This window comes from Microbacterium algihabitans, from assembly GCF_032464975.1.
GTDB classification, from domain to species: domain Bacteria; phylum Actinomycetota; class Actinomycetes; order Actinomycetales; family Microbacteriaceae; genus Microbacterium; species Microbacterium algihabitans.
In genome coordinates this window covers 969113-1194807 of the sequence record NZ_JAWDIU010000001.1, presented here as the reverse complement: position 1 = coordinate 1194807, position 225695 = coordinate 969113, and the positions used below count along the sequence as shown (strand labels likewise).

General features: G+C 70.7%; 218 protein-coding genes, 3 tRNA genes and 1 pseudogene (2 of these 222 running past the window's edge). 111 read left to right on the top strand and 111 right to left on the bottom strand.

From position 1 onward, the window contains the following. The 5 genes from gyrA to RWH43_RS05630 all read left to right on the top strand — a co-directional run. A protein-coding gene (gene gyrA, locus RWH43_RS05650; protein ID WP_316000892.1) for a DNA gyrase subunit A crosses the window boundary here: on the top strand, positions 1-2602 show its 3' portion. The gene continues 29 nt to the left of window position 1, outside the view; 2602 of the gene's 2631 nt are visible here — the last part of the coding sequence; its start codon lies off the left edge, out of view; it ends in the stop codon at positions 2600-2602. Next, positions 2599-3000, top strand: a complete 402-nt coding sequence (locus RWH43_RS05645; protein ID WP_144830917.1) for a DUF3566 domain-containing protein — start codon at positions 2599-2601, stop codon at positions 2998-3000. Before gyrA ends, RWH43_RS05645 begins: the two co-directional genes overlap by 4 nt. A gap of 65 nt (positions 3001-3065) precedes the next feature. Further along, a tRNA-Ile gene (locus RWH43_RS05640) sits at positions 3066-3139 on the top strand. Positions 3140-3152: 13 nt separating this feature from the next. Continuing rightward, a tRNA-Ala gene (locus tag RWH43_RS05635) sits at positions 3153-3225 on the top strand. An 86-nt stretch (positions 3226-3311) separates the two neighbouring features. Then, positions 3312-3743 carry an NUDIX hydrolase gene (locus tag RWH43_RS05630; RefSeq protein ID WP_144830914.1) on the top strand — a complete coding sequence of 144 codons (432 nt, stop codon included), beginning with the start codon at positions 3312-3314 and terminating at the stop codon, positions 3741-3743. 3 nt (positions 3744-3746) lie between these two features. Here RWH43_RS05630 and RWH43_RS05625 read toward each other — a convergent pair whose 3' ends face one another. Further along, a complete protein-coding gene (locus RWH43_RS05625) occupies positions 3747-4220 on the bottom strand; it encodes an aminoacyl-tRNA deacylase (protein WP_316000891.1) in 474 nt (157 codons plus the stop codon). Further along, positions 4217-4789 carry a DNA helicase gene (locus RWH43_RS05620; protein WP_154097005.1) on the bottom strand — a complete coding sequence of 191 codons (573 nt, stop codon included), beginning with the start codon at positions 4787-4789 and terminating at the stop codon, positions 4217-4219. Before RWH43_RS05620 ends, RWH43_RS05625 begins: the two co-directional genes overlap by 4 nt. Positions 4790-4889: 100 nt before the next feature. Here RWH43_RS05620 and RWH43_RS05615 point away from each other — a divergent pair, with 100 nt between their 5' ends. Further along, entirely contained in the window at positions 4890-5447 is a 558-nt protein-coding gene (locus RWH43_RS05615) for a peptidylprolyl isomerase (protein WP_144830905.1), read from the top strand. Between the two features lie 17 nt (positions 5448-5464). Beyond that, positions 5465-6391, top strand: coding sequence for a rhomboid family intramembrane serine protease (locus tag RWH43_RS05610; protein WP_262346253.1), 927 nt, complete (start codon positions 5465-5467; stop codon positions 6389-6391). Positions 6392-6442: 51 nt separating this feature from the next. On the opposite strand, the gene RWH43_RS05605 is transcribed toward RWH43_RS05610, so the two are convergent. Further along, positions 6443-6682: a cell division protein CrgA gene (locus RWH43_RS05605; protein ID WP_144830902.1), complete on the bottom strand. Its 240-nt coding sequence runs from the start codon at positions 6680-6682 to the stop codon at positions 6443-6445. Between the two features lie 54 nt (positions 6683-6736). On the opposite strand from RWH43_RS05605, the gene RWH43_RS05600 reads away from it, so the two are divergent. From RWH43_RS05600 to RWH43_RS05590, 3 genes are read left to right on the top strand one after another with little or no spacing between them, the layout of a single operon-like run. Further along, positions 6737-7531, top strand: a complete 795-nt coding sequence (locus tag RWH43_RS05600) for a class E sortase (RefSeq protein WP_144830899.1) — start codon at positions 6737-6739, stop codon at positions 7529-7531. Then, positions 7531-7686: a hypothetical protein gene (locus tag RWH43_RS05595; protein ID WP_187358435.1), complete on the top strand. Its 156-nt coding sequence runs from the start codon at positions 7531-7533 to the stop codon at positions 7684-7686. The genes RWH43_RS05600 and RWH43_RS05595 overlap by 1 nt, the downstream gene beginning before the upstream one ends. Continuing rightward, on the top strand, positions 7683-8336 hold the full coding sequence (locus RWH43_RS05590) for an anthranilate synthase component II (protein ID WP_316000890.1): 654 nt from the start codon (positions 7683-7685) through the stop codon (positions 8334-8336). Before RWH43_RS05595 ends, RWH43_RS05590 begins: the two co-directional genes overlap by 4 nt. Here the strand turns inward: RWH43_RS05590 and pknB are convergent. Genes pknB through RWH43_RS05555 form a run of 7 tightly spaced genes read right to left on the bottom strand, consistent with a single transcriptional unit; the run spans position 8308 to position 17253 of the window. Further along, positions 8308-10008 (bottom strand): Stk1 family PASTA domain-containing Ser/Thr kinase, encoded by a 1701-nt coding sequence (gene pknB / locus RWH43_RS05585; RefSeq protein WP_316000889.1) that lies wholly within the window; start codon positions 10006-10008, stop codon positions 8308-8310. The genes RWH43_RS05590 and pknB overlap by 29 nt on opposite strands. Before the next feature lie 35 nt (positions 10009-10043). Further along, positions 10044-11834, bottom strand: coding sequence for a serine/threonine-protein kinase (locus RWH43_RS05580; protein ID WP_144830891.1), 1791 nt, complete (start codon positions 11832-11834; stop codon positions 10044-10046). Then, the gene (locus tag RWH43_RS05575) at positions 11831-13285 is read right to left on the bottom strand and encodes a peptidoglycan D,D-transpeptidase FtsI family protein (RefSeq protein WP_154097003.1); all 1455 of its coding nucleotides are present in this window, start codon (positions 13283-13285) and stop codon (positions 11831-11833) included. The genes RWH43_RS05580 and RWH43_RS05575 overlap by 4 nt, the downstream gene beginning before the upstream one ends. Positions 13286-13334: 49 nt before the next feature. Further along, a complete protein-coding gene (locus RWH43_RS05570; protein WP_144830886.1) occupies positions 13335-14738 on the bottom strand; it encodes an FtsW/RodA/SpoVE family cell cycle protein in 1404 nt (467 codons plus the stop codon). After that, positions 14735-15973: a PP2C family protein-serine/threonine phosphatase gene (locus RWH43_RS05565; protein ID WP_144830883.1), complete on the bottom strand. Its 1239-nt coding sequence runs from the start codon at positions 15971-15973 to the stop codon at positions 14735-14737. Before RWH43_RS05565 ends, RWH43_RS05570 begins: the two co-directional genes overlap by 4 nt. A gap of 9 nt (positions 15974-15982) precedes the next feature. Further along, entirely contained in the window at positions 15983-16519 is a 537-nt protein-coding gene (locus RWH43_RS05560) for an FHA domain-containing protein FhaB/FipA (RefSeq protein ID WP_144830879.1), read from the bottom strand. Next, positions 16516-17253 (bottom strand): FHA domain-containing protein, encoded by a 738-nt coding sequence (locus RWH43_RS05555; protein ID WP_144830875.1) that lies wholly within the window; start codon positions 17251-17253, stop codon positions 16516-16518. Before RWH43_RS05555 ends, RWH43_RS05560 begins: the two co-directional genes overlap by 4 nt. A gap of 152 nt (positions 17254-17405) precedes the next feature. On the opposite strand from RWH43_RS05555, the gene RWH43_RS05550 reads away from it, so the two are divergent. After that, a tRNA-Leu gene (locus RWH43_RS05550) sits at positions 17406-17489 on the top strand. Positions 17490-17738: 249 nt separating this feature from the next. Here the strand turns inward: RWH43_RS05550 and RWH43_RS05545 are convergent. The 3 genes from RWH43_RS05545 to RWH43_RS05535 form a co-directional block, all read right to left on the bottom strand. Then, the gene (locus tag RWH43_RS05545; protein ID WP_154097001.1) at positions 17739-18272 is read right to left on the bottom strand and encodes a hypothetical protein; all 534 of its coding nucleotides are present in this window, start codon (positions 18270-18272) and stop codon (positions 17739-17741) included. A gap of 127 nt (positions 18273-18399) precedes the next feature. Then, positions 18400-19848 (bottom strand): glycoside hydrolase family 43 protein, encoded by a 1449-nt coding sequence (locus tag RWH43_RS05540; protein WP_316001111.1) that lies wholly within the window; start codon positions 19846-19848, stop codon positions 18400-18402. Between the two features lie 57 nt (positions 19849-19905). Continuing rightward, on the bottom strand, positions 19906-20415 hold the full coding sequence (locus RWH43_RS05535; RefSeq protein WP_316000888.1) for a DUF6611 family protein: 510 nt from the start codon (positions 20413-20415) through the stop codon (positions 19906-19908). A gap of 182 nt (positions 20416-20597) precedes the next feature. Here RWH43_RS05535 and RWH43_RS05530 point away from each other — a divergent pair, with 182 nt between their 5' ends. Then, positions 20598-21107, top strand: coding sequence for a hypothetical protein (locus RWH43_RS05530; RefSeq protein ID WP_144830863.1), 510 nt, complete (start codon positions 20598-20600; stop codon positions 21105-21107). 30 nt (positions 21108-21137) lie between these two features. On the opposite strand, the gene RWH43_RS05525 is transcribed toward RWH43_RS05530, so the two are convergent. Then, entirely contained in the window at positions 21138-22016 is an 879-nt protein-coding gene (locus RWH43_RS05525) for an SMP-30/gluconolactonase/LRE family protein (RefSeq protein WP_316000887.1), read from the bottom strand. Between the two features lie 292 nt (positions 22017-22308). On the opposite strand from RWH43_RS05525, the gene RWH43_RS05520 reads away from it, so the two are divergent. After that, positions 22309-22575: a GlsB/YeaQ/YmgE family stress response membrane protein gene (locus tag RWH43_RS05520; protein ID WP_136586355.1), complete on the top strand. Its 267-nt coding sequence runs from the start codon at positions 22309-22311 to the stop codon at positions 22573-22575. A 244-nt stretch (positions 22576-22819) separates the two neighbouring features. Here RWH43_RS05520 and RWH43_RS05515 read toward each other — a convergent pair whose 3' ends face one another. Genes RWH43_RS05515 through RWH43_RS05500 form a run of 4 tightly spaced genes read right to left on the bottom strand, consistent with a single transcriptional unit; the run spans position 22820 to position 25893 of the window. Further along, a complete protein-coding gene (locus RWH43_RS05515) occupies positions 22820-23491 on the bottom strand; it encodes a response regulator (RefSeq protein ID WP_230703940.1) in 672 nt (223 codons plus the stop codon). Next, complete coding sequence (locus RWH43_RS05510; protein WP_316000886.1) at positions 23488-24804, bottom strand: sensor histidine kinase; 1317 nt, start codon at positions 24802-24804, stop codon at positions 23488-23490. Before RWH43_RS05510 ends, RWH43_RS05515 begins: the two co-directional genes overlap by 4 nt. Before the next feature lie 4 nt (positions 24805-24808). Further along, positions 24809-25237 (bottom strand): hypothetical protein, encoded by a 429-nt coding sequence (locus RWH43_RS05505; RefSeq protein WP_144830850.1) that lies wholly within the window; start codon positions 25235-25237, stop codon positions 24809-24811. Between the two features lie 50 nt (positions 25238-25287). Next, positions 25288-25893 carry a GntR family transcriptional regulator gene (locus RWH43_RS05500; protein ID WP_144830847.1) on the bottom strand — a complete coding sequence of 202 codons (606 nt, stop codon included), beginning with the start codon at positions 25891-25893 and terminating at the stop codon, positions 25288-25290. 331 nt (positions 25894-26224) lie between these two features. Between RWH43_RS05500 and RWH43_RS05495 the strand changes: the two genes are divergently transcribed. Continuing rightward, the gene (locus tag RWH43_RS05495; protein ID WP_144830844.1) at positions 26225-26431 is read left to right on the top strand and encodes a cold-shock protein; all 207 of its coding nucleotides are present in this window, start codon (positions 26225-26227) and stop codon (positions 26429-26431) included. A gap of 95 nt (positions 26432-26526) precedes the next feature. On the opposite strand, the gene RWH43_RS05490 is transcribed toward RWH43_RS05495, so the two are convergent. From RWH43_RS05490 to RWH43_RS05470, 5 genes are read right to left on the bottom strand one after another with little or no spacing between them, the layout of a single operon-like run. Beyond that, positions 26527-28590, bottom strand: coding sequence for a bifunctional lysylphosphatidylglycerol flippase/synthetase MprF (locus tag RWH43_RS05490; RefSeq protein WP_316000885.1), 2064 nt, complete (start codon positions 28588-28590; stop codon positions 26527-26529). A 39-nt stretch (positions 28591-28629) separates the two neighbouring features. After that, positions 28630-29817: a hypothetical protein gene (locus RWH43_RS05485; protein WP_316000884.1), complete on the bottom strand. Its 1188-nt coding sequence runs from the start codon at positions 29815-29817 to the stop codon at positions 28630-28632. After that, entirely contained in the window at positions 29810-30496 is a 687-nt protein-coding gene (locus RWH43_RS05480; RefSeq protein WP_316000883.1) for an HAD hydrolase-like protein, read from the bottom strand. Before RWH43_RS05480 ends, RWH43_RS05485 begins: the two co-directional genes overlap by 8 nt. Positions 30497-30543: 47 nt before the next feature. Next, on the bottom strand, positions 30544-31242 hold the full coding sequence (gene nucS, locus RWH43_RS05475) for an endonuclease NucS (protein WP_144783567.1): 699 nt from the start codon (positions 31240-31242) through the stop codon (positions 30544-30546). Positions 31243-31251: 9 nt separating this feature from the next. Continuing rightward, positions 31252-32493 carry an MFS transporter gene (locus RWH43_RS05470; RefSeq protein WP_144830832.1) on the bottom strand — a complete coding sequence of 414 codons (1242 nt, stop codon included), beginning with the start codon at positions 32491-32493 and terminating at the stop codon, positions 31252-31254. 58 nt (positions 32494-32551) lie between these two features. Between RWH43_RS05470 and RWH43_RS05465 the strand changes: the two genes are divergently transcribed. From RWH43_RS05465 to mnhG, 7 genes are all read left to right on the top strand, one after another. Continuing rightward, a complete protein-coding gene (locus RWH43_RS05465; protein ID WP_316000882.1) occupies positions 32552-33601 on the top strand; it encodes a LacI family DNA-binding transcriptional regulator in 1050 nt (349 codons plus the stop codon). Positions 33602-33697: 96 nt separating this feature from the next. After that, on the top strand, positions 33698-36625 hold the full coding sequence (locus tag RWH43_RS05460; protein WP_316000881.1) for a Na+/H+ antiporter subunit A: 2928 nt from the start codon (positions 33698-33700) through the stop codon (positions 36623-36625). After that, positions 36622-37251 carry a sodium:proton antiporter gene (locus RWH43_RS05455; RefSeq protein ID WP_144830823.1) on the top strand — a complete coding sequence of 210 codons (630 nt, stop codon included), beginning with the start codon at positions 36622-36624 and terminating at the stop codon, positions 37249-37251. The genes RWH43_RS05460 and RWH43_RS05455 overlap by 4 nt, the downstream gene beginning before the upstream one ends. Further along, entirely contained in the window at positions 37248-38801 is a 1554-nt protein-coding gene (locus tag RWH43_RS05450; protein ID WP_144830820.1) for a Na+/H+ antiporter subunit D, read from the top strand. The genes RWH43_RS05455 and RWH43_RS05450 overlap by 4 nt, the downstream gene beginning before the upstream one ends. After that, entirely contained in the window at positions 38801-39415 is a 615-nt protein-coding gene (locus RWH43_RS05445) for a Na+/H+ antiporter subunit E (RefSeq protein WP_144830818.1), read from the top strand. The genes RWH43_RS05450 and RWH43_RS05445 overlap by 1 nt, the downstream gene beginning before the upstream one ends. Beyond that, positions 39412-39678 carry an MrpF/PhaF family protein gene (locus RWH43_RS05440; protein ID WP_144830815.1) on the top strand — a complete coding sequence of 89 codons (267 nt, stop codon included), beginning with the start codon at positions 39412-39414 and terminating at the stop codon, positions 39676-39678. The genes RWH43_RS05445 and RWH43_RS05440 overlap by 4 nt, the downstream gene beginning before the upstream one ends. Further along, positions 39675-40055, top strand: a complete 381-nt coding sequence (gene mnhG / locus RWH43_RS05435; RefSeq protein WP_316000880.1) for a monovalent cation/H(+) antiporter subunit G — start codon at positions 39675-39677, stop codon at positions 40053-40055. The genes RWH43_RS05440 and mnhG overlap by 4 nt, the downstream gene beginning before the upstream one ends. Positions 40056-40062: 7 nt before the next feature. Here mnhG and RWH43_RS05430 read toward each other — a convergent pair whose 3' ends face one another. From RWH43_RS05430 to RWH43_RS05420, 3 genes are all read right to left on the bottom strand, one after another. Beyond that, complete coding sequence (locus tag RWH43_RS05430; protein ID WP_316000879.1) at positions 40063-40605, bottom strand: SRPBCC family protein; 543 nt, start codon at positions 40603-40605, stop codon at positions 40063-40065. A 252-nt stretch (positions 40606-40857) separates the two neighbouring features. After that, positions 40858-41565, bottom strand: a complete 708-nt coding sequence (locus tag RWH43_RS05425; RefSeq protein ID WP_154096991.1) for an ABC transporter ATP-binding protein — start codon at positions 41563-41565, stop codon at positions 40858-40860. Between the two features lie 32 nt (positions 41566-41597). Then, positions 41598-43055: an ABC transporter permease gene (locus tag RWH43_RS05420; RefSeq protein ID WP_316000878.1), complete on the bottom strand. Its 1458-nt coding sequence runs from the start codon at positions 43053-43055 to the stop codon at positions 41598-41600. A gap of 122 nt (positions 43056-43177) precedes the next feature. Here RWH43_RS05420 and RWH43_RS05415 point away from each other — a divergent pair, with 122 nt between their 5' ends. Continuing rightward, complete coding sequence (locus tag RWH43_RS05415) at positions 43178-43912, top strand: response regulator transcription factor (protein ID WP_316001110.1); 735 nt, start codon at positions 43178-43180, stop codon at positions 43910-43912. Beyond that, on the top strand, positions 43909-45363 hold the full coding sequence (locus RWH43_RS05410; protein ID WP_154096989.1) for a sensor histidine kinase: 1455 nt from the start codon (positions 43909-43911) through the stop codon (positions 45361-45363). Before RWH43_RS05415 ends, RWH43_RS05410 begins: the two co-directional genes overlap by 4 nt. Positions 45364-45619: 256 nt before the next feature. Here the strand turns inward: RWH43_RS05410 and RWH43_RS05405 are convergent, their stop codons facing one another. From RWH43_RS05405 to RWH43_RS05380, 6 genes are all read right to left on the bottom strand, one after another. Then, complete coding sequence (locus tag RWH43_RS05405) at positions 45620-47557, bottom strand: YhgE/Pip family protein (RefSeq protein ID WP_316000877.1); 1938 nt, start codon at positions 47555-47557, stop codon at positions 45620-45622. Then, positions 47554-48168 (bottom strand): hypothetical protein, encoded by a 615-nt coding sequence (locus RWH43_RS05400; protein ID WP_144830797.1) that lies wholly within the window; start codon positions 48166-48168, stop codon positions 47554-47556. Before RWH43_RS05400 ends, RWH43_RS05405 begins: the two co-directional genes overlap by 4 nt. Further along, complete coding sequence (locus RWH43_RS05395; RefSeq protein WP_144830794.1) at positions 48165-48770, bottom strand: TetR/AcrR family transcriptional regulator; 606 nt, start codon at positions 48768-48770, stop codon at positions 48165-48167. The genes RWH43_RS05400 and RWH43_RS05395 overlap by 4 nt, the downstream gene beginning before the upstream one ends. Positions 48771-49206: 436 nt before the next feature. Then, positions 49207-50649 (bottom strand): argininosuccinate synthase, encoded by a 1443-nt coding sequence (gene argG / locus RWH43_RS05390; RefSeq protein WP_316000876.1) that lies wholly within the window; start codon positions 50647-50649, stop codon positions 49207-49209. An 81-nt stretch (positions 50650-50730) separates the two neighbouring features. Then, positions 50731-51189, bottom strand: coding sequence for a peptidylprolyl isomerase (locus RWH43_RS05385; RefSeq protein ID WP_316000875.1), 459 nt, complete (start codon positions 51187-51189; stop codon positions 50731-50733). A gap of 236 nt (positions 51190-51425) precedes the next feature. Further along, positions 51426-52133 carry a Pr6Pr family membrane protein gene (locus RWH43_RS05380; protein WP_316000874.1) on the bottom strand — a complete coding sequence of 236 codons (708 nt, stop codon included), beginning with the start codon at positions 52131-52133 and terminating at the stop codon, positions 51426-51428. A gap of 109 nt (positions 52134-52242) precedes the next feature. On the opposite strand from RWH43_RS05380, the gene RWH43_RS05375 reads away from it, so the two are divergent. Both RWH43_RS05375 and RWH43_RS05370 read left to right on the top strand, forming a co-directional pair. Then, positions 52243-53529: an adenylosuccinate synthase gene (locus tag RWH43_RS05375; protein ID WP_316000873.1), complete on the top strand. Its 1287-nt coding sequence runs from the start codon at positions 52243-52245 to the stop codon at positions 53527-53529. After that, complete coding sequence (locus RWH43_RS05370) at positions 53529-54728, top strand: lactonase family protein (protein WP_316000872.1); 1200 nt, start codon at positions 53529-53531, stop codon at positions 54726-54728. The genes RWH43_RS05375 and RWH43_RS05370 overlap by 1 nt, the downstream gene beginning before the upstream one ends. A 28-nt stretch (positions 54729-54756) precedes the next feature. Here RWH43_RS05370 and RWH43_RS05365 read toward each other — a convergent pair whose 3' ends face one another. Further along, positions 54757-55881 carry an AI-2E family transporter gene (locus RWH43_RS05365; RefSeq protein WP_316000871.1) on the bottom strand — a complete coding sequence of 375 codons (1125 nt, stop codon included), beginning with the start codon at positions 55879-55881 and terminating at the stop codon, positions 54757-54759. Between the two features lie 80 nt (positions 55882-55961). Here RWH43_RS05365 and RWH43_RS05360 point away from each other — a divergent pair, with 80 nt between their 5' ends. From RWH43_RS05360 to RWH43_RS05345, 4 genes are all read left to right on the top strand, one after another. After that, complete coding sequence (locus RWH43_RS05360; protein ID WP_144830779.1) at positions 55962-56267, top strand: chorismate mutase; 306 nt, start codon at positions 55962-55964, stop codon at positions 56265-56267. A gap of 428 nt (positions 56268-56695) precedes the next feature. Then, positions 56696-58006: a quaternary amine ABC transporter ATP-binding protein gene (locus RWH43_RS05355; RefSeq protein ID WP_316000870.1), complete on the top strand. Its 1311-nt coding sequence runs from the start codon at positions 56696-56698 to the stop codon at positions 58004-58006. After that, positions 58003-58980, top strand: coding sequence for an ABC transporter permease (locus RWH43_RS05350; RefSeq protein ID WP_316000869.1), 978 nt, complete (start codon positions 58003-58005; stop codon positions 58978-58980). Before RWH43_RS05355 ends, RWH43_RS05350 begins: the two co-directional genes overlap by 4 nt. 137 nt (positions 58981-59117) lie before the next feature. Next, positions 59118-60023 carry a glycine betaine ABC transporter substrate-binding protein gene (locus RWH43_RS05345; protein ID WP_316000868.1) on the top strand — a complete coding sequence of 302 codons (906 nt, stop codon included), beginning with the start codon at positions 59118-59120 and terminating at the stop codon, positions 60021-60023. Between the two features lie 62 nt (positions 60024-60085). Here the strand turns inward: RWH43_RS05345 and RWH43_RS05340 are convergent, their stop codons facing one another. The 3 genes from RWH43_RS05340 to RWH43_RS05330 form a co-directional block, all read right to left on the bottom strand. Further along, the gene (locus tag RWH43_RS05340; protein WP_144830766.1) at positions 60086-60265 is read right to left on the bottom strand and encodes a hypothetical protein; all 180 of its coding nucleotides are present in this window, start codon (positions 60263-60265) and stop codon (positions 60086-60088) included. Between the two features lie 116 nt (positions 60266-60381). Then, positions 60382-61026, bottom strand: a complete 645-nt coding sequence (locus RWH43_RS05335; RefSeq protein ID WP_316000867.1) for a hypothetical protein — start codon at positions 61024-61026, stop codon at positions 60382-60384. A gap of 137 nt (positions 61027-61163) precedes the next feature. After that, the gene (locus RWH43_RS05330) at positions 61164-61895 is read right to left on the bottom strand and encodes a YqjF family protein (RefSeq protein ID WP_144830759.1); all 732 of its coding nucleotides are present in this window, start codon (positions 61893-61895) and stop codon (positions 61164-61166) included. A 47-nt stretch (positions 61896-61942) separates the two neighbouring features. Here RWH43_RS05330 and RWH43_RS05325 point away from each other — a divergent pair, with 47 nt between their 5' ends. After that, positions 61943-62203, top strand: a complete 261-nt coding sequence (locus RWH43_RS05325) for a DUF3253 domain-containing protein (protein ID WP_307207676.1) — start codon at positions 61943-61945, stop codon at positions 62201-62203. A 122-nt stretch (positions 62204-62325) separates the two neighbouring features. Here RWH43_RS05325 and RWH43_RS05320 read toward each other — a convergent pair whose 3' ends face one another. The 4 genes from RWH43_RS05320 to purL form a co-directional block, all read right to left on the bottom strand. Next, positions 62326-63099: a hypothetical protein gene (locus tag RWH43_RS05320; RefSeq protein ID WP_154096970.1), complete on the bottom strand. Its 774-nt coding sequence runs from the start codon at positions 63097-63099 to the stop codon at positions 62326-62328. A 33-nt stretch (positions 63100-63132) separates the two neighbouring features. Next, positions 63133-64122 (bottom strand): coiled-coil domain-containing protein, encoded by a 990-nt coding sequence (locus RWH43_RS05315; RefSeq protein ID WP_144830749.1) that lies wholly within the window; start codon positions 64120-64122, stop codon positions 63133-63135. 94 nt (positions 64123-64216) lie between these two features. Next, on the bottom strand, positions 64217-64354 hold the full coding sequence (locus RWH43_RS05310; protein WP_164481587.1) for a hypothetical protein: 138 nt from the start codon (positions 64352-64354) through the stop codon (positions 64217-64219). A gap of 54 nt (positions 64355-64408) precedes the next feature. Beyond that, complete coding sequence (purL, locus tag RWH43_RS05305; protein ID WP_316000866.1) at positions 64409-66748, bottom strand: phosphoribosylformylglycinamidine synthase subunit PurL; 2340 nt, start codon at positions 66746-66748, stop codon at positions 64409-64411. 226 nt (positions 66749-66974) lie between these two features. Between purL and RWH43_RS05300 the strand changes: the two genes are divergently transcribed. After that, positions 66975-67970, top strand: coding sequence for a glycerate kinase (locus RWH43_RS05300; protein ID WP_316000865.1), 996 nt, complete (start codon positions 66975-66977; stop codon positions 67968-67970). Positions 67971-68008: 38 nt separating this feature from the next. On the opposite strand, the gene RWH43_RS05295 is transcribed toward RWH43_RS05300, so the two are convergent. Next, positions 68009-70330: an FdhF/YdeP family oxidoreductase gene (locus RWH43_RS05295; protein WP_316000864.1), complete on the bottom strand. Its 2322-nt coding sequence runs from the start codon at positions 70328-70330 to the stop codon at positions 68009-68011. A gap of 50 nt (positions 70331-70380) precedes the next feature. Beyond that, positions 70381-71259, bottom strand: coding sequence for a formate dehydrogenase accessory sulfurtransferase FdhD (gene fdhD / locus RWH43_RS05290; RefSeq protein WP_316000863.1), 879 nt, complete (start codon positions 71257-71259; stop codon positions 70381-70383). A 299-nt stretch (positions 71260-71558) separates the two neighbouring features. On the opposite strand from fdhD, the gene RWH43_RS05285 reads away from it, so the two are divergent. From RWH43_RS05285 to RWH43_RS05260, 6 genes are read left to right on the top strand one after another with little or no spacing between them, the layout of a single operon-like run. Continuing rightward, positions 71559-72038, top strand: a complete 480-nt coding sequence (locus RWH43_RS05285; RefSeq protein ID WP_144830734.1) for an Asp23/Gls24 family envelope stress response protein — start codon at positions 71559-71561, stop codon at positions 72036-72038. After that, positions 72035-72223 (top strand): DUF2273 domain-containing protein, encoded by a 189-nt coding sequence (locus tag RWH43_RS05280; protein WP_144830731.1) that lies wholly within the window; start codon positions 72035-72037, stop codon positions 72221-72223. The genes RWH43_RS05285 and RWH43_RS05280 overlap by 4 nt, the downstream gene beginning before the upstream one ends. Next, positions 72220-72612 (top strand): Asp23/Gls24 family envelope stress response protein, encoded by a 393-nt coding sequence (locus tag RWH43_RS05275; protein WP_316000862.1) that lies wholly within the window; start codon positions 72220-72222, stop codon positions 72610-72612. The genes RWH43_RS05280 and RWH43_RS05275 overlap by 4 nt, the downstream gene beginning before the upstream one ends. Positions 72613-72623: 11 nt before the next feature. Further along, positions 72624-73193 carry a DUF6286 domain-containing protein gene (locus tag RWH43_RS05270; RefSeq protein WP_316000861.1) on the top strand — a complete coding sequence of 190 codons (570 nt, stop codon included), beginning with the start codon at positions 72624-72626 and terminating at the stop codon, positions 73191-73193. Beyond that, a complete protein-coding gene (locus RWH43_RS05265; protein ID WP_187358433.1) occupies positions 73190-73777 on the top strand; it encodes a hypothetical protein in 588 nt (195 codons plus the stop codon). Before RWH43_RS05270 ends, RWH43_RS05265 begins: the two co-directional genes overlap by 4 nt. A gap of 19 nt (positions 73778-73796) precedes the next feature. Then, positions 73797-74684 (top strand): Asp23/Gls24 family envelope stress response protein, encoded by an 888-nt coding sequence (locus tag RWH43_RS05260; RefSeq protein WP_316000860.1) that lies wholly within the window; start codon positions 73797-73799, stop codon positions 74682-74684. A gap of 187 nt (positions 74685-74871) precedes the next feature. Here RWH43_RS05260 and RWH43_RS05255 read toward each other — a convergent pair whose 3' ends face one another. The 4 genes from RWH43_RS05255 to RWH43_RS05240 all read right to left on the bottom strand — a co-directional run bounded on the left by RWH43_RS05255 (position 74872) and on the right by RWH43_RS05240 (position 78810). Beyond that, positions 74872-76233: an ABC transporter substrate-binding protein gene (locus RWH43_RS05255; RefSeq protein WP_316000859.1), complete on the bottom strand. Its 1362-nt coding sequence runs from the start codon at positions 76231-76233 to the stop codon at positions 74872-74874. A gap of 27 nt (positions 76234-76260) precedes the next feature. Beyond that, positions 76261-77202 carry a carbohydrate ABC transporter permease gene (locus RWH43_RS05250; RefSeq protein WP_316000858.1) on the bottom strand — a complete coding sequence of 314 codons (942 nt, stop codon included), beginning with the start codon at positions 77200-77202 and terminating at the stop codon, positions 76261-76263. Next, positions 77202-78161: a carbohydrate ABC transporter permease gene (locus RWH43_RS05245; protein ID WP_144830710.1), complete on the bottom strand. Its 960-nt coding sequence runs from the start codon at positions 78159-78161 to the stop codon at positions 77202-77204. The genes RWH43_RS05250 and RWH43_RS05245 overlap by 1 nt, the downstream gene beginning before the upstream one ends. Before the next feature lie 154 nt (positions 78162-78315). After that, positions 78316-78810 (bottom strand): DUF1990 domain-containing protein, encoded by a 495-nt coding sequence (locus RWH43_RS05240; protein ID WP_316000857.1) that lies wholly within the window; start codon positions 78808-78810, stop codon positions 78316-78318. A gap of 128 nt (positions 78811-78938) precedes the next feature. Here RWH43_RS05240 and RWH43_RS05235 point away from each other — a divergent pair, with 128 nt between their 5' ends. The 3 genes from RWH43_RS05235 to RWH43_RS05225 all read left to right on the top strand — a co-directional run bounded on the left by RWH43_RS05235 (position 78939) and on the right by RWH43_RS05225 (position 81516). Further along, positions 78939-79403, top strand: a complete 465-nt coding sequence (locus RWH43_RS05235) for a GNAT family N-acetyltransferase (RefSeq protein ID WP_316000856.1) — start codon at positions 78939-78941, stop codon at positions 79401-79403. Positions 79404-79471: 68 nt separating this feature from the next. Then, positions 79472-80668 (top strand): molybdopterin molybdotransferase MoeA, encoded by a 1197-nt coding sequence (locus RWH43_RS05230; RefSeq protein ID WP_154096961.1) that lies wholly within the window; start codon positions 79472-79474, stop codon positions 80666-80668. Next, the gene (locus RWH43_RS05225; protein WP_154096960.1) at positions 80662-81516 is read left to right on the top strand and encodes an NTP transferase domain-containing protein; all 855 of its coding nucleotides are present in this window, start codon (positions 80662-80664) and stop codon (positions 81514-81516) included. The genes RWH43_RS05230 and RWH43_RS05225 overlap by 7 nt, the downstream gene beginning before the upstream one ends. A 106-nt stretch (positions 81517-81622) precedes the next feature. Here RWH43_RS05225 and RWH43_RS05220 read toward each other — a convergent pair whose 3' ends face one another. From RWH43_RS05220 to RWH43_RS05210, 3 genes are all read right to left on the bottom strand, one after another. Next, positions 81623-82018, bottom strand: coding sequence for a type II toxin-antitoxin system VapC family toxin (locus RWH43_RS05220; RefSeq protein ID WP_316000855.1), 396 nt, complete (start codon positions 82016-82018; stop codon positions 81623-81625). After that, positions 82015-82266 (bottom strand): type II toxin-antitoxin system Phd/YefM family antitoxin, encoded by a 252-nt coding sequence (locus RWH43_RS05215; RefSeq protein WP_144830695.1) that lies wholly within the window; start codon positions 82264-82266, stop codon positions 82015-82017. Before RWH43_RS05215 ends, RWH43_RS05220 begins: the two co-directional genes overlap by 4 nt. A 477-nt stretch (positions 82267-82743) precedes the next feature. Next, positions 82744-83919 carry a citrate/2-methylcitrate synthase gene (locus RWH43_RS05210; RefSeq protein WP_316000854.1) on the bottom strand — a complete coding sequence of 392 codons (1176 nt, stop codon included), beginning with the start codon at positions 83917-83919 and terminating at the stop codon, positions 82744-82746. A gap of 52 nt (positions 83920-83971) precedes the next feature. Between RWH43_RS05210 and RWH43_RS05205 the strand changes: the two genes are divergently transcribed. Together RWH43_RS05205 and RWH43_RS05200 are read left to right on the top strand one after the other, a co-directional pair. Next, positions 83972-85057 (top strand): citrate/2-methylcitrate synthase, encoded by a 1086-nt coding sequence (locus RWH43_RS05205; protein WP_316000853.1) that lies wholly within the window; start codon positions 83972-83974, stop codon positions 85055-85057. Between the two features lie 208 nt (positions 85058-85265). Continuing rightward, positions 85266-86465 (top strand): MFS transporter, encoded by a 1200-nt coding sequence (locus tag RWH43_RS05200; protein ID WP_316000852.1) that lies wholly within the window; start codon positions 85266-85268, stop codon positions 86463-86465. Between the two features lie 99 nt (positions 86466-86564). Here RWH43_RS05200 and RWH43_RS05195 read toward each other — a convergent pair whose 3' ends face one another. Genes RWH43_RS05195 through otnK form a run of 5 tightly spaced genes read right to left on the bottom strand, consistent with a single transcriptional unit; the run spans position 86565 to position 90573 of the window. Beyond that, positions 86565-87446 (bottom strand): helix-turn-helix transcriptional regulator, encoded by an 882-nt coding sequence (locus RWH43_RS05195; protein WP_316000851.1) that lies wholly within the window; start codon positions 87444-87446, stop codon positions 86565-86567. A 37-nt stretch (positions 87447-87483) separates the two neighbouring features. Then, on the bottom strand, positions 87484-87855 hold the full coding sequence (locus tag RWH43_RS05190; RefSeq protein WP_144830680.1) for a hypothetical protein: 372 nt from the start codon (positions 87853-87855) through the stop codon (positions 87484-87486). Between the two features lie 51 nt (positions 87856-87906). Beyond that, positions 87907-88686: a DeoR/GlpR family DNA-binding transcription regulator gene (locus RWH43_RS05185; protein WP_144830676.1), complete on the bottom strand. Its 780-nt coding sequence runs from the start codon at positions 88684-88686 to the stop codon at positions 87907-87909. Between the two features lie 19 nt (positions 88687-88705). Next, positions 88706-89356: a class II aldolase/adducin family protein gene (locus tag RWH43_RS05180; protein ID WP_316000850.1), complete on the bottom strand. Its 651-nt coding sequence runs from the start codon at positions 89354-89356 to the stop codon at positions 88706-88708. Beyond that, positions 89353-90573, bottom strand: a complete 1221-nt coding sequence (gene otnK / locus RWH43_RS05175; RefSeq protein WP_316000849.1) for a 3-oxo-tetronate kinase — start codon at positions 90571-90573, stop codon at positions 89353-89355. Before otnK ends, RWH43_RS05180 begins: the two co-directional genes overlap by 4 nt. Before the next feature lie 165 nt (positions 90574-90738). Between otnK and RWH43_RS05170 the strand changes: the two genes are divergently transcribed. The 3 genes from RWH43_RS05170 (at position 90739) to RWH43_RS05160 (ending at position 94365) form a co-directional block, all read left to right on the top strand. Next, positions 90739-92100 (top strand): homoserine dehydrogenase, encoded by a 1362-nt coding sequence (locus tag RWH43_RS05170; protein ID WP_316000848.1) that lies wholly within the window; start codon positions 90739-90741, stop codon positions 92098-92100. Between the two features lie 81 nt (positions 92101-92181). Then, the gene (locus RWH43_RS05165; RefSeq protein ID WP_144830668.1) at positions 92182-93528 is read left to right on the top strand and encodes an SLC13 family permease; all 1347 of its coding nucleotides are present in this window, start codon (positions 92182-92184) and stop codon (positions 93526-93528) included. Positions 93529-93612: 84 nt separating this feature from the next. Then, the gene (locus RWH43_RS05160) at positions 93613-94365 is read left to right on the top strand and encodes a DUF429 domain-containing protein (RefSeq protein ID WP_316000847.1); all 753 of its coding nucleotides are present in this window, start codon (positions 93613-93615) and stop codon (positions 94363-94365) included. Between the two features lie 21 nt (positions 94366-94386). On the opposite strand, the gene RWH43_RS05155 is transcribed toward RWH43_RS05160, so the two are convergent. Next, the gene (locus tag RWH43_RS05155) at positions 94387-95427 is read right to left on the bottom strand and encodes a Fic family protein (protein ID WP_316000846.1); all 1041 of its coding nucleotides are present in this window, start codon (positions 95425-95427) and stop codon (positions 94387-94389) included. 266 nt (positions 95428-95693) lie between these two features. Here RWH43_RS05155 and RWH43_RS05150 point away from each other — a divergent pair, with 266 nt between their 5' ends. Further along, positions 95694-96044, top strand: a complete 351-nt coding sequence (locus RWH43_RS05150; RefSeq protein WP_144830659.1) for an ArsR/SmtB family transcription factor — start codon at positions 95694-95696, stop codon at positions 96042-96044. Positions 96045-96059: 15 nt separating this feature from the next. Next, the gene (locus tag RWH43_RS05145) at positions 96060-97037 is read left to right on the top strand and encodes an SRPBCC family protein (protein WP_316000845.1); all 978 of its coding nucleotides are present in this window, start codon (positions 96060-96062) and stop codon (positions 97035-97037) included. 64 nt (positions 97038-97101) lie between these two features. Here RWH43_RS05145 and RWH43_RS05140 read toward each other — a convergent pair whose 3' ends face one another. The 3 genes from RWH43_RS05140 to RWH43_RS05130 form a co-directional block, all read right to left on the bottom strand. Further along, complete coding sequence (locus RWH43_RS05140) at positions 97102-97545, bottom strand: hypothetical protein (RefSeq protein ID WP_316000844.1); 444 nt, start codon at positions 97543-97545, stop codon at positions 97102-97104. A gap of 252 nt (positions 97546-97797) precedes the next feature. After that, positions 97798-98253 (bottom strand): Fe-S cluster assembly sulfur transfer protein SufU, encoded by a 456-nt coding sequence (gene sufU / locus RWH43_RS05135; protein WP_316000843.1) that lies wholly within the window; start codon positions 98251-98253, stop codon positions 97798-97800. Then, positions 98250-99503 (bottom strand): aminotransferase class V-fold PLP-dependent enzyme, encoded by a 1254-nt coding sequence (locus tag RWH43_RS05130; RefSeq protein WP_316000842.1) that lies wholly within the window; start codon positions 99501-99503, stop codon positions 98250-98252. The genes sufU and RWH43_RS05130 overlap by 4 nt, the downstream gene beginning before the upstream one ends. 93 nt (positions 99504-99596) lie before the next feature. Here RWH43_RS05130 and RWH43_RS05125 point away from each other — a divergent pair, with 93 nt between their 5' ends. Continuing rightward, a complete protein-coding gene (locus RWH43_RS05125; RefSeq protein WP_230703979.1) occupies positions 99597-99947 on the top strand; it encodes an avidin-fold protein in 351 nt (116 codons plus the stop codon). Between the two features lies 1 nt (position 99948). Here the strand turns inward: RWH43_RS05125 and RWH43_RS05120 are convergent, their stop codons facing one another. Continuing rightward, positions 99949-100485 carry an Lrp/AsnC family transcriptional regulator gene (locus RWH43_RS05120; RefSeq protein WP_144830646.1) on the bottom strand — a complete coding sequence of 179 codons (537 nt, stop codon included), beginning with the start codon at positions 100483-100485 and terminating at the stop codon, positions 99949-99951. Between the two features lie 202 nt (positions 100486-100687). Here RWH43_RS05120 and RWH43_RS05115 point away from each other — a divergent pair, with 202 nt between their 5' ends. The 9 genes from RWH43_RS05115 (at position 100688) to RWH43_RS05075 (ending at position 108402) form a co-directional block, all read left to right on the top strand. After that, a complete protein-coding gene (locus RWH43_RS05115) occupies positions 100688-102274 on the top strand; it encodes an ABC transporter substrate-binding protein (protein ID WP_316000841.1) in 1587 nt (528 codons plus the stop codon). A gap of 11 nt (positions 102275-102285) precedes the next feature. Further along, positions 102286-103347: an ABC transporter permease gene (locus RWH43_RS05110; protein ID WP_144830640.1), complete on the top strand. Its 1062-nt coding sequence runs from the start codon at positions 102286-102288 to the stop codon at positions 103345-103347. Then, positions 103344-104252, top strand: coding sequence for an ABC transporter permease (locus RWH43_RS05105; RefSeq protein ID WP_316000840.1), 909 nt, complete (start codon positions 103344-103346; stop codon positions 104250-104252). Before RWH43_RS05110 ends, RWH43_RS05105 begins: the two co-directional genes overlap by 4 nt. Then, positions 104249-105073 carry an ABC transporter ATP-binding protein gene (locus RWH43_RS05100; protein ID WP_154096945.1) on the top strand — a complete coding sequence of 275 codons (825 nt, stop codon included), beginning with the start codon at positions 104249-104251 and terminating at the stop codon, positions 105071-105073. The genes RWH43_RS05105 and RWH43_RS05100 overlap by 4 nt, the downstream gene beginning before the upstream one ends. Further along, positions 105066-105905, top strand: coding sequence for an ABC transporter ATP-binding protein (locus tag RWH43_RS05095; RefSeq protein WP_316000839.1), 840 nt, complete (start codon positions 105066-105068; stop codon positions 105903-105905). The genes RWH43_RS05100 and RWH43_RS05095 overlap by 8 nt, the downstream gene beginning before the upstream one ends. Before the next feature lie 73 nt (positions 105906-105978). After that, entirely contained in the window at positions 105979-106410 is a 432-nt protein-coding gene (locus tag RWH43_RS05090; protein ID WP_144830628.1) for a chemotaxis protein CheY, read from the top strand. A 2-nt stretch (positions 106411-106412) separates the two neighbouring features. Further along, entirely contained in the window at positions 106413-106718 is a 306-nt protein-coding gene (locus tag RWH43_RS05085; protein WP_186325471.1) for a winged helix-turn-helix domain-containing protein, read from the top strand. Positions 106719-106965: 247 nt separating this feature from the next. Next, positions 106966-107442 carry a hypothetical protein gene (locus tag RWH43_RS05080; RefSeq protein WP_307207764.1) on the top strand — a complete coding sequence of 159 codons (477 nt, stop codon included), beginning with the start codon at positions 106966-106968 and terminating at the stop codon, positions 107440-107442. A 252-nt stretch (positions 107443-107694) separates the two neighbouring features. After that, positions 107695-108402, top strand: coding sequence for an Ig-like domain-containing protein (locus tag RWH43_RS05075; protein WP_144830619.1), 708 nt, complete (start codon positions 107695-107697; stop codon positions 108400-108402). 208 nt (positions 108403-108610) lie between these two features. Here the strand turns inward: RWH43_RS05075 and RWH43_RS05070 are convergent, their stop codons facing one another. The 7 genes from RWH43_RS05070 to RWH43_RS05040 all read right to left on the bottom strand — a co-directional run bounded on the left by RWH43_RS05070 (position 108611) and on the right by RWH43_RS05040 (position 117153). Further along, positions 108611-109282 (bottom strand): response regulator, encoded by a 672-nt coding sequence (locus tag RWH43_RS05070; RefSeq protein WP_316000838.1) that lies wholly within the window; start codon positions 109280-109282, stop codon positions 108611-108613. Then, positions 109279-111801 carry a DUF4118 domain-containing protein gene (locus RWH43_RS05065; protein WP_316000837.1) on the bottom strand — a complete coding sequence of 841 codons (2523 nt, stop codon included), beginning with the start codon at positions 111799-111801 and terminating at the stop codon, positions 109279-109281. Before RWH43_RS05065 ends, RWH43_RS05070 begins: the two co-directional genes overlap by 4 nt. A 437-nt stretch (positions 111802-112238) precedes the next feature. Next, positions 112239-112829: a K(+)-transporting ATPase subunit C gene (gene kdpC, locus RWH43_RS05060; RefSeq protein WP_144830608.1), complete on the bottom strand. Its 591-nt coding sequence runs from the start codon at positions 112827-112829 to the stop codon at positions 112239-112241. A gap of 11 nt (positions 112830-112840) precedes the next feature. After that, complete coding sequence (gene kdpB, locus RWH43_RS05055) at positions 112841-115150, bottom strand: potassium-transporting ATPase subunit KdpB (protein ID WP_316000836.1); 2310 nt, start codon at positions 115148-115150, stop codon at positions 112841-112843. Next, positions 115150-116835 (bottom strand): potassium-transporting ATPase subunit KdpA, encoded by a 1686-nt coding sequence (gene kdpA, locus RWH43_RS05050; RefSeq protein ID WP_316000835.1) that lies wholly within the window; start codon positions 116833-116835, stop codon positions 115150-115152. The genes kdpB and kdpA overlap by 1 nt, the downstream gene beginning before the upstream one ends. A 1-nt stretch (position 116836) precedes the next feature. Beyond that, entirely contained in the window at positions 116837-116926 is a 90-nt protein-coding gene (kdpF, locus tag RWH43_RS05045) for a K(+)-transporting ATPase subunit F (protein WP_074696280.1), read from the bottom strand. Beyond that, complete coding sequence (locus RWH43_RS05040) at positions 116923-117153, bottom strand: hypothetical protein (protein ID WP_316000834.1); 231 nt, start codon at positions 117151-117153, stop codon at positions 116923-116925. Before RWH43_RS05040 ends, kdpF begins: the two co-directional genes overlap by 4 nt. Before the next feature lie 199 nt (positions 117154-117352). Here RWH43_RS05040 and arfB point away from each other — a divergent pair, with 199 nt between their 5' ends. Further along, entirely contained in the window at positions 117353-117790 is a 438-nt protein-coding gene (gene arfB, locus RWH43_RS05035) for an alternative ribosome rescue aminoacyl-tRNA hydrolase ArfB (RefSeq protein WP_316000833.1), read from the top strand. Positions 117791-117862: 72 nt separating this feature from the next. Here the strand turns inward: arfB and RWH43_RS05030 are convergent, their stop codons facing one another. From RWH43_RS05030 to RWH43_RS05020, 3 genes are all read right to left on the bottom strand, one after another. Next, on the bottom strand, positions 117863-118228 hold the full coding sequence (locus tag RWH43_RS05030; protein WP_144830596.1) for a PLD nuclease N-terminal domain-containing protein: 366 nt from the start codon (positions 118226-118228) through the stop codon (positions 117863-117865). A gap of 102 nt (positions 118229-118330) precedes the next feature. After that, a complete protein-coding gene (locus RWH43_RS05025; RefSeq protein ID WP_154096938.1) occupies positions 118331-120424 on the bottom strand; it encodes an APC family permease in 2094 nt (697 codons plus the stop codon). A 113-nt stretch (positions 120425-120537) separates the two neighbouring features. Beyond that, positions 120538-121386: a serine hydrolase domain-containing protein gene (locus RWH43_RS05020; RefSeq protein ID WP_316000832.1), complete on the bottom strand. Its 849-nt coding sequence runs from the start codon at positions 121384-121386 to the stop codon at positions 120538-120540. Positions 121387-121430: 44 nt separating this feature from the next. On the opposite strand from RWH43_RS05020, the gene RWH43_RS05015 reads away from it, so the two are divergent. Then, positions 121431-122522 (top strand): VanZ family protein, encoded by a 1092-nt coding sequence (locus RWH43_RS05015; RefSeq protein WP_316000831.1) that lies wholly within the window; start codon positions 121431-121433, stop codon positions 122520-122522. Positions 122523-122588: 66 nt separating this feature from the next. Here the strand turns inward: RWH43_RS05015 and RWH43_RS05010 are convergent, their stop codons facing one another. From RWH43_RS05010 to RWH43_RS04975, 8 genes are all read right to left on the bottom strand, one after another. After that, positions 122589-124007, bottom strand: coding sequence for a xylulokinase (locus tag RWH43_RS05010; RefSeq protein WP_316000830.1), 1419 nt, complete (start codon positions 124005-124007; stop codon positions 122589-122591). Further along, positions 124004-124723 (bottom strand): GntR family transcriptional regulator, encoded by a 720-nt coding sequence (locus RWH43_RS05005; RefSeq protein WP_222123900.1) that lies wholly within the window; start codon positions 124721-124723, stop codon positions 124004-124006. Before RWH43_RS05005 ends, RWH43_RS05010 begins: the two co-directional genes overlap by 4 nt. Continuing rightward, positions 124723-125943, bottom strand: a complete 1221-nt coding sequence (locus tag RWH43_RS05000; RefSeq protein ID WP_316000829.1) for a CaiB/BaiF CoA transferase family protein — start codon at positions 125941-125943, stop codon at positions 124723-124725. Before RWH43_RS05000 ends, RWH43_RS05005 begins: the two co-directional genes overlap by 1 nt. Positions 125944-125970: 27 nt before the next feature. After that, complete coding sequence (locus tag RWH43_RS04995; protein ID WP_316000828.1) at positions 125971-127662, bottom strand: thiamine pyrophosphate-binding protein; 1692 nt, start codon at positions 127660-127662, stop codon at positions 125971-125973. A 10-nt stretch (positions 127663-127672) separates the two neighbouring features. Continuing rightward, on the bottom strand, positions 127673-128665 hold the full coding sequence (locus RWH43_RS04990) for a hypothetical protein (RefSeq protein ID WP_316000827.1): 993 nt from the start codon (positions 128663-128665) through the stop codon (positions 127673-127675). Next, the gene (locus RWH43_RS04985) at positions 128662-130020 is read right to left on the bottom strand and encodes an MFS transporter (RefSeq protein WP_144830571.1); all 1359 of its coding nucleotides are present in this window, start codon (positions 130018-130020) and stop codon (positions 128662-128664) included. The genes RWH43_RS04990 and RWH43_RS04985 overlap by 4 nt, the downstream gene beginning before the upstream one ends. 63 nt (positions 130021-130083) lie before the next feature. Continuing rightward, positions 130084-131031: a MaoC/PaaZ C-terminal domain-containing protein gene (locus RWH43_RS04980; protein ID WP_316000826.1), complete on the bottom strand. Its 948-nt coding sequence runs from the start codon at positions 131029-131031 to the stop codon at positions 130084-130086. 192 nt (positions 131032-131223) lie between these two features. Then, positions 131224-131808 (bottom strand): GNAT family N-acetyltransferase, encoded by a 585-nt coding sequence (locus tag RWH43_RS04975; RefSeq protein ID WP_316000825.1) that lies wholly within the window; start codon positions 131806-131808, stop codon positions 131224-131226. Between the two features lie 44 nt (positions 131809-131852). On the opposite strand from RWH43_RS04975, the gene RWH43_RS04970 reads away from it, so the two are divergent. The 4 genes from RWH43_RS04970 to RWH43_RS04955 all read left to right on the top strand — a co-directional run bounded on the left by RWH43_RS04970 (position 131853) and on the right by RWH43_RS04955 (position 135306). Continuing rightward, positions 131853-133106 carry a wax ester/triacylglycerol synthase domain-containing protein gene (locus tag RWH43_RS04970; RefSeq protein WP_316000824.1) on the top strand — a complete coding sequence of 418 codons (1254 nt, stop codon included), beginning with the start codon at positions 131853-131855 and terminating at the stop codon, positions 133104-133106. Positions 133107-133301: 195 nt separating this feature from the next. Then, a complete protein-coding gene (locus RWH43_RS04965; protein ID WP_316000823.1) occupies positions 133302-133904 on the top strand; it encodes a hypothetical protein in 603 nt (200 codons plus the stop codon). 65 nt (positions 133905-133969) lie between these two features. After that, positions 133970-134716 (top strand): YcnI family copper-binding membrane protein, encoded by a 747-nt coding sequence (locus tag RWH43_RS04960; protein ID WP_230703998.1) that lies wholly within the window; start codon positions 133970-133972, stop codon positions 134714-134716. 2 nt (positions 134717-134718) lie between these two features. After that, positions 134719-135306, top strand: a complete 588-nt coding sequence (locus RWH43_RS04955) for a copper resistance CopC family protein (RefSeq protein WP_316000822.1) — start codon at positions 134719-134721, stop codon at positions 135304-135306. 629 nt (positions 135307-135935) lie between these two features. Here the strand turns inward: RWH43_RS04955 and ypfJ are convergent. Beyond that, complete coding sequence (ypfJ, locus tag RWH43_RS04950; RefSeq protein WP_251505509.1) at positions 135936-136811, bottom strand: KPN_02809 family neutral zinc metallopeptidase; 876 nt, start codon at positions 136809-136811, stop codon at positions 135936-135938. A gap of 187 nt (positions 136812-136998) precedes the next feature. Here ypfJ and RWH43_RS04945 point away from each other — a divergent pair, with 187 nt between their 5' ends. The 7 genes from RWH43_RS04945 to RWH43_RS04915 all read left to right on the top strand — a co-directional run bounded on the left by RWH43_RS04945 (position 136999) and on the right by RWH43_RS04915 (position 144118). Continuing rightward, the gene (locus RWH43_RS04945) at positions 136999-138300 is read left to right on the top strand and encodes an ABC transporter substrate-binding protein (RefSeq protein ID WP_316000821.1); all 1302 of its coding nucleotides are present in this window, start codon (positions 136999-137001) and stop codon (positions 138298-138300) included. Next, positions 138293-139246 carry a carbohydrate ABC transporter permease gene (locus RWH43_RS04940; RefSeq protein ID WP_251505511.1) on the top strand — a complete coding sequence of 318 codons (954 nt, stop codon included), beginning with the start codon at positions 138293-138295 and terminating at the stop codon, positions 139244-139246. Before RWH43_RS04945 ends, RWH43_RS04940 begins: the two co-directional genes overlap by 8 nt. Then, positions 139243-140151 (top strand): carbohydrate ABC transporter permease, encoded by a 909-nt coding sequence (locus RWH43_RS04935; RefSeq protein ID WP_251505512.1) that lies wholly within the window; start codon positions 139243-139245, stop codon positions 140149-140151. Before RWH43_RS04940 ends, RWH43_RS04935 begins: the two co-directional genes overlap by 4 nt. A 96-nt stretch (positions 140152-140247) precedes the next feature. Beyond that, complete coding sequence (locus RWH43_RS04930; protein WP_316000820.1) at positions 140248-141555, top strand: ABC transporter substrate-binding protein; 1308 nt, start codon at positions 140248-140250, stop codon at positions 141553-141555. Between the two features lie 89 nt (positions 141556-141644). Beyond that, complete coding sequence (locus RWH43_RS04925) at positions 141645-142517, top strand: carbohydrate ABC transporter permease (protein WP_187358431.1); 873 nt, start codon at positions 141645-141647, stop codon at positions 142515-142517. Then, the gene (locus RWH43_RS04920; RefSeq protein WP_154096924.1) at positions 142514-143413 is read left to right on the top strand and encodes a carbohydrate ABC transporter permease; all 900 of its coding nucleotides are present in this window, start codon (positions 142514-142516) and stop codon (positions 143411-143413) included. The genes RWH43_RS04925 and RWH43_RS04920 overlap by 4 nt, the downstream gene beginning before the upstream one ends. Before the next feature lie 12 nt (positions 143414-143425). Further along, complete coding sequence (locus RWH43_RS04915) at positions 143426-144118, top strand: alpha/beta fold hydrolase (protein WP_316000819.1); 693 nt, start codon at positions 143426-143428, stop codon at positions 144116-144118. A gap of 9 nt (positions 144119-144127) precedes the next feature. Here the strand turns inward: RWH43_RS04915 and RWH43_RS04910 are convergent, their stop codons facing one another. From RWH43_RS04910 to hisD (RWH43_RS04900), 3 genes are read right to left on the bottom strand one after another with little or no spacing between them, the layout of a single operon-like run. Continuing rightward, positions 144128-144895, bottom strand: coding sequence for an HpcH/HpaI aldolase family protein (locus tag RWH43_RS04910; protein ID WP_222846079.1), 768 nt, complete (start codon positions 144893-144895; stop codon positions 144128-144130). Then, the gene (locus RWH43_RS04905) at positions 144892-145647 is read right to left on the bottom strand and encodes an SDR family NAD(P)-dependent oxidoreductase (RefSeq protein ID WP_154096922.1); all 756 of its coding nucleotides are present in this window, start codon (positions 145645-145647) and stop codon (positions 144892-144894) included. The genes RWH43_RS04910 and RWH43_RS04905 overlap by 4 nt, the downstream gene beginning before the upstream one ends. Continuing rightward, on the bottom strand, positions 145644-146960 hold the full coding sequence (hisD, locus tag RWH43_RS04900; RefSeq protein WP_154096921.1) for a histidinol dehydrogenase: 1317 nt from the start codon (positions 146958-146960) through the stop codon (positions 145644-145646). The genes RWH43_RS04905 and hisD (RWH43_RS04900) overlap by 4 nt, the downstream gene beginning before the upstream one ends. Before the next feature lie 109 nt (positions 146961-147069). Here hisD (RWH43_RS04900) and RWH43_RS04895 point away from each other — a divergent pair, with 109 nt between their 5' ends. The 4 genes from RWH43_RS04895 to RWH43_RS04880 all read left to right on the top strand — a co-directional run bounded on the left by RWH43_RS04895 (position 147070) and on the right by RWH43_RS04880 (position 151157). Next, a complete protein-coding gene (locus RWH43_RS04895; protein WP_187358429.1) occupies positions 147070-148068 on the top strand; it encodes a LacI family DNA-binding transcriptional regulator in 999 nt (332 codons plus the stop codon). Between the two features lie 109 nt (positions 148069-148177). Then, on the top strand, positions 148178-149158 hold the full coding sequence (locus tag RWH43_RS04890; RefSeq protein WP_154096919.1) for an ester cyclase: 981 nt from the start codon (positions 148178-148180) through the stop codon (positions 149156-149158). Between the two features lie 20 nt (positions 149159-149178). Next, positions 149179-150345, top strand: a complete 1167-nt coding sequence (locus RWH43_RS04885) for a cupin domain-containing protein (RefSeq protein ID WP_316000818.1) — start codon at positions 149179-149181, stop codon at positions 150343-150345. Continuing rightward, on the top strand, positions 150237-151157 hold the full coding sequence (locus RWH43_RS04880; RefSeq protein WP_316000817.1) for a nitrilase-related carbon-nitrogen hydrolase: 921 nt from the start codon (positions 150237-150239) through the stop codon (positions 151155-151157). The genes RWH43_RS04885 and RWH43_RS04880 overlap by 109 nt, the downstream gene beginning before the upstream one ends. Positions 151158-151165: 8 nt before the next feature. Here the strand turns inward: RWH43_RS04880 and RWH43_RS04875 are convergent, their stop codons facing one another. After that, entirely contained in the window at positions 151166-152092 is a 927-nt protein-coding gene (locus RWH43_RS04875) for a LysR family transcriptional regulator (RefSeq protein ID WP_316000816.1), read from the bottom strand. Between the two features lie 78 nt (positions 152093-152170). Here RWH43_RS04875 and hisD (RWH43_RS04870) point away from each other — a divergent pair, with 78 nt between their 5' ends. Further along, complete coding sequence (gene hisD / locus RWH43_RS04870; RefSeq protein ID WP_154096915.1) at positions 152171-153493, top strand: histidinol dehydrogenase; 1323 nt, start codon at positions 152171-152173, stop codon at positions 153491-153493. An 85-nt stretch (positions 153494-153578) separates the two neighbouring features. On the opposite strand, the gene RWH43_RS04865 is transcribed toward hisD (RWH43_RS04870), so the two are convergent. Both RWH43_RS04865 and RWH43_RS04860 read right to left on the bottom strand, forming a co-directional pair. Beyond that, a complete protein-coding gene (locus tag RWH43_RS04865; RefSeq protein ID WP_154096914.1) occupies positions 153579-154793 on the bottom strand; it encodes an amidohydrolase in 1215 nt (404 codons plus the stop codon). A 33-nt stretch (positions 154794-154826) separates the two neighbouring features. Then, complete coding sequence (locus tag RWH43_RS04860) at positions 154827-156005, bottom strand: DUF8462 domain-containing protein (protein ID WP_316000815.1); 1179 nt, start codon at positions 156003-156005, stop codon at positions 154827-154829. A 146-nt stretch (positions 156006-156151) separates the two neighbouring features. Here RWH43_RS04860 and RWH43_RS04855 point away from each other — a divergent pair, with 146 nt between their 5' ends. Then, positions 156152-157345, top strand: coding sequence for an NAD(P)/FAD-dependent oxidoreductase (locus tag RWH43_RS04855; protein ID WP_154096912.1), 1194 nt, complete (start codon positions 156152-156154; stop codon positions 157343-157345). 179 nt (positions 157346-157524) lie between these two features. Further along, entirely contained in the window at positions 157525-158742 is a 1218-nt protein-coding gene (locus RWH43_RS04850; protein WP_316000814.1) for a DUF4190 domain-containing protein, read from the top strand. A 30-nt stretch (positions 158743-158772) separates the two neighbouring features. Here RWH43_RS04850 and RWH43_RS04845 read toward each other — a convergent pair whose 3' ends face one another. The 3 genes from RWH43_RS04845 to RWH43_RS04835 all read right to left on the bottom strand — a co-directional run bounded on the left by RWH43_RS04845 (position 158773) and on the right by RWH43_RS04835 (position 162818). Next, positions 158773-159774 carry a LacI family DNA-binding transcriptional regulator gene (locus RWH43_RS04845; protein ID WP_144830534.1) on the bottom strand — a complete coding sequence of 334 codons (1002 nt, stop codon included), beginning with the start codon at positions 159772-159774 and terminating at the stop codon, positions 158773-158775. A gap of 41 nt (positions 159775-159815) precedes the next feature. Further along, complete coding sequence (locus tag RWH43_RS04840) at positions 159816-161495, bottom strand: glycoside hydrolase family 13 protein (protein ID WP_154096909.1); 1680 nt, start codon at positions 161493-161495, stop codon at positions 159816-159818. A 132-nt stretch (positions 161496-161627) separates the two neighbouring features. After that, positions 161628-162818, bottom strand: coding sequence for a glycosyltransferase (locus tag RWH43_RS04835; protein ID WP_316000813.1), 1191 nt, complete (start codon positions 162816-162818; stop codon positions 161628-161630). Positions 162819-163009: 191 nt separating this feature from the next. Here RWH43_RS04835 and RWH43_RS04830 point away from each other — a divergent pair, with 191 nt between their 5' ends. Genes RWH43_RS04830 through RWH43_RS04820 form a run of 3 tightly spaced genes read left to right on the top strand, consistent with a single transcriptional unit; the run spans position 163010 to position 165865 of the window. Then, positions 163010-164257 carry a glycosyltransferase gene (locus RWH43_RS04830; RefSeq protein WP_316000812.1) on the top strand — a complete coding sequence of 416 codons (1248 nt, stop codon included), beginning with the start codon at positions 163010-163012 and terminating at the stop codon, positions 164255-164257. Next, on the top strand, positions 164254-165288 hold the full coding sequence (locus tag RWH43_RS04825; RefSeq protein ID WP_316000811.1) for a glycosyltransferase: 1035 nt from the start codon (positions 164254-164256) through the stop codon (positions 165286-165288). The genes RWH43_RS04830 and RWH43_RS04825 overlap by 4 nt, the downstream gene beginning before the upstream one ends. 52 nt (positions 165289-165340) lie before the next feature. Continuing rightward, positions 165341-165865 carry an adenine phosphoribosyltransferase gene (locus RWH43_RS04820; RefSeq protein WP_144830520.1) on the top strand — a complete coding sequence of 175 codons (525 nt, stop codon included), beginning with the start codon at positions 165341-165343 and terminating at the stop codon, positions 165863-165865. A 315-nt stretch (positions 165866-166180) separates the two neighbouring features. Here the strand turns inward: RWH43_RS04820 and hpxO are convergent, their stop codons facing one another. From hpxO to RWH43_RS04800, 4 genes are all read right to left on the bottom strand, one after another. Continuing rightward, on the bottom strand, positions 166181-167365 hold the full coding sequence (gene hpxO / locus RWH43_RS04815; RefSeq protein ID WP_316000810.1) for an FAD-dependent urate hydroxylase HpxO: 1185 nt from the start codon (positions 167363-167365) through the stop codon (positions 166181-166183). 8 nt (positions 167366-167373) lie between these two features. Beyond that, a complete protein-coding gene (gene uraH / locus RWH43_RS04810; RefSeq protein WP_251505562.1) occupies positions 167374-167694 on the bottom strand; it encodes a hydroxyisourate hydrolase in 321 nt (106 codons plus the stop codon). Further along, positions 167691-168218 carry a 2-oxo-4-hydroxy-4-carboxy-5-ureidoimidazoline decarboxylase gene (gene uraD / locus RWH43_RS04805; protein WP_316000809.1) on the bottom strand — a complete coding sequence of 176 codons (528 nt, stop codon included), beginning with the start codon at positions 168216-168218 and terminating at the stop codon, positions 167691-167693. Before uraD ends, uraH begins: the two co-directional genes overlap by 4 nt. A 169-nt stretch (positions 168219-168387) precedes the next feature. Further along, positions 168388-168999 (bottom strand): helix-turn-helix domain-containing protein, encoded by a 612-nt coding sequence (locus tag RWH43_RS04800; RefSeq protein WP_144830508.1) that lies wholly within the window; start codon positions 168997-168999, stop codon positions 168388-168390. A gap of 159 nt (positions 169000-169158) precedes the next feature. On the opposite strand from RWH43_RS04800, the gene RWH43_RS04795 reads away from it, so the two are divergent. The 9 genes from RWH43_RS04795 (at position 169159) to RWH43_RS04755 (ending at position 180400) form a co-directional block, all read left to right on the top strand. Next, positions 169159-170802: an NCS1 family nucleobase:cation symporter-1 gene (locus RWH43_RS04795; protein ID WP_316000808.1), complete on the top strand. Its 1644-nt coding sequence runs from the start codon at positions 169159-169161 to the stop codon at positions 170800-170802. After that, on the top strand, positions 170799-171635 hold the full coding sequence (locus RWH43_RS04790) for an aspartate/glutamate racemase family protein (protein WP_230704015.1): 837 nt from the start codon (positions 170799-170801) through the stop codon (positions 171633-171635). Before RWH43_RS04795 ends, RWH43_RS04790 begins: the two co-directional genes overlap by 4 nt. A 51-nt stretch (positions 171636-171686) precedes the next feature. Beyond that, entirely contained in the window at positions 171687-173021 is a 1335-nt protein-coding gene (gene allB / locus RWH43_RS04785; RefSeq protein WP_316000807.1) for an allantoinase AllB, read from the top strand. Between the two features lie 2 nt (positions 173022-173023). Beyond that, positions 173024-174253 (top strand): acetamidase/formamidase family protein, encoded by a 1230-nt coding sequence (locus tag RWH43_RS04780; RefSeq protein WP_262346263.1) that lies wholly within the window; start codon positions 173024-173026, stop codon positions 174251-174253. Beyond that, complete coding sequence (locus tag RWH43_RS04775; protein ID WP_144830498.1) at positions 174250-174474, top strand: hypothetical protein; 225 nt, start codon at positions 174250-174252, stop codon at positions 174472-174474. The genes RWH43_RS04780 and RWH43_RS04775 overlap by 4 nt, the downstream gene beginning before the upstream one ends. Next, complete coding sequence (locus tag RWH43_RS04770; RefSeq protein WP_316000806.1) at positions 174471-176126, top strand: AtzH-like domain-containing protein; 1656 nt, start codon at positions 174471-174473, stop codon at positions 176124-176126. The genes RWH43_RS04775 and RWH43_RS04770 overlap by 4 nt, the downstream gene beginning before the upstream one ends. A gap of 214 nt (positions 176127-176340) precedes the next feature. After that, entirely contained in the window at positions 176341-177573 is a 1233-nt protein-coding gene (locus RWH43_RS04765) for a pyridoxal-phosphate-dependent aminotransferase family protein (RefSeq protein WP_316000805.1), read from the top strand. A 67-nt stretch (positions 177574-177640) separates the two neighbouring features. Further along, positions 177641-178924 (top strand): allantoate amidohydrolase, encoded by a 1284-nt coding sequence (locus RWH43_RS04760; RefSeq protein WP_316000804.1) that lies wholly within the window; start codon positions 177641-177643, stop codon positions 178922-178924. A gap of 618 nt (positions 178925-179542) precedes the next feature. Continuing rightward, a complete protein-coding gene (locus RWH43_RS04755) occupies positions 179543-180400 on the top strand; it encodes a PhzF family phenazine biosynthesis protein (RefSeq protein ID WP_316000803.1) in 858 nt (285 codons plus the stop codon). 441 nt (positions 180401-180841) lie between these two features. Here the strand turns inward: RWH43_RS04755 and RWH43_RS04750 are convergent, their stop codons facing one another. From RWH43_RS04750 to RWH43_RS04740, 3 genes are read right to left on the bottom strand one after another with little or no spacing between them, the layout of a single operon-like run. Further along, on the bottom strand, positions 180842-183712 hold the full coding sequence (locus RWH43_RS04750) for a molybdopterin-dependent oxidoreductase (protein WP_316000802.1): 2871 nt from the start codon (positions 183710-183712) through the stop codon (positions 180842-180844). Continuing rightward, positions 183709-184542 (bottom strand): FAD binding domain-containing protein, encoded by an 834-nt coding sequence (locus tag RWH43_RS04745; RefSeq protein WP_316000801.1) that lies wholly within the window; start codon positions 184540-184542, stop codon positions 183709-183711. Before RWH43_RS04745 ends, RWH43_RS04750 begins: the two co-directional genes overlap by 4 nt. A gap of 1 nt (position 184543) precedes the next feature. After that, on the bottom strand, positions 184544-185158 hold the full coding sequence (locus RWH43_RS04740; protein WP_316000800.1) for a pyridoxine/pyridoxamine 5'-phosphate oxidase: 615 nt from the start codon (positions 185156-185158) through the stop codon (positions 184544-184546). A gap of 112 nt (positions 185159-185270) precedes the next feature. On the opposite strand from RWH43_RS04740, the gene RWH43_RS04735 reads away from it, so the two are divergent. Beyond that, positions 185271-186293 carry a methylenetetrahydrofolate reductase C-terminal domain-containing protein gene (locus RWH43_RS04735; RefSeq protein ID WP_316000799.1) on the top strand — a complete coding sequence of 341 codons (1023 nt, stop codon included), beginning with the start codon at positions 185271-185273 and terminating at the stop codon, positions 186291-186293. Between the two features lie 130 nt (positions 186294-186423). Here the strand turns inward: RWH43_RS04735 and RWH43_RS04730 are convergent, their stop codons facing one another. The 3 genes from RWH43_RS04730 to RWH43_RS04720 are packed head-to-tail and all read right to left on the bottom strand — an operon-like array spanning position 186424 to position 190870. Next, positions 186424-188334 (bottom strand): FAD/NAD(P)-binding protein, encoded by a 1911-nt coding sequence (locus RWH43_RS04730; protein WP_316000798.1) that lies wholly within the window; start codon positions 188332-188334, stop codon positions 186424-186426. Then, entirely contained in the window at positions 188331-189683 is a 1353-nt protein-coding gene (locus RWH43_RS04725) for an NtaA/DmoA family FMN-dependent monooxygenase (protein ID WP_316000797.1), read from the bottom strand. The genes RWH43_RS04730 and RWH43_RS04725 overlap by 4 nt, the downstream gene beginning before the upstream one ends. After that, positions 189680-190870 (bottom strand): LLM class flavin-dependent oxidoreductase, encoded by a 1191-nt coding sequence (locus RWH43_RS04720; protein ID WP_316000796.1) that lies wholly within the window; start codon positions 190868-190870, stop codon positions 189680-189682. The genes RWH43_RS04725 and RWH43_RS04720 overlap by 4 nt, the downstream gene beginning before the upstream one ends. A gap of 315 nt (positions 190871-191185) precedes the next feature. Between RWH43_RS04720 and RWH43_RS04715 the strand changes: the two genes are divergently transcribed. The 6 genes from RWH43_RS04715 to RWH43_RS04690 are packed head-to-tail and all read left to right on the top strand — an operon-like array spanning position 191186 to position 199005. After that, positions 191186-192598 carry an FAD-binding oxidoreductase gene (locus RWH43_RS04715; RefSeq protein WP_316000795.1) on the top strand — a complete coding sequence of 471 codons (1413 nt, stop codon included), beginning with the start codon at positions 191186-191188 and terminating at the stop codon, positions 192596-192598. Between the two features lie 33 nt (positions 192599-192631). Continuing rightward, positions 192632-194287: an ABC transporter substrate-binding protein gene (locus RWH43_RS04710; protein ID WP_316000794.1), complete on the top strand. Its 1656-nt coding sequence runs from the start codon at positions 192632-192634 to the stop codon at positions 194285-194287. Between the two features lie 29 nt (positions 194288-194316). Then, entirely contained in the window at positions 194317-195333 is a 1017-nt protein-coding gene (locus RWH43_RS04705; RefSeq protein ID WP_316000793.1) for an ABC transporter permease, read from the top strand. Then, entirely contained in the window at positions 195330-196178 is an 849-nt protein-coding gene (locus RWH43_RS04700) for an ABC transporter permease (protein WP_316000792.1), read from the top strand. The genes RWH43_RS04705 and RWH43_RS04700 overlap by 4 nt, the downstream gene beginning before the upstream one ends. Continuing rightward, entirely contained in the window at positions 196175-197821 is a 1647-nt protein-coding gene (locus tag RWH43_RS04695; RefSeq protein ID WP_316000791.1) for a dipeptide ABC transporter ATP-binding protein, read from the top strand. The genes RWH43_RS04700 and RWH43_RS04695 overlap by 4 nt, the downstream gene beginning before the upstream one ends. Further along, on the top strand, positions 197818-199005 hold the full coding sequence (locus tag RWH43_RS04690) for an aminotransferase-like domain-containing protein (RefSeq protein WP_316000790.1): 1188 nt from the start codon (positions 197818-197820) through the stop codon (positions 199003-199005). The genes RWH43_RS04695 and RWH43_RS04690 overlap by 4 nt, the downstream gene beginning before the upstream one ends. Positions 199006-199039: 34 nt before the next feature. Here the strand turns inward: RWH43_RS04690 and RWH43_RS04685 are convergent, their stop codons facing one another. Continuing rightward, complete coding sequence (locus RWH43_RS04685) at positions 199040-200053, bottom strand: LLM class flavin-dependent oxidoreductase (protein WP_316000789.1); 1014 nt, start codon at positions 200051-200053, stop codon at positions 199040-199042. Between the two features lie 163 nt (positions 200054-200216). Here RWH43_RS04685 and RWH43_RS04680 point away from each other — a divergent pair, with 163 nt between their 5' ends. The 9 genes from RWH43_RS04680 to RWH43_RS04640 all read left to right on the top strand — a co-directional run bounded on the left by RWH43_RS04680 (position 200217) and on the right by RWH43_RS04640 (position 209239). Next, positions 200217-201311, top strand: coding sequence for an MSMEG_0568 family radical SAM protein (locus RWH43_RS04680; protein ID WP_316000788.1), 1095 nt, complete (start codon positions 200217-200219; stop codon positions 201309-201311). Continuing rightward, positions 201311-202702 carry an MSMEG_0567/sll0787 family protein gene (locus RWH43_RS04675; protein WP_316000787.1) on the top strand — a complete coding sequence of 464 codons (1392 nt, stop codon included), beginning with the start codon at positions 201311-201313 and terminating at the stop codon, positions 202700-202702. Before RWH43_RS04680 ends, RWH43_RS04675 begins: the two co-directional genes overlap by 1 nt. A 103-nt stretch (positions 202703-202805) precedes the next feature. Then, positions 202806-203333 carry an MSMEG_0572/Sll0783 family nitrogen starvation response protein gene (locus RWH43_RS04670; RefSeq protein ID WP_307208085.1) on the top strand — a complete coding sequence of 176 codons (528 nt, stop codon included), beginning with the start codon at positions 202806-202808 and terminating at the stop codon, positions 203331-203333. 8 nt (positions 203334-203341) lie between these two features. Then, positions 203342-204244, top strand: a complete 903-nt coding sequence (locus RWH43_RS04665) for a carbon-nitrogen hydrolase family protein (RefSeq protein ID WP_316000786.1) — start codon at positions 203342-203344, stop codon at positions 204242-204244. 1 nt (position 204245) lies between these two features. Beyond that, positions 204246-204536, top strand: coding sequence for an MSMEG_0570 family nitrogen starvation response protein (locus RWH43_RS04660; protein ID WP_307213979.1), 291 nt, complete (start codon positions 204246-204248; stop codon positions 204534-204536). Next, positions 204533-205789: an MSMEG_0569 family flavin-dependent oxidoreductase gene (locus RWH43_RS04655; RefSeq protein ID WP_316000785.1), complete on the top strand. Its 1257-nt coding sequence runs from the start codon at positions 204533-204535 to the stop codon at positions 205787-205789. Before RWH43_RS04660 ends, RWH43_RS04655 begins: the two co-directional genes overlap by 4 nt. A gap of 24 nt (positions 205790-205813) precedes the next feature. Further along, positions 205814-206671 (top strand): carbon-nitrogen hydrolase family protein, encoded by an 858-nt coding sequence (locus tag RWH43_RS04650; protein ID WP_307208104.1) that lies wholly within the window; start codon positions 205814-205816, stop codon positions 206669-206671. Between the two features lie 31 nt (positions 206672-206702). After that, positions 206703-207812 (top strand): MSMEG_0565 family glycosyltransferase, encoded by a 1110-nt coding sequence (locus tag RWH43_RS04645; protein WP_316000784.1) that lies wholly within the window; start codon positions 206703-206705, stop codon positions 207810-207812. Next, a complete protein-coding gene (locus RWH43_RS04640) occupies positions 207809-209239 on the top strand; it encodes an AMP-binding protein (protein ID WP_316000783.1) in 1431 nt (476 codons plus the stop codon). The genes RWH43_RS04645 and RWH43_RS04640 overlap by 4 nt, the downstream gene beginning before the upstream one ends. A 26-nt stretch (positions 209240-209265) precedes the next feature. Here RWH43_RS04640 and RWH43_RS04635 read toward each other — a convergent pair whose 3' ends face one another. Further along, on the bottom strand, positions 209266-209982 hold the full coding sequence (locus tag RWH43_RS04635; RefSeq protein WP_144830445.1) for a GNAT family N-acetyltransferase: 717 nt from the start codon (positions 209980-209982) through the stop codon (positions 209266-209268). Positions 209983-210118: 136 nt separating this feature from the next. Between RWH43_RS04635 and RWH43_RS04630 the strand changes: the two genes are divergently transcribed. Both RWH43_RS04630 and RWH43_RS04625 read left to right on the top strand, forming a co-directional pair. Further along, the gene (locus RWH43_RS04630; RefSeq protein WP_154096886.1) at positions 210119-210622 is read left to right on the top strand and encodes a GNAT family N-acetyltransferase; all 504 of its coding nucleotides are present in this window, start codon (positions 210119-210121) and stop codon (positions 210620-210622) included. Further along, positions 210619-211710 (top strand): FAD-dependent oxidoreductase, encoded by a 1092-nt coding sequence (locus RWH43_RS04625; RefSeq protein ID WP_316000782.1) that lies wholly within the window; start codon positions 210619-210621, stop codon positions 211708-211710. Before RWH43_RS04630 ends, RWH43_RS04625 begins: the two co-directional genes overlap by 4 nt. Positions 211711-211809: 99 nt before the next feature. Here RWH43_RS04625 and RWH43_RS04620 read toward each other — a convergent pair whose 3' ends face one another. From RWH43_RS04620 to RWH43_RS04590, 7 genes and pseudogenes are all read right to left on the bottom strand, one after another. Further along, positions 211810-212313: a GNAT family N-acetyltransferase gene (locus tag RWH43_RS04620; protein ID WP_316000781.1), complete on the bottom strand. Its 504-nt coding sequence runs from the start codon at positions 212311-212313 to the stop codon at positions 211810-211812. 69 nt (positions 212314-212382) lie between these two features. Further along, positions 212383-213363, bottom strand: coding sequence for an ABC transporter substrate-binding protein (locus RWH43_RS04615; RefSeq protein WP_316000780.1), 981 nt, complete (start codon positions 213361-213363; stop codon positions 212383-212385). 186 nt (positions 213364-213549) lie between these two features. Further along, a pseudogene (locus RWH43_RS04610) lies at positions 213550-214023 on the bottom strand (amino acid ABC transporter ATP-binding protein); the annotation flags it as partial. A 425-nt stretch (positions 214024-214448) separates the two neighbouring features. After that, on the bottom strand, positions 214449-215768 hold the full coding sequence (locus RWH43_RS04605; protein WP_316000779.1) for a M20/M25/M40 family metallo-hydrolase: 1320 nt from the start codon (positions 215766-215768) through the stop codon (positions 214449-214451). 2 nt (positions 215769-215770) lie between these two features. After that, positions 215771-216121, bottom strand: a complete 351-nt coding sequence (locus RWH43_RS04600) for a carboxymuconolactone decarboxylase family protein (RefSeq protein WP_144830428.1) — start codon at positions 216119-216121, stop codon at positions 215771-215773. 74 nt (positions 216122-216195) lie between these two features. Beyond that, positions 216196-216903, bottom strand: a complete 708-nt coding sequence (locus RWH43_RS04595) for an SDR family NAD(P)-dependent oxidoreductase (protein ID WP_144830425.1) — start codon at positions 216901-216903, stop codon at positions 216196-216198. Positions 216904-217000: 97 nt separating this feature from the next. After that, positions 217001-217504, bottom strand: coding sequence for a pyridoxamine 5'-phosphate oxidase family protein (locus tag RWH43_RS04590; RefSeq protein WP_316000778.1), 504 nt, complete (start codon positions 217502-217504; stop codon positions 217001-217003). Positions 217505-217648: 144 nt separating this feature from the next. Between RWH43_RS04590 and RWH43_RS04585 the strand changes: the two genes are divergently transcribed. From RWH43_RS04585 to RWH43_RS04575, 3 genes are all read left to right on the top strand, one after another. Then, entirely contained in the window at positions 217649-218593 is a 945-nt protein-coding gene (locus tag RWH43_RS04585) for an alpha/beta hydrolase (RefSeq protein WP_154096881.1), read from the top strand. Between the two features lie 166 nt (positions 218594-218759). Further along, positions 218760-220136, top strand: coding sequence for an amidohydrolase family protein (locus RWH43_RS04580; protein ID WP_316000777.1), 1377 nt, complete (start codon positions 218760-218762; stop codon positions 220134-220136). Between the two features lie 145 nt (positions 220137-220281). Further along, positions 220282-221076, top strand: coding sequence for an alpha/beta fold hydrolase (locus tag RWH43_RS04575; protein WP_316000776.1), 795 nt, complete (start codon positions 220282-220284; stop codon positions 221074-221076). Positions 221077-221107: 31 nt separating this feature from the next. On the opposite strand, the gene RWH43_RS04570 is transcribed toward RWH43_RS04575, so the two are convergent. Next, complete coding sequence (locus RWH43_RS04570) at positions 221108-221488, bottom strand: hypothetical protein (RefSeq protein ID WP_316000775.1); 381 nt, start codon at positions 221486-221488, stop codon at positions 221108-221110. 67 nt (positions 221489-221555) lie between these two features. Beyond that, a complete protein-coding gene (locus tag RWH43_RS04565) occupies positions 221556-222101 on the bottom strand; it encodes a LysM peptidoglycan-binding domain-containing protein (protein WP_316000774.1) in 546 nt (181 codons plus the stop codon). A gap of 213 nt (positions 222102-222314) precedes the next feature. On the opposite strand from RWH43_RS04565, the gene RWH43_RS04560 reads away from it, so the two are divergent. Further along, positions 222315-222551 (top strand): hypothetical protein, encoded by a 237-nt coding sequence (locus tag RWH43_RS04560; protein ID WP_316000773.1) that lies wholly within the window; start codon positions 222315-222317, stop codon positions 222549-222551. Positions 222552-222580: 29 nt separating this feature from the next. On the opposite strand, the gene RWH43_RS04555 is transcribed toward RWH43_RS04560, so the two are convergent. The 3 genes from RWH43_RS04555 to RWH43_RS04545 form a co-directional block, all read right to left on the bottom strand. Beyond that, complete coding sequence (locus RWH43_RS04555) at positions 222581-223816, bottom strand: MFS transporter (protein WP_316000772.1); 1236 nt, start codon at positions 223814-223816, stop codon at positions 222581-222583. Between the two features lie 136 nt (positions 223817-223952). Then, a complete protein-coding gene (locus RWH43_RS04550; RefSeq protein ID WP_144830402.1) occupies positions 223953-224732 on the bottom strand; it encodes a creatininase family protein in 780 nt (259 codons plus the stop codon). Then, on the bottom strand, positions 224729-225695 hold the 3' portion of the coding sequence (locus RWH43_RS04545; protein WP_144830399.1) for an FAD-binding oxidoreductase. Its footprint extends 365 nt past the window's final position; only the last 967 of its 1332 coding nucleotides appear in the window; the start codon falls outside the window, past its right edge — the gene reads right to left on this strand; the stop codon is at positions 224729-224731. The genes RWH43_RS04550 and RWH43_RS04545 overlap by 4 nt, the downstream gene beginning before the upstream one ends.

Sequence of the window (225695 nt, the reverse complement as noted above, 5' to 3'; positions counted from 1 at the left end):
CGACGCGCGCGAAGAAGGCGCTCACAACCACGGCAAGATCGACCAGGTCGACCTGCAGCTCGAGATGCAGCGGAGCTACCTCGACTACGCGATGAGCGTCATCGTCGGGCGCGCCCTGCCCGACGTGCGCGACGGCCTCAAGCCGGTGCACCGCCGTGTGATCTACGGCATGTACGACGGCGGCTTCCGCCCCGACAAGTCGTTCTCGAAGTGCGCCCGTGTCGTGGGCGAGGTCATGGGGCACTACCACCCGCACGGTGACGCCCCGATCTACGACGCCCTCGTGCGTCTGGTGCAGCCCTGGTCGCTGCGCTACCCGCTGGCCCTCGGTCAGGGCAACTTCGGCTCTCCCGGAAACCAGGGCGCCGCCGCCCCGCGTTACACCGAGACCAAGATGGCCCCGCTCGCGCTCGAGATGGTGCGCGACATCGAAGAAGAGACCGTCGACTTCGAGGACAACTACGACGGCCAGACGCAGGAGCCCACGGTCCTGCCGGCGCGCTTCCCGAACCTGCTGGTCAACGGTTCGGTGGGCATTGCCGTCGGTATGGCGACGAACATCCCGCCGCACAACCTGCGTGAGGTCTCGAGCGGTGCCCTGTGGGCTCTCGAGAACCCGGATGCCACGCGCGAAGAGCTGCTCGAGGCGCTCATGGAGCGCATCCCCGGCCCCGACTTCCCCACGCGCGCCCAGATCCTGGGCACGCGCGGCATCAAGGACGCCTACCGCACCGGTCGCGGCTCGATCACGATGCGCGCGGTGGTCAACATCGAGGAGATCCAGGGCCGCACGTGCCTCGTGATCACCGAGCTGCCGTACCAGGTCAACCCCGACAACGTCGCGGTCAAGATCGGCGACCTCGCCCGCGAGGGCAAGATCACCGGTGTCGCCGACATTCGCGACGAGAGCTCGGGCCGTACCGGTCAGCGCCTGGTCGTCGTGCTCAAGCGCGATGCGGTCGCCAAGGTCGTGCTGAACAACCTCTACAAGCACACGCAGCTGCAGGAGAACTTCGGCGCCAACATGCTGGCGATCGTCGACGGCGTGCCGCGCACGCTCTCGCTCGACGGCTTCATCAGCCTGTGGATCGACCACCAGGTCGAGGTCATCGTCCGGCGCACGCGCTACCGCCTTCGCAAGGCCGAAGAGCGCATGCACATCCTGCGCGGCTACCTGAAGGCGCTCGACGCGCTCGACGAGGTCATCGCGCTCATCCGTCGCTCGCCGACGGCTCAGGATGCCAACGAGGGTCTGCAGAAGCTCCTCGATATCGACGACATCCAGGCGCAGGCGATCCTCGACATGCAGCTGCGTCGTCTCGCTGCCCTCGAGCGCCAGAAGATCGTCGACGAGGCCACCGAGCTAGAGGCCCGCATCGCGGACTACAACGACATCCTCGCCACCCCCGCCCGCCAGCGCACGATCATCCGCGACGAGCTCACGGCGATCGTCGACCGCTTCGGCGACGACCGTCGCACCGAGATCCTGCATGGGTTCGACGGCGACGTCTCGATCGAAGACCTCATCGCCGAAGAGGAGATGGTCGTCACCGTCACCCGCGACGGCTACATCAAGCGCACGCGCAGCGACAACTACCGCTCGCAGCACCGCGGCGGCAAGGGCGTGAAGGGTGCGCAGCTGCGCGCCGACGACGTGGTCGAGCACTTCTTCGTCACCACGACGCACCACTGGCTGCTGTTCTTCACGAACAAGGGGCGCGTGTACCGCTCCAAGGCGTACGAGGTGCCCGAGGCCGGGCGCGACGCCAAGGGTCAGCACGTCGCCAACCTGCTGGCGCTCCAGCCCGACGAGGAGATCGCGCAGATCCTCGACATCCGCGACTACCAGGTCGCGACCTACCTCGTGCTCGCGACGCGGGGCGGTCTGGTCAAGAAGACCCGCCTCGAGGAGTACGACACCAACCGTCAGGGCGGCGTCATCGCCATCAAGCTGCGAGGTCAGACCTCCGACGAGGGCGACGACGCCGAGCAGGGCGGCGCCGACGAGCTCGTCAGCGCCATGCTCGTCGACGAGGGCGACGACATCCTCCTCATCAGCCGCCTCGGCATGTCGCTGCGATTCTCCGCCACCGACAACGCGCTGCGCCCCATGGGTCGGTCGACCTCGGGCGTGAAGGGGATGGACTTCCGCGAGGGCGACAGCCTGCTCTCGGCATCCGTCGCCAAGGACGACGAATTCGTCTTCGTGGTGACCGAAGGCGGCTACGCCAAGCGCACCGCGGTCACCGAATACCGCATGCAGAACCGCGGTGGTCTGGGCATCAAGGTGGCCCGTCTGACCGACGATCGCGGGGTGCTCGCGGGCGGAATGATGGTGTCCGAGGGCGACGAGGTCCTTGTGGTTCTTGCCAGCGGCAAGGTGGTACGCTCCAGCGTGGCCGAGGTGCCCGCCAAGGGACGCGACACCATGGGTGTCGTCTTCGCTCGCGCCGGAGGCGATGACAAGATCATCGCGATCGCGCGCAACGCCGAGCGGAACCTCGCCGAGACGACGGAGACGACCACTGAGCCCGCCGCTTCACCCGCGGACGAGGCCAGCGCCTCCCCTTCCGACACCCCCGAGGAAAGTACTGACGCATGAGCACGGTAGCCGACAAGCTCGCCAAAAAGTCGACTCACAAGACCCCTGCGAAGCAGGTGCGTCTGCGCCTGGTCTACATCGACTTCTGGTCGGCGGTGAAGCTGTCGTTCCTGGTGGCGGTCGCCCTGGCCATCGTCACGGTGGTCTCGTACTTCCTCATCTACCTGGTCGTCTCGGCGACGCTGCTGTCGAAGCTCGATGAGTTCTTCACCAGCTTCACCGACGGTGGGGCGACGCTCTCGCAGTACATCGGTCTGCCCCAGGTCATGGCGTTCGCCGCGATCGTGGCGATCCTCAACCTGGTCGTGGTGACGGTGCTCGGCGCCGTCATGGCAGGCATCTACAACCTCGCGGTGAAGGTGACCGGCGGCCTGCTCGTCGGCTTCACCTCCAACTGACGTCGATTCGTCAAAACCTCGCGAATCCGGTAAAGTCTTCGAGGTTGACATCACGTCAGCGAGACGGGGCTATAGCTCAGGCGGTTAGAGCGCTTCACTGATAATGAAGAGGTCCCAGGTTCAAGTCCTGGTAGCCCCACCCCTTCCCTCGCGGGGCCTTAGCTCAGCTGGTAGAGCGCCTGCTTTGCAAGCAGGATGTCAGGAGTTCGAATCTCCTAGGCTCCACAACCGCGAGACGAAAGCCGGCCTTCGGGCCGGCTTTCGTCTTTGCCCCGCGACATTCGTGCCCCGGCGCTCGCTAGAGTCACGTCATGGACATGCGGGTCGCCGCGTACGCCGTCGTGACCGACGCCGACGGCCGTGTACTGCTCGCGCACTGGATCGACGGTAGACGGCCCGCGTGGACGCTCCCCGGAGGCGGTCTCGAGCCCGGCGAGGATCCCGCCCGGGCCGTTCGCCGGGAGGTCCGCGAAGAGACGGGGTTCCGCGTCGCGATCGACGAGCTGCTCGGCATTCATTCCCGGGTCATCCCGGCCGAGGCACGGTTGGCCCACGATTCCGAGGGGCCGCTGCACGCCTTGCGGATCGTCTATCGAACGCACGTCGTCGGTGGTCGCCTGAGGGACGAGACCGACGGCTCGACCGATCGCGCGGAGTGGTTCACCCTCGCGGAGGCCCGCAAGCTCCGTCGCGTTCAGCTGGTCGACGTGGCGCTGCGCATGGCGGGGCTTCTGCCCACCTGATCGTCAGGCGCGGTCGACCGTGATGTCGGCGACGGTCGCGCCGTAGGCGGCGATGAGGTCGTCGGCGTCGACGAACAGGCTGTAGCCGTGCGCGCCGGCACCCATGGCGATGCGGGTGCCGACGATGCGCTCATCGGCGTAGACGGGCCATGCCGTGGTGCTGCCGATGGGCACGATCGTGCCGCGCTCGTAGCCGGTCGCCGCCAGGGCGAGCTCGGGTTCGGGCAGGCGGAGTTTGTTGACCCCCACCACGGCACGGAGCTTCGCCCACGAGATCGCCCGGTCACCGGGCACCAGGGCGAACAGGTACGTGTCGTCGGAGCGCTTCACCACGAGCGTCTTGACGATGGATGCCGAAGGGATGCCGAGGAGGTCGGCGGCCTCGTCGAGGCTCGAGGCGGCGGGGCGCTCGCGCACATCGACAGAGAGGCCGCGCTCGCGCGCGGCCTCTCTGACTCTGATGGTGGGGTCGCTCACGCGTCCGGCGCGCGCAGCGGGTCGTCGGCAACCCACAGCTCGTCGTCGGCGCGCAGCGTCTGCCACGCGGCGTAAGCGACGCCCGCGGCGGCGACGAGACCGAGGATGATGGCGATCACGCCACCGGCACCGATGCCGTCGTGCTGCGAGGGAAGCTTCTTCGACAGGCGCTTGGACGCCTGCTTGCCGTACTTCTCGGCACGCTTGGCGTACTTGTGGGTGTCGAGCTCGAAGCCCTTGCCCTTGGCGATGCGGTCACGGGTGTCGCCCGCGGCGTCCCACACCGACATCGCTCCGCCGACCACAGCACCGGCCGCGGGAACGACCTTCTGGCTGAGGAAGCGGTTCGTGCCCTTGACGGTCTTGTCCACGTACGGAGCGGCGTACTTGCCGTAGCCGTCCTGCACGGCGGGGACGAGGTCTTCACGGCTGAAGCGACCGAGCTGGTGGCCGGCTTCGCGAGCGACCTTCCCACTCTCGCCCAGCAGCACCTGCTGCGACTCCCACACCTTGGCGGCGTGCTTCTGGAGCTTGCGCAGTTCCTTCTTGCTCTTGCGGCTGAGGCCCACGGCTCATCCTCCCTGTCGATGGGATGTACGTTCGTTCATCTTGCCAGAACGGGTCGCCGGCACCGCCGACCCTTGCAGATAACTCTGAGAGAATGTACCCATGGCCAACCACACCGCCGTCGCGACCCTGCACACCAACCACGGCGACATCGTCGTCAACCTGTTCGGCGATCACGCGCCGCGCACCGTCCGCAACTTCATCGGGCTCTCCGATGGCTCGCAGGAGTGGACGAACCCGGCGACCGGGGCGAAGGGCGAAGGTCCCCTCTACAAGGACGTCGTCTTCCACCGCATCATCCCCAACTTCATGATCCAGGGCGGCGACCCGCTCGGTCAGGGCATCGGCGGCCCGGGATACAACTTCAACGACGAGATCCACCCCGAGCTCGACTTCACGCAGCCCTACAAGCTGGCCATGGCCAACGCCGGTCTGCGCCGCAACGCCATCACCGGTCAGGCCGAGGGCACCAACGGCTCGCAGTTCTTCATCACGACCGACCCCACTCCGTGGCTGCAGGGCAAGCACACCATCTTCGGCGAGGTCGCCGACGAGGCTTCCAAGGCCGTCGTCGACGAGATCGCCGCAGTTCCCACCGGCGCGCAGGACCGGCCGAAGGCAGACGTCGTGCTGCACTCGGTCGACGTCGTCGCCGTCTGACGCTCGGACGACGGCGGGTGTCCACGACCGACGAGTTCCGTCGCAACAGCGACAACTTCTGTTACCGGCATCCGGACCGGCAGAGCTTCGTGCTGTGCCAGCGGTGCATGCGCACCGTGTGCTCGGAATGTCGGACACCCGCCGCCGTCGGCGTCATCTGCCCGGAGTGCATGGCCGAGCAGCGCGCTCAGCAGACCCCCGCGCAGAAGAAAGCGCAGCGTCGATGGGCGTCTCGCCCGGCGATGGCGCTCTCGACCGATCGCCCCCGTATGACGCTCGGGATCATCGCGATCACGGGATTGACCTACATCATCGGGTTGATCCCCGGGGTGGGCTCGATCCTCACGCAGTTCCTCGCGTTCAACAGCGTCTTCCTCATTCCCGAGCTGGGCGTCATCCAGCCGTGGCGACTGCTCACGGTCTCTCTCGTGCACAGCGGCTTCTTCCACATCGCCCTCAACATGCTCGCGCTGTGGTTCATCGGCCGCAGCCTCGAGCCGATGCTCGGACGCGCCCGGTTCCTGGCCCTCTACCTGATCGGCACGATCGGCGGATCCGTCGCCGTGGCGCTGCTCGCGCCCGGCGTGTGGACGGTCGGAGCGTCGGGTGCGATCTTCGCCCTGTTCGGGGCGCTGCTGGTGATCGGGCGCCACATCGGCGCCGACATCCGCGTGATCGCGATCCTCATCGCGATCAACTTCGCCTGGCCGTTCGTGGTGGCGGGGATCGACGCGATCGGCTCGGGCAGCTTCGCGGCGTCGCTGGCTGCCGTGGGCATCTCGTGGCAGGCGCACCTGGGTGGTCTCATCGCCGGGGCCCTGGTCGGCCTCATCTACTCGCGCACGCGCGCACCGCGTCAGCGCGGGGTGCAGATCGGTCTGCTGGTGACGCTCAGCGTCGTTCTTCTCGCCCTGCTGGTGATCCCGGCCCTGGCGTACGTCTGATAGTTATCCACAGCACCATCCACAGGTGGGGATGAATTACACGCGTGTAAGTCAGCGCCACTTCGTGGTCATGAGGAAGCCGACGAAGGCGATTCCGAAACCGATGACCAGGTTCCACGGACCGATGCCCGGGATGGGGAACTGCGAGTTGCTGAGGTAGAACACCAACACCCACACGAGGCCGATGAGCATGAGGCCGATCATGATGGGCAGGAACCACACGGGGTTCGGTGCCGATCCACCGTCGTTGCGCTCAGCGATCGGGTCTTCGCCTTTGCCAGTTCGAGCCATGCCGGACAGTCTAACGGTCAGGAACGCGCGAATTCATGGAACTAGACTCGCCTCGTGCAGACCGTGCAGGAGCCGCAGACCCGTCGTACGCGACGGCGCGGCCGCGCTCCTCAGCGCGGCGTCTCGGTCGTCGGAGTCATCGGCGACCTGCTCGTGACGGCGGGTGTGGTCGTGCTGCTGTTCGTGGTCTGGCAGCTGTGGATCGGCGACGCGATCATCGGAGCGCAGTTCAAGGACCAAGGTCAGGAGCTCAGCGACTCGTGGGCCCTCGAGCCCTCGGCCCCCGCGCCCGCCGCATCCTCGCCGGCAACCTCGGCGCCCACCGGTCCGCCGACGGCTGATCCTCCCGCCCTCCCGCAGCCGGGCGATGCCGAGCGCTTCGCCGTCGTGCGCATCCCGCGGCTCGGGCCCGACTACTCGTTCCCGCTCGCCGGCGGGGTCAGCTCGTCGCGCACGCTCGACCCGATCGGCCTCGGGCACTATCCCGATACGGCCATGCCGGGTCAGGTCGGCAACTTCGCCATCGCCGGCCACCGCGGTAGCCACGGCGCCCCGTTCGCCGACCTCCCCTCGCTGCACATCGGCGACGCGGTCGTCGTCGAGACGGAACAGGGCTGGTACACCTACCGCTTCCGCAACATCGAGTACGTGCGCCCGAACGGCGTCGACGTGCTGCTCCCGCTGCCGCAGCAGCCGCAGGTGGAGGCCACCGACCGCATCATCACGATGACGACCTGCAGCCCGCGGTACGGGTTCTCCGAGCGCGCCATCGCGTACGGCGTCTTCGAGTCGTACACCCCGCGCACCGAAGCGGGCCCTCCCACGTCCCTGACCTCTGGAGCCGCGTGATGTACGGAGCTCTCTGGCGCGTTCTGCCCGGTCCCTGGTGGGTCCGCGTGCTCATCCTCTTGGTGCTTCTGGCGGCCGTGCTCTACGGCCTGTTCTTCTACGTCTTCCCCTGGGTGAGCGACCTGGTGTACCCCTCGGAGGTCACGGTCGAGTGACCGGTCTGCGGGTCGTCGTCGTCGACAACCGCGACAGCTTCGTCCACACCCTCGCCGGGTATCTCCGCGACATCGGTGCGAAGACGACGATGGTCGACGCCCATGATCCCGCCGTCGTCGACACCGTGCGTCGTCACGACGCCGTGCTCGTGTCTCCGGGGCCCGGTCATCCCGTCGACGCGGGACGATCGGTCGAGGTGGTCCGCGCGGCCGCGGACGCCGGCATCCCGTTGCTCGGGGTCTGTCTCGGCCACCAGGCGCTGGCGACAGCCTTCGATGCACGGGTGACTCAGGCTCCCGAACTGCTGCACGGCATCACGAGCGTCATCCGCCACCACGGCGACGGGGTGTTCGCCGGTCTCGACGACGGGTTCGTCGCGACCCGCTATCACTCCCTCGCCGTCGACGAGTCGAGCCTGCCGGCGGAGCTCGAGGTCACGGCGCGCACCGACGGGGGCGTCGTCATGGGGCTCCGCCACCGCTCCGCGCCGCTGGAGGGCGTGCAGTTCCACCCCGAGAGCGTGCTGACCGAGGGCGGCCATCGGCTGCTCGGCCGGTGGCTCGAGAACGCCGGTCTGGCCGACGCCGTGGAGCGCGCGAGCGCGCTTCATCCCCGACGGGTCAGGACCCCGAGCACACCATCAGCGTGATCTCGCTGTGCACGGGCACTTCACCCGGGGCCAGCGACTGCGTCGTGACCGTCGCGGGAGTGGTGGCCTTGCAGCCGGGGTCGTCCTTGGTCAGAACGGTGAGCTGCTTGTCGTCGGACTCGAGCTCGCGCTTCGCCCCGTCGAGGGTGTACCCGGCGTAGTCGTTGATGACGACTTTGCCGCTGGCGACCACGAGGTTGACCGTCGTCCCCTTCGCGACCTCGGTGCCCGCCTCGGCCGTCGCGGAGATCACGGTGCCGGCGGCGAGGGCGGCGTCGTTCTGCCGACGGATGGATCCCACGACCAGGCCGGCGTTGGTGAGTGCCGTGCGCGCCTCGGTCTCGTTGATGCCGTCGAGAGTCGGCACCGTCGCGGTGTCGGGGCCCGTCGAGACGTAAAGGGTCACCTGCTGGCCGGCCGTGACGTTTGTGCCGGCCGAGGGAGTGGAGCTGATGACGTTGCCCGCGGCGATCTTCTCATCGGGCTGGTTCACGCGACTCGCGGTGAGCTGCTCGGCCTGAAGTGCCTCGACGGCGCGGTCGTACGTCATGTCGACCACGTTGGGAACGGTCAGGGCGTTGGTGGGCACGTTCGAGGCGGGCTGGATCTGCATGACCCACACCAGCACGGCGACGAGCAGAACGGCGAGCACCGTCACGCCGGCCCAGATCCAAGCGACCGGGGGTCCGGGCTGCGTGCGGCGCATCGTCGTGTCGGTGCTGAGCTGGCGGAGCGAGCGCGCGGTCTCGGCGGCCTGACGCGGGTTCGGCCCGTACAGCTCGTTCGACAGGGCGGACATCTGCCGCTTGCTCGGAGCTTTGCCGTCGGCGGTCTCGTCGAGCGCTTCGCGGAAGCTCGCGGCGTCCTGCGGGCGCTGGAAGGGATCCTTCGCCAGCGCGCGCAGAACGATCGCGTCGAGTGCCCGCGGGATCGACTCGTCGATCTCGCTCGGCGGGACCGGCGCCTCACTGACGTGCTGGTAGGCGACGGCCACGGGGGTCTCGCCGCGGAACGGAGGGCGTCCGGTGAGCAGCTCGTACAGCACGACGCCCGTGGAGTACAGGTCGGCGCGCGCGTCGACGGACTCGCCCTTGGCCTGCTCGGGGGAGAAGTAGGCGGCGGTTCCCACGATGGCCGTGGTCTCGGCGACGGTGGAGGAGGAGTCCGACACGGCGCGGGCGATGCCGAAGTCCATGACTTTCACGCGACCGGAGTCGGTGATCATGACGTTGCCCGGCTTGATGTCGCGGTGGACCACGCCGGCGCGGTGCGAGTACTCGAGGGCTTCCAGGATGCCGTCGACGTAGCGCAGCGCCTCGTCGGTGGGCACCTTGCCTTCGGCGATGATCTCCTTCAGCAAACGCCCGTGGACGAGCTCCATCACGATGTAGGGCACGGGGCGCTCGACCCCGTCGACGCCGGTCTCGGCGTCTTCGCCCGCATCGAACACGCGCACGATCGTGGCGTGCGCCATGCGCGACGCCGCCTGCGCCTCGAGGCGGAACCGCGTGCGGAACGCCGCGTCTCCGGCGAGGTCGGAGCGCAGGATCTTGATCGCCACCGTGCGCCCGAGAGTCTGGTCGTACCCGCGGTACACGCTCGCCATCCCGCCGCGACCGATGAGGTCGTCGACGCGATAGCGCCCGGACAGGACGCGCGTCTCAGTGGTCACGAAGGAACTCCTGGCGTGGGGGGATCGAGGGTGAGTCAGTTCTTCTTGCCGGGGGTGGCGCTCGCTCCCGCGCCGTTGCCTGTCGTGCTCGGGCTCGGCGTGTTGCCACCGGTGATGGTGGCGGACGCCTCGCCCGAGGGGCCGGCGGTGCGGTCGGTGCCCGAGCAGCTGACCGTGTACGTGATGCGGAGCGAGTCACCCACGGCGTTGCTCACCTTGAGCTGCGCGTTGCGCGAGTCGGGCGGGAACGACGACGACGACTGACCGTTGTTGTCGAACGTGCCGTTGGTGGCGGTCAGGTTGTACGACACCACGTTGCCGGTACCGGAGGGGCAGGTGTACTGACCCCACGACACGCGCACGTCGCTGCCCGCGGCCACGGAGGTGCCGGGGAGCGTCGGAGCGGCCGGCTCGGTGAGGGGCGTCTCTTCGCCGAACACGCGGAGCACGATGATCGTGCCCTCGGGCACGCTGCCGGTCGGGTTCACCGAGTCGACGATGCCCACCTGATCGGGAGTGGAGGCGGGGTTTCCCGTCTCGCACTGCGCGCCCAGCTTGTTGTCGCTGAGGATCTGGCTCGCCTCGTCGCAGGTCTTTCCCGGCAGGTCGAGAGCGTTCACGTTGATGAGCGACGAGGTCGCGGTCGGCGAGGACGACGGGGTCGGCGCGCTCGGAGTCGGCGCGGACTGCGTGGGCGCGGACTCGGTGGGCGCGGCATCCGGCTCGTTCTGGTTCGACAGCAGGCCGAACAGCGTCACTCCGAGGATCAGGGCCAGCAGTGCGATGAGGGCGACCAGAGGCCACGTCCAGCGACTGCGCTTCTTCTTCTCGGGGACCGGCGTCTCTTCGACGTGTTCTTCGGTCAGAAGCGACGTCGCGGCACCCGCGGCCGGCATGAGCCGCGTGGTCGCGGAGGTCTGTCCGGCGGGCGTCAGCAGCTGCGTCATCTCGTCCGCGATCGCCGCACCGGCGGCGACGGCGGGCACGGCGGCCGCAGCTGCCGTGAGGTCGCCGCGGCGCAGGGCGGTGGCCGCACGCGAGACCGCCGCCGAGGAGGCGGGACGCTCTTCGGGCTTTTTGGCGATCATCGCCATGACGAGGTTCTGCACCGGCTGCGCCACGGTGGGCGGCAGGGGGGCGGGCTGCTCGTTGATCTGCGCCATGGCGATCGCCACCTGCGACTCGCCCGTGAAGGGGCGTTTGCCCGCCAGGGACTCGTACGCGACGATGCCCAGCGAGTAGGTGTCGGTCGCGGGCGACGCCGGGTGACCCGACGCCTGCTCGGGCGAAAGGTACTGCACCGTTCCCATGACCTGACCGGTCGCGGTCAGCGGAACCTGGTCGGCGATGCGGGCGATGCCGAAGTCGGTGATCTTCACGCGCCCGTCGGGCGTGATCAGCAGGTTGCCGGGCTTGATGTCGCGGTGCACGAGACCCGCGGCGTGCGCGGCCTGCAGTGCCGCCGCGGTCTGCGCGACGATGTCGAGGGTCTTGTCGGTCGACAGCGAGCCCTCGCGCTCGAGGATCGTCGACAGCGCCTCACCGGGCACCAGCTCCATGACGAGGAAGGCACTGCCGTCTTCTTCGCCGTAGTCGAACACGCTGGCGATGCCCTCGTGATTCACGAGCGCGGCGTGGCGGGCCTCGGCGCGGAAGCGCTCGAGGAAGCCCGGGTCGCCCATGTACTCGTCTTTGAGGATCTTGATGGCGACGGTTCGTCCGATGACGTGATCCGTCGCCTCCCAGACCTCGCCCATACCGCCGATCGCTATGCGCGATTCGAGCTCGTAGCGTCCTCCGAAGGTCACACCCTGCGTCGGTCTCATTTACCCAGCACCGCCTCCATGACCTTCTTCGCTATCGGGGCGGCGATCTCGTTGCCGCTCCCGCTCTGCCCTCGGCCACCACCGTTTTCGACCACCACGGCGACGGCGACCTGAGGGTCGTCCGCCGGTGCGAAACCGGTGAACCAGAGCGTGTAGGGACGGGAGTCGTTCTCCGCAGTGCCGGTCTTACCCGCCACCTGAACCCCGTCTATTCTTGCATTCGATGCCGCGCCGTCCTGGACGTTCGCCGTCATCATCGAAACCATCTGCGCGTTGACGTCGGGCTCGAGCGCCCGACCGAACTCGCTGTCGGAGCCCTGGTCGCTCACCGACAGGTCGGTGTTGATCACACGATCGATCATGCGCGGGTTCATCACGACGCCGTCGTTCGCGATGCCCGCCGACACCATCGCCATCTGCAGGGGCGTGGCGCGCACGTCGCCCTGTCCGAAGCCGCTCAGGGCGGTCTGCGGGGCGTTGGGGTTCGAGGGGTACGTCGAGGCCGTGGACTCCAGCGGCATCGAGAAGGTCGAGTTGAAGCCGTACTTCTCGGCCTCGGCGCGGATCGCGTCGGCGCCGAGCTCCACGGCGAGTTCGGCCATCGGAATGTTGCAGCTCAACCGCAGGGCCGTGGCGATGGTGACCGTGTCGCCCTCGCCGCACGCGCCGCCACCGGCGTTGCTGACCACGTTCGTGGAGTCGGGGAGCGTGTACGCCGCCACGTTGGGGAACGCCGAGTCGGGCGTGTACTTTCCGGATGCCAAGGCAGCCGACGCCACGACGAGCTTGAAGGTCGATCCCGGAGGGTTGAGGTCGCCCGCGATCGCGCGGTTGTCGAGCGGCTTCGACGGGTCGGCCACGAGCTGGTCGTACGCCGCGTTCACGGCATCCGTGTCATGCGAGGCCAGAGTGTTCGTGTCGAAGCTGGGCTTGGAGACCATCGCGAGGATGCGCCCGGTCGACGGCTCGATCGCGACGACGGCTCCCTGCAGATCGCCCATGGCGTCCCACGCGGCCTTCTGCACGGTGGCGTCGACCGAGACCTCGACATTGGAGCCGCGGGGCGCCTTGCCGGTGATCGCGCGATCGATGCGCGAGAAGAACTGGTTCGAGTCCTGCCCGCTCAGCACGCTGTTCTCGGCCTGCTCGAGACCGGTGCGGGCATCGAGCACCGGGTTCACGTACCCGGTCACGGGGGCCCACATCGCGGCATCCGGATACTCCCGCTGCCAGCTGTAGACGTCGTCCGACGGTACGGAGGAGGCGATGGCGGCGCCGCTGGCGACGATCGACCCGCGCTGCACTTCGTAGGAGTCGTAGAGCGCACGGGTGTTGCCCGAGGTGTTGGTGAGGGCGTTGGCCTGCACCACCTGGATGATGCTCGTCGAGGCGAACAGCGCGAGGAACATCGCCAGCATGACGATGCTGAGGCGTCGGAGTTCTTTCGTCACGGTGCCTCCTCCGGGATCGGGGCGTGGGCGGGGATGGACGAAGGGGTCATCAGCCGATCACCACCCGGGGACGGGAGCGCACCGCGTCGGAGATGCGCAGCAGGAACGCGACGATGATCCAGTTCGCGATGAGCGACGAGCCACCGGCCGCCAGGAAGGGCGTGGTCAGACCGGTGAGCGGGATCACCCGCGTGACACCGCCGACCATGATGAACACCTGCAGCGCGATCGTGAACGAGAAGCCGGTCGCGAGGAGCTTGCCGAAGTCGTCCTGACCGGCGAGGCCGATCCGGATGCCGCGGCTGGCGAACACCATGTAGAGCGCGAGGATCGCGAACAGGCCCACCAGACCCAGCTCCTCGCCGAGGCTGGGAATGATGTAGTCGCTCTGCGCGAGCGGAGTGATCGACGGGCGCCCCTGGCCGAGGCCGGTGCCGAAGAGACCGCCGTGCGCGAGGCCGAAGATGCCCTGCACGAGCTGGTAGCTGCCGCCCTCGCGGTTGACGACGTCGGGGTCGAAGGCGTTGAGCCAGTTGGCGAAGCGACCGTTGACGTAGGGCAGCACCTGCGAGGCGAGGAACGCCCCGCTCGCGACGAGCACCAGACCGATGAGCACCCAGCTGGTCTTGCCGGTGGCGACGTAGAGCATCGCGACGAACATGCCGAAGATCAGCAGGCCGGTGCCGAGGTCGCGCTGCAGCACGATGATGCCCAGCGAGACGAGCCAGATGACGAGCACCGGACCGAGCTCGCGGGCACGGGGCCACGTCATGAAGAGGAAGCGCGTGCCCGTGGAGGTGAGGCTCTCGCGCGTGCGCACCAGGTAGCCGGCGAAGAAGATCGCGAGGCAGATCTTTGCCAGCTCGCCCGGCTGGAACGACACGAAGCCGAGCGAGACCCACACGTCGGCGTTCTGATCGGTGCCCAGGCCCGGGACGAAGGGCAGGAGCAGCAGCAGGATGCCGGCGAGGCCGAACAGGTAGGTGTAGCGGAACAGCACGCGGTAGTTGCTCACGAAGATGAGCACCACCAGCGCCAGCACCATCGCGATCGCCGCCCACGCGATCTGGCGGTGGCCGGTGGCGTCCCAGCCGGAGGCGCCGTCGGCGAGGTCGATGCGATAGATCATCGCGATGCCGAGGCCCGTGAGCACGGTCGCGATGGGCAGCACGAAGGGGTCGGCGTCGCGGGCGCGCAGGCGCAGCGCCACGTGCGTGATCAGGGCGAGCACCGCGGGGATCGCCGCGAGAGTGAGGAACCCGGGGTCGACGGTGCCGTTCACGCCGAGTTGCACGAGGGTGACGGCTCCGCCGTACACGGCGATGGCGAACAGCAGCAGGCCGAGCTCGCGGTTGCGCTGCTTGGCGGGGGTGCGGATCTTCTTCAGGGCCCGCATCACGGCGGTGTCGGTGGACACGGCATCCGGGGTCCGGGTCAGCTTCTGGTCGGTCATCCGCTTCCCTCCTCTGCGGGGCGCAGGCGATCGACGATGAGCTCGGCGTCGGAGAGCGATCGGGCCGAGATCGTGGCCTCGACGGTCTCGCGGTCGAACTCAGAGAGGTCGGCGAGCACGATGTTGGTGTCTTCGTAGACGGTCGACAGCGAGATCGGTCCGATGGACTGCTGGATGCCGCGGTAGATCACGACCGAGTTGTCGTCGGCGCCGACGTAGTACCGCGTCTGCGTCCAGTTGTATCCCGCCCACAGGCCCAGGCCGATCGCGGCGAGCACCACGAGCAGGGCGGCGAGCCAGCCGAGGCGACGACGACGTGCGCGACGACGGTCTTCTTCGATGAGCTCCTCGAGGAACTCGGCGGCGGGCTCGAAGTGCGTGGGCTCGTTGGCGACCTGGCGCGCGTGGTGCAGCCAGTTCGAGCGGCCCGGACGTGCGGCGGGCACCACCACGCCGCTGGGGTTCGAGGCCGAGCCGACGATGGTCGGCGTGCCGATGAACACGGGGTGCTGTCCGCCCACGTCGACCAGCACGACCGTGACGTTGTCGGGGGCGCCGCCGTCGAGCGCCTGCTTGAGCAGGGCGTCGGCGGTGCGCGCCGGGGGCATGCCGAGCGCGAGCGTCTTGGCGGTGTGCGTGTCGTCGACGACGCCCGAGAGGCCGTCGGAGCACAGCAGCCAGCGGTCGCCGTCCTGCGTCGGCATGATGAAGCTGTCGACCTCGGGGTCGGGATCCATGTCGCCGAGCACGCGCATGAGCACCGAGCGCCGCGGGTGGTACCGCGCCTCTTCGGGGGTGATGCGACCGGAGTCGACCAGGCGCTGCACGAAGGTGTGGTCGGCCGTGATCTGGGTGAGGGTGTCGTCGCGGTAGAGGTAGATGCGCGAGTCGCCGATGTGGCCGATCACCGCGTAGTCGTCGACCATGACGAGAGCGCTGACGGTCGTGCCCATGCCCGCGAGCTCGGGACGGCGGGCGACGGTGTCGATCAGCTCCGCCGCGGTGTCGGCGAGGGCGTCGCGGATGGCGTGCTCGGCTTCGGACGGCGTGCGGAACGGCTGGTCGAGCTCGGTGAGTCGACCGATGGCGATGCTCGACGCGACGTCACCGCCCGCGTGGCCGCCCATGCCGTCGGCGACCACGAAGAGATTGGACCCGGCGTAACCGGAATCCTGGTTGTTGGAGCGCACCTTTCCCGTGTGGGAGATGGCGGCGCTCGAGCCCTGGAAGACCATGGGGGAGGGTTACTTCCTCAACTCGAACGTCGTCGCGCCGACCTTGATGGGCGCTCCCACCTTCACCTGCACGGGTGAGGCGACGCGCACGCCGTCGTGGGACGTGCCGTTCGTGGAGTCGAGGTCTTGCAGCATCCACTGGTCTCCCCACAGCACGAGACGGGCGTGGTGGCTGGAGGTGTAGTCGTCGCGGATGACCAGGCCCGACTCGCTCGAGCGACCGATCGTGAGCGGCTCGGTGCCCAGCGGCAGCTCGAGGCCGGCCTTGGGGCCGCTCGTGATGACGATGCGCGACACCGCCGAGGTGGTGGCCAGGCCGCCGACCGGCGCCGGGGCGGGAGCCGCCGGGCGCTTGACCTGCGTGGTGACCGCGTCGGGCGCCGCCGTGGGAGCGGGGGCTGCGGGGGCGGATGCCACGGGCTCGGGGAGCTTGCGTACCTTGACCCCGAACAGGTCGGCGCGCAACGAATAGACCACGCCGAACACGAAGAACCACAGCAGGACGAGGAAGCCGCCCTGCAGAAGAAGAAGAGTCAACGGACTCATGACAGGGGTCCTCGTTCCCGGACGTCGAAGATGCGCGTGGCGTCGGAGGCCGACGCGCGTCGCGGCGGCTGCGCCTGAGCGACCACACGGAACACGATATTGGTACGGCCGATCGAGATCGTGGAATCGGGGGGCAAGGCCGCCTCCGACACCTTGCGGCCGTTGAGAGTGGTGCCGTTGGTCGAGCCGAGGTCGCGGACCATGGCCCGCTCGCCGTCCCAGAGGATTTCGACGTGCTTGCGGCTGGTGCCGGCGTCGGGGATCGTGATGTCGGCGTCGCTTCCGCGGCCGATCACCGTGCGGGCGCCGGTGAGCGGATGCCGCTTGCCGTCGATGTCGACGACGCCGCGCCACGCGACCTGGCCCTCGGTGGTCTGCGAGTCGACCCGCAGCGTTCCGGTGGACAGGCTGGAGTCGCGCTCGATCGTGATGGCGACCGGGCCGGCGAACGAGTACCCCTGGGTGCGCGCGTGCTTCTTCACCAGGGTGTCGAGCTCGTGCACGAGGGTCGAACCGAGGGCGCTCATCTTCTCGTCATCGGCGGGCGACAGGCGCACCGAGAACGTGTTGGGCGCGAGGATGCGATCACGCGTGACGACCACAGCCTTCTTGTCGAGCTCGCTGCGCAGAGCGGATGCGATCTCCACCGGCTGGATGCCGCTGCGGAAGGTCTTCGCGAACGCACCGTTGACGGCACGTTCGAGACCCTTCTCGAAACTGTCGAGTAGCCCCACGAGACTCCTTCAGGCAGGCAGACCAGTAGGCACATCGTAGTCAGCACGGCTGGGCAGGTCATGGAAGCGGTCATCGGGGCCCGCGATTCGTGACGGAGTCGGGGCCGTGATATTCTCGGGAAGTTGAGTTCGCGGCATCCGTGCCGCATCTCGCGCGAGTGGCGGAATAGGTAGACGCGCTGGCTTCAGGTGCCAGTGCCCGCAAGGGCGTGGGGGTTCAAGTCCCCCCTCGCGCACAGAACGAAGAAGGCTCCGGGTTCATCCCGGGGCCTTCTTCGTTTCGTGCGTGAGTGGGAGGGCTATGGACCCGTGAGGGTTGGGTCCCTGACGCCCGAGAGGCTCCGCGCGCCGCGTAGCGGCGGGTGGAGGGGCACCAGGGAAAGTCCCCCTCGCGCACAGATGAGAAAAGACCCCCGGGTAGGTCCCGGGGGTCTTTTCTCATTTCTGCGACAGGGACGAGATTGGGGCCACGCGGGAAGGGCCTCTCATCTTTCTGAAACGGGGCCGGTGACGAAGCACCCGCTGGTGGATTCGACACTTAGAACATGCGCGAATGTGTCGACACCGACCGTCACCTTGGTTTCGGGATCCCCGCGCCTAGGCGTGAGGAAGCGATGGGTTCCGTCACCGGGAAGGACTTCGTCCGCATCGTCACCGAAGACGGCCCAGTCGCCGCGTGACGTGAAGGCGTCGTCGATGGCGTCCAGGATCGACTGCTCCGTTCCTGGAGCCACCGGGGTCTCGACGCTCATCCGCCACGTGTCCCAGGTGTTCCACGAGTAATCGACCGACGAGCAGCCGGAGGGCGCAACCTCGATGGGGCCAGGTGTCGCGAGAGATGCAGCGCTGAGAACATCGTTCAGATTGGTGAGAGCAGTCGCCTTGGCGTGTTCGGAATCAGCGTCCACTTCGGCCTGAGTGACGTTTGATGGCAAGCACCCCGTCAGCGCAACAGCCAAAGCGAGGCACATTGCGACGGCGGCGGGTCCCCGAGACCTCGCGCGGGCTGCTGCAGTCATCGGAGACAGCGAAGCACACGCGCATTCGTCACCGGAAGGCCCGGTGACCGCCGATGTCCCGTAACCGCGTTCAGGATCTGGTGCCGGCACCGACGATGCCGAGGATCGAGCCGGGGTGATGCGCCGCTCAGCCCGCGATGCCCGCGTACGAGAACGACCGCAGCACCGCCGGGCGACCGGTGCCGGGCGTGGGCTCGACGCCGACGACGCGGCCCGTGAAGCCGCCGGCGACCTCCGTCGAGACGTATCGACCGTCCATGCGGGCGATCTCGACGAACCCGTCGTCGGTGACGATGCCGAACTGCAGGTCGTCGGCGACGGGCGTACCGCCGTGTGGTCCGGGGGTGGGCAGAGTGGAGCGCAGCGCGAGCGTCGCGGGCCTCGTCGCCGGGAGCGGGATCGCGCCGAGGTCTTGCGTGAAGGGTCCGACGGTGGCGTGGGCGACCGCGTGGCCGTCCCGACACTCGACGGCGACCCAGTGGTCCTCGTCCATGCGCAGGACGAGGCGCGCGTCGCCGGGTTCGACGTCTGCTCGCGCTTCCCACTGCTGATCGCGCACTCGCGTCGCGAGAAGGGAGCGATACCGATCGTCGGACGGTTGATCGATGACGACTCCGCGCGGTGACGCGCTCGTGAAGTCGCCGGGGTGGCGTCCGGGGGCGATCCAGCGCAGGTCCAGACGATCGGCGGAGAAGTCGTCGGTGAACGAGGTCGACACCGGGGCGATGTCGAGGTTCTCGTCGACGACGGGCCAGTCGTCCTCCCACGACACCTTCGCGAGGAAGGTCTCGCGGCCGTTGAGGTGGAAGCCCGGGCCGGGTCCGACGGGTCGCACTCCGAGGTAGACGATGTTCCATCCATCCGCCGTCTCGACGAGGTCGGCGTGGCCGGTGTTCTGCACGGGGTCGGTCGAGCTGCGGTGGCTGAGGATCGGATCGCCCGGATGGAACACGAATGGTCCGGTCGCGGCGAGGGAGCGAGCGACGGTCACCGCGTGCCCCCGCTCCGTTCCGCCTTCGGCGAGGAGCAGGTAGTACCAGTCGCCGCGGCGCAGGAGGTGCGGTCCCTCGGGGTGCGCGAGGCCGCTCCCGGTGGAGAGGAGAGCGGGCTCGGAGAGCAGATCGCCGGTCTCGAGGTCGACCGACGCCTGCATGATCGGCGCGTCGGCACGGCCCGTGGCCCAGGTGACGTAGCAGGTGCCGTCGGCATCCCAGAAGAGGTCGGGGTCGATGCCGATGGCGCCGGGCACGCGAAGCGGTGGACCCCAGGGCCCCTCGGGGGAAGCGGCGGAGGTCAGCAGCTGCCCGTCGCCGACGGTGTTGATGTCGGTCGTGATCACCCAGAATCGGCCGTCGTGGTGGCGGATCGTCGGGGCGAAGATGCCGGCGCTCCCCGCCGACGAGGGAAAGGAGAGGTGGTCGCGGTCGGCGAAGACGTGCCCGATCACGCTCCACGACGCCAGGTCACGGCTGTGGTGGACCGGAACACCCGGGAGGTACTCGAAGGTCGAGGTGATCAGGTAGAAGTCGTCGCCGACGCGGCAGATCGAGGGGTCGGGATGGAAGCCGGGGAGGATCGGCGTGGCGCTGATGACGGTCTCCTTCGACGTCGCGGTTCGATCGGTGGGGGCGACCTACCGAAAAGAGTTCATATGTAAGGTTTTCGTGTCGCACGCGCTCGCATCAAGTGACGCGTCGTACTCCTCGCACCATACGAGCTTCAGCGTGGCAGAAGAGGCCGTGCCGGCGGCATCCAATCTGCGCGCGGAATCACGCAGAGCCGACGGCTCGATGAGCCAGGTCGAGGCGTCGTGCAGGCGCCACTGGTCGCGCACGCGGCGGGCGTAGGGGCGGGCGCGCCAGGTCATCCACACCCAGGGCGCGAGCCACACGATCGCACCGATGGCCGTGCTCACCTCGACGGATGCGACGTGATGGGCGGCGACGGCGGCCGCGATGCCGAGGAAGAAGCCGACGTACGGCCAGATGCCCGACAGGTGCCACGCGAGGCGCGAGCGATCATCGCCGTCCGGAGGAAGGATGCGGAGGTGCTCGGCGACCAGTCCGTGGCCGCTGAACCGCCGCTCGTAGGAGCCCCACGGTCCGTTCACGCGCAGCGGGAAGTCCCGATCGTTGAAACGCATGCGCTCATCGTCTGTCGCCGGGATCACGCGCGCGTCAATCCTCGCGAGAGCCATACGCGCGGCTGCCCGGCCCGGTGGATCACAGGGTCTCGCCGTCAGCAGACCGTCAGCGAACCGGGGTCGACCGTAGGGATTCCGTGAGGACGCGAGCGTTCCGTCCCGGGCTCGCGTAGGACAGGAGGATGAGCGCACTGACCCTCATCACCCGTTTCACCTCCGGAGTGCGCGTCGAAGGCGACCGTGGCGGTCTCGCGTGGGACGGAATCGACGCGGGCATCGGGACGGCGCCGTCGACCCTGCTGTACGGGATCGATCTGCGTTCCACTCATCGCGGGCGCCATCTGCGGCACGCGGCGCACGAGCGGCTTGCTCTTCTCGACGAGCGGCTCAGTTCGGGTCCGGACTACCGCCGGGTGCTGGTCGTGGTGTCGGTGGCGTGCGCGCGCGACGCGGAGTACGCACGCCCCCGACTCGAAGCGGCTGCCGAGACGGTGCTGCAGAGTGCGGAGCGCCGGCGAGGGCACTCGATCGCGCTCGCCGTGGTCGTCTGCCCCGTCTCTCTCGACGCCGCGACCGTCCGATCCCACCTGTGCGACGCCGCGACGGGCATTCCGGATGGAGCGTGCGCGGCCCTATGGGACGACGTGCGCGCCGAAGGGTTGCGCCGTGCCCTGGTGCGTCAGCACCTGTGACGAGCCGATTGTCGGGCGGATGCCCTGTCCTCAGATGGCCGCGCGGGTCGTCGTGCGCACGCGATACAGGCTCGTCGTCGCCGTGATGAAGAGGTCGGTGCCGTCGTCGCCCCCGAAGCAGAGGTTGGCGACGGGTTCGGGGACAGGCAGGAACAGCAGCTCCGTGGCATCCGGATCGAAGACGTGCACTCCGTCGCCCGCAGACGACCAGACCCGGCCCCGTTCGTCGACCGCGATGCCGTCGGGCATGCCGTCATCGATGGTGGCGAAATGTCGGCCGTTCTCGGCCCCCGCTCCGGCGTCGACCACGTCGTAGGCGCGGATCCAGTGCCCCGGCCCGTCGTCGAGGCCGATGGCGGTGTCAGTGACGTACACGGTCGATCCGTCGGGTGAGAACGCCAGACCGTTCGGCTGCACGATGTCGGTGATGACGGGGCGGATGCCGTCGGCCGCAGACCACCGGAAGACAAAGCGACCGTCGTACTCGCGCTCGCCGAGGTGGCCCTCGTGCGCCTGACGGATGCCGTAGTCGGGGTCGCTGAACCAGTACGAGCCGTCGGGGGCGATCGCGACGTCGTTGGGGGAGTTGAGCCTCTTCCCCTCCCACTGCGCGACGATCTCTTCGAGAGAGCCATCGGGGAGCTCGCGTTCGAGGCGGCGGCGCCCGTGCGAGCACTGCACGACGGCGCCGTCGGCGTCGAGGACGCGTCCGTTGGTGAACTCGACGCCCTCGCGGTGGACGATCGTGGTGTCACTCGCGGAGTCCCACTCGAGGATGCGGTCACCCGGGATGTCGCTCCACCGAAGCCGGCGGGTGGTCGGGATCCACAGCGGTCCCTCGCTCCAGGTCGCGCCGGTCCACAGTCTGTCGACGCGGCCGTCGTCCTGCACCAGGTCGGCACGGGTCATGGGATCGGTCCCTTCTCTGAGGTGGTGGGGAGCCCGGACGGGCATCGTATCCGGCGGGATTCCGCAGTCGCCGTGGGGAGGTCCGTGGGCGCGGGGTGGGGGAGTCGGCATCCAGTCCCGCCTCCGGAAGAAGAAGCCCGTCGCAGGCCGCGCCGCGCACCCGTGAGGCATGAATCACGGATTGTGGCGAGAGGCAACCCACCCTGCTTACGGTGTATCTGGGAGGAAGCTGAGTACTACGAGAGCTTCGCCTTGAGCGGGCATCGGTTCACACTCGCGAAAGGAACACATCATGGGATTCTTCGGATTTCTTCTCCTCGGCCTCATCGCCGGCGCTATCGCCAAGCTCATCCTCCCCGGTAAGCAGGGCGGCGGCTGGCTCATCACGCTTCTGCTCGGCGTCGTAGGCGCTCTGCTCGGCGGGTTCCTGGGTGGCCTGCTCTTCAACGCCCCGCTGCAGGACTTCTTCTCGATCCAGACGTGGCTCCTCGCGATCGGTGGGTCGATCATCGTCCTGCTCATCTACGGCCTCATCGTGGGACGCCGCACCGCGCGCTGACCAACACGCGAAAGGCCCGGGGCGGTGGACCGTGCCCCGGGCCTTTCCGCGTCCGCGGGGTGTCCCGCGCAGGACGGCGGCCGTGCGGGGCCGCCCCCGATCCCAGCCCCGCACGGACGAGACGGCGAAACGAGCCAGTCGCCGTGGCAGCAGTCTCGTCCGCGTCACGACCCCGGTCATCGGGGGAGTGCGCGGGATCACGGCCGGCCCGCCGACTCGAAGCGGGCGTTTTCGTCCGATCGGACTACTTCTCGCGCCGGATCAGGCCGTTTCGTGCCCCCCAGAGCGCCAACTGCGTGCGGTCGTCGAGATCGAGCTTCCGGAGCGCGGAAGCCGTCTGGCTGCGAACCGTGTTCACCGACACGGTGAGATGCCGGGCGATCTCGTCGTTCGAGGTGAGCCCGCTGCTCAGCAGCGATACGACCCGCAGTTCGGCGGCCGTCAACAGAGCCACCTGCTCGGGCTCGGCCGGCTGTGGCTTGGCCGCGCGCAGCTCACGGATGAGGCGCGGCGCCACCCGGGGTGAGATGGTTGCCGTTCCCGCGGCCGCGCCACGGATGACGGGCAGCAGCTGATCGCTGTCGTGGCCCTTGAGCAGGTAGCCGCTCGCGCCCGCCTCCAGCGCCTCGACGACGAAGGCGTCGGACACCTCGCTCGTCAGGAGCACCACGCGGCAGGTCTCGTTCGCCTCGCTCGTGATGAGGCGCGTGGCCTCGATGCCGCTCATCCCCGGCATGTGCAGATCCATGAGCACGACGTCGGCCCGCTCCGCCCGCGCGAGAACGGCGGCGTCGCGCCCGTTCGAGGCCTCTCCGGCCACGCGGATGCCGGCGGCGTTCTCGAGCCGCAGACGGATGCCGCGACGGACGGTGCGGTTGTCGTCGACGATCAAGACGCGGATGTCGGTGTCGCTCACGGCGTCGGCACCGGGGTCTGAGTGGCGTGCACGCTCAGCGGGGCCTCCATGACGACCGCCCATCCGCCGGAGGCGACGGGGCCCGCGGCGAAGGTGCCGTGCAGCAGGTCGACGCGTTCGGCCATTCCCGCCACACCCCATCCGAGTCCGTCGGGCGTCGCGTCCGCCTCGGAAGCCGGGGCCTCGGCATTGGCCACCACCACTCGGATCGAGGAGTCGGTGACGCGGACCTCGACGGTGACGGCGGCGCCGGCCGCGTGCTTGCAGGCGTTCGTGAGGGCCTCCTGCACCACTCGGTACGCGGTCGTCGACACCATCGCGGGCAGGTCGTCGACCGCTCCGTCGACCTCGCGCGTGACATCCATGCCGCGCGACGCCCAGTACTGCACGAGCTCGTCGAGCGAGCGCAGGTCGAGGGTCGGTTCGGCGCGGGCGTCGTTCTCGGCGCGCAGGTCGCGCAGGGCGGCGTAGAGGCTGGCCGAGGCGAAGCGCCCCTCGGCGCGCATCTCGGCGATGAGGGCCGACGCCTGCTCGGCGTCGAGGACCTCGATGTCGACGGCGGCATCGGCCAGCGACAGCAGCCCCGCGAGGTGCTGGCCGGCGACGTCGTGCAGTTCTTGCGCGATGCGCGCGCGCTCGAGGGTCTTCGCGTGCTCGAGCTCGGTCTCGTGGCGGGCCGCGGCGGCGGAGACCGCGGCGCGGGCGCGATGCAGACCGCGCATGCGTCGAGCCCACCAGACGCCGAGCGCGGCGGCGCCGACCACGGGGGCGGCGAAGGCGAGTCCGGTGCTGAGTACGAAGCTGCCGGTCACCCCGAGGGGAGCACCCGTCGACAGCGACCACAGCGAGAGGACGCCGACCGTCGCGCCGATCGTGACCGCGCTCCAGGCCGTGGCGACCGCCGGACGCCGGCTCGCGGCGAGGAAGAACACCGCCACAGCGACGACGGGGGGAAGCCCTCCGAGCCAGCGCGGAACCTCGAGCCCGACGACGAGTACGAGGTAGCAGGCCGTGGTGCCGACGACCGCGACCAGGGGGAGGCGGGTCGCGAGGAGCAGGAAGCCGCTCTGCACGGCGCAGCCGAGCACGACGAGAGCCGTCACGACGCCGAGGGGGATCGGGAATTCCCACACGACGTCGTCCTGCACCGCCCCCGCGAGCGGATCGGAGATCGACTGCAGCGTGGTGACGACGAAGACGATGAAGGCGAAGACGACCATTGCCCGAGGGCGACTCAGGATGCTGGTGAACCCCGCGGTGTCGGCCGCGGTCTCGACCGCCCCCCGGTCGTGATGGTCGTCTGTCGTCCCCACCGCGTCACTCTAACGTCGGCGGAAGGACGTACACCACGTCGGCCCCGTCGCGCCCGTGCTCGACGAACCCGAGCCGTGCGAGCACGTCGTGGCTCGGTTCGTCGTCGGCCGCGACGCACGCGTAGAGCGGTCGCTCGGCCTCGTGCACCGTGACCATGCGCAGCGCTTCGGTCGGCGCCTCGGGGTCGGCGTCCGGACGGACGGCGAGCAGGACCTCGCGATCGCCGTCGACGTCCATGGCGGCGGCGACGCCCACCACACTGTCGTCCTGCACGATGGCGTGCGCGGACACGGCGTCATCGGCCAGCCAGGCGTCGAACGCCGCACGGTCGTCGAACCGCGCGCGCGACCACGCCGACGAGCTCGAGCGGACGGCCTGGAAAGCCGCGTCGGTGGTGTCGGGGGCGAGGTCGCGCAACTCGATGTGGGGCATGCGCGTCACGCTATCGCGAGGGTCCGGCGGGTCCGAGGCGTCTTGCGTGCTCAGGCGAATCCGTGCAGAGACAGGAAGGTCCACGTCGCGCCGTTGGTGTCGCGGCGCGCGACCTGATCGCGCAGGTGTTCGAACAGGACCGACCGCGTCTCGGTCGAGGTGTACCAGCCCTCGAGGTTGCGGCGGAGCACCAGATCGGTCTGCTCGAGCTGCTTGCGGAAGACGACGTTGCGCGAAACGGCTACGAGGTGGGTGTGCAGGGCGAGCGCGGCCAGGACGTACGAGGGGGAGTCCTCCGCGTCGCGCAGCCCGTCGACGTGCGAGACGATGCTCTGCACCTCTTCGTCGCTGCAGCGGGGGAGCGCGATGTGCATGACGGCCGCGATCGTGTGCGCGGCGTACTCGCGCATGTCTCCGCGCGCTCGCTCGCTCACCTCCGACACCCGGGTGTACCGGTTGGCGGCGACCTCGACCATGCCGATGCGCTCGAGTTTCTGCAGGGCCTCGCGCACGGGGGTGCGGGAGATCCCCATCAATGCGGCCAGTTCGACGTCGCGCAGACGGTCTCCCGGCTGGAGGCGACCGTCGACGATCGCCTCGCCGAGGGCTCGGTAAGCCTCGTCGACGAGGGCGGAAGCACGCCGACGATCGTCCATCAGGCGAATTTTACGACCCTCGGTTATCACAGAACACGGCAATAACTCGCTGATTCTTCGTTTTCGTGTCGCGAACGGGCTCCGGCGCCGGTATTGTCATCACCGTCACGCCTCGCGTGACATATCCGGGGGGATCCGTCGACGCCCGGGCTTCGAGCTCTGCTCAGCCCGGGCGTCGTATGGGCTCAGGGCTCTTTCGGCCCGCCGGGGTCTCCCGGAGACGTCCCGCAACGTTTATGTCACGGACCTGTGCGCCGATGCGGCCCGGCCGTTACTTTGGGCTCACTGACCGGCGCGCTCGGCGCCGGCTGAAGCGGAAAACGGCAACACGATGAGCACGCAGGGCACGGTCAAGTGGTTCAACTCGGAGAAGGGCTTCGGTTTCATCGCTCCCGATGACGGGGGTCAGGATGTCTTCGCGCACTACAGCGCGATCCAGTCGGGCGGTTACCGCTCGCTCGAAGAGAACCAGCGCGTCGAGTTCGAGGTCGCGCAGGGCCCCAAGGGTCTGCAGGCGGAGAACATCCGCCCCCTCTGATCGGTGTCCGGCCCTCGGCCGGATCCGCCCCGACCGTGCGCCTCGCGCCGGTCGGGGCATCTCACGGTTCCGGATGCCATGGCATCCGGGATTCGTCAGTGCTCCTGTCGCACGAGGTCGACGCCGGCGGCCGCGAACTGTCGCAGCGTCGCGTGCGGCAGGAAAGCGCGCGTGAGGGCGGCGCCGATGCGCGTGAGATCGGCCTCGTCGCGGTAGAGCAGGTACATCGTCTCGTAGCGCGGGTGGAACTTCTGCTTGAAGCGGTGCAGTGACGCGAAGCCGTAGACGGGCTCGAGCATCGCAGCCATGCGCTCCTGCAGGTCGGCGATGACGCCGGCATCCGCGGGGTACTCGTGCGCGAGCGGGGCCCCGGACAGCGACATGACGGCCGCGCCCTCGTTCGAGAACTGCTGCGCCGACGCGCCGATCAGGTACTCCATCACGGGGCCGAAGCCGCCCTCGCGGCGACGCATGAGATCGAGCGTCCAGCCCCTGATCGCGCCCTCGCCGTAGACCGGCAGCCACGAGAGGAACCCGTCGACGTCGCCCGCCGGTGAGACCGCGAGGGCGAGGCGCACCTCGGGATCGGCGGCCTCGTGCAGGGTTCCGAGCGTGAAGCCCATCTCGGGCAGTCCCTTCTCGCCGACCCAGCTGTCGGAGATCGCGCTCAGCTGCTGCCGGACGCCCCAGCTCTCGTCGGACAGGCGCGACAGGCGGAACGTCATGCCCTCGCGCTGCGCACGGTTGAGCGAGGTGCGCACCGCCGACCACGCCTTGCCGGTGAACTGCAGCCCGGGGAGGTCGACCACGGTGTCGTCGGCGACGACGATGCTGCGCCACCCGTCGGGGACGGCGGCGTGCGTGGCCTCACCGGCGCTGAAGAAGCAGGGGGCGAGTCCCGCGGCCTCGGCGGCCTCGATGAACGCCCGCACGGTCTGCGCGCGCTCCGCTTCGGGGCCGATCGGGTCGGCCAGGGCCAGGGCGACGCCGGAGCGGCGTTGGTAGGCGACGATCCCGCTGCCGAACCGGGCGTACGACATGCCCTCCCACGTCGTCATCCACGACAGGGTGCCGCCCCCGTCGGCGTGCAGCGCGGTCTTCACCTCTTGCGCCGTGGGCGCGAGAGAGGCGCCGAGCTGGGCCCTCGGCCGGGCGCGGAACGCGCCCCGCACGAGCACGAAGTACGCCCCCGCCACGATCCACAGCGCCGACGAGGCCAGCACGCTCGTGACGTCAGCGCCGAGGTCGGCCTCGACGCCCGGGAGCCCCGCCAGCGGCAGCACCATGATCAGCAGCAGCACCAGCACGGCGTTCAGCGCCACGTAGACGATCACGATGATCCACGCCCACCGACGACCGCGCCGCAGCGCGGTGGCCACGACGAGCACGATCACGGTGTTGACGGCCACGTCGATCCACGACCCCGACGTCGCGGCCGAGAAGCCGAAGGGGCCGGTCATCGGGGCGAGGTAGCCGAGGATCTCGATCGCGCCGAGCGCGCACAGCACGACGAAGGCGAGAAGCCGCTGCTCGCGCACGTTCACCCGCTGCGGGCGCAGCGACCTCGTCACCCCGAGCACGAGCCCCACCGCGAGCAGTCGCTCGAGGTCGGGGAGCGAGCCGTAGTAGAAGAGAGCGACCGCGAGGCAGGCGAGCAGCACCGTCCACGCGCGCAGGCGCCAGGGCGAGGGCAGCAGGGCGACGGCGGCGGCGATGCACGCGAAGAGTCCGGCCGACGGGCCGACCGAGAGCACATCCGCCTGCTGCTGCGCCCACGTCCACGGCAGCAGAGAGCCGCCCCACAGCAGCAGCGCCGCCGCGAGCACGGCGAAGAGCTGCCCCACGGCGAAGGTCGCGGCGGCGACGCGGCTGCCGCGGCGGTACTCGAGGAAGCCGATCCCGGCGAGGGCGGGGAAGCCGGCGAGGAACAGCCAGGGCGAGCCGACGAAGAACGTGCCCGTGACCGGAGTCCACCAGCGCCCGGCCCCGAGCGCCGGCAGTCCGTAGGCGACGGAGGGGAAGAGATCGGATGCCGTGAACGGCTGCCAGAGGCTCCCGGTGAGAAGGCCGATGACCAGCACAGCGGCGGCGAACCCCAGGGTCACCGGGATGCGCTTCGCTGCTCCCAGAGCACGGCTCGGCGTCGTGTTCTTCCCCATGCCGCTCACGATAGGGCACTCGTGAGCGGCGGTCGGGGATCAGTTCTGCGGGGGCGGCACCGCGTGCCAGGCGGCTCGAGCGTCGGCCAGAGCCCGACCCGCATCGGTGGCCGCGCGCGAGGCGGCGAGCTCGCGGCGCGCGCGTTCGAGCCGCAGACGATCGGCGATCGGACGCACCTCGTCGCGGGTGTCGGCCTGAGCCAGGGCGGCCCGCGCGCACGCGAGGGTGCCCGGCAGGGCGGCACGCGCCGCCTCGAGCCGCAGACGCGGGCTGACCGCGTCGCCGATCATCTCATCGCGCAGTTCGCGCGCGCGAGCGACGGCGACGATCGCCTCGCGCGGCCGGCCACCAGCCTCGGCGGCCGCGCGCTCGAGGTCTTGCCGCGCCGCACGGAGGCGGTCGAGCGCATCGGGCGCGCACTGCCCGCCGCGGGTCGTGGCGATCTGCACGGCGTCGTCGAGCTCCGCGCGCGCCGCGGCCAGCTCGGCCTCGGCGTTCTCGGCAGCCTGGAAGGCGATGCGATGGGCGTCTTCGACCGCCCGCAGGTGACGCGCCGCCCGGCGGATCTCGCGCGCCGCGCGTAGTAGCGCCTCGTCGTCGGGCGCTTCGGAGAGGGCCTCGTCCGCCTCGGAAAGCGCTGCCGATGCCGCCGCGGCCGACGCCTCGGCCTCGGCCCAGTCGGAGCGATCGAAGCGGTGCCGGAGCGCATCGAGCAGCGGTTCGGGGTCGCCCGCCGCCGCCACGACCGCTTCGCGACGCTCGCGCGCCGCCGCCGCCAACCGGTCGGTCGAACGGTGTGCGCGGACCCACTCCGCGAGCCGCGCGCGCGTGTCGGACGTGCGGGCGAGCTGTCCCTCGAGACCGGTCCGGGTGCGACGGGCGAGATCGCGCCGCGTCGCGGGGATCAGGGACGCATCGTCGAGATCCGAGACGTCGACGAAACCGCGGTCACGGGCGCGGTGCGCCGACGTACGCGCGCGGCGCAGTTCGGTGGGCGCATCGCCGGAGTCATCGGCATCCGCCGCCTCGAAGGCCGCGTCGAGTTCGACGACGGCGTCATCGAGACGCAGCAAGGCGTCGGCGGCCTCGGCGACCGCCGCATCGGCCGCCGCGCGGGTCTTCGCCGACCGACGGATCGTCCGCACGACGAAGACGACGATCGCCACGGCCACGGCCGCGAGGATCAGCGCGACGAGCGCGGGCACCGCCCCGTCGATGTCAGACACCGGCGTCGTCGTCGACGAGGAGCAGGGCGCGCAGCTGGTCGACGTCGTCGACGGCCGCCTGAGCACCGTCGGCCTCGTGGGGCCAGCTGAAGCCCCACCGCACGAAGATGACCGGCACCCCGGCATCCGCCCCGCCCTCGACGTCGTGATGCCGATCGCCGATGAGCACGGGACGCGAGATGTCGGCACCGGCGGCCTCGAGGCGGCGCAACGCCTCGCGCACGATGTCGGACTTGGCGCTCAACGCGCGCTCGTCGAGACTCGCTCCTACCATGGCCTCGAGGTCGGGGGCGAGGCCGAAGTGGTCCATCAGGGCGACCACCTGCACCTCGGGTTTCGAGCTCGCCGTCGACTGCGGAACCCCCGCCGCATGCACGTCGTGCACGAGCGCGGCGACACCGGGATACAGCTGGGCGCTGCTTGTGTAGCCCTCGCTCTTGTTGAGCGCGCGGTAGAACACCACGGCCTCATCCGCCTGCTCGAGGGTCATGCCGGTGTTGACCTGGAACGACTCCCGCATGGGCGGACCGATCCACTTCGACAGCTCGCCACGCGTCGGAGGCGTGCGACCGAAGTGATCGAGCGTGGTGGTCAATCGGCGGAGGATGCCCTCCGAAGCGTCGACGAGCGTGCCGTCGACGTCCCACAGGACGCAGGAGAAGGGAGAGCGTGCAGACATGCGTCCACGCTACCGGCGCGGCATCCGCCCGGCTCGATGCGGCGCGGTCAGAACAGACGCGGGGCGCCCGACTGCACGCCCTTCATCTCGTCGTAGTCGAGGGTGAGGCACCGGATGCCGCGATCGGTGGCGAGCACGCGCGCTTGCGGCTTGATCTCCTGAGCCGCGAACACCCCGGTCACCGGAGCCAGGAGCGGGTCGCGGTTGAGCAGCTCGAGGTAGCGGGTGAGCTGCTCGACGCCGTCGATGTCGCCGCGGCGCTTGACCTCGATCGCGACGGTGCCCGTGCCGTCGTCGTTGCGCAGCAGCAGGTCGACGGGGCCGATCGCGGTCGGGTACTCCCGGCGGACAAGCGTGAGGTTCTCGCCCACGACCGACACCTGCTCGGCCAGGAGCCGCTGCAGGTCGGCCTCGACACCGTCCTTGATGAGCCCGGGATCGACACCCAGCTCGTGGGCGGTGTCGTGGATGATCTCGTGGATGCGCACGAGCAGGGCGTCACCGGTTTTGGCGTGCAGGACGCGCCAGCGCTCGATCACCCCGTCTTCGACGTCGACCTCGTCGGGCTGCTCGAGGGTCAGGCTGCACGGCGGGCTCATCCAGTTGAGGGGCTTGTACGAGCCGCCGTCGGAGTGCACCAGCAGGCTGCCGTCGTTCTTGTGCACGAGCAGCCGGGTGGCGAGGGGGAGATGCGCGTTGAGGCGGCCGGTGTAGTCGACGGAGCAACGGGCGATGACGAGACGCACCCGACGAGCCTAATCGCGTCGCGCGGGCTCGGCCTCCGCCTTCTCGGCGACGACGAGCGGCTTCGCGGCGCCGGAGAAGAGACCGGATGCCACGATCAGGCCGACGACGATGAGCAGTGTGTTGAGCAGGCCGATGTGGTCGCCGATCCAGCCGAGGATCGGAGGGCCGCACAGGAATGCGACGTACCCGATCGTGGCGGCGGCGGCAACGCGCGATGCGGCCTTGGCGGGGTCGTCGGCGGCCGCCGACATGCCGATCGGGAAGCCGAGCGAGGCGCCGAGGCCCCACAGTGCCGCGCCGATGAAGACGAGGGGTCCGTAGGGCGCCAGGATGAACAGCAGCAGTCCCGCGGCGGCGGTGCCGGCGAGCACCCGCAGGACGAGCACGCGACCGAGGCGGTCGACGACGGGACCGCCCGCGATGCGGCCGACCGTCATCGCCACGGAGAACACCGCGAGCACTGCCGGGCCGGCCTCTTCAGGGGCACCGTGGCCGTAGACCACCGCGGACGGCAGCCAGTCGTTCGCGCTGCCCTCGGCGAAGGCCATGCCCAGCATGATCACGCCGAGCGTGTAGGTGCGCGGCTCGCGCCAGGCCTGCAGCGACACCGCGAGGCGCTCGCGCCAGTGCGCGCGCTCCTCGTCGGCCGGGGCGTCCATCGCGACTTCAGCGCGCGGAACGTTGGCCACCGCGACGAACGCGACGACGATGATCACCACGCCCATCGCCACGCTGTGCGCGATGACGGGGATGCCGAGGCTCACCGCGACGAAGCCGAGACCGGCGCCGATGACGGTGCCGAAGCTGAAGAAGGCGTGCAGCAGCGGCATGATCGTGCGGCCGGTGGCCTTCTCGAGAGCTGCGCCCTCGACGTTCATCATCACGTCGACGGCGCCGTTGCCGAAGCCGAACAACGCCAGGCCCACCAGGGCGACGCCGAAGAGCTGGAGGGAGTCGGCGCCGAAGCCGATGATCATCAGGCCGACGCCGACGAGGAGCAGGGCCACGAGCATGCCGCTGCGGGCGCCGATGCGGGCCATGACGGCCGGAGCGATCGACAGGCCGATGATGGATGCCACCCCCATCCCCAGCAGCAGCAGCCCGACGCCGGAGTTCTCGATGCCGAGGGATTCTCGGATGGCCGGCACCCGCGAAGCCCAGGTCGAGATGCTCAACCCGCTCGCGAGGAAGATGGCGCAGATCGCGATGTGCCAGCGGACGAGCTGGGACCGGGTGAGCGTCGAGTGCATGGGAGAACCCTATCGAATCGATTCGGCGCCGCGGGATCGCGCAGGTTACGATCGGGCGGTGAGCACCAGACGCGCGACGATCAGCGATGTCGCCCGCGAGGCGGGAGTCTCCGCATCGACGGCGTCCGTCGTGTTCAGCGGGAAGACCCCCACCTCCGAGGCGACGAGGGCCCGCGTGATCGCCGCCGCCGAGTCGCTCGGATACACCGGCCCCGACCCGCGAGCGGCCTCGCTGCGCCGCGGGCGCTCCGGGATCGTCGGCGTGGTCTTCGACCAGCACCTCGGCACTGCGTTCCTCGACCCGGTCACCACGCACATGATGGACGGGCTCGCCGACGGGGTCTCGCGCCTCGGAGCGGCCCTCCTGCTGCTGCGCGACGACGGGATCACGGTGAGCGAGCCGTCGCTGCACACCGCGCCCATCGACGCCGCCGTGCTGATCGGCTGCAGCCCGCGCATGCGCGACTCGCTCGAGATCGTCCGAGGCCGCGGCATCCCGGTCGTGGTCGTCGAGGGAGATGCGGGCGAGGGGATCCCCCAGGTTCTGCTCGACAACGCCGAGGCCCAGCGCGAAGCGGCTCTGCACGTCTCCGCCCTCGGCCACCGCGACGTCGTGATCGTCACCCTCCCCACCGACACCGCCCGCCGACGCGGGTGGATCGCCGACGGCGCCGAGGTGCGCGTCGACGTCACCGCCGACCGCCTGGCGGGAGCGCGGCAGGTATTCCCCGACGCCCCGGCGCTCGCCGCGGCGACCAGCTCGATCGACGAGGGGGCGATCGCGGGGCGCACGATCTTCGCCGACCTCGCCCGACGACCGACCGCCGTCATCGCGCAGAGCGACCTGCTGGCCGCCGGCGTCATCCGGGCGGCCGAGGAGGCCGGGTTGCGGGTGCCGCACGACGTCAGCGTCACCGGCTTCGACGGCGTCGTGGTCGACGGTCTCGCGCCGCACGTGCTCACGACCCTCGTGCAGCCCGCGACCGCGAAAGGTCGGGCCGCCGGGGAGGCGGTCGCAGCGATGCTCGAAGACGCCGAGCCCTCGGGACTCGCCCTGTCGTGCACGTTCCGCGAGGGCACGACGACAGCCCCGCCGCCTACCAGATGATCGCCGGCGGCGCGGAAAGTCTCATGCGCCGCATAGAATAGGTCCGACACCCCGAGAGCCCGGGCACCCGCCCGTCGAACCCGAGGAGGCCCGACCGTGCTGATCTTCCTCGGCGCCTTCGCGGCCGTCCCGCTGCTCTTGCCGTGGCTCGTCTCGCGCATCGGTGCTCGCGCCTTCTACGTCGCCGCCGCTCTCCCCGCACTGGCGTTCGCCCACGCCATCGTCGCCGCTCCTTCTGTTTTCGGTGGTGACATTCCGTTCGAGGAATACCGCTGGATCCCGGCGATCAACGTCTCGCTGTCGATGCGCATGGACGTGCTCGGATGGCTCCTCACGCTCGTCGTGACGGGTGTCGGTGCCCTGGTGATGCTCTACTGCCGCTGGTACTTCCGGGGCAAGACCGCGGGCGTCGGGCAGTTCTCCGCCGTGCTGCTGGGCTTCGCCGGTGCCATGTACGGGCTCGTGCTCACCGACGACATCGTGGTGCTCGTCATGCTGTGGGAAGTCACGAGCGTGCTGTCGTACCTGCTCATCGGGTACTACCACGGTCGTGCTTCGAGTCGCCGCGCCGCCCTGCAGGCCCTGCTGGTGACGACCCTGGGCGGGCTGGTCATGCTGATCGGCGTCGTGCTCATGGTCGTGCAGGCGGGCACCTCGAGCCTGTCGGCGATCCTCGCCGACCCGCCGGTGGGCACCGTCGTCGACATCGCCGTGCTGCTGCTGCTCATCGGCGCGCTGAGCAAGTCGGCGATCTTCCCCTTCCACTTCTGGCTCCCCGGTGCCATGGCGGCCCCCACTCCGGTCAGCGCGTATCTGCACGCGGCCGCGATGGTGAAGGCGGGCATCTACCTCATCGCGCGCCTCGCCCCCGGGTTCGCCGAGACGCCGTTCTGGCGCCCCACGCTCATCGCCCTCGGCGTCTTCACGATGCTGCTGGGCGGGTTCCAGGCTCTGCGCGAGCGCGACCTCAAGCGCATCCTCGCCTTCGGCACGGTGAGCCAGCTCGGCTTCCTCACCGTGATGCTCGGCTACGGCACTCGCGACGCCGCCCTGGCCGGGGTCGCCCTGCTGCTGAGTCACGCCCTGTTCAAATCGTGCCTCTTCCTCGTCGTCGGCGTGATCGACCGCCAGCTCAACACCCGTGACATCGGCCAGCTCTCGGGCCTCGGTCGGCAGGCGCCGGTCATGGCGACGGCATCGTTCATCGCGATCTTCTCGATGGCGGGCGTCATCCCCACCCTCGGGTTCGTCGCGAAAGAGACGGCGCTGACGGCCCTGCTGCACGAGGCCGAGGCTGGTGCTCCGTGGGGTCTCGTCGCGCTCTTCGGCGTGGTGCTGGGCTCCGCGCTCACGGCGGCGTACGGCATCCGCTTCCTCTGGGGTGCCTACTGGACCAAGCGCGATGTCGAGACCACCGACTGGCCCGACCCGCCCATCGGCTTCCTGTCGGCTCCCGTGCTGCTCGCGGCGGCCTCGCTCGCCCTCGGCTTCCTCGCGCCGATCGTCGACCACTGGCTCGCGCCCTATGCCGACGGTCTGCCCGAGGCGACGGCGGGGGTCGAGGCTCCCGAATACCCGTACCACCTCGCGCTCTGGCACGGTCTCGAGCCGGCGCTGTTCATCTCCCTCGGCACGCTGGCCCTCGGCGCCGGGATCTTCTGGCTGGTGCGCAAGACGCAGCTGCACAAGCGCCCCCGCGTGCTGCCGTTCACCGCGAACGACGTCTACAACGCCACACTGCGCGGCGTGGACTTCACCTCCGAGTGGGTCACCGCCCGCTTCCAGCGCGGCTCGCTGCCCTTCTACGTCGGCACGATCTTCATCGTGCTGGTCGTCGCCGAGGGCACGGCCCTCTTCGCCTCTGCGGAATGGCGTGCGCAGCTCGACGCCTGGCACACCCCGACGCAGCTGATCGCCGCCCCCCTGATGATCGCGGCAGGAATCCTGGCGGTGCGCGCCCGCAAGCGCTACACCGGCGTCGCTCTCGTCTCGGTCACCGGCCTCGGTCTCGTCGTGCTCTTCGCCACCAGCGGGGCCCCCGACCTGGCGCTCACGCAGATCCTGGTCGAGACGGTCACCCTCGTGGTGTTCGCCCTCGTGCTGCGACGACTGCCGGCGCGCATGGGCGAGCAGAACGCCTCCGTGGCCCCGCTCGCCCGGGCCGTGCTCGGCGCGGGTGTCGGTCTCACGATGGCCCTGGTGGCGATCGTGGCCACCGGTGCCCGCCAGGACGCCCCCATCTCGCTCGAGTGGCCGCCCCTCGCCTACGAGATCGGGCACGGTCGCAACGTGGTGAACGTCGCGCTGGTCGACCTGCGCGGCTGGGACACGATGGGCGAGCTGTCGGTGCTCGTCCTGGCGGCCACGGGCGTGGCATCCCTCGTCTTCATCACCGACCGCAGCGACAACCTCGCGCGCCGCTCGGGCACCGCTCGCGCGCGCGTCGGCCTCGGCCGGCGTCGCCCCCTGGTCGAGACCGACAGCGGCGTGCGCGCGCAACGCGTGGGCGAGACGGACGCCCCGCGCGCCTGGCTGGTGTCGGGCGCGAAGGTGCAGCCCGAGAACCGCTCGATCCTTCTCGAGATCATCATCCGGGTGCTCTTCCACTCGGTGATGGTCATGTCGCTTTACCTCCTGTTCGCCGGTCACAACCTGCCCGGCGGTGGATTCGCGGGCGGCCTGGTCGCCGGTCTCGGCCTCGTCATGCGCTACATCGCGGGCGGCCGCTGGGAGCTGGGCGCCGCCGCACCGACCGACGCCGGCCGTCTGCTCGGGGCGGGCATGGCGATCGCGGTGCTGTGCGCCATGGTGCCGATGTTCTTCGGGTTCGCGCCCCTGCAGAGCTTCACCTTCGAGGGCGAGCTGCCCCTCATCGGTCACTGGGAGTTCGTCACCAGCACGATCTTCGACGTCGGGGTCTACCTCGTCGTGATCGGCCTGGTGCTCGACGTGCTCCGCAGCCTCGGCGCCGAGGTCGACCGCCAGTCGCAGCTCCCCGAGGACGCGGAGGTGAAGACGCCGTGAGCATCTCCCTCGTCCTCGTCATCGTCATGGCCGTGCTCTTCGCGTGCGGCGTCTACGCCATGCTCGAGCGCAGCCTCACCCGCGTGCTGATCGGCTTCCTGCTGCTGGGCAACGCCGCCAACCTGCTGCTGCTGATCGTCATGGGCCGCCCGGCCCTCGCTCCCTTCTACGACGGTGAGACGGATGCCGCGGACATGTCCGACGCGCTCCCTCAGGCCCTCATGCTCACGGCGATCGTCATCACGTTCGCCATCTCCGCGTTCCTGCTCGCGCTGATCTACCGCTCGTGGCAGCTCGGCCAGGCCGACACCCTCGTCGACGACGCCGACGACATCGCGCTGCGCACGCGCGTCGCGAACGAGCCGGAAGACGCGATGGACGAAGAGTCGCGGTCCGACGACGACGACGTCACCACCGACTTCGTCGGCGACGTCGCCTCGCCCATCCGCGTGCTGCACCAGGGCGACCTCTCCCAGCTCGTCGACGACGCCCCCGTCGACCGCGTCGCCGTGCGCCGCGATCGAGCGGGCCGTCCGACCGAGCCGCTCGCCCGAGAGGGCGATGAAACGGTCGAGGTCGACGAGAGCGACGCCCCCCGCGACCCCCAGGACGGTGATCGCTCATGAGCGCCCTCGTGCCCCTGCTCGTCGGCATCCCCCTCATCGGCGCCGCGATCAACCTCATCTTCGGCCGCCGCAAGAGGACGCAGATCGTGGTCTCGGTGGCCTCGCTCACCGCGGTGCTCATCCTGGGCGCGATCCTGCTGGTCGCGGTCGACACGAACGGACCGATCGCCGTCGCGATCGCCGCGTGGCAGATCCCGCTCGGCATCGTGCTCTACGTCGACGTGCTCGCGGCGCTGCTCGTGGTGGTGACGAGCATCGTGCTGCTCGCGGTGCTGCTGTTCTCGATCGGTCAGGGCGCGGCCGACAACGACGAGGACACCCCGGTCTCGATCTTCTACCCGGCGTATCTGATCCTGGGCGCGGGCATCTTCAACGCGTTCATCGCCGGCGACCTGTTCAACCTCTACGTGGGCTTCGAGATCCTGCTGGTCGCCTCGTACGTGCTGATCACCCTCGGCGGCACCGAGTCGCGCATCCGCACCGGCGTCGTCTACATCGTGGTGTCGCTGGTGTCGTCGATCCTGTTCCTCGCCGCGATCGCCATGGTCTACGGCGCCCTCGGCACGGTCAACATGGTGCAGATCAGCGAGCGCATGGCGCTGCTACCGCAGGACACGCAGACGATCCTGCACCTGATGCTGCTGCTCGCCTTCGCGATCAAGGCGGCGGTGTTCCCGCTGTCGTTCTGGTTGCCGGACTCGTATCCGACGGCGCCCGCGCCCGTCACGGCGGTCTTCGCGGGCTTGCTGACGAAGGTCGGCGTTTACGCGATCATCCGCACCGAGACCCAGCTCTTCGTCGACAACGACATCAACTTCCTGCTGATGATGGTGGCGCTCGCGACGATGATCGTCGGCATCCTGGGTGCCGTCGCGCAGGCCGAGCTCAAGCGCATCCTGTCGTTCACGCTCGTGAGCCACATCGGCTACATGATCTTCGGCCTGGCGATCAACACCCCGCTCGCGGTGGGCGCGACGATCTACTACATCGTCCACCACATCATCGTGCAGACGACCCTCTTCCTCGCCGTGGGGCTCATCGAGCGCCGCGCGGGCAGCACCTCGATCCTCAAGGTGAAGGGGCTGATGCGCGCGGCGCCGTTGCTCGCCGTGCTCTACTTCATTCCGGCGATCAACCTGGGCGGTCTGCCGCCGTTCTCGGGGTTCATCGGCAAGTACGCCCTCTTCGACGCCGCAGCCCAAGTCGGGACGCCCGTGATGATGGTGCTCATCGTCGGCGGCATCGTCACCTCGATCCTCACGCTCTACGCCCTCATGCGGGCATGGAACCTCTCGTTCTGGCGTGAGGACGACGACTCCGCCGAGACGACGGAGCGCATCGCGTACCTCGGCAACGCCCCCGCGGCCGCCATCTCGACCGAGCGGCGCACGATCCCGAAGATCATGACCATGGCGACGGCGGGCATGGTGATCGTGACGATCTCGCTGACGGTGTTCGCCGGGCCCCTTCTCGATGCCTGCCTCCGCGCGGGTGAGCGGATCTACAGCGGGGTCACCCTCGTTCAGCTGCAGGATGCGGAGGGCGAATGATGAGCCCGACGCGTCGCGCGCAGATGTCGCTCTTTCTGCACCAGTTGCCGCTGCTGGTGTGGCTCGTCGCGCTCTGGATGCTGCTGTGGGGGCAGTTCACCTGGCTCGCCCTCATCACCGGGCTCGTCATGGCGGTCTTCGTCACGCGCGTCTACCGCCTGCCCCCGGTCGAGCTCTCGGGCCGGATCAACCTCTGGTACGGCCTGATCTTCGTGCTCACCTTCATCGGAGCGGTCGTGAAGGGGTCGCTCATCGTCGCCTGGCAGGTGCTCGACTTCCGGCGTCCGCCCGGGGCGGCGATCATCGCCGTGCCGCTGCGCGTCGACGACGACGTGATCATGGCCCACACCGCGGTCACCGCCTCGCTCATCCCCGGGTCGTTGATCGTCGACGTCGATCGCGAGAACCGCACGCTCTTCCTGCACACGATCGGCGTGCGCGACGAGAACGACCTCGAGCACCAGCGCCGTGTCGTGCTCGGGTGGGAGGCCCGCATCACGCGAGCCGTCGGCTCGAAGGAAGAGATGCAGGAGCTGCGCGCGAAGATCGCCGAATCCGAGGCCGACGCCCGTCACGGCGTCGAGACGCCGCGCGACGGGAGGACCCTGACGTGAACGCACTCGTGGTGGTCATCCTCATCGTCTTCGCGGTCGCGGCCGTGCTGGCGCTCATCCGCCTGGTGATCGGCCCGTCCATCCTCGACCGCGCGGTCGCCGCCGACGTGCTGCTGACCGAGGTGCTCTGCATCCTGGGTGCCGACATGGTGATCAACCACCACACCCGGTCGCTCCCGGCGATGCTCGTCATCGCCGCGATCGGCGTGTTCGGATCCATCGCCGTCGCCCGCTTCGTGGCGCGGAAGGAGAACCCGCGATGACCATCGAGTCCGTCCTCGACACGGTCGCGCTCATCCTCGTGCTGGTCGGCGCGCTGCTCTGCCTGACCGCGACCATCGGCCTGCTGCGCTGGCCCGACGTCCCCTCGCGCCTGCACGCCGCGACGAAGCCCCAGGTGCTCGGCGTGCTGCTGATCGTGGTCGCCATCGCGCTGTCGCAGCGCACGTGGGAAGCGGTGGCCTTCGGCATCCCGATCATCCTCATCCAGTTCGCGACCGCGCCTCTCGCCGCGCACATGGTCGGCCGCGCGGCCTACCGCAACCGCACCACCGACGAGAAGAACCTCTACGTCGACGAGCTGCAGCACCGGACCGAGCAGCCGGGGTCGACCGGAGCCCAGTCGCGTCCCGAGAGCTGACGACCGCTCAGACGTCGGCCTGCTGCACGTCGCGCTGCGCGCCCGGCGACGGTGTGCCCTCGACCGGGTCGGGCGTCGTCGTGCGGTGATCGAGCTCACGCGCCTCGCGCTCTTCGCGCCGCCCCTCGGCGAGGAAGGCCAACCGGTTCAGGCACTCGTGATTGCGGGCGATGAGCAACGGCTTCCACAGCAGCGAGGGGAGGACCGCGGCCGCTCCCGACACCGGCTCCTCGACGATCGTGACGGCGGTGCCGAACTCGTGCGGGCGGGCGTCGATGCGGATCACGCCACGCCCCAGGATGCCGGCCTCGGGCCGCAGGCGCATCCGGCGCGGCGGATCCCACTCGACGATCTCGGTCTCGTCGTGGATCATCACGGGCCAGACCCCCAGGGAGTGGTGGATCTGCGACCCCTCCTGGGGCCACTCCTCGTCGACGTCGCGCATGCGCGCCGCCCCCACCACCCAGACGGGGTAGAGCCAGCCGTCGGAGAGCACGGCGAACAGGTCGTCGGGCGTGCAGCGCATGAGGCGGGTGTTGCGGGCGGCCATGGCATCCCTCCGGTCGGCGTGGTTCGACTGTAGGGGGCGGGCGTCGAACGCGGCGAACCCCTTGACCGGGGGGCGGGTGGGGGCCGGTCCCTTCGACAGGCTCAGGGACCTCGGGTAAGGCTCAGGGACCTCGGGTAAGGCTCAGGGACCAGGGGGGAGAGGTCGCTGAGCCTGTCGAAGCGGCCGGACCGGGGCAGGACGGGGAAGACCCGGGGCCCCGCGCAGGGGGGGCGGAGCCCCGGGTCGGTCTGATCAGGCGCGTGTGATATCGGTCACGACACCCCTGTCGAGGCGCAGACGCCGGCGGGCGCGGCGGGCCACGGCCGAGTCGTGGGTGACCACGATCAGGGTCAGCCCCTCCGCGTTCAGCGCCTCGAGCACGTCGAGGATCTCGTCGCGCATCGCCTCGTCGAGGTTGCCGGTCGGTTCGTCGGCGAGCAGCACCCGGGGCTGCTTGGCGGTGGCGCGGGCGATCGCGACGCGCTGCTGCTGCCCGCCCGAGAGCTCGCCGGGGCGGTGGTCGGCCCGATCGGCGAGACCCACCCGCGTCAGGGCCTCGGTCACCCGGCGCCGGCGTTCTGCCCGGTCGAGTCCGAGCGGTTCGAGGCCCATGTCGACGTTCTCGGCCGCGGTGAGGGTGGGAATGAGGTTGAACCCCTGGAACACGAAGCCGATCTCCTCGGCACGCAGACGGGAGAGCTGCGTGTTGGAGGCGCGGGCGATGTCGATCTCGCCGAGCACGACGGCGCCGCTCGAGGGACGGTCGAGCGCGCCGAGCATCTGCAGCAGGGTCGACTTGCCGCCGCCGGTCGGCCCCTGGATCGTGACGAAGTCTCCGGCGTCGATCTCGAGATCGACCCCCGCGAGGGCCTGAACGGTGCGCTCGCGCTGACGGTAGGTGCGCGTGACGCCCTCGAGGCGGTAGGCGGTGGCGGTGCGGGTGGGAACGGTGAGGCTCATGGTCTGTCTCCTTCGAAGGGGGTGGATGCCGCTCACGCGACCGAACGCAGGGCTGCGGCAGGGCTGAGGCGAGCGGCTCGCCACCCGCCGAACGCTCCCGCGAGCACGCCGCCGAGCACCGCGATGCCGACCGCGGCGAGCACGACCGCGGGGGTGATCGGGGCGTTCAGCACGACCTCGGTGGCCTGCGCCGCCGCCTGTCCGAATCCGCCGCCGGCCCCGCCGCCCGGGCCTCCCGCGCCGCGGCCCGGCCCGCTCGTCGTGCTCGCGGCGACCGAGAGGGTCGGCGAGATCACGTTCACCAGCAGGATGCCGCCGAGCCCGAGGATCAGACCCACGACCCCGCCGAGCAGGCCCTGCGCGAGCGACTCGCCCGCGACCTGGCGCACGATCCGGGCGTTCGACCATCCGATGGCCTTCAGCGTGCCGAACTCGCGGGTGCGACGCGCCACGCCCGAGATGGTGAAGAGCACGGCCAGCGCCAGCGCGACCAGCAGCACGACCAGAGAGAGCCACGTACCCAGGTTCGAGATCATCGACGACGCGCTCGAGAGCGAGCCCGAGACGGTGGAGGCGAGCTGGGACTCCGAGCTGACGGTGGCCTCGGGGAGTGCGGCCGCGATCCGGCTCTGCACCGCGTCGATGGCATCCGACAACTCCGCCTGCACGTACACGGTCGACACCACGTCGCCGACGCCCGCGAGCGACTGGGCGATGTCGAGGGGGAGGTAGACGTTCGCGGCGGTGTCGGCGTCGGCCGAGGCCGAGGCGACGATCCCGACGACCTGCACGGCGGTGCCGGCGACCTCGACGGTGTCACCGACGGCGAGGCCCGCGCTCGCCGCGTAGGTCGCATCGACGACCGCGACGTCGCTGCCCACGTCGTCGCCGGTCAGGGCGCGGCCCTCGCTCACGGTGACCGCCGACAAGGGCCCGACGGATGCCGCGGGGTCGACGCCGAGCACGCTGAACGAGTCGACGCCGAAGCTGCCGCCGCCCTGTCCGTCTGCCGGGGGTTGCCCGCCGCCGTCGGTCGGGGCGGATCCTGTCGTTCCCGTCTCGGTGCCGCGCTGCGGGATCTCGCCCGAGAAGGTCATGTTGGTCAGCGACAGGGCACCGGTCGCCGCCGAGACGCCGTCGATGTCGGCGACGGAGGTCACGGTCGAGGCGTCGAGGGGCGCGCGCTGGCGCTCGGCGACGAGACGTGACTGGTCGAGGGTCGTCGTGCCGTCGGTGGTGGTGCCGTCTTGAGCGCCGAAGTCGAAGCGGGCTCCGCCACCCTCGCCCGGTTGCGTCTGCGCACCGGTGACGGTGAGATCGGTGCCCACGCCGTAGACCGACGACAGCGCCTGCGTCTGCGCGTCGCGCACTCCCGCCGAGAGGGCGTTCACGACGATGACGAGCGCGATGGCGATCGCGAGTCCGACCGCGACGATCACGGTCTGCTTGGTGCGGCCGGCGAGTTCGCGCCGGAGGTACGTGCCGTACATGGGTCTCCTTCCGGACGCGGGGTGCGGCCGTCGGAGCGAAAGTAGGAACGCGACCCTCACCGCCCCCTCACGGTTTCTATGAAGGACGTATGACGCGGTGGCACCGCGTCGCGGGAGCGTGCATGCTGGCATCCGTGACCTCCCGTCCTGCCCCCCTCGCCCGCCCCGACGGCTCGCCGATCCGCGCGCTCGTCGTCGACGACGAGGCGAACCTCAGCGAGCTGCTGCGCATGGCGCTGCAGAACGAGGGCTGGGACACCCGCACGGCAGCGAGCGGTCAGGAGGCGTTGAACGTCATCCGCGACTTCGAGCCCGACCTGATGGTGCTCGACGTCATGATGCCGGGGCTCGACGGAATGGGTCTGCTCGCACGCGTGCGCACCGCCGGCAACGACGCCCCCGTGCTGTTCCTCACGGCGAAGGATGCCGTGGAGGACCGGATCGCGGGCATCTCGGCCGGCGCCGACGACTACGTCACGAAGCCCTTCAACCTCGAAGAGGTGGTCGTGCGCCTCCGCGGCATGGCCCGCCGGCACGTGGCGGCCGTCGCCGACGCCGACCCGCGGCTGCGCGTGGGCGATCTGAGCCTCGACGAAGACGCGTACGAGGTCGAGCGCGGCGGCATCCCGATCAAACTCACCGCGCGGGAGTTCGAACTGCTGCGCTACTTGATGCAGAACCCGCGCCGGGTGCTCAGCAAGGCGCAGATCCTCGACGAGGTGTGGAGCTACGACTTCGGCGGCGACGGAAGCGTCGTCGAGATCTACATCTCGTACCTGCGCAAGAAGATCGACACCCTCGGCGACCCGCTGATCCACACGGTTCGCGGCGTCGGCTACACGATCAAAGCCTCATGACCGTCGCGCCCCGCACCGCGCGCCCGCGCCGGTGGACGCTGCGGCGCACGCTCGTCGTCGGCACGAGCGTGCTCGTCGCGCTCGCCTTCGTCATCATGAGCGTCGCCACGATCGTGGCACTGCGCTCGTTCGCTTTCGACCGACTCGACCAGCAGGTGCGCGAGAGCCTGTCGTTCGTGGCGGGCTCGTCGCGGTTCGACGCGGGATCGCGGCCGCCCGCGGGCGGGTCGGGCGGGCCCGCGCCGCGCATCGGGTCACTGCAGGCCGTCGTCGCCGCCGACGGCACCGTCGAGCGGTCGGGCTACACGCGATCGGACGGCACCGAGGTCGCCCTCACCGACGATCAGGTCGCCCGTCTGACCACCGCGATCGCGACCGACCGGCAGCCCTCGAGCGTCGATCTCGGCGGCGACCTCGGCACCTTCCGCGTCGCGGGAGCGCAACGCGACGGCACGACGGTGTTCGCCGGGGAGTCCGAGGCCGACGTCAGCGCGACCACCTCGGCGTTGACGGTGATCCTCGCGGCGGTCGGTGCCGTCGTGCTCGTCGCCGCGATCCTGGGCCTGTCACTCTTCGTGCGTCGCAGCCTGCGGCCCCTCGAGCGGGTTGCCGATGTCGCCCAGCGGGTCTCGACGCTCTCGCTCGACGCGGGAAGCGTCGACATCGCCGACCGCGTCGAACCGCCCGACACCGACCCCGCCACCGAGGTGGGCCGGGTGGGGGCGTCGCTGAACGACCTGCTCGCGCACGTGCAGCGCTCGCTCGACGCACGCCAGTACAGCGAGGAGCAGCTGCGCCGCTTCATCGCGGATGCCAGTCACGAACTGCGCACGCCCCTGGCCAGCATCCGCGGGTACGCCCAGCTCTCCCTCGGTGAGGACGCCCCGATGACGCCGACCCAGGCGCGGTCGTTCGACCGGATCGAGTCGGAGGCGCAGCGCATGGCCTCGCTCGTCGACGATCTGCTGCTGTTGGCGCGATTGGATGCCGGACAGCCCCTGCGCCGCGACGAGGTCGAGCTGACACTGCTCGCCGTCGACGCCGTGAGCGATGCGCAGGCGTCGGCGACGACGCACGAGTGGCGGCTCGACGTGAGCGAGGACCTCATCGAGGTGACCGGTGACGAGAACCGCCTGCGGCAGGTGGTGGCGAACCTGCTGCGCAACGCCCAGACGCATACCCCGGCCGGCACGCGGGTGACCCTGTCACTCGCTCGCGACGGCGCCGACGCGGTGCTGAGCGTGACGGACACCGGACCCGGGATCGACCCCGCCGTCGCGGAGCGCCTGTTCGACCGCTTCGCCCGCGCCGACGACGCACGCAATCGCGACGAGGGCAGCACGGGCCTCGGCCTCTCGATCGCGCAGGCGATTGTGACCGCCCATGGCGGGTCGATCACGGTCGACAGCGTGCCTGGTCGGACGGTGTTCGAGGTGCGTCTGCCCGCGTGAGGCGGGCCGGGCGCGGGAGCCGAGGTGGCTGAGCTTGTCGAAGCCACCGGGGTGCCGCGCGGGGCGGGGGACAGGTGGCTGAGCTTGTCGAAGCCACCGGGACCACGCGGGGCCGGTCCCTTCGACAGGCTCAGGGACCTCGGTGGGCTCAGGGACCTCGGTGGGCTCAGGGACCTCGGTGGGCTGAGGGACCTCGGTGGGCTCAGGGACCTCGGTGGGCTCAGGGACCTCGGTGCACGAGGTCCCGCCCCGCGCCTCAGCCGATCAGGCTCGGCTGCAGGTCGCGCAGCGTGCGGTGATGTGTCATGCGCGTCACGCCGATCGCCGCCAGCAGCACGCCGCCGACCATCCACGCGCCCAGCACCAGCAGGTCGGGGCCGACCCGCGTGAGGTCTCCGCCGTACATGACCTGCCGCATGGCATCCACCACGTACCCCATCGGCAGCACGTGGTGCAGCGCCGCGAGGGGCGCGGGCAGCGTCTGCCAGGGGAACGTGCCGCCGGCCGTGACGAGCTGCAGCACCATGAGCACGAGTCCGAGGAACTGACCGACCGAACCGAGCCACACGTTCAGCGCGAGCACGATCGCCGCGTACGTCGCCGAGGCGAACAGCAGGATGCCGAGGGCCGCCCACGGATTCGCGAACGAGAACTGCAGCGCGATTGCGAGCACGGTGAACAGGCCGACCATCTGCAGGGCCCCGAGGCCCGCGGGCGTGAGCCAGCCCGCGAGCGTCACGCGGATGGGGGAGCGCAGAGCGGTGATCGCGCGCTTCGACACCGGCTTGACGATGAGGAATAGCGCGTAGATGCCGATCCAGCCGGCCAGGGCCGCGAAGAACGGCGCCAGGCCGGCGCCGTAGTTCTGCGCCTTGGTGACCGAGCTCGTGCCGACCGCGACCGGGTCGGAGATCGCTGCGGCCTGCGCTTGGCGGGTCGCGTCGTCGGAGTCGGGGATCTGCTCGACGCCGGAGGCCAGCCCGTCGCGCAACTGGGTGGCGCCGGTGGAGAGCTGGCCGACGCCGTCGTCGAGCTGGGTCGCGCCGTCGCGAAGCTGGGCGGATCCGTCGCGCAGCTGAGAGGCTCCGGATGCCGCGGACGCCGCGCCATCGGCGAGAGCCGAGGCCCCGTCGGCGGCGCTGGCGGCTCCGGCGGCCACGGTGGCGCTTCCGGATGCCACCTGGCGCGCGCCGTCGTCGAGCTGGTTGATCTGCGCGACGGTGTCCTGCACCCGCGTGTTGGCGCTCTGCAGGCGGTCGCCGACGGGGTCGAGGCGCGAGAGGATCTCGTTGACGCGGGCCTTGTCGAGCCCGGCGTCGGTCAGGGCCTTCGCGATGTCGGAGCGCGCCTGCGGAAGCTGGGCCGCAGCGTCGCCCGCGATCGAGCCGACCTGGCGGGCGGCGGCGTCGATGCGGTCCACACCGCCGGCGACCTGCTGGGCGCCGTCGGCGACGCGGGCGGATCCGTCGCGCAGCTGCGCGGTGCCGTCCTTCAGCTGGGCGGCGCCGGCCGACAACTGTGCGGTTCCGTCGGCGAGCTGGGCGGATCCGTCGGCGAGCTGCGTCGAGCCGCTCACGAGCTGCGATGATCCGTTCTTCGCGGTGCCGAGACCGTCGACCAGTTGCGTCGCGCCGGTCGTGGCGTCGACGAGCTGCACGCGGATGGTGTGCAGAGCGTCGAGCAGGGTGAGGCCGGCCTCGTCGACGACCTTCTGCGCGACGGAGGCCTGAATGCGCGCCACGGCCTGGGTGCCGATCGTCGACGCGAGGTAATTGTTGGCGTCGTTGGTGCGCAGCTCGATGTCGGCCTGGCGCGGGCTGTCGCTCGAGAGCGAGGCGACGGCATCGGTGAAGTCGGAGGGGAGCGTCACCACGAAGTCGAAGTCGCCGCGCTGCAGGCCCTGGTCGGCCTGCTCGGTCGAGACGCGATGCCATTCGAAGGTGTCGCTGTCGAGCAGCTGATCGGCCGCTTCGTCGCCGAGGTTGCGCTCGGCTCCGTTGACCTCGGCGCCCTGATCGTTCACCACGAGGGCGACCGGCACGCTCGAGAGATTGCCGTACGGGTCCTGGTTGGCCCACAGGTAGAGCCCGCCGTAGAGGATGGGCACGGCCAACAGCGCGATGAGCGCGATGACCGACATGCGGGTGGAGGTGAGCCGGCGCAGTTCGGCAGTGATCATCTGGGGGATCTTCATCGCGCGGCCTCCGCGGTCTCGTCGAGGGCGTCGATCGCTGTGCGCGAGGCGTGCCCGGCCACCACGAGCACGGCGTACCCGCGCTCGGCGAACTCCTGTGCGATGCGCCACCAGTCCAGCGGCTCGCCGCCGTGGCGGTCGGGGGCGACCAGCACGAACCCTTCGACGTCGGTGCGGAGCGCGGCGAGCTCGAGCAGCAGGCGCACACGGGCCGCGGGCTCGACGTTGCCGATCGGAAGACCCGCGATCGCGTCGAGGCCGATGCCCTCGAGCCACCGCGCCGCGGCGAAGGGGGTGGGCGCGTGCCCCGCGAACATCAGCTCCTCGGCGACGACGCCGGTGACGGTGACGTTCGCCTCGGGCTCCGACACGATGGGGGCGTCGACCAGGGCGACGCGGCGGCGGAGGGCGCCGGCATCCGCTCGTCCGTCGATCGTGACGGAGCCGCTGTCGATCTTCATGCGGCCGGATGCCACGAGGCCCAGCACCGTGGGGCGCTGCTCGGTCTCGGCGACGACGAGCGTGGCCGAGCCGGTCTCGAAAGCGGTGGTGGTCTCGGGCAGCACGCTCTGCGCGCGGCCCTTCGCCACGGCGGTCAGGACGATTCTCATTGCGCCTCCAGGTCGGGGTGCTGCTCCAGCAGAGCGCGCGCTTCGGTCCACGAGAGCCCGGCGATGCCGAGCACGGCGCACACCGCGATCGAGCGGGCCGTCGAGGAGCCGGCGTCCACCCGGGCGACGACCATGCGGCCGGTCTCTTCGAGGAGGCGCGCGAGGGTGGGCGCGGGAAGATCCGTGCGCAGTTCGCCGGCGTCCTGCCCGCGGCGCACGATCGCCACGATGCGACGGCGGAGCGGGGCGAGCGCGGCGGAGGTCTCGGCGAGGTGCGCGTCGTCGAGCGCGAGGGCGGCGGCGGCCTGCACGTGGGCGGCTTCACGCCAGAGTTCGGATGCCAGGCGGGCGAGCGCGACGCGGGAGTCGGCGTCGTCGATCTCGTCGGCGATGGCGTTGAAGCGGGCGGCGCCTGCGGCGATGACCTCGCGCACGATCGCGTTGCGGTCGTCGAAGTGGCCGTAGAGGGCGCGGCGCGAGAGGCCGGCGCGGCGGGCGATCGTGTCGATCGAGGCGCGCGGGTCGTGGCCGATCGCCGCGGTGGCGGCGCTGAGGATGCCGGCGCGGTTCTCGATGGCGTCACGGCGGGTGGGGGTGCTCACGGATGACCAGTGTACGCCGAAAGTGCACGCGGGTGTGCAACTTTTCCGCGGAGGTGGCTGAGCTTGTCGAAGCCCCCGGGCGGATGGTGGGGGATCGGGCGGAGGTGGCTGAGCTAGTCGAAGTCACCGGGCGGCTGCAGTGGGGTCCGGTCCCTTCGACAGGCTCAGGGACCTGGGTGAGCACGAGGAGGTGGCTGAGCTTGTCGAAGTCGCCGGGCGGTAAGCGGGGGTCCGGTCCCTTCGACAGGCTCAGGGACCTGGGTGCTCGCGGGTGCGGGGGTCCGGTCCCTTCGACAGGCTCAGGGACCTGGGTGCGCGGCTCAGGGACCTGGGTGCGCGGCTCAGGGACCTCGGTGAGCAGCGGGGCAGAGGTGGCTGAGCCTGTCGAAGCCACCGGGCCGATGCGGGCGCCGCGGGCTCTCGTCGAAAGGTGTCGTCAGTCGGTGCCGGCGTCGAACGCGGCGCCTTCGCCCGCGGCATCCGTCGCGTCGGCGAGGCGCTCGCCGGCCGCGTCCAGCGGCGCGGCCGACTCGGTGATCTCCTGCGCGCCACCCGCGGTGACGTCGCCCACGAGCTCGCCAGTGGGTCCGCCGAGCAGGCCCATGGCGGCGTACTGCTCGAGACGCGCGCGCGAGTCGGCGATGTCGAGGTTGCGCATGGTGAGCTGGCCGATGCGGTCGACCGGGCCGAACGCCGCGTCGCCGACGCGCTCCATCGAGAGCTTCTCGGGCGAGTACGACATTCCGGATGCCACGGTGTTGAGGATCGTGTAGTCCTCGCCGCGGCGCAGGCGCACGGTGACCGACCCGGTGATGGTCGACCCGACCCACTTCTGGATCGACTCGCGCAGCATGAGCGACTGCGGCTCGAGCCAGCGGCCCTCGTACATGAGGCGACCGAGGCGACGACCCTGCTCGTGGTACGTCGCGAGCGTGTCTTCGTTCAGGATGCTGTTGACCAGGCGCTCGTAGGTGAGGAACAGCAGGGCCATGCCCGGGGCCTCGTAGACGCCGCGCGACTTGGCCTCGATGATGCGGTTCTCGATCTGGTCGCTCATGCCCAGGCCGTGGCGGCCGCCGATGGTGTTGGCCTCGCGCACGAGCTCGACCGGGTCGGCGAAGCGCGTGCCGTTGATCGCGACGGGGCGACCGGCCTCGAACTCGACGGTGACGTCTTCGGTCTCGATCTCGACCTCGGGGTCCCAGAAGCGCACGCCCATGATGGGCTCGACGATCTCGAGCGAGACGTCGAGGTGCTCGAGGGTCTTCGCTTCGTGCGTGGCGCCCCAGATGTTGGCATCCGTCGAATACGCCTTCTCGACGCTGTCGCGGTACGGGAAGTCGTGCGCAACGAGCCACTCGCTCATCTCTTTGCGACCACCCAGCTCGGTGACGAAGTCGGCGTCGAGCCAGGGCTTGTAGATGCGCAGCGCGGGGTTGGCGAGCAGGCCGTAGCGGTAGAACCGCTCGATGTCGTTGCCCTTGTAGGTGGAGCCGTCGCCCCAGATGTCGACGCCGTCTTCTTTCATCGCGCGCACGAGCAGGGTGCCGGTGACGGCACGGCCCAGCGGGGTGGTGTTGAAGTAGGTGCGTCCGCCCGAGCGGATGTGGAAGGCTCCGCACGCGAGGGCGACGAAGCCCTCTTCGACGAGCGCGGTCTTGCAGTCGACCAGGCGCGAGACCTCGGCGCCGTACTGCGTGGCGCGGCCCGGGATCGAGGCGATGTCGTCTTCGTCGTACTGCCCGAGGTCGCCCGTGTAGGTGCAGGGCACGGCGCCCTTGTCGCGCATCCACGCGACGGCCACCGAGGTGTCGAGACCACCCGAGAACGCGATGCCGACGCGCTCGCCGACGGGAAGGGACTGAAGGACCTTGGACATGCCGTCAAGTCTAGAGCGGGCGGATGCCGAGACCCGATTCGGTGGAGAACTCACGCCCCCGCGGGGGCGGGGGAGAAGGGGTCAGCCGATCGTCACGCCGGTGATCGTGACCGGGTTCGCCGGGGCGCCGTCGGAGGCGCCGCCCGCCGTTCCGGCCTGTGCGATCTTCTGCACGACGGCGAGGCCCTCGGGCGACATCGTGCCGAACACCGTGTACTTCGCCGGCAGCGGGGTGTCCTCGTATACGAGGAAGAACTGCGACCCGTTGGTGTCGGGGCCAGCATTGGCCATCGCGACCGTGCCGGCGGGGTAGGTCTCGCCGCCGTCGAGCTCGTCGGCGAAGCGGTAGCCGGGACCGCCGCGTCCGGTGCCCGTGGGGTCGCCGCACTGCAGCACGAAGATGCCCTCGGTGGTGAGGCGGTGGCACTCGGTGTTCGAGAAGTACTGCTGCTGCGCGAGCGAGACGAAGCTCTCGACGGTGCACGGGGTGCGCTCGCCTGAGAGGGTGATCGGGATGTCGCCCGCGGAGGTCTGCAACACGGCGGCGATGTCGCCGGTGGGGCGGTCGGCGCCGTCGGCGGGCGGGGTCGCGTCGGCCGCGGCCTGACCCGACGCCGCTTACGAACAGTCGCCCGATGCAGCGCTCGAGGCGGGTGCCGGAGCCGCATCGCCGGAGGTGCCCGACGCGCAGCCGGCGAGCAGGAGCAGGGCGGAGGCGGCCAGGGCCGCGGACATCAGTCGGGTACGCACGCGTCCCAGGGTAGGCGTCGCAGCCGTCAGGTCGCGTGCGCGCGCGGCATCCGGATGCCGCGTGCCCGCCCGATCGCGACCACCCCGAAGGCCAACGCGATGATGGCGAGCGCGATCACGATGATGTAGACCACCACGCTGCCCCACCCGCCGGAATTGGGGTCGAGGAAGGGGTAGGGGTACCAGTACGGCGCACCCGTCGTGGGGTTGGTGATCATCGGTGCGCGCAGCAGCGTGTAGATGATCCACACGATCGGGAAGATCGCCGCACCGAAGGCCGCCGCCCGGGCCAGGCGGCGTCGGCCGGGCCCGAGGAGCACGTCGAGCAGAAGGAACAGCGGCCCCCACACGTGCAGGATCTCGTTCGACCAGCCGACGGTGTCGGGCTGCAGGGGGAGCCCGCGCAGCAGCAGGTTGTAGACGATGCCGGTGACGATCATGTACGTCGACACGAAGGCGAGGGCGGTCGCGAGCCCCGCGGGATCGACCTCGACGCGGCGTCGCCGGGCGAAGAACCGCACGCCCAGCAGCACCAGCACGATCGCCGCCGACACGTTCGAGAGGATCGTGAAGAAGCTGAAGAAGTTGGCGACCACCGTCGTGGTGTCGCGACCTCGGGCGACGGCCTCGTTGAACGTCGAGACGAACTGCGCCACGACCGCGACGACGATGAGCGCGGCGATCGCCACGCGCGCCGCGTTCCAGCCGGTGGCCCATCCCCGAGAGCGGATCATGCGCCCAGGCTAGCGAGGTGCACACCCGGCGGGCCGGGGTTGCGCGGGGCCGTGTCTGACCCGCTCGATAGGATGGGGTGTACCGCCGGACAACATGCGAGGAGCACTCATGCCCGGAATCGTGATCGTCGGCGTCCAGTGGGGCGACGAAGGCAAGGGCAAGGCCACCGACCTGCTCGGTGAGCGCACCGACTGGGTGGTGAAGTTCAACGGCGGCAACAACGCCGGCCACACCGTCGTCATCGGCGACGAGAAGTACGCGCTGCACCTGCTCCCCAGCGGCATCCTGTCTCCGGGCGTCAACCCCGTGATCGGCAACGGCGTCGTCGTCGACCTCGAGGTGCTCTTCAACGAGCTCGAGGCGCTCAACGCGCGCGGCCTCGACACGAGCCGCCTGAAGATCAGCGCCAACGCGCACATCATCACGCAGTACCACCGCACGCTCGACAAGGTCACCGAGCGCTTCCTCGGCAAGCGCATGATCGGCACCACCGGTCGCGGCATCGGTCCGGCCTACGCCGACAAGATCAATCGCGTCGGCATCCGCGTGCAAGACCTCTTCGACGAGAACATCCTGCGCCAGAAGGTCGAGGGCGCCCTCGACCACAAGAACCACCTGCTGGTGAAAATCTTCAACCGCCGGTCGATCACGGCCGACGAGGTCGTCGACGACCTGCTGTCGTACGCCGAGCGCGTGCGCCCCATGGTCGCCGACACGTCGCTGCTGCTCAACGACGCTCTCGAGGCCGGCGACGTCGTGGTGTTCGAGGGCGGCCAGGCCACCATGCTCGACATCGACCACGGCACCTACCCGTTCGTGACCTCGTCGTCGGCGACCGCCGGCGGCGCCTCGACCGGCTCGGGCGTCGGCCCCAACCGCCTCGACCGCATCGTGGGCATCGTCAAGGCCTACACGACGCGTGTCGGCTCCGGCCCCTTCCCGACCGAGCTGTTCGACGAGAGCGGCGACTGGCTGCGTTCGCGCGGGTTCGAGTTCGGCACGACCACCGGTCGCCCGCGCCGCGTCGGCTGGTACGACGCGCCCATCACGCGCTACGCGACGCGCATCAACGGCATCACCGACCTCGTGCTGACCAAGCTCGACATCCTCGGCGGTCTCGAGCAGATCCCCGTGTGCGTCGCCTACGACGTCGACGGCGTCCGATACGACGACCTCCCGGTCAACCAGACCGACTTCCACCACGCGAAGCCGATCCTCGAGAACTTCCCCGGTTGGAGCGAAGACATCTCGTCGGCGCGCACGTTCGACGACCTGCCGCAGACCGCGCAGGACTACGTGCTGGCGCTCGAGAAGATGAGCGGAACCCGCATCTCGGTCATCGGCGTGGGCCCGGCCCGCGATCAGGTGATCGTGCGCCACGACCTCATCGACTGATGCGCTTCTGGGTCGGCGCGTACGCCTCCGACGCGGGCTCGGCCGAGGGCATCGGCATCCTGCAGGCGGGCGAGGCCGACGCGCAGAGCGCCGGCGGTCCGCTGGGCATGGTCGGCACGGCCGTCGCCGCGCCCGGCTCACCGTCGTGGATCGCGGCGCACCCGACGCACGACCTGCTCTACGCGTCCCTCGAGTCCGACGGCACGGTGCAGGCCTACCGGCGGACGTCCGAGACGCGGCTCGCGGCGGTCGGCGCGCCCGTCGACGCGGGTGCGGCGGTGTGCCACGTGGCCGTCTCTCCCGACGCGTCGTTCCTCATCGCGAGCTGCTGGGGCGACGGTCGCATCGTGCGCATCGACCTCGACGCCGCCGGGCGACCCTCCCGCCCGCAGATCGCCGCGGAGGCCGTCGACCCGTACGGCTCGTCGACCGAGGGGCCGACCCTGTCGACGGGCGCACGCGTCTCGGGGGCGGTCGTGCCCGATCTGGCCGCGGCCGCGCGCGCGGTGCGCGAAGCGGTCGGCGAGGAGTTCTCGCACCTCGTGCCCGGCTACGACGACGTGCCCGAGACGGATGCCGAGTCGGAAGAGGCTCTCGCGGGTGATCGCGTCTCGCGGGCCCACCAGGCCACCTTCCTGCCGGGCGGCCTCATCGCCACCACCGACATGGGGCTCGACCTCGTGCGGTTCTGGCGCTCCGGCGCTCGGGGCCTGCGTCTCGTGCAAGAGGTCGTGCTGCCGAAAGGCAGCGGACCACGGCACGGTCTGTGGCATCCGTCGGGCTTCTTCTACGTCGTGACCGAGCTCAGTCGCGAGGTCTTCGTGCTGGGCGCCGACCGCGAGGGACGCTGGAGTGTCGTGTCGGGGGAGCCGCTGCTCGGTTCGCTCGAGACCGACACCGCCGCAGAGCTCAGCATGGGCCGCGACGGAACCACGCTCTACGCCGGCGTGCGCGGCAGCGACACCGTCGGCGTACTGTCGGTGCGCGGCGGCGGTGAAGCCCTGCAGCTGCTCGCGCTCGCCGAGACCGGCACGCACTGGCCCCGACACCATGTGGTGGTCGACGACATGCTGCTCGTCGCGGGTCAGCTCGCCGACGAGATCGTGTCGCTCCCGCTCGACGCCCGCACCGGGGTGCCCGGTCGCGTACGACACCGCACGCCGTCGCCGTCGCCGACGCGGCTGCTGCCCCGGCGCTGAGCCTGCGCGCGCTCTGGTCGCGCGCGGGCTACTTCTTCGCGTCCTGGCGCGGAATCACGATCTGCTTGATGATCAGCAGAACTGAGGCCGTCACCGGGATCGCAACCAGCGCACCGAGCAGGCCGAGCAGCGTGCCGCCGACGAGTGCGCCGATGACGACGAGCGCGCCGGGGATCGAGATCGTGCGGTTCATCACGCGGGGCGTCAGGACGTATGCCTCGACCTGCATGTACGCGAGATAGATCACCGCGAACCACAAACCGGCCGTCGGGCTCACGAGCAGAGTGAACAGCGTCGCCGTCGCCCAGAAGAGCACGGATCCGACGAGGGGGATCAGCGTGATGCCGAAGGCGAGTGCTGCGAGCAGGGCGGCGAACGGCTGCTGCAGGATCGTCAACACGATGAACGCGAACACCGCGTTGCACAGGGCCAGCACGACCATGCCGGCGAGGTAGCCACCGACCGAGTCGGTGATCTGCCCCGTCATGTCGGCGACGGTCTCGCGGCTTCGAGCGGGGCTGAGGCGCACGAGGCTGTTCTTCATCTTCGGCAGCGAGGCCAGGAAGTACAGGCTCAGCACGAGCACGATGATCGCGCCCGAGATGAACTCGCCAATCCCGATGCCGACCTGCAGCAGGCCGCCGCCGATCGCGGCGATGTTCGACGGGTTCGTGGCGAAGTTCTGGATCTCCTTGAGGATGTCGCCCAGGCTGTCGCCGAAGTTGGTCTCGACCCAGCGCACCGCCTCGCTGTCGATCAGGTCGTTCACGAACGAGGGGATGTCGCCCACGAACTGCTCGACCTGTCGCACGACTGGCGGGATGAGCAGCCAGAGCGCCCCCGCGAGGATGACGGCCAGACCGCCGAACACGATGACGATCGACCACGCGCGCGAGAGCCCGCGGCGCACGAGGAGGCGCACGAGGGGGTCCAGCGCGAGGGCTACGAACAGCGCGATCGCGATGTAGATGAGCACCGTCGAGAGCTTGCCGAGAGCCAGGGCGAGGAGGAACGCGGTCAGACCGCCGAGCGTGAGGAAGAACCCCGCCGCATACGGCCGAGACAGCGCCGACCACATCGGTCGGTCGCGAGAGGTGGACGCCCCGGCGTCCGCGCCTTCGGCGGTGGGGTCGGGGTGCGTCGATCGGCTCATGGTGCCACTGTAGGACTCCCTGGGAGCCGTGCTCGGGGGCGCGCACGGCGCGGTAGGGTCGGAGCGATCTGGGAGGCCACATGACCGACGCCGACGCTTCGACCATCCTGCAGGGGCTGCGGGGCAGCATCGACAACATCGACGCCGCGTTGATCTTCTTGTTGGCCGAGCGCTTCCGCTGCACCAAGCAGGTCGGGGTGCTCAAGGCGAAGCACGGCATGCCGGCATCCGACCCCGCCCGTGAAGAGCAGCAGATCGCTCGTCTGATGCGTCTGGCCGAAGACGCCGACCTCGATCCGGTCTTCGCCGAGAAGTGGTTCAACTTCGTCGTCGCCGAGGTCATCCGCCACCACCGCTCGGCCGCGGAGCAGCCCGCCGCCGACTGACGCCCCGCCCGGTTGGCCCTCCCGCCGGGCGCGGAGGGTTCCGGATGCCACATCCCCGGGCCTTCGCGCAAGGGGCCCCGCGACACGCCCGGGCCTCGTGCCGCGACGGTCGACCCCCGATGACGGAGCGCACCGATTCACACGTGCGCGCGTGCCACACGGCATCCGCGATCTCAAGCCGACCGGCGATTTGCCAGGCGATCCATGGGCGTGAAACGTTGGTGGAGGCCCTTGACGGGGCCGCCCACCCGACCAGTCCGCGGTCGCCGGTGACGACTCGGGGGAGTCGAACCGGTGAGCGTACGGTCGGCGGCCTGGGCGCCGGATCCGATGTCCGGTGCCGACGCGCTCCTCCCCCCGGAGAGCGCAGACGGCTGCCACCCGGGCGTGACCGCTGCGGCCACCCGAAGGCCGCTGAGGTGCACACAGTGACCCACCCGCCTGCCCTATCGACACCCGCCCTCGCGGCGAAGAACCTGTTCAAGGTCTTCGGCCGCGCTCCTCAGGCCGCCGTCGAGAAACTCCGCGCCGGTTTCTCGCGCAGCGAGGTCTCCGAGCAGGGGACCGCCGCCGTGATCGACGCCAGCTTCGAGGTCCACCCCGGCGAGATCTTCGTCATCATGGGCCTGTCCGGCTCCGGCAAGTCCACGATCATCCGCATGCTGAACGGCCTGCACGAGGCCACCGCGGGAACCGTCGAGGTGCAGGGCGACGCCCTCACCGGCGTGAGCTCGTCGCGTCTGCGCTCGCTGCGCCGCGATCGTCTCGCGATGGTCTTCCAGCACTTCGCGCTCCTCCCGCACCGGACGGTCGCGGCCAACGTCGCCTACCCGCTCGAACTGCGCGGCGTCGGCAAGGCCGAGCGTCTCGCGAAGGCGAACGAGATCCTCGCCCTCGTGGGCCTCGAGGGCTGGGGCGACAAGCTCCCCTCGGCCCTGTCGGGCGGAATGCAGCAGCGCGTCGGCATCGCCCGCGCCCTCGCCGCCGACACCGACGTGCTCCTGATGGACGAGGCGTTCAGCGCGCTCGACCCCCTGATCCGTCGCGAGATGCAGGAGCAGCTGCTCGAGCTGCAGCGCACGCTGAAGAAGACCATCGTCTTCATCACCCACGACCTCAACGAGGCCATGTTCCTCGGCGACCGCATCGCGGTCATGCGCGACGGGCGCATCGTGCAGATCGGCACGCCCGAAGACATCCTCACCGACCCGGCCAACGACTACGTCGAGCAGTTCGTGCAGGACGTCGACCGTGCCCGCGTGCTCACCGCGGGCAACGTCATGGAGCGTCCGCGTCCGCGCGTCGAGGCCTCGGCCGGTCCGCGCACGGCCCTGCGCCAGATGCGCGACGCCTACATGTCGGCCGTCTACGTCACCGACCGCGACCGCAAGCCGCTCGGCATCATCACCGACCGCGACGCCATCACACTCGTGCGCGCCGGCGAGAGCTCGCTGCTGTCGAAGCTCAAGCCGCTGCCGCAGAGCGTGCACGAAGACGAGGTGCTGATGAACCTGTTCGTCCCCTCGGTCGAGTCGCCGCTCCCGCTGGCGGTGCTCGACACCGAGGGCCGTCTGAGCGGCGTCATCCCGCGCGTGACGCTGCTCGCCGCGCTCGGCCCCGGACCCACCTCGACCGAGGAGATCACCGTGCTGCCCCAGCCCCTGCCCTCCGCCGAGATCGACGCGGTGCTCGATGCGCCGGATGCCACCTCCCTCGAGAACCAGGAGGTCGCCCGATGAACGGCTTCCGCATTCCCGTCGGCGTGTGGGTCGACTCCGGGGTCGACTGGCTTCGCGACAACCTCTCCGGCCTGTTCGACGTGATCGCCCTCGTGGTGCGCTTCCTCGTCGGCGGCCTCAGCGACGTGCTGCTCGCCGCTCCCATCGTCGTCGTGATCGTCGTGGCTGCTCTGCTCGCCTGGCTCCTGCGCTCGTGGAAGCTCGCGCTCGGCACCGTGATCGGCTTCGCGCTGATCCTCGCGATGGGCCAGTGGGTCACCGCGATGCAGACCCTCGCCCTCGTGCTCGTCGCGACGGTCGTCGCCGTGGCGATCTCTGTGCCGCTCGGCATCTGGTCGGCGCGAAACTCCACGGTGCGGGCAGTGCTGAAGCCGATCCTCGACTTCATGCAGACGATGCCCGCTTTCGTCTACCTCATCCCCGCCATCACGTTCTTCAGCATCGGCGTCGTGCCCGGCGTCGTGTCGACCGTGATCTTCGCGCTGCCCCCCGGCGTGCGTCTGACCGAGCTCGGCATCCGGGGCGTCGACTCCGAGACCGTCGAGGCCGGTCACGCCTTCGGTGCCACACCGGGCCAGATCCTGCGCGGCATCCAGCTGCCGCTCGCGATGCCGACGATCATGGCCGGCATCAACCAGGTCATCATGCTCGCGCTGTCGATGGCGGTCGTCGCCGGCATCGTCGGAGCCGACGGCCTCGGCAAGGAAGTCGTCGAGTCGATTTCGACGGTCAACCTGCCCAAGGGCGTCGAAGCCGGCCTCAGCGTCGTCGTGCTCGCGGTCTACCTCGACCGCCTCACCGCCGCGCTCGGCAACCGCGCCGACAACACCGGATCGCTGCTCGGCGTGCTGGGCCGTCGCCGTGCCGCGCGCGCGGCTGACACGACGTCCGCGGCCTCGACTCCGGATGCCGCCGACTCCATCGAGCGCGACCAGACGCCGACCCGCCGCACCCCGGTGTCGGCCGGGCGCTGAGCTCCGGCATCCGCCCCCTTCTTCTCCGCGTGAGGGGTCATCTTCTGTCGCTTCTGCACGCGATAGGCGACAGGAATCGACCCCTCACGCGGGAAGGCACCCACGGAATCACATACGAAACGGAAGAGAACACAGCAATGAACACGCGACACCTCACCTCAGCCCTCGCCCTCGGCGCCGTGGGCGCCCTCGCCCTCGCAGGCTGCGCCAGCGGAAACCAGGCCGAAGGCGGCACCGGCGGCGGCGGCGAGAAGGGCACGATCACGCTCGGCTTCCTGCCCTCGTGGACCGACGGTCTGAGCACGGCGTACCTGCTCGAGGACCAGCTCGGCAAGCTCGGCTACGACGTCGAGATGCAGACGCTCACCGAGGCCGGCCCCCTGTACACCGGTCTCGCCCAGGGTGACGTCGACATCTACCCCTCGGCGTGGCCCGAGCTCACGCACAAGTCGTACATGGACCGCTACGGCGACAAGATCGAAGACCTCGGCGCGTACTACGACAACGCAAAGCTCACGATCGCGGTGCCCAGCTACGTCGACATCGACTCGATCGAGGAGCTCAAGGCCAACGCGGCCCGCTTCGACGGCCGCATCTACGGCATCGAGCCGGGCGCGGGCCTGACAAAGCAGACGCAGGAGACCATGCTGCCCGGCTATGGCCTCAACGGCGATTTCGAACTCGTCACCTCGTCGACCGCGGCGATGCTCACCGAGCTCGACAACGCCATCTCGGCGCAGAAGGACATCGCCGTCACGCTGTGGCGTCCGTTCTGGGCCAACGACGCCTACGACGTGAAAGACCTCGAAGACCCCCAGGGTCTGATGGGCGACCCGGAGGCGCTGCACTTCCTCGGCACGTCGGGCTTCGCCGAGAAGTACCCGGATGCCGCTGAGCTCATCGAGGGCATCCAGCTCGACGACGAGCAGTACGGCTCGCTCGAAGACCTCGTGGTGAACGAGTACGGCGAGGGCCGCGAGGCCGAAGCCGTCGACGCCTGGCTCGAGAAGTACCCCGAGGCGTTCTCGACGCAGCGCGACTGACGCGTTCCGCCCGAAGCCCTCTCCGCCGTCGCGCGGAGGGGGCCATCGGCGTCAACCGGTGTTCACTCGACGAGGACGGCGTCGTCGGAGAACGTGCCTTCGAACTGCGCAGCGGCGACGTAGCTCGTCAGGTGGACGCAGATCACGGCCCCGACGACGACGATGACGGCCGCCGCGATCACACGCGTCGTTCGATCGCGAGCGACGCAGAGGGCCACGACAGCGAGGACGACGGCCGCCATTTGGAGAAGACCGTTCCAGCCGGTGGGCAGTGGAGCAACCAGTGCGACCATCGCGACGGCAGTCAGGCCTACTGGCCACCAGCGCAAACGGGTCACGCTAGCGCGGCTCTGTGCTGTCATGCCGTGTAGATTCTGCCGTCGACCCGGGCGGGATTGCCGGCTTGCGTGGTGACCGAGTGCACCTTGGTGAACTGGAAGGGCGCCCCCTTCACGAAGACGCTTGCCTTCGTGCGAATCTCGCATGTTCCTCGGCCTTGCGAGATCCAAGTCGAAGGAGAGGACGATGCGCTGATCACGCCTGAGGCCGCTCCGTTGCACGCGATCTTTCTTGTGACAGAGCCACCGCGCGCCTCGTAGGTGTAGCTCAGACTGAATGTGATCAGCGTGACGCCGGCGATCTTGACGTCCTGCCGGTTGATCACCTGGAGAGTTCGGACAGCCGGGCCCGAGAACAGGGAAACCCGATGCTCGTCCGAGGACGTAGTCGAGACTTGGCTCACAGTCGAGCTCGGCTCCGGGTAGGTGAAGAGTGTCGAGGGGTCTGCTGCTGCTGCTTCCTGCGTTGCCTCGGGCAGGGACGCGAAATAGTTCTCAATCTCCTCTTTCCCGGCGGGGGCAAGCGCGAGGTCGTCAACGAACTCGTTGAAGGTCTCCTGCGGAGTTGACGATGCGGTTTCAGCGGCAAGGGCGGGATGAGGGGCGAAGGCGACGAACGCCAGAGCGACGACGATCCCGAGTGTTGTGTGCTTGCGAGTGGGCATGACATTCCTTCCATATCAGGGGAGTGTCAGCGCCTGTAGTCGCTGTTTCTTCCATCTCGAACGTATACATCCCGTCACTGGGGTGGGTAGATGAAGTTGACCCGCAGGCGGGTGAAAGACTTTTGCCAGTCCTCGCCTCAGGCGATCGCGTGCGCCCCCGTGAAACGCGTGATGAAACCGGGGTGGCCGGCGGGCATGGCCAGCACCGAGTCGGGCGTGCGTCCCGCCAGCTGGGGGAAGCCGGAGTCGGCGACGAGGTCGTCGTCGAGCGCCTCGAGCTCGGCGGTCACGAGCGGCCAGGGCTCGTGCGCGTTGGCCGCCCAGATCGTGCGGCCGAGGTGTCGCTCGTGGAACCCCCACCGCGCGGTGAGGAAGCGCGACAGCGGGGTGTCGACCGTCTCGGTGCCGAGAGTCGCCCGCACCCGGGTCGACGGATGCCGACCCCCGTGGCGCCGCGAGCGGTACTCGATCCGCGCGCCGTCGGCGCGCACCCCCGCGCGCGCCCAGCGGTAGGGCAGGCCGAACAATGCCTGCGCCGCGAGCACCGGGGCGAGGTGTTCGGCCTCGAGGGTGCGGAACACGACCCCGCGACGGCCCTCGTCGTCGACGGCGTAGGTGCGCACGTTGATCTCGGTGAACGAGCCCACGAACGGCACCGGGGGCAGCGGGAGGAACCGGAACTCGCTCAGCACGAAGGGGACGAGCCCGACCCAGGCGGAACCGTCGTGCACATCGGGACGCGTCCCCGGGGGCAGCAGGGGGGCGACCTCCGCCGGATCGATGCGCCAGTGCACGAAGATCGCGCGGTTCCAGCGCTGCGCGATGACGGCGCGTCCGGGCAGGTCGGGGGCGTGGCGCTCGGTGATCACCGGGACAGTCTGGCCCCGGCCCCTTTTCGCGGGGGGACACTGGACACATGGCCTCGTCATCTGCTGCGGATCCCCGCCTCGTGGCATCCATCCGCGAACTGCTCGCCGCGCGCGACGCCGACAAGACCATCTGCCCCTCGGAGGCGGCGCGAGCGGTCGGCGGCGACGACTGGCGCGACCTCATGCAGCCCGCACGCGACGCCGCGCGATCGTTGGTCGAGCTCGGCGAGGTCGAGGTCACGCAGAAGGGCGAGGTGGTCGACGTGACCACGGCTCGGGGGCCGGTGCGCATTCGTCGGGCGCGCTGACGGGGGTGGTGCCCCGATTCACCCGGTGAATCGGGTTCGCATACCCGCGGGGGGACGCCGCGGGCCGGGCGGTCCGACTCTGTCGCGATCGTCTGATTCTGGTGAGCCTGGCGCCCGCAGGATCAGGCGACGGAGCCGGGCGCGGCCTCGGCCGAGGGTCCGGATGCCGGGGGCGTCGAGCGCTCGCGGGGGAGCTCGAGCGCGACCTTCTTCTCGAGCACGTCGACGGCGTCGTCGGACAGCAGGATGAGGCCGTCGAGCTCTTCGCGCACGCGGCGGTAGGCGAGCTGTCGCTCGTTGCGGGTCGCGGCCTGGTCGGTGGCGACCGTGAGCAGCTTCTTCGCGGTGTCGAGGCGTTTGCGCTCATCGGCGGTGAAGGCGGCATCCTTCACGCGGCGGGCGTCGCGCTCGGCCACCTCGAAGGCGACCTCGTAGTCGGTGACGGCGTCGCGGTACTCCTTGAGTTGCTCGGGCGAAAGGATCTCGCCGTCGGCGGGACGCAGGTTGTCGGCGACCTTCTTCGCGCGCAGGAAGGCGGCCGTGAGCGGCTGGCGCCCGTCGCTCATCGCGGGGTAGCTGATGAGCTTGGCGGCGTCGAGTTCGTACTCCAGCCACCGGTGGGTCACCTGGTCTTGCGCGGCGACGACGCGCTTCTGGGTGCTTTCGCTGGAGGCGACGGATGCCGCACCGATCGGCGCGGCCGCACCGGCACCGCCGGCGGCCGAGACGGCCATCGCTCCGCCCTGGGCCTTCAGCAGTTCGAGCTGCTCGCGGTGGCGGCGTCGAGCCGTGACCTCGCGATGCTTCACGCGCGCGTTGATGGCACCCATCGTCATCCCGAAGACGGGGAACACGAGCCACCAGTAGTGCCCGGCGAAGGTCCAGAACTCATTCACGGCGCCATGCTACGCCGCTGTTCTCGGCCCCTCTCAGGAAGCGGGCGGACGCGGCCGGTCTCGTGCGGGAGGCGGCCAGACCGAGCCGTCTTGCGGCCGGGGGGCCTCGGCATCCGGAGTCTTCTTCTGCGCGCGCTTCGCGCCGCGCTCGCTCCAGCTGCGAGCGGCTGCCCGACCGACCGACTCCATCGACCGTGCGAGAGCGCGCTGCGCGGTCTCGGCGAGGTCGGATGCCATGCGGCCCCACGCGTCGTCGGCCTCGAGCCGCGGCTGCTCTCCGCCACGGCGCGCGGCACGCTCGGCGCGATCGAAGGCGTGGGCGGTGCGGCGCACGGCGTCGCGATAAGCGAGGAAGTCGGCGGGAGCCAGGCGCGTCTGCACCGAGGCCGGCCGGAGCCACTGCGCCCGCTCGTGCGCGCGCAGGAACTCGGCGAGCAGGGGAGAGCGGGAGTCGCTCATCTGGGGGTAATCGATCGCGAGGGCCGGGTCGGTCTCGTAGGTCATCCAGCGCATCAGGATCGCGTCGTGCTCGGCGAGCAATCGCGCGACAGGCAGGGGCGCGCTGCCCGAGCGGATCGCCGGGAGCATCGCCTTCGCCGCCTTCACGCCCGCACGCCGCGCCCGCACCTCGGCCATGGCCGCGCGCAGGTCGCGCTGCGCGTCGGCGAGTCGTGCCCGGGCGGCAGCCACCTGGTCGTTCGAGACGCGCGATGCCGCGCGCTCGGCCTGCGCGCGCACGACCTCGGCGTCGGCGACCTTGATCTCGGCGCGGCCGCGCATGACCGCCGTGCGGGCGGTCTGCAGGTCGAGCGTCGCCGCGTCGAGCTCGAGACGGCGGGCGGCCGACTTGCCCAGCGGACGCGAGGCCCACGCACGGGCGGCGCGATCGGTGGTGGTCGTGGTGCCGGCGGGAAGCGCGCGCTGGCGTGAGCGGCGCACGCCGATCCAGCCGACGGTGCCCGCACCGGCCGCCGCGGGGCCGATCCACCACCAGTCGACCAACAGGGCCATCAGCGGTTCCACGTGCCCATGCTACGACGGGCCTCCGACACCACGCTGGGCGTCAGGCCGGAATCCGCAAGCCACCCGCAACGCCCTCATGTGGGGATCGCGGGGCTCAGCCCAGGATCAGCGAGATGACCGTCGCGCCGCCGCCGGTGAGCACGAGCGCGCCGATCACGACCCACGCGGTGATCTTGACGCGCTTCTGACGCTTGTCGCTGAACACGGTCATGTCGTCGTCTTCATCGGTCATCGCGCGTCTCCTCTCGTCGTTGCGGGGGTGCGGGGCAGGGCCGGGGCCCGGGGCTCAGGCCACCGGCTCCGACACGGTGGGCCCGAAGACCGCGGGGAGCGTCTCGTTCGAGAGGCGGCGCAGCTCCGAGACGGGAACGGTGAAGACGTCCTGGATCTCGAGGGTGGCCTCGGTGCCGGGCTCGACGTCGGTCACGCCGATGCGCAGCACCGGGTAGCCGCGGCCGTCGCAGAGTCCGCGGAACTTCACGTCTTCTTCGCGGGGCACGCTGACCAGCACGCGGCCGGTCGACTCGCTGAACAGGGCGGCCGTGGCATCCACGCCGTCGCGCTCCATGAGCTCGGTGATCCAGACGCGCGCACCGACGCCGAAGCGCATGACGCCCTCGGCGAGGGTCTGCGCAAGACCGCCCGACGACAGGTCGTGCGCGCTCGAGACCAGCGACTGGGATCCTGCGGCCTGCAGCAGCTCGGCGAGCTTGCGCTCCATGGCGAGGTCGACCTTCGGCGGGCGTCCGCCGAGGTGATCGTGGATCGTGCCCGCCCACTGCGAGCCGTCGAGCTCGTCGGCGGTGACGCCGAGCAGGTAGAGGTTCTCGCCGGCGTCCTGCCATCCGCTGGGGATGCGGGCCGCGACGTCGTCGATGATGCCCAGGACGCCCACGACGGGGGTCGGGTGGATCGGCTGGTCGCCGGTCTGGTTGTAGAACGAGACGTTGCCGCCGGTGACCGGGATGCCGAGTTCGAGGCAGCCGTCGCTCAGGCCCTCGACGGCCTGGCTGAACTGCCACATGACCTCGGGGTTTTCGGGACTGCCGAAGTTGAGGCAGTCGGTGACGGCCGTGGGCACGGCACCCGTGACGGCGACGTTGCGGTACGCCTCGGCGAGGGCGAGCTTCGCGCCGTTGTAGGGGTCGAGCTGGTTGTAGCGGCCGTTGCAGTCGGTCGCGATCGCGAAGCCGAGACCGGTCTCCTCGTCGACGCGGATCATGCCGGCGTCGTCGGGGAAGCTCAGCGCCGTGTTGCCGAGCACGTAGTAGTCGTACTGGTTCGTGATCCACGAGGTGTCGGCGAGGTTGGGGCTCGCGACGAGGGTCGTGAACTGGTCGCGGAGGGTGTCGGCATCCGTCGCCCGTTCCAGCTTCGCGGCGCTGTCGTCGTTGAGCGCGTCGATCCACGTAGGGTACGCGACCGGGCGCTCGTAGACGGGGCCGTCGACCGCGACGGTCGAGGGGTCGACGTCGACGATGCGCTCGCCGTACCAGTCGATGACGAGGCGGCCGTCTCCGGTGACCTCGCCGAGCACGCTGGTCTCGACGTCCCACTTGCCGACGACGGCGAGGAACGCGTCGAGCTTCTCGGGCGCGACGATCGCCATCATGCGCTCCTGCGACTCCGACATGAGGATCTCTTCGGGCGTCAGCGAGGGGTCGCGCAGCAGCACCTTCGACAGCTCGACCTTCATGCCGCTGTCGCCGTTGGCGGCGAGCTCGCTCGTGGCGCACGAGATGCCCGCGGCGCCGAGGTCTTGGATCGCCTCGACCAGGTCGTCGCGGTACAGCTCGAGGCAGCACTCGATGAGCACCTTCTCGGCGAACGGGTCGCCCACCTGCACCGCGGGGCGCTTGGTGGGTCCGCCGTCGGCGAAGGTGTCGGATGCCAGGATGCTCGCGCCGCCGATGCCGTCGCCACCCGTGCGGGCGCCGAACAGCACGACCTTGTTGCCCACGCCGGTGGCGTTGGCGAGCTTGATGTCTTCGTGGCGCATGACGCCCACCGCGAGGGCGTTGACGAGCGGGTTGCCCTGGTAGACCGCGTCGAACACGGTCTCGCCGCCGATGTTCGGCAGGCCCAGGCAGTTGCCGTAGAACGAGATGCCGCTGGTCACGCCGTGCACGACGCGCGGGGTGTCGGGGTGGTCGATCGCGCCGAAGCGCAGCTGGTCCATCACCGCGACCGGGCGCGCGCCCATCGAGATGATGTCGCGCACGATGCCGCCGACGCCGGTGGCCGCGCCCTGGAAGGGCTCGATGTAGCTGGGGTGGTTGTGCGACTCGACCTTGAAGGTGACCGCCCAGCCGTCGCCCACGTCGACGACGCCGGCGTTCTGACCCATGCCCACCATGAGGCGGGTCTTCATCTCGTCGCTGACCTTCTGGCCGAACTGACGGAGATAGATCTTGCTCGACTTGTAGGAGCAGTGCTCGCTCCACATGACCGAGTACATCGCGAGCTCGCCGCTGGTGGGGCGGCGGCCCAGGATCTCGCGGATCTTCGCGTACTCGTCGCTCTTCAGACCGAGAGCGCCGTAGGGCTGCTCTTTCTCGGGCGTGGCGATCGCGTTGTCGACGGTGTCCGCAAGAGCGGTACGGGTGGCGGGGTTCGGGGTGGTCACGCGGCTGAGCTCCAAGATCGCAGGGGCCGGACGCCAGTCAGTCTAGTTGGGACCGCCGACATGCCCGGGGTCTCCCGCAGCGTCGGAGCGCAACCTCAGCGATCTGCAGAAAATCGGTCGGGTTCGCGGCCTCCGGGCTGACGATGTGCGGATCGCTGAGCCTGCGCGACAGCTCGGGGCAAGATGGACGGGGCTGCGCCGTCAGCAGTCCGCTGAGAGGACGCCCATGCGCATCGTCATCGCCCCCGACAAGTTCAAGGGCACGCTGACCGCGCGAGAGGCGGCGGATGCCATGGCCCGGGCCGTGCGCGACCGATGGCCCGGCGCGGAGATCGCGATCGTGCCGATGGCCGACGGCGGAGACGGAACGCTCGACGCCCTCGGCGGGGCCAACGTCCACGACGAGGTGACCGGACCGCTCGGCGAACCCGTGCACGCGGCCTGGCGCCTCGACGGTCGAGCCGCCGTGATCGAGTCGGCAGCGGCATCCGGACTCGTCCTCGCCGGAGGAGCGGAGGCCAATGACCCCTGGGGTGCGACGACGCGGGGTGTCGGCGAGCTCATCGGGCTCGCGCTCGACTCGGGGTCGATCCGCATCGTGGTGGGCACGGGCGGCGTCGCGGCGACCGACGGCGGCCGCGGGGCGATCGAGGCGCTCGGCGACCACGTGCCGTTCGCCCCCGGCCAGGTGACGGTACTCACCGACACGACCACCACGTTCGTGCACGCGGCCGAGGTGTTCGGCCCCCAGAAGGGCGCCGACGCCGAACTCGTCGAGCGCCTGACGGAAAGATTGCGGGCGGATGCCGCGGACTGGGCCGAGCGCTTCGGGCTCGACGTCTCGGTCGTGCCGAGGTCGGGCGCCGCGGGCGGTCTCTCCGGCGCGTTGCTCGCGGCCGGCGCCGAGGTGGTCGACGGCGCGGCCTACGTCGCGCAGGCGCTCGAGCTGGGCGAGGCGCTCGCCGAGTCGGACCTCGCCCTCACCGGGGAAGGGGCCTTCGATGCCACGAGCATCGCGGGCAAGGGGCCGGGGCACGTGCTCTCGGTCGCCGCTCGCCACCGGGTGCCGGCGGTCGTCATCGCCGGGGCCGTCGGCGCGGACGCCGTCGGATCGCGCGTCTTCTCGATGAGCGAGGTCGTGGGCGCGGAGCGCGCGCTCGCCGACGCCGCCGACGCGCTGCGCGTCACGACGACCCAGGCGCTCTGGCAGCTCGATCTCTGAGGGGTCGCAGGCTCCGCGGGTCTCGACCCCTCCCGGCGTCAGGCCGTCTTCGCGATGCGCACTCGGATGTCCTTCATCAGCGGCTGGTCGCTCTGACGGCTGTAGTCGTCGGGGCCGAGCAGCACGTTCATCTCGGGGAAGTACCCGGCGGCGCTGCCGCGCGGGGTGTCGTACTCCAGTGCGCGGAACGCCGTGACGCTGCGCACCGAGCCGTCGCGCGAAGTGGCGACGATGTCGACGAGGTCGCCCTCGGCGATGCCGCGCTCCTTCATGTCGCGCCGGTTCATGAAGACGAGCTCGCGGATGTTGCGCACGCCGCGGTAGCGGTCGTCGGCCGAGTAGATGGTGGTGTTCCACTGGTCGTGCGAGCGCATGGTCTGCAGCACCAGCACGTCGGCCTCTTCGGGGATGACGTTCGGCAGCTCGGCGTGCGAGAACTCGGCCTTGCCCGACGGCGTCTGGAAGTCGCGCTCGCGCGCGGGCTGCGGGATGCGGAAGCCGTAGGGCTGGCGCACCAGCTGGTTGAAGCCCTCGAAGCCGGGCAGCGCCTTGGCCATCGTGTCGCGGATGCGGTCGTAGTCGCCGACGTACCACTCCCACGGCGTCGCCGACTCGGGCATGGTCGCGCGGGCGATGCGCGCGATGATCTCGGGCTCGCTCAGCAGGTGCGGGGAGGCGGGCTTGCGAGAGCCGAGCGAGAGCATGACGGAGCTCATGGCATCCTCGGTCGAGATCGACTGGGGCCCCGACTCCTGCTCGTCGCGCTCGGTGCGGCCGAGGCACGGGAGAATAAGCGCCGCCTTGCCGTGGGTGAGGTGGCTGCGGTTGAGCTTCGTGCTCACGTGCGCGGTCAGCTCGCAGCGTCCCATGCCCTCGGCGGTGAGCTTGGTGTCGGGAGCGGCCCGCACGAAGTTGCCGCCCATGCCGAGGAAGACCTTGAGGTCGCCGCGGTGCAGCGCCGCGACCGTGTGCACGGTGTCGAGGCCGGGCTCGCGGGGCGAGGTGATGCCGCAGACCTCGTCGAGCTTCTCGAGCCAGTCCTCGGTGGGCTTGTGGTTGATGCCGCAGGTGCGGTTGCCCTGCACGTTGCTGTGGCCGCGCACGGGTGAGGGGCCGGTGCCCTTCCGACCCACGTTCCCGCGCAGCAGCAGCAGGTTGACGATCTCGCGCACGGTGTCGACGCCGTGCTGGTGCTGGCTGACGCCGAGGCACCAGCTGATGACGCAGCGCTCCGAGGCGAGGTAGACCGCCGCGGCCTGGCGGATCTCGGTCTCGGTCAGACCCGCCTGCTCGACGAGTTCGGCCCACGTCGTCGCCTCGACCATCGCGCGGTACTCGTCGAGCCCGCTCGTGTACTGGTCGAGGAACGCCTGATCGATCGCGGTGGGGTCGGTCGCCGAGGCCTCGAAGACCACCTTGGCCATGCCGCGGATGAGGGCGAGGTCGCCGCCGGGGCGCACCTGCAGGTTCATCGTGCTGGTCGGGGTGGAGTGGAAGGTCGCCATGTCGACGATCTCGTGCGGCACGATCGTGCGGGTGCCGGCGACCTCGCGCAGCGGGTTCACGTGCACGACCTGAGCGCCCCGGTCGATCGCCTCGGCGAGGCTGGTGAGCATGCGCGGGGCGTTCGAGGCCGCGTTGACGCCGAGGATGAACAGCGCGTCGGCGTTCTCCCAGTCCTCGAGGTCTGCGGTGCCCTTGCCGGTGGCGAGGGATGCCGTGAGCCCACGACCCGAGCCCTCGTGGCACATGTTCGAGCAGTCGGGGAGGTTGTTCGTCCCGAGCTCGCGCGCGAACAGCTGGTAGAGGAACGAGGCCTCGTTGCTGAGGCGCCCCGACGTGTAGAAGGCCGCCTGATCGGGGGATTCCAGCGCGGTGAGGTGCTGCGCGATCATGCGGAACGCGTCGTTCCACGAGATCGGCACGTAGTGGTCGGTCTCGGCGTCGTAGACCATCGGGCCGACGAGGCGACCGGCGTCTTCGAGTTCGAAGTCGCTCCACTGCGACAGCTCGCTCACGGAGTTCTCGGCGAAGAACTCTTTACCGACCCGCTTGTGGGTCATCTCCCACGTGACGTGCTTGATGCCGTTCTCGCAGATGTCGAGGGTGACGCCTTTGTCGTCGGGCCAGGCGCACCCGGGGCAGTCGAAACCGCTCTTCGGGTGGTTCATCGTGAACATCGCCTTGGTGCCCGCGATCGGCTGGCGCTGTTCGTAGAGCACCTTGCCGACGGTGAGGGCGGCGCCCCAGCCGGCGGCTGGGTGCTCGTAGGGACCGGTGCTCGACCAGTCGCCGTCGACCTGCGGGCCGAGGCCCCCCTGGCGCGGCTCTTCGGTCATCAATCCGAACGACTCACCCATAACAGTTCCTCCGATGGTCGTGGCGCCGGGCTCGTGGCATCCGGTCGTCGTCAGCGTACGCTCGCGAGGTCGGTCGTCGCGGGGGTTGTGGACGGTGCGATGATGCGATCCGTCCGCGTGTACAGATTCATGCTGTTGCCCCGCACGAAGGCGGCGAGGGTGAGACCCGCGCGCTCGGCGAGCTCGATCGCGAGCGACGAGGGCGCCGAGACGGCGGAGAGCATCGGGATGCCGGCCATCACGGCCTTCTGCACGAGCTCGAAGCTCACGCGGCCCGACACCTGTAGCACGGTACCGCGCAGCGGCAGACGGTCGTTCAGCAGGGCCCAGCCGACCACCTTGTCGACCGCGTTGTGGCGTCCCACGTCTTCGCGGGCGACGAGCAGCTCGCCGGTGGCGACGTCGAAGAGCGCCGCGCCGTGGAGTCCACCGGTCTTGTCGAAGGTCTTCTGCTGCTCGCGCAGGCGATCGGGGAAGGCGGCGACGTCGTGGGCCGAGACCCGGATGCCGTCGGAGGCGACGTCGTAGCTCGACACCTTCTCGACGGCCTCGATCGACGCCGTGCCGCAGACCCCGCACGAGCTCGTCGTGTAGAAGGAGCGCGCGATGTCGGGGGAGGGCAGGTCCACTCCCGGCGCGAGGGTCAGGTCGAGGACGTTGTAGGTGTTGCCGTCGGCGCCGCCCGTCCCGGGCCCCCCGCAGTGGATCGCGCGAGAGAACTGGTCGCCACGGCTGATGACGCCCTCCGAGACGAGGAACCCGGCGGCGAGTTCGACGTCGTGACCGGGCGTGCGCATGGTCACCGACAGGGGGGTGCCGGCGACGCGGATCTCGAGCGGTTCCTCCACCGCCACGGCATCCGGTCTCTGCCTGTTCACGCCGTCGAGGGTGAGACGCGTGACGCGACGGGAGGCGGTGAGGCGGCCCACGTCAGGACCTGGCCGCGAGCGAGATGGGGGGCATGGGTCGAGCGTACGCCCGCGTTCGGGCCCCACGGGCGGCGGAAAGACCGTCGATTCCTCGCGATTCCGCGGCGCACCGCATCGGGCGGTGGGACCGCGCTCATCTTCGCAATCCTGCGGGAATCGGCCTTTCCCATTCTGTCGAATACAGATTCTTCGAGATTTTTCAAGCGCGGCGTGACGATTCCCCCACCCACTACGTCTTAGTCATGTAGGCCGAAGCGCCACCCCGGAGCAACCGGGTCCAGACATCGAAAGGCACGGACATGGCTACCGACACCACCACCACCCCCGCTGCGCAGAACGTCCCCCAGGCGGCGTCGCGCGTGAACCGCCCCCTCGGCGGACGCGGCCCGGAGGCCCACACCGAAGGCAAGACCACGATCGCCGAAGGCGTCGTCGCCAAGGTCGCCGGCATCGCGGCCCGCGAGGTCACCGGCGTGTACGCCCTCGGTGGCGGCGGAGCCCGCGCCCTCGGCGCCATCCGCGACGCCATGAACGCCACCGACCTGACGCAGGGCGTCAAGGTCGAGGTGGGCGAGACCCAGGCCGCCGCCGACGTCACCATCGTCGTCGAGTACGGCGCCCCCATCCAGGAGGTCGCCGACCAGGTGCGCGCCCGCGTCGCCGGTGCGATCAACCGTCTCGTCGGCCTCGAGGTCGTCGAGGTCAACGTCGACGTGAACGACGTCCACATCCCGGGCGACGAGAACAACGACGCCGAGTCCGAGAAGCGCGTCCAGTGAGCGTCAGCACGAAGGGCGCGCTCGCCGGCCTGGTGCTGGCCCTCAGCGCCCTGATCTTCGGCTTCTGGGGATTCATCCTCGTCGCCCTGTTCATGGCGATCGGTGTGGTCGTCGCCCGCATGACCGCGGGTGAGATCGACGTCCGCAACGTCGTCAACGCCTTCAAGGGTCGGAGCACATCGTGACCACCGTCACCGCTTCCCCCGGGGTCGGCAACCGCACCACGGTTGCCGGCCCCGGCCTCCCCGCCGGTCGGGTGAACATCGCCGACCGCGTGCTGCAGAAGACGGCCGAGCGGGCCGCCGCCGACATCGTCGGCGTGGATGCCAAGAACGTCCACGTCGAGATCGTCTCGTCCCGCGACTCCGCCGTGGTGCGCGTGTCGACGCCCTTCCCCGTCCCCCGCCTCGAAGACACCGAGGCCGTCCGCGCCGCGACCCCCGTGCTCGACGCAGCACGCGCGGCGCAGGGCGAACTGCGCACGCGTCTGACCCGGCTGTTCGGCCGCGAGGTCTCGCGCGTCGACCTGACGATCACGGGCGCCAGCGCCCCCCAGCGAAAGCGAGTGCTGTGATGAGCGATAGCGTGCTCCGCACCGTCGTGCGCCGCGAGACCCACTCCCCGCGCACCGTGGCCATGCTCGTCGTGGTCGTGCTGCTGCTGCTCGCGCTGGCGTACGCCGCGGTCGAGATCATTCTCCACCTCGTGGGAGCCCAGCCGCTGCTGGTCGGTCCCGGCGAGGCCCTGAACGCCCTCGTGGCGGCCCCGACCGCACTCATGCCGGTCGCCTTCATCGTCGCCGGCGTCGTGCTGGCCATCCTCGGTCTGCTCGTGCTGATCCTCGCCCTCAAGCCCGGGCGCCTCTCGCGCCACGAGATGGAGTGGGGCGACCGTGCCGTCGTCGTCGACAACGGCGTCGTGGCATCCGCCATCGCCCAGCACCTCAGCAACGAGTCGGGCATCGCCCGTGACGACATCGTCGTGGGCGTCGCCCACCGCTCGGTCGACGTGACGGTTCGTCCCCCGGTCGGCATCCCGGTCGATGAGGCGCAGCTGCGCCGCATCGTCGACGAGGAGGTCGCCGCCTACAAGCTCACCCCCGCCGTGCGCACGCACCTGCGCGTCGAGCGCCCCGACACCAAGGAGTCCCGATGAACGCCACGCGTCGCGGTCTGAACCGCTTCGTCCTCTTCGTGGTCGCCCTCGTGCTGCTGGCACTCGCGGCCCTCGCGCTGCTCGTCGGCCTCGTGCCCGGCGGCGCCGACACCTGGACCACCGTCATGGGCGGGTTCCAGGGCTGGCTCGAGTCGCTCGGACGCGAGTCCGCCGGCTGGGGCGCCGTCGCCGCCTTCGTGGTGATCGCGATCGTGCTCATCCTCATCGCCTCGGCCGCCGTGCGCGGACGCCGCCAGGCGCCCCTGCAGTCCACCGGCAGCGCCGGCGCCGAGGGTCGCATCACCGTGACCGACGGGTTCGCGTCGGAGGCGCTGAAGAACGCGCTCGCCGAGCGCGACGAGATCCTGTCGTCGCGGGTCAGCGCCGGAGAGATCCAGCACGAGTCCGTGTTGCACGTCGCGGTCACCCCGCGACAGAACACCTCGCCGCGTCAGGTGGCCGAGCACGTCGACACGCTTGTGACGAACCTCGCCGCCCTCACCGGACAGAACCTGCGCGCCTACATCTCGATCCACTCGGGCCTGCGCGCCAAGCTCGCGCGCGACAACACCCGCGTGCACTGACACCCCACGAGGAGACGTCATGACCAGCATCGATGCGACCATCGACCCGCCCGATCTCGAGGCCGCGGCGACGCTTGCGGCGACCGCCGCGGAATCGGTTCCCGGCGTGCACGCGCTCGGCAGCCTGCTCGGACGCGCGTCCGACGCCGTCCGCGAGCGCGTCGGCCTCGCCCGCACCGCCCCGGGCGTGAAGATCGACACCGCCCGCGCCGACGGGGTCACCGCGACCATCTCGCTGGTCGTCGACTACCCGCACAAGCTGCGCGAGGTGTCGGACGAGGTCCGCCGGGCCGTGCGCACCGCGCTCGAGCCGCTAGGCCGCGGCCGGGTCGACGTCGACGTCGTGGTGACGGGCGTCTTCGGACCCTTCGACCGCGATGTCGTGGCCGAGGCCGAAGAGCGGGCGGATGCCGTTGCCGCCCGCGCCTCGGAAGTGGCCGATGACGCGAAGGCCAAGGCGAAGGACGTCGCGGATCGCGCGTCGGCCGTGGCCGATGACGCGAAGCTCAGGGCGTCGGCGGCGGCCGGTGACGTGCGTGCACGGTCGAAGGACCTCGCGGCCAGCGCGTCGGAGACCATCGACACCGCCGTGTCGAAGACGAAGGACGTCGCGGCCGGAGCCGCCGCCGCCGTGGACGAGACGGTCCGCCAGGCGCGCGAGCGCGTGGCGGCGGCTGACGCGGAGTCGGACATCGAGGCCGCGGACCGCGTGACGGAGGGTCTCGAGCCTGAACGCACCACGCCGGCCGCCGACGACCGCGGAGACGTGAGCGACGTCGTCGCGGAGGCCCTCGAAGACGCCGCGATCGACATCGCGATCGCCGCCGACGAGGTGCGCGCCGACGACAAGACCCCCGCGACCGACAGCGTGCAGTCGGTGGTCGAGGACGAGCGTCCGCGCCCCTGAGCCGCATCCGCTGGACCCCAAGGCCCCGCTTCGGCGGGGCCTTCGGTCTGTCCGCTGACCGCACCGCGTACACAACTCCTGAATTCTGCGGCAACCAGGGGTGCGGGACGCCGTCATTCGGCGGGAGTGTGCGCGCGGGGCGGCCGTTCTTCCGGAGTTGTGCCCGCGACGGGGCGGGCGCGGGGCGCTACTTCGCCGTCGCGTTGTCGTACGCCCGCTGCGCGGCCTGTTGCGCGTCGGCCAGGGCCTGCTCGGTCGTCTTGTCGCCGAGGAGGACCGCGGTGATCGCGTTGTTGAGCTCGTTCTGGATGTCCTGCCCGGCGGGCGACGAACCGAACGACTTCCCGCTCTCGACCACGTCGTAGTACGTCGAGATCACCTGATCGAAGCCACTGTCGCCGGTCGGCACCACGAACTGATCGCGGATCATCGCGTCGGCCTCGGGCGAACCGGTGAACAGGCCGGTGTTGAGCCCGCCCTTGCTCTCGATCGTCGCGGCGCGCGCAGCGCCGGCCGCCATCCAGGCGTCGGTCGAGGTGAGGTCGGTCATCCAGGCGCAGGCCGCCGCGGGGTTCTTCGCCCCCACGGGGATCGCGAACGCGGTGCCCGATGCGAGCGAGAACGGCTGCCCTTCTGCATCGCGGAACGGGACCGCCTGCAGCGAGACCTGGTCGCGGTAGGCGCCGAGCACGTTCGGGTACCACTGGTTGGCCACCTGCGCGCCGACCTGGTTCTTCACGAACTGGTTGGCGTCGCCGAACGTGTCGAAGGAGTCGGTGAAGCTCTTCACCGCCGCGTAGCCGCCCTGGGCGTCGGTGATCTGCTTCAGCGCGTCGATGCCCGCCGCGTTGGCGGGATCGTCGAGGGTCGGCTTGCCCTCGGCATCCGTCAGCTGTCCGCCCATGCCGAGAACCCAGAGTCCGCCCTGTCCCGTCGCGACGGGATCGAAGCCGAGACGCGACGGGGTGCCGCCGGAGGCCTGGTAGATCTTGCCGACCGCGGCGAGCAGCCCGTCCATCTTCGAGGTGTCGAACTCAGCGGGTGTCACCCCGGCCTCGTTCAGCACGTTCATGTTCAGCAGGATCGCGGGCGGCTGGTAGAACTGCGACACCGCGTAGACGCCGTCGTCGTAGGTCACGTCGTCGACGACGTTCTGGTACCAGCGCTCGTTCGGGGTGACGCCTTCGGCCTCGAAGCACGCGTCGAGGGGGATCAGCAAACCCTGCGCGGCGTAGGTGGTGACGTAGCGGCGGTCCATCTGCACCACGTCGGGGACGTCGCCGCTCGCGATGCGGGTCGTGAACTTCTGGGCGTCGAAGGCCGTGGCATCCAGGGTCACCTCGACGTCGGGGAGTTGGCCGGCGGCGTAGTCGAGGCGCGATTGCCCCACGTCATCCGCGTTCTCGAAGCCCCACGCGGCGAGAGCGCCCGTCGGTGCGGCGGAGATGTCGACGTCGGCGGCGGGGTCGTCGGAGCCCGCGCTGCACGAGGTGAGGGCGATGGCGGATGCCGCGACGACCGCGGCGCCGGCGAGGGAGCGCTTTCGCATGATGTGTCCTTTCGAGAGGGGGGAGTGTCAGCCTTTGCGGCCTTGGGTCGCGACGCCCTCGATGAAGTAGCGCTGACCGAAGGCGAAGATGATCAGCATCGGGAGGGTCACCAGCAGCGACGCGACCATCACGTACTGGTAGTCGCCCTGGCCGCCCGCGCTGGGGCTGTATTTCGTCATGGCGTAGGCGATGCCCAGCGGCGCGGTGAACTCCTCGACGCTGCCGGCGTTGAGGTAGATGAGCGCGGCCTGGAGGTTGTTCCAGCTCGCCTGGAACTCGAACAGGAACACGATGATGAACGACGGGATCGACAGCGGCATGGCGATGCGCCAGAACAGGCCCCAGGCGCTGGCGCCGTCGAGCCGCGCCGCCTCGAACAACTCCCGGGGGACGCCGAGGAAGAACTGCCGCTGCAGGAAGATGTAGAAGGCCGAGCCGAACAGATTCATGCCCCACAGCGGCACCCAGGTGCCGAGCAGCCCGGTCTCCTTCCAGATGAGGTAGATCGGGATCATCGTGACCGCACCGGGCAGCATCATCGTCGCGAGCACGAGCCCGAACAGCAGCCCGCGGCCGGGAAAGCGGAAGTACGCGAAGCCGAAGGCGACGATCGAGCTCATCACCGCGACGGTCGTCGCCGCCAGCAGGGCGATCGCGACGCTGTTGAACATCCAGCTGAGCAGCGGGAGCTGGGTCCACACCTCGGCGTAGTTGCCCGGGGTGAAGGTCTTCGGGATCAGGGCGTTGTCGAACACCTCGCCGCGCGGCTTGAGGCTCGCCGCGAGCAGCCACGCGAAGGGGTAGAGGAACAGCAGCGCGAAGACGACCAGCACCGCCGCGAGGACCACGCGGCCCGCCAGGGTCTTGGGCTGCTTCAGCGCACGGCGCCATCGCGGCGTCTTCGTGACGGATGCCGCCAGCTCGGGCCGGGCCTGCGCGACGCCCGGGGTCTGCAGGGTGTCGGCCATCAGCGGTCCCCCTCGTAGTAGACGAAGCGGTTGCCGAGGCGCACCTGCACGATCGTGATGAGCAGGATGATCACGAACAGCAGCCACGCCATCGCCGCGGCGAAGCCGAAGTTGAACTGCCGGAACGCCTGCTGGAAGAGGTAGATCGCGTAGAAGAGCGATGCTTCGGGCGAGGCGTTGCTCTGGTCGCGCCAGAACAGCAGGTAGGCCTGGTCGAACACCTGGAAGGCCGCGATCGTCAGCACGATGACGTTGAAGAACATCGCCCCCGAGATCATCGGCAGAGTGATGGAGAAGAAGCGGCGGACGGGACCTGCGCCGTCGATCTGCGCAACCTCGTAGAGGTCGACGGGCACGTTCTTGATGGCCGCGAGGAAGATGACCATGGTGCCGCTGACGGTCCACAGTGCCATCAGGACGATGCTCGGCTTCACCCACGCCGGGTCGACGAGCCACTGCGGACCGGGGATGCCGACGGCTCGGAGCGCCTGATTGATCGCGCCGGAATTGCCGTTCAGCAGTAGGAAGAACACCGCGGCGGTGGCGACCGCCGGCGTCATTTTCGGCAGGTAGTAGAGCGTGCGGAAGATGCCGGCCCCGCGGCCGACCCGGCTCAGCAGCAACGCGAGGACCAGGGCGAACGCGATCTCGAGCGGCACCGCCATGACGGCGTAGAACAGCGTGTTGCCGAGCGAGACGGCGACCCGCGGATCTTCGAACAGTTGAGAGTAGTTCGTGACGCCGACCGGTCGGGCGGCCCCCGTCGCGAGGTTGTAGCTCGAGAACGAGATGACGAGGCTGTAGATCATCGCCCCCGCCGTGAAGACGAGGAACCCGAGGATCCAGGGCGAGATGAACAGGTAGCCGGCGATCGCCTCGCGGCGGTTGTACTTCACCTTCTGCCGCGGAGGGCGGCGTTTCGTGAGGGGAGTGCGAGGCCGGGCGGGGGAGAGCGTCACCGGAAGGACCGGTCGGCGGCGGTGGTCTCGATGCTCATGGGGTCTCCTCTCGCGCGCGCCCTCGTCGTCGAGAAGCGCTTCGCCAGGGTCGAGAAGCCGCGAGAAGAGGTCCAGGGCGTTGCCAAGGGCGGCCGAACGTGGGATACAGGCCGGTTCAGCGCGCGTCGAGGGCGCGCAGGTAGCGCCCGGTCATCCACGCCTGCACGCGACGACCGAGAGGGGCGCCGATGCGGGTGAACCAGCGGCCCGGCTTCGAGAAGGCGGCGATCTCGAAGACCACCTCGTGGTCCGGCCGAAGAGTCAGGGTGAAGCGTTCCTCCCCGCGCTCCGGGTGACCTGGCAGCGTTCCGTAGGCGAAACCCGCGACGGTGGCCGACCGTTCGGCCCACACGACCAGGCAGGGGATCCGGAAGCTCAGGATGCCGAGACCCAGGCGCATCGTGACGAGCGTGCCCACGCGCATCGGCGTCTCCGACAGCGTCACCCGCGCCCCCGCGCGTCGCTGCGCCTCTCCCGCCAGCAGCAGGTCGGCCGCGCGCTCGAAGTCCGCGCGACCGCTGCCGATCACGCGCCGCGCGCGCACGTGGTGGTAGCCCGCGGGCATGGTGCCGCCGGTCGCGCCGACCTCGGCGTACGTCAGGCCGTCCATGCGATCACGGTAGGGCAGCGGCATCCGGGTGCCGTCGGGCTTGCGCGTCGATCGGAGCGCCGTCGCGGTCGGGTGAGAGGCGCGTGGCACGCCGACATGCGCATCAGAAGCAGTGCAAGGATGACCGCATGATCGAGTTCTGCGACGCGCGCCCCGAAGATCTCGACGACATGGTCGAGGTGCAGAACGCCATCCACCGGGCGGGGCTGCGCGCGTGGGCGGTCGACGCCGACTTCGTGCGCGAGCGCTATCTCGACGACGAGCACACGATCGCCCTCACGGTGGCGGTGCGCGACGGGGTGGTGATCGGCTTCCAGTCGCTCAAGCGCGCCTGGGCGGAGAACCCGTACGGCGTGGAGGAGGGCTGGGGCATCATCGGCACCCACATCCACCCCGACATGGGGCGCAGCGGCATCGGCCGGAGCCTGTTCGCGCGGTCGATCGCCGCGGCGCAGGACGCCGGACTCCGTCACATCGACGCCACGATCGGCGCCGACAACGCCCCCGGACTCGCCTATTACGTCGCGATGGGCTTCGTGCCGTATCGCGAGGGCGACGGCGAGAGCGGCATTCCGCACCGGTTCGACCTCTGACGCGCGGGCGGTGTCGGTGGCCACGCCTACGCTGAAGGCATGGTCTCGACAGTCCCCGGTCCGCACGCGTGATCGACGTCGCAGAGCACCTCGCCGCGATCCTCGAGGCGGTCGTGCCGCTGGAATCCGAGCCGCGTGACGTCGCGGCCGCGCGCGGCCGCGTGCTGCGGGCCGCGGTGCACGCCGCGGTCGATGTGCCGGGGTTCGACTGCTCCGCGATGGACGGCTTCGCCGTGCGCGCCGACGACATCACCGCAGGGCCGACGACGCTGCGGGTGGTGGCCGATCTGCCGGCCGGCTCCGAGCTCGACCCGCCGATCGGGCCTGGTGACGCGGTGCGCATCATGACCGGAGCCCCCGTGCCCACCGACGCGACCGCCGTGGTGCCGTTCGAAGAGACCGCCGAGGGGCTCGAGGGCGGTCTCGGCCCGGTGGCGGTGCTCACGGCGCCCCGCGGCCCCGGCGCGCACATCCGTCGACGCGGCTCCGACGTGCGGGCCGGATCGCTCGTCGCCGCCGCCGGGGTGCGACTGACCGCGGGACGGGTCGGTGCGATCGCGGCATCCGGAGTCGGGACCGTCTCGGTCGCGCGCGCCGCGCGGGTGGCGATCGTGTCGACGGGATCCGAGCTGCGACCGGCGGGAACACCGCTGCGGCGCGGACAGATCCCCGAATCGAACAGCGTGCTGCTCGCCGGTCTCGCCGAGGAGGCGGGGGCCGAGGTCGTGCTGCGCACGAGCGTCGACGACAGCGGCGACGGCCCGCGTCGCGCGATCGCCGCCGCCGAGGCCGCGGGCGCCGACGTCGTCGTGTTCTCGGGCGGGGTGAGCGCGGGCGCCTACGAGGTCGTGAAGAACACCCTCGGCGACCTCATGCGATTCGAGCCCGTGCGCATGCAGCCCGGAAAGCCGCAGGGCTTCGGTCGCTCGGCGGCGGGCACGCTGCTGTTCGGTCTGCCGGGCAACCCGGTCAGCGCGGCGGTGTCGTTCGAGCTCTTCGTGCGTCCCGCCCTGCGTGCGCTCGAGGGCGACGGCGAGCTCGGCCGTTCCCGCGCCCTGGTCCCGTTCGCCGTCGAGTGGCGCGCACGGCCCGAGCGGGCGCAGTACGTTCCCGTGCGGATCGACCGCTCAGACCCCGCGCATCCGGTGGCCGAGCCGGTCGAGCGCGGCACACGCGGCTTCGGCGACGCGAACGGTCTCGCCGTGATCCCCCCGAGCACGCGGGGTGTCGCCGCGGCCGATCCGGTCGAGGTGCTGCTGTGGTGAGCGTCGATGCGATCCTGCTCGCCGGCGGACGCGCCACACGCGTCGACGGGGCGACGAAGCCGCTGTTCGAGGTGAACGGAACGACCCTGCTGCACGCGGCGATCGCGGCCGTGCGGTCCCACGGCGCACAGCGGATCGTCGTGGCCGCACCCGTGCTCGCTGACGATCTCGACGTCGAGTGGGTGCGCGAAGACCCGCCCTTCGGAGGACCGGTCGCCGGCATCGTCGCCGCCCTCGGCCGCGTGCGCGCCGACGAGGTCTACGTGCTCGCGTGCGATCTGCCGACCGCTCGCGCCGCGGTCGATCTGCTGCCCGACGAGATGACTCCGGATGCCGACGGCGCCTGCCTCGACGACGGGCGTCGACAGTGGCTGATCGGTCGATACCGCACCGGGGCGCTGCGGGAGGCGGCATCCGCCCTGCCCGACGACGGACGCGATGCCTCGATGCGCGCGCTGCTGGGCGGGCTGCGCATCACGGCGATCGCCGCGGACGAGTCCCTGACGCGCGACGTCGACACGTGGGACGATCTGACGCAGGCGCGGTCGTCGACCCGCCCGACGGCCCGAGGAGGAGTCATGACCGAATCCCGCACGCTGCCGCCCGAGGCGCTGAACGACTGGAGCGCCGCCCTCGCGGAGCGTTTCGATCTGGCCGAGGGCGACATTCCGATCTCGCTGATCCTCGACCTCGCGCGCGACGTCGCGAACGGGGTGGCCCGCCCGGCGGCACCGCTCAGCGCGTTCGTCGCGGGTCTGGTGGCCGGTCGCGCCGGCGGCTCACCCGCCGACACCGAAGCCGCGGTCGCTGCCGTGGTCGAGATGGCCCGCGGGTGGGAGAACCGCTGAGCCGCGATGCCTGAGGGGGTGGTCGTCGGGGTGGTCGCGGGCCGAGAGGCACTGGCCCGCCGAGGGTGGCGGAGTCTGCTGGCGCTGTTCGGCGCCCCTCGGTGAATCAGGCGGCCCGCAGCACGTCGACCGCGAATCCCGGCGCAATCGCGGCCGGGCGCGAGTCGTTCGTCCACAGCAGCGAGCACCCCTCCTCTTGCGCGACGGCGAGGTGCAGCGCATCTGCCGTTTGCAGGCCGGGATTGCGAGCTCTCAGACGTGCAGCGCGGACATAGGCGTCGGGCTCGATCGGCAACATCTCGAAACGATCGAAGACGCTCCACATGTGAAGCTGCGACTCGGCGCCTCGCTCGCGCATGGGTCCGACCATCGCTTCGAGCATCACGAGCGGGCTCGCCGCCAAGGGGGCACGAGCTGCAGCGAGAGCCATGCGCGCGCGGTCGCCGACACTGTCGTCGCGCTCGACCGCATAGATGACCAGGCAGCTGTCGACGTAAATCACGCCCCTGCCGCGCGATTCTCCGCGATGATCGCCTCGATCTCTTCGACCGGACGCGCGAGCTCGGGCGTCAGGGGGTTCTCCTCCAACCACTTCGCGAAGGCGTTGCGCGGACGCGGGGGCTGGACGTCGATCGGAACGATCCGCGCGACCGGAACCCCGCGCCGCGCGATCGTGACCTCGACGCCCGACTCGGCCTCGGCGATCAGCTTCGAAAGGTTGTTGCGCGCCTCCAGCACGTTGTAGATCATCGCGGCAGGCTAGCCAGCTTCCTGGCGAGGAAGAAGAGAATTCACCCTCGGTGGTGCCGTCAGTTGGTGCCGGGCCCTTCGGCAAGCTCAGGGACCTCCCTTCGACAGGCTCAGGGACCTCCCTTCGACAGGCTCAGGGACCTCCCTTCGACAGGCTCAGGGACCTCCCTTCGACAGGCTCAGGGACCTCCCTTCGACAGGCTCAGGGACCTCCCTTCGACAGGCTCGGGGACCTCCCTTCGACAGGCTCGGGGACCTCCCTTCGACAGGCTCGGGGACCTCCCTTCGACAGGCTCGGGGACGTCCCTTCGACAGGCTCAGGGACGTCCCTTCGACAAGCTCAGGGACCTCCCTTCGACAGGCTCAGGGACCTCCCTTCGACAAGCTCAGGGACCTCCCTTCGACAGGCTCAGGGACCTCCCTTCGACAAGCTCAGGGACCTCCCGTCGGGGTGGCTGAGCTTGTCGAAGCCCCGCCTCACGGCCCCACGTACTGCCCGCGGGGGCGCAGGCGCATCGCGGGCTCGGCGTACTCGGCGGCGATGTGCGCGGTCCACCCCGCGATGCGTCCGAGCACGAAGATCGTGCTCGCGGCGTCGTCGGGCAGGCGCGCGGCCGACACCAGGGCCGCCAGCGCGAGGTCGACGTTGGGCCGGAGCCCCGTGCGGTCGGTGACGACGGCCGAGAGGCGCTCGACGGCATCCATCGCCGAGGCCCCGTCGGGGAGCGCGGCGATCAGCGGGAACAGCGCGTCGGCTCGGTCGTCGCCGTCGCGGTAGAGCGGGTGGCCGAAGCCCGGGATGCCGCTGCCCTCGCGCAGCGTTTCCGCGAGGGCGCGCTCGGGTTCCTGTCCGCGCCGCACGCGGGTGAGCAGGCGGGCGGTGCGCGTCGCCGCCGAGATGTGCAGCGGGGAGTCCGCCGCTCCGAGGGCCGCGCTGATCGCGGCGTACCCGTCGGCGCGCGCCGAGGCCGCAACTCGCGCGGCGAACGTCGACACGGCAAGGTCGTGGTCCATGAGCAGTACGAGCGCGGCGTTGACGGCGCCCAGCGTCGCGGCATCCGCCGATCCCCTCCAGCCGCTGACGAGCGAGCGCGCGAGCTCGACGTCGGGGGTGCCTCCCAGGGCGACGGGGAGGCCGGTGATCAGCGTCCAGCCGATGCGGTGGGCGGTCGTTGCCGACGCGTCGTAGCGCAGCGGGTCGTCGGCCGCGAAGCCCGTCACCGCGGCGCGGAGTCGGTCCATGGCCCCGGCGTGCAGGGGGAGGGCCTCGACCATCGCGCGGGCGCTGCCGATCGCGGGGTCGGGGGCATCGACCCGCTCCACGCCCCACAGCCACGCGACGGCCTCGGCGAACGGGGTGCCGATCAGGTCGCGGGCACGGCGACCGCGGTACAGCAGCTCGCCGTCTTCGATGTCGGCGATCTGCGTCTGCACCACCCCCAGCGGCATGCCGGTCGTGGGGTGCGTCGGCGTGCGGGCGGGCGTGCGCCGGCGCGCCGCGGCGAAGGCCTCGACCTCGAGCGCGTCGAAGCTCGAGCCGTGCGCGTCGCGCTCGCGGGTCAGCAGTCCGCGCGAGACGTAGGCGTAGACGGTCTCGGCTTTGACGCCGAGGCGGGCGGCGACCTGCGCGGCGGTCAGGCGGGGGAGGGTCATATTGATCCGATCAACGTTGACGCTGTGACCGTCAGGTTCGCACACTGAGCCCATGAGCGACCTGATCGATGTGCCCCGCGGCCTGAACGGCGTCGTCGCGGCCGAGACGACCATCAGCGACGTCAACGGCGAGGCGGGCTGGTACCACTACCGCGGTCACGCGGCCGTCGACCTCGCGCGGTCGCACTCGTTCGAAGACGTTTGGCATCTGCTGGTGGTCGGAGAGCTTCCGGATGCCACGGCCCGAGCCTCCTTCGCCGCCCGCGTGACCGCGGCGCAGGGCGATCCCCGCCTCCCCGAGCTGATCACCGCCGTCGCCGCGCGCACCGGCCAGCCGCTCGCGGCGCTACGCGCGGTGTGGACGCTCGCGGCATCCGCCCGCTCGTCGACGCCGCTGTACGACCTCGACCCCGCCGCCCGGCTCGACGAGGCGATCGCGTTCGCGGCCATGGCGCCGCTCGCCCTCGCCCCGGGCGACGCATCGACCGGGCGGGGGATCGTCGCGGACTACCTCGCGCGGGTCACCGGGCACGACCCCGACCAGCGGCACGTGCGCGCCCTGTCGGCCTACTTGATCGCGGCGATGGACCACGGCTTCAACGCCTCGACCTTCACGGCCCGGGTCATCGCGTCGACCGGGGCCGACATGGCGTCGTGCCTCAGCGGCGCCCTCGGCGCCCTGTCGGGGCCGCTGCACGGGGGAGCCCCGGCCCGCGCGCTCGACGGCCTCGACCGTGCCGGCGACGACCCGGCGGCGTGGATCGCGGGAGAGTTGCAGGCCGGGCGGCGTCTGATGGGCTTCGGGCACGCGGTGTACCGCACGAGCGACCCGCGGTCCGAGCTGCTGCACGGCATCGCCGAGCAGTTCGGCGGCCCGCGCGTCGCGCAGGCTCTCGCGTTCCAGGTCGAGGCGGAGCGGCAGCTCGCGGCACGGCATCCGGAACGCCCTCTGCACGCCAACGTCGAGTTCTATGCAGCGGTGGTGATGGAGGAGTGCGGGATTCCGCGCGAGATGTTCACGCCCACCTTCGCGCTGGCCCGCACGATCGGCTGGAGCGCGCACGTGCTCGAGCAGGCGGCCGACCCGAAGATCATCCGCCCCGCCGCGCGGTACGTCGGGCGGCCGTTCGCGGGGTGATCCGGGGCCGTCGGCCGCCGCCCGGTGCCGCCGCCCGGTGCCGTCGTGCGGATGCCGCGGGCGACGCGCCGCGAGAACGGGCGGGCGGGACGGCGTGTCGAGGTCGGGATCCGCACAACGGCGGCGGGGACCGGCCGCCCGGACGATCGGTCGGATGCCGCGGACGAACGGTCGGGCGCCCGCTCCCGCGCCGGACCAACATCGGAGCATGACCACCACCGCCCCCGTTCCCACCCCCGTCGCGGGGGTCCCCGTGATGCGTTACGGCGGGCTCGTCGTCGTGATGCTGCTGAGCTTCCTGCTCGTCACGGCCGAGTTCCTCCCCAACGGCGTGCTGACCGAGATGGCCGCCGCCCTCGGCGTGACGCCCGGGCAGGCGGGCCAGACCGTCACCGTCACCGCTCTCGCCGGGCTCCTGTTCGCCCCGACCGTGGGACTGTTGCTGCCGCGGCTCGATCGCCGCTCGCTCCTGGTCGCCGCGGCGGCGTCGGCCGCGATCTCGAGTCTCGTGGTGGCGATCGCCCCGAGCCTCCCCGCGATCCTCATCGCACGGTTCTTGCTGGGTGCCGCCATCAGCGCGTTCTGGTCCATGTCGATCACCGTCGCCGCGCGCCTGTCGAGCCCCGACCGCATCGGTCGGGCGATGATGTTCGGCTCGGCAGGCCTGTCGCTGGCCACGGTGGCGGGCGTGCCGATCGGAGTCGCCCTCAGCGAGGCGCTCGACTGGCGGCTCGCGTTCCTGCTCATCGCCGTCGCCACCGCTCTCGTCGGCGTCGCCGTGCGGATCGTGCTGCCGCCCGTGCCGCCGGCCGCCGCGTCGAGCCTGCGCATCCTGGGCGACACCCTGCGCCGCCCCGGCGTCTTGGGCGCAATGGCAGGTCACGTGCTCGTCGTGCTCGGTCACTTCCTCGCCTACACGTACGTGCGCCTCTCGCTCGAGCGCATCCCCGACGTCACCGCCGGCACGATCGTGCTGCTGCTCGCCCTCTTCGGCGTCGGCGGGTTCGTCGGCAACATCGCCGTCGGCATGGTCGTCGACCGAGCGTTCGCCCGCCTCGCGGTCATCGGGCCCCTGGCCATCGCGCTGGCGATCGCGGCGGTCGCCCTTCTGCCCGGAGCCTTCGCCGCGGTGGCCGCGGCCGTGCTGGTGTGGGGCTTCTTCTTCTCGTCGTGGCTGATCATCGTGAACACCTGGGTGGGGCACTTGATGCCCGACCGTCTGGAGGCGGGCGGAAGCCTCGTCGTCACCGGTTTCCAGCTGGCGATCACCATCGCGGCGGGGGCCGGCGGCATCCTCGTCGACGCCGCAGGGGTGTTCGCGGCGGATGCCATCGGCATCGCGCTCCTCATCATCGGGGCCGTGCTGTTCGGGCTCTCCCTGCGCTCGCGCCGACCCGCGCGCGTCTGAACAGAGGCGAGCGGCTCAGCGCACCTCCCCGCGGAGGCTGTCGATGGGCCGCTCGTCCCCTTGCGCGAAGGGGTCGTCGCCGCGACCGACGGGACCGCGTCAGACGGTCAGCGGTCGCCCGGCGGTACGCCAGGCCGAGGGGGCGACACCGGTGTGGCGGCGGAACGCGCGCCGGAAGCCTTCATCCGAGCCGTAGCCGAGCAATCGCGACGTCTCCGACACCGAGGTGCCGGCGTCGAGGAGCTCCGTCGCCCGGCGCATGCGCACCTCGGTCACGTATGAGGCGGGCGAGGTGCCGAACACCTCGCGGAAGCGCGCGGCGAACACCGACCGCGACATCGCACCGAGCGCTGCGAGCTGGTCGAGGGTCCACTCGTGCCCGGGGTCGTCGGCGACGGCCGTGACCACGCGGGTGAGGAACGGGTCGTCGCTGAGCGGCGGCCACGTCGCCTCGCGCTGGGTCGAGGCCCACGTGCGTAGCGCCGACAGCAGCACGGTCGTGACCATGAGTCGGCAGATCGTCTCATCGCCCTGGCGACCGGTGCCCGGCTTCGGCAGACCCAGGTGGGCGGCGAGTCCGGCGGCGGCCGGTTCGGCCCCGGCGAAACCGCTGACGAAGATCAGGTGCGGAAGAGCGCGTGTGTCGAAGGTGGGCACGACCTCGAGCGGCACCACCGTCACCTCAGCGCCCGACTGCGACGACACGGCGACGGCGTGGCAGCCGAGCGAGATCAGCGCGTCTCCGGCGAGGAGGGTGCGGCCCCCGTCGCGGGTGGCCGCCTCACCGGAGGCGGCATCGACGGTGCAGGCGGAACGCGCGCCGGTGCGTCCGGTGATCTCGCCTTCGCGCAGGTAGACGATCGCCGCCTCGCCGCGTTTCAGCGACAGGGTGCCGCCCGCGGCGAGCGATTGCCGCCAGGCGTGCCCCGGCCGCACGTCGATGCTCGACAGGGCGCGTTCCAGAGCGGCATCCGGCGTCATGAGAGCGAGAACCGCCGCGCGACGGGCGGTATTCCGCTCAGCTCAGCAGCTCGAGTCCGCTGAAGAACCCGATCGAGATCGACAGCAGCCCCGCGGCGACCCCCGCGATGAAGCCCGCCGCGGCGAGTTCGCGCGCCATGCGGGCGTTCAGGCTCAGGATGCCGCAGACGAACGACACCAGCGCGAGCACCCACATGCCGATCTGGATCCACGCCACGTTCTCGAGGTGGGCGATCGCGCTCGCCGTCACGAGGAACAGATACCAGGCGATCACGATCACGCCGGTGACGAGCGCGATGATCGATACGACCCGCAGGTCGCCCTTGGGTGTCGGCGGAGCAGGGGGCTCGTCGCGCGGCGGAACGTGGATCGCCGGTTCGAGCGAATCGGGGAGGTCCTCGTCTGCCATGTGCTGATCCTCCCAGGTCGCGGGCCGATTCAGCGGCGTCTTGACGGGCGCCTACGCGCGGACGACCTCGATGCCGGTGGCCGCGATAGCTTCGGCGGCGCTGTCGGGCAGTGCTGCGTCGGTGATCACCTCGGCCACCTCGGCGAGACGAAGGGCGCGGTATTTGGCGAACCGGCCGTATTTCGAGCTGTCGGCGACCAGCACTGCGCGCTCGGCGGCCTCGACCGCCGCCCGCTTCGCCTCGATCTTGGCCTCGACGGGAGTCGTGACTCCGTGGCCGAGGTCCCAGGAGCTCGACGAGATGAAGGCGAGGTCGAGCGAGAGCTCGGCGAGGGTGAGGCGGGTCAGGCGGCCGATCGTCGAGAGGTTCGTGCGATCCACCCGGCCGCCGACCGAGATGAGGTCGGCCGAGGGGTGGTCGAGAAAGGTCTGCACGGTGGCGATGTCGTTCGTCACCACCGTGAGATCGCGCACATGCTCGAGGAACGGACGCATGGCCTGCGCCGTGGTGCCGGCGTCGAGGTAGATCGTCATGGTGTCGCGCACGCGGGTCGCCGCGGCGCGCGCGATGGCCGTCTTCTCGGCGATCTCGCTCGTGGCCTTCTCGGCGCGCGAGGGCTCGAGCACGAGCCGGCTGACGAGCTTCGCTCCACCGGTGGTGGCCTGCACGAGACCCTGCTCCTCGAGCACGGCGACGTCGCGGCGCACGGTCATCTGGCTCACGCCCACCAGATCACTCAACTGGCGGAAGCTGAGGACGCGTTCGCGATGCAGGGCCTGGACGATGCTCTCCCGGCGCTGATCGGGGATCATCGGAGCGGCTTCGGTCATCGTCGTCCTTCGGTCCCGCTCAGCTTACTGAAGCGGTCGCGGTCCACGGGGTCCCCCAGCGGGCGGTGATCTCGGCCACTCGCTCCGGGGCGATGAGGCGTCGCTGTCGACCGTCCGTGAGCAGGGTGATGCGGCAGGCCTCTTCGAGCTCGATCGTGCTGTCGACCGCCGCCGCGGCCTCCGCTGCGCTCACGACGGCGCCGTGGTTGGCGAGCAGGGCGGCGCGGAAGGGCACGGGGCAGTCCGTGATCAGGGCTCCCATCGCGGGGTCGCCCGGGGGCACGAAGTCGAGCAGCGGCACCTGGCCCACGCGCATGAGCGAGTACGGCGTCAGCGGGGGAACGGCGGAGTGGGGCGCCCAGGGCTCGAGGCACGACACGGCCACGGTCGAGGGGGAGTGCACGTGCACGACGGCACGGTGCTCGGGATTGCGCGCGTACATCGCGACGTGCAGCGGCACCTCCTTCGAGGGGCGGGCGCCGCCGACGATCTCGCCGGCGAGGGTGAGGACGGCGATGTCCTCGGGGGTCAAGGCACCCAGGCGGGTTCCGGTGCCCGACATGAGCAGCCGGTCGCCGTCGCGCACGCTGACGTTGCCCGAGGTGCCGGGGCTGAGGCCAGCGTCGACCAGGGCGCGGCCGGCCGCGATGAGGTCTTCGAGGGCGCTCATGCGATGGCCTCCCAGGCAGCGGTGAACAGATCGGTCCCGCCGAAGTTGCCGCTCTTGAGGACGAGGGCGACGGTGTCTCCGGATGCCGCCTGGCCGGCGCTCCAGCACACTCCGGGCGCGAGTTGTGGGCCGATCTCGAGATTCGAGACGCCCAGCGCCTGCACGACGGCACCGCTGGTCTCGCCTCCGGCGACGACGACCCGGTGGATGTCGCCCGTCGAGACCAGATCGGCCACGACGGCCGAGAGCACATGCTCGACGGCGTCGGCGGTCGCGGAGGCGTCTCGGCGGATGTCGGCGAGCTCGGTGACCGAGCAGACGAGCGGCAACTCCGTCGGCGGGAGGCCCCGCACCCAGGCGACGAGGGCCGCGATCTCCGCCTCGGGGTCGGACGCCGCGGCATTCAGATCCACACGCCGCATCGTGGCGCCCTGCCCGACGGCGTCGGCGATCTGCGCGCGCGTCGCCGCAGAGGCGGAGCCGCACACCACGAGCCTGCCTCGTCCGACGGCCGGGAACGGCATCGCGGCGGCGTCGGCGGGGGCGTCGAGGTGCGCTGCGAGGGCCGCGCCTCCGGAAAGCACGCGCAGATGGCGAGATGCCGCGGCGATCACGGCGAGGTCGTCGTCGGTCTCGGCGTCGACGATGAGGTATCCCGGCTCCGCCTCGTCGATCGCGGCGCGGAGGACGTTTTTGCCCGCGCGCACGGTGTCGCAGCCGATCTCGGTCAGCGTCGCGGCGGTCTGCGGGGCGAGGATGTCGCGCAGGCGCGACCTCGTCATCGGCGTCAGCGGGTGGTGGCGCATCGAGGAGTGCTCGAGCAGCGTGCCGTTCACGTACAGGCTCCCGTCGCGCACGGTGCGTCCGTTCGCGGGGAAGGACGGGACGACGATGATGCGGTCGGCCCCGGCCATCGAGACAACCGCGTCGAGCACGGGGCCGATGTTGCCCTCGTCGGTGGAGTCGAACGTGGAGCAGTACTTCACGTAGAGGCGCTCGGCACCCGCGGCGACGAGGCGCGTGCCGGCCTCGAGCGAGTCGGCCACGGCCTGGGCGACGGGGGCGGTGCGCGATTTCAGAGCGACGACCACCGCATCGTGGTCGGCGGGGACGTCGTTGTCGCCGATGACGACAGCAGTGCGCAGTCCCCGCTCCCGCAGAGCGGTGGCGAGGTCGGTCGCTCCGGTGAAGTCGTCAGCGATGGCGCCGATGTGCATGGGGAACCTTTTCATCGAGAGTGGGCCGCAACCACGGCCCATCTCAGTGTATGTGAAGATTTGAGAAGATACTTTGACAATTTGTGAGACGGCGTTACAGTTGCGGAGCACCAGGTGCGCTCCCCGACGCACCCCACGACTTTCGACGACGTAAGAGGAACAACGGTGATCCACAGCTCGGCACAGCGCCGTCCGGCCCCCATCCGCATCGCGGTGACCGGTGCGAACGGAGGGTACGGCCGCACGCTGCTCGACCAGCTTCGTCGCCTCCCCGACATGGCGGCGACCCAGCTCGTCGACCCCGACGTCGACGGCGTCCGCCGGATGCTCGCCGACCTCGGGATGACGGGTGACGATGTGGTGACGGCGACGGGTGCCGCGGAGGCCGCAGCCGCGGTCGACGCCGGGCGCACCGCCGTCGTCGCCGACGCCGCCCACGTCGCCTGGTCGCACGTCGACGTGCTCGTCGAGGCGACCGGTCGCATCGACGCCGGCTTCTCGTACGCAGACACCGCGCTCGACAACGGCACCCACGTCGTGATGGTCAGCAAAGAGGTCGAGACGATCGCGGGCGTCGCCCTCAGTGCCAAGGCGCGTGAGCGCGGCCTGCGGTACCTCCCCGGCGACGGAGATCAGCCCGCGAACTTGCTGCGCCTGGTCGATTGGGTGCTCGCGACCGGATTCGACATCGTCGCCCTCGGCAAGTCGGGCGAGTACGACCTCGTGTTCGACCCTGCGACCGGGATCGTGAACCAGAACGGGGTCGAACAGCAGGCTCCCGCACTGGCCGGCCTGCTCGGCCGCGGTGACGACCTCAGCGCCACTCTCGCCGCCCGTGCCGAGGCCGTATCGGGCCTCAAGCGCGCGGCTGCGGCCGACTCCTGCGAGATGAACGTGGTGTCGCTGTACACCGGAGCGACCGCCGACGTCGAGACCATGCACTACCCCGTCGTACGTCCGGACGAGCTCGCCGACGTGTACGCCGAGCGCGCCGACGGTGGCATCCTGGGCACCACCGGGGTGATCGACGTCTTCTCGATGCTGCGCCTGCCCGGCGAGGCGAGCTTCGCCGGCGGGGTCTTCGCGATCGTCCGCACGGGTGACGACGTCACGTGGGAGACCCTCCGCGGGAAGGGTCATGTCGTGAGCCGCGACGGCCGCTACGCCTGCATTTACTGGCCGTACCACTTCATGGGCATCGAGACGCCGCTCACCATCGCCGCCGCGGTCGACGACACCGCCGCGACGCCCGAGCCGCGCCAGCACACGGTGCTCGCCGCCCGCGCGTCCACCGACCTCGCCGCCGGAACCCCGTTCCGCGTCGAGGGGCACCATCACGAGATCGCCGGTGTCGCCCCCGTGATCGTCGCCCCCGACGCGGGCGAGATCGCCCCCTATTACCTGCTCTCGGGCGCGCGTCTGCGCCGCGATGTCGCCGCCGGGGAGCTCGTGCACTTCGCCGATCTCGACGGTGTGCACGAGCCCGCGGCATCCGCCTACCTCTCCGGGCTCGCGCTCGGAATCTGACCCCTCACCCCCGACCACCAGGAGATCGACGACGATGCACCGTGCCCAGACCATCCCCCTCGCCCCGCGCGGGGTGATCTCGTGAACGTGGAGATCATCGCCCTCATCGTGCTCGTCGCGGTGTTCGCCATCTCGGCCATCCGCAACGTGCACATGGGCGCCCTCGCCCTGGTGGCGGCCTGCGTGATCGGCGTGCTGCTCGTCGGCGAATCGCTCGACGACGTGCTCGGCGGCTTCCCCGTCGACGCCCTGCTGATCCTGCTCGGCATCACGTACCTCTTCGGTATCGCCCGCGCCGTCGGCACGATCGATTGGCTGGTCGACCGCTCGGTGCGCCTCATCGGAGACCGGGTCGCGCTCATCCCCTGGGCGATGTTCGCCGTCGGCACGCTGGTCGCGTGCCTCGGCACCTCGCACGCGGCGTTCACCCTCGTGCCGATCGCGATGAGCCTCGCGCACAAGCACCGCATCCACTCCACGATGATGGGCATCGCGATGAGTTCCGCGATCGTCGGTGGCGCCCTCGCGCCCACGAGCATCGTCGGCATCACCGTGCTCACGGTGGCCACCTCCGCGGGCATCCCCTACAACGCCGCTCTCATGTTCGGCCTCTCGGTCGGCATCAACACCGTCATCGTCGCCGTCGCGTTCCTCATGTTCGGTGGACGCGAGCTCATCGCCCGCGGTCGCGCCGCCAAGGCGGCATCCGGCGAACTCGGCACCGGAGGATCCGACGGCGTCGCCGGCACCGGCTTCAGCACGCGCCCCCGCAGCGGCGGCACGGCCCTGCTCGAGCAGACCGTGACCGAGAAGCTCACCGGCTACCAGCTGATGACGCTGGTCTCGATCCCCGTGCTCGTCATCGCGTTCTTCACGCTCACGCTGAACGACATCGACCTCAACCTCGGTGCCGTCGCGCTGACCCTCGCCGTGCTGCTCGCCTTCATCAACCCGAAGGCCGGTCGCGAGGGCCTTGCGAAGGTCGACTGGAACACCATCCTGCTGCTCGGCGGCATCATCACGTACGTCGGTGTGCTGACCCGACTCGGGGCGATCGATCAGCTGGGCGAGTTCGCGCGCTCGGTGAACGAGCCGCTCATCGCCGCGCTGGTGCTGTGCATCATCGCCGGTCTCGTCTCGGCCTTCGCCTCGACGATCGGCATCATCGGCGCCCTCGTGCCGCTCGCCGTTCCGTTGCTGCTGCCCGGCGGCGGTCTGGAGATGACCGGTTTCATCTACGCGCTCGCCATCTCGGCCTCGCTCGTCGACTGCGCGCCCTTCGGGACCACCGGTGCGACCATCGTCGCCTCGGCGCACGAGAGCGAACGCGCTCGCTTGTACAAGCACCTCACCATCTGGGGTCTGTCGATGGTCGTGATCGGACCCGTCATCACGATCGCGCTGTTCGTCGTGCCCTTCCTCGGCTGAGCGACGCTCCCGCAGGACGACGGCCCGGGTCACCTCACGGTGGTCCGGGCCGTTCCCCTTCCCGCCCGGCCTAGGCTCGATGCGATGAGAACCGTCGGAGTGGACCTCGCCGCGGCCGCGCCCGGAACCGCGCTCGCCGAGATCGTTTGGTCGGCCGGTGCGGCCCGGCTCGAGCGCCTCGAGATCGGCATGACGGATGCCGACATCGTGGCATCCGTCGCCTCGGGCGAGGTGTGGCTCGGGGTCGACTGCCCGCTGGGCTGGCCCGACGCGTTCGTGGACTTCGTCGGGGCGCACCACGCCGACGCGGAGCCGTCGCTCGGACCGGTCGAGGGCGATGCCGACTGGCGCCGGAAGCTCGTCTACCGCCACACCGACCACGTCGTGCGCGAGCGCATCGGCCGCTGGCCGCTGAGCGTGTCGACCGACCGGCTGGGCGTGACGGCGCTGCGCGGCGCGGGGCTGCTGCGGCGTCTCGCGGCGGTCGGCTTCCCGGTCGACCGGGCGGGGGAGGGGCGCCTGTTCGAGGTGTACCCCGGCGGATCGCTGCGCCGGTGGGGGTTCGACACCTCCGGTTACCGGGTGGATGCCGCGCGTCGCGTGATCCTTCTCCACGCGGTGCGCGAGCGCGCGCCCTGGCTTGACATCGGCGGGTTCGCCCCGCTCGCGATCGCGAAAGCCGATGCTTTCGACGCGCTCGTCGCCGCTCTCGCCACCCGCGCGGGAGCGCTCGGGTCGTTCGAGAAGCCGGCATCCGACATGCTGTCCGTCGCGCGCCGCGAGGGCTGGGTCGTGTTGCCGGACGGGCCTCTCGAGGCGCTGCCCGGGGTGGAGTGAACGCGAGCGACAACAGCCTTCTCACGCGCGTCCGCGCCGAGCTCGCGCAGCGAACTCGTCCAAGGCGTCGAGGATCTCGGGCGATTGCCAGATGCGGTAGCGACTCCCCCCACCAAGCTGGGTCAGCACCCCGACGGCAACGAGCTTGTTGATCGCCGTTCCTGCGGCCACGGTGCTGACGCCGAGGTCGGAGGCGATCGAGGCGGCGGTCACCACGGGCTTCGACGGCAGGAGTTCCATCAAGCGGCGCGTGGATGAGCCGGGCCGCGCCGTCACGCTCGTGTTCCATCTCTCGCGGATGCCGATGAGATCCGCGGCGAGGCGGCGCCCATTCGAGATCGCCGAGAAGCTGGCCTCGGTGATGGTGTGCACGATCGCGTTCACATCTCCGGCGCGGTAGTCCGTGAGGGCCTGAAAATAGACCCGAGGATCGCGCAGCAACCCCGCAGACACGGGGACGGTGAGATTACGGGTGAGTCCCCCGCGGTGGAGCATCGCATGAATCAGGGCGCGGCCCGTGCGGCCGTTGCCGTCGGGGAACGGGTGGATCGTCTCGAACTGTGCGTGCGCGATTGCGGCCTGCGCGAGCACGGGAACGTCGGTGCGGTCGACGAACTCCATCAGATCCCGCATCAATGCCGGTACCCGCTCGTGGTGAGGCGGAATGAAGTCGGCGTCGTGGGGCGATACCGCGCCCCCGCCGATCCACACCTGCTCATCGCGCCATTCTCCGGTGAACCTCGGGGCCGTATCCCGGAGCAGCGCCGATTGCATGGCGATCACTGCGTCTTCGTCCAAGTCGGCGCTGAGTGCGATCGCGGCATCCATCGCGCGCGTGTTCGCGACGATGAGGCGCGCGTTCTCGGATCGCGCCGCGCCGATCTCAGCGAGAGCCACCTGTCGAGCTCCCGCCGTCAGATTCTCCACCTCGGAGCTCGACGCGGACTCGGTCCGGAGGAGAATCGCCGGGAACGGTGCGACGAGCGCGGCGGCCTCGGCATCGAAGCGGGCGAGGGCGTGGCTTGCCTCATCGGCTGCGGCGAGCACCTCGGGGTCGAGCATGACTCTGATCTGCGCGATGAGCGGTGGAACGGCTGCGAAGTAGGGGCCGGCAGCGCGACGGAGCTGGCGGCGCGAGCCCACCTGCCCCTCTGAACGGTCCCACCGTCTCGGTTCATGCTCAATCGCCGGCCAGCCGCTGCCTTCACCTGTGCGCACGCGTCCATTTAAGCAAAGGAAAGACGCTTATCCTTTGCTTATTCGCTCATCGAGGTGACAGCCGCCCTCGATCTTGTGCAGGCGCAGCCTGTGCGCTAACGTGCAACCAAATGGTTGAACAACAGAGTGACGCCGACATCGACCGGGTGTTCCACGCGCTCGCCGATGCCACGCGGCGCGACATCGTGCGGCGCACGCTCGTCTCCGAGCAATCGGTGACGCAGCTCGCGGCGGCCTACGCGATGTCGTTCGCCGCGGTGTCGAAGCACATCGCCGTGCTCGCCGAGGCGCGGCTGATCACCAAACGCGCGGAGGGGAGGGTGCGACTCGTGCGTGCCGATCCCGCCGCGCTCGCCCGGGCGCAAGAACTACTGCGGTCGTACGAAGACCTCTGGCGCGGCCGCATCGATCGGCTCGACGCCCTGCTGAGTGAGCCCGATCCCACCCCGAACGAGAGCTAGACGAAGGAGTCCGCCATGCCCGTCACATCCGTCGAGAGCGACGCCGAAGCGCTCACCATGACCCTGGTCGCCGATTTCGCCGCCGGCCCCGAGCGCCTCTGGCAGGTCTTCACCGACCCGTGTCAGCTCGAGCGCTTCTGGGGTCCTCCCAACTGGCCGGCGACCTTCGCCAGCTTCGACTTCGAGCGTGGAGGCCGCGCGCGCTACGCGATGGCCAGCCCGACCGGAGAGATCGCGAGGGGGAGCTGGGAGTTCATCGACATCGACGAGCCGCGCGGATTCGAGGTGGTCGATTCGTTCGTCGACGAGAACGGCGACGCGATCCCCGGCATGCCGGCGATGCGCATGACCTTCGCCTTCGAGCAGACGGATGCCGGCTCGCGCCTGACGAACGTGACGTACTTCGACTCGCTCGAGGGGCTCGAACAGGTGTTCGCCATGGGGGCCGTCGAGGGATCCACCCTCGCCATCAACCAGCTCGACACCGTGCTGCAGGGGCTGCGGGAGTTCGCCCAGGGCACGGGGACGCAGCTCGAGATCCTCGACGACCAGCGCGTGCGCATCACCCGACTGATCGAGGGTCCGCGCGAGCTCGTCTGGCGCGCGCACGTCGACCCCGACCTCATGCGGCAGTGGATGCTCGGCCCCGATGGCTGGCGCATGAGCGTGGCCGACGTCGACGTGTCGGTCGGCGGCGACTACCGCATCGCGTGGGAACCCGAACCGGGCACCGAGGGCGAGGGCTTCGGCTTCGATGGCACGACCCTGCTGGTCGACGAGCCGCGACGCATCGTGCAGACCGAGCACATGACCGGCACCGACTTCCCCTCGACGACGAACGACCTGTCGTTCTACGAGGAGGACGGCGCCACTCTCGTCACCCTGCTGATCGCGTACCCCGACGCCGCCACCCGCGACACCGTGCTCGCCACCGGCATGGTCGAGGGCATGGAGCAGAGCTTCGAGCGGATGGAGCGCGTCGTCTTGGCGTGAAGCGCGGCGGATGCCGTGGCCCGGGGTCTCGGCATCCGTCGCCGAGGTGCCCGAGGCGTCGGGCTCAGGCCGCGGGAGCCGCGCGGCGCACGGCGTCGCGGATGCGCTTCTCGACCTCGGCCGTGACCTCGGCGATCGCGAACGACACCGGCCACATGGGTCCGTCGTCGAGCTGGGCGGTGTCGTCGAAGCTGACGGTGCCGTACCGCGTCTTGAACTTCGACGCCGGCTGGTAGAACACGACGACCTTGCCGTCCTTCGCGTAGGCGGGGAAGCCGTAGTACGTCTTGGGTGTGAGGTGCGCGGCCTCTTCGAGCACGATCACGTGCAGGCGTTCGGCCATCGCGCGATCCACGCCCGCGAGCTTATCGATCGCTTCGAGGCAGGCCTCGTTCTCCTTCTCGAGCTTCGCCGCGCCCTTCAGGCCCTTCGTGGCCTTGAGCTCTTCGGCGCGCTGCTTCATCGCCGCGCGTTCTTCGTCGCTGAATCCTGCTCCGCCGGTGGCCATGGCATCCGCCCTCTCGTACGTCTGACGGAAGGCTAGCGCGCCTCGGGCCGCGCGTATCCTCCGCGATCCGCGCATTCTCAGCCCGGATCGGCGGATGCCGACGGAGCTTGTGCGTATCGCTGACGTTGTGCGCCGCGTGCCCGCGCGTCGGCCGGGCGTATCCTCCGCGATCCGCGCAATCTCAGCCCGGATCGGCGGATGCCGACGGAGCTTGTGCGTTTCGCTGAGGTTGCGCCGCGCGTACCGCCGCGCTCAGGCCTCCCGCAGCCCCTCTTCGAGCGCGACCCACGCGAGCATCGCGCACTTCACCCGGGCCGTGTACTTCGACACACCCGACAGCGCGGCGGCGTCGGCGAAGGTCTCCTCGTCGAGGGGGATCTTGCCGCGCGAGCGCAGCGCCTCACGGAACTGCGTGATCAGCGCCTCGACGTCGGTCTTCGCCATGCCCTCGGCGCCGCCGTCTTCCTGCAGCAGGGCGACCAGCATCGACGCAGACGACTGCGAGATCGAGCAGCCCGCGCCTTCCCAGGTGACGGATGCCACCCGGTCGCCCTCGACGTCGACGCGCAGGGTGATCTCGTCGCCGCAGATCGGGTTGCGCTGGTGCACGGTCGCGCTGTGCGCCCCGGGTTCGGCCAGACCGAAACCGCGACGGTTCTTCGCGTGGTCGAGGATGAGCTCCTGATAGAGCGACTCGAGCCCGCTCATGCCGCGGCCCCCACGCCGAAGAAGCCGCGCACGCCCGACACGGCGTCGAGCAAGGTGTCGATCTCGGCCTCCGTGGTGTGGATCGCGGCGCTCGCTCGCACCGACGCCGTCATTCCGAACCGGCGGTGCAGGGGCTGCGCGCAGTGGTGTCCGACGCGCACGGCGACGCCGCGCGAGTCGAGCAACTGACCCACGTCGTGCGCGTGAACGCCCTGCACCTCGAAGGCCTGCAGGGCGACGCGCTCCGCGGCATCCGTGTCTCCGAGAAGACGGATGCCGTCGATCGAGCGCAGCCCCTCGCGCAGGCGCGTCTCGAGCGCGGCCTCATGCGCGTGGGCGGCGTCGAGGTCGTGCTCGCCGAGCCAGCGCACGGCGGCGGCGAGGGCGACCGCCTGCGACACCGGCTGCGTGCCCGGCTCGAAGCGCTGCGGCGGGGGCAGGTACTCGGCCCGGTCGAGGGTGACGGTGGTGATCATCGACCCGCCCGTGGTGAACGGCGGCAGCGCCTCGAGCACCTCGTCGCGACCCCAGAGCGCCCCGATGCCGTAGGGCCCGTAGACCTTGTGGCCCGAGAAGACGGCGAGGTCGACCCCGGATGCCGGCAGGTCGAGGCGCAGATGAGGGGCCGACTGGCACGCGTCGAGCACGGTCAGCGCGCCGACGCCGCGAGCGAGGGTGACGAGCTTCGCGACGGGGTTCACGATGCCGAGCACGTTCGACACGTGCGGGAAGGCGACGACCTTGGTGCGCTCGCCGATGAGCTCGGCCGCGGCGTGCATGTCGAGCATGCCGTCTTCGAGCACGGGGATATGGCGCAGGTGGGCACCGGTGCGGGCGGCGAGCTCCTGCCAGGGGATGAGGTTGGCGTGGTGCTCGGCCTCGGTCACGACGATCTCGTCGCCTTCGCGGATCTGCAGGTCGCCGCGGTAGCAGAGCGACCCGGCGACGAGGTTGAGCCCGGCCGTCGCGCCGCTCGTCCATACGAGCTGCTCGGGCTCGGCGCCGACGAACTCGGCGACGGTGACGCGCGCGTCTTCGAAGAGCTCGGTGGCCTTTGCGGCGAGGGTGTGGGCGCCGCGGTGCACGGCGGAGTTCGCCTGCTCGAGGAACTCGCGTTCGGCCTCGAGCACGGCGCGCGGCTTCTGGCTGGTGGCGCCCGAGTCGAGGTAGACGAGGGGCCGACCGTCGATCTCGGTCTCGAGGATCGGGAAGTCGGCGCGCACGGCGGCGACGTCGAAGGGGAGGCTCACCCCTCCAGGCTACGTCGCGCCGGATGGGTGGGTGCCGTGCGGTCTCGCGGCCGAGCGAGTCGCCTCGACCGAGGCGACCCCCATAATCGACAGATGACCGCCACGCTCCCCTCCCTCGACGGCCGCAGATTCCGCATGGTCTCGTCGACCACGTCCGCCGTCGATCCCGAGGCCCCCAGCATCTTCGAGTACTTCGAGCGCGACGGGGCGATCTGGGGAGGGTACGAGGGAGACACCGTGACCTTCGGCAAGTTCGTGGGCACGCGCACCGCCGACAAGATCTGGGTGTCGTTCGTGCACGTGCTGGTCGCCGACGGCACCGTGGTCACCGGAGACGGCGAGAGCGATCTCGAGCTGACCGAAGCCGGCGGCATCCGCCTCGTCGAGCACTACGAGATGCACGGAGCGCCCCAGCTGAGCGTGTGCGAGGAGATTTCCGCCTGACTCAGCGGGGCGGCAGCGTGTCGCGGCCGGGGGTTGCCGGCGTCCACCGCGTCATGCCCAGCAGGGTGTTCGTGGCCGTGCGGTCGGGCAGATCGGCGGGTAGCAGGTAGGGGCGGCGGATGACCTCGTCGAGCACGACCACGCTGACCACCGTCCGCACCTCGGGCAGCTGTGCGATGACGCCCGTCGAGAACTCGTGCACGCCGCTGACGTCGACGGCGCGGATCAGCAGCATCGCGTCGTGCTCGCCGGTGGTGATCGCGCACCACTCCACGTCGGGCATCTCGACGACCCGGTCGCGGAACGAGGCCCAGGCCTGCGGCATGACCGTCACGAAGACCAGCGCCCCGATCGACAGCCCCGCGCGGGCATGGTCGACCTGCGCGCTGAAGCCCGTGATGACCCCCTCCTGCACGAGGGCCTCGACCCGCGTGTAGGCGTTGGCACGCGAGATCCCGACCTTCTCCGCGAGCGCGGCTATCGAGATGCGACCGTTATCTCGCAGGACCGCGAGGATTTTGTACGCCGTATCGTCCAATGGCGTGACACTTCGTCCAGAATCCCTCGTAGGTTCCGCGACGTTGCTGGACATTCTGCTCCCAGTGGTTCATTGGCTGGACGGACCGACGCTGCCAGGTAACATCGCTGGACACATCGTCGCATAAGGTGCGAATCTAAACCCGGCCGTCCACTGAGGTGGCGGCCGTTCCCGAATGTACTCCTCGGCTCCGGAGGCCTCTATGTCGTCACGTCGCACCCCGTCGGTTCTCGCGATCGGAGCGGTGGCGCTCCTCGCGCTCGCCGGCTGCACCGGAGGCAACTCGGCGAACAACGGCAACTCATCGGACAGCGCACAGTCGCTCGTCATCGACACCGCGTTCTCCATCGAGACGACCGACCCGGGCCACACCTACGACCCCACCGGCAACATGATCGCCAAGGCGATGTACGAGACCCTCGTCGATTTCGACGGCTCCGACGTGTCGACCCCCCAGCCCGGCCTCGCGTCCTGGACGCAGAACGACGCGGCGACGGAGTTCACCTTCACGCTCGAGGGCGACCGCGTCTTCTCGGACGGTTCGCCCATCGAGGCGAAGGACGTCGTGTTCAGCCTCCAGCGCATCCAGGGCATGGCCGAGGCGAAGCCGAACTTCCTGCTCGGCGGCATCACCATCGCCGAGGTCGACGACAAGACGATCTCGTTCACGTCCGCGACCCCGCTGCTGCAGTTGCCCGCGATCCTCGCGAACCCCGCGCTCGGCATCGTCAACTCCGACGTGGTGAAAGAGAACGGCGGCAACACCGACGGCTCCGACTCGGCGCAGAAGTACCTCGACGGCGCGTCCGCCGGTTCCGGCCCGTTCGTGCTCGACACCCTCGACCTGTCGTCGCAGGTCGTGCTCACCCGCAACGACGCCTACAACGGCGACGAGAAGTCAGACTTCTCGCGGGTCGTGGTGCGCAACGTCACCGAGAGTGCCACGCAGCTGGCCAACCTCAAGGGCGGCGACTCGATGGTCGCGATGGACCTCAACGGCGACCAGGTCTCGGGCCTCGGCGACGGTCTGACGGTCGACTCGGTCCCCTCGGGTCAGACGATCTTCCTCCTGCTGAACCAGTCGCCCGCCGTGGCCGGCGACCTCGCGAACGTCAAGCTCGCCGAGGCGATCCGCTACGCCCTCGACTACGACAAGCTGCTCGAGCTCGCCGGTACCGGCGCCAAGCAGGCCACGGGCGTCATCCCGCTCGGATTCGAGGGAGCGCTCGAGTCGGGCGTCAGCCAGGACCTCGCCAAGAGCAAGGCGGCGCTCGCCGAGGCCGGCTACACCGGCCAGACCCTGCGCCTGCAGTTCCCGAACGACTACCCGGTCGGCGGCGTGGAGTTCACCCCTCTCGCCGAGCGCGTGCAGTCGCAGCTCAAGGACGCCGGCATCGCGGTCGAGCTCGCCCCCGCGCCCTTCGCCACCGAGCTCGACGCCTACGTCGGCGGCACCGAGGGCTTCGGCCTGTGGTTCTGGGGTCCCGACTACGCCGACTCCGCCAACTTCCTGCCCTTCGGCCCCGGCCTGAAGGTGGGTCTGCGTTCGGGCTGGACCGCTGAGGCGAACCCGACGATCGCGAAGATCGCCGCGGATGCCGCATCGGCCACCGACCCGACCGCTCGCACGGCCGCCTTCACCGACTTCGCCGAAGCCATGCAGACCGAGGGCCCGTTCGTGCCGCTCATCATCCCCGGCCGCAACATCGCCTCGGCGAACGCCGTCACGGGTGCCGTGTACAACTCGGTCTGGGAGATGGACATCGCCGAGATCACGCCGGCCGGCTGAGCGGTCCCCTCATGACGACAGTGCCCGTGCGCAGCGGGACGCGGCGACGCCGATCGCCCCTGGCCGGCTATCTCCTGCGTCGCGCGGGAACCTCCCTCATCCTGTTGGTGGGCGTGACCGTCGTCACGTTCGCGCTCACCAACCTGGTGCCGGGTGATCCCGTGTCGGCGGCGCTGGGTGAGGGAGCTTCGCAGAACCCCGCGACCCGCGAGGCGTTCATCAAGGCCCAAGGACTCGACCAGCCGCTGTTCGTCCAGTACTTCATCTACATGGGCAATCTGCTGCGCGGAGACCTCGGCACCTCGCTGGTGACCGGTCGCCCGGTCACCAGCGACCTCGCCACGGCGGTCCCGGCGACCATCGAGATCGCCATCGGGGCGATCATCCTCAGCATGGTGGTGAGCATCGTGCTGGGAACCCTCGCCGCCTACCGCCGCGGGCTCGTCTCCGACCAGGTGATCCGTGTGGTCACCCTGGTCGGGCTGAGCGTGCCGACGTTCTGGCTGGCTCTGGTGAGCTTCTACGTCTTCTTCCTCGAGCTGCGCATCGCGCCGGGGTCGGGCCGCATCTCGCCCGCCATCACTCCGCCTCCGCGCGTGACCGGTCTCTACACGGTCGACTACCTGCTCAACGGCGATGGGGTGGGGTTCATCGATGCCCTCGCTCACCTCGCCTTGCCGGTGATGGTGCTCTCGCTGGTCACGATCGGACTGCTCACCCGCTTCATCCGCACCTCGGTGCTCGAGGTGCTCGGGAGCGACTACGTGCGCGCCGCCCGCGCCAAGGGTCTGCCGGCGATGCGCATCATCGTCGACTACGTGCTTCGCGGTGCGTCGCTGCCCATCCTCACCGTCGTGGGCGTCGCGTTCGGGGCGCTGCTGTCGGGAACCGTGCTCGTCGAATCGGTGTTCGCGTGGCCGGGACTCGGCACCTACGCCTACAACTCGGCCGCGAACCTCGACCTGCCCGGCATCATGGGCGTCGGTCTCGTCGTCGGAGTCATCTACCTGCTCATCAACTTCATCGTCGACCTGCTGTACGGCGTGCTCGACCCCCGAGTGAGGATCGCATGAGCCACCTCGCCGCCGCGTCGAAGCGCGGGCGCTTCCGTTTCCGTTGGCCCCGTGCCTGGCGCACGCCCCTCGGCATCATCGGCACCGTCATCGCCGGCGCCTGGGTGATCGTCGCCTTCACCGCCCAGTGGTGGGTGCCCTTCGGCCCCAACGACCAGGTGCTCCCGCGTCTGCAGGAGCCGGGCATCGACACGCTGCTCGGCACCGACGGCAACGGGCGCGACATCTTCTCGCGCCTGATGACGGGTGCGACCGTCAGCCTCCCGCTCGCGCTCATGCTGGTGCTCGCCGCCCTGATCATCGGAACGGTGATCGGCGCCGTCGCCGGGTACTTCGGCGGGTGGATCGATGAGACGCTCATGCGCATCACCGACCTGTTCATGGCCTTCCCGACCGTGATCCTGGCGATGGTGGTCGCCGCCTCGCTCGGACCGTCGCTGTTCAACGCCGTGATCGCCGCGATCGTGGTGTCGTGGCCGCAGTACTCCCGCGTCACCCGCAGCATCGTGCTGGGTCTGCGCGGACAGAACTACGTCATCGCCGGTCGACTGCTCGGCCACTCGCCGCTGCGCACGCTGGCCATCGACATCCTCCCCAACATCGCCGGCCCCGTGCTCGTTCTCGCGACCCTCGACATCGGCGCGGCGATCCTGCTGCTCTCGGGCCTGTCGTTCCTGGGCCTGGGCGCACAGCCGCCCACGGCGGAGTGGGGCTCGATGATCTCGGGCGCGATGCAGAACTTCGACGCGTGGTGGCTCGGGGTGTTCCCCGGACTGGCGATCCTCACGGTCGTGCTCGCGTTCAACTTCCTCGGCGATGCGATGCGCGACGTGCTCGACCCCACGGCCGAGATCGCGCATGAGCGGCAGGCCGATCACCAGGCCTCGGCGGGGGTGCCCGCATGAGCACCCTCTCGATCCGCGATCTGACGATCGACATCGGTCGCCCGCTCGTTCGCGGCGTTTCTTTCGAACTCGAGCCGGGCCGCATCCACGGCCTGGCCGGAGAGTCGGGTTCGGGCAAGACCCTGACCTCGCTCGCCGTGCTCGGACTGCTTCCCCGCCAGGCGCGGACGGGTGGTTCGATCCTCCTCGCCGGCGAGGAGATCCTCGGGCTCGGCCGTCGCGCGCTCAACCGCATCCGGGGCAAGCGCATCGCGATGATCTTCCAAGACCCCTCGGCGTCGCTGCATCCGCAGCTGCCGGTGGGCCGTCAGCTCACCGACCACCTGCGGGTGCACCTGGGCTTGAAGGGCAAAGCTGCGCGCGCGCGGGCCGAGGAACTGCTCGAGATCGTGCAGGTGCCGCGTGCGGCCGAGGCGCTGGGCCGCTACCCCCACCAGTTCTCGGGCGGCCAGCGTCAGCGCATCGCGATCGCCTGCGCCCTCGCCTGCGACCCCGAGGTGCTGCTCGCCGATGAGCCGACCACCGCCCTCGACGTGACGGTGCAGGCCGGCATCCTGCAGCTGCTGCGCGACCTCGCGACCGAGCGACGCCTCGCCGTGCTGCTGGTGACCCACGACCTGGGTGTGATGAGCGCGATCGCCGACGAGGTGGCCGTCATGAAGGACGGTCTCATCGTCGAGCGCGCCGATCGCGAGACCCTCTTCCGCGACCCGCAGCACGAGTACACGCGTGCTCTGCTGGCAGCTCTGCCGGGGTCGAAGATCGAGGCTCCCGATGCCGAGTGGGCGGATGCCGTGACGAAGGGCGAGATCGATGAGTGAGGCCGCCGTCCTCGACGCGCAGGGAGTCACCGTACGCTACCCCGGCACACCGCCCGTGATCGCGGTCGACGAGGTGTCGCTGCGCGTCGCGCCCGGCGAGACCGTGGCGCTGGTGGGGGAGTCGGGCAGCGGCAAGTCGAGCTTCGCCCGCGCTGTCGTGGGGATCGAGAAGACCGCCGGCGGAACCGTTCTCTTCCAGGGCTCGCCGGTGGCACCGCTGGGTCTGCGTCGGCGCTCGGAGGCGCTGACGAGCATTCAGATGGTCTTCCAAGACCCCTCGACCTCGCTCAATCCGCGCCGGCGCGTGGGCGACCAGATCGCCGACGGCATCGCGACCGCCCGCGCCCGCGGGGCCGCCGGGTCGACGGTGGGCGAGTGGCTCGAACGGGTGGGCCTGCCGCCCGCCGTCGCCACGCGGTTCCCACACCAGTTCTCGGGCGGGCAGAAGCAGCGCCTCGCGATCGCGCGAGCACTCGCCGCGCGCCCCTCGCTGCTCGTCGCCGATGAGCCGATCTCGGCCCTCGACGCCTCGACGCAAACGAGCGTGGCGGCGCTGATGCGCGATCTGGTCGCCGAGGCCGGCGCGGGCATGCTGTTCATCTCGCACGACCTCGCCGTGGTGCGGCGCATCGCCGACCGGACCCACGTGATGTTCGGCGGCCGAGTGCTGGAGTCGGGGCCGACGGCGGAGGTATGGGCGGCTCCGCGGCATCCGTACACCCGAGCTCTTCTCGCCGCGATCCCCGAGCCCGACGGAGAAGGCCGGATTCCGGTCGCGCCGTCGGTCGCAGATCGGGCGGTGTGGGCCGAGGTGCCCGCGGTCCTGCGATAGGAACCTGTTGCGGGGGAAGTACTTGCCAATGTGGAAAGTACATGCCATGGTGGAGAAGTCGAAAGGATCCGCCATGGACCACACGCCCACCGTCACCCCGACCGAGGCGCGAGCACTGCTCGACCACGCCGACCGCCTCAGCCACTCGGCGCACAACGCCACGCGGTGGCCGTACATCACCTTCATCGTCGCGTTGGGCGTGGCGACCTCGATGGGCACCTTCGCCATGGCCCTCGCCACCGGCGACGCCTTCGGTCTCGCCTACGTCAGCCTGCTCGCGGTGATGTTCGCGCTCATCATCTTCTTCGTCATCAGCATCCAGGGGCGTTCCGCCTTCGCCCGCGGTCGCCGCTGGACGACCTACATCGCCAGCTGGTTCGTCTCGTACGCGATCGCGCTCTCGGTCGTGATCTGGGCGCACGGCAACGTACTGCTCGCCGGACTCGCCTCGGGCCTCGTGCTTCTCGTGTCGTTCGTGTGCGCGGCCCGCGAGGCCCGGTCGTGACCATGGCCGCCTCGCACCCGCGGCATCGTCTCGACGAGCTGCTGCAGAACCCCGTGCGCTTCTCGATCGTCGCGGCCCTCGACCGCGCGGGCACGCTGAGCTTCAAAGAGGTGCGCGATGCGATCGAGGTGACCGACTCCGCCCTCAGCAAGCAGGTGTCGAGCCTCGAGGCGGCCGGATACCTGTCGGTCGGCAAGTCCTTCGCGGGCAAGATGCCGCGCACCTCGCTCACCCTCACCACCCAGGGTCGCGCCGCCTGGCGGAGCCACCTCGCGACCTTGCGCGAGATCGCGGGCGACGTGTCGTGAGCACGGCGCGGTGCCGGGCGCGCGATCTCGCGGTCGCCCCGACCGCCACGCCGCGGAGCCGCGAGACGGCATCTCGCTGACAACCCGGGGTCATCCTGCACCGGAAATGTCAGCGAGATGCCGTCTCGGCGCACGACCCCCCCCGGCGCATCCTCCCCGCGAGTGAAGAGTGAGGAAAGCGTCCGCGGCCGTTCGCGAATCGTGAGGGCCGCGGATCCGCCGCCCGACGCGGCGTAGACCGGATGCCATGACCCTCACGGCCCTGCTCCCCACCCTTCGCGCCAGCATCCCGGCGCCCTTCGACGCGGCGGCGTGGCCCGCCGGCTCCGCGCCCACGCTCGACGACGTCACGGTGCGCGCGATGTCGGTCGGTCGATACGCCGACATCTGCGGCACGCCCTGCGTCTGCACGGGGCCCGCGGTGATCCCGGCCTCGGGTGGGGTGGCATCCGCCGTCCTGTCGACGACCGTCGTGGTGGCAACGGTGACGGATGCCACGCCCGACAGCCTGCGCCTCGACGCCTGCGTCGCGGGACTCGAGGCGGTCTGGCGTGAGGCGCGGCTCATCGGACGCGTCTCGCACGCCTACGACGAACCCTTCGCCGTCGTCGACGCCCACGGGGAGGAGTCGTGCGGAACCGTCGTGCTGCCCGGCGACGTGCGCGTGGGCGACCGCATCGCCTTCCCGTGTCCCGGATGCCACACGGTCGGGGAACTGCGCTGATGCTGCTGCACTCGATCGTCTTCGCGTCGCGCTGCGCCCGGGTGCAGGCGGAATTCCTGGCGGCGGAGGTCGACGACGAGACGGGCGACGACGCGCTCGTCGACATGCGCTGAGGGTGAAGAAGCCGGCGTCGTCGGCCTAATCGGACGAGGTCCGTCGTATCGTCGCGCGTGGCAGGGGTGACGATGACGGGGACCGTGCCGAGCGTGCGGCGCTCCACTCGCCGCTCACCGAGCGAAAGGGCGCGCCGATATGTCCGAGAACCTCACTCACGAGCACCGCATCCCCTCGCGCCGGGCCGTCGTCGGCGCTGCCGCCCTCACCGTTCCCGCGGTGGTGCTGGCCGTGACCTCACCCGCGCATGCGGGGTCGGACCCGGGGTCGGTCACCCTGACGTTCAGCTCGACCCTCGTGCGCTCCGGCGAAGCGGTGAACGTCACCATCGTGCGCAAGGACGCGTCCGGTCAGCCGCTGGCGGGGCAGTCGGTGACGCTGAGCGGCACGAGCGGGGCATGGCAGTTCGCTGCGCGCAGCGGCACGACGGACGCGAACGGCGTCTTCCGCACGCAGGCCATCGCGACCGGCCACGCCGACGCCACGGCGACCGCCACGGTGACAGCGACCGGCAGCGGCGGCACGGCCACCGCCTCGACGACCGTGACCTTCGCCCGCCGGGTGCTGTCGGTGTCGGTCTCGCCGACCAGCGTGGCCCCGGGCGGCAAGGCGACGGTGACGGTCAAGGTCACCGACAACGCCGGGAAGAACTGGGCGGGCCAGTCGGTCTCGGCCTCGGCGTCGGGCGGGGCGACGCTGGCGGCGAGCTCGGGAACCACCAGCTACTACGGCGTCTGGACGACGCAGATCACCGCGCCGGCGGCATCCGGATCATCGACCATCACGGCGGCGTACCGCGACAGCGATCAGAACCTCACCGCGACGGCGACGCTGACGATCTCGTGAGTCGGTCGCGCACCTCGGCGAGGTGGCTGGGAAGCGCGCCGATTTCGTAGGTGCCTCGGTCGGTGTGCATATCGGTGATGCGCAGTTGCGGGTCGGCGAGGGACTGAGGTGATGACGGGCGTCGTCTTCTCCATCGGCGAGGCCGCCATCACGATCGGGCAGCCGATCTGGAACGCCCGCACCCGTCGCAAGCCGGAGTGAGCGCCGGTCACACGACGAGTCGGTAGCCCATCCCCTGCTCGGTGAGCAGGTGCACGGGGTTCGACGGATCGGCCTCGAGCTTCTTTCGCAGTTGCGACATGTACAGCCGCAGGTAGCCGGAGTCGGCGACCTGCTCGCTGGCCCAGATCTCCTTCAGCAGCGTCTGGCGCGTGACGAGCGAACCGGGGTTGCGGGCGAGGAACTCCAGCATCCGCCATTCCGTGGGGGTGAGGTGCACCCGAGCGCCCGCGCGCAGCACGGCCTTTGCCGCCAGGTCGACCTCGACGTCGCCGAAGCGTACGACGGCGTCTCCCGCCGAAGGCACCGACCGCCGCGCGTGCACGCGCAGGCGCGCGAGCAGCTCGTCGATCTGGAACGGCTTCGTCACGAAGTCGTCGGCGCCGGCATCGAGCGCCTCGACCTTGTCGGCCGAGCCCGTGCGGCCCGAGACGACGATGATCGGAGCGGTCGTCCAGCCGCGCAGGGCCTCGATCACCTGCACGCCGTCGAGATGCGGCATGCCGAGATCGAGCAGCACGATGTCGGGATGCGCTTGGGCGGCGAGGGTGATCGCTGCGGCGCCGTCGGCCGCGGCCACCACGTCGTAGCCGTGCGCGGCGAGCGTGATGCGCAGTGCGCGGACCAGCTGCGGGTCGTCGTCGGCGATGAGTACCTTCACGGCGTCCTCCTGGAGCTTCCGGATGCCATGGCAGCCGCGCCCGCGACGGGGAGCGCCACGACCATGGTGAGCCCGCCGCCGGGGGTGTCTTCGGGGGTGAGTGTTCCGCCCATGCCCTCGGCGAACCCGCGCGAGAGCGCCAGGCCGAGGCCGAGGCCGGCGGTGTTGTCGGTGTCGCCGAGGCGCTGGAACGGCGAGAACATGTCTTCGCGGCGTTCGGCGGCGATGCCCGGTCCGTGGTCGATCACGCGGATCTCGGCCGTGCCGCCGAGGCGGCTCGTGGCGATGCGTACGCGCTCGCCGTCGGGCGTGTAGCGCTGGGCGTTCGTCAGCACGTTGACGAGCACCCGCTGCAGCAGCACCGGGTCGGCGCTGAGCATCGGCAGGTCGGGGTCGAGGGCGAGCTCGACGTCGTCGGGGCCGAGATCGAGCTCGTCGAGCGCCATGAGCACGACGCCCGCGGCATCCGTCGGCGTGAGCGACACCGCGAGCACGCCCGCCTGCACACGGCTCACGTCGAGCAGGTCGGTCACGAGGATCGAGAGCGTCGCGAGACTCTCGTCGGCGGTCTCGAGCAGTTCGCGGCGGTCGTCCTCGGAGAGGTGATCACCGGCGGCGCGCAGGCCGCCGAGAGAGGCGACGGCCGCGGCGAGGGGACGACGCAGGTCGTGGCTGACGGCCGACAGCAGAGCACTGCGCACCTGATCGGTTTCGGCGAGAGCGCCGACTTCGGCCGCGGTCTCGGCCAGGTCGGTGCGCTCGAGGGCGGCCGCGAGCTGCGCCACGACGACGTCGAGCAGGCGGCGCTCCGAGGCGTCGAGGTCGCCGCCGTGCAGCTCGAGCGTCGCGCGGCCGTCGCCGACGGGGAGGGCGACCCGGCGATCGTCGCGCACGGGCTCACCGTCGGTGGCGAGCACCGACCCGTCGGCCGCGATCAGCCGTACCCCGGCCAGGCCGAACGCCTCGCGGGCACGGCTCACCAGCGCGGGCACGGCGCTCTCGCCGCGCAGCACGCTGCCGGCGACCGTGGCGATCATCTCGGCCTCGGCGCCCGCGCGGCGCGCGGTGCGGTCGCGGCGGGCCGCCTGGTCGACGACGATGCTGACGAGCATCGCGATGACGACGTAGAGCACGAGCGCGATCGCGTGCACGGGGTTGCTGATCGTGACCGTGTACAGCGGTTGGATGAAGAGGAAGTCGAGCGTCACCCCCGACAGCACGGCGGCGAACACCGCGGGCCAGATGCCGCCGATGAGGGCGACGATCACGACGAGCAACTGGTAGGCCAGCACGTCGGTGGTGATGGAGTCGTCGGAGCCGGTGGACAGCAGCAGGAGCGAGACCACCGGTCCGCCCACGAGGGCCGCGACGAAGCCGAGGATGCGACGTTTGACGCTCAGCGCCGGGCCGGCGAGGCGGGGGAGGGCGAACCGGCCGCCCGCGCGCGCGTGGCTGACGATGTGCACGTCGATGTCGCCCGAGAGGCGGATGACGGTGGCACCGATGCCGGGACCGGTGAGGGCGGCGGCGAGTCGACCGCGGCGGCTCACGCCGATGACGAGCTGCGAGGCGTTGACCGAACGGGCGAAGTCGACGAGCGCGGTCGCCGGGTCATCGCCGACCACCTGGTGATACGAGCCGCCGAGCGATTCGACGAGGGCGCGCTGCTCGGCGAGCGTGGCCGGAGCGCTGGTGCGCAGGCCGTCCTGACTCGACACGTGCACGGCGAGCAGCTCGCCGCCGGCCGAGCGGGCAGCGATCCGGGCTCCGCGGCGGATGAGCGTCTCGCCCTCGGGGCCGCCGGTGAGCGCCACGACCACCCGCTCGCGCGCCTGCCACGAGCCCTCGATGCCGTGCTCGGTGCGATAGCGCTGCAGAGCCGAGTCGACCTCGTCGGCGAGCCACAGCAGGGCGAGCTCGCGCAGCGCCGTCAGGTTGCCGAGGCGGAAGTAGTTCGACAGGGCGGCGTCGATACGTTCGGCGGGATACACCGAACCTGCGGCGAGCCGATCGCGGAGAGACTGCGGCGCCAGGTCGACGACCTCGATCTGATCGGCGGAGCGGACCACGGCATCCGGAACCGTCTCCCGCTGCACGACCCCCGTGATCTTCTCGACCACGTCGTTGAGGGATTCGATGTGCTGCACGTTGACCGTCGTGATGACGTCGATGCCCGCGTCGAGAAGCTCTTCGACGTCGATCCAGCGCTTGTCGTTGCGCGAGCCGGGGACGTTGGTGTGCGCGAGTTCGTCGACGAGGGCGATCCGCGGATGACGCTCCAGGACGGCAACCAGATCCATCTCGTCGAGGGCGACCCCGCGGTGGGCGACGGCGCGGCGGGGGATGACCTCGAGGCCCTCGGCCTGGGCTGCGGTGGCGACGCGACCGTGGGTCTCGACGATCGCGATGACGACGTCGTGGCCCTCGTCGCGCAGGCGCCGGCCCTCTTCGAGCATCTCGTACGTCTTGCCGACGCCGGGCGCCATGCCGAGCAGCACGCGCAGGCGACCGCGCTTCACGAGGCACTCCTCGGGACCGAGGTCCCTGCGCTCGCCGAGGTCCTTGAGCTGCCCCAGGTCCCTGAGCTGCCCCAGGTCCCTGAGCTGCCCCAGGTCCCTGAGCTGCCCCAGGTCCCTGAGCTTGTCGAAGGGACCGCGACCCCCGCGGACGCTTCGACAGGCTCAGCGACCGCTCGCCGTTCCGCGATGCCCGCGGACGCTTCGACAGGCTCAGCGACCGCTCGCCGTTCCGCGATGCCCGCGGACGCTTCGACAGGCTCAGCGACCGCTCGCCGTTCCGCGACCCCCGCGGACGCTTCGACAGGCTCAGCGACCGCTCGCGTCCCAGCGACCGCTCGCCGCTCAGCGACCGCTCGCCGCTCGGACGCACGGCGCCGCCGCCGCGCGAGAGGCGCGACGGCGGCGGGTGACAGATGCATGTCCCTGATTCTCGTCTCTCAGAGGGCGTCGAGCGCGCGATTGAGCTCGACCACGTTCACGCGCGGGTCGCCGAGGTAGCCCAGGTCGCGCGAGATCGTGTGCTCGCTCACGAGGGATTCGACCTCGGATGCCGAGACACCCCGGGCCTCCGCGACGCGGGCGACCTGGCGCTCGGCGTTGGCCACCGAGATGTCGGGGTCGAGCCCGGATGCCGAGGCGGTCAGGGCGTCCGCCGGGATCTGCCCCGACCCGTCGAGCTCGACCGACGCGGCCGTGCGCTCCTCGATCGCGGCGATGAGGTCTTCGTTCTCGGGCCCCCAGTTCGATCCGCTCGAGGCGGTCGAGTCGTAGCCGTCGCCCGCGGCCGAGGGGCGGGACTGGAAGTACTGCGGGAGGGCGTTGCCGTCGGCATCCGTGAAGGACTGCCCGATCAGCTGCGAGCCCGAAACCTGTCCGTCGGCGGTCTTGATGAGCGAACCGTTCGCCTGGAACGGCAGGGCGACCTGGCCGACCGCAGTGATCAGCAGCATGTAGGCCACGCCGAGGAGCAGGGTGAAGACGGCCATCGCGCGGACGGCGACGCCGGTGGTACGCAGGGTGGTGCGCATGACGGGGCCTTTCAGAAGCCGGGGAGCAGGCTCACGACGAGGTCGATGAGCTTGATGCCGATGAAGGGGACGATGACGCCGCCGAGCCCGTAGACGAGCAGGTTGCGGCTGAGGATGCTCGACGCGCTCGCGGCGCGATACTTCACACCGCGCAGGGCGAGGGGGATGAGCACGATGATCACGATCGCGTTGAAGATGATCGCGCTCGTGACCGCGGATGCCGGGGAGTGCAGGCCCATGATGTTCAGCGCCGCGAGGCCCGGGAACACGCCCATGAACATCGCCGGAATGATCGCGAAGTACTTCGCGATGTCGTTGGCGAGCGAGAACGTGGTCAGCGCGCCGCGCGTGATGAGCAGCTGCTTGCCGATGCGCACGATGTCGATGAGCTTGGTCGGGTCGGAATCGAGGTCGACCATGTTGCCGGCCTCCTTCGCGGCCGAGGTGCCCGTGTTCATCGCGACACCCACGTCGGCCTGCGCCAGGGCGGGGGCGTCGTTGGTGCCGTCACCGGTCATCGCGACGAGGTTGCCGCCCTCCTGCTCGCGCTGGATGAGGGCGAGCTTGTCTTCGGGCGTGGCCTCGGCGAGGAAGTCGTCGACGCCCGCCTCTGCGGCGATCGCCTTGGCGGTGAGGGGGTTGTCGCCCGTGATCATCACGGTGCGGATCCCCATCGCGCGCAGCTCGCCGAAGCGTTCGCGCAGGCCGTCCTTGACGACGTCCTTGAGGTGGATGACGCCGAGGATGCGGCCGGTGCCGGTTGCGGCAGAGGTGGCTGAGCCTGTCGAAGCCACCGGGATCGGCGCGAGTCTGGTCCCTTCGACAGGCTCAGGGACCTCGGTTGCACGTTCGGAGGCCTCGGTCGCAGAGGTGGCTGAGCTTGTCGAAGCCACCGGGCGTCCTGCCGGAGTCCACGTCGCGACCACCAGGGGCGTGCCGCCGGACTGGGCGATGGCATCCGTCTCACTCATCAGCTGCGCGCGCAGCGCCGGGGCGACCGGGCTGCCCGAGGCCTCGAGCCACGCGAGCACGGCCGAACTCGCACCCTTGCGCACCTGCGTGCCGTCGACGAGGTCGAGGCCGCTCATGCGGGTCTGCGCGGTGAATGGGACGGGCTCCGCACCGCGGGGCATGTCGGCGACGATGCCCTGGGCCGCGGCCAGCTCGACAACCGAGACGCCCTCGGGCGTGGGGTCGGCCTGCGACGACAGCGAGGCGAACTCGGCGAGCTCGGGGCTGCCGATGCCCTTCATCGGCACGAAGGCCGACGCGCGACGGTTGCCGTAGGTGATGGTGCCGGTCTTGTCGAGCAGCAGGGTGGTGACATCACCCGCGGCCTCGACCGCGCGGCCCGACATGGCGAGCACGTTGCGCTGCACGAGGCGGTCCATGCCGGCGATGCCGATCGCGCTGAGCAGAGCACCGATGGTCGTGGGGATCAGGCAGACCAGCAGCGCCACGAGCACGGGGATCGACACGGGGGAGGCCGCGTACGAGGCGATCGGGTTGAGCACGAGCACCACGACGACGAAGACGATCGACAGGCTCGCGAGCAGGATGTTCAGCGCGATCTCGTTGGGCGTGCGCTGACGCGACGCGCCCTCGACCAGGGCGATCATGCGATCGACGAAGGTCTCACCCGGCTTCGAGGTGATCTTCACCACGATGCGGTCGCTGAGCACGCGCGTGCCGCCGGTGACGGCGCTGCGGTCGCCACCCGACTCGCGCACGACCGGGGCGGACTCGCCCGTGATGGCCGACTCGTCCACCGTCGCGATGCCCGACACGATGTCGCCGTCGCCGGGGATGAGCTCTCCGGTCTCGACCAGCACGATGTCGCCGAGGCCGAGGTCGCCCGAGGGGACGTCTTCGGTGGCGGCACGGGATGCCGAGGGATCGGCCTTCGCGTCGTACGAGACGACCCGGCGAGCCGAGGTCGTCGTGCGCGTCTTGCGCAGGGTCGCCGCCTGCGCCTTGCCGCGGCCCTCGGCCACCGACTCGGCGATGTTGGCGAAGAACACCGTGAGCCACAGCCAGACGGCGATGCCCCAGGTGAAGCCGAAGGGGAGGCTCTCGTCGCTCCCGCCGAGGAAGGGCTCGGCGATCGCGATGAGCGTCGTCAGGGCAGCGCCCACCCAGACGAGGAACATCACGGGGTTGCGCCACTGCGCGGCGGGATTGAGCTTCTTGGCCGCGCCCGGGAGGGCGGCCACGACCTGCGCGGTGCCGAATGCGCGGCGCGGGGCGGTGGGCGCGTGTTCGGCTGCGGGGGCCGGGGACCCTTCGACAGGCTCAGGGGCCATGTGAGTGGAAACGGACATCAGCGGGCAAGTCCTTCAGCGAGGGGTCCGAGGGTGAGGACCGGGAAATAGGTGAGAGCCGTCACGATCACGGCCACGCCGCCCAGAAGGCCGGCGAACTGCGGGCGGTGCGTCGGCAGGGTGCCGGCGGTCGAAGGCACGGCATCCTGAGCCGCGAGCGAACCGGCGAGGGCCAGCACGAACACGATCGGCAGGAACCGGCCGAGCAGCATCGCCACACCGAGCGCGGTGTTGAACCACGGGGTGTTGGCGGTGAGGCCCGCGAAGGCCGACCCGTTGTTGTTGGCGGCCGAGGTGAAGGCGTAGAGCACCTCGCTCAGTCCGTGGATGCCCGGGTTCCAGATCGAGGTGGCCTCGACGTCGGAGCGGATCGCCGGAATGCCGAAGCTCAACGCGGTCCCGGCGAGCACGAGGGTCGGGGTGACGAGGATGTACAGGCTCGCGAGCTTGATCTCCTTGGGGCCGATCTTCTTGCCCAGGTACTCGGGCGTGCGGCCGATCAGCAGCCCACCGACGAAGACCGCGATCACGGCGAGGATCAGCATGCCGTACAGGCCCGATCCGACCCCGCCGGGGGCGATCTCGCCGAGCATCATGTTGATCATCGGCATCATGCCACCGAGGGCCGTGTAGCTGTCGTGCATCGAGTTGACGGCACCGGTCGAGGTCAGCGTGCTGGTGGTGCCGAAGAGGGTCGAGCCGAAGATGCCGAAGCGCACCTCTTTGCCCTCCATCGCGCCACCCGCGAGCATCGGGGCCGTGCCGTTGCCGGCCATCTCGGCCCAGGTGAGAAGGGCGGCGGATGCCACGAAGATCGCACCCATCACGCCGAGGATCGTGTAGCCCTGACGGTCGTCGTTCACGATCCGTCCGAAGGCACGGGGGAGCGAGAACGGGATCACCAGCATGAGGAAGATCTCGAAGAGGTTCGTCCACGGCGTGGGGTTCTCGAACGGGTGCGCGGAGTTCGTGTTGAAGATGCCGCCACCGTTGGTGCCGAGCAGCTTGATGGCCTCCTGCGAGGCGACCGGCCCGCCGGGGATCGACTGGGCGGCGCCCGCCACCGTGGTGGCATCCGTGAATCCCGAGAGGTTCTGGATGACGCCACCGGCGAGCAGCACGATCGCCGCGATGACCGCGAAGGGCAGCAGCAGACGGTAGGTGCCGCGCACGAGGTCGACCCAGAAGTTGCCGATCACGCCGCTGCGGCGGTACGCGAAGCCGCGTACGAGGGCCACGGCGACGGCGATGCCCACGGCGGCCGACACGAAGTTCTGTACCGTGAGGGCGGCGAACTGCACGGTGTAGCCGAGCGTGGCCTCGCCCGAGTACGACTGCCAGTTGGTGTTCGTCACGAACGACACCGCCGTGTTGAACGACAGCGCCTCGCCGGGGGCGTCGAAGCCGAGCGAGAGCGGGAGCACCGCCTGCAGGCGCATGATCGCGTAGACGAACACGACGCTGACGAACGAGAACAGCAGCACCGAGCGCAGGTACGCCTGCCAGGTCTGGGCGCTGCGGGGGTCGACGCCGATCAGGCGGTAGGTGCCGCGCTCGACGGCGAGATCGCGCTCGCCGGTGTAGATGCGGGCGATGTAGTCGCCGACGGGGCGGTACGACAGGCCGAGGGCGACGATGAGGGTGAGGCTGGTCAAGACGATCGACCAGATGGTTCCGGAATCCATGTCAGAACTTCTCCGGTCGAACGAGCGCGACCACGAGGTACACGACGGCGGCGACCGCGAGCACGGCGGCCAGGATCGAGAAGAAGATCACGAGCGCTCACCGCCTCGACCGGTGGGGCGGGCGGACGAGGGGCGGGCCTCGGGGCCCATCTTCTCGACCCCCTTGGCGACGAGCGCGACCAGCGCGAAGATCGCGACGGTCACGGCGAGGAAGACGACATCGAGCACGACGACTCCAGATTCGGGTCTGACCGCGGGCGGGCCGCGGGCGCCGCGGGGCGGCACGTCTGTCGATACAACTCCGCCGGGAGCCGGCATCCGGGGCTCCTAACGCTTTCCCTACGGCTCCCTGACGGACGCATACGGAGTGCTTACGGGGTGGCTGGGCGGGGTCCCCTGCCCGCGAGACTGCATCTCGCTGACATCCCCGTTGCAGCCTGACGCGGAGTTGTCAGCGAGATGCAGTCTCGGCACCGCGTCGGGGCTGGCAGCTGCGCCGACCGCGCATGATGGAGGCATGCTCTCCTCCGACGGATCCGACGTGCGCGTGAGCGCGGCGCTCGTGATTCCGGCGGCAGAGCTGTCGTGGCGGTTCTCGCGCTCGTCGGGTCCGGGGGGTCAGGGCGTGAACACCGCCGACTCCCGGGTGGAGCTGATGTGGGATGCCGCGGCATCCGCCGTTCTGTCCCCCGTGCAGCGTGAGCGCGTGCTCGAGCGGCTCGGTGATCGGCTGGTCGACGGGGTGCTGACCATCGCTGCTTCGGAGCATCGCGCGCAGCTGCGCAATCGCGACGCCGCGCGGGCCCGGCTCGCGGCCCTCGTCGCCGACGCCGTGCGCCCGCCCGCCCCGCCGCGTCGCGCGACGAAGCCGACGCGCGGGTCGAAGGAGCGTCGGCTGCAGGCCAAGCAACGCCGCACCGACGTGAAGAAGATGCGCCGGCGCCCGACCGACTGACGCGGGCTCGTGCGTCCCCGTCATCCCGGGTGAGTGATCTGGACACTCAACGGGGCGACCGCGGCTCGGGAGTCAGCCCGCGGACCCATCCTCGGCACGGCGGCGGCGCACCTGCTCCTCGAGGTCGGCGAGGTGCATCTCGCGTTCGAGGTCGGCGATCTGCTGCTCGGTGGTGCGGCTCTCGCGCGGAGCCGGTGGGGGAGTGGGCTGCGCGTCCCTCTGCCAGCGCCGCGGGTCGCCGAACGACATCGGCGTCGACCGCTGCTCGTACTCGCGACCGAGCGTGAACCACAGAATCGACCCGATGAGCGGCAGCAGCACGATGAAGAACACCCACACGAACTTCGGCATGTGCTTCACCTGGTCGTCACGACGCGTGATCGCATCGATCAGAGCGATCACCATCACGGCGAGGGTCAGAAGGGCGAGGACCGGCATGGCATCCACCCTGGCGCAGCAGGCGACGCGGCGTCCACTCTCCGGCCGTGTCGCGAAACGCCGAACGCCCCCACCGCAGGGGCGAGGGCGTTCGTGACGGGCTCAGGATGCCGGCGGCTGCGGCACCTTCTTCGACTTGTGCGCCGGCACCTCGGCGACGGGCTGACCACCGCGCTGCTGGCCCGGCAGGGGACGCGACCGGCGGCCGTAGATGAGCTCCGACGAGTCGAGCAGCCACGGCACCAGGGTGATCGAGACGCCGTGCACGAGCATGAGCTGGTGCGCGAGGCGGCGCGAGCGGCGGTTGTGCAGGATCGACTCCCACCAGTGGCCCACGATGAACTGCGGCAGGTAGACGGTGACCACGGCCGAGCCGTTGTTCGCGCGGTACTTCTTGATGAAGGCCGTCACGGGCGAGGTGTAGGTGCGGTACGGCGAGTCGATGATGACGAGCGGGATCGGGATGTCGTGCTCGGCCCACTCCTTCTGCAGCTTCGCCGAGTCCTCTTCGGTGATGGCGACGTGCACCGCGAGGGTCTTCTGGTGGTTCGCGGCCAGGGCGTAGTCGATCGCCTTCATGACGGGCTTCTGCAGGCGGTTCACCAGCACGATGGCGACGTCGCCCGATGAGCCGAAGTGCACGGTCTCGTCCATGCGGATCTCGTGCTCGACGTCGCGGTAATAGCGGTTTACGCCGATCATGAGCACCGCGAGGATCGGGATCGCGATGAACACCAGCCACGCGCCGTGGGTGAACTTGGTGATGGTCACGATGACCAGAACGAGCACCGTCATCGCCGCGCCCACGGAGTTGATCCACAGGCCCGAGATGGCCGAGCGGCGTTCGATCGCGGCGGACTGCTGCTTCGCGGCCTCGGGCGGTAGATCCTTCAGCCCCCGCAGCGCGCGGCGCCAGTGCCGGACCATGCCGATCTGACCGAGCGAGAACGACACGAACACGCCGATGATGTACAGCTGGATCAGCGTCGTGAGGTTGGCCTGGTAGACGATCAGCACGCCGATGGCGACGATGCCGAGGATGATCATGCCGTTCGAGTACACGAGGCGGTCGCCGCGGGTGTTCAGCGCCTTGGGCGCGTAGCCGTCGCGGGCGAGCACCGCGCCCAGCAGCGGGAAGCCGTTGAACGCGGTGTTGGCCGCGAGCAGCAGCACGCACGCGGTGGCGGCCTGGATGATGAAGAACGGGATGCTGCCCATGCCGAAGGTCGCGGCGGCGACCTGGGCCATGAGGCTCGGCTGCGGGTTGTTCGCGCAGTCGAACCCGATCAAGTTGCACGGGTTCTCGGCGTAGTGCACGCCCGAGATGAGCGCGAGCGCCGTCAGACCGGCGAAGAGGATGATGGCGATGCCGCCCATCATCGTCAGCGTGGTCTGGGCGTTGCGGATCTTCGGCATGCGGAACGCGGGGACGCCGTTCGAGACGGCCTCGACTCCCGTCAGGGCCGAACAGCCGCTCGAGAACGCGCGCAACACGAGCAGGATCAGCGCGGCTTGCGTGAGCGATTCGGCCTGCACGGCGTACTGGGCGCTCTCGGCCACGGGGGCGTTGCCCAAGAGCGTGCGCCCGAGCCCGACGACGATCATCACGCCGACCGAGCCGATGAAGAGGTAGGTGGGGATCGCGAAGACGCCCGACGCCTCGCGCACTCCGCGGAGGTTGACGACGACGATGAGAATGACGAATCCGACGGCGATCTCGACGCGGAACGGATTCAATTCGGGCAATGCCGAAATGATGTTGTCGACTCCGGATGCCACCGACACGGCGACCGTGAGCACGTAGTCGACCAGCAGGGCCGCGGCCACCACGACACCCGGCACCTCGCCGAGGTTCTTGCTGGCGACCTCGTAGTCGCCACCGCCGGAGGGGTAGGCCTTGATCAGCTGCCGGTAGCTCAACACCACCACGACCAGCAGCGTCACGACCGCCACTGCGACCCAGGGGCTGAGGGTCAGCAGGGCGGTTCCTCCGATGAGCAGGATCATCAGGAGTTCCTGCGGGGCGTAGGCCACGGAGGAGAGTGCGTCGGAGGCGAAGATGGGCAACGCCATCTTCTTGGGGAGGAGCTGCTCGTCGAGTTTCTCGGAGGTGAGGGGCTCGCCGATCAGGATGCGTTTCGCGATCGGCGTCTCTTCGCCGTCAACGCGACTTTCGTCAGTCACGGCGCGCGACACTACGCGCACTAGGGGCGTTGCGCAATCTGACGCGCACATCGTTCAGCCCCTGGTCGCTGGAACGTGACCAACGAATGCAGCGGATGCCGTATTCCCGGCATCCGGAAATGTCTTCATCCGACGGTGATCCGTGCGATGAATGCGGCCACGGCGTCAGCGCCCGCGTGATCGTCGGCGGAGATCGTGACGACGGCGTCGTCGGCGAACACGACGAGCTGCCCGTATGCCCCGTGCAGGCGCCACGCGCCGCCCGGCCCTTCCCATCCGGCCAGGGCGTAGCGGCGGTACCCGTCGCCGGTGCTGCCGGTGTCGATCCAGCCCGAGTGCATGGCATCCACCGTCTCGGGTGAGACGAGGCGGCGACCGTTCCAGGCGCCCCGATCACGGATGAGCAGACCGATCCGCGCCATCTCCTCCGTCCGCAGCGCGAGCCCCTCGCCGCCGAGCACCCGCCCGTTCGGGCAGCGGCGCCACGAGAGGTCATCGAGCCCGAGGGGGGCGAACAGGCGTGGGCGCAGGAAGTCCTCGACGTCGCCGGTGCGCTGCGAGAGCACGTGCATCGCGGTGTAGGTGCTCGCATTGGAGTACTGGAACACGCGGCCGCGCGACGGACGCGACAAGAACTCGGCGGCGAGGTCGGGCCAGTCGGTCATCATCGTCTCGGAGTACGCGAAGTCCACGCCGCTCGACATCGTCAGCAGGTGCCTCAGCGTCACGTCCGAGACCGCCGGAACGAGACGGGCGACGGGCTCGTCGAGATCCACCAGCCCTTCGTCGGCGGCGAGGCCCGCGGCTAGCACCGCGACGGCCTTGGCGACGGAGTGGATCTCTTCGCGCACGTCGGGCGTCCAGCGATGCGTCGCCTCGTCGTCGCCGACGCGCACGTGCAGGCCGTGAGCGCCGAATCCGGTCTCGTCGATGCGGGCGACGATCTCGTCGCGGAGGGCGTCGGCGCGGGTCATGCAACCAGGCTAGGGCGCGCATCGATCGCACATAGGCTCGCGAAATGACCAACTTCGCCGTCTCGGGTGTGCTCGCTGTGTTCGCGGGAGCCTTGGTGGCGCTGCTGGCCTTCGTGCCGTTCGTCGCGATCAGCTACCGGCGCCGCGGCGGACTCACGATCTGGCGCACGCTCCTTTGGGCGGGCGCCGCGGTGTACTTCTGGGCGATCTGGACCTACACGCTGATCCCACTGCCCAGCTCGCAGGTCTACAGCTGCGCGGGCGTCAATCTGCAGCCCTTCGCTTTCGTCGACGACATCCGCGCCGCCGTCGCCGTGTCGGGCCGCTACCTGACCGATTCGGTCGTGCTGCAGGTGGCGTTGAACGTGATGCTGTTCGCCCCCCTCGGCTTCTTCCTGCGGGTGCTCGGCGGCCGCGGCATCGTCGTCGCGGGTCTCGCGGGACTGCTCGCATCGGGCCTCATCGAGACGACGCAGCTCACCGGAGTGTGGGGGATCTTCCCGTGCGCGTACCGGGTCTTCGACGTCGACGACCTGATCGCCAACACCAGCGGAGCCCTGCTCGGCTCGCTCCTCGCTTTCGCCGTGCCGGCGCAGCACCGGGGGGTCGAGAAGGCTCCGGATGCCGAGAAGCCCCGCCCCGTGACCCGCCGGCGGCGACTGCTCGGCATCGTCTGCGACGTCGTGGGCACCTGGCTCGTCGGCTTCGCCGTCGCGACGGTCCTGCAGGCGGCGCTCGTGCTGCTGGGCGGCGACGCGGTGTCGGAGTCGGCGCACGGCCTCGCCTCGATCGGCGGGACGCTCGCGGCGGCCGTCGTCTGGCTGATCGTGGTGCTCGGCACCGGACGCTCGATCGGCGATATCGCCACCCGGGTGCGTTTCACCGACGGGGTCCTGCCGACGTCGGCCGCGAGGCTGCTGCGCTTCGTCACCGGTGCGGGGGCGTACACGCTGCTCGCGGCACTCCCCGTGCCGTGGTCGTACACGGCCATCGTCCTCGCCCTCGTCACCGTCGCTCTGGTATTCGTCTGGCGCGACGGCCGCGGCCTCACGGGCTGGATCGGTCGGCGCCGCCTGGTCGACGACCGCGCGGGGGTGGTGAGCCCCTCGATGGACCAGGGCGAGTCGCGGGCCTGACGGCGGGTCGTCGGTCGCGGACATCGGTGAGCCTGTCCGTCGACCGCGGGGGAGCGGGACCCGCCCTCACCCGGCTAGGCGCTCCCGTACCGCGCGCCAGTGGGCGTAGGCCGCGTCGAAGCGCGGCCCCACCCCGGGGCGGGGTTCGACTTCCCGGAACGAGACCCCCAAGGTGGCTCGGGCCTCGTCGAGGCTGTCGCTGACCCCTGCGCCGATCATCGCCAGCGCCGCAGCGCCGAGAAGGGTGACATCGGGGTCGCTCGCGACGAGCAGGCGCCGTCCGAACACGTCGGCGCGCAGTTGTACAACCGACTCGGCGCGGGAGGAGCCACCGGCGAACACCACTGGCAGGTCGCGCGACGGGTCGAGCAGGTCGAGACCTTCGCGCACGGTGAAAGCCGCGCCCTCCTGGGTCGCGCGAAGCAGGGCGGCAGCGCCGTGCTCGGACGTGCGGCCGATGATCGCTCCCCGAGAGCCCGGCCGCCACCGGGGAAAGCGCTCTCCGGTCATGCACGGCAGGATGACCAGTCCGCCGACGCCGGGTTCGACCGCGGCCAGGACGTCGTCTTCGACCGACCCGACGAGGGTGCGCCAGTCCGCGACCGCGCCGCCCGTGAGGCCTGTCGGGCCGCCGGCTGTCCAGAGCCCCGGCACCATCGCCGGGTTGACGACCGCTCCCAGGGGAGCATCGTCGACGGATGAGATCAAGCGGGCGAGCACGTCGGTGGTGCCGGCGACATCTCCGATGACATCGGTGGAAGCGCCCAACAGCAGACCGAGACCGACGGAGCCGTCGGGACCACCCGCGACGACGGGCAGGTCGTGGGGGAGACCGCACCGGTCGGCGGCCGCCGGGAGCAGGGTCGCCACGACCTCGTACGGCGACGCCTGACGTGGCCACCACTGCTCCGGCAGCCCGAGGCGGCGGAGAGCCGCGGTGTTCCAGGTCGAGGTGCGCACCTGGGAGGCGAGCGTGTAGGCCGCGTCGACCGTGTCGGTGACCGTGACGCCGCACAGGCGCGCGAGGAGGAAGTCCTTCGGGCTGAGAAGGGCGCCGACCTGAGAGGCTGCGCCGGCGCGCTGCAGATGCAGTCCGAGGGCCAGCGCTCCGCCCGTGGGCACAGGTCGGCCGGCGACGGTGAGAATGTCGCGGAGGAGGTCGTCGGCGATCGGCACGTCGGTGCCGCGACCGTCGGCCCAGCCGCCGCCAGGGGCGACGACGGCGAAGTCCTCGTCCACCGCGACGGTGCCGATGTGCGCCGAGATCCCGAGCGCATGCACGCGGGCATCTGTGACCGCGTCGAGCCGCGACAGCGCCGCTTCGACGTCGGTCAGCAGCGCGTCGGCGTCGAAGGTCTCCCCGCCGACGTGCGAGGTTCGGGCGACGCGCTCCGATCGCAGCACCGCTCCCGTGGCACTGACGAGAGCGGCGCGCACGGCGGAGGTGCCGACGTCGACGGCGACGACGGCGTCACGGAGGCTCATTCGGCGTCGATCCGCAGCAGCAGAGGGAACTCGGGCAGGGTCCAGCCGTAGGTGAATTCCACCGGGTTCCCCGTCCGCGAGAAGGTGGTGCGCAGCCCGTGCAGAACGGCGCCGCCGGGGGCGACGTCGAGGAGTCGGGCTTCATCGGGCTCCAGGATGGCGGCCGTCATCGACTGGTCGGCCCACTGCAACTCGACCCCGTAGCGCTCCGAAAGGGTCCGATAGAGCGACCCTTCGGCGAGTGGCTCGCGAACCAGCCCCGGTGCGACGGCGTAGGGCACCCACGCATCCTGCAGGGCCGCCGCGACGCCGTCGACCCGCCGCACCCGGGTGAGGCGGTTGACGGTGTCGCCGGGGTCGAGGCGAAGGGCGTCGGCGACCTCATCGGGTGCCGACGCGAGCTCCGCGCGCACGACCTCGCTTGCGAGATGGTCGCCCGACGACGCCAATTCGTCGGCGAACGATCGCAGGCGGCTCAGACGACGCCCGCGGCGGGGGTGCTCCCGCACGAACGTGCCGCTGCCCTGTTTGCGGATGACCAGGTCGTCGGACCCGAGCAGTTCGAGCGCCTGCCTGACGGTCATGCGACTGACGCCGTACTGCTTGGCGAGATCGTTCTCGCTTGCGATCTGCGCGGCTGGCTGCAGCGCTCCCGACTGGATCTGCGCCACGATGTCGTCGTAGATCACCCGGTACATCGGAGCCCGCTGCGGCATCAGATCGCCCCTTCCGCCCGGAGTCGAGCCACCTCATTCTCATCGAAGCCGAGGATGTCGCGATACACGTGATCGTTGTCCTCGCCGACGCTGGGCGGCGCCTTGCGAACGACCGGAGGCGTCTTCTCCATGTGGATGGGGTTCCCCGGCATTCGGATGGTGCCGTGCACCGGGTGCTCCGCCTCGACGATCATGTCGCGCGCGGCGATCTGCGGCGACGCCGCGACCTCTCGAACGCTCGCGACCTTGGCGTAAGGCACACCCACGGCATCCAGCCGAGCGGAGATGTCGTCACGCTCGAGGCCTCCCGACCACTGCTGGATGATCGCCTCGAGGGTCTCCTGGTCGGCCATGCGGCCCTCGACGGTGGCGTAGCGTTCGTCGGCGGCGAGGTCGTCGCGATCCATCGCTCGGCAGAGCTTGGGGAACAGCGACGCGGTACCGGCCTGGATGTAGATCGGACCGTCGGCCGCCTCGTACACGTTCACGGGCGCCGTCAGCAGGTCGCGCGAGCCCGAGCGGGGCATCTCCATACCCAGCATGAGCTCGGCGATGAGCCGCGTCCCGAGCGCCGAGAACATCGTGTCGAAGCTGGCGATGTCGACGAGCTGACCCTCGCCGGTGCGGTCGCGGTGCATGAGCGCCGCCATCGCACCGATCGCACCCTGATAACCGGTGGTGTAGTCGGCGATGTACGTGCCCGAGAGCGTGGGTTTGCTGTCGGGCTCGCCGGTCATGCTCATCAGCCCCGAAGACGCTTGCGAGATGGCGTCGAAGAGCGCCCTCTCGGAGTCCGGCCCGGTCTGACCGAACCCCGAGATCGACACCAGGATGATGTCGGGGTTGAGCTCTTTCATCCGCTCGTACCCGATGCCCATCTTGTCGATGGTGCCGGGGCGGAAGTTCTCGACGACCACGTCGGCCCATCGCACCAGGTCTTCGAGGATTCCCAGGGCCTTCGGATGACGGGTGTCGAGCGTCGCCGCCTGCTTGTTGCGGTGGTAGAGGAACATGTAGATGCTCTCGCCCTGCCAGTAGGGGCCGTGATGGCGCGAGTCCTCGCCGGAGGGACGCTCGACCTTGACCACCTCGGCCCCGAAGTCGGCGAGGATCTGCGCGCACAGCGGACCCGCGATGAACCGCGAGAGATCGAGCACCTTGACTCCGGAGAGGGGCCCGGATGCCGATGGGGTGGTCGTTGCGTCCGTGTGCTGCGTCATGAGAACTCCTTCGTTCGTCGGGCGGGATCAGGCGTTGTGCGGCACGAACGCGGGATACGTCCAGGCGTTCGCTTCGCGGTCGAGCACGACGTCGACGACGACCGGTCGCCCGGAGGCGTACCCGTCGCGCACCGCGTCGACGAGGGCGTCGACGTCCGTGACGCGCACCGCCTCGAGCCCCATGCCGCGGGCCACCTGGGCGAAGTCGACGTCGTGGAAGTCGACCCCGATCGTGCGGCCGTCGAAGTGCAGCACCTGCTCCTGTCGGATGTTGCCATAGCTGGAGTCGTTCAGCACGACGATCACGACCGGACCGCCCGCACGGGCGAGTGTCTCGAGCTCACCCAGGCTCATCCCGAGCGATCCATCACCGATGAGGGCGAGGACGGGGCGGGTCGGATCGTCGACCACCGAGGCGATCGCGGCCGGGAGGGCGAAGCCCATGTTCCCGAAGCCGACGGGCTTGATGTAGCGGTAGGGCTCGTCCATCTCCCAGAGGAACGACCACACGCCGGGGTTGCCGGCATCCGGGATCAGCACCGCGTCGCGCGGAGTGACTTCGCGCAGGGCGCGCACGACGACGGCGGGCGAGACGGTACCGGCGTTCTGCGGCTCGAGGTCGCGCGAGAGTTCCCACCAGTCGCGCTCCGCCTGCTGCAACTCGGCGATCCATGACTGACGCGAGGCGCGGGCCGAGGCGGCCTCCTGAGCTGTGGCGTCGACGAGATCGCGCGCGAAGGCGGCGAGATCGCCGACCACTCCCGTCGTCACCTCGGCGTAATAGCGCCCGATCATGGTCGGGTCGATGTCGACCTGAACGACCTCGGGGAGGCGACGACGCCAGCGGGTCGTGGAGACCGCGTTCAGGCTGTTGCCGAGCGCGAGCACGAGATCGGCGTCGTCCATCACGCGGGTCGTCAGGTTGGTTCCCATGCGGCTGAGTGCGCCGAAGACGAGCGGGTGCGTGGTGGGCACCGCGCCCATGCCGTTGAAGGTGGTGACGACGGGGATGCCGAGAGCGTCGGCGAGTTCGAGCACCGCTTCGCCGGCCCGGCCGCGATTCGCACCGTTGCCCACCCAGATGACGGGCTTCTCGGCCGTGAGGACGCGGGCGGCGACCGCCGCGATCTCCTCGCCCGCGGCCACGGGCCGGGTGCCCACCCACGAGCGCGCGGGGTGGACGGTGGGGATCTCGGGTACCTCGGCGACGGGCTGCTCGATCGTGTCGCGGGCGAAGTCGAGGTGCACGGGGCCCGGGTTGCCGGTCATTGCGTTGATGTAGGCCTCTTCCATCACCTGCTTGATGCTCGAGGCGTGGGCGATGAGGCGTCCGAATTTGACGAACGGTCGGAAGATCTCGACGTGGTCGGCGTTCTGCGCGTCGTCCTTGTGGATGTTCTCGCCGTTGTTGTTGCAGGTGATGATGATCGCGGGGCTGGAGTCGCGGAACGCGCCACCGACACCCGTCAGCAGGTTGGTGGCGCCCGGGCCGGTCGTCGAGATGGCGACGGCGGGTCGGCCGGTGAGGCGCCCGTACGCGTCGGCCATGACGGCCGCCGCGTTCTCGTGCCGCGTGTGCACGAATTCGATCGAGGGGGTGTCGATGATGGCATCCGTGATGGCGAGCGTCTGACCGCCCACCACGCCGAACACCTTCGTCACGCCGAGGGATTCGAGCATCTTCACGACCAGCTGTCCGCCGGTGATGTTGTTCGTCATGGTCTCTCTCTCATTTCCGGTTCGTATCGGGAAGCGGGGCACTTGCCCATCCCGCGGCGCTCAGGGCTCCATCGGCCCTGCGCACCCACACCTGCATCTCGACGCGGTCCTCGCCGACGTCCGTCACCACACCCGCGATGCGAATCGACTCGTGCACGTCGACGGTCTTCAAGAACTTCACGCGCAGCCACCCGCCCGCGAAGAACGCGGCTCCGAAGCTGCGGCTGAGAAGCTCGGCGATCGCGCCGAACTGCTGCTGTCCTTGCACGATCGGAACGCGCAGCCCGCCCGCGCGAGCGAGGTCGAGGTCGTTGTGGATGTTGCGGACGTACTCGCCGATGCGTGAGAACACCGCGGCCTGCTCGGTGGTGAAGCTCTTGTCGAGGGGGCCGAGCACCTGACCGACCGCGGGGCGTGCGGCGTCGAAGGCCGGCGCGTCTGCGGCGACATCTCCGGTGACCCGCTCGTCGGCTTCGGCGGGCGAAGCACTGCCGCGCCCCGCCACGTCTCCGGGCCGCGTGCGGAGGATCTCGACGCCCCGATGACGCAGGATGTTGCGCCCGTCGGCGCCCGTGGCGGTTGCTTCCATCACCACGTACCCCTGACCGCGACGCTCGTACGCCTCGGTATAGGTCCCGGCAAGAGTCACCTCTTCGTCGAGGAAGGCGGGCGAGTCGAACCACAGCTGCTCTTCGGTGTGCAGACCCACGACGCGGCTGGCCGCATAGACCGTGGTGAACAGCTGGACGAGGTCGTTGCCCAACAGCGACGCGTGGCCGATGCGTCGGCCGTCGAACGGGCTCGCCTTCAGGTGCCAGGGGTGGTGGTCGTCTTGCGTGAACGCGAACCGCTTGATCTTGTGATCGTCGACGACGACAGTGGCGGGCCCCAGCTTTTCGGGGATCGAGAGGTTCTCGAACTCGGGTTCCTTGAGCCCTGCCTCGAGGTCGTCGACGTCACGGGCGCGCGTCGGATCGGTCAGGTCGCGATTGCCGGCCGTCATCGCTCTTCTCCCACCTTCGTCATGTCGGTGCGGTTGGTCTCGGGGGCGAGCCACGCGCACACGCCGCCGATGATCAGGCAGACCACGGTGATGGCGGCGATCGGCCACGGGTCGCCGCCGGTGGCGGCGAAGATGGCGGTGGATGCCAAGGGCCACAGGCCGATGAGCACCGACGGCAGCTGCGCGGCGAGCGAGACGCCCGTGTACCGCACTTTCGTGCCGAACAGCTCGCTGAAGAATGCCGGCTCCACGCCGTACACCGCGCCGACGCCGATGGCGTACGCGACGGCATAGACGACGTACATGAGCACGATGTTGTCGGCATCGAGGATCCAGAAGAACGGGAAGGACACCAGCGCGCCCACGACGGAGCCGAGGATGAAGACGGCACGTCTTCCGATCCGGTCGCTCAGCTTTCCGAAGAAGTAGTACGTGTAGATGGCGATGGCCGCAGCGATCGTCGATGCCCACAGGATGTCGGTGCGGCCGATCTCGGTGTAGTTGGTGGCGAAGGTCAGGCCGATGGTCAGGATGATGTAGCCGAAGACGGCTTCGCCGAGGCGCATTCCCATCGCCAGAAGCAACGGCCTCTTGAACCGGCGGAACAGCTCAGCCAGCGGCATCCGCTCCTTGGGGGCGTCGGCCGCGGACTTCGCTTCGAGAGCATCTTGCGCCGCCTGGAAGGTCGGGGTCTCGGTGAGCTTGAACCGGATGAACAGGCCGACGCCGATGAGTATTGCGCTCAGCAGGAACGGAACTCGCCAGCCCCAGGTGAGCAGTTGCTCGTCGGGCAGCGTGGACACCAGCGCGAAGATCGTGGTCGACATGACGAGTCCCACGGCATTGCCGATCTGCGGGAAGCTGCCGTAGGCGCCACGCTTGCCCTCGGGGGCGTACTCGACGGCGACGAGCGACGCCCCACCCCACTCACCGCCCACGCCGAAGCCCTGGATGAGGCGCAACGCCACGAGCAGGATCGGAGCGAGGATGCCGATCTGGTCCGTCGTAGGCAGCAGGCCGATCAGGAAGGTCGCGGTCCCCATCATGATCAGCGTGGTGACCAGCGCGGCCTTGCGGCCGAACTTGTCGCCGAAGTGGCCGAACACGATGCCGCCGAGCGGGCGTGCGAAGAATCCGACGCCGAAGACAGCGAAGGCGGCCAATGTGCCGAAGATGGGGTCGCCGTCGCTGGGGAAGAACAGGCGGCCGAAGACGAGCGCCGATGCCGTCCCGAAGATGAAGTAGTCGTACCACTCGACGGCGGTGCCGACGAGGCTCGCGACGGCTGCCCGCCGGGCGAGACGCGTGCGGTCGGCCTGGTCGACGGGACCGGCCGGTGTGCGTTGTTCGGTCATGCTGACTCCCTTGTCATGCTGTGTCGTTCGTGTCGTCGCGGGGTGGATGCCGCGACGTTCTTCTCAGAGCAGTGCGGTCGGACGCACGGGGTCGTCCGAGATGACGGCCGATGCCCACCCGAGTGCGGTGCGGGTGCCGTCGGCCTTGTCGATCCACACCTCGACCTCGAGGCGGCCGTCGCTCTCGCCGACGACGGCCCCGGTGGTGTGGAGCTCGTCGCCCACGAAGGCGGGCGAGACGAAGCGCAGGTCGAGCTCGCCCGTGGTGAGCCACGAAGCCCCGAAGACGTCGACGAGGTTCGCCACGATGTGCCCGGTCTGCTGCTGGGCCTGGACGATGGTTCGCGGCAGCTCGGCGGCGGCGGCCTTGTCGGGGCTCGTGTGCACGTTGGCGAAGCCGCGGCCGGCCCACGAGAACACCGACATCTGGTCTTGGGTGAAGCGAGTCGTGCGCCGCGGCAGAGCGGCGCGTTCGGGAAGTCCGTGCGCGGCCACCGTGACGGGGTCGACCGTCTCGTCGGTCGTGCCGATGACCGTGCGCGGGCGGGCGCTTCCGGCGGATCGCCCCTGGCCCACCACGTCGCCCGCGACGGTGCGCATGATCTCGCGACCGCGGTGTTCGACCAGCACTCGGCCGTCCTCCCCGCGAGCCACGGCTTCGAGAGTCACGTAGCCCTGCCCGCGGCGCTCGTACTTCTCGGTGTACGCACCCTCGACTGTCACGGTTTCGCCGACGCGGACGGGGGAGACGAATCGCAGGTGCTCGTGGGTGTGCAACCCCTGGGCGGTGTTTCCGTCGTACTTGTCGTAGAAGAGGAAGAGCAGCTCGTTCGCGAGCACGAGGGGGTGGCCGACCGGGCCGCCGAACGGCGAGTCGCGGAAGTACCAGTCGCCGAAGTCGTCCTGCGCGAAGGCGTAGTCGAGCACGAAGCGACGATCGACTGTCTGGCTGACGGGCCCGAGCGGCTCGGGCACCTCGACGAGCTCGTAACGAGCCTCTTTCAACGTCATCGTCCGCTCCTTCGCGTCCTCGTTGACGTCTAGTTGTCTAGACGACTAGACAGACAATGCCAGGGCTGCGCGGCGAAGTCAACACCTCCCCGCGCTCGTGGCGTGCACGAGCGACGATGACGTGGTCCGCGTTCATCGCGTGCTTCACCAGCGGCGCGACACCCCTCGCGCCGTCGAGGACTGAGGCGCTCGTCAGCGGCCGCGGAACTCCTCCGCGAGCACTCCCATCAGGACCTCGTCGTGGAACCGCCCGCCGTGGAAGGCCACCTGCCGACGCACGCCTTCGCGCACGAACCCGGCCTTCTCGTAGGCACGGATCGCGCGATCGTTGAACGCCCACACGCGTAGTTCGACCTTGCGCACCCCGAGCTCGTCGAACGCGTAGCGCAGCATCGTGCGCGTGGCATCCGTTCCATATCCCCGACCGACGGCGTCGGGACCGATCACGATCGCGAACGTGGCGACGCGTGCGGGCAGGGTGGCGCCCCAGAGGGTCGCGTGTCCGATGAGGTTCCCGGTCTCGTCGTCGATGCTGAAGCCCGCTCCGCCGGGGGAGTCGTTGCGGCTCCAGATCTGGAACATCTCGCGCACCGCCGCCTCCGGACGAACCGTCACGCTGTTCTGATGCAGCGCAGCGCTGTCGCTGCGCCGCCACCAATCGACGAGCGGGTCGAGGTCGGCATCCGTGAGGCCTCGCAGCCGCACGCGCTCACCGTGCAGCAGGGCGGAGCCGTAGGCGAGGGCGGAGTCGGTGTCGTGGATCGCGTCATCGGCCATGATCCGACGCTACCGAACACGCCCCGGGCCGCTACCGTTGCGGCATGAACGAGCCGCTGTCGGCCGCAGACGCCCGCATCCTGGCGCTGGAGTCCGACGTCGTGCGCGGACACGCGCTCAAGCTCCTCGTGCTCGACCCGGGCCGAGCCCTCGACATAGAGGCCCTGCGCGCGAGCGTCGCCGAACGGCTTCCCGCCTTCCCCCGCGGGCGGCAGGTGGTCGTCGACGACCGCGGCGTTCCGTCGTGGGCGGATGCCGACGACCTCGACCTCGCGCACCACGTGCGGCAGCGCGCGGCGGCGGATCCGACCGAGCTGCGCGCCGTCGTCGGACACCTCATGTCGGAGCCGCTCGATCGCTCGCGCCCCCTGTGGAGCATCGACCTCATCGGTCCGCTCGCCGACGGCCGCGAAGCCCTCGCGGTACGCCTGCACCACGCGGTCGCCGACGGGCTGACGGCCGTGCGCTTCCTCGAGAGCATCGTCTTCGAACCGCACGATGCGCCCGCCCACGACGTCGGCGTGCGCGACCCCGAGGCGCGGCCGACCCGCTGGAGCGAATGGGAGCGGATGCCGCAGACCCTCGCCCGCGAGCTCGGTCACCCCGGTTCCCGATCGCCGTTCGACCGGCCGATCACCGCGCGCCGCGCGCTGGCCTTCGTCGACGTGCCGCTCGCCGAGGCCCGGGCCGTCGGCGCCTCCCGCGCCGATCACGCGACCGTCAACGACGTGCTCCTCGCCGTCATCGGGGGCGCGTTGCGCCGGCGCCTCCTGCACCACGGGCACACCCCGCGGCTCAACGCCCAGGTGCCGGTGAGCCTGCACGAGCGGGGGGAGGATGCCGCGGCATCCGGAAACCGCGACTCCTTCATCGACCTCGACCTGCACCTGCACGAGCCCGACGACCTGCGGCGCCTCGACCTGCTCAGCGCGCAGACCCGCGAACGCAAGCGCGGGCACGATGCCCGGTCGCTCGACGAGCTCTTCCATGCGCTCGCCGCGGCCGGTCCGGTGGGGGTCCTCGCGCGCGGGCTCGCCGACGACCCGCGGGAGTTCGCGCTCGCGATCTCGAACGTGCCCGGACCCCGCGTCGCGGTCGCCGTCGCCGGGCGACGGGTGGCGCACGTCTACACCTCGTCGGAGCCGGGCCCGCGCCATGCGCTGCGCGTCGCGGCGATCTCGAACGACCGCTGGCTCGGCGTGGGTTTCTGCGTCGATCCGCTCGCGGTGCCCGACGTCGAACTGCTGGCCGACGCTGCGCACGACGCGTGGGAAGCGCTGCGGGCCGGCTCGGCCTGATCTGCGGGCCCTGCTCGCGCGCACGGCGGCGGGGATCATGACCGACACGCCGTTTCCGGATGCCGTGGCTCGGCGTGCCGCCGAGATCCTCCGCCGTTGTGCCCGGCCGCGGCCCGCCCTCGACCTGTCTCGACGACGGACCACCGCCGCCGAACCGGGGCCGCGCGCCGAATAGGCTGGACGAGAAGGAGTCCCATGTCGTCGAGAGCAGGGCGCGCTCAGCGCGCGGGTCGCGGTGTCGCCGCGGCCGCTGTCGCGACCTTCCTCGCCACCGTCTCGCACGGCGCGGTCGACTCCGCTCTGCCGTCCGCGATCAACATCGCCGTCGCCCTCTGCCTCGCCACGCCGGTGTGCGTGCTGCTGGCCGGGCGGGCGATGTCGTGGTGGCGTCTGTCGGCGGCTGTCGCGCTCAGCCAGGCGTTGTTCCACGGCATCCTGATCCTCGATCTGCGCGGTGACGGCGCCACCGTGAGCGGGGGCCACCACGGCACGGTCGCCGTCGTGATCGACACGGCCGCATCCACGCCTGCCGTCGCAGCCCACTCGATGCACTCGCCGTGGATGTGGGCGGCGCACGCCTTCGCCGCGGTCGTGACGATCCTGGCCCTCGGCCGGGGCGAGCGCGCCGCGCAGGCGATCGCCCGCTTCTTCATCGCCGCTCTGCTGGTTCTGCGTCCGTTCCGCGGCATCGCCGCGCACACGGATGCCGTGCGCACCGCGCCCGAGCCGCTGCTGCTGCCGCGGGCGATGACGGTGCTGTCGCCGATGAGGCACCGGGGTCCGCCGCTCGCGGCCTGACCTCGACCCCTCATCTCGCGCGTGAAACGCCTCTTCGGCGTGCGCACTTTCAGAAAGCAGCAACCATGTCTCGCAAGACCACCCTTCGCCGTACCATCCTGGGCCTGACCGCCGGCGCCGCTCTCGCCGTCGCCGTGCCGCTGGCGGCCTCGGCGCACGTCACCGTCAACCCGAACACCGCCACTCCCGGCAGCTACGCCACCGTCAACTTCCGCGTCCCCACCGAGTCCGAGACGGCGTCCACCGTCAAGGTCGAGGTGACCCTGCCCACCGACACCCCGCTCAGCGCGGTTCTCGTCGAGCCCGTTCCGGGCTGGACCGCGACCGTCGAGAAGGGGGCGCTCCCCGCCCCCGTCGAGGTCGACGGCAACACCATCACCGATGCGCCGCTGAAGATCGTGTGGCAGGCCGACCCGGGGGTGGGGATCGGACAGGACCAGTTCCAGATGTTCTCGGCCGTGCTCGGACCCGTGCCCGACACCGGGCACATCCTGCTCCCCGCCGAGCAGACCTACTCCGACGGAGAGGTCGTCGACTGGGCGGCGACGCCCGACCAGGTCGCGGCCGACGACTCGCTGGAGCCGGCGCCCGTGCTTTACATCACCGACACCCCGCCCACGGCCGAGCACAGCCACGGCACGACTGCAACCGGCTCGACCGACCACACCGCCGATGACATGACCGCGGCCGCCGCCTCGAGCGACGACTCGTCGGGCGTGGCCCTCGGCCTCAGCATCGCCGCCCTCGTGGTCGCGGCCGTCGGCGCCGTCTTCGGCGCCCTCGCCTTCGCGCGCCGGTCGAAGCGCGCCTGATCATGGGCTCCCGGAACACGCTGCGTCGGGTTCTGGCCGGGGCGGTGGTCGTCGCAGCCGCGATGACCGCCGCCCTCGGCGGGGCCACCGCGGCCTCGGCGCACGACAGCCTCGTGTCGTCGTCGCCGGCCGAGGGTGAGAGCGTGTCGTCGCTGTCGGGGGTCTCGCTCGACTTCAGCGCCAACCTGCTCGGCTACGACGGCGGCAACATCGTCATCGTGCTCGGCCCCGACGGCCGGCACTACGAGAGCGAGTGCGCCGCCCTCGCAGGACCGAATCTCACCACCGCGGTGTCCCTCGGCGACCCCGGCGACTACTCGATCGAGTGGCGTGCCGTCTCGTCCGACGGCCACCCCGTCTCGGGCGTCATCCCCTTCACCTACACCGGCGCCAGCACCTCGGCCGGATCCGACACCTCGGTGTGCGCGAGCGCCGCCGGTGCGACCGCGGCCCCGGTCGAATCTGCCCCGGCCTCCGACGGCGGTGCCCCGTCGGGCCTGGTCATCGGCCTCCTCGCCGGTGGCGGGGTGCTCGTGCTGGTGGTCGTGCTGATCGTCATCATCGTTCGCACGCGCCCGCGCGAGGACTGACCCGCGGGCCGTCGACGTCCGCCGTCCTGCGGATCGGGCGTGCGGCGCGCCGGGGTCACGGCATCCGGGACCGGCGTGTCGCCCTCCGGGTCCGCACGACGGCATGACCTCGGCCCCGCGGGGTGTCGGACGGGGCGCCGGATGCCGATCGGCCCGGCCGTTCGTCGACGGCCGCCGTCCTGCGGATCGGGCGTGCGGCGCGCCGGGTTCGCGGCATCCGGGATCGGTGTGTCGCCCTCCGGGTCCGCACGACGGCGCGACCTCGGCCCCGCGGTGTGTCGGACGCGGCACCGGATGCCGATCGGCCCGGCCGTTCGTCGACGTCCGCCGTCCTGCGGATCGGGCGTGCGGCGCGCCGGGTTCGCGGCATCCGGGATCGGTGTGTCGCCCTCCGGGTCCGCACGACGGCATGACCTCGGCCCCGCGGTGTGTCGGACGCGGGCGCCGGATGCCGATCGGCCCGGCCGTTCGTCGACGTCCGCCGTCCTGCGGATCGGGCGTGCGGCGCGCCGGGTTCGCGGCATCCGGGACCGGCGTGTCGCCCTCCGGGTCCGCACGACCGCGCGACCCCGGCCCGCGGCGCGACCCCGGCCCGCGGCGCGCGCCCGGCCCGCCGCGGGCCCGCAGACCTACAGGCTCGAGCCCGACACCGAGAACGTGTCGCAGGCGTTCACGCCGCCCTGCCGGCCGGTGTCGAACCACCGCTGGCGCTGCTCGCTCGAACCGTGGGTCCAGCTCTCGGGGTTGACGACCCCGCCCGACTCCGCCTGGATGTGGTCGTCGCCGACGGCCGCGGCCGCCGCGAGGGCGTCGGTGATCTGCTGGTCGGTCGGGGGCTCGAGGTAGGGCGTGCCGGTCTCGTCGACCTGTTCGCCCGCGTTCGCCACCCACGCGCCGGCGAAGCAGTCGGCCTGCAGCTCGGTGCGCACGCCGTTGCTGTCGGGTCCCGTGCCGTTGTTCGGGTGCTGGTCCATCACGCCGATGAGGTTCTGCACGTGGTGGCCGTATTCGTGGGCGAGCACGTACAGCTGGGCGAGGGGACCCGCGGTGGTGTCGTACTGCTCGCGCAGGATCGCGAAGAAGGTGGGGTCGACGTACACCGTCTCATCGGGCGGGCAGTAGAACGGCCCGGTCGCGTTCGAGGCCGTGCCGCACGTGGTCGAGGTCGAACCGTCGACGATGATCAGCTGCGGAGCCCGGTACCCCTCGAGGGTATTCCCCCAGAACTGGTCGAGGTTGAGAGAGGCGGCCGCAAGTCGGCAGTCGTCGTTGCTGTTGGCATCCGCGCCCGTCTCGCAGCTGGCGACGCGTTCGCCGCCGCTCTGCGGGGCCGCCGGGGCTCCGCCTCCGCCGAGCAGACCGGTGAGATCGGTGCCGGTGAACAGCGAGATCAGCAGCACCACGATGCCGCCGACGCCGACGGCTCCACCGCCGACCGCGGCCACGGTGCCGCCGCGTCGCTTGGCGGTGTTGTTGCCGACGCGGGCGTTGTCGTTGAAGGTCACGGGCGTGACGCTACCCGCGGCGCGGCCCGAGAACAGGGGGCTGGACGCGGCGTGAAATCGCTGGGCGCGCAGACGCGGGGCGGTTTCCGCAACCCCCCGGTGCGACGGATCCGCGCGCGTACCGTCGGCCCCGAGGAGCAGCGCGGCCCCGGCGTCCGCTCCTCGCGAAGACACATCGGAGAACGCCATGCCCCTGACACGTCGGACCTTCCTCGCCGGATCGGGAGCGCTCGCGCTGCCGTTCCTCCTCGCCAGCTGCGGGTTCGTGCAGACCGCCCCCGCCGAGAAACGTCAAGGCACCCTCACCTTCACCACGTGGGGGACGGATGCCGAGCTCGCGGGTTTCCGCGCCGCGATCGCCGCGTTCGAAGCGGCCAACGAGGGCTCGACCGTCGAGCTCAACGCCGTTCCCTACGAGCAGATGTTCACCAACATCGACGCGCAGCTGCAGGCGGGCAACCCGCCCGACATCTTCCGCGTGCCCTATTACACGTTCGGCGCGTACGCCGGTCGCGGCCAGCTGCTCGACCTGAAGCCGCTGCTGTCGGCCGACCGCCAGGGGCAGTTCACCCCGCAGGCGTGGGCGGCGGTGCAGAACGGCGACGGCACCTTCGGCCTGCCGCACCACACCGACACCTCGGCGATCCTCGTCAACCTCGACCTGTTCCGTCAGGCCGGGATCGACGCGTCCGAGATCCCGACCTCGCCCGAGAACGCGTGGACCTGGGATCAGCTCGACGCCCTCGGCGGGCGACTGCGCGCCGGCCTCCCGGCCGACCGCTGGCCGTGGGCATACAACTGGCAGGGCAACGGCGTCACCCGCTGGCTGAGCCTGCTCTTCCAGTCCGACGGCGCGTTCCTGGAGTCCGACCAGAAGACCCCGGCGATCGACTCCGACGCGGCGCGTCAGGCCGTGGAGTTCTCGAGCTCGTTCTTCACCAAGAACTACGTGCCCGCGAACAACACGATCGCCTCCTCGAGCTACGCGGCCGAGTCGTGGTTCTCGCAGTCGGTGGCGATGGTGTGGTCGGGGGCTTTCCAGATCCCGGATGCCGACACCACGGCCGACTTCGAATGGACGGCGACCTACGCGCCCCGCAACGTCCGTGCGGGCAGCGACTTCGGCGGCAACGCGCTCGTGGCGACCGCGAACACGCAGCAGCCCGAGCTGGCGGCGGCGTTCCTGGAGTTCGTGACGGATGCCGCTCCCATGCGCGACTTCTGCCGCGCGGCATCCCTTCTGCCCACCCGCGGCGACCTGCTCAACGACCAGCTCGAGTTCGCGGTGCGGCCCGAGCTCGCGCCGGTCTTCGCCGGTCAGGCCTCGCTCGTGCAGCCGCAGGACGTCGCGCAGGTCGCGAGCCCCTCGATGTCGGCGATCATCCCGGTGCTCAAAGAGCAGCTCGACCTCGCCTTCACCGGCGCCCAAGATGCCGCGACCACGGTGACGAACCTGCAGTCGGGCATCGGAGCGGCCACCGGTGGCTGACACCGCGGTCGCCCGACCGCGCCTTTCGCGACAGGGCCGACCGGAGCGGGGGGAGCGCCTGCGCACCCGCCGCCCCGGCGCCCGTCGCGAGGCGCTCGCGGCGTACGGGTTCCTCGCGCCGAACTACCTGCTCCTGCTGGTGTTCGTGCTCGTGCCGCTGGTGGGGGCGTTCTTCGTCAGCCTGCAGCGCACCGACGGATTCGGCGACGGCACCTTCGCGGGCCTCGACAACTACGCACGGCTCGTCGGCGACCCGCTGTTCTGGCGGGCGCTCGGCAACACCGTGCTGTTCACGCTGCTCGTGACGCCGCTGTCGATGCTGCTGGGCCTGGTCGCCGCGACCCTGCTCAACACCGCCCTGCCCGCCCGACCGCTCTGGCGCTCGCTGCTGATCCTGCCGATGGCCGTGTCGGGCGTGGCCACCGCGCTGATCGGCGTGCTCGTGTTCGACCAGAACTCCGGCATCCTGAACCGCATCCTCACCGCCGTCGGCCTCTCACCCGTCACCTGGCAGTCGGATCCGGTGCCCGCGTTCGCGACCATCGTGCTGGCGACGGTGTGGTGGCGCACGGGCTTCAACATGCTCATCTATCTGGCGGGACTCCAGGGCATCGGCCCCGACCTGTACGAGGCGGCGACCCTCGACGGTGCGAACCGGTGGCAGCGGTTCCGCAACGTCACGATCCCGTTGCTCGGGCCCACGTCGTTCTTCCTCGTGGTGCTGAACGTGATCTTCTCGTTCCAGGTCTTCGATATCGTGTTCGTCCTCACCGGCGGGGGCCCGGGAGGCGCGACGAGCGTGCTCGTCACCTACGCCTACGAGACCGGCTTCGTCACGCGCGACCAGGGCTACGCCGCCGCGATCGGAATGGTGCTCTTCCTGTTCGCCCTCGTGTTCGCTGCGGCGCAGTACCGCGCCTCCCGCACCAAGGATGTGGTCGAGTGAGTCTCGATGAGCGCCTGGATGCCACGGCATCCGCGTCCCCCCTCGCCCCGCCCGCGGTGACGCCGGGTCGGCGTGCCCGCGACCGGTCGCGGCGGGGGAGTGCGATCGTGCGCACCCTCATCGTCGCAGTGGTGGGCCTCGCCGCCGTGTCGCCGCTGTACTGGATGCTCGCTGTCGCCTTCTCGTCGCGCGCCGAGCTGCTCGGGGGGCGGGAGCTGCGCCTGTGGCCGCGGGAGGTGACCTTCGAGAACTTCGAGCGCGTGTTCGCCTCGTTCCCCGTGGCGACCTGGTTCGGCAACTCGGTCGCGATCGCGGTCGTGGTGACCCTCATCTCGGTCAGCACGAGCCTGCTCGCCGGCTATGCGTTCGCGCAGCTGCGCTTCCGCGGTTCGACCGCGTTGTTCTTCCTCGCGCTTGCGACCCTCGTGCTGCCGGTGCAGGTGATCATGGTGTCGCTGTTCCGCATCGTCACCGCGGCCGGGCTGTACGGCACGTATTGGGCGGTAATCCTGCCCGTGTCGGCCTCGGCGTTCGGGCTCTTCCTCGCGCGGCAGTTCATGCTCGGTATCCCGCGCGAACTGATCGAGGCCGCCCGCCTCGACGGCGCCGGACACGTGCAGACGTTCCTGCGGGTCGTGCTGCCGCTGTCGAAGCCGCTCATCGCGGTGCTGGTGTTCATGAGCCTGCTGTCGTCGTGGAACGACTTCGCCTGGCCCCTCATCGCCCTGCGCGAGAACCGCCTGTTCACCCTGCCGATCGGCCTGCTCTACCTGCAGGGCCAGTTCGGCAGCGACTACGGCGCGACGATGGCGTACGCGCTGCTGAACGTGGTGCCGATCGCGATCGTGTTCCTGGTGTTCCAGCGGTACTTCGTGGCGGGCTTCGCGCGCAGCGGCATCAAGTGACCTGTCACTCATACGTATTCACGAAACACGATCGTTACCCGTATAGACGCGCACTTAGGCTTCCCTAAACGCTATGCATACGTATACGGTGTGGCCATGTCATCCACAAAGAAGCGCGCTATCGCCCTCGCCGCCACGGTGGCCGTGGGTGCACTCGCCCTCTCCGGATGCGGCGCGGGTAGCCGCACGGGGAACGAGAACGCCACCGAGGTCGCCTGCGACTACACCGCACCCGAATCCGCGACCACGGTCAACGTGCTCGCCTACAACTCCTCCGCCATCGACCCCTTCACGGACACGATGGTCTCCAGCTGCACTAAAGACGACGTCACGGTCAAGCACGACCCGATCGACTTCGGCGGCCAGGTGACGAAGACGACGGCCACTCTCTCGGGCGAGACCGGGAGCTACGACATCGTCGAGACCTACGGATTCGTCATCCCGAGCCTCGCCGTCGACGACAAACTCGTCCCGCTCGACGATCTCTTCGCCGAGTACGCCGACAAGTACGACTTGAACGCCATCAGCGAGTCGATGCGCCAGGGCATGTCGTACGACGGCAAGCTCTACGCGCTGCCGATGCAGGCGCAGATGTTCGTCATGGCCTACCGCACCGACGTCTTCGACGAGCTGGGCATCGAGGTTCCGAAGACGTTCGACGACATGAGCGCCGCCGCCGAGAAGATCAAGGCATCGGGCAAGATGCAGTACCCCATCGCCCTCCCGTGGCTCGCCACGGCCGACGTCGCGACGAGCTTCCAGGCGATCATGAACTCGCTCGGAGCCGACTTCGTCACCGCCGACGGAAAGGTCACGCTCGACACCCCGGAGGCCAAGGAGGCGCTGCAGGCCATGCAGAGCCTGCAGCCCTACATGGACCCGCAGGTCACCACGTTCGACCAGCCCAAGGTGCAGCAGCAGATGTACAACGACACCGCTGCCATGTCGATCATGTTCTCGGGCCGCATGAGCGACCTGACCAAGGCCGAGAACAGCAAGCTGTCCGACTCGTTCGGCTTCGCCGCACCCCCGAAGGTCTCGGCGTCCGCGCCGTACCTGTACGACCGTCTCTCGATCGACGGGTGGTCGATCCCCTTCAACACCAAGCTCGACCACAAGATGCTGTTCGAGATGATGGCGTCGGCGGTCAGCGAAGACGCGTCGAAGGCGTCGGTTCCCGCCGCGTACCCCGCTCGCGAGGGCATGGTCACGCCGGACAACTCGCCCTACGGCCAGGCGGCCAACGACTCGATCGCCGGTGCGATGCCGCCGGTCGTGTCGCCCATCCTGGCGCCGATCAGCAACGAGATCACCCCGATCGTCGCGCAATTCCTGGCCGGTGGGGTCTCGGTGGACGATGCCGCCACTCAGATGCAGGCAGCGGGGGAGAAGATCGCGGGCTGAGCCCCGGGATCATCCCACCCACGGTGTAGGAATGGGCCCCGGCCCGGTCGATGACGACCGGGCTGGGGCGCATCGAGAGGAGACGTCGCGTGAAAGCACGTGAGTTCTGGGTGCTGTTCGCCCCCAGCCTGGCCATCATGAGCGCCCTTCTGGTGTTCCCCCTTGTGCGCACCGTGCAGTGGAGCTTCGAGAACGTGCGGTACGGCGTTCCCGGAACCTTCGTCGGGCTCGCGAATTTCACGGACGCCCTCGGCGACCCCCGCTTCCATCGAGCGGTCGTGTTCACCCTGGTCGTGACCGTGGTGACCACCGCGATCCTCCTGGTCTTCGGATACCTGATCGCGATCGCGGTCAACACGCTGCGGATCTCCCGGCCCCTGGTGCTCGGCATCATGCTGGTGTCGTACGTCCTGCCGAACCTGGTCGGTGCCGTCGCGTTCTCGTGGTTGTTCGACGACAACTTCGGGGGCGTGGTCAACAGGCTGATCGGCTTCCTCGGGGGCACGCAGGTGCTCTGGTTCACCGACCAGGTGCCCAACGCGTTCCTGGTGATCCTGAACACCGTGTGGCAGATGCTGCCCTTCGCGATGCTCATCATCCTGGCGGGTCTGCAAGGCGTGCCGGTCGAGCTGCGCGAGGCGGCCCGCATCGACGGGGCCAACGCGTTCCAGACCCATCTCCAGGTCATCATCCCCACGATGCGGGGGGTTCTCGGCTTCGTCTGCCTCATCACCATCATGGACGTCCTGCGCATCTTCGATGCCCTCATCCCGCTCTCCCCGCAGGCGGAGACGATCGGCAACGAGTCGATCATGCTCTACGTCTATTCCGTGGCGTTCGCCAACGGAGCCCAGGAGCTGGGCCTCGGCAGTGCCATCAACGTCCTGACCATCCTCCTCATCCTGGTCATGCTCGTCCCGTTCATCCGGGGCATCTTCAAGGAAGCGAAGGCCGCCCGATGACCCTCAGCAGCGAGGCGCTGTCCACGCGCGCCATCACCACCGGCGACATCGAGGGGAAGAACCGTCGACCCCGCCCGCGACGCCGCATCCGAGGCGTGACGGGCCTGCTCCTCGGCATCCTGTGCTTCCTCATGCTGAGCCCGTTCATCTGGATGACCCTCTCGGTGACGAAGCCGACCGACGTGGCGTTCGCGAACCCGCCGGTGCTCACGGGATACGAGCCGACCCTCAAGGCGTTCGTCGATCTGTGGGAGACCACCTACTTCGCCGACTACCTCGTCAACACCCTCTCGGTCGCGGTGATCTCGACGCTGATCGCACTGATCATCGGCATCCCGGCCGCCTATGCCCTGTCGCGTTTTCCGAGCTACATCTCGGCCCTGCTGCTCGTGCTCGCCCTGATCTTCCGTGCACTGCCCCGCTTCGCGGTGGTGCTGCCCATGTACGACATCAGCCGTGCTCTCGGGATCTACGACACGACGTTCGCCCTGGCGATCGCGCTCGTCGCGATCAATCAGCCCTTCACGATCTGGCTGCTGCGCAACTTCTTCGCGGAGATCCCGCGTGAGCTCGATGAGGCGGCCATGATCGACGGCTGCACGCGCATCGGCATGCTGCGCCGGGTCATGATCCCGCTCATGGGTCCCGGCATCCTGACCGCCGGCATCTTCGTCTTCCTCTTCGCCTTCCAGGAGTACCTCACCGCTCTGGTGCTGACCGACACCTCGTCGAAGACCGTCCCGGTGTTCATCGCCACGCAGCTGGGACAGACTCTGCCGATGCTGCAGCAGGCCGGGGCCGCATCGATGCTCCTGACCATTCCGGTCGTGATCATCGCCTTCATCGCGCAGAAGTACCTCGTCGCCGGTCTCAGCGACGGCGCCGTGAAGGGGTGACGGATGCCGCCCGTGCCGCTCGTCCTCCTCGCGGGGATGAACTGCACGCCCGACCTGTGGACGGGATGCGGACTCGATGATGCTGTGACCCCGGTGATGGACGTCGGCGATCTCGACGCCCAGGTCGATCGCCTCCTCGCGGAACTTCCCGACACCTTCGTCATCGGGGGACTGTCGCTCGGCGCGATCGTCGCCATGGCCGTCGCGACGCGCGCCCCCGAGCGGGTGAGCGGTCTCTGCATCGCGGCGGCGAACGCCAAGGCGCCGACCTCCACGCAACGCGCCGGGTGGCAGCGGTGGCTCGACGGCCTCGCCGCCGGCGAGACTCCGGTCGAGCTGCAGGCCGGCATCCTCCCTCTGCTCCTGTCCCCTCGGGTGCGCGCGTCGCGCCCCGATCTCGTCCAGCGCGTCCTGCGGATGGGGGAGGAGACCCCGGATGCCGTGCTGGCGGCGCAACTACGCCTGCAGGCGACGCGCATCGATCTGCGGCCTGGTCTGCGGACGGTGCGGACCCCGTCGCTGGTCATCGAAGGGACCGACGATGCGCTGTGCCCGCCGTCGTTCCACGACGAGATCGCGGCAGCCCTCCCCGAGGTCCGGCGCGAACGACTCGACGCCGGGCATCTCGTCGCCCTCGAGCGGCCCGCGGAGTTCGGAGCCGCGGTGCGTTCGTGGCGCGCGGGTCTCGGGGCGGCAGTGCGCTGAGCCGCCCGTTCAGTCCCGGGCGGCGCGGAGGTCGTGCAGATGCCTCATCAACGAGGACGCGAGGTTGTAGACCACCAGGCGGGCTCCGTCGTCGAAGGCGGCGATCGCCGCCGCGGGCGTGCCGACGATGTCCATCCGCAGCTTCCCTGCCGCGGCGATGGCGCGGTTCACCACCGCCGTGGCCTCGGCGACGGGGAGATCCTCGGGCCCCGACGAGGCCGCGAGGTCGGCGGGGCCGATCATGATCCCGTCGAGCCCGGGGGTGCGCGCGATGGCTTCGGCGGCGGTGACGCCGGCCGGCGACTCGACCATCCCGAAGACGAGGGTGTTCGCGAGATACCACTCGCGGTGCTCCTCGGCAGGCGTCTCGCCGAACCGCCCGGCGCGGCTGTACGTCGCGAAGCCCCGGGTGCCCAGCGGCGGATAGTGGGATGCGGAGACCACCGCCGCCGCCGCGACCGCGTCGTCGATGTGCGGGACGAGCACGCCCTGAGCGCCTTGATCGAGGACGCGCAGGATCATGCCGGGGTCGTCTTCGCCCACGCGCACGATGACCGGAACGTCGTGGACGGCGGCCACGGCGATGTGCTGACGGAGGGCGATCAGGTCGGCGGGGCCGTGCTCGGCGTCGATCAGCACGAAGTCGAAGCGGGCGACGGCCAGCATCTCGACCAGTTCCTCGCTCGGCATGCGCAGCAGGGCGCCGAGGAGTCGGTCGCCCGCCTCCGCCCGAGCGCGCAGGGATGCGGGACGCACGCCCCCGACGAGCGCGCTCACGCGATCATCCCCGCCGACAGATCGATGTCTGCGCCGCACATCCCCGACATCGACAGCATCGCCACTACGGCCGCCCCCACCTCGGCCTCGGTCACCATGCGTCCGAGGGCGGCCCGCGAGACGAACGCCGACTCGGCATCGGCGACGGAGCTTCCGGAACGCTCGGCTTCCAGCCGGAAGTTGCGCGACATGCGTTCTCCGGCGACCGGGCCCGGCGAGAGGGTGTTGACGTTCACCCCGCTCGGGCCGACTTCGAAAGCGAGCGTCGAAGTGAGGCCGAGGATCGCCATCTTCGACGCGGTGTAGGGCGTGCGGTGGGCGAGGGGGCGTTTACCCGACACGGATGCCACGTTGATCACGTCGCCGCGACCGCGCTCGACCATCTGCGGGAGGAACGCGCGGCACAAAAGGAACGTGCCCCGGACGTTGACGGCGAACACCTCGTCCCACTCCTGCACGCCGATGTCGGTGAGGGCGGCGACGGGCCCGGCGATCCCGGCGTTGTTCACCAGGATCGACACCTCGGTGCCGGACAGGTCGTCGCGCAGGCGTGCCACGGAATCCTCGTCGGCGACGTCGCACGTCACCGCCCGCGTGCCGGGGATCTCCGCGGCGACGGCATCGAGCTTTCGCTGGTCCCGGCCCGTGATCACGAGGTCGGCGCCGGCTGCGGCCAGAGCGCGGGCCATGGCCGCCCCGAGTCCGCTGCCCCCTCCGGTGATGAGGGCGGTGCGTCCGGCGAGAGTGGTCATCGTGCGCCCGCTCGACTGTCCTCGATCCACGGGAACGTTGCCCCGCCGTGGCGCCAGGCGCGAGCATCGCCTGATCGGGCGTGGCCTTCGAAGAGCTCCACGCGTGCCGCGCGCCCGCATACCTCGCCAAGCTTCGCGGACGAGGCGGTGTCGGTGATCTCCTGGTAGGTGATGGTGCGCAGGTACTTGCCCACCCAGAGTCCGCCCGTGTACCGCGCGGCTCCGAGCGTCGGGAGGACGTGGTTGGTGCCGATCACCTTGTCGCCGTACGAGACGCAGGTGTTCTCTCCGAGGAAGAGCGCTCCGTAGTCGTGCATCTTCTCGAGGGCGGCGCGAGGCTCCCCCGTGAAGATCTGCACGTGCTCGAACGCGAAGGAATCGGCGAGGGCGTAGGCCTCGTCGAGGTCCTCGACCACGATCACCTGACCCCAGTCGCGCCACGCGGGCTCGGCGTAGTCGCGCGTGGACATGCCGGGGAGAAGGTCTTCGATCAGATCCATGACGCGCTCGCCGAGTGCGCGGGACGTCGTGATGAGCACCGCCGGCGACTCGGGGCCGTGCTCGGCCTGGGACAGGAGGTCGACGGCCGTCAGGAAGGGGTCGGCGTCATCGTCGGCGACGATCAAGATCTCGGTGGGGCCGGCGAATAGGTCGATGCCCACCTCCCCGAAGAGCTGGCGCTTCGCTTCGGCGACGTAGGCGTTGCCAGGACCGGCGATCATGTTGACCGGGGCGATGGTCTCGGTGCCGACGGCCATGGCAGTGACCGCCTGCACCCCGCCGAGGATGTAGATCTCGTCCGCCCCGGCCAGCTTCATCGCGGCCACGGTGGCGGCGGGGATCTCGCCGCGGATCGGCGGGGTGCACGCCACCACGCGGGGCACGCCGGCCACCTTGGCGGTGATGATCGTCATGTGCGCCGAGGCCGTCAGCGGGTACTTCCCGCCGGGGATGTAAGCCCCCGCGGCGCGGACGGGGACGTGCTTCTGTCCGAGGTGCACCCCCGGCAGCGTCTCGACTTCGATGTCGACGAGCGAATCGCGTTGCGCCTGGGCGAAGGTGCGCACCTGCTCCTGGACGAAGCGGATGTCGTCGATGACCTGCGGGTCCAGTGTCGCCATGATGCGCGTGACGTCGTCGTCGTCGAGCCGGAAGGGGCCGTCCCAGCGGTCGAACTGCGACGCGTACCGGCGTACGGCGTCGTCGCCGTTCGCGCGGATGTCGTCGATGATCGTGCCCACTCGCGCGGCGACGTCGCTCTGCGCCGTGTCGGTGAACGACTTCGTGGGCGCCTTCTTCAGGAACAGGGGCATCTTCGCGTCCTCTCGTGCATACGTATGTGCTTATCATGACTGCGTATGCACACGGGGTCAACCTTTCGCTAGACTTCAGCCCTCAGCACCTGAGTCGCCAGGGGGTTCCATGGCCGTCACGAGCAGAGACGTCGCTCGTCTGGCCGGCGTCTCCCAACCCACCGTCTCGCGCGCCCTCCGCGACGACCCCCGGGTGTCCGAAGAGACGAAGAAGCGCGTCCGCGACGCGGCCGTTCTTCTCGGCTACGTCCCGAGCGAAGCGGGGCGCGCTCTTTCGTCCGGCCGCACGAGACGGATCGGCCTGCTCGTGACCGATCTCGAGAACCAGTTCTACGCGCACATCATCGCGCCTCTGCATCGAGAGCTCGAGGCGTGCGGGTACCAGCTCGTCCTGCATACCGAGACCGCCGACGAGTCGGTCGCCGAGAGGCTCATCGCGAACGGTCTCGATGGTGTCATCCTGGCCACCACCACCGTCGAATCGGTCGTGCCGCTGCGGCTCCGCGACCGCGGGCTGCCGTTCGTCTACTTCAACCGCACCGCCGCCCTGGTCGATGCGGACGCCACCATCGTGGCGCCCGCCGCCGGGTTCGAGGTCGCCGTCGACCGGGCGCTGGCCCTGGGCCATCGCCGGATCGGGGCGGTCCTGGGTCCGCAGAACACGAGCACGGGGCGCTCGCGCGAGCTCGCCCTCCGCTCCGCGCTCACCGCGCGCGGCATCTCTCTGGATCCGGAGGCCGTGCGACACGGCCCGTTCGACACGGAAGCGGGTGATGCGGCGACGGCGGAGCTGCTCGGGTTGGCGGAAGCGCCCTCCCTCATCTTCTGCGGCAACGACGTCATGGCCTACGGTGCCCTGAACGCAGCGCGCCGGGCCGGGGCGTCGGTGCCGGACGACGTCTCGATCGTCGGCTTCGACGACCTCCCCCCCGCGTCCTGGCCGCTGATCGAACTGTCGACGATCGCCTACGACTACGTGCAGATGGCCCGAGAGGCCGCCCGTCTCATGGTGCAGCGCATCGAAGACCAGCCGTCGGAGTTCGCGCACGTGGAGTTCGCGACGACATTCATCGAGCGCCGCACGCTCGGCTCGGCGCGACGGGCCTGACCCCCCGGCTCCTCGCGCTCAGGTGCTTGCATCAGTGTTGTGCATACGCATACACTGCCGACAACACCTGCCGCGTCGATACAGACGCCTGAACTCGAAGGAGCCTCGAGTGTCTCTCGACCCGGTCGCCTACCAGCCGTACGCGGATCCCGACGACTTCATCCGCGAGGTCACGGATCTGATCTGGGTGGATCGGTCCATCAGCTTCATCCGCGACAACTACGAGCCGGACTCGATCGTCCACGGTGCCTACGGAACCTCGACGACCCGCGACGAAGTGATCGAGGGAACGCTCATGCGCATCTCGGCGACTCCCGACCGCACCGGTCAGGCCGAGGACGTCATCTGGGAGGCGCGCGGCGACGACGCCTTCCTCAGCTCGCACCTCGTGCTCTCGGGGCACCTGCAGACGTCCGAATACAGCCGCACCATCGCCAACTGTCTGTACCGCCGCGGACGGATGGTCGAAGAGTGGGTGGTGCGCGACACGCTCGCCGGCGCCCTCATCCTGCAAAGCGACCTCGACGAGCTCGCTCGAGCCCAGGCCTTCCGCGGGTACAGCGGTACCTGGACGGAGCCCGCCCCCGCCGACCCCATCGCCGTGGGCGACTCCGGACCTCGGCCCGACGAATACCGCCCCGAGGTGGAGCGTGTCGTCGAGATGATCGAGACGGTCTGGAACGACCGCGACCTGCAGAAGGTCGAGCGCTTCTTCCATCGCGACCTCGTCCTGCTCACGGTGGGCAACCGCCTCGTCATCCGGCCCGAGGGATACCGGCGCGCGCTCCTGCGGTTCCTCGAGTCGTTCCCGTCGGGTCGATTCGAGATCCGCGACATCCAGACGAACTACGACGTCCGGTATGCGGGTCTGCGTGTGGCTGTGACCTGGAAGTTCATCGGCGACTACAACGGCGTGGCCAACTACGGCCCGCTCACGGGTCGGCCCGTCGACGTCCTCGGCATCTCGCAGTTCACCTTCCATCAGGGCGCCCTCGTCAAAGAGGTGCGGCTGTGGGACGACATCGCGTTGCGCGCCCAGATCGCCGGAATGCGAGGCGACGAGCCCGTCGTCCTCGGAAACATCTACTGATCCAACGAAGGAAGAGAACAATGAGTACCGACCACCTCAGCCACGACACGGTCGTCGACGCAGCGGAGATCGAGCGCCGAACCATCCGCAAGAGCGATTGGGCTCCGCACAACGCCGCCTTCATCGACTGCCGCACGCCCGGCTCCGACCGCAAGCAGAACTACGCGTTCATCGGTGGCGGCGTCTCGCAGAACGCCGGCCAGGTCATCAACCTCACCGAAGAGCACGGCTTCAACACGGGCGCTGCCGGCATGCCGAACGGGATCTCCAACAACCTGCACCTCCACTTCACCGCGGAAGTCTTCGTCAACCTGGGCGGGGAATTCCGTCTCCGATGGGGGATCGACGGCAAACAGGGGGAGTACGTCAGCACCGATGGGGACATCATCTCGATCCCCACATGGATCTTCCGTGGTTTCACGAACGAGGGTCCCGACGACGGCATCCTCTGGACCGTCCTCGGTCGCGACGTGACCGGAGGCATCATCTGGGGTCCGTCGGTGCTCAAGGAAGCCGAGTCCTACGGTCTCCACCTCACCGCCGACAATCAGCTCATCGACACCGTCGCCGGCGATGAATTGCCCACGGACGTCGCCCTCATCAAGCCGATCCAGCAGCGTTACATCGACGAGCTCACCCCCTTCACCGTCGAGCAGATGCGCGGACGCGTCATCCAGCCGGGCGACCGGGTCTACAGCGCGAACGCGCTGTTGTGCGCGAGCCTTCCGGGCGGCGCGGCGGAGCTGAGCCTCGCGATCGGCTACGGCATGACGGAGGACCGCCGCCAGGTGCCCCGCATCCACGAACCGCACTCCTTCAACATGGCGTGGGTGCGAGCCGCCGCCGATGAGGGGATTCTTCGTCACCGCCACGACAAGAACCAGGCAGTGCTGGTCAAGAGCGGCCGGTGGACGGTGACGCTCAACGGCGACCCCTCGACGACCGTCGAACTCGACCCGTCCGACTCGTTCTCCGTCCCGGCCGGCGCATGGCGCACCTTCCGCTGCATCGACGCCGGGGACGCGGGAGCGGGCGAACTGCTCGTCATCAACTCCGGAGACGACCGCGTCTACCTGGAGTGGGCTCCCGAAGTCGTCGACGCCGCTCGCGACGCCGATTGGATGATCGACCCGAACGGCTACCTCGCCCCCGTCGGTGTGATGGTGACCGCGACGGAGGACGACTGATCGGCGCACGCGAACTCCGGGTCGCCGCGATCTCTCCCGCCATCCGTGTGGGCGAGGTCGCGGCGAACGTCGACCTGCTCCGCGTCGCGATGGTCGAGGCCGTCGCCTCCGGCGCGGAACTCGTGGTGGCGCCCGAACTCGCCACCAGCGGGTACGTCTTCCGCGACGCGGAGGAAGCCCGCGGCGCCTCTCTCCGCCGCGACGATCCGTTGTGGGAAGCGCTCTCCGCCGTCCTACCCGAGGGGGTCGTCGCGGTCGTCGGGTACGCGGAAGACGCGGGGGCGCACATCTTCAACACCGCCGCCGTCCTGACGAGGTCCGGGCGCATCGCCGATTACCGCAAGGCGCATCTGTGGGGTGCCGAGTCGCGGTTCTTCGCGGCCGGTGATGCGGCCGGCGCTGTCGTGGACACCCCCATCGGAAGGCTCGGTCTAGCCATCTGCTACGACAACGAGTTCCCTGAGGTGCCCCGCCGCCTGGCGCTCGCCGGGGCCGAGGTGCTCGCTCTGCCGGTCAACTGGCCGCTCGTCGACCGGCCGGGAGGAGAGCGCGCGCCCGAGACGATCCAGGCGATGGCCGCGGCTCGATCCTCGCGCCTCGCGACCGTGATCGCCGACCGTCGCGGGTCCGAGCGCGGGGTGGCCTGGACGGGAGGGACGGCCGTCATCGACGATGACGGGTGGGTCGCCGCGGACGCGGCCGACGGAGCGGATCGCGTCTCAGCGACGCTCAGGCTCCGCCACCCCTCCGACAAATCCCTCCCGCCGCACAACGACCTCTTCGGCGACCGTCGGCCCGACCTCTACGTCTGACCCGGCGTTCACTCCGGTGCGATCCGTCCCGGATGCCGTCTCATCCGCGTGCGAAGCATCTCCTGCGCCATGCCGGCCAACCGTCCTGCGGCGGGCGAGAGGTCGGCGCCCTCCCTCCGGGCGAGCGCGATCGTGTCCCACAGCGGCTCCGCGAACGGCTCCACGCGGATCTCCGCAGGAAAGGTCGCCGACTCGGCGATCGAGCGCGACACGATGGTGTCCGCCGTCCCCGACGACACCAGGCCGAGAGCGGTCTCGACGTTCTCGACTTCGATCGCCGGCTCCAGCGTGAGGCCGCGCGCGCTGGCTCGCTCCCGCAGCTGCCGACGGGTGGGGTCGTCCCACCCCGCGTACGCGTCGTACAGCACGAGTTTGGATGCCGCCACCTCGGCGAGGTCGACCGGCCCGGTCGGGGCGTCGGCACGCGCCGAGGCGAAGACGACCTCGTCGCGGAAGAGGGGAGTGATCGTCAATCCCGTCTCATCGACGGGCAGGACCAGGAGTCCCGCCTCCACTTCGCCGGCGGCGATCGACCGGGCGACGAGGGCGGAGTTGATGCCGACCATCCGCACGCGCACGCCCGGATGGCGCTCGTGGAACCGCTGGAGGAGCTCGGAGAGGTCGTAGTAGGCGGCGTTGCGCAGCACGCCGAACGTGCAGGTGCCCGCCTCGAGCGCGTTATGCGCGCGCATCGTCTCGATGCCGTGATCGATGGCGCCGACGGCCCGTTCGGCGTGCGCGCGCAGGGCCAGCGCCGACTCGGTCGGCACCAGGCGGCGCCCGCCACGGCGGAAGAGCGCCACACCGAGTTCGCGCTCGAGACGGGCGACCAGCTCCGACACGGATGCCTGACTCGTGTCGAGCTCGGCGGCTGCGGCGGTGAAAGAGCCTCGATCGAGCGCGGTGAGGAACGCGCGCAGCTGGGTGATCGTCACGAGATAAAGGTAAACCCTGTGGTTTCCATCGCATCCATCGTTCTTGTGGGGTGTCAGGCGATCTTCTAGCGTTCCCGTATGCAGTTCACTCCCGCGCTCCTCGAGCGACTCGACGGTTCCTTCCACCACCTCAAGACGCCGCTCGTCGACGCTCCCGCCGCCCAGCGCGATCCGGCCGTCATCTCGACGGTCTCGAAGATGCTCGCCGACATCCAGGGGCGCGGTCTCGATGCGGTTCTCGACTACGCGCGCACCCTCGACCGGTACGAGGGCGGTGACATCGAGCTGTCGAGCGCGCAGATCGCCTCCAGCGGAGACCGTCTCGCCCCCGATCTCCGCGCAGCGATCGAACTCGGATCGGAACGCACGAAGGCGTTCGCCGCCGAGCAGCGCGGTCGGCTGCACGATTTCGAGACCGAGCTCGTGCCGGGACTCACCACCGGGGTGCGTTACGTGCCGGTGTCCCGGGTGGGCGCTTACCTGCCCGCCGGGCGCTTCCCCCTGACGGCCAGCGCCTTCATGACGGTCGGCGTCGCGAAGGCCGCGGGAGTGCCCACGGTCATCGCCTGCACGCCGCCGCAGCCCGACGGGGGCGCGAACGACGCCGTCGTCTACGCCGCCCACCTTTCGGGTGTCGACCGGGTCTTCGTCCTCGGCGGCGTTCAGGCGCTCGCGGCGATGGCCTACGGGCTCCTCGGCGACCTCCCCGTGGACATGCTCGTGGGGGCCGGCAACGCCTTCGTGGCGGAGGCCAAGCGTCAGCTGTTCGGGACCGTCGCCATCGACCTGCTGGCCGGTCCCTCCGAGGTGGCGGTGCTCTCAGACGACAGCGCCGACCCCGAGATCGTGGCGGCCGACCTGCTCGGTCAGGCCGAGCACGGCCCCAACTCCCCGGCGGCGCTCGTCACGACGTCGGAGGAGCATGGCCGCGCCGTCATCGCCGCGGTCGAGCGCCAGCTCGAGACCCTGGCGACGGAGCCCATCGCGGGCCCTGCATGGCGCGACTTCGGAACCGTCACGGTCGCCGCCGACCGCGAGACGGCGGTCGCCCTCATGGATGATCTGGCCCCCGAGCACCTCGAAGTGATCACGATCGACGACGGGTGGTACCACGACAACCTGCGCAACTACGGGTCGATCTTCCTCGGTCCGTGGAGCACCGTCGCCTACTCCGACAAGGGCATGGCGGGAACGAATCACGTGCTGCCCACTGCGGGAGGAGCCAAGCACAGTGCCGGCCTGTCGGTGTCGCGCTTCGTCAAGCCGCTGACCTACCAGCGGATCAGCCGAGAGGCCACGCCCGATCTGGCCGAGGCCGTGCAGACGATCTCCGACTCCGAGGGCATGGCGGCCCACAGCGCGACGGCCACCATGCGTCTGGCGACATACGCGCAGGAGTGAGGGCCCGGGCGCCGCGAGCATCCACGCCGCGCCCGCCCGACCGCGATCGATCGAGCGGGCGCGCCCGTCATGCCTGCGGCCCGCCTCAGCCCAAGAACTCCCGCGCCGCCACGACGAGGTTCTCCACGCCGCGGTCGATCGTCGGCTGCATCACCGGCGCGAAGAAGGGGGAGTGGTTCGTCGGGATGTCGCGCTCGATCGTGCCGCCGGCGAGGGCGTCGGCGAAGGTCTGCGGGTCGACGCCTCCCCAGAACCAGAACACCAGCGGGGCACCCGACTCGCGCGCGAACCACGACACGTCTTCACTGCCGGTGAACATGCCGGGGTCGACGACAGAGCCCTCGCCGAACGAACGCCGGAACGCCTCGGTGAGGCGGGCCGTGGCATCCGCGTCGTTGATCGTGGGCGGCAGGGTGTGGTCGGTCGTGATGACGGGTTCTTTCTCGGCTCCGGATGCCGCGGCCTCGGCGCGGATGATGCGCTCGACCTTCGTCATCACGCGCTCGCGGGCCGCGTCGTCGGGGTAGCGCAGGCTCAGCTCGAGCTTCGCCTCGGCGGGGATGATGTTGTTCTTCAGCCCGGCGTGGATCGAGCCGACGGTCACGACGGCGACGTCGCGCGGGTCGACCTCGCGCGAGACGACGGTCTGCAGGCGCATGACGGTCGCGGCCGCCATGACGACCGGGTCGATCGTGGAGTGCGGGCGCGAACCGTGGCCGCCGCGGCCGTAGAGCATCACGGTGAGGCCGTCGGAGGCCGCCATCTGCGTTCCCGGGCGCACGCCGATGACGCCGGCGGGCAGGGGCGTGACGTGCTGGCCGAGCACGATGTCGGGCTTGGGGTACCGCTCGAGCACGCCGTCGGCGATCATCGCCTTCGAACCCGCGCCGTACTCCTCGGCCGGCTGGAAAACGGCGACCACGGTTCCCGACCACTCGTCGGTGGTCGCGACGAGTCGCTCGAGCGCGCCGATCAGCGCGGTGACGTGCATGTCGTGGCCGCACGCGTGCATCACCGGAACGGCGTTGCCGGCCGGATCGGTGCCGCGCGCCGTGCTGGCGTAGGCGAGGCCGGTCTGCTCTTCGACGGGGAGGCCGTCCATGTCGGCACGCAGCCACACGACGGGTCCGTCGCCGTTGTCGATCCTCGTGACCACACCGGTGCGGCCCACTCCCTCTTCGACCTCGAGGCCCAGGTCGGCGAGGTGGCGGGCGATGATGCCCGCCGTCCGCGTCTCCTGGAACGACAGCTCGGGGTGGGCGTGCAGGTCGGTGTAGAGGCTTTCGAGGTCGACGCTCATGCCCCGAGCCTACTCAGCCGTGCGTAGAGTCGGTCAGTCGACAAGCTGGACCTGGCGGACGATGAAGCGGTCCATGTTGGGGACGGTGAAGCCGACGTATCCACGCCGTTCCGCGTAGATAATCCCCTTCTCGATCAACGACTGGCGCGCCGGGCTGAGAGCGGACGGGATGACTCCGATGTGTTCGGCAACGGCCGATGTACTCGCCACACTGCCGCCGACATCGACGATGGCCCGAAGGTACTGTCGCTCGGCAGCGGTCGTCCGATCCCACCTCGCAGGAAAGAATTTCTGGTCGAGGTCGGCGTTCCCTTCGGCGATCCCCGCTCCGGCGACCTCGAGGTCGATGTGCCGATCCGGTGTGAGGTCCCAGACCGCCTTGCCGTACGTCTGCAAGAAGAACGGGTAACCCTGCGCCTCGTCGACTATCGCGTCGACGGCGTCTTCAGCGAACGCGACCCCCAGTTGACCAGCGGGTCGAACGATCGCCTTCTTTGCCGACGCCCTCGTCAGCGCCCCCACCTCATGGAGGGCGAAGCGTTCGGAGTATGGGCGGGCTTCGGCCAGAGTTCGCCGCAAAGTCGGCAATCCCGCTCCGATGACGAAGAACGGCCAATCGGACTGCGCTGCTTTGTGCTGAACGGCCAGGAGAGCCGTCAGCAGGTCCTGATCGAGATCCTGCATCTCATCCACGAAGATCGCGAGTGCGCTCTGGTTCTTCTGAAGAGGGAGTGCGAGGTCAGCGACCACCTCTTCGAGGTCCACCTCCATCAGCCCGGAGTTCGCGCGGTGGTCGGATGGCTCGACGCCGAGGTTGAGAGACACGCCAGCGACGGTGAGAGCGAATGAGGAGACGGTGGAGACCGCTGCTCGTACTTCCGCAACCGCGGTCCGAAATCGTGCCATGCGTCGCCCTGCCATCGCGACACCACGGGCGAGGGACTGGCGCGAGACGAGCTTCCCCGCCGAGCCGGGCCGCGCTTCGAATTGCACGGTGACCCACCCTGCTCGATCTACGTTGCGATGGAGCTCGTTGAGAAGAACCGTCTTGCCGACGCCTCGAAGTCCGTAAGTGATAAGCCCGCCGTCGTTGCGTCGCGCGCGATTCTTGGCGACCATCAGGTCCACGAGGTCGATCTCGTTCTGCCGACCAACGAGTTCCGGCGGCCGGACCCCCGCGCCGGGCCGGAACGGATTCAGTTCAGGAAGCATCGCGACAATCTATCTTTCTCTCCCCTCTCTCTAGCTTATTTCTTAGATTTCACCTGCACGCTGAGGAATCCCACCCGCCGCTACCGGATGCCGCGGACCCTCGCAACCCGTCCGCTCCGGTCAGCTCGGGCGACCACGCTTTCGGCATGACCACCACACACTTCGACTACCTCATCGTCGGCGGCGGAATGGTCGCCGACACCGCCTCCCGCGGCATCCGCGAGATCGACGCCGACGGCTCCATCGGCATCCTGAGCGACGACGTCGACGAGCCCTACACGCGCCCCGCGCTGAGCAAGAAGCTGTGGACCGACGACGAGTTCACGTGGGACAAGGTGCCGCTCGGCACCGCCGACGACACCGGCGCCGACATCCGTCTGCAGACGCGCGCGACGGCGATCCGTCCCGACGCGCACGAGGTCGACGCCGACGGCGAGACCTTCTCGTACGGCAAGCTCCTCGTCGCCACCGGCGGCAAGCCCGTCCCGCTGCCGGTCGACGACCGCACGGACGGCGGGCGGGTCCTGTCGTTCCGCACGGCCGAGGACTACCGGCGCCTGCGCTCGCTCGCGAAAGACCTCGACCGCATCGTCGTGGTCGGCGGGGGCTACATCGGCTCCGAACTCGCGGCCGCTCTCGTGCAGAACGACGTCGACACGGTGCTCGTGCACACCGGCGCCGTGCTGGGTGATTCGATGTTCCCGCCGGCGCTCGCCGATCGTTTCGAGAAGCTCTTCCGCGACGCGGGCGTCGAGATCGTCGCCGGGTCCAAGGTCGAGGGCGGACAGGCGGATGCCGACGGCGTGCGCCTTCAGCTCGAGAACGGCGACGAGGTGCGGGCGGATGCCGTGGTCAGCGGGCTCGGCATCGAGGTGGCCACCGACCTGGCCGAGCAGGCGGGTCTGACCGTCGACGACGGCATCGTGGTCGACGCGCAGCTGCGTGCCTCGGTCGACGACGTCTTCGCGGCGGGTGACGTGGCGAGCTACCCCGACCGGATCCTCGGCCGCCGTCGCGTCGAGCACGTCGACAACGCCAACGAGCAGGGCAAGGCCGCGGGCCGCAACCTCGCGGGCGCCGCCGAGGCCTACACGCACACGCCGTACTACTACTCCGCCGTCTTCGGCGTCCGCTACGAAGCCGTGGGCACGCTCGACTCCTCCCTCGACACGGTCGAGGACTGGACGGATGCCGATCACGGCGTCGTCTACTACCTCGACGACGACCGCGTCGTGGGCGTGCTGCTGTGGAACGTCGAAGACGCCCGCGACGCGGCGCGCGCGGTGCTGGCCGAGGCCGAGACCCTCACGCGCGACGACCTCGTGGGTCGCATCCGCTGAGACCGTCGGCCCGGACCGGTCCCGCTCGTCGCGGCCGGTCCGGGCGACTGCGTTGCGCGTTCGCCCCCGACCTTCGCCCGTATGGCCGCGACGCGGCCCGATGTGCGTGCTGTCCGGCCGGGTCTAACCTGGACGCACGCTGGGGGTTCTCCCAGCGTGCACTGCATCCAGGAGCACTCATGGCGACCGCTGAACTGCGTCTTCCCCTGTCCGTGGACCAGGCGCGCGACGCGCTGTCCGCCGCGCTGACCGACCTCGGTTTCACGGTGACCCCCACGGCATCCGGATCCCTCGACGTCTCGCGCGGGAGCCTCGGCACGACGCTCGTGGCCGGCGCCTTCGCGGGCCAGGACATGCACGTGCGATTCGACGTGCACTTCTCGGGGGCGCCCGAGGGCACCCTTGCGAGCTTCGAGCACTCCGCGGCAGGCGGATTCTTCAAGGGCGGGGCGATCGGCGCCGTCAAGGCAGGTGATGTGGTTCGCGAGGCCGCGCACTCCGCGGGGGTCCGGCTCGCCGAGCGGGGTCAGCTGGTCGGCGTTCCGCCCGTCGCTCCTCCCGGGCCATCGGGGGCGGATGCCGCGACCTCTCCCGTCCCGCCGCCGTACGCCCCCGGTGCGCAGGGTTACCCCGGCGCAGCGCAGGGCTACCCGGGTGCCGCGCAGGCGACGGCCGCAGACGGCACGTACCTCGCGCCCTACCCGGCTCCGCCGGCGTCGGGCCGCACGAACGTCGTCGCGATCGTGGCGATCATCCTCGGCTTCCTCTTCCCGATCGGCGGCATCGTGGCGGGCGCGGTGGCGCTCGCCCAGGTCAAGCGCACGGGCGAGAAGGGGCGCGGGCTCGCGATCGGCGGCATCATCGCCGGCTCTGTGCTGACGGTGCTGTTCATCCTCGCGGCGATCGGGCTCTTCGTCTTCTCGGTGTTCGTCGGCGCGACGGCGGCGTCCGGCGAGTCCGGTTCGTCGACCGACCCGTTCGCCCCGCCGGTGCCGTCGGCGAGCGGTGGCGGCGTGGAGATCACGCCGAGCGACCCTTCGGCCGACGACCCGTACGCCCTTTTCGTCGGCGAATGTCTCGACGGTCTGGCGAGCGGCGTGATCGCGGACGACAGCTTCGTCGACTGCGCAGGCCCGCACACCTACGAGGTCTACTCGACTTTCGCCGTGGCCGACGGGGCTTTCCCCGGTGACGATGCCCTCGGGAACGCGGCGTTCGAGGGCTGCGACGCGGAGTTCGAAAGCTTCGTCGGCGTTCCGTACGGTGATTCGACCCTCGACTGGGAGTACGTCGGTCCGACCGAGCAGACCTGGTCCGACGGAGACCGCAGCATCTCGTGCATCCTTTACGACCCCGCGGGTGAGGTCACGGGTTCGCTCGAGGGCTCGGCGCGCTGACCCGGGCTCTCGCCCCCGGCGGCGAGGCGGTCAGGCGGGCGGCGGGGCCGTCGAGCCGCGTTCGACGAGCTCGAACGGCAGCGTTCCGAGTCCGCGTGCGGGCTCAGCGCCGTCGAGTTCCGCCAGCACGGCGGCGGCAGCCCGCTCGCCCTGGCCGCGGGCGAACTGGTCGACGGTGGTCAGGCCGAACCACCGGCCGAGCTCGTGGCCGTCGACGCCGATGATCGAGACGTCGTCGGGCACCCGCAGGCCCTTCTCGCGCGCGGCGAGGATCGCGCCGATGGCCATCTCGTCCGAGGCCGCGAACAGTGCCGTGGGGCGCTGCTCCGCGTCGAGGGCGCGCGCGGCGGCGGCGGAACCGCCCTCGATCGTGAAGTCGGCCGGGTAGACCGGTGCGTCCGCGACGCCCTCTTCGGCCAGCGCCTCTTCGAATCCCCGTCGTCGCAGGGCCGGCACCGTCGATCCGGCCGCCGTCGCGGCATCCGCCCCGATGTGCGCCACCCGGCGATGCCCCAGCGCGAGCAGGTGCGCGGTGGCGAGTCGGCCGACGGCGAGATCGTCGACGGTCAACGTCGTCAGCAGGGGGTTGGGCCCGGCGATCGCGACGATCGGCACGCCCAGCCGGCGCAGCGACGCCGATTCCTCGGCGTCCGACTCCAGGGCGATCGTGATGACGGCGTCGATCCGGCGCCGTCGCACGTGGTCGTCGAAGACGCGTCGCCGCTCGTCGCGGTCCACGCCGACGCTGTACAGGGTGATGTCGTAGCCGTGGCGGACGAGCCCGTCGGAGATGCCCGCGAGCACGGTGCTGAAGAACCAGCGGTCGAGGAACGGCACGACCACGCCGACGGCCCGCGCGCGTCCTGACGCCAGGCTCGAGGCGGCCGCCGACACGACGTACCCCAGGCTCTCCGCGGCGACCATCACGCGCTCGCGGGTCGCCGCCGACACCGGCCCCCGTCCGCTCAACGCACGCGAGACCGTGGCCGTCGACACCCCCGCCACGCGGGCGACGTCGTCGATGCCGACCACGGTCTCGTGTGCTCTCGTCGAATACCGGCGGATGCCGCGGCTCAGGCCGCCGCGATCCAGACGGTCGTGTCGGTGGGCAGGGTGTCGCCGTCGAGCGGTCCGCTCGCGATGAGCACCTCGCCCGCGGGCAGCTCGACAGCGGCATCGCCGAGGTTCGCCACCACCAGGAGCGAGCCGTTGCGGAACGCCACCACGTCGTCGCCGAAGCCCTCGACCCACGCGAGCTCGCCCGCGCCCAGGTTGCGCGCGCGGCGCTCGGCCAGCAGCGACCGGTACAGCGTCAGCGTCGACGAGGGGTCGTCGACCTGCACGTCGCGCGCGAGGTCGGCCCACTCCGTGGGCTGCGGCAGCCATGACTCGCCCGTGTCGTTGAATCCGTAGGCGGGGCCATCGGCGGTCCAGGGGATCGGCACGCGGCATCCGTCGCGCCCGTAGCGCTCGCCGTTCGTGCGGAACCAGGTCGGGTCCTGCCGTGCGTCGTCGGGCAGGTCGATGACCTCGGGCAGACCCAGCTCCTCGCCCTGGTACAGGTACGACGAGCCCGGGAGCGCCAGCATGAGCGAGGTCGCGGCGCGGGCGCGGTGCAGGCCCTTCACGGGGTCGGGCTTGCCGGGCGACTTCGGGCCGATGCCCGCACCCTGCGGGTTCTCGGCCGTCAGCGCGAGGCGCGAGGCGTGGCGCACGACGTCGTGATTCGACAGCACCCAGGTGCTGGGGGCGCCGACGGCGCCGTACTCGTCGAGCGAGTCGGTGATGACCGCGCGCAGGGCCGGTGCGTCCCAGGCGGTCTCGAGGTAGTGGAAGTTGAACGCCTGGTGCATCTCGTCGGGTCGCACCCACAGCGCCGTCTCGGCGACGGTGGGCAGCCATGCCTCGGCGCACAGGGCGCGGTCGCCGTCGTACGCGGCGAGCACCTCGTGCCACTCGCGCCACACCTCGTGCACGCCCGGCTGACCCCAGTAGGGGACGGCGTCGGCGTCGCCGCCCATCGACCCCGCGTCGGGATCGGGCGTGTAGTCGGGCAGGCCTTCGGCCTTGATGAGGCCGTGCGCCACGTCGACGCGGAAGCCGTCGACCCCGCGGTCGAGCCAGAAGCGCAGGATGTCGCGGAACTCCGCGCGCACCTCGTCGTTGGTCCAGTCGAAGTCGGGCTGGCTCTCGTCGAAGATGTGCAGGTACCACTGGCCGGGGGTGCCGTCGGCCTCGGTCACGCGCTTCCACATGCCGCCGCCGAAGACGCTCTCCCAGTTGTTCGGGGGCAGCTCGCCGTTCTCACCCTTGCCGTCGCGGAAGATGTAGCGCGCCCGCTCGGGGCTGCCGGGGGCGGCCTTCAGCGCTTCCTGGAACCACACGTGCTGATCGCTCGAGTGATTGGGCACCAGGTCGACGATGACCCGGATGCCGCGCTCGTGCGCACCCGCGAGCATCGCGTCGAAGTCGGCGAGGGTGCCGAAGATCGGGTCGACGTCGCGGTAGTCGGCTACGTCGTAGCCCGCGTCCTTCTGCGGCGACCGCTGGAAGGGGCTCAGCCAGATGGCGTCGACTCCCAGGTCCTGCAGGTCGTCGAGGTGCGCGGTGACACCGGGCAAGTCGCCGAGACCGTCGCCCGAGGCGTCCGCGAACGAGCGGGGGTAGATCTGGTAGATGACGGCGGTGCGCCACCACTCGGATCCGGGAGCGGCGACGAGCTCGGCGCGCGCGTCTTCCTGCGTGAAAGTCATGACGACCACGTTAGTGCAAGCGCTTGCATTCGCGTCAACGGGCTCCCGCTCGAACGTCGGCCACGGGGCGGTGGGGTGAGGATCCGTTGAGCGCGGGTGAGTTGAATGATGAGGCGACGTGCCGTGCCGAGGTCAGAGTCCGCGGCGCGACCGGTCGAAGTGCGCGATCGCGTCGGTGTAGACGCGGGTGATCCGGGACAGATGCGTGTCGAAGTCGAGGTCGGCGGCGCTCGCCCGCGCCCCATCGGTCAGCGTGGCGCGCAGGCGCGCGTCGAGGGCGACGCGCTCGAGCGCCGCGGCGAGGGCCTCCGCGCTCGACGACGCGCTCACGACGCCGTTGACCCCGTCGACCACGAGAGAGCCGGCCGCGTCGGGCGTCGCGATCACCGGGCACCCCGCGAGCAGGCTCTCCGCGATGACCAGGCCGAAGGTCTCGGGCCACTGCGAGGGGAACACCAGGGCGGTAGCGGTCGACAGCAGCGCCGCTTTGCGGGCGTCGTCCGCCCAGCCGACGTAGCTCACCGTCTCTCCGACGGCCTTCTCGACGACCGCGCGCAGCGGGCCGTCTCCGGCGATGACCAACTCGCCGTCGATGCCGGCCTGCTCCCACGCCCGCAGCAGGGTCTCGATGCCCTTCTCCTTCTGCAGCTTGCCGAGGAACACGAAGCGCGGGTGCGCCGAGGGCTGTCGATCCTCCGGGTGCGCCGCGGCGATCCAGCCGTGCGGCACGACGCGGGCGTCGATCTCCTCGAGGGCGAGGCCCAGGGCGGCGTGCCGCCGGCGCGTGCGCACGCTGGGGAAGACGACAACATCGGCACGGCGGGCGGAGCGCCACAGCACGCGCGCGCGGAGGCGTTGAACGAGGCCCAACCGCGACTGCTCGATCCCGTGGCGGACGCTGGTCGAGGTCGTGTCGACGAGGCAGTAATCGTGGGCGGTGTGCACGACCGGAGCCGCCTGCGCGCGCAGGATCGCCGACCCGACGCCCTGGAAGCGGTGCACGTGCACCACCCGGTCGGGTCTCTGCACGCGCCGCAAGGAGCGGGGCACGACGAACGCCCCCCACAGGTCGAGCGCGTGGAAGGCCACGCGCGCCGTCACCGTCGCGCCGTGCTCGTCGGGGCGGTACGGGCGCCGCACCGGCAGCTGCCGCACGACGACGCCGGAGCGGCGGGCCCGCGCGACCGTTTCGGGGTCGGTCCAGGCGGTGACGATCTCGACGCAGTCGCCTTGTCGTGCTTGCGCTGCGGCCAGGGCGAGCACGTACGACTCGGCGCCTCCGAGCGGGGCGACGAAGGTGCTCTGCACGTGGGTGATCTTCACGCGGACATCCCCTCCGGTCGCATCCGAACGCGACGGACGTTACGCGGGGGCGATCGCCATGGACCGCGGCGAGGACGCGGGCGGCGCGAGGTTCGACCGGAACCTCACCCGTTCGGGGGTCGTCCTTAACGAGCCATGGCGGGGAGCGGCTCGAGCGCGGGTCGCCCGCGCCGCTCACCACAGTGGGTCCCGTGTACGCCCAGCCGAAAGTCGAGCAAGAGACGGTGTCTGCGCGCATCGTCAGCGTGACCCCGATGGTCCCCTTCGACGGCGTGCCGCACGCGGGGGGCCAGTACTACCTCCGGCACCTGCGCGCGCTCGCCGCGCTCGGGCACCGCATCACGATCCTCGCGCCGGACAGCCCCGACAATCGCGTGGGACGCCTGGCCCTGCGCAACGAGTTCCGCGTCGAGCTGCTCGCCGTGTCGACTCCGCTCGGCCGGCGCCTCGCGGACTTCTCCGACAAGCAGCAGGCGCGCCTGTTCCCCGTCCGTCCTGTCGCGCGGATCCGCCGGGCGTTCTCGGCGTCGACGGTGGCGCGGCGCCTCGTCGAGACGGCCGACGTCGTCGAGTATCAGTGGACCGAGACCGCATGGCTCGCCGCGCACCTGCCGGCTCCGTCCGCGCGCCACGTCGTCGTCGTGCACGACGTGCTGTCGCAGAGCTACGAGCGCTTCTTCGAGGCGAGCGCCGCAGCCCCCTTGCCGCAGCGCCTTCTCGCCCGGTGGCGGCGATTCATCGTCGCCCGCGACGAACGCCGCGTGTACTCGAAGGCCGATGTCGCCGTCACCTTCAGTGCGAAGGACGTCGACGTCATCCATCGCTGCGCGGGCGCTGCGGCCCCGGCGCGCGTCGTGCGACCGCCCCTCGCCGGTGTCGAGTCGGCGGAGCACGCAGACCCCGGCACCACGACGGCACCGGTCGTGCTGTTCGTCGGCGCGTTCGATCGCTCGGTCAACGCCGATGCGGCGGAGTGGGCGGCCACCGAGATCCTCCCGATCGTCCGGGCTCGTCACCCCCGGGTGCGGTTCGTCTTCGCCGGGGCCAATCCCACCCCGCGCATGCACGAGCTGGCCGCAGACCTCGACGCCGTCGAGGTGACCGGTCGGGTCGAAACCCTCGATCCGTATTACGCGGATGCCGCCGCGGTGCTCGTTCCGCTGCGTTCGGGAGCGGGGGTCAAGTTCAAGACCGTCGAGGCCATGGTGCGCGGCATCCCCGTCGTGTCGACGACAGTCGGGGTCGAGGGGATCGTCGACGACCGCCTCCACGTCTTCGCCGTCGCGGATGAGGCTGACGCCCTCGCCCGCGGGGTGATCGCCGTGCTCGACGACCCTGCGGCCGCCCGCGCCGCCGCCCGCGGCGTGCGCGCGGCGGCGCGTGCGGAGTTCTCCGCGGCCCAGTTCGAACGTTCGCTCGCGGAGGTCTACGGCTCGTGACGTCGCACCCGACTGCTGAGGCAGCCACCATCGTCCGTCCGTCGGTGGTCGGCGCCACCGTCACCTACGCCTCACGAGCGCGCTCGTGCCGCGCCACGGTCGAAGCCCTGCTCGCGCAGGGGGTCGAGAGGGTGATCGTCGTCGACAACGGGTCCACCCCCGACGCCCAGCGAGAGCTGCGCGAACTCGTCGCCGAGTACGAGCCCCGTGTTCTTTGCCACCGTCTCGACCGCAACGAGGGCTCGGCCCCGGCGTTCGGTCTCGCGATCGCCCTCGCCCGCGAGGCGGGGGCCGAGTACGTGTGGCTCCTCGACGACGACAACCTCCCCGAACCGGGCGCGCTCGACAGCCTCATCGCCGAGGAGCGCCGGTTGTGGGACGCGGGCACGATGCCGTGCGCGGTGGCGCCCGTGCGCGCTCCCTCGGCCGACCCCGACGAGGTGGCCGAGACGATCGCGTCGGAGCTCTCGCGCGAACAGCCCGAGGCGAGCCGATCGTTCGCGGGGGTCGAGGCGGGCCTGTTCGCGCGGCGCGCCCTCGAGCGACTCGGCCTGCGCCGTGCGGTGCAGCGGACGGGTGGCGATCTGCCCTACGCGCCCTATGGCGGACTGCTGATGCGCATCGCGGCGACGCGGGCCATCGGTGATCCGGATGCCGACCTCGTGCTCTACGGCGACGATCTGGAGTACACCTCGCGCATCGTCGCGGCGGGCGGGCGCATCGTGCTGACCCCGCGTGCGGTGGTCGTCGACCCGCGCGGCGAGCGGTGGATGCCGCCCGGCTTCGAGGTGCTGGCGATGTTCCGCTCGACCAACGACGCGCTGCTGTATTACTCGCTGCGCAACCGGGTGCACCGCGAGCTGCGGATCGGCAAGCGCTGGTCGCGCGCCCGCGTGCTCAACGGTGCCCTCTTCGCCGCGCTGTGCCTCGTGTGTATGGTCGTGACGCGGCGGAGAGACAAGGCGCGCGTCATCCGCACCGCCGTCGACGACGCGATCGCCGGCCGGCTCGGGCGCCGTGTCGAGTTCTGAGGCGCCTGGACTCGCCCGCGGGCAGGGTCTACCGCGCGCGTAGGCTGGACGGGTGCCCGACGCCACTGCCCTCGCCCGCGCTGAATCGCTCATCACGAGCATCCCCGACTACCCCAAGCCCGGAATCGTCTTCCGTGACATCACTCCGCTGCTCACCGACGCCGCGGCCCTGCGGACCGTCGTCGACGCGCTGATCGAGCCGTTCGTCGGTCGCTTCGACGCGGTCGCCGGTGTCGAGGCGCGCGGGTTCCTGCTCGCGGGCGCGGCGGCGATCGCGGCGAACGTGGGCCTCATGCCGATCCGCAAGGCGGGCAAGCTGCCCCGACCCGCGGCCTCGATGTCGTACGACCTCGAGTACGGCTCGGCGCAGATCGAGATGCACGACGACAACGCCGCGGGCGCGCGCGTGCTGCTGCTCGACGACGTGCTCGCCACGGGCGGCACGCTCCGAGCCGGCCGCGACCTGCTGCGAGCCGTCGGCAGCGAGGTCGTCGGCATCGCGACCCTGCTCGAGATCGACGGCCTCGGCGGTCGCGAGGCCCTCGGCGGCGACCTGCACTCGGTCTTCCACGTCTGAGGCCGGCCGGCCCGCGGGCCGCGCCCGCGTGCACAACTCCGGAACGTCGGCCGGGGTCGTGGGCGGATGCCGCGGTCTTCCGCGGTCGCGGAGGGGTCGGCATTCGGAATCACCGGAGTTGTGCACGGCTCGGGCGACCTGAACGAGGTCTCGAACGTCTGAGCCGCCCTGGCCCGCGGGCCGCGCGCGCGTGCACGACTCCGGAACGTCGGCCGGGGTCGTGGGCGGATGCCGTGGTCTTCCGCGGTCGCGGAGGGGTCGGCATCCGGAATCACCGGAGTTGTGTACCGCCCACGCGGCGCGTGACGGCCGCGCTCAGCCCAGGACGCTGGCGCCGAGCTCGACCGGGCTGCCGTCGATGTTGCCCACGATGCCGCGGATGACGCCGGTGCCGTCTTCGCGGCGCAGGCCGTCGTACCAGGCCTGGGTCGTGTCCACGTCGAACGCGTGCGTTTCGTGCGCGCGTTTGCGGGCGCGCAGCACCAGGTCGCCCGCACGCTCGGTGCGGATGCGCTCGTAGCGCTTCAGCGAGTCCTCGACGCCGAGAGTCGAGGTCGCGAAGACGATGCCGAGGGCGAAGCTGTCTTCGAGCGCCGAGCACGCGCCCTGACCGATGTCGGGGGCGGTGTTGTGCGCGGCGTCGCCGAGGATCGCCACACGCCCGCGCACCCAGGTGTCGAAGGGGTCGATGTCCCAGATCTCCACGCGGTTGAGCGACTCGTCGGGGTCGATGCCGTCGAGCAGAGCGCGCACGCCGGGGGCGCCCCACGAGCCGAACGCGTGCTCAAGGGCGGCCATGCGGTCTTCGGTGACACCCGAGGGCCCGGGCACGTCGACGAAGAAATAGAAGCGGTCGCCGGCGACGGGCATGACGGCGCAGCGCTTGCCGTCGCCGACGTAGGTGGTCCACTGATCCAGCGGGCCGATGCGCGGGTCGGCCGCGACGAGACCGTTGTAGTTGACGTACCCGGAGTACCGGCGCTCGGGACGGATGCCAGCGGGCTCGGTCACGTGATCGCGCACGATCGAGCGGGCGCCGTCGGCGCCGATGAGAAGGTCAGCGGTGTCGATGGAGCCGTCGGCGAAGGTCGCGGTGACGACCCCGTCTGCCTCGGAGACCCCGGTCAGCTGGCGGCCGAGCCGGATGTTCTCGGCGCCCACGGCATCCATCATCAACTGCTGCAGATCGGCGCGCGCCACGGGGTAGGGGCGCTGCCCGGTCTGCGCGGTCACGGGGGCGAGGCTGAAGCGGCACATCTCGTCGCCGGTGTGGCCGTCGTAGTAGGCCATGTCGTCCATGCGGCCGCCGAGGGCTGCCACCTGGGCGCCGAGGCCAAGCCAGTTGAGCACCTTCACGCCGTTGGACCACAGCGACAGCGCCGCGCCGACGGGGCGGTTCTCGCGCATGCGGTCGTACACGACGACCTCGTGTCCGAGCTTCTGCAGGGCCAGGGCGGCGGAGGTGCCGCCGACGCCGGCGCCGATGACGATGACCTTCATGTCGCTCCTCAGCTGCCGCGGTAGGTCGAATAGGCGAACGGGCTCAGCAGAAGGGGCACGTGCAGGTGCGCCTCACCGCCGACGGTGAAGGTCACGACGACCTCCGGGTGAAACGAGGGAACACCGCGGGCGCGGAAGTACGCGCCGGTGGCGAAGGTGAGGGTGTAGTCGCCGTCGGCCAGGAGGTCGGGGCCGAGGCTCGCCCGCCCGTCGGCGTCGGTGGTGGCGGTGTCGACCGTCGCGCCGCCGCGGTGGGCGAGCGTGAGGGTGACGCCGGCGGCGGGAATCCCCGCGGTGGCGTCGAGCACGTGACTCGTCAGGTGCGTCATTCGGCGGCCTCCGGTTCGGCGAGAGCGTCGTCGGCGAAGGTGGTGCGCAGGCGCAGCAGCGCGATCTCGGCGAGCTGGCGGGTCGCCTCGATCGTCTCGGTGCCGGGGTCGTTCGACAGGCGTCGTTCGAGCTCCGCGCGCATCTCGCCGGGCGTGCGCCCCGCCGCGCGGATGAGGAAGACGCGGCCGAACCGCTCCTCGTAGGCGGCGTTGCCGGCCGCGATCGCCGCCACGTCGTCATCGGCGGCGGAGGCCATCGACCCCTGCTCGCGCCGCGACGCGGTCGCTTCAGCGCCGTCGCCCGCGACCTTCGCGCCGATGCGCGGGTGGGCGTGCAGGGCCGCCTCGAGGTCCTGCGGCGACCATGTCGAAGCGAGGTCACCGGCGTAGGCGGCGAGGGCGTCGACGTCGGCGTAGGGGCGACCGCCGACGACGGCGTCGACCCAGCCGGGGATGTCGGCCCACACGCGGACCACCGCCGTGGCATCCGCCTCGTCGAGGGCATGGAAGTGGTGCAGGTGCATGCAGGTCACGCTAGGCCGACCGCGTTACGGCGCTGTGGCGGGATGTGTCCGCGATGTTGCTGTGGGGAACATTCCGGCCGCCGTCCACAGGTTTGGGGCGAGATCCGTCCTTTGGGGCGTGCGATTCGCGCCCCGAACGGCGGAATCCGCCCCAACCCGGGCCGCCGCGTCAGGCGTGCACGATCAGCCAGTGCGCGACGGCATCGGCCTCGCCCGTGTTGTGCAGGCGGTGCGGGACCGAGCAGGGGTAGCTGATGGCGTCGCCCGAACGCAGGATCACCCGCTCGGCCTCGAAGTCGATGGTGAGCTCGCCCGCGACGACGGTGCCGACCTCGTATCCCTCGTGGTGGAACAGACCGTCGGCTCCATGGGCCGAGGCTCCGGGCGGGTAGATCGATTCGAAGTAGTCGACCCCGGGCGAGGTGCCGGGGGTGAGCCGGCGGAACGACACCCCGCTGTCGAGCACGATGTCGGGCGACTGCCCGGCGCGCTGCAGCGTGAAGCCCGAGGGCCCGACGGGTTCGATCGGACGGTCGGATGCCGCGTCGAAGGCCGCCACGAGCGGAACGCCCAGTGCGTCGGTGATGGCGATCAGGCGCGAGACGCTCGGCTGCATCACTCCGCGTTCGATCTGCGACACGGCGCTGGGGGAGATGCCGAGCGACTTCGCGAGCGCCCGCGCCGAGATGCCGCGCGCCTGCCGCAGGTCGCGGATCCGTGCCCCGACGCCCGCCGAATCCGGCTCGACGGCGGTGGCTTCGGCGAGGGGCGGCTGCGACATGTCCCGAGTCTAGGGAGGCGAAAAGCGTGAAGGAGCGACTTCACACGCTCGTTACACGAGCGAAACCAGCCGGGCAGTGTGAACCCATAACTTCACATCAGAGCTCCACTCCGGCCGCGGACTCCACGTCGTGGCATCCATCGTCCTGAGAGGAATGACATGACTTCCACCCCGCTCACCGGTCCCCACGATCTCGTGGAGGCCGCCGGCCACCCCCACGGGGGCGGCAACATGAAGCCGCACTACGATGACCGTCTCGCCAACGAAGACCTGGCTCCCCTGCGCAAGCAGAGGTGGTCGAGCTACAACATCTTCGCCTTCTGGATGAGCGACGTGCACTCCGTCGGCGGCTACGTCACGGCCGGCTCGCTCTTCGCCCTCGGCCTGCAGTCCTGGCAGGTGCTCGTGGCGCTCATCGCCGGCATCGTCATCGTGCAGGTGTTCGCCAACATGGTCGCCAAGCCCAGCCAGAAGACGGGTGTGCCCTTCCCGGTCATCAACCGCGTGGTCTTCGGCATCCGAGGTGCGAACATCCCCGCGATCATCCGCGGGCTCATCGCGATCGCCTGGTACGGGGTGCAGACCTTCCTCGCGGCCGAATCGCTGAACATCGTGTTCCTCAAGTTCATCCCGGGCTCGGCAGCTCTCCTCGACGTGTCGTTCGCCGGGCTGTCGGCGCTCGGCTGGATCTCGTACGCGATCCTGTGGACCGCGCAGTTCCTCCTCTTCTGGAACGGCATGGAGGTCATCCGCCGCTTCATCGACTGGGCCGGCCCCGCGGTCTACCTCGTCATGATCGTGCTGGCGGTCTACCTGGTGTCGCAGGCCGGCATCGAGAACATCTCGTTCACCCTGTCGACCACCCAGCTCGACTTCTGGGCCTCGATCCCCGTCATGTTCGCCGCGATCGCGCTGGTCGTGTCGTACTTCTCGGGTCCGATGCTGAACTTCGGCGACTTCGCCCGCTACGGAAAGAGCTTCGCCGCGGTGAAGAAGGGCAACTTCTGGGGCCTGCCGATCAACTTCGTCTTCTTCTCGCTGCTCACCGTCATCACCGCGTCGGCCACGGTGCCCGTGTTCGGCGACCTCATCACCGACCCGATCGCGACCGTCGAGCGCATCGACACCCCCTTCGCGATCCTGCTGGGCGGGTTGACCTTCGTCACCGCCACGGTCGGCATCAACATCGTCGCCAACTTCATCTCGCCCGCGTTCGACTTCTCCAACGTCGCCCCGAAGAAGATCTCGTGGCGCGCGGGCGGCATGATCGCCGCCGTCGGCTCGACCTTCCTCATGCCCTGGAACTGGTACTCCAACAGCGACGCCATCCACTACTCGCTGGGCGTGCTGGGTGCGCTGATCGGGCCCCTGTTCGGCATCCTGATCGCCGGCTACTACTTCGCCGCGCGCCAGCGGGTGAAGGTCGACGCGATGTTCACGATGGACACCGCCGGGCCCTACTGGTACCGCAACGGCTTCAACCCCAACGCGGTCAAGGCCGTCATCGCCGCGGGCGTGCCCACGGTGGCCATCGCGATCTTCCCGAAGCTCTTCGCCGACCTGGGGCTGTTCAACGTGTCGTGGGTGAGCGACTACAGCTGGTTCATCGGCTGCGGTCTCGGCTTCGTGCTCTTCCTGCTCTTCGAGCGCCTCGACCCTCGGGTTCCGACCTTCGACGGCGAGACCGACGGCATCTCCGACGGCACGGTCGTTCAGGCGGCCGAGGCTCCGGCCGCTGAGGCCGTGCCGGTGCTCGCGAACACGGCTCCGGATGCCGCAACCCCGCGCGAGACGCTCGCGTGAGGATCCTGCTCGTCAACCCCAACACCTCCCGGGCGATGACCGCGAAGATCGCGGACGCCGCCCGGGGGGTGGCGGGACCCGATGTCGACATCGACGCCGTCTGCCCGCAGGTCGGGGCGGCCGCCATCGAGAGCCACGTCGACGAGATCGCCGCGGCCGCCGCCGTGGTCGAGCTCATCGCGGCCGACCGCGACGGCCCCGACCCCGCGGACGCCTACGTCATTGCGTGCTTCGGCGACCCGGGGCTCGATGCGGCCCGCGAACTGGTCGAGGTGCCCGTGCTGGGCATCGCCGAGGCGGCGATGCACCTGGCCGCGGTGTCGGGGCGGCACTTCGGGGTGGTCACGACGCTCAGCCGCACGCTCGGGCGCGCGCACGACCTCGTCTCCCGGTACGGCATGGAGCGGGCGTGCGTCTCGCTGGCCGCGACCGGCATCCCGGTCCTGGACCTCGAAGACACGGCATCCGCCGCCGTTTCCACCATCGCCGAGCTGAGCGCGGATGCCGCGGCCTCCGGCGCCGACGTCATCGTGCTCGGCTGCGCCGGCATGGCCGACCTGTGCGCCGAGCTGACCGCACGCGTGGGGGTGCCGGTCGTCGACGGGGTCGCGGCTGCGGTGGGCATGGCATCCGGGATGGTGCGCATGGGCCTGGGCACGAGCAAGCGCGATGAGTACGCGCGGCCGCCGCGCGAGTTCGCGGGCGCGGCCGGGGCCGGTCAGCTCGGGTTCGGGGCGGATTCTGTCGTTCGGGGCGGAAAATCTGCGCCCCGAACGCCGGGATCCGCCCCGAACCGCGACGACGTGACTCGCGGCGCCGAGGTGTTCGCATGAATGTTGATGACGGTTACATTCGCGAAACGCGAGGCCCTTAGCGTGAGCGGCATGAGCACACGGATCGCTGCCCGCCGGGTCTATCTCGACGGTGCGTTCACCCCCGCCACGGTCGTGATCGACGACGGACTCGTCGCGAGCATCGAGTCGTTCGACGTCTCCGCCGACACGGTCCTGCCCGCCGACGCCGTGCTGCTGCCGGGCCTCGTCGACTCGCACGTGCACCTCGACGAACCCGGGCGCACCGAGTGGGAGGGCTTCGCGACCGGAACCGCGGCGGCCGCGGCCGGAGGCGTGACCACGGTCGTCGACATGCCGCTCAACAGCTCGCCGGTGACCACCACGATCGAGGCGCTGCAGCTCAAGCGCGCCGCCGCCCGCGGCAAGCTCGCCGTCGACGTCGCGTACTGGGGCGGCGCCGTGCCCGAGAACCTCGGTTCGCTGCGGGCGATGGCGGATGCCGGGGTCGTGGGCTTCAAGTGCTTCCTGTCGCCGAGCGGCATCGACGAGTTCGGTCACCTCGACCCCGAGCAGCTCGAGCGGTGTCTCGCCGAGCTCGCGGAGTTCGACGGGCTGCTCATCGTGCACGCGGAAGACCCGGCGCACCTCCACGCCGACGGAGCGCTGGGCCCGCACTACGCCGACTTCGAGGCGAGTCGCCCTCCGCTGAGCGAGCGCGCCGCAATCCAGCGCGTGATCGACGCCGCGCGGCGCACCGGGGCGCGTGCCCACATCGTGCACGTCTCCGACGGCGGGTCGCTCGACGCCGTGCGCGCCGCCAAGGCCGAGGGCGTGCGCCTGACGATCGAGACGTGTCCCCACTACCTCACCCTCGATGCCGCGGCCGTGCCCGACGGTGCCGGGGCGTTCAAGTGCTGCCCTCCGATCCGCGGCGGCGATAACCCCGACCTGCTGTGGGCGGGCGTGGTCGACGGAACGATCGACGCGATCGTCAGCGATCACTCCCCGGCCACCGTCGCCCTCAAGGACAACCCCGACTTCGGGCTGGCCTGGGGCGGCATCGCGGGACTCCAGACGGGGCTGTCGGCGGTGCACTCCACCGCCCGGGCGCGAGGACTCGCCTTCGAGACGCTGCTGCCGCTGATGACCACCGGACCCGCGCGCATCGCCGGGCTCGAGGGGCTCGGTGTGATCGAGGTGGGGGCTCCCGCGCACCTCGTGGCCTTCGCCCCCGACGAGCAGCTCACGGTGGATGCCGCGGCCCTGGAGTACCGTAACCCCGTGTCGCCGTGGCACGGGCAGACGCTCACCGGCGTGGTGCGCGAGACCTGGCTGCGGGGGGCTTCGGTCTACCGGCGCGGCGCCGCGGTCACCGAGCGCGAGGGCCGCGAGCTGCTGCGGATGGCAGCGGTGGTGGAGGCGTGAGCGTGGTGGAGGGTGGCTTCGACGGGCTCAGCCACCGCGCCGGCACCCGCGCCTTCCCGATCCTGCAGCCCCACACCGGGCCGATCCCCGGGGATCACTACGTCGCCGCGACCGTCGACACCGTGCTGTGGGGGCGCCTCCCGTGCGCGACCGACGCCGCCGTGCTCGAGGTCTCCTCGGGCGAGAGCGTCACCTTCGACACCGTGAGCCACGAGGGCATCCTCGACGACCAGGGCAAAGACCCGCGCGCGTTCTTCGCGGGCCACGGCGTGCCCGCGGATCAGGTGCTCGACGATGCGGTCGAGATCGCGGCATCCGCCCCCCGAGACCCCTCCACCGACGGCCCCCACGTGGTCGTCGGACCCGTGCACGTGCGCGGAGCGCACCCGGGCGACCTGCTGAAGATCACGGTCGAGACCCTCGTGCCGCGCGTGCCGTACGGCGTGATCTCGAACCGCCACGGCAAGGGCGCCCTGGTCGGCGAGCTGCCCCGCGGCGAGCACAACGTCAGCGTGTTCTCGGCCGTCGTCGAGCGCGACGGCATCCGCTACGGCACCCTCCCCGTGGTCGAGGGCGCCGAGCCGATCGTGTCGTACCCGCTCGCGCCGTTCCTCGGCACGATGGGCGTCGCCGTCGCGGGGGAGGAGCGCCCGCACTCGGTGCCGCCCGGAACCCACGGCGGCAACATCGACATCAACCTGCTCGTCGAGGGGACCACGCTCTTCCTCCCCGTGCAGGTCGAGGGGGCGCTGGCCTACGTCGGCGACCCGCACTTCGCGCAGGGCGACGGAGAGGTGGCGCTCACCGCTCTCGAGGCCTCGCTGCGCGCCACCCTGCGCTTCGAGGTGATCCCCGCGGATGCCGCCCGCGCGGCGTTCGGCGAGGTGACCGGACCGCTCGTGCGGACGCCCGACTACCTCGTGCCGACCGGCATGGACCCCGACCTCGACGCCGCGATGCGCGCGTGCGTGCGGTCGTCGCTGGCGCTGCTCGGCGGGCGCTGGGGCATGGACGAGCACCTCGCCTACGCCTACCTGAGCGCGGCGACCGACTTCGACATCTCGCAGGTGGTCGACATCGTCTCGGGGGTGCACGCCCGCATCCGCGAGGCCGACTTCGCGGACGTCGCAGCCGTGGAGCCCATGCCGCTGGCATCCGCCCCCGACGCCGCCGCGGAACCCGAGCCCGTCGACGGTCCGGCGCCGCACGAAGAAGAAGGAGACGTCGCATGAGCCCCGTCCTCGCCGCCGCCCTGGCCCGTGCCGAGGCGGCTGACGCCCTGCCGTTCGGCGCCGGCTTCGACGCCGACGCCGACGTCGTGGCCCGGCCGTTCGCGCCGGGCGCTGGCGACGCTGCCCCTGCCCGTCGAGTGTCCAAAACACCCGGACGATTCTTCGGATGGTCCGGGTGTTTCGGACACTCGACGAAGCGCGGAGAGGGGCGCCGATCATGACGGATGCCACGGGGGCGACGCCCGAGCCCATTACGCCCGAGCCCGCCACGCCCGCGCCCGCCATGCCCGCGCCCGCGGCGCCCGCCGGCGCCCCGGCGATCCCCGCCGACCTGCGTGCCGCCTTCGACGCGTACGAGCGGGCGATCGTGGGGAACGACCTCGACGCGCTCGACGACTTCTTCGCTCCCGGACCCGAGACGCTCCGCGGCGACACTGCGGGCCTGCTCGTCGGACACGACGCGATCAGCGGGTTCCGAGCCCTGCGCGGGGGAGTGCCCGCGCGTGAGATCGCCGAGATCCACTACCGCCCGCTCGGTTCCGACAGCGCCCTGCTCATGTCGGTCTCGCGCTTCCACGGCGGAGGCCGCGGCCTGCAGACCCAGGTGTGGCAGCGCCTCGACGGCCGGTGGCTCATCGCGGCGGCGCACGTCACGCCCCGCACGCCGGCACTCGATCGCACGATCTGGCGGAGCGTGGGCGATCCCTTCCTGCAGGGTGCGTGGGAGGGACCGCTGGCAGGGCTCACCGTCGCCGTGAAGGACCTGTTCGCGATCGCCGGGTTCCGCATCGGTGCGGGTAACCCGACCTACCTCGAAGAGGCGCGGCCCGAGAAGGCCACGGCCCCGGCCGTCGCCGACCTGCTGCGAGCGGGCGCGTCGCTGCGCGGCATCGCGCGGACCGATGAGTTCGCCTATTCGATCGCCGGCGACAACGTGCACTACGGCACCCCGCCCAACGGTGCGGTGGTGGGCGCCCTCCCCGGCGGGTCATCGAGTGGACCCGCCTCCGCCGTCGCTCTCGGCCACGCCGACATCGGTCTCGCCACCGACACCGCGGGATCGATCCGCGTGCCGGCGTCGTACCAGGGGCTCTGGGGCCTGCGCACGACCCATGACCTCGTGCCCCGGCAGGGCATGCTTCCGCTCGCGCAGTCGTTCGACACGATCGGCTGGCTCACGCGCGACGGCGAGACTCTGCAGCGCGTGGCCGACTGGTGCCTCAGCTACGACGGCTCGAGCTCGACCGAGAACGTCTACGGAGCCTCGGGCGACGACCTGCCGTGGCGGTTCGTCGTGCCCGAAGAGGTGCTCGATTGCGTCGAGCCGGCGACCCGCGAGGCCTTCAGCCGACTGCTCGCCGCGCTCGCGGCATCCGACGACCCTCCTTCGTTCCGCGCGGTGCACATGGCCGATCTGGATGCCACCTTCTCGGCGTTCCGCACCGTGCAGGGCGCCGAGGCGTGGCGCAACGACGGCGACTGGCTGCGCGCGCACCCCGGCGCCGTGGGGCCGGCCGTGGCCGAGCGCTTCCGTGTCGCGTCGCAGATCACCGCGTACGACGAGGCCGCCGCGCGCGCCGAGCTCGAACCGATCGCCGCCCTCCTGGCCGAGGTCGTCGACGGTGCCGTGATGGTGTTCCCGACCGTGCCCGGTCCCGCGCCGCTGCGCACCGCCGACGTCGACGCCGTGCGCGCCGCGACCCTGCGCATGACCGCGCCCGCAGCGGCCGCCGGCCTCCCCGCCGTGTCGATCCCGCTGCTGCGCGTCGGCGGCGCTCCGGTCGGCGTCTGCCTCGTCTCGCGTGCCGGTACCGACATCGCGCTCGTTCGGTTGGCGCGTCGTTTCGCCGCGCTCGCCGGGGGCATCCGGTGACCGTCTCGAGCGCCGGGCGGGCCGTCTCGCGCGTCGGGCGGGCCGTCTCGCGCGTCGGGCGGGCCGTCTCGCGCGTCGGGCGGGCCGAACTCCGGAGAATCCGGGGACTGAGCGGCTCTCGCACGGCATCCGCCCCCGCCCGGACGAGAACCTCCGGAGTTGGGCACGCCCCCTCGTTCCTTTCCCCCGCCCGCCCCCGCACCACGGAGTCCTGATGTCCCACCTCCCCGGCCCGATCGACCCGCCCGCGCGCCTGCTGATGGGCCCCGGTCCCATCTCGGCCTACCCCAGCGTGCTGCGCGCGATGGGGGCGTCGCTGGTCGGCCAGTACGACCCGTTCATGACGGCGACCATGACCGAGACGCAGGAGCTGTACCGCCAGGTCTGGGGCACCGCGAACGATGCGACCCTGCTGATCGACGGCACGAGTCGCGCGGGGATCGAGGCGGCGATGGTGTCGCTCATCCGCCCGGGCGATCGCGTGCTCGTGCCGGTGTTCGGCCGGTTCGGGCACCTGCTGGCCGAGATCGCCGAGCGCGCGCTCGCCGAGGTGCACACGATCGAGGTGCCGTGGGGCCAGGTGTTCCCGGTGTCGACGATCCGCGAGGCGGTCGAGCGGGTGAAGCCGCACCTCGTCGCGTGCGTGCAGGGCGACACCTCCACGACGATGCTCCAACCGTTGGAGGAGATCGGCGAGATCTGCCGCGCCCACGGCGCGCTGTTCTACACCGACGCCACCGCCTCGCTCGGCGGCAACCCCTTCGAGATGGACGCCTGGGGCCTGGATGCCGCGACCGCCGGCCTGCAGAAATGCCTCGGCGGGCCGTCGGGGTCGGCCCCGCTGAGCCTGTCGGACCGCGCCGTCGAGGTCGTGCGCTCGCGCGCCCGCGTCGAGGCCGGCATCCGCGAAGAGGGCGACGCCTCGGCATCCGACTTCATCCGCTCGAACTACTTCGACCTCGCGATGATCCTCGACTACTGGGGGCCGCGCCGCCTCAACCACCACACGGAGGCGACGACCATGCTCTACGGCGCCCGGGAATGCGCGCGGGTGCTGCTGCTCGAGGGGCGCGACGAGGTCATCGCGCGTCACCGGCTGCACGGCGACGCGATGCTCGCAGGGGTCGAGGGCCTCGGCCTGACCGTGTTCGGCGACGTCGCGCACAAGATGACCAACGTGGTGGCGGTCGAGATCCCGGATGCCGTCGTGGGCGACGCCGTGCGCAGCGAGCTGTTGAGCGACTTCGGCATCGAGATCGGCACGTCGTTCGGGCCGCTGCACGGCCGCGTCTGGCGCATCGGCACGATGGGCTACAACGCGCGCAAAGACGCGGTGCTCACCACCCTCGCTGCCCTCGAGGCGGTGCTGCGCCGGCACGGTGCCGCGGTCGCGTCCGGCGGCGGAGTCGAGGCCGCGCAGGGCGTGTACGCGGGGGCGGGAGCGTGAGGGCGACCGGCGCCGGGCGCGGCGTGCGCGATCCCGCGACGGGTTGCGGCGGCCGCGGAGCCTGGGCATGACGGCATCCACTCGCCTTCAGGTGTCGGAAGAGCGCATCGCCTCGGCCGCGCGCCGCGTCATGGGGCGCTGCGAAGAGCTCGCCCGCGTCACCTCGACGCCCGGATCGATCACCCGCGTCTACCTCTCGCCCGAGCACGCACGCGTCAATCGCCTCGCCGCCGAGTGGATGCGCGAGCTCGGCATGACCACCCGGCAGGACGCCGCGGGCAATCAGGTCGGCCGTCTCGCTCCGGCCGGGATGCCCGATGCTCCCGCCCTGCTGCTCGGCTCGCACCTCGACACGGTGCCCGATGCGGGGCGCTACGACGGGATCATCGGGGTGCTGATGGCGCTCGAGGTCGTGCGGCTGCTGCGCCGCGTCGACGAGGAGGGCACGGCATCCAGCCCCTTCCCCTTCGCCCTCGAGGTCATCGCCTTCAGCGACGAAGAGGGAACGCGGTTCGGCAAGGCCCTGCTGGGCTCGTCGGCCGTGGCCGGTCAGTGGGACCCCGCGTGGTGGGAGTTGGCGGATGCCGACGGACTCACCCTGCGCGAGGCTTTCCGCGACTTCGGGCTCGACCCGGGCCGCGTGGGCGAGGCCGCGCGCCGGCCCGACCAGCTCGTGGCGTACCTCGAGGCGCACATCGAACAGGCGCCCGAGCTGCACCGCAGCGGACAGGCCCTCGCGGCGGTGTCGTCGATCGCGTCGGCACGGCGATTCCAGCTCGTCGTCGAGGGTGAGGCGCGGCACGCGGGAGGCACGCCCTACGACATGCGGCGCGACGCCCTGCTCGGCGCGAGCGAGGCCGCGCTGGCGGTCGAGCGGATCTGCCGCGGCGAGCACCACATCGTGGGCACGGTCGGTCAGCTCGAGGCCTTCCCCGGCGCGGTCAACGTCGTGCCCGGCGAGGCGCACCTCTCGCTCGACCTGCGCGGAGAGTTCGACGCCACGCGCGACCACGTGTGGGACGAGATCTCACGCGAGCTCGACGCGATCATGGGACGCCGGAGCCTGCGCTGGCACGCCCGCGAGGTGCACAGCGCGCCCGCGGTGTTCTGCGCCCCGCTGCTGCAGGACGTGGTGCGCGCGGGCATCGGCGGCGACGCCCCCACCCTTTTCAGCCGCGCCGGTCACGACGCCATGGCGATCGGTGCGATCACCGACGTGGGCATGCTGTTCCTCCGCAACCCCGACGGCATCAGCCATCACCCCGCCGAGGACGTCGCGGGCGCCGACGTGGCGGCGGGCCTGCGTGCCCTCGCCGAGGCGGTGCTGCACCTCGGGGCGGAGGTGCGCTGAGGGGTCGGTTGCGCCCGGTTCGGGGCGTCGGTCGTGGCCCCGGGGCGCGCGGCGTGCGGGGGCGGTCGTTAGCGGGGCGGCAGAGGTGGCCCCGGGGCATGGTCTTCATCAAGCGCGACCGTCCCGCGCCCTCGGCGTGGTGGCTCGGCGTGCTCGGGCCGTGCGCGGCATGCCTGCGGCTTACGGGCTCACGACCGAGCAGGCAGTCGCGATCGTCGGCCCGAGGTCGGTGTGGTGGACCTTGGCGTGGGTGTTGTGGTCGGTGGCGCTGACGGCCGGAGCGTTCTGGCGAGCGTGGTGGATGAAGGTGCATAAGCCTCATGTGCGTTTCACCGCGGGACGAGGTGCGTTGTGGCTGTGTGTGGGGGGGGGGGGGGGGCGATCGGCGCGCCGTGGGTGTACCCCTCTCTCGCGTGGGACCTCCCGCTCCACGACGTGTTCGGGGACAGCCCCCCGCGCTCGGCGGTCCCCATCGTGTCGGCGATCGCGATGCGCTGGTGGTCCGGAGCGTGCATCGCCCTCCCGGTCGCTGCCGTATGGTCGGCGATCGTCGCGTTCAAGGAAGCGTGCAACGCCAACGCAGCTCCGCAGCACTCGGCCCCCGGCGAGAATGGACGCATGACCTCCGCTCCCGAGATCCTCGAACTGCTCGCCTTCGCCGCCGAGCCGGGTGGAGGCAATCCGGCGGGCGTCGTCCTGGATGCCGTGGCCCTCGATGCCGCGCAGATGAAGCGCATCGCCACCGACCTCGGCCACCCCGAGACCGCTTTCGTCGGTGAGCGCGACGGTCGTCGGGTCGCCGTGCGCTACTTCTCGCCCGGAGCAGAGGTGCCCTTCTGCGGACACGCCACGATCGCGACCGCTGTCGCGCTCGCCGAGGTCGAAGGCGTCGGTCCGTTCACGTTCGACACCGCGGCGGGCATCGTCGAGGTGTCGACCGCCCGCGACGCCGAGGGCCGCATCACCGCCGGTTTCACCAGCGTCGATCCCTCCACGACCGACCTCGACGCGGACGTCGCCGTCCGCCTCCTCGGCATCCTGGGCCTGCGCTCCGACGACCTCGATGAGCGGATGCCGCTCGCCCAGGCCTTCGCCGGCAACCTGCACCCGGTGGTCGCGATCGCCTCCCGCGGGACGTTCGATTCGTTCGCGTTCGACCCCGCTGCGTTGCGGATGCTCATGGACGAGCGCGGATGGAAAGGCACCGTCATCACGGTCCACGTGGAGGGCGACCTCGTCGACGGCCTCGTCGCCGAGGCGCGCAACCTCTTCCCGGTCGGCGACATCACCGAGGATCCCGCGACGGGTTCCGCCGCTGCCTCGCTCGGTGCGTACCTCCGCGACCGCCTGGGTCTCGACGCACCGTTCGCCTTCACCGTGCGGCAGGGCCGGCACATCGGGCGGCCGAGCGTGCTCGAGGTCGAGGTCCCGGCATCCGGGGGCATTCTCGTGCGGGGAACCGCGACGCCCCTCTGAGCTCCCGGTTCGGGGCGGATTTTTGCGTTCGGGGCGTGATTCGTCCGCCCCGAACGACGAAACGCGCCCCAAACCGTGCCGGCGCGCCCGGGGCCGAAGCCAGTGATGTCCTCAGCCCGTGGCCCACGCGCCGACCTCAGCTTCACCGGTTTTGGGGCAGGTTCTTGCGTTTGGGGCGTGAATTGTTCGCCCCGAATGACGAAACGCGCCCCAAATCCCCCGCCGACGCGCCTGGGCCGAAGCCAGTCGCCTCCGCAGCCCGGGACCTACGCGCCGCCCCGACGTTCACCGGTTTGGGGCGGATCCTCTCGTTTGGGGCGTGGATTTTCCGCCCCGAAGGACGAAACGCGCCCCAAATCCCCCGCTGGCGGGCCCCGCCGACACCGGAGCCGGAGCAAGACCCCAAACCCCGCTGGCGGGCCCGCCGGCCGCGGGCCCTGCTCACTCCCCGCCCGCGAGCCTCCACACGCGGTCGCGCGAGAACGGCAGTTCGTATCCGCGGCGGCCGAGCGCGCGCGAGACGGCGTTGCCGATCGCGGCTCCGACGGGGTTGTACGGCGACTCGCTCATCGACTTCGCACCGAACGGGCCGAGGGTGTCGTCGGTCTCGGCGAAGTACACCTCGGTGTCGGGCACGTCGGCGAACTGCGGCACGCGGTAGGTGCGGAACACGGGGTTCTGCACGACGCCGTCTTCGAGCAGCACCTCCTCGTACAGCGCACCGCCGAGGGCCTGCGCGGCGCCGCCCTCGATCTGGCCGCGGCATTGCGCCGGGTTGATCACGACGCCGGCGTCGGCCGACTGGATCGACTGCAGCACCTTCACCGTCCCCGTCTCGGGGTCGACGGCCACACGCACGGCGTGCACGTTGAAGGCGAGCGAGCGGAAGTCGCCGAACTCGGCCCCGTCGGCGGTGAGGTCGTCCCCGCCCCCCGCGGCGACGATCCGCGCCCACGTCACGGTCTCGCCCGCGAACGAGATTCCGGATGCCGTGACCTCGGCGCCCGCGGCATCCGCCCCCGACAGCTCGGCGGCGATGGCGATCATCCGGCGCTTCAGCGACAGGCAGGCGCCGTACAGCGCCTTGCCGGCGACGACGGTTCCCGCGGAGGCGAAGGCGCCGGTGTCGTGGCGCACCGCGTCGGTGTCGGCGGCCCACAGGTGCAGGCGTTCGAGGGGTGCCTCGAGCACGGTCGCCGCGATCTGGCGGTGCACGGTCGAGGTGCCGTTGCCGAATTCGGCCGTGCCGACCCGCAGCACGTAGGTGCCGTCGGCACGCAGGGTCGCGGTGGTGTGGGCGATGTGTCCGCGCGGGGCCATGGTGGCGATCATCGCGGCCGACATCCCTTCGCCGACGAGCCAGCCGTCGGGGGCGTCCACGCCGTTGCCGCGTCGCAGCGCGCCTTGCGCGAGGTCGAGGCACTGGTCGAGGCCGTAGCTGCCCCAGATCAGGTCTTCTTCGTACTTCTCGTCGGCGTCGGGGTGCAGCGAGTCGCCCTCGCGCACGGCGTTGATGCGGCGCAGGTCGAAGGGGTCGATGTCGAGCTCCTGCGCGAGGGCGTCCATGGCGGATTCGACGGCGAACACCACCTGTCCGAGCCCGTATCCGCGGAACGCGCCCGAGGGCGGGTTGTTCGTGTAGACCGCTTCGGCGTCGATCCACTTCGTCGGCACGCGGTACAGCGTCGTCGACTCGGCGCACGAGTGGAACAGCACGCCGATCGCGTGGTTGCCGTAGGCCCCGGTGTCGCTCAGCACGTCGAGCTTCATCGCGGTGAGGGTGCCGTCGGCATCCGCCCCCAGGGTCGTGCGCACGCGCATCGGATGCCGCAGCGACGCTCGCACGAATTGATCGGTGCGCGAGTACTCGTACGCGACCGGGCGTCCGAGGCGCAGCACCGCGAGCGCGGTGAGGTCTTCGGTGAAGAGCTCCTGCTTGCCGCCGAAGCCGCCGCCCACGCGGGTCGCGTAGACGCGCACGCGATCGCGCTCGAGGTCGAACACGTGCGCGAGCTCGTTGCGCACGAGGAAGGGCACCTGCGTCGACGAGCGGATCACGAGGCGACCGTCGTCATCGATCCAGCCGACGGCGCCGTGCGTCTCGAGCGCCGCGTGGGTCACGCGCGACGATCGCCATTCGCCCGTCACGGTGGTGTGGCTCGCGGCGAGGGCGGCGTCGATGTCGCCGCCGTGGCCGGTGTGGAAGCCCGCCACGACGTTGTGGCCGGCATCCATCACGCGCTCCTCGGGCGTGCGCTCGGGGTGCAGCAGCGGGGCTCCGGGCCGGCGCGCCTCTTCGGGGTCGAACACCGCGGGCAGCACCTCGTACTCGACCTCGACGGCACGGCAGCCGGCATCGGCTGCTTCAGCCGTCTCGGCGACGACCGCGACGATCCGCTGGCCGACGTGACGCACCACGTCGTCGAGCATGCGCGTGTCGTCGGGGTCGTCGGTGCGGTGCTCGTGGCGGCCGGTCGAGTAGCGCACGGCCGGCACATCGTCGTGGGTGAACACGGCGACGACGCCCGGGATCGCCCGCGCGGCCGCGGCGTCGATCGAGACGACCCGGGCGTGGGCGTGCGGCGAGGTCACGACGCGCAGCACGAGCGGCGGACCGCCGGGCACGGGCTCGTCGAAGGTGAAGGGTTCGCGACCCTGGACGATGCGGCGCGCCGCCTCGGGGATCGCGGAGGTGCCGACGCGTCCGGTGGGGGAGGTCGGCGTGCACGACTCCTGCAGATCGGCAGCTGCAGGCGTCGAGGGAGTCGTGAGGGGCGGATCTGCAGGAGTCGTGTCGTGCCCCGCGCACGTGCCACCGCAGCCGGCGGGCGCCGCGGCCTCGGCATCCGCCCCGCAGCTCTTCCCGGTCTCGCGCACGGGCCCCAGCACCGACGAGCGGATCGCCTCGCGGATCGGGCGGTACCCGGTGCACCGGCAGAGGTTGCCCTTCATGCGCCGGTCGAGGTCGCCGAGGTCGTCGGGGGTCAGAGTCGACGCCGTCACGCTCATGCCGGGCGTGCAGAAGCCGCATTGGAAGCCGAAGCCGGTCGCCAGGGCCTCCTGCACGGGGTGGAGCTCGTCGCCGGGGGCGAGGCCGGCCGCGGTCGTGATCGCACGCCCCTCGAGTCGCATCGCGGGGATGATGCACGAGTGCGTCGGCGTGCCGTCGAGCAGCACCGAGCACGCGCCGCAGTCGCCCGCATCGCACCCCTTCTTCACCTCGACGTGTCCGGCCTCGCGCAGCAGCGTGCGGGCACTCTGACCGGGGCGGGGGTCGACCTCGACGGGGGAGCCGTTGACCTCGAACCTCACGCGGCACCTTCCTGCAGCTCACGCGCGAAGCGCGCGCGCAGTCGTTCGGCGAGCACGACGCTCACTCCCCGACGCCAGTCGGCGCTGCCGAGCGGGTCGGTGTAGAAATCGGGGGCGGATGCCACGGCATCCCGCAGTGCGCCCGCTCCGGGCACGCGCGAGAAGCGCAGCACGCGGGGGCGGCGCACCGCGGCGGTCACCACGAACACCGCGGAGCCGTCGGGGTCGACGCGGGCGGTGACGACGGCGCCGGAGCGACCGAGCTCGGCCAGCGCGATCTTCTGCAGGCCCACCCGCGACGACAGCGCCCGCGCGGGGACGTCGAGGGCGCGCACGACCTCGCCCGGCGCGAGCGCGTTCGCGGCGTTGTCGACCACCAGATCGGCCACGGCCGCGCGGCGCTCGCCGCCGTCGGGCGTCCAGATGAGTGCCGTGGCATCCAGCGTCGCGAGGAAGGCGATCATGGCGCCGGCGGCGAAGGCCTGGCAGACGTTGCCGCCGACGGTGGCGGTGTTCCAGATCTTGAACGACGCGAGCAGCGCATCGGCGGCGGGGCGGGCGAGCTCGAGCGAGGTCCAGTCCGCGGGCGCCTCGCGCTCGGCCCATGCGAGCAGGCGCGCGATCGTGCAGGTCGCCCCGATGCGCAGGCCGTCGTCGGTGACCTCGAGGTCGGGCCAGCCGAGGGTGGTGAGGTCGACGAAGCCGGTGGTGTCGGGCTGCGGCTCGCTCATCAGCCAGGTGCCCCCGGCCATGACGACCTCGCCGGGACGCAGCGCGAGGTCGGCGCGCGAGCGCGCGGCGCGGAACGAGGTGACGGTGGTGATGTCCACGTCAGCCCGCCAGGATCTCGCCCGACCAGCGGCCGTCGACGAGCGTGTAGTGCTGGCGTGTGCTCTGACCGGCGGGATCGCCGCGCCAGAAGGTGAGCGTTCGCGGGCGCAGGCGGAAGCCGACCCACCGTGCGGGCGGGTCGAGCTGCGGGTGCGCGTCGTCGAACTCCGCCCACAGGCGATGACGTTCGTCGACGGGCAGGTGCGCGTTCTCGCGGGTGTTCGTCCAGGCCAACAGCTGCAGGTACCGTGACCGCTCGGAGTACACCTTCGCGGCATCCGCGGCCGAGACCTGCTCGACGGTGCCGCGCACCACGAGCTGCCGACCGATCTCGGGCCAGGCGATCGACATCGCCGCGACCGGGTTCTGGGCGAGCTCGGCGGCCTTGGCGCTCTGAGCGTCGGTGTGGAAGGTGAGACCCTCGGCGTCGCACTCGCTCGCCAGCACGTGGCGCAGCGAGGGGAGCCCGTCGAGGCCGACGGTGGCGAGGGCGGCGAGCGGTCGCAGCTCGTTGTCGTGCGGGGGCAGCCACCGCACGAGCAGGGCGAGCGGGTCGTCGGTGAGCGCGTCGACGTCGTCGACGTCGGAACCGAACGTGGTGCCGGCCGTGATCATGGCGACCTCCGGGGGATGGGGCAGCGGGTATCGCCGAGCGTAGGCACCGCGCATTTCGGCAATGTTGCCGTCACGAACATTCGCGGAAACACGCGGTCCCTACACTCCCGCCATGACCTCGCTGCCGCTGATCGACACCTGCCCGAAGCGAATGGAGTACGGCCCCTGCGGGGGAGTCGGATTCAACGGCTCGTGCGAGATCGACGCCGCGCATCGCTGCGCGTTCCTGCACCGGCCGACCGTGCCGTGGACGGGGGTCGATCGCACGGTCGCCGTGGTGCCCGGGTCGCGCACGGCGGCGGCGGCAGCGACCCTGGCGGCGCTCGGGACGCGCCCCTGGGTGGTCGCCGATCTGCCCGCGCGGGCGCTGAGTGTGGAATCCATCGACTCGTGCGCCGCGATCCTCGCCGGAGAAATGGATGCCGTGCTCGCCGGCGACGCGGGAAGCGCGCGCGTGCAGTTCCCACCCGCCTACCGCGCACACCTCCTGCAGTCGCGGGGGCTGCGCGTGTGGACCGGGCTCAACATGCGCGACCGCAACCGCGTCGCGATCGAGGGCGAGCTCGCCGCCCTCGCCGTGGAGGGGGTCGCGGGAGTGCACTGCGTGACCGGCGATCACACCCGCACCGGAGATCGACCGGATGCCGCGCCGGTGTTCGACCTGGACTCCACCGAGGCCGCAGCGCTCGCCCGCGCCGCGGGGCACGTCGTGTCGGTGGCGGCGTCTCCGGCCGCACCCCCGATCGACCGGCGTGCGGCACGGCTGCGCGAGAAGCAGCGCGCGGGGGCCGACGTGTGCTTCGTCAACCATGCCGGCGGAGCCGCGCCGGTGCGCCGCTTCATCGAGGCGGCGGGCGACGGCATCCGCTACATCCCGTGCGTGCCGGTGGTCGTCGATGCCGCGTCGGCCGACCTGCTCGAGTCGTTCACGACACTCGTGCTGCCCGACGGCTTCCTCTCGCGCGTGCGATCGGCCCGCGACCCGCGCGCCGAGGGGATCGCCCTGGCCGTCGCGCTCGCCGAGGAGATGCTCGCCCTGCCCGGCGTCGTCGGAGTGAACCTGTCGGGCGGGCGCGAGGGCGCCGAGGATTCGTTCGCCGAAGCGTTGGCCGAGATCGCGCGACGCCTGCGCTGAGGCGGTGCGGCCGTCTCACCCCGTTGAGTGTCCGAAACACGCCGCGACCGCCGTGTAGGCACGGCGTTTCTTGGACACTCAACAGGATGGGCGCGGGGCGGAGGCGCCGCAGCACAGCGCGAGCGCGGGGTCAGCGCGACGCCACGCGCACCCGCGCTGCCGACTGGGCCGAGGCGACCGCGCTCGCCGCCGCCGTCACGGCCTCTGCTACCCGGTCGGTGTGGCGCAGAGAGAGGGCGTTGGACTGCGGCCGGGTGAAGGCACCCGCCTCCGGTCCCGCGGTGAAGGGGCCGAGGGCGAACATCGTCGGGTGGACCGACCCGTCACGGTCGATCACGCGTCCGTCGGGGTCGACCTCGATGCGGCCGAGCGAGCCGGTGTAGGCCTTGTCCGCCACGTGCACTTCGCGCCCGTGCCGCGTCGCGAGCTCCCGCAGCACGGGGTTGTCACTGGCGGCTGCGCCGGCCGCGGGCAGCCAGGCGTCCACCAGCGCATCGGCGACCACCTCACCGGGCGCGCGCGAGGTCGTGGCGACGAAGCCCCGCTGCTCGTCGAGGCGCACCGACAGGTCGGGCCCGAGGAAGCGCACCACCCCGGCATCGGCCAGGGCGAGCAGCTCTTCGAGCCGGTGGGCGGGCGGCCCGGAGGCGACGTAGCTGAAGAAGGCGTGCCACGTGATCGGCAGGTCGACGGCGCGCGAGCGTGCGCTCCACCGCTCGGGCGGGATGTCGGCCAGGGCCAAGAACGACCCGAGGATCGTCAGGAACAGCGCCTGGCTCGCACTGTGATCCTGGGAGGTGCGCAGGCGCAGGTCGTCGGCCACGTGCCGGCGCACGCGGTCGTGCACGGCATCCGCGTCGGCGAACGTCTCGTCGCCGAGCGGCCGGTCGAAACGGGGCACGTCGAAGCGGTCGAGGGGGTCGTGGACGACCTCGCGCACGGCGCGGCGCAGGGCCTCGGTGTCACCGTCGACCTGGCGCAGCGTCGCGCGGAAGGCCTCCCACGTCGTGGTGACCCGCTCGGGGTGGCCGGTGAACAGTTCGCGGTAGTGCCCCCACACGAGCTCGCGAGCGATGAGCGGCCACACGTCGTCGACGAAGTCGACCGTGCCGGGGCGGTCGAGCAGGGCGGCGACCGCCGCAGGGGTGAGTACCTCGCGCGCGGGAGCGTCGCCCTGCAGCTGCGAGGCGACCTTCGAGCGGTACGGCACCCCGCGCCGCGAGCCCAGGTGCAGCCGCGGCTCCGCACCCGAGGGGGTGTAGACCAGCCGCCCGGCCGCCGTGCGGGAGAAGCGACCGCCGCGCCCCTGGGTCAGGAGCACCACGGCATCCACCGCCGCCAATCCCATGCCGCGCACGATCACGTCGGCGCCCGGTACGAGACGCGAGAGGTCGGCGTCGGCGGTGAAGGAGGGCTCGAGGTAGGTGAAGCCCGCCGCCGCGGCCGTCGCGATCACGTCGAGGATGGTGTTCTCGGGCGCTCGGCCAGTGTGACCGAGCGCGTAGACGACGAGGTCGGCGGGCAGCCGCGTGCCGTCGGACAGGGCGACCTCCCACCCCTCGGCGGTGTCGTCGACCCACTCGGCGCTGCCCTGGTGCCACCGCACCTCGACGCCGGGCGGGGCGATCGCGACCGTGCGCCGCCAGAACCAGTCGAGGTAGGCGCTCTGCAGGCGCCGCGTCGGAAAACCGTCGCCGCGCAGCTCGCGCACTTCGTCGGCGAGGGCGGGGTCGTCGATCGAGACGTCGGGCAGGCGGCCGTCGCGCACGCGTTCGGCCCACTCGATGAGCGACGGCCCCGACCGCACGGGACCCGAGATGACGCAGCTGTCGTCGGTGAACACCGTCACATCGCGCGCCATCGAGTTCAGCTTGAGCAGGGCCGACTGCTCGTGACGCCAGATGCGCCCGCCGCCCGGGGGGAACGGGTCGATCAGCGTGATGCGCAGGGGCGGGTACGCGTCACGGGTGCGCCGCGCGAGCAGGCGCTCCACGAGCATCACCGCCCGCGGTCCAGCCCCCACGATCACGACGTCGGTCATCGCGCGGCTGCCTCCTGCGCGACCGGAGGCAGGCCCAGCAGGCCGTGCAGCGTCGCGCCCTCGTCGTACGAGCGTCGGTACGAGCCGCGCTCCTGCAGCAACGGCACGACTCTGTCGGCGAACTCGTCGAGGCCGTGCGGGGTCACGTGTCCGACCACGGTGAACCCGTCGGTGGCGCGTTCCTGCACGTAGCGGTCGATCTCGGATGCCACGTGCTCCGGCGTCCCGACGAAGGTGTGCTTCGCGGTCAGGCGGATGACGAGCTCGCGGATCGACAGCTTCTCCGCGGCGGCCTGCGCGCGCAGCTGATCGACGCGGGCGCGGATCGCGGCGTGGCGTCCGGCGAAGCCCTGCGCGGTCTCGACTCCGGTGTCGGGCTCGACGTCGGGGAGGGGGCCGTCGGCGTCGTAGCCGCTGAAGTCGCGGTTCCAGATCTGTTCGAGGTAGGTGATCGCCGTCTGCGGCCGCACCTGGGCGAGGGCGATCTCGCGCGAGCGCTCGCGGGCCTCGGCTGCGGTGTCGCCGAGCACGAAGGTCGCGGCGGGCAGGATCTTCAGCGAATCCTCGTCGCGGCCGTGCGCGGCCAGACGGCCCTTGACGTCGCAGTAGAACTGCTGGGCGTCGGCGAACTCGGTGTGCAGCGAGAAGATCACGTCGGCGTGCTGCGTGGCGAAGTCGCGGCCGTCGGGGGAGTCGCCCGCCTGCACGATGACCGGTCGTCCCTGCGGCGACCGCGGCACGTCGAACACCGCGTCGACGTCGAACAGGCGGGATTCGTGGCGTACCCGCGCGATGGCGTCGTCGCGCAGGAACTCGCCCGTCTCGGCATCCGCCGTGATCGCGTCGTCGCGCCACGACGACCACAGGGCCTTCGACAGGGCGGCGAACTCCGAGGCCCGCACGTAGCGGTCGGCGTGGTCGAGGTAGCCGCCGCGGCGGAAGTTCGCGCCGTGGAACGCGTCGGAGCTCGTCACGGCGTTCCACCCCGCGCGTCCGTTCGACAGCAGGTCGAGCGTGCCGAGCTGACGCGCGAGCTCGTACGGCTCGTTGAAGGTGGTGTTCAATGTGCCGACGAGGCCGATGTGCTCGGTGACGGCGGCCAGGGCCGTGAGGATCGCGAGGGTGTTCGGGCGTCCGGCGACGTCGAGGTCGTGCAGCCGGCCGCGGTGCTCGCGCAGGCGCAGACCCTCGGCGAGGAAGAGGTAGTCGAAGAATCCGCGCTCGGCGGTGCGGGCGAAGTGCTCGAACGACGAGAAGTCGATCTGGCTGCCCGCGGCCGGGTCGGTCCACACGGTGGTGTTGTTCACGCCCGGGAAGTGGGCGGCGAGATGGATCCGGCGACGGCTCATGCGCCGACCTCCTGACGGGCGTAGCGGCTGGCGGGGCGGGGGAGTCCGAGCCGCTCGCGCAGCGTGGGCTCGCCGGCATCGGGGGCCAGGATGCCGGCATCCGCCGCCCGCGGCACGACGAGGCGCGCGATCCGGTCGAGGTCGGCGGGCAGGCGCGCGGGGCGCAGGCGCACGCCGTCGACCCCGGCCTCGACGAGGGCGCGGATCTCGGCGACGACGTCGTCGGGATCGCCCACGACGACCCGGGCGTCGGTGGTCAGCGGGGCGCGCTCCTGCAGGCGGTCCCACACCGCCCGAGCCTCGGCGCGCGTCTCCTCGACGAGCACGAGCAGGTCGGCGAAGACGCGCAGGGGCTCTTCACGCTCGGGGGCGGTGAGTTCGTCGAGGATGCCGGCCACCGCCGCGGCATCCGCCGGCGTGATGAAGACGAGGTCGGCGTGCTCCGCGGCGAAGCGATAGGGGATCGTCTGGTGCGCCAGCGCGGTGATGAGGGGCTGGCCCTGCGGCGACCGCGGCACGATCGAGGCGCCCGTGATCGAGAAGAACTCGCCCGCGATCTCGACGTTGTGCACGCGCTCACGGTCGAGGAACCTGCCGGACTCGAGGTCGCGCACGATCGCGTCGTCCTCCCACGAGTCGGCGAGCCGGCGGATGGCCTCGGTCACCTCTCCGGCCTCGCGGAAGGCGGCGAGCAGCGCGGGGTCGTCTTCGACGCGACCGGATGCCGGGAGCCCGGTGGGCCCGTCGGTGCGGCGCCCGAAGTTCGCGCGCTCCTGCGCGGTGGAGCCGGCGACGATGCGCACGCCCCCGCGGCCGCGGCTGACGTGGTCGAGGGTCTGCAATCCCGTGGCGAGGTGGAACGGCTCGGGGTGGGTCGTCGTGACCGTCGGCACGAGGCCCAGGCGCCGCGTGTGCGGGGCCAGGAACGACGCCAGCAGCACCGCGTCGAGGCGCCCCCGGGCGCGGTCACGGCGGGTCTCGGCATCCGCTTCGTTCGATCGGCCGCCCAGGCTCAGCGCGTCTTCGATCGTCGCGAACACGATGCCGGCGTCGTCGGCGGTGCGCGCGAGCTCGCGCCAGTACGGGGCGGAGGTGAGCTGGGTGGGTCGGGCCGTGGGCTCGCGCCACGCGGCCGGATGCCAGCCGGCGCCGTCCAGCGCGACGGCGAGGGGGATGCGGTGCGGCATCGGAGCTCCTTGGATCGGGGAGACGGTGGTCGAGGTGCCCACTGTCGCCCGGCGGCGCGGCGGGGCTCAAGGCCGGTCGTAACGCAGCGCCTTCAAGCGTCGAGGGCACTCGATCAGAGGCGCACCGTAGCGCGACGGCTCGCCGCCCGCACCTCTGCGCGGTCTTCGTGACGCCGTGCGACGCACCGTGACCGGCGATGACGGGCCGCTACGGCGCGTGTCCTCCGGGATGAGCCGGGCGGCTCGTCGTCCTACCTTCGGCGTCGTCCCCGTCTTCCCGGATGCCGCCGCATCCCGACCCGAGGAGGTCCGCTCATGAGTGCCGCCCCCGTCATCGCCCCGACCACGGGCCTCGACGCCCTGCTCGACGACGTTCGAGCCGAGGCGCCGCACATCGAGGTGCTCCGCCCCTCGGCCGAGACCGCCGCGTTCGCGTTCGACGCGGGCACCGCTCCGCGCCAGGTCTCCGACGGCGATGGGCCGGCCGTGGCGTTCCCGGCGACCCCCGCCGAAGTGCAGCAGCTCGTGCGGCTGGCCGCGCGCCACGGGGTGAGCATCGTGCCCCGCGGAGCCGGAACCGGTCTGTCGGGTGGGGCCACGGCATCCGCCGATCAACTCGTCGTCTCGACCGCCCGCCTCGATCGCATCGTCGAGGTGTCGCCCGCCGACGAGGTCGCCGTGGTCGAACCGGGCGTGCTCAACGCCGCGCTCAACGAACGCCTGGACCCCCTCGGTCTGTTCTACGCTCCCGATCCCGCGAGTTGGCGCATCTCGACCATCGGCGGCAACATCGCCACGAACGCCGGCGGTCTGCGCTGCGCCAAGTACGGCGTGACGCGCGAATCGGTGCTCGCCCTTGACGTCGTGCTGGCCGACGGCAGCCTCGTCTCGGTCGGCCACCGCTCGATCAAGGGCGTCACCGGGCTCGACCTCGTCTCGCTGTTCGTCGGTTCGGAGGGCGTGCTCGGCATCGTCGTGGGGGCCACCGTGCGCATCCGTCCGCTGCCCGTGGCCCGGCGCACCCTCTCCGCCTTCTTCGCCACGACCGCCGCCGGAGCCGACGCCATCGGTGCGATCACCGCGTCACGGGTGCGCCCGAGCGTCATCGAGTTCCTCGACCAGCCGACGCTCGAGGGCATCGACGCCGCGCAGGGCTCGGGTCTGCGCGATCGCGGCGCGGCCCTGCTGCTCATCGAGCTCGACGGCTTCGGCATCGACGAGCAGACCGCCGAGCTGTCGGCGGCGCTCACCGCGGCGGGTGCGCACGTGCGGGTGGAGAGCGACGCGGATGCCGAGACCCTCTGGGAATTGCGGCGCTCGGGCCGCCGCTTCGACGACGACCACTGGTTCGCCGGGGGAGACGTCGCGGTGCCGAAGTCGCGCATCGCGGAGATCTTCGCCGGCTTCCCGGCGATCGCCGACCGCCACGGCGTCTCCGTCAGTGCAGTCGCCCACGCCGGTGACGGAAACCTCCACCCGGTCATCAGCCTGCGCATCCCGCCGGGAGCCGACCCCGCGCTCCCGCCCGCCGCCGTGCACGACGCCGCTGACGACGTGGTGCGCGCGGCCCTCGCCGTCGGCGGAACCGTCAGCGGCGAGCACGGCATCGGCACGGTCAAACGCGATCTCGCCGCGGAGGAGCTCGCCGTCCGCGTGCGCGAGGCGCAGCTCGCCCTCAAGAACGCTCTCGATCCCGCCGGCCTGTTCAACCCCGGCAAAGCCCTGTAACCCGAATCTCCACCGCACACACGAGGACACCCCATGACCACGCAGCCCCGCCCGTTCCGGCGCCTCCTCGGCGTCGCCTCCGCCCTCACCGTCGGCGCCGTCCTGCTCAGCGGGTGCGGCGCGGGCTCGACCGCCGCCCCCGCCGAGGGCTCCGCCCCGCGCTCCGGCGGCGATCTGGTGTTCCTCATCGACTCGCTCGGTGCCACCTGGATCCCCAACAACAGCTCCATCTCGAGCTATCAGGGACAGATCTGGGGCAACCTCACCGACAAGCTCGTCTACGTCGACGCCGAGGGCACCCTCAGCCCGTGGATCGCGCAGAGCTGGGACGAGAACGCCGACAAGACGCAGTTCACGCTGCACCTGAAAGAGGGGGTCACGTTCTCGGACGGCACCCCGCTCGACGCCGCAGCGGTCGTGGCCAACATCGACCTGTGGGCGAAGGGGCGTCCCGACGAGGGCATCAACCGCATCGGCCTCTTCCCCTCGGCGAACTACGTGGGCGCCGAGGCGGTAGATGCCACGACGGTCACGGTGTCGTTCTCGGCACCGACGCTGAGCTTCATCCCCACGCTGGCGTACCACGGCTCGATTCTGCTGTCGCCGGCGAGCCTCGCCCTGCCCGCCGACCAGCAGGCCGACCTCACGAAGGACATCGGCAGCGGTCCCTTCGTCGTCGAGAAGGTCGCCGAGGGCGACAGCGTCGTGCTGAAGAAGCGCGACGACTACGACTGGGGCCCCGAAGCGGTCGGCCACGACGGTGCCGCGTACCTCGACACCATCACCTACAAGCAGGTCGCCGAACCGACGCTGCGCACCGCCTCGGTCGAGTCGGGTCAGGCCCAGGTCGCCTACAACGCCAGCCCTCAGGACCTTGAGGCGCTCAAGGGAGAGGGGCTCACCGTCGAAACGCCCCGCTACCTCGGCTTCGTCAACGGCTATGCGCTGAACACCTCGGTCGCGCCCTTCGACGACATCAATGTGCGTCAGGCGGTGCAGCACGGCATCGACCGCGATCAGATCCTCTCGACCGTGTACACGCCCGACTGGCACGCGGCCGAGTCGTTCTTCCAGAGCACGGTGCCCGAGGCGACCGACCACGCCGACGCGTTCGCATACGACCCCGACGAGGCCGCACGGCTGCTCGACGAGGCGGGCTGGACGAAGGGTGCCGACGGGGTGCGCGAGAAGAACGGCCAGAAGCTGTCGTTCACGCTCTATCCCAACCCCTACCTGCAGGCCTCGCAGTCGGTCGACGAGCTCGTCGACCAGCAGCTCACGAGCCTCGGCTTCGAGGTGAACCTCGAGAGCTACGACGTGCCCACCTACGGGCAGAAGGTCATCGGCAACGCGGCCGTGCCCGCCACCGAGATCACGCGCAGCTTCGTCGACGTCGGAACCGTCGCGGGTGTGCTGACCGCGCAGAAGAAGGGCGACGAGGACTGGTTCAAGGTCGGAACCTCGGATGCCACGTTGAACGACCTCGCGAACGCTCTCGCGACCGCCACCGACCGCGGCGCGCGCGCGAAGGTCGCCGACGAGCTGCAGGGCTACGTGCTCGACCAGGGCTACTTCGTTCCCCTGACCCAGATCGTGCAGCGCGTGTACGTGCAGTCGCCGGAGCTGACCGGCGTCACCTACAACGGCCTCGCCTACGCGTACTACCTCGACGCCTCGCTGAACGACTGACCACGATCTCATCGCGAGAGGAGGAGCGCATGCTGCGCACCTACGGCCGCTTCGCGCTGCGGCGCACCGGGCAGGCGATCGTCGTCGTGCTCCTGGCCTACCTGTTCACGTTCGCGGTGATCAGCGTGCTGCCGGGCGACCCGATCACCACGACGCTGCGCAACCCCGACAACGGCTTCACCGAAGTCGACATCGCCCGCATCGTCGCCTTCTACGGCCTCGATCAGCCGTGGTGGGTGCAGCTCGGCTCGTCGCTCGGGCGCTTCGTGGTCGGCGACCTCGGCGTCTCGCTGCGCTCGAACCTGCCCGTCGCCACACTCGTGCTCGATGCGCTCGGGTCGACCCTCGCGCTCGCCGCGGCGGCCCTCGCCGTGGCCGTGGTGCTGGCCGTGGCGATCGCGTACGGCACGCAGTTCGTCCCCGCGCGCTTCGGACAGGGCGTGCTGCGTTCGCTGCCGTCGCTGTTCCTCTCGGTGCCGAACTTCGTCATCGGTCTGCTGCTCATCCACGTCTTCGCGTTCGGGCTCGGGCTGTTCAGCATGATCGACACCGAGACGCCGTGGGGCACCTTCTTCGCGGCGGTGGCCCTCGGCATCCCGGTGTCGGCACAGCTGGCCGAGGTGCTCATCTCGTCGCTCGATCACGAGTCGCGGCAGGAGTACGTCGCCGTCGCCCGCTCGCGCGGTCTGCGGTCGGGCGCGCTGTTCCTGCGCCATCTCGCCAAGCCCTCGGCGCTGCCGAGTGTCACGGTGCTGGCCCTCATCGTGGGCGAGTTGCTCGGAGGCGCGCTCATCACCGAGGCGATCTTCGGACGCGTCGGCGTCGGCACGCTCGTGCAGTCGGCCGTGGCCGGTCAAGACCTGCCGGTGCTGCAGGCGGTCGTCTCCCTGGCCGCGGTGGTCTTCGTGGTCGTCAACCTGGTCGCCGACCTCGCCTATCCGCTGCTCGACCCGCGCGTCTCGATCGCCTCGCGCGGCCGCGCGCGGACCACTCCCACCCCCGCGGACGCGGCGTCGCCGCTGCGCGAGGAGGTGAGCGTCGGATGAGCGCCGCCCCCGCCCTCGCGCCGCGCCCGGCGATCGCCCGGGTGCGCGGCATCCGGCTCACCCTGCCCCTCGACGTCATCGCCTCGTTCATCGTCGTCGCGGTGGTGCTCGCGTGGTCGCTCGCGCCGACGCTCTTCACGAGCCAGAACCCCGCGCAGGGCGTGCCCGCCGACAAGCTCCAGGCGCCCAGCGCCGCGCACCTGCTCGGCACCGACCATCTCGGGCGCGACCTGTTCGCGCGGATCGTCTTCGGCGCGCAGCCCTCGGTGACCAGCGCGCTCGTCGCGGTCACTATCGGGGTGGTGGTGGGCGGGCTGATCGGGCTTCTCGCCGGCTTCCTCGGCTCGTGGACCGACGTCGTGCTCGCGCGCTTCGTCGACGTGCTGCTGGCGATCCCCGCGTTCCTGCTCGCGGTGGTCATCGTCAGCTCGCTCGGCTTCCAGACCATCAACGCCGCGATCGCGACCGGCGTCTCGGCGGTGGCGGTCTTCGCCCGCGTCATGCGCGCCGAGGTGCTGCGCGTGCGCTCGTCGGTGTTCGTCGAGGCCGCGCGGCTGCAGGGCGGGTCGAGCCTGCACGTACTGTTCCGCCACGTGCTGCCCAACGCGTCGCGTTCGCTCGTGCCGCTCGCGGTGCTGCAGTTCGGGCTGTCGATCCTCGTGATCGCGGGACTCGCCTTCCTTGGCTACGGCGATCCGCCCCCGGCATCCGATTGGGGACTGCTGATCTCGGCGGGCAAGGACTACCCGCGCGCGCCGTGGCTCGTGGTCTGGCCGGCTCTGGTCACGGTGGCGACGGTGCTCTCGATCAACCGCATCAGCCGCTTCCTCCGGAGGACGTCATGACCCTCTCTCTCCCCGTCCGCCCCGACGTGGTCACGCAGACCGCGCTGCTGCGCGTCGAGGATCTCTCGGTCGCCTACGGGCGCACCCCCGTGGTGCACGACGTGTCGTTCTCGATCCCACGGGGCGGCAGCCTCGCCCTGATCGGCGAATCGGGTTCGGGCAAGTCGACGATCGCCCGCTCGGTGCTGCGCCTGCTGCCTCGGGCGACGGGCCGCGCGCACGGCCGCGTCGAGCTCGACGGCACCGACGTGCTGAGGCTCTCGGAGCGCGCCTTCCGCCCCCTGCGCGGCCGACGAATCGGTTTCGTGCCGCAGGATCCGGCGCACGCCCTCAACCCCGTGCGCACGATCGGGTCGCAGGCGCACGAGGCGGCCGCGCTCGCCGGAGTCGCCGACGAGCGCGCGGCGATCCTCGAGGCGTTCGAGCGCGTCGGCCTGCCCGACCCCCGCCGGGTCTACGACTCGTACCCGCACCAGCTGTCGGGCGGCATGCTGCAGCGCGTGCTCATCGCGCTCGCGGTGCTGCCCGGGCCGCAGCTGCTCGTGGCCGACGAGCCCACCAGCGCGCTCGACGTCACGATCCAGAAGCGCATCCTCGACCTGCTCGGCGAGCTGCGCGACGACCTCGGCATCGGACTCCTCCTCATCACGCACGACCTGGCGATCGCCGCCGAACGCACCGACGAGATCGTCGTGCTCAAAGACGGCCGCATCCAAGAGGCCGGTGCCACGCGCGCGGTGTTCGCCGCCCCGGCATCCGCGTACACGAGACAGCTGCAGGCCGACGCCCCCGCGCTCAACCCCGACCGGTACCGGCGCGACCTCGACGACCGCGGGGTCGACGCGTGGACGACCGACACCGGCTCGACCCGCATCGAGGTGCGCGAGGTGTCGAAGAGCTTCGTCGTCGACGGTGCCGCGCGGCCGGCGGTGGCGGGGGTGTCGTTCCGCGTGCCGCCTGGCACCACGCACGCGCTGGTCGGAGAATCCGGCTCGGGAAAGACCACCACCGTGCGGTTGCTGCTCGGGCTCGACACCCCGGATGCCGGCGAGATCCGCGTCGACGGCGAGCCGGTCACCGGACGCACGCCGGCCCAGCTGCGCGGCATCCGTCGCCACCTCCAGCTCGTGTACCAGAACCCCTTCACCTCGCTCGATCCCACGTGGAGCGTCGGGCGCATCGTGCGCGAGCCGCTCGACCGCTATCGCGTCGGCACGCGCGCCGACCGGGCGACCGCGGTCGCCGAGGCGTTGGATGCCGTCGGCCTGTCGACCCATCTCGCCCGGCGTCGCCCCGATGCGCTGTCGGGCGGTCAGCGCCAGCGCGTCGCGATCGCGCGGGCCCTCGTGCTCGAGCCCGACGTCATCGTGCTCGATGAGCCGACCAGCGCCCTCGACGTGACGGTGCAGGCCGGGGTGTTCGACGTGCTGCGCCGCCTGCAGCGCGAGCGGGGACTGACCTACCTGTTCGTCTCGCACGACCTCGCCCTCGTCCGCCAGATCGCCGACACCGTCTCGGTGCTGAAAGACGGCCGGGTCGTCGAGGCCGGTCGCGTGGCCGACGTGCTCTCGCACCCGCGCGAGGAGTACACCCGCGCCCTCATCGACGCCATCCCGTTCCGCGATCCCCGGAGTCCCCGATGACCCTTCTCTCCCCGTCCTCCCGTCCCACGCTCGTGCAGGCGTTCACCGCGCCGAAGGGCTTCGGCGACCAGACGCTGCGCGACCGGCGCCCCGATGCGATCGAGCTGCTCGGCGGCATCCCGGATGCCACGGTGCTACCCACCGCGGAGTTCGCCGAGGCGACGGCCCGCGTGCTCGCGCGCCCCGGTGCCGCCTCGTTGCAGTACTCCCGCACCGAGGGGATCCCGGCGCTGCGCGAGTGGGTCGCCGCGCGCGAGGGCGTCGCGGTGGAGCGCGTGCTCATCACCAACGGCGGCTTCCACGGCTTGGCGCTCGCCGTGCAGACGGTGCTCGAGCGCGGCGATCTCGTGGCGGTCGACAACCCCGTGTTCCCGCTGTTCCTGCGCGGGCTCGAGCTGGCCGACGCGCGGGTTCTCCCCATTGGCGTCGGCTCGGCGGGACTCGACATCGACGAGCTCGAGCAGCGCCTGCGCGAGGGAGCCCGACCCGCCGCGGTGTACACCGTGCCCGAGTTCCACAACCCCTCGCAGTCGTCGCTGCCTACGGCGAAGCGTCGCGAGCTCGTCGCCCTCGCCGAGCGCTACGGCTTCACGGTGTTCGCCGACGACCTCTACCGCGAGCTGCGGTTCCACGGCGAGGCGGAGTCGGTCGAGCCGTTCCACGACTCCGACCACGTGATCCACGTGAACACCTTCACCAAGACCCTCGGGCCGGGCCTGCGGCTCGGGTGGGTCGTGCTGCCGGAGCGATTGATCCCGGATGCCGTCGCCCTCCGCAGCCGCCAGGATTCGCACTCGTCGACGTTCGTGCAGGGCGTGGTCGCCGAGCTGCTGACCGGCGACGCGTCGCTGTTCGACCGCGTGCTCGGCCGGGCCCGTGACCTGTACCGCTCGCGCGCGCACGTGCTGGCGGCTGAGCTCTCGGCATCCGGGTTCTTCGACGTCGCCGTGCCCGACGGTGGGCTCTTCCTGTGGCCGCGCCTGACCGACGACCGCATCGACGCCGACCGGCTCGCCGCCGACGCGAGCGCCGAGGGCGTGGAGTACCAGCGCGGGTCGTTCTTCGCCTCGGGGCCCGGCACCGATGCCGACCGTCACCTGCGCCTCGCCTACGGCGACACGTCGGAGGAGCTGCTGCGCGAAGCCGCGGCGCGGCTGGCGCGGGCGGTGGCGCGGCAGCGCTGAGCGGGTGCGGCATCCGTCCACCCGGCGGTGGTCCTCAGGGTGCGGCCGGCGCCCACCCTAGCAGCGGTCCGAGTCGCCCGGCGATGTCCTCGAGGATCTGCACGTAGTCATCGGGCTCGAAGTCGAAGGGCAGGGCGAAGGCCACCTCGTCGACCTCGGGGAACGCGCGCGACGACAGCAGTTGCTCGGCGATCTGCTCCGACGTGCCGACGAGGTCTTCGGCGAACAGCATCCCGCGCGGGCCCTGGGGGATGCCGACCCGCCCGCGCCGCGAGTCGGCATACGCCTCGTAGCGGCGACGCTGCTCGGGCGTGGCCGAGTCGGTGGGCACCACGACGAGCCCCTGCGAGACGCGGGCGGCTTCGCCGTCGCGATGCGCGTCGCGGTAGCGGCGGATCTGCGCGTACTGCTCGGCGTCGAAGTCGGTCGGCTCGACCGCCTGGATCACGCTGCTGGTGAGCAGGTGGAAGCCGTTCTCGGCCGCCCACGTCGTCGAGCCGGGACTGCCCGCGCCGTACCAGAGCCGATCGGCCAAGCCCGCGGCGTGCGGCTCGACCCGCTCGGAGTACTCCTCGATCCCCTCGGTCCCCGCGAACGGACTGGCCTGCTCGCCGGCGAGGAAGCGGCGCAGCCGCACCAGACGCTCGTAGCCGAAGTCCTCGCGGTCGGCGGTGTCGGGGTACAGCGCCGGCGCGACCTCGTCGAGGCGCCGCGGCGGCCCGACCGAGAACCCGGGCTCGAGACGCCCGCCCGACAGCACGTCGACGGTCGCGAGGTCTTCGGCTAGGCGCAGCGGATTCTCCCACCCGAGCGGGATCACCGCCGTGCCCAGGCGGATGCGACTCGTGCGCTGTGTGGCGGCCGCGAGCACCGCAACGGGAGACGAGATGCCGTACTGCAGATGCCGGTCGCGCAGCCAGGCGCTGTCGAAGCCGAGGCTTTCGCCGCGTTCGATGATCGACAGCGTCGTCTCGTGTCCGGCGCGCGGATCATCTCGGTCGAAGAGGCCGATGGTGAGGAAGCCGAGGGAGCGCAGCGGGCGGGTCACCTTGCCACGCTAAACCGCGTCCGGCGCCGGGAGGGCCGGCCGTGTCACGGTCCGTCATGGCCGTCGCTGCCAGGGGAGAGGGAGAGCAGAAACCCGGGGCCGGAAACCAGACCGCTATCCGCCGGACGTCGTATCGAAACACTCCGTGGTTCTACTGGAGTGCATGGATAACGCTTCAGCGCTCGCACCGGTGGACCGTGACCGGGTCTCGACCCGAGTCAGCCTAGCCCTGCTCGGCGTTCGCAGCGACGCCCCCGTGCGCCGCACGGGCGGGGCGGGCCCCAGCGACGACGGCCACTTCGTCATCGAGGGCGAGGGGGCGGCCATCCCCCTGAACCCGAACAGCCCCTATGTCATCACCGCGTCGGGGCGGCTGACCCGTGACGGTGCCGATCTCGGTTTCGACGTGGCGCCGGTCGTGCGCCCCCGGTTCTACGACCTCGAAACGGCCGAGGGGGTGACCTACGACAAGATCGCGAAGCTGCACGGCAAGAACGTGCTCGCGACCACGGTCGTGCAGACCTGCGTTCGCTACGACGAGAGCGAGCGATGCCGCTTCTGCGCGATCGAGGCGTCTCTCGACGCGGGCACGACGATTGCGGTGAAGACGCCCGCGATGCTCGCCGAGGTCGCTGAGGCGGCCGTCCGCCTCGACGGCGTGACCCACATGGTGATGACGACGGGGACCTCCAACGGGTGGGATCGCGGCGCGAAACACCTCGCCCGCTGCGTTCGCGCGGTGAAGGCGGCGGTTCCGGGGCTGGAGATCCAGGTGCAGTGCGAACCTCCGGCCGACCTGCAAGCCATCACCGATCTCTACGAGGCGGGGGCCCGCTCGATCGGTATCCACGTCGAGTCGATGGATGACGAGGTGCGTCGGCGATGGATGCCGGGCAAATCGCGCGTGAGCATGGACGAGTACCGCGCCGCGTGGCGTGAGGCGGTCCGGGTCTTCGGCTGGAACCAGGTGTCGACCTACCTCATCGTGGGGATGGGGGAAGACCCCGACGAGGCGGTGGAGGGAGCACGCGAGCTCATCGAAATGGGCGTTTATCCCTTCGTCGTGCCCTTCCGCCCGCTGAAGGGCACGCTCGCGACCGACGTCGACAAGATCTCCGCTCCCCATCGCGCCGTCGTCGACGACATCACCTCGCGGGTCGCCGCGCTGATGCACGCGGCGGGGATGCGCGGCGAGGATCAGCGCGCAGGCTGCGCGGCCTGCGGCGCGTGCAGCATCCTCAAGACAGCAGGCGCCTGATGTTCGACGTACCGGTGCTGACCGGGTCTCCTCGGATGCAGGAGGCGCCCGCGTGGACGATCCGGGTGGCGGATGCCGCGGACCTCGCCGCGTACCGCTCGATCCGGCATGAGGTGTTCGTCGGCGAGCAGGGCCTATTCGCCGGCACGGACCACGACGACATCGACGACGACCCCCGCACCGTCGTGCTGGTCGCGGCCACGTCCATGGGCGACGTCCTCGGCGGCGTGCGCCTCGCCCCCGCCACGGTCCGTGACATCGGCTGGTGGACGGGCGGCCGACTGGTCGTGCGTCGCGGCGCTCGCCAGGCAGGCGGTATCGGCTCAGCCCTCGTCCGGGCCGCGTGCACGGAAGCGGCGAGCCGGGGCGTGTTGCGCTTCGACGCCACGGTGCAGGAGCGCAACGAGCCCCTGTTCCGCCACCTCGGGTGGGTGCGCTGGGGGCGGACGGTCATCGGCGGAGCCCCGCACGTGCGGATGCGGTGGCCCATCGAGCGCGTCGCCGACCTCGTCGCAGCGATGAAGCTCCCGCTGGGCGACGTGCTCTCCGGCATCCGCGACGATCATCCCGAGGCGCTCGGCGGTGATGGCTGGGTGGGCGACGACGGCGCGCTGGTCGCGGGCACCGATGTCGTCGTCGCCACCGATGCGATTCTGCCCGCCCTCATCGATCGCGACCCCGAGTGGGCCGGGTGGTGCGGGGTGCTCGTGAACGTCAACGACCTCTCGGCGATGGGCGCGCGAGCCGTCGGACTGATGGATGCCGTATCGGCACCCACCGCGTCGGCGGTGCGCCGCATCGTCTCGGGATTGCGCAGCGCCGCGGTCGCATGGGATGTCCCCGTCCTCGGCGGTCACACGCAGCTGCGCGGAGCGTCGTCGCTCGCGGTGACGGCGCTGGGGCGGACGACCGCCCCCGTACCCGGCGGTGGGGGACGCGTCGGTCACCGACTCGGTCTCACCGTCGACCTGCACGGGCGGTGGCGTCGCGGCTTCGAGGGACGCCAGTGGGACTCGACCTCGACCCGCTCGGGGGAGGAGCTGCGTCACCTGGCGGGTCTCGTCGCCGCGCAGCAACCTGCCGCCGCGAAAGACGTCAGCATGGCCGGTCTCGTCGGCACGGCGGCGATGCTCGCCGAGGCATCCGGAACCGGCGCCCTCATCGACGTCGCCAGCGTCCCGGCGCCGTCCGACGTGGCGTTCGGAGACTGGCTCACCTGCTTCCCGGGCTTCGCCATGCTCACCGCCGACGCTCCGCAGATGTCCTCGCCCTTGGCGACGTCGGCGACGATCGGCGAGCTCAGCACGGAGCTCGGCGTCGTCTTGCGCTGGCCCGACGGCGTTGAGACGCGCGCGCTCGACGCCGACGCCACCGGCCTCGGTCAGGCGTAACGCAACCTCTTTCCGAGCGAAACCATTTCGAAACACCCACCCGCGAGCCTGGACATCAGACACGCGCTCCATCCCGGCTCCACCCGACGCGAAGGACACGACAATGACCACCGAACTCGACGCCCAGATCGCAGAGAACATCGCCAAGTCCCTCGGCGAGGTCCCGCACCCCTCGCTCCCCAAGGGCAGCAACATCTACGGCTCGACGAAGCTGTTCCCCGACTTCCAGGCCGAGAACGGCGAGTCGTACTTCACGCTCATCCACGGCATCCCCCACGAGTCGTCGGTGAGCTTCGTCGCGATCCTCCAGGCGACCCGAGCGCTCCGGAAGGGCTTCGAGTCGGCCATCTACCTGTACGGGCCGGGCACCCTCGCGGCCGCGGCGAACCGCGGCTTCCCCACCACGGGCGACGCGGGCTTCCCCGGCGAGCTGAACATGAACAACTCGCTCGAGACGTTCATCAAGGAGGGCGGCACGGTCTACTGCTGCCGCTTCGGCCTGGCGCTGCACGGCATCCGCGAAGAAGACATCATCGAGGGCGTGATCCCCGCGCACCCGCTCGACGTGCAGGACGCGGTCATCTACTACGCGCGCAAGGGCGCGATCATCAACTCGGTCTACAACCTCTGAGGCTCACCATGTCGATCACCGTCGCCTCCGTCTCGGCCAACTTCACCCGAGACCTGGAGCAGAACTACGCGCTCATCTCCGAGCTGGTGGCCGAGGCGCGGGCCGCGGGAGTGTCGTTCCTGGCCTTCCCCGAGGCCGCGATCGGCGGATACCTCTCGTCGCTCGGCAACCATGGCGACACGATCAAGACCACGAAGAAGTCGATGCCGCCGGCCATCCGGCTCGACGGGCCCGAGATCGCCCGGGTGCAGCAGCTCGTGGGCGACATGATCGTGACGATCGGGTTCTGCGAGCTGGCCGACGACGGCGAGACGCGCTACAACGCCGCGGTGTGCCTGGACGGTGAGAACATCTACGGCTCGTACCGCAAGGTGCACCAGCCGCTGGGCGAGAACATGTCGTACTCGGCGGGGGACACCTACGAGGCGTTCGACACCCCCGTCGGGCGTGTCGGGATGCAGATCTGCTACGACAAGGCGTTCCCCGAGGCGGCGCGCATGCTCGCCCTCGACGGCGCCGAGATCGTGGTGAGCATGTCGGCCTGGCCGGCGGCCCGCACCGCGACCGCCGAGAACCTGCAGGACGATCGGTGGACCTACCGGTTCAACCAGTTCGACATCGCCCGCGCCCTCGACAATCAGGTGTTCTGGATGGCCTCTAATCAGTCGGGCACCTTCGGGTCGCTCCGTTACGTCGGCAACGCGAAGGTCGTCGACCCCGGCGGCAACATCCTCGCCACGACCCTGCTCGGCACCGGGCTCGCGATCGCCGAGATCGACGTCGACGAAACCTTCCGGGCGATGCGCGGGGGCATGTTCCACCTGCGCGACCGTCGCCCCGACGTCTACGGGCCCGTCGCCGAGACGACCGGCGCGCACGTCGAGGGATGGAAAGAGGTGGCCCGTGCCTGAGATGCACTTCGCCGTCCGCTGGCCCGACGGTGCCGAGTCGTCGCACTACTCGCCGAGTCTCGTCATGCACGACTACCTCTCCACCGGCGGTCGGTACGGTGTCGTCGACTTCGTCGCCCGATCGAGTGAAGCTCTGGATGCCGCGGGCGAACGCGTGCGCGCCGCGTACGGTTTCGCATGCACCTCGGCCATGGCATCCCGCGACGAGATCGTGCGGACCGCCGCCGCCTATCCCGAGGGAGAAGTCACCGTGCTGCGCATGGAGCCGCCCCTGCCCGCGAGGGCGTCGTGATCCCCGTCGAGCTCCGCGCGGGAGACCACTACCCCGCCGTGATCGTGGGTGGGGGACAGGCTGGTCTCTCGGTCAGCTGGCACCTGGTCCAGGCCGGGGTGCGGCACGTGGTCATCGAGCGGGAGTCCGCGGCGCACGAGTGGCGCGACGGCCGGTGGGACAACTTCACCCTCGTGACGCCGAACTGGCACTGCCGGCTCCCCGGCTACGTCTACGACGGCGGCGACCCCGACGGGTTCATGACCCGTGACGAGGTGTACGCCTGGGTGCGCGGCTACGCCGATTCCTTCGACGCGCCCGTCGCCGAGGGAGTGCACGTGCGGCGGGTGGATCGCCGCGACGACGGGGTCTTCGTGGTGCAGACCAGCGCCGGGGAGATCACCGCCCACACCGTCACCTCCGCGACCGGGGGCTACCACCGCCCGATCACCCCGTCGTGGGCCGCCGATCTGCCGGAGCGCATCGTGCAGATGCACTCCCACCACTACCGCAACGCCGGGCAGCTGCCGAGAACGGTGCTCGTGGTGGGCACGGGTCAGTCCGGCACGCAGATCGCCGAGGACCTTCATCTCGAGGGGCGCCAGGTGCATCTCGCCGTGGGGCGGGCGCCGCGCGTGGCGCGGTTCTATCGCGGCCGCGACTGCATGACCTGGCTCGCCGACATGGGCGTGTACGACGTGCCCGCCGGGGCGCAGGCGGCCGCCAAGCGTGCCGCGACCAATCACTACGTCACCGGGCGCGACGGGGGGCGGGACATCGACCTCCGCCTGTTCGCGGCGCAGGGGATGGGGCTGCACGGGCGCGCGATCGGCATCACCGACGCGAACCTGGAGTTCGACGACAGTCTCACGGCCAACCTCGACCGCGCCGATTCGGTCGCCGAGTCGATCAAGAACGACATCGACGCCTACATCGCCCGTGAGGGAATCGATGCCCCCGTCGAGGAGCGCTATCGGCCGGTCTGGACGCCTGACGGGGGTCCGACGCGACTCGACCTCGACGACATCGACGCGGTGGTCTGGGCCATCGGCTTCCGTGCCGATTGGTCGTGGCTCGGCGACCTCGACGTGCTCGATAGCCACGGGCACCCTGTGCACGAGTGGGGCGCGACGGCGGTGCCGGGCTTCTCGTTCGTTGGTCTTCCGTGGCTGCACACCTGGGGCTCGGGGCGGTTCCACGCGATCGCCCGGGATGCCGAGCACGTCGCCATCGGGATCGTGGCGGCCTCGCGCGACGTCCTCGCGGTGCGCTGAGCGGCCAGCGCGTACGCTCGAGAAATGGCATCCGTGACGATGGCTGCGGTGGCGGCACACTTCGGTCGCGACGTCGAGCGCACGCTTGCGAAGCTCCCCGGCATCGTGGCCGACGCCCGCACGCGCGGGGTCGACCTGCTCGTGCTCCCGGACGCCACGATCGGCGGCTACCTGCTCGACCTGCACCACCCGGTCGAGGAGGGCGACGGCATCCCGCATTCCGTCGAGATCGACGGTCCCGAGGTCGCGGCGATCATCGAGCTCGCCGGCGACATGACGGTGTGCTTCGGCATCGCCGAGCGCGCGGTGGAGGACGGACGGGAGCGCCGCTACAACTCGGCGGTGTGCGTGACCGGCGAGGGTGTGCTCGGTGTGCACCGGAAGGTGCACCTGCCCCTCGGGGAGTCGGACGTGTACGCGGCGGGCACCGGCTTTCGAGCGTTCGACACCCCGGTGGGGCGGATCGGCATGCTCATCGACTTCGACAAGACGTTCCCCGAGGCGGCCCGCTCGATCGCGCTCGACGGCGCCGACATCATCACCTGTCTGAGCGCGTGGCCCGCGAGCGTAACCGACCGCTCCGACCGCATCCGCAACGACCGCCAGGCCCACCTGTTCGATCTGTACGACTGCGCCCGCGCCGCCGAGAACCAGGTGTACCTCGTGTCGTCCAATCAGACCGGGGTGCTGGGCGGCCTGCGCTTCCTCGGGCAGGCGAAGGTGGTCGACCCGGCGGGCGAGATCGTCGCGAAAACGTGGGCCAAGGGCGGCCTCGCGGTCGCGAAGGCCGATGTCGTCGGCGATATCGCGCGAGCCCGTCGCTCGCTCAACCACCTGGCGCAACGCGCCGAGCACGCCTACCGGCTGAGCGCCCCGGCGTAGACCGAGGCCCGACCCCGCGGACAGGACCACGATGCGCATCGCACTGCTGACGTACTCCACCAAACCCCGCGGCGGGGTCGTACACACTCTCGCGCTCGCCGAGGCGCTCGTCGCCCGCGGCCACGAGGTCGAGGTGTGGACGCTCGGGCGCGGCGACGACACGGCGTTCTTCCGCCCGGTCGATCCGCGCGTGAGCGTGCGGGTCGTGCCGTGCCCTCCGATCGAGGGAGAGGGGGTGGGTGAGCGCATCGAGCGCTCCATCGAGCTGATGGCTGTCGCGCTGGACGGCCGAAGCGACATCGTGCACGCGCAGGACTGCATCACGGCCAACGCGGCGCTGCGCCGCGGCATCCCCGTGGTGAGGACCATTCACCATCTCGATGCCTTCACCACCCCGCAACTGGTCGCCTGCCATGATCGCGCCGTCATCGAGCCGTTCGCCCGCCTGTGCGTCTCGCACGCGGTGTCGCGCGAGGTCGAGCACGAATACGGTGTGCGTCCCGAGGTGATCGCGAACGGGGTGGACGCCGAACGTTTCGCCGCCGCGTCGGGTGCGACGGGTGAGGCTGCCCGGGCGCAATGGCGGGCCGCTCTCGGCGAGTACGTGCTGGCACTCGGGGGGATCGAGCCGCGCAAGGGCTCGATCGACCTGCTCGAGGCGTTCGCCCGGATCCGCGACGAGCATCCCCGTCTGCGTCTCGTGTTCGGCGGCGGGGAGACGCTCTTCGACTACCGCGACTACCGCGAGCGCTTCGAGGAGCGTGCCACGGAACTCGGGATCGCCCCCACCATCCTGGGCACGGTCGGCGATGACACCCTGCCGGCTCTCGTCGCCGGAGCCCGCGCTCTCGCGTTCGTCTCGACGAAGGAGGGTTTCGGTCTCGCCGCCATGGAGGCGCTCGCCGCTTCGACGCCGGTCGTCGCGCGCGACCTGCCGGTGATCCGGGAGGTGTTCGGCGACACCGTGCTCTACGCGAAGACGCCGACCGACATCGCCCTCCAGCTGAACGCTGTGCTCCGCGGCACCGCCGCGATCGATACCGGCGCGGGACTCGCTCTCGCCCGTGCTCACACCTGGGAACGGGCGGCCCGGGCGCACGAGGTGTTCTACGCGCGCGTGCCGCAGCGGATCGCACGATGATCGAGCGCTCCTTCTCATCGATCCTCGCCGATCGCGCGCGGGTCCGCCCCGACGAGCCGATCGTGGCGGACTCCGCGGGGGTCATGACCGCGTCCGAGCTGCATGCCGCTGCTTCGGCGTTCGCGCACGAGCTCGTCGCACGTGGCGTGAGGCACGACGACACCGTCGCCGTGTCGCTACCGAATGGACGGGACGCCGTGATCGCCTGCTTCGGCATCTGGCGGGCGGGTGCGACTCCGCAGCCGCTGTCGACCGATCTCACCCTCTCCGAGCGAGGAGAGCTCGAGGCCGTCGCGCGACCCGCGGCCGCGGTCGGCGCGCGACCCGCCTCGAGCGACGTCCCGTGGCTGCCGGGGGTGCGGGTCGCGCCTCGACTCGGGGAGCTGCCCGACGTCGCGGCATCGTGCTGGAAGGCTCCGGCGAGCTCGGGGTCGACGGGTCGACCCAAGATCGTGCGGGCAGCGGCTGCCGCGACCCTCGACCCGACGCGGCCGGTCGCCGTGTTTTTGCCGCGCGTGGCCACGCAGATCGTCGCGGGTCCTCTCTGGCACTCGGCGGTCTTCACCTACGCCTTCCGGGGGCTCCTCACCGGCCACCGGCTCGTGATCCTCGACCGGTTCGAGCCGTGGGCGTGGGTCGACGCCGTCGAGGCGCACGGCGCGACCTGGGGGCTGCTCGTCCCGGCGATGATGACACGCCTGGTGCGTCTTCCCCCCGACCTGCGACGTCCTGAGCGCGTCGCGAGCGTCGAGAGCGTGCTGCACATGGGTGCGCCGTGTGCTCCCGCCCTGAAACGAGCTGCCATCGATTGGCTGGGGGCCGAGCGCGTCGACGAGGTGTACGCCGGGAGCGAGTCGAACGGCCTGACCCGCATCACGGGAACGGAGTGGCTCGAACGCCCGGGCAGCGTCGGGCGGCCGATCGGCGGCACCGAGATCCGGGTCCGCGACGACCGAGGGCGCGACCTGCCGAGGGGCGAGCGCGGTCTGGTGTGGATGCGCCGTGGCGACACGGCCGCGTACTCCTATGTCGGCGCGGTTTCGCGCCGCGACGACGAGGGGTGGGACACGCTCGGCGACGTCGGACACGTGGATGCCGAGGGCTATCTCTTCCTGCACGACCGCGCCGACGACCTCATCAATCGCGGCGGCGACAAGATCGCCCCGGCCGCGGTCGAGGCGGTGCTCGAGGCGCATCCCGCCGTCGAGGAGGCCGTCGCATTCGGTGTGGCAGACGACGGTTTGGGCCACGTGGTGCACGCCGCCGTGCGGCTCACCGATTCCGCGGCATCCGCGTCGGTGAGGGAGCACGCTCGCGCGCGCCTCGGTGGGCGCGCCCCCGTCGCCCTGCACGTCGTGACACAGCCGCTGCGAAACGAAGCCGGGAAGGTGAGGCGCTCGGCGCTCGCGGAGCGGTTCGGCGGCTGAGCGTCGGCATCGCTCGGCGCGGAGGGTTACGCGGGCGTCCGGACCGCCGCGAAGCGATTGCGACGCCGCAGCGCGAAGCCCAGCTTCTCGTACGCCGCGATGGCGTTGACGTTCGCCGCGGCGGCGTGCAGCAGAGCCCGGTCGCCGCGCTGCTGGATGTGGAAGGCCACGTCGAGCACGAGTCGTGAGGCGAGGCCCTGCCGACGGTGATCGGCGTCGACCGCGACCGCGCTGATCTCGGTCCAGCCGGTGGGGTGGAGGCGCTCACCGGCCATCGCCACCAGTCGTCCTTCCCGACGGATGCCGATGTACCGCCCCAGCTCGTAGGTGCGGGGCCGGAATGGGCCGGGCTGATTGCGCTCGACGATCGCGATCATCTCGGCCGCGTCGTCGGCACCGAGCTCGATCGCCTCGTCATCGGGGCGGGTCTGCAGGGCCGGCGTCTCGACGAGCTGCACGCCTTCGCCGCCGCCCACGTACTCCCAGCCCTCGGGGATCGCACCCTCGTAGCCCGACAGGCCCACGTCGGCACCCGGTCCGACGAGGTCGCGGAGGGCGTCCCACACCCCCGGTTCGTCCCACGTGCGCACGGCCACGAACGGCGCGACATCGGACGGATATCGGCGGACGAGGTCGCCGCCGATCGCGAACGAGGCGTGCGGGCCGGCGAGCGAGTGCCACGCCGCGTTGTCGAGCACGGTGGCGTCGGCGTGGGGGATGTCGAGTGTCGAGGGGGAGGTCACCGTGACACTCTGCGCCGACTCCGCCCGGGGTGCAACTCGGCTGTCGTCGGGCGCAATGCGGGGCCGACCGCGACCCGTGTTACCGGGCGTTTCCGGTGCAACCCTGCGCCGCGCGGCATCCGGAAATACTGGGGAGATGACCGCCGCGCAGACGACCTGGACCATCGAGAACGTCGACTGGAACGACGCCTCGGCGGTCGCGCTGCGTGAGGCGATGGATGCCGAGATCTCACCCCGATACGCGGAGATCTTCGCCGCCTTCGACGAGGCGACGGCCGACCGGCTTGCCCGGGACTTCGCCGTCGACCCCGCCACGATCGTGGAGGTCGTGCTCGTGCGCGCCGTCGACGGCGAGGCGGTCGGCCATGCCGCGCTGCGCGCCCTCGGCGCGGAACTCGAGGTCAAGCGCGTGTACGTCTCCCCTGGCGCGCGGGGGCGCGGGGCGAGCCGAGCGCTCATGGCGGAACTCGAGCGCCTCGCCGCGGCACGGGGCGCATCACGGCTCATCCTGCAGACGGGCGACCGCCAACCCGAGGCCATCGCGCTGTACGAGCGAATCGGCTACGCGCCCATCGAGGTCTTCGAGCCGTACATCCGGTTCGCCGGCTCGCGCTGCTTCGCCAAGGACCTCCGCCCGTGAGCGCGGAGCGGATCGACGTCGCCGTGGTCGGCGCCGGCGCGATGGGCGCGGCCACGGCGTGGCACCTGGCCCGGGCCGGTCGCGAGGTCAGCGTGTTCGAGCAGTTCGAACCCGGTCACGTCCGCGGCGCCTCGCACGGAGCCTCGCGCAACTTCAACGTCGCCTACGTCGAGCCCGAGTACCTCGCGTGGCTCCGCGACGCCGAGGTGCTGTGGCGCGAGCTCGAGACCGAGGCGGGCCGCCCCCTGCTGACTACTACCGGCATCGTCACGCACGGTCCCGGCGTCGACCCCGTGGCGACGGCCGCCGCGATCTCGGCGGGCGGCCTCGCGGCCGAGGTGCTCGACGCGTCGGAGGCGTCGCGTCGGTGGCCCGGTCTGCGTTTCGCCGGACCTGTGCTGCACACTCCCGGGGCGGGTCGGCTGAACGCCGACGAGTCGGTCGCCGCGTTCCTCGCGGGAGCCGCCCGTGCCGGGGCGCGCATCCACTGGAACACCGCCGTCACCGACATCGAGGTGCGCGGCGACGACGACGTGCGCTTCACCGTGACGGATGCCGAGGGCACTCGGCGCCTGCACGCGCGGCGCCTCGTGTGCACCGCTGGCGCGTGGACGGCGAAGACCCTCGCGGGCGTTCCGGGCGTCTCACTCCCCGCCCTGCGCGTGACGCAGGAGCAGCCGGCGCACTTCCGTCCTTTCGAGACGGCGCACTGGCCGGGCTTCAACCACCACCCGTCGGCGGACGATCCCGCGACGGCGTGGTTCGCGGCGCCCGTCTACGGAATGTTCACGCCCGGTCAGGGCGTGAAGGCCGGGTGGCACGCGGCGGGTCCGGTCATCGACCCCGACCACCGCAGCTTCGTGCCCGACCGCGACCTCACCGCGGCGCTCGCCCGGTACGCCGCGGAGTGGCTTCCCGGGGTGGATGCCGCGGACTTCACCGAGATCACGTGCACCTACACCTCGACGGTCGACGCCCGCTTCGTGCTCGAGCGCACGGGTCCGATCGTCGTCGGAGCGGGCTTCTCCGGCCACGGGTTCAAGTTCACGCCCGTCGTCGGCCGCACTCTCGCCGCCCTCGCGGGCTGACATCCGGCCTGCCGCCGGAGCGGGGTCGGGCGAACGCATCGGATGCGGATCCCTGGGCGCCTGACATCCGATTCCGTCGCCGGTCGAAAACCCCGCCCGTCAGAGGTCGTACCCGAACGCGCGCAGGTCGAGCCAGCGACCGGGTTCGACCTCGATCGGGTCCTCCCGCTCGGTCAGGCGGCGGAAGCCCATCTTGAGGTAGAGCGCGTGCGCGCCGAGCATCTCCGGGCCGCTGTTCATCACCACGCGGGTCGCGCCGCGATCGCGGGCGAGGCCGAGCACGTGTCGCGTGAGCAGCTCGCCCACGCCGCGGCCGCGCGCCGACGGTGCCACGGCGAGCTGGCGGAAGTCGAGCTCTCCCTCACGGGCCAGGGGCGAGAGTCGCTCGCCGGGCCGCGGCGTCCACACGGTGCCGACGATCTCGTCGCCATCGAGGGCGACCCACACCTCGCCGTGCTCCACGCGGCCGGCGACGTCAGCGAGCGAGGCGAGGTACGCCTCCGACAGCCCGTCGTAGCTGGCACGGTAGGCCTCGGCGGTGATCCGCCCGGCCTCCGCGTGCTCCTGCGGGGCGACGAGGCGGACGGTGAGGGTCGTGGTCATGGCATCCATTCTTCTCCGGTGAACGCACGGCACGGCCCGGTCGAAGAAGACCGGGCCGTGCGCGGGCCCTCAGGACTTCGGGAGTCCCGGCGGGTTGATCTGCGAGGTCGAGATGCCCTCGGAATCGAGGTTCCAGGCCTTCAGCACCTCGGCGTACTTCCCGTTCGCGATGAGGTCGTTCAGCACGATCTGCACCGGCTCGACGAGGCCGTTGCCCTTCTTGGTGCCGGCGGCGATGTCGGCCTGCAGGGGGTAGCCGCCCGGAACCACGCCGACGACCTTGGTCTCACCGGTGGCGCGCGCCGCCCACGCGGCGGTCGCGTTCGGTCCGAAGGTGGCGTCGACGCGGCCCGAGAGCAGGGCGAGGGTCGCCGCGGCGTTGTCGTCGTAGTACTGCAGGTCGGCGGGGGCCTTGCCGGCGGCGGAGAGCTCCTGGTTCCAGCTGAGCAGCACCTTCTCTTGGTTGGTGCCCGAGCCGACGACGATCTTCAGCCCCGAGATGTCGTCGGCGGTCTCGATCTTCGCGATCGAGCTGTCGGCGCGCACGGCGAAGCCCAGCAGGTCCTGTCGGTAGCTCGCGAAGTCGTAGAGCTCTTTGCGCTCCTCGGTCACCGTGACGTTGGCGGTGATGAGGTCGTACTTCCCCGATTGGATGCCGAGGGGCCAGTCCGCCCACGCCACCACGACCGGGTTGTACTCCAGGCCGAGACCTTCGGCGATGAGCGAACCGATGTTGGGTTCGGTGCCCGACGGCAGCGTCTCCCCCTCGGGCACATAGCTCAGGGGAGGGGTGAACGCGCCCACCGCGACGGTGAGCTTGCCCGGCTCGATGGGGGTGAAGCCACTCGCCTTCAGGGCCGCGACGGCGTCGGGCACGGCGTCGGTGTGCACCCATTCCGCGGGGGCATTCGTGGCGGATGCCGAGCGCTCGGGCGCCGCGACCGCCTCGGTCGGTCGGGTGAGGCCGATGGTGACGCCGACGCCGACGACGGCGACGAGGGCTGCGGCGATCACGCCGAGGGCGATCCCCTGCTTCTTGCTGAGTGCCATGCTGTATCTCCTTGTGAGGGTGTGGATGCCGCGGCATCGGTGTCGCGTCGAGGGGCCGGGTGGTGAGGTGGGGCGATGTGGGTTCGGGTTGCGAGGTGGCTGAGCCTGTCGAAGCCGCCGGGGTGCGGTGGGTTCGGGTTACGAGGTGGCTGAGCCTGTCGAAGCCACCGGAACACGGCGGACGCGTCAGCCGAGCACCTTCGCGACGAAGTCGCGGGTCCGCGCATGCCGCGGTCGGGTGAGCACCTCGTCGGGCGTCCCCTGCTCGACGATGCGTCCCTCGTCGAGGAAGACCACGCGGTCGGCGACCTCGCGGGCGAAGCCGATCTCGTGCGTGACGATCACGAGCGTGGTGCCGAGCTTCGCGAGGTCGCGGATGACGTCGAGCACCTCGCCCACGAGCTCGGGGTCGAGGGCGCTCGTCGGCTCGTCGAACAGCAGCACCTTGGGCTGCAGGGCGAGGGCGCGGGCGATCGCGACGCGCTGCTGCTGACCGCCCGACAGCTGCCGGGGGTAGGCGTCGGCCTTCTCGGCCAGGCCCAGGGCGAGGGCGAGCTCGCGCGCCTCGCTCTTGCCCAGGCGCTTGAGAGCGAGCGGCGCCTCGGTGATGTTCTCGAGCGCCGTGAGGTGCGGAAAGAGGTGGAAGTTCTGGAACACGATTCGACAGGCTCAGCCACCTCCCTACCCAGGTCCCTGAGCCTGTCGAAGGGACCGGAACCCGCGCGGACCGGTGGTGGCTTCGACGGGCTCAGCCCCCTCCGAACCGAGGTCCCTGAGCCTGTCGAAGGGACCGCGACCCGCGTGGACCGGTACCGACGGGAGACCGGTGGCTTCGACAGGCTCAGCCCCCTCCCTACCCAGGTCCCTGAGCCTGTCGAAGGGACCGGAACCTGCGCGGACCGGTGGTGGCTTCGACAGGCTCAGCCACCTGCCGACCGCGACCCGCGTGGACCGGTGGCTTCGACAGGCTCAGCCACCTCCCCGACCGCGACCCGCGCGGACCGGTGGCTTCGACAGGCTCAGCCACCTCCCCGACCGCGACCCGCGCGGACTGCTGGCTTCGACAGGCTCAGCCACCCCCGCCCTCAGGCGTCGCGCAGGATCCGCGCCGTCACCCGCGTCCCGAAGAACAGGGCCTCCACCGGCACGCATTCGTCGGCCGTGTGGAACTGCCCGAACACGTCGAAGTCGGCGGGCACGCGCAGCGGCACGAAGCCGTAGCCCCGGATGCCGAGACGACTGAGGTGCTTGTTGTCGGTGCTCGCGGGCAGCAGGTACGGCACGACGGTGCCGTCGGGGTCTTCGGCGGTCACGGCGTGCTGCAGCACGTCCATCAGCCGTCCCTCGGCCGGAGCTTCGATCGCCGGGATGTACCGCGACCACGCGATCTCGATGTCGTCGCCGACGACGGCCGCGAGCTCGTCGCGCAGCGCGTCCGCCTGGCCGGGCACCACGCGCACGTCGAGCGTCGCGCTCGCCGAGGCGGGGATGACATTGATCTTGCCGCCGGCCGTGAGCACGGTCGGCGAGACCGTGTTGCGCGTTCCCGCGTCGATGACGGATGCCGAGAACCCCAGGCGAGACAGATCGTCACCGTCGAGGGGCTCGCCGCTGGCGCGTCCGTAGACCTCGAGGAAGCGCTCGAGCGTCGCGGTCCGCACGACGGGGAAGCGATGTGCGCCGACCGCGGCCACGGCGCGCGCGAGGCGCACGACCGCGTTGTCGGCGGTGGGTCGGGATCCGTGCGCCGCCGCTCCGCGGGCGGTCAGCGTGGCGACGGTCACGCCCTTCTCCGCGGTCGCGACGAGGTACGCACGACGGTCGTCGGGCAGGGGGATCGAGAAGCCGCCCACCTCGCTGATCGCCTCGGTCGCCCCGGCGAACAGCTCGGGGCGGTTCTCGACGAGCCACCGCGCGCCCCAGACGCCACCGGCTTCCTCGTCGGCGAAGAAGGCGAAGATCAGGTCGCGCCGCGGAACGATCCCGTCGCGGCGGAACGCCCGGGCGATGGCCAGCAGCATGCCGGCGAAGTCCTTCATATCGACGGCCCCGCGACCGTAGAGCAGGCCGTCGTGGATCTCGGCGCCGAACGGCGGGTGCGTCCAATCATCGGCGTCGACCGGGACGACGTCGAGGTGCGCGTGGGCGACGAGGGCGCCGGCATCCGGATCCGAACCGGCCAGCCGGGCGACCACGCTCGCGCGCCCCGGGCGGGGCTCGACCAGGACCGTCTCGTAGCCGACCTCGTCGAGGCGCTGCTTCACGTAGAGCGCCGCGCGGGTCTCGCCGTCTCCGATGGTGGCGGCGTCTCCGGTGTTGACGCTGTCGATGCGGATCAGCGCGCGGATGAACTCCAGCGCCTCGATCTCGAGGGGACCCGGCGCGGAGGGAGAGACGTCTGTCATGGTCAGTGCTCGTGCGGGCGGGCGTCCTCGCCGAGCTTGAAGGCGAGGCGACCGTGGGCGTAGCCGCCTCCGGCGCGGATGGCGGTGGCGACCCACGCGGCTTCGGCGAGTTCGGCCTCGGTCGCTCCGGCCTTGACGGCGTTCTGCGAGTGTCCGTCGATGCAGTACACGCACTGGGTGGTGATGCCGACGGCCAGGGCGATCAGCTCGCGGTACTTCAGCGGGATCGCGCGCCCTTCGGGGGCGAACACGGCCTGATCGAACGCGGCGAACGCGGCGAGGATGTCGGGGGTCTCGGTCTTGTACACCTTGGTGTACGTCTTGTCGGCGGTGCGGTCGAAGTACTCGGACATGCTCGCTACCGTAACCACGCGCACCGCGCGCGAGCGGGAGAGCGGTCACGCGGGGTCACAGACACGGCCCCCGCTCAATGCATGATCATGCCGCCCGTGACGTTGATCGCCTGCCCGGTGAGGTACCCGCCCGCGGGGGAGGCGAGGAAGTGGGTGACGCCCGCGACGTCTTCCGGCACGCCGAGGCGGCCGAGCGGCGACTTCGCGCTCCACGCCCGCACGTCGTCGTCGGAGCGGGTGTCGGCGCCCATGTCGGTGAGCACGTAGCCGGGGCAGACGGCGTTGACGCGCACGCCGTGGCATCCCCATTCCTGCGCGCCGGCGCGGGTGAGGGCGACGACCGCGGCCTTCGACGCGGCGTAGTGCCCCTCTCCGCCGCCGCCCTGCTTGGCGGCCATGCTGGCGATGTTCACGATCGTGCCGCCGCGTGCTTCGAGCATGAGCGGGGCGACCGCCTGCATCGTCACGAGGGTCGCGCGGGCGTTGATGTCGAGCACGAGATCCCAGTCGTCGACGGTGATGTCGAGCAACGACACGTGCTGGAACACCCCCGCGCAGTTCACGAGCACATCGACCCCGCCGAGCGCGGTGATCGCCTCTCCGACCGCGCGGCGCGTGTCGAGGGGGTCACGCAGGTCGACGGAGAAGTAGGCGGATGCCGCGCCGTCGGTCGGGGCGCGACGATCGAGCACCGCGACTCGGGCTCCATCGGCCGCGAATCGGGCGACGATGGCGGCGCCGATGCCTCCGGAGCCTCCCGTGACGATGACGCGCTGCGACATGACGCTCCTCCCGCGGGCGTCGGGTCGCCCTGGCGGTCACCGTACGCCCGGCGGCGAACGCGGCGGCGACGGCGCTGTTTCGCGGGCGTAACGCTCGTCAGGTCCGATCCAGCAGCCGCCACACCGCCGCGGCATCCACCTCGAGGCGCGCGTCGGTGCCGCGGGTGCGCCACGCGTCGCGATCGAAGACGTAGGCGCGCTCGACCTCCAAGACGTACAGGCGTTTGCGCGCAGTCGCGACGATCGCCGCGACCTCGTCGTCGAGCATGGCGGCGGTCACGGCGTCGCGGGCAAGACGCGCGGCCAGCACCTCGCGCACGGCCGCCGGGTCGGCATCCGCCTGCCTCGCCCGGAACGACAGCTGCACCCCGTCGGCGTCGGCGAGCCCCGCGGAGGAGTCGTACACGACCCCGGATGCCGCGCCCGAGGCCGCGATCGCCCGCGCATGCCGCGACGCGAGGTCGGACTCGACGTACAGTCCGCCCGGCAGCAGGCGGTACTGGGCGGCGGCGGTCCAGGGCCCGACGGCATCGGCCGTGCCGATCACGACGAACCGCTGCGCGGCGAGGATCGCGGCGGCGCGCTCTTCGGGGGAGGTCATGCGCTCATGCTGGAGGCGCGGGGCGACATGGATGTTTCGGCGGGGTGAAGCTTCGTCGCGCGAGCCGATCCCTCGGCATCCGGCGTCTTACGCTCGGGGCAGCGCCGCCTGCGGCGCCCGTGAGCCCCGACCCGCAGGAGACCCGTGAGCGTCCACCCCGCCATCACCGACGCCGCCGTGCGCGCCCACCTCGAACGCCTGGCGGCTCAGGCGGGCACGATCCCATCGGGGGCGACGGATGCCGACGGCGATGATGCCGCGCGGATCGCCGAGCTGCGCGCGAACCCGTCGTGGGTGCGTTCACCCGACGACGCGACGCTCGAGTCGATCGACCTCGACGCCGACGGTCTCGCCCTGCGCCTCTACAGCCCGCGCGCCGGCCACCGCGGAACGCTCGTCTTCGCCCACGGCGGCGGATGGGTCGCCGGCAACCTCCACAACAACGACGCCCTGTGCCGCGCCCTCGCTCTCGCGACCGGAACTCAGGTGCTGAGCGTCGACTACCGCCTCGCGCCCGAGCATCCCTTCCCGGCCGGTCTCGACGACCTCGACCGCGCGCTGCGCTTCGCCGCGACGGGGGCCGACGGACTCATCGACCCCGCCCGACTCGGCGTCGCCGGACACAGCGCGGGCGGCAACCTCGCGGCGGCGCTCGCCCTGCGCTCGCGCGATGGCCGAGCTCCCGGCATCCGCGTGCAGGTGCTGCTGTGCCCCGTGCTCGACGCCCCGAATCCGGAGCGCCCGAGCTATCGCGCGCACACCGAGAACCTGCCCCTCACCGCGCGCGGGATGCAGTGGTACTGGGGGCTGTACGTTCCGGATGCCACGCGCCGGGTGCCCGTCGACGCAGCGCCCCTGCGGGCCGCGGTGCTCGGCGGTTCGGCGCCGGCCGTGATCGTCGCGGCCGCGGTCGACCCGCTGTCGGACGAGGCCGAGGAGTACGCCGACCGGCTCGCGGCCTCGGGAGTACCGGTCGAGTTCGTGCGGCGCGAGGGGGTGCCGCATCTGTTCCTGGTGTTCCCCTCGACTCCCGCGCGCGACGAGGTGCTCGCGCAGGTCGCGCCCGCCGTGCGGGCGGCGTTCGCGTGAGGGCCTGACCTCGTCCCACTTTCGGCGGGGTCATGTCCCACTTTGTGCGGTCTGGGGCCCGTTCGGCCAGCCATTTTCGGGACATGGGTGTGCCCCGGCCGCCCCGCAAACAACCCGCCCCACGCCCGGAACACCGCGGAAACACGCCATTGTTACCGTCATCAACATGTCGCTCCTGGTCACCAACGCACGTCTCATCACGGTCCCCGCGGGCACCGACGACCCCGGCTACATCGAGCGCGGCTACATGCTCGTCGAGGACGGACGCATCACCGCGATCGGCGCCGGAGACCCCGCGCCGGGCACGACGGCCGACGAGATCCTCGACGTCGACGGCAAGTTCATCGCCCCGGGCTTCGTCTCGTCGCACAGCCACCTGTTCACGAGCGGCTCGCGCGGACTCGGCGTCGACCAGACGCTCTACGGCTGGTGCACGTCGATGTTCAGCGTGCTCAACAACGCCTCGCCCGACCAGATCTACTGGGCCACGCTGCACGGCTCGCTCGACTTCCTCGCCAACGGCGTGACCACGGCGTACAACTTCACCGACCCGCTCCTGCCGTGGGAGCCGATGGTCGAGGGCAAGCGCGCCGACGGGGGCGGGCAGCTCCGCGATCACGCCTGGCACACCCGGCAGGCCGACGGATGCCACGACGCGGGGCTCCGCTTCGTCGACTCGATCGCTCTCGATGCCACCGTCGGCACCGACGAAGAGATCTTCGCGCGGTTCGAGGCCTCGCTCGATCACGTGCTCGCGATGGATCCCGACATCGCCCTCGGCGCCTCGATCATGGGCCAGGTGCAGTGGTCGACGCGTCCCGACGCCGCCGAGATCGAGGTCGCCGTCATGGACCGCTTCGGCGTGACCAACCAGGCGCACTTCCTCGAGACCTACGAGGCGATCGAGCACCAGCAGACGAAGTTCCAGCTGTACAAGAACGCCGGAGCCCTCCGTCCGGGCATGATGTTCGGCCACTTCATCCAGACGACGCCCGAGATCATCGCGGATGCCGCCGCGGGAGGCGCATCCATGTCGTGGCAGCCCGCGTCGAACGGGCGCCTGGCGTCCGGCATCGCCCATGTGCCCGAGATGCTCGAGCAGGGCATGAAGGTCGGCATGGGCCTCGACGACCAGGCCTGCACCGACGTCGCCGACCCGTGGCAGAACATGCGCATGGGCATGTTCATGCAGCGCGCCCGCACCCACGACCCGCTGTCGATGATGCCCGAGCGCGTGCTGCGCCTGCACACCCTCGGCGGGGCCGAGATCATGGGCGTCGACGACCGCGTCGGCAGCCTCGAGGTGGGCAAGTTCGCCGACTTCGTGGTCGTCGACCCGCGCACTCCCGATATCGGACCGCTGTGGAACCCCGTGCGCAGCTACGTGCTCGCCTGCGGCCTGCGCAACCTGCAGCAGGTCTACGTCGGCGGAAAGCTCGTCAACGACCGGGGCGTCTCGACCAACCCGCTCGCGGTCGAGGCCTCGCGCGTGCTGCACGAGGAGCTGCCCGCGCTGGCCGAGGAGTTCGGCGTCATCCTCTGACCCCGCGCCTTTCCTGCTGAGTGTCCACGACACGCCGCGTCCCGCGCGCCGGTCGTCCGGGTTTCCTGGACGCTCAGAGGCCTGCGAGCACCCGCGACCCGCGCCCGCCCTCGCGCGCGAGGCCGCGCCGTGACAGCGTGGGAGCATGCGCAGACGCATCGCGGGGCTCGACGTCCACACCTCCGTCGACGACGTCGCGGGGCTCGATGTGCTGTTGTGGCACCACGGGTCGCCGCAGACCGGCGCGATCCTGCCGCCGGTGCAGCGGGCGGCCGACGCGCACGGGCTCGCCGTCGTCTCCGTCGCCCGGCCCGCCTACGCCGGGTCGCCGCGTCAGCCGGGCCGCACCGTCGCCGACGTCGCCGCGGGGCTCGTTCCGGTGCTCGAGGCCCTCGGTGTGGCATCCGTCGTCTCGGTCGGCGCGTCGGGCGGAGGCCCGCACGCCCTCGCGTGCGCGGCGGCGATGCCGGAGCTCGTCGGCCAAGTCGTGACCTTCGCGAGCCCCGCGCCGTTCACCGACGACGAGGCGTGGTTCGCCGGCATGCAGGCGCCGGGCGGGCTGCGGTCGGCCGTCGAGGGCGAAGGCTCCCGCCGCCGTTTCGCCGAGACCGACGAGTTCGATTCCGAGCAGTTCGTGGATGCCGACTTCGCGGCCCTCGAGGGCGAATGGGCGTCTCTGGGAGTCGACGCCGGCGCGGCCGAGGCCGACGGGCCCGAGGGTCTCATCGACGACGACCTCGCCTTCACCCGACCCTGGGGTGTCGCGCTCGCGGAGGTCTCGGCATCCGTGCTGCTCGTCCAGGGCGAGCGCGACCGCGTCATCCCTCCCGCTCACGCCCGGATGCTTGAGGCTTCCCTCCCGCACGCGACGCTCGACCTCCATCCCGACGACGGCCATGTCTCGGTGCTCCGTCATTTGGAAGCCGCGTTGGCTCGTTGAGTGTCCAGAATGCGCCGAGTGCAGAACGGCGTCAGGGGTTCAGGCGGCTCACCTGGTCGACGATCGTCAGGCGTGACGAGAGCGTGTCGGCCGCGGCGCCCATCGTCGCCGACGCCGCACCGAACACGAGCAGGGCGATGACGATGAACGTGGGCAGCTGACGCCTGCGGCGGGTCAGGGCGGTCATGGCGAGCGTGACGACCACGGTCAGGATCGCGATCGTCTGCCCGGCGACCGTGGCGAACGCCATGCGCATGGCGCTCTCGTGCGTGAGGGGACCCCAGCTGTTGAAGATGATGTTCAGCGCCATCGGGATCAAGATCACCCCGACGATCAACACCAGGCCACGGCTGACACGCGACCGCGAAACCTGCGGCGCATCCAGCGACTGAGCGACGGTCTCGGCATCCATCGCCTCACGCTATCGGCGCGCTGTGCGGCCGCACCACGTTTTGTCGCGAATCGGCCCGTCGATCCCGCTAGCGCTGCGGCGGAAGGGTGAACTCCGGCGGGAAGACGTTGTCGGAGACCACGCCGTTCTGGTCGCCGACGCTGAAGATGGTGTGCGCGTCGAGGTTCAGGGTGTCGCCCGCGTACAGCCCGTTGTTGTCGCGGCGGGCGTGGTTCACGATCAGCAGCCAGTCTTCGGCCACGCAGAACCGCGCCGCGATGGTCGAGAACACATCGCCGGGAGCCACTCGGTACGCCACCGGAACACCCTCGGCGTTCAGCACCGCTTCTCCCGAGGCGGTGTCGAGCAGGCCGCGGTCGACCGGGATCTCGAGCGTCTTCCCGCCCAACTGCTCCGGATCCGCCGGATCGGCCACGGCGTGCACCGGAGCCACTGCGTCGCATGGCCCTGCATCGACGAGCGGCGCGGGCGTCGACGGCGACTCGGGGGTCGCGCGGGCACTGGCTGACGGGCGGACCGCATCGATCAGCGGCCCGGGCGGCGGCGTGCACGCCGTCAGGATCACCGCCAGCACGCCGATGCCGATCGTCGTCGCCGTGCGCTGCGCCCCCATGCGTCGAAGTGTACGGGCGCGGTTATCGTGCTCGCCTCTCCCAGAGTTGAGACGGCGCCTGAGCGGGTTTCGGTGCCATGAGGTGCGTGGGCGGCCTTCCGCACCTCCGCGGGTGAAATGGTCGCTGTCTCATCCTGGCTACGGGTACCGTCCTCACCGACGAGTGCGGAGGAAGCCATTAAGGATCGAATTCTGTCCGTCACGCTCTTCCTGATGTCGCTCGGTCTGAGCGCACTCGTCTGCGTGACCGTGCCGTTCATCGTGTTCTCCGCGCTCGGTGCGGACGTCCCGGACTTCACGCCCGCCGTCGTCGTGGTTCTTCTCGCGCTGGCGGTTGCCGGCCACATCTTCGTCGCCGTCCGGCTCGCCCGATCGAGAACCGCGGAGGTCGATCTGCAGCCGGGGTCGGGCGATCACGCCTGGCCGCACACCGAGACTGCATCTCGCTGACATCCCGGTTGCAGCCTGCAACGGACTTGTCAGCGAGATGCAGTCTCGCGCGACTTGGAACGCGCGAACCGCAGCAGCGCCTCGCCCACCGCGGCGATCGCCGCCGCGCTCGCCAGCGACACCGCGATCGTGACGAGCGCGGCGGCGGGTCCCGTCGAATCGAGGGCCGCCCCGGCGATCACGCCGCCGATCGGCACGCCGAGCGACATCGCCGCGGTCGGATAGGCGAGGGTCTCGGTCACCCGGCCCTCGGGGGCGCGGGCGGATGCCACGAGGATGCCCGACACCATCACCGGCGACACCGCGAGCCCGAGCAGCAGGATCACCCCGAACAGCACCGGAGCAGAGCCCTGCGCGAACGGCAGGGCGAGGGCGACGGCGAAGGCCAGCGCCGCGAAGAGGATGTACCGCGCGGCGGGGGAGAGCTTCCACGTGCGGGCTCCGGTCACGACAGACCCGATCGCGATCGCCGCGGCCAGGGCACTGAACGCCGGGCCCGCGAGCCACGGCCGTTCGCTCAGCTCGGCCCACCCGACGAGGCTGACGTCGAAGGCCCCGAAGACTCCGCCCAAGGCGATGCAGGCTACAGCGATCGGAATGACCCCGGCGGGAGGCAGCACGATGCCGCGCCGCGGGGCGTGCGGCGCCGGAGCTGGCTGCGTGCCGCGCTGCGCGGCGAGCCACACGCCTCCGATGAGCCCGAGCCCGAGCGAGCCGAGAACCGCCACCGCGGGGTCGACGGCGGCGGCAACAGCGGTGATCGCGGGCGGCCCCGAGATGAACACCATCTGATCGGCGATCGTCTCGAGGGCTAACGCGGGTGTGCGCTGCGCCGGCGGGGCGAGCACGGTCCACCGTGCCCGGACGGCCGAGGTGAGGTCGGGGGTCGCCGCCCCCGTGACGAATGCGGCCACGAGCCACGTCCAGAACGGCGCATCGGTGAGCACGAGGACGAGCAGGGCGGATGCCGCGAGCACGAGGCATCCGAGCGACACCATGATCACGCGGGCCTGGCCGTGGCGGTCCATGCGCGACGACCACAGGGGTGCCGCGATCGCCATGCCTCCGACGAGGGGAGCGACGACGAGCCCGGCCGAGGCGAAGCTGCCGGTCGCGGCCGACACGAGCAGGATGATGCCGAGCGACAGCGTCGCGCGGGGGAAGCGCGCGAGGATCCCGGCGGCGACGAAGCTGCGGGCGCCGGGCAGACGCAGCACCTGGCCGTAGGCGCGGACGCCCTGGCCGGTCTCGGCGGCGACGCTCACGCGCGCACCGCCGAGACCGCGGCATCCGGAATCGGATCCGACCCGGGCGCTGCACAACTCCTGCAGAACGGGCCTGCCGGGCCGAATACCTCAGGGAACCGCCGCATATGCAGGAGTCGTGCCCGCCTCGAGCGACTCACGCGGTGTAGTCGAATCGGCTGATCTCTTCGAGCGCTTCGACGACGAACGACACGCTGTCTTCGAACAGCTGCGCACCGTGGGCGGCGTTCGCGCCGGTCGGGTCGCCGAGCACCCCCGTAGGACCGAAGTCGTTCGAGAGCCACCCGAAGGTCACGGGCTTGCCGTTGAAGCCGATGTGGCGGAACTCGCCGATGTGCGCCGGCACCGTGGCCTCGAACTTCGACGGATCGACGAGTTCGGGACGCAGGTGCATGATCATGCTCGTCTCGCCGTGACCGGCGTGGATGCCCGTGCCGTGCTCGTCGGGTCCGCCGTCGGTGCCGTCGAACGAGGGCACGCGGGCCGCGGGCATGAAGAATGTGCGCAGGCCGAAGCGGCGACGCAGCTCGCGGTTGGCGACGTTGAGCAGGGCGACGTTGCCGCCGTGGCCGTTGAGGAACACCAGCGTGCGGGCGCGGGTGGTCAGCAGCGACCGGCCGATGTCGACGATCGTCTGCATCATCGTCTCGGGCGTCAGCCACAGGGTGCCCGGCGCCCAGGAGTGCTCGTCGGACTTCGTGATCGACAGCGTCGGCAGCTGCCACACGTCGAGGCCTTGCGCGGCGGCGCGCGCGACGGCGGCGGTGGCCGAGGCCTCGGCCACGATGGCATCCGTCGCCAGGGGCAGGTGCGGGCCGTGATGCTCGATCGCGCCGGTGGGCAGCACGATGATGGACTTATCGGTGAGGGCCTCGGCGGCCGCGGGGCCGCTCAGTTCGGCCAGCAGACGGGTCATGAGATGATCGCTCCCTTGCGCGCTCCGGTGTAGTCGGGGTTGAGCTTGCCGGGGTTCAGCAGGCCGTTCGGGTCGGTGAGGGCGGCGGTCTCGGCGGTCTGCTCGACGTTGAAGTCGACGTTCCACTGGTGCGGGTTGTGCACGCCGACACCGATCGCGTTGAGCTCGGCGATGCCGCGGTACACGTCTTCCTCGCTCACGTAGGGGGCCGCGAGCATGCCGATCGGGAAGGCCTTCGTCGACTCGATGTGGAGCTTGCCGCCCGCGAACACCGACTCGACGGCCTCGATGTCGTCGGCCAGCGGAGCGCCCGCGACCTCGAGGTGGAACACCTCGTGCGGCTGGCTCTTCTGGTACCACTCGATGGGGTGGTTGTAGCTGAGCATCGACAGGCGGATGCTCGCCTGCGGGCCCTCGCGCACCGCCTCGACGCGGCCTCCCGCACCCTCGATGATCGCGGTGACTTCGTCGATGAGCGAGGCGTCGATGATCGCACGCAGGCTCGAGCGCCCCTCGGGGATCGCCTCGTCGGCGGGAAGGGCCGCCGAGATCTCGACGCCGTCGCCCGAGACCAGGCGCGGGGTCGGGGTGAGGTTGCCGATCGTCTGCACGACCGAGAGGGTGCCGGCGAAGTCGGGGAAGCTCGCCCACAGCCCTCGCCACTCACGCAGGGGCTCGAGGCGGACGGTCGCGCGCACGATCACGCCCGCGGTGCCGTAGTTGTGCACGTACTTCTGGGCCTCGTCGCCCTCGACGTGGAGGATCTCGGCGCTGCCGTCGGCGTGCACGACGTCGAGGGCGGCGACGAAGCCGCGGTCGTTCGAGCCGTGCTCGATCGACCCGGTGCCGCCGGATCCGCCGGAGAGGAAGCCGCCGATCGTCGACTGCGCGGTCGAGGGGTACATCCACAGGGCCTGGCCGCTCGCCCACGCGGCCTGCTCGAGCATGACCATCGGGGTGCCG

Excerpts from the sequence above, each read along its gene's own strand:
- RWH43_RS05645 (WP_144830917.1), top strand. The coding sequence starts at position 2,599 with ATGAGCACGGTAGCCGACAAGCTCGCCAAAAAGTCGACTCACAAGACC.
- RWH43_RS05630 (WP_144830914.1), top strand. The coding sequence starts at position 3,312 with ATGGACATGCGGGTCGCCGCGTACGCCGTCGTGACCGACGCCGACGGC.
- RWH43_RS05615 (WP_144830905.1), top strand. The coding sequence starts at position 4,890 with ATGGCCAACCACACCGCCGTCGCGACCCTGCACACCAACCACGGCGAC.
- RWH43_RS05605 (WP_144830902.1), bottom strand. The coding sequence starts at position 6,682 with ATGGCTCGAACTGGCAAAGGCGAAGACCCGATCGCTGAGCGCAACGAC.
- RWH43_RS05595 (WP_187358435.1), top strand. The coding sequence starts at position 7,531 with ATGTACGGAGCTCTCTGGCGCGTTCTGCCCGGTCCCTGGTGGGTCCGC.
- RWH43_RS05580 (WP_144830891.1), bottom strand. The coding sequence starts at position 11,834 with ATGAGACCGACGCAGGGTGTGACCTTCGGAGGACGCTACGAGCTCGAA.
- RWH43_RS05570 (WP_144830886.1), bottom strand. The coding sequence starts at position 14,738 with ATGACCGACCAGAAGCTGACCCGGACCCCGGATGCCGTGTCCACCGAC.
- RWH43_RS05565 (WP_144830883.1), bottom strand. The coding sequence starts at position 15,973 with ATGGTCTTCCAGGGCTCGAGCGCCGCCATCTCCCACACGGGAAAGGTG.
- RWH43_RS05560 (WP_144830879.1), bottom strand. The coding sequence starts at position 16,519 with ATGAGTCCGTTGACTCTTCTTCTTCTGCAGGGCGGCTTCCTCGTCCTG.
- RWH43_RS05545 (WP_154097001.1), bottom strand. The coding sequence starts at position 18,272 with ATGACTGCAGCAGCCCGCGCGAGGTCTCGGGGACCCGCCGCCGTCGCA.
- RWH43_RS05535 (WP_316000888.1), bottom strand. The coding sequence starts at position 20,415 with ATGCGTTTCAACGATCGGGACTTCCCGCTGCGCGTGAACGGACCGTGG.
- RWH43_RS05530 (WP_144830863.1), top strand. The coding sequence starts at position 20,598 with ATGAGCGCACTGACCCTCATCACCCGTTTCACCTCCGGAGTGCGCGTC.
- RWH43_RS05525 (WP_316000887.1), bottom strand. The coding sequence starts at position 22,016 with ATGACCCGTGCCGACCTGGTGCAGGACGACGGCCGCGTCGACAGACTG.
- RWH43_RS05520 (WP_136586355.1), top strand. The coding sequence starts at position 22,309 with ATGGGATTCTTCGGATTTCTTCTCCTCGGCCTCATCGCCGGCGCTATC.
- RWH43_RS05505 (WP_144830850.1), bottom strand. The coding sequence starts at position 25,237 with ATGCCCCACATCGAGTTGCGCGACCTCGCCCCCGACACCACCGACGCG.
- RWH43_RS05500 (WP_144830847.1), bottom strand. The coding sequence starts at position 25,893 with ATGGACGATCGTCGGCGTGCTTCCGCCCTCGTCGACGAGGCTTACCGA.
- RWH43_RS05495 (WP_144830844.1), top strand. The coding sequence starts at position 26,225 with ATGAGCACGCAGGGCACGGTCAAGTGGTTCAACTCGGAGAAGGGCTTC.
- RWH43_RS05490 (WP_316000885.1), bottom strand. The coding sequence starts at position 28,590 with ATGGGGAAGAACACGACGCCGAGCCGTGCTCTGGGAGCAGCGAAGCGC.
- RWH43_RS05480 (WP_316000883.1), bottom strand. The coding sequence starts at position 30,496 with ATGTCTGCACGCTCTCCCTTCTCCTGCGTCCTGTGGGACGTCGACGGC.
- RWH43_RS05470 (WP_144830832.1), bottom strand. The coding sequence starts at position 32,493 with ATGCACTCGACGCTCACCCGGTCCCAGCTCGTCCGCTGGCACATCGCG.
- RWH43_RS05450 (WP_144830820.1), top strand. The coding sequence starts at position 37,248 with ATGAGCGCCCTCGTGCCCCTGCTCGTCGGCATCCCCCTCATCGGCGCC.
- RWH43_RS05445 (WP_144830818.1), top strand. The coding sequence starts at position 38,801 with ATGAGCCCGACGCGTCGCGCGCAGATGTCGCTCTTTCTGCACCAGTTG.
- mnhG (WP_316000880.1), top strand. The coding sequence starts at position 39,675 with ATGACCATCGAGTCCGTCCTCGACACGGTCGCGCTCATCCTCGTGCTG.
- RWH43_RS05430 (WP_316000879.1), bottom strand. The coding sequence starts at position 40,605 with ATGGCCGCCCGCAACACCCGCCTCATGCGCTGCACGCCCGACGACCTG.
- RWH43_RS05425 (WP_154096991.1), bottom strand. The coding sequence starts at position 41,565 with ATGAGCCTCACCGTTCCCACCCGCACCGCCACCGCCTACCGCCTCGAG.
- RWH43_RS05420 (WP_316000878.1), bottom strand. The coding sequence starts at position 43,055 with ATGTACGGCACGTACCTCCGGCGCGAACTCGCCGGCCGCACCAAGCAG.
- RWH43_RS05415 (WP_316001110.1), top strand. The coding sequence starts at position 43,178 with ATGCTGGCATCCGTGACCTCCCGTCCTGCCCCCCTCGCCCGCCCCGAC.
- RWH43_RS05410 (WP_154096989.1), top strand. The coding sequence starts at position 43,909 with ATGACCGTCGCGCCCCGCACCGCGCGCCCGCGCCGGTGGACGCTGCGG.
- RWH43_RS05405 (WP_316000877.1), bottom strand. The coding sequence starts at position 47,557 with ATGAAGATCCCCCAGATGATCACTGCCGAACTGCGCCGGCTCACCTCC.
- RWH43_RS05400 (WP_144830797.1), bottom strand. The coding sequence starts at position 48,168 with ATGAGAATCGTCCTGACCGCCGTGGCGAAGGGCCGCGCGCAGAGCGTG.
- argG (WP_316000876.1), bottom strand. The coding sequence starts at position 50,649 with ATGTCCAAGGTCCTTCAGTCCCTTCCCGTCGGCGAGCGCGTCGGCATC.
- RWH43_RS05380 (WP_316000874.1), bottom strand. The coding sequence starts at position 52,133 with ATGATCCGCTCTCGGGGATGGGCCACCGGCTGGAACGCGGCGCGCGTG.
- RWH43_RS05375 (WP_316000873.1), top strand. The coding sequence starts at position 52,243 with ATGCCCGGAATCGTGATCGTCGGCGTCCAGTGGGGCGACGAAGGCAAG.
- RWH43_RS05370 (WP_316000872.1), top strand. The coding sequence starts at position 53,529 with ATGCGCTTCTGGGTCGGCGCGTACGCCTCCGACGCGGGCTCGGCCGAG.
- RWH43_RS05365 (WP_316000871.1), bottom strand. The coding sequence starts at position 55,881 with ATGAGCCGATCGACGCACCCCGACCCCACCGCCGAAGGCGCGGACGCC.
- RWH43_RS05360 (WP_144830779.1), top strand. The coding sequence starts at position 55,962 with ATGACCGACGCCGACGCTTCGACCATCCTGCAGGGGCTGCGGGGCAGC.
- RWH43_RS05350 (WP_316000869.1), top strand. The coding sequence starts at position 58,003 with ATGAACGGCTTCCGCATTCCCGTCGGCGTGTGGGTCGACTCCGGGGTC.
- RWH43_RS05345 (WP_316000868.1), top strand. The coding sequence starts at position 59,118 with ATGAACACGCGACACCTCACCTCAGCCCTCGCCCTCGGCGCCGTGGGC.
- RWH43_RS05340 (WP_144830766.1), bottom strand. The coding sequence starts at position 60,265 with ATGGCGGCCGTCGTCCTCGCTGTCGTGGCCCTCTGCGTCGCTCGCGAT.
- RWH43_RS05335 (WP_316000867.1), bottom strand. The coding sequence starts at position 61,026 with ATGCCCACTCGCAAGCACACAACACTCGGGATCGTCGTCGCTCTGGCG.
- RWH43_RS05325 (WP_307207676.1), top strand. The coding sequence starts at position 61,943 with ATGGCCTCGTCATCTGCTGCGGATCCCCGCCTCGTGGCATCCATCCGC.
- RWH43_RS05310 (WP_164481587.1), bottom strand. The coding sequence starts at position 64,354 with ATGACCGATGAAGACGACGACATGACCGTGTTCAGCGACAAGCGTCAG.
- RWH43_RS05300 (WP_316000865.1), top strand. The coding sequence starts at position 66,975 with ATGCGCATCGTCATCGCCCCCGACAAGTTCAAGGGCACGCTGACCGCG.
- RWH43_RS05295 (WP_316000864.1), bottom strand. The coding sequence starts at position 70,330 with ATGGGTGAGTCGTTCGGATTGATGACCGAAGAGCCGCGCCAGGGGGGC.
- RWH43_RS05285 (WP_144830734.1), top strand. The coding sequence starts at position 71,559 with ATGGCTACCGACACCACCACCACCCCCGCTGCGCAGAACGTCCCCCAG.
- RWH43_RS05265 (WP_187358433.1), top strand. The coding sequence starts at position 73,190 with ATGAACGCCACGCGTCGCGGTCTGAACCGCTTCGTCCTCTTCGTGGTC.
- RWH43_RS05260 (WP_316000860.1), top strand. The coding sequence starts at position 73,797 with ATGACCAGCATCGATGCGACCATCGACCCGCCCGATCTCGAGGCCGCG.
- RWH43_RS05255 (WP_316000859.1), bottom strand. The coding sequence starts at position 76,233 with ATGCGAAAGCGCTCCCTCGCCGGCGCCGCGGTCGTCGCGGCATCCGCC.
- RWH43_RS05250 (WP_316000858.1), bottom strand. The coding sequence starts at position 77,202 with ATGGCCGACACCCTGCAGACCCCGGGCGTCGCGCAGGCCCGGCCCGAG.
- RWH43_RS05240 (WP_316000857.1), bottom strand. The coding sequence starts at position 78,810 with ATGGACGGCCTGACGTACGCCGAGGTCGGCGCGACCGGCGGCACCATG.
- RWH43_RS05235 (WP_316000856.1), top strand. The coding sequence starts at position 78,939 with ATGATCGAGTTCTGCGACGCGCGCCCCGAAGATCTCGACGACATGGTC.
- RWH43_RS05215 (WP_144830695.1), bottom strand. The coding sequence starts at position 82,266 with ATGATCTACAACGTGCTGGAGGCGCGCAACAACCTTTCGAAGCTGATC.
- RWH43_RS05210 (WP_316000854.1), bottom strand. The coding sequence starts at position 83,919 with ATGACCCTCCCCCGCCTGACCGCCGCGCAGGTCGCCGCCCGCCTCGGC.
- RWH43_RS05205 (WP_316000853.1), top strand. The coding sequence starts at position 83,972 with ATGAGCGACCTGATCGATGTGCCCCGCGGCCTGAACGGCGTCGTCGCG.
- RWH43_RS05200 (WP_316000852.1), top strand. The coding sequence starts at position 85,266 with ATGACCACCACCGCCCCCGTTCCCACCCCCGTCGCGGGGGTCCCCGTG.
- RWH43_RS05195 (WP_316000851.1), bottom strand. The coding sequence starts at position 87,446 with ATGACGCCGGATGCCGCTCTGGAACGCGCCCTGTCGAGCATCGACGTG.
- RWH43_RS05190 (WP_144830680.1), bottom strand. The coding sequence starts at position 87,855 with ATGGCAGACGAGGACCTCCCCGATTCGCTCGAACCGGCGATCCACGTT.
- RWH43_RS05185 (WP_144830676.1), bottom strand. The coding sequence starts at position 88,686 with ATGACCGAAGCCGCTCCGATGATCCCCGATCAGCGCCGGGAGAGCATC.
- RWH43_RS05180 (WP_316000850.1), bottom strand. The coding sequence starts at position 89,356 with ATGAGCGCCCTCGAAGACCTCATCGCGGCCGGCCGCGCCCTGGTCGAC.
- otnK (WP_316000849.1), bottom strand. The coding sequence starts at position 90,573 with ATGCACATCGGCGCCATCGCTGACGACTTCACCGGAGCGACCGACCTC.
- RWH43_RS05160 (WP_316000847.1), top strand. The coding sequence starts at position 93,613 with ATGAGAACCGTCGGAGTGGACCTCGCCGCGGCCGCGCCCGGAACCGCG.
- RWH43_RS05155 (WP_316000846.1), bottom strand. The coding sequence starts at position 95,427 with ATGCTCGACCCCGAGGTGCTCGCCGCAGCCGATGAGGCAAGCCACGCC.
- RWH43_RS05150 (WP_144830659.1), top strand. The coding sequence starts at position 95,694 with ATGGTTGAACAACAGAGTGACGCCGACATCGACCGGGTGTTCCACGCG.
- RWH43_RS05145 (WP_316000845.1), top strand. The coding sequence starts at position 96,060 with ATGCCCGTCACATCCGTCGAGAGCGACGCCGAAGCGCTCACCATGACC.
- RWH43_RS05140 (WP_316000844.1), bottom strand. The coding sequence starts at position 97,545 with ATGGCCACCGGCGGAGCAGGATTCAGCGACGAAGAACGCGCGGCGATG.
- sufU (WP_316000843.1), bottom strand. The coding sequence starts at position 98,253 with ATGAGCGGGCTCGAGTCGCTCTATCAGGAGCTCATCCTCGACCACGCG.
- RWH43_RS05125 (WP_230703979.1), top strand. The coding sequence starts at position 99,597 with ATGACCGCCACGCTCCCCTCCCTCGACGGCCGCAGATTCCGCATGGTC.
- RWH43_RS05115 (WP_316000841.1), top strand. The coding sequence starts at position 100,688 with ATGTCGTCACGTCGCACCCCGTCGGTTCTCGCGATCGGAGCGGTGGCG.
- RWH43_RS05110 (WP_144830640.1), top strand. The coding sequence starts at position 102,286 with ATGACGACAGTGCCCGTGCGCAGCGGGACGCGGCGACGCCGATCGCCC.
- RWH43_RS05105 (WP_316000840.1), top strand. The coding sequence starts at position 103,344 with ATGAGCCACCTCGCCGCCGCGTCGAAGCGCGGGCGCTTCCGTTTCCGT.
- RWH43_RS05100 (WP_154096945.1), top strand. The coding sequence starts at position 104,249 with ATGAGCACCCTCTCGATCCGCGATCTGACGATCGACATCGGTCGCCCG.
- RWH43_RS05095 (WP_316000839.1), top strand. The coding sequence starts at position 105,066 with ATGAGTGAGGCCGCCGTCCTCGACGCGCAGGGAGTCACCGTACGCTAC.
- RWH43_RS05090 (WP_144830628.1), top strand. The coding sequence starts at position 105,979 with ATGGACCACACGCCCACCGTCACCCCGACCGAGGCGCGAGCACTGCTC.
- RWH43_RS05085 (WP_186325471.1), top strand. The coding sequence starts at position 106,413 with ATGGCCGCCTCGCACCCGCGGCATCGTCTCGACGAGCTGCTGCAGAAC.
- RWH43_RS05080 (WP_307207764.1), top strand. The coding sequence starts at position 106,966 with ATGACCCTCACGGCCCTGCTCCCCACCCTTCGCGCCAGCATCCCGGCG.
- RWH43_RS05075 (WP_144830619.1), top strand. The coding sequence starts at position 107,695 with ATGTCCGAGAACCTCACTCACGAGCACCGCATCCCCTCGCGCCGGGCC.
- kdpC (WP_144830608.1), bottom strand. The coding sequence starts at position 112,829 with ATGCGCACCACCCTGCGTACCACCGGCGTCGCCGTCCGCGCGATGGCC.
- kdpB (WP_316000836.1), bottom strand. The coding sequence starts at position 115,150 with ATGTCCGTTTCCACTCACATGGCCCCTGAGCCTGTCGAAGGGTCCCCG.
- kdpA (WP_316000835.1), bottom strand. The coding sequence starts at position 116,835 with ATGGATTCCGGAACCATCTGGTCGATCGTCTTGACCAGCCTCACCCTC.
- RWH43_RS05040 (WP_316000834.1), bottom strand. The coding sequence starts at position 117,153 with ATGCCGGCTCCCGGCGGAGTTGTATCGACAGACGTGCCGCCCCGCGGC.
- arfB (WP_316000833.1), top strand. The coding sequence starts at position 117,353 with ATGCTCTCCTCCGACGGATCCGACGTGCGCGTGAGCGCGGCGCTCGTG.
- RWH43_RS05030 (WP_144830596.1), bottom strand. The coding sequence starts at position 118,228 with ATGCCGGTCCTCGCCCTTCTGACCCTCGCCGTGATGGTGATCGCTCTG.
- RWH43_RS05020 (WP_316000832.1), bottom strand. The coding sequence starts at position 121,386 with ATGACCCGCGCCGACGCCCTCCGCGACGAGATCGTCGCCCGCATCGAC.
- RWH43_RS05015 (WP_316000831.1), top strand. The coding sequence starts at position 121,431 with ATGACCAACTTCGCCGTCTCGGGTGTGCTCGCTGTGTTCGCGGGAGCC.
- RWH43_RS05010 (WP_316000830.1), bottom strand. The coding sequence starts at position 124,007 with ATGAGCCTCCGTGACGCCGTCGTCGCCGTCGACGTCGGCACCTCCGCC.
- RWH43_RS05005 (WP_222123900.1), bottom strand. The coding sequence starts at position 124,723 with ATGCCGCAGCGGGCTCCGATGTACCGGGTGATCTACGACGACATCGTG.
- RWH43_RS05000 (WP_316000829.1), bottom strand. The coding sequence starts at position 125,943 with ATGACGCAGCACACGGACGCAACGACCACCCCATCGGCATCCGGGCCC.
- RWH43_RS04995 (WP_316000828.1), bottom strand. The coding sequence starts at position 127,662 with ATGACGAACAACATCACCGGCGGACAGCTGGTCGTGAAGATGCTCGAA.
- RWH43_RS04990 (WP_316000827.1), bottom strand. The coding sequence starts at position 128,665 with ATGACGGCCGGCAATCGCGACCTGACCGATCCGACGCGCGCCCGTGAC.
- RWH43_RS04985 (WP_144830571.1), bottom strand. The coding sequence starts at position 130,020 with ATGACCGAACAACGCACACCGGCCGGTCCCGTCGACCAGGCCGACCGC.
- RWH43_RS04980 (WP_316000826.1), bottom strand. The coding sequence starts at position 131,031 with ATGACGTTGAAAGAGGCTCGTTACGAGCTCGTCGAGGTGCCCGAGCCG.
- RWH43_RS04975 (WP_316000825.1), bottom strand. The coding sequence starts at position 131,808 with ATGGCCGATGACGCGATCCACGACACCGACTCCGCCCTCGCCTACGGC.
- RWH43_RS04970 (WP_316000824.1), top strand. The coding sequence starts at position 131,853 with ATGAACGAGCCGCTGTCGGCCGCAGACGCCCGCATCCTGGCGCTGGAG.
- RWH43_RS04965 (WP_316000823.1), top strand. The coding sequence starts at position 133,302 with ATGTCGTCGAGAGCAGGGCGCGCTCAGCGCGCGGGTCGCGGTGTCGCC.
- RWH43_RS04960 (WP_230703998.1), top strand. The coding sequence starts at position 133,970 with ATGTCTCGCAAGACCACCCTTCGCCGTACCATCCTGGGCCTGACCGCC.
- RWH43_RS04955 (WP_316000822.1), top strand. The coding sequence starts at position 134,719 with ATGGGCTCCCGGAACACGCTGCGTCGGGTTCTGGCCGGGGCGGTGGTC.
- RWH43_RS04945 (WP_316000821.1), top strand. The coding sequence starts at position 136,999 with ATGCCCCTGACACGTCGGACCTTCCTCGCCGGATCGGGAGCGCTCGCG.
- RWH43_RS04930 (WP_316000820.1), top strand. The coding sequence starts at position 140,248 with ATGTCATCCACAAAGAAGCGCGCTATCGCCCTCGCCGCCACGGTGGCC.
- RWH43_RS04920 (WP_154096924.1), top strand. The coding sequence starts at position 142,514 with ATGACCCTCAGCAGCGAGGCGCTGTCCACGCGCGCCATCACCACCGGC.
- RWH43_RS04905 (WP_154096922.1), bottom strand. The coding sequence starts at position 145,647 with ATGACCACTCTCGCCGGACGCACCGCCCTCATCACCGGAGGGGGCAGC.
- hisD (WP_154096921.1), bottom strand. The coding sequence starts at position 146,960 with ATGCCCCTGTTCCTGAAGAAGGCGCCCACGAAGTCGTTCACCGACACG.
- RWH43_RS04895 (WP_187358429.1), top strand. The coding sequence starts at position 147,070 with ATGGCCGTCACGAGCAGAGACGTCGCTCGTCTGGCCGGCGTCTCCCAA.
- RWH43_RS04885 (WP_316000818.1), top strand. The coding sequence starts at position 149,179 with ATGAGTACCGACCACCTCAGCCACGACACGGTCGTCGACGCAGCGGAG.
- hisD (WP_154096915.1), top strand. The coding sequence starts at position 152,171 with ATGCAGTTCACTCCCGCGCTCCTCGAGCGACTCGACGGTTCCTTCCAC.
- RWH43_RS04865 (WP_154096914.1), bottom strand. The coding sequence starts at position 154,793 with ATGAGCGTCGACCTCGAAAGCCTCTACACCGACCTGCACGCCCACCCC.
- RWH43_RS04860 (WP_316000815.1), bottom strand. The coding sequence starts at position 156,005 with ATGCTTCCTGAACTGAATCCGTTCCGGCCCGGCGCGGGGGTCCGGCCG.
- RWH43_RS04855 (WP_154096912.1), top strand. The coding sequence starts at position 156,152 with ATGACCACCACACACTTCGACTACCTCATCGTCGGCGGCGGAATGGTC.
- RWH43_RS04850 (WP_316000814.1), top strand. The coding sequence starts at position 157,525 with ATGGCGACCGCTGAACTGCGTCTTCCCCTGTCCGTGGACCAGGCGCGC.
- RWH43_RS04840 (WP_154096909.1), bottom strand. The coding sequence starts at position 161,495 with ATGACTTTCACGCAGGAAGACGCGCGCGCCGAGCTCGTCGCCGCTCCC.
- hpxO (WP_316000810.1), bottom strand. The coding sequence starts at position 167,365 with ATGAAGGTCATCGTCATCGGCGCCGGCGTCGGCGGCACCTCCGCCGCC.
- uraH (WP_251505562.1), bottom strand. The coding sequence starts at position 167,694 with ATGACGCACCTGACGAGTCACGTGCTCGACGCCACCGCGGGGATTCCC.
- uraD (WP_316000809.1), bottom strand. The coding sequence starts at position 168,218 with ATGCACCTGCACCACTTCCATGCCCTCGACGAGGCGGATGCCACGGCG.
- RWH43_RS04800 (WP_144830508.1), bottom strand. The coding sequence starts at position 168,999 with ATGTCGCAGCCGCCCCTCGCCGAAGCCACCGCCGTCGAGCCGGATTCG.
- RWH43_RS04795 (WP_316000808.1), top strand. The coding sequence starts at position 169,159 with ATGACTTCCACCCCGCTCACCGGTCCCCACGATCTCGTGGAGGCCGCC.
- allB (WP_316000807.1), top strand. The coding sequence starts at position 171,687 with ATGAGCACACGGATCGCTGCCCGCCGGGTCTATCTCGACGGTGCGTTC.
- RWH43_RS04775 (WP_144830498.1), top strand. The coding sequence starts at position 174,250 with ATGAGCCCCGTCCTCGCCGCCGCCCTGGCCCGTGCCGAGGCGGCTGAC.
- RWH43_RS04770 (WP_316000806.1), top strand. The coding sequence starts at position 174,471 with ATGACGGATGCCACGGGGGCGACGCCCGAGCCCATTACGCCCGAGCCC.
- RWH43_RS04765 (WP_316000805.1), top strand. The coding sequence starts at position 176,341 with ATGTCCCACCTCCCCGGCCCGATCGACCCGCCCGCGCGCCTGCTGATG.
- RWH43_RS04760 (WP_316000804.1), top strand. The coding sequence starts at position 177,641 with ATGACGGCATCCACTCGCCTTCAGGTGTCGGAAGAGCGCATCGCCTCG.
- RWH43_RS04755 (WP_316000803.1), top strand. The coding sequence starts at position 179,543 with ATGACCTCCGCTCCCGAGATCCTCGAACTGCTCGCCTTCGCCGCCGAG.
- RWH43_RS04740 (WP_316000800.1), bottom strand. The coding sequence starts at position 185,158 with ATGATCACGGCCGGCACCACGTTCGGTTCCGACGTCGACGACGTCGAC.
- RWH43_RS04735 (WP_316000799.1), top strand. The coding sequence starts at position 185,271 with ATGACCTCGCTGCCGCTGATCGACACCTGCCCGAAGCGAATGGAGTAC.
- RWH43_RS04730 (WP_316000798.1), bottom strand. The coding sequence starts at position 188,334 with ATGACCGACGTCGTGATCGTGGGGGCTGGACCGCGGGCGGTGATGCTC.
- RWH43_RS04725 (WP_316000797.1), bottom strand. The coding sequence starts at position 189,683 with ATGAGCCGTCGCCGGATCCATCTCGCCGCCCACTTCCCGGGCGTGAAC.
- RWH43_RS04720 (WP_316000796.1), bottom strand. The coding sequence starts at position 190,870 with ATGCCGCACCGCATCCCCCTCGCCGTCGCGCTGGACGGCGCCGGCTGG.
- RWH43_RS04715 (WP_316000795.1), top strand. The coding sequence starts at position 191,186 with ATGAGTGCCGCCCCCGTCATCGCCCCGACCACGGGCCTCGACGCCCTG.
- RWH43_RS04710 (WP_316000794.1), top strand. The coding sequence starts at position 192,632 with ATGACCACGCAGCCCCGCCCGTTCCGGCGCCTCCTCGGCGTCGCCTCC.
- RWH43_RS04705 (WP_316000793.1), top strand. The coding sequence starts at position 194,317 with ATGCTGCGCACCTACGGCCGCTTCGCGCTGCGGCGCACCGGGCAGGCG.
- RWH43_RS04700 (WP_316000792.1), top strand. The coding sequence starts at position 195,330 with ATGAGCGCCGCCCCCGCCCTCGCGCCGCGCCCGGCGATCGCCCGGGTG.
- RWH43_RS04695 (WP_316000791.1), top strand. The coding sequence starts at position 196,175 with ATGACCCTCTCTCTCCCCGTCCGCCCCGACGTGGTCACGCAGACCGCG.
- RWH43_RS04690 (WP_316000790.1), top strand. The coding sequence starts at position 197,818 with ATGACCCTTCTCTCCCCGTCCTCCCGTCCCACGCTCGTGCAGGCGTTC.
- RWH43_RS04680 (WP_316000788.1), top strand. The coding sequence starts at position 200,217 with ATGGATAACGCTTCAGCGCTCGCACCGGTGGACCGTGACCGGGTCTCG.
- RWH43_RS04675 (WP_316000787.1), top strand. The coding sequence starts at position 201,311 with ATGTTCGACGTACCGGTGCTGACCGGGTCTCCTCGGATGCAGGAGGCG.
- RWH43_RS04670 (WP_307208085.1), top strand. The coding sequence starts at position 202,806 with ATGACCACCGAACTCGACGCCCAGATCGCAGAGAACATCGCCAAGTCC.
- RWH43_RS04665 (WP_316000786.1), top strand. The coding sequence starts at position 203,342 with ATGTCGATCACCGTCGCCTCCGTCTCGGCCAACTTCACCCGAGACCTG.
- RWH43_RS04660 (WP_307213979.1), top strand. The coding sequence starts at position 204,246 with ATGCACTTCGCCGTCCGCTGGCCCGACGGTGCCGAGTCGTCGCACTAC.
- RWH43_RS04650 (WP_307208104.1), top strand. The coding sequence starts at position 205,814 with ATGGCATCCGTGACGATGGCTGCGGTGGCGGCACACTTCGGTCGCGAC.
- RWH43_RS04645 (WP_316000784.1), top strand. The coding sequence starts at position 206,703 with ATGCGCATCGCACTGCTGACGTACTCCACCAAACCCCGCGGCGGGGTC.
- RWH43_RS04640 (WP_316000783.1), top strand. The coding sequence starts at position 207,809 with ATGATCGAGCGCTCCTTCTCATCGATCCTCGCCGATCGCGCGCGGGTC.
- RWH43_RS04630 (WP_154096886.1), top strand. The coding sequence starts at position 210,119 with ATGACCGCCGCGCAGACGACCTGGACCATCGAGAACGTCGACTGGAAC.
- RWH43_RS04620 (WP_316000781.1), bottom strand. The coding sequence starts at position 212,313 with ATGACCACGACCCTCACCGTCCGCCTCGTCGCCCCGCAGGAGCACGCG.
- RWH43_RS04615 (WP_316000780.1), bottom strand. The coding sequence starts at position 213,363 with ATGGCACTCAGCAAGAAGCAGGGGATCGCCCTCGGCGTGATCGCCGCA.
- RWH43_RS04605 (WP_316000779.1), bottom strand. The coding sequence starts at position 215,768 with ATGACAGACGTCTCTCCCTCCGCGCCGGGTCCCCTCGAGATCGAGGCG.
- RWH43_RS04600 (WP_144830428.1), bottom strand. The coding sequence starts at position 216,121 with ATGTCCGAGTACTTCGACCGCACCGCCGACAAGACGTACACCAAGGTG.
- RWH43_RS04595 (WP_144830425.1), bottom strand. The coding sequence starts at position 216,903 with ATGTCGCAGCGCGTCATCGTCACGGGAGGCTCCGGAGGCATCGGCGCC.
- RWH43_RS04590 (WP_316000778.1), bottom strand. The coding sequence starts at position 217,504 with ATGACCTCCCCCGAAGAGCGCGCCGCCGCGATCCTCGCCGCGCAGCGG.
- RWH43_RS04580 (WP_316000777.1), top strand. The coding sequence starts at position 218,760 with ATGTCGCTCCTGGTCACCAACGCACGTCTCATCACGGTCCCCGCGGGC.
- RWH43_RS04575 (WP_316000776.1), top strand. The coding sequence starts at position 220,282 with ATGCGCAGACGCATCGCGGGGCTCGACGTCCACACCTCCGTCGACGAC.
- RWH43_RS04570 (WP_316000775.1), bottom strand. The coding sequence starts at position 221,488 with ATGGATGCCGAGACCGTCGCTCAGTCGCTGGATGCGCCGCAGGTTTCG.
- RWH43_RS04565 (WP_316000774.1), bottom strand. The coding sequence starts at position 222,101 with ATGGGGGCGCAGCGCACGGCGACGACGATCGGCATCGGCGTGCTGGCG.
- RWH43_RS04560 (WP_316000773.1), top strand. The coding sequence starts at position 222,315 with ATGTCGCTCGGTCTGAGCGCACTCGTCTGCGTGACCGTGCCGTTCATC.
- RWH43_RS04550 (WP_144830402.1), bottom strand. The coding sequence starts at position 224,732 with ATGACCCGTCTGCTGGCCGAACTGAGCGGCCCCGCGGCCGCCGAGGCC.